This window comes from Corynebacterium hindlerae (assembly GCF_014117265.1).
Taxonomy (GTDB): Bacteria; Actinomycetota; Actinomycetes; order Mycobacteriales; family Mycobacteriaceae; genus Corynebacterium; species Corynebacterium hindlerae.
Map to the genome: position 1 here is coordinate 802,610 of NZ_CP059833.1, position 229,921 is coordinate 1,032,530.

Annotated in this window: 217 protein-coding genes, 1 tRNA gene, 1 other RNA gene and 6 pseudogenes (2 of these 225 cut by a window edge); 95 read left to right on the forward strand and 130 right to left on the reverse strand. The window is 58.8% G+C overall.

Annotated features, from left to right (window positions below; translation table 11 throughout):
* The 9 genes from HW450_RS03910 to HW450_RS03950 all read right to left on the reverse strand — a co-directional run.
* Positions 1–140: the 5' portion of an antitoxin MazE family protein gene (locus HW450_RS03910; protein ID WP_182386697.1), read on the reverse strand. Its footprint begins 67 nt before the window's first position; only the first 140 of its 207 coding nucleotides appear in the window; it begins with the start codon at positions 138–140; its stop codon lies beyond the left edge, outside the window.
* A gap of 316 nt (positions 141–456) precedes the next feature.
* Positions 457–780 carry a DUF4288 domain-containing protein gene (locus tag HW450_RS03915; RefSeq protein WP_182386698.1) on the reverse strand — a complete coding sequence of 108 codons (324 nt, stop codon included), beginning with the start codon at positions 778–780 and terminating at the stop codon, positions 457–459.
* A gap of 213 nt (positions 781–993) precedes the next feature.
* Positions 994–1,372, reverse strand: a transfer-messenger RNA (tmRNA) gene (gene ssrA / locus HW450_RS03920).
* A gap of 44 nt (positions 1,373–1,416) precedes the next feature.
* Positions 1,417–1,902: a hypothetical protein gene (locus HW450_RS03925; RefSeq protein ID WP_182386699.1), complete on the reverse strand. Its 486-nt coding sequence runs from the start codon at positions 1,900–1,902 to the stop codon at positions 1,417–1,419.
* A gap of 11 nt (positions 1,903–1,913) precedes the next feature.
* A complete protein-coding gene (smpB, locus tag HW450_RS03930; RefSeq protein ID WP_182386700.1) occupies positions 1,914–2,402 on the reverse strand; it encodes an SsrA-binding protein SmpB in 489 nt (162 codons plus the stop codon).
* A 46-nt stretch (positions 2,403–2,448) separates the two neighbouring features.
* Entirely contained in the window at positions 2,449–3,351 is a 903-nt protein-coding gene (gene ftsX / locus HW450_RS03935; protein ID WP_182386701.1) for a permease-like cell division protein FtsX, read from the reverse strand.
* Position 3,352: 1 nt separating this feature from the next.
* Positions 3,353–4,042, reverse strand: coding sequence for a cell division ATP-binding protein FtsE (ftsE, locus tag HW450_RS03940; protein ID WP_182386702.1), 690 nt, complete (start codon positions 4,040–4,042; stop codon positions 3,353–3,355).
* Between the two features lie 91 nt (positions 4,043–4,133).
* Positions 4,134–5,234 (reverse strand): peptide chain release factor 2, encoded by a 1,101-nt coding sequence (prfB, locus tag HW450_RS03945; protein WP_182386703.1) that lies wholly within the window; start codon positions 5,232–5,234, stop codon positions 4,134–4,136.
* 11 nt (positions 5,235–5,245) lie between these two features.
* Positions 5,246–5,749 carry a hypothetical protein gene (locus HW450_RS03950; RefSeq protein ID WP_182386704.1) on the reverse strand — a complete coding sequence of 168 codons (504 nt, stop codon included), beginning with the start codon at positions 5,747–5,749 and terminating at the stop codon, positions 5,246–5,248.
* 67 nt (positions 5,750–5,816) lie between these two features.
* On the opposite strand from HW450_RS03950, the gene HW450_RS03955 reads away from it, so the two are divergent.
* Both HW450_RS03955 and hisN read left to right on the forward strand, forming a co-directional pair.
* Positions 5,817–6,647 (forward strand): inositol monophosphatase family protein, encoded by an 831-nt coding sequence (locus HW450_RS03955; protein ID WP_232843324.1) that lies wholly within the window; start codon positions 5,817–5,819, stop codon positions 6,645–6,647.
* A 9-nt stretch (positions 6,648–6,656) separates the two neighbouring features.
* Positions 6,657–7,433, forward strand: a complete 777-nt coding sequence (gene hisN, locus HW450_RS03960) for a histidinol-phosphatase (RefSeq protein WP_182386705.1) — start codon at positions 6,657–6,659, stop codon at positions 7,431–7,433.
* Between the two features lie 12 nt (positions 7,434–7,445).
* Here the strand turns inward: hisN and HW450_RS03965 are convergent, their stop codons facing one another.
* From HW450_RS03965 to HW450_RS04005, 9 genes are all read right to left on the reverse strand, one after another.
* Positions 7,446–8,288 carry a S1 family peptidase gene (locus tag HW450_RS03965; RefSeq protein WP_232843325.1) on the reverse strand — a complete coding sequence of 281 codons (843 nt, stop codon included), beginning with the start codon at positions 8,286–8,288 and terminating at the stop codon, positions 7,446–7,448.
* Positions 8,289–8,613: 325 nt separating this feature from the next.
* Positions 8,614–8,970 (reverse strand): biotin/lipoyl-containing protein, encoded by a 357-nt coding sequence (locus tag HW450_RS03970; protein WP_182386706.1) that lies wholly within the window; start codon positions 8,968–8,970, stop codon positions 8,614–8,616.
* 19 nt (positions 8,971–8,989) lie between these two features.
* Complete coding sequence (locus tag HW450_RS03975; RefSeq protein ID WP_182386707.1) at positions 8,990–9,250, reverse strand: hypothetical protein; 261 nt, start codon at positions 9,248–9,250, stop codon at positions 8,990–8,992.
* 12 nt (positions 9,251–9,262) lie between these two features.
* Positions 9,263–10,822 (reverse strand): acyl-CoA carboxylase subunit beta, encoded by a 1,560-nt coding sequence (locus HW450_RS03980; protein WP_182386708.1) that lies wholly within the window; start codon positions 10,820–10,822, stop codon positions 9,263–9,265.
* Positions 10,823–10,841: 19 nt separating this feature from the next.
* Complete coding sequence (locus HW450_RS03985) at positions 10,842–12,338, reverse strand: methylmalonyl-CoA carboxytransferase subunit 5S (protein ID WP_182386709.1); 1,497 nt, start codon at positions 12,336–12,338, stop codon at positions 10,842–10,844.
* Between the two features lie 207 nt (positions 12,339–12,545).
* Entirely contained in the window at positions 12,546–12,803 is a 258-nt protein-coding gene (locus tag HW450_RS03990) for a helix-turn-helix domain-containing protein (protein ID WP_182386710.1), read from the reverse strand.
* Positions 12,800–14,734: a ferrous iron transport protein B gene (gene feoB, locus HW450_RS03995; protein ID WP_232843326.1), complete on the reverse strand. Its 1,935-nt coding sequence runs from the start codon at positions 14,732–14,734 to the stop codon at positions 12,800–12,802. The genes HW450_RS03990 and feoB overlap by 4 nt, the downstream gene beginning before the upstream one ends.
* Positions 14,731–15,012 carry a FeoA family protein gene (locus HW450_RS04000; RefSeq protein ID WP_182386711.1) on the reverse strand — a complete coding sequence of 94 codons (282 nt, stop codon included), beginning with the start codon at positions 15,010–15,012 and terminating at the stop codon, positions 14,731–14,733. The genes feoB and HW450_RS04000 overlap by 4 nt, the downstream gene beginning before the upstream one ends.
* Positions 15,013–15,168: 156 nt before the next feature.
* Entirely contained in the window at positions 15,169–16,101 is a 933-nt protein-coding gene (locus HW450_RS04005) for an AraC-like ligand-binding domain-containing protein (RefSeq protein WP_182386712.1), read from the reverse strand.
* 130 nt (positions 16,102–16,231) lie between these two features.
* Between HW450_RS04005 and HW450_RS04010 the strand changes: the two genes are divergently transcribed.
* Genes HW450_RS04010 through hisC form a run of 4 tightly spaced genes read left to right on the forward strand, consistent with a single transcriptional unit; the run spans position 16,232 to position 21,791 of the window.
* Complete coding sequence (locus HW450_RS04010; protein WP_182386713.1) at positions 16,232–17,632, forward strand: aldehyde dehydrogenase family protein; 1,401 nt, start codon at positions 16,232–16,234, stop codon at positions 17,630–17,632.
* A 9-nt stretch (positions 17,633–17,641) separates the two neighbouring features.
* Complete coding sequence (locus tag HW450_RS04015; RefSeq protein WP_232843327.1) at positions 17,642–19,033, forward strand: amino acid permease; 1,392 nt, start codon at positions 17,642–17,644, stop codon at positions 19,031–19,033.
* A gap of 19 nt (positions 19,034–19,052) precedes the next feature.
* Positions 19,053–20,723 (forward strand): alpha-keto acid decarboxylase family protein, encoded by a 1,671-nt coding sequence (locus HW450_RS04020; RefSeq protein WP_182386714.1) that lies wholly within the window; start codon positions 19,053–19,055, stop codon positions 20,721–20,723.
* Between the two features lie 15 nt (positions 20,724–20,738).
* Complete coding sequence (gene hisC / locus HW450_RS04025) at positions 20,739–21,791, forward strand: histidinol-phosphate transaminase (RefSeq protein ID WP_182386715.1); 1,053 nt, start codon at positions 20,739–20,741, stop codon at positions 21,789–21,791.
* A 341-nt stretch (positions 21,792–22,132) separates the two neighbouring features.
* Here hisC and sucD read toward each other — a convergent pair whose 3' ends face one another.
* The 3 genes from sucD to HW450_RS04040 all read right to left on the reverse strand — a co-directional run bounded on the left by sucD (position 22,133) and on the right by HW450_RS04040 (position 25,019).
* Complete coding sequence (gene sucD / locus HW450_RS04030) at positions 22,133–23,017, reverse strand: succinate--CoA ligase subunit alpha (protein ID WP_182386716.1); 885 nt, start codon at positions 23,015–23,017, stop codon at positions 22,133–22,135.
* Positions 23,018–23,033: 16 nt separating this feature from the next.
* The gene (gene sucC / locus HW450_RS04035) at positions 23,034–24,209 is read right to left on the reverse strand and encodes an ADP-forming succinate--CoA ligase subunit beta (RefSeq protein ID WP_182386717.1); all 1,176 of its coding nucleotides are present in this window, start codon (positions 24,207–24,209) and stop codon (positions 23,034–23,036) included.
* A 165-nt stretch (positions 24,210–24,374) separates the two neighbouring features.
* Positions 24,375–25,019 carry a CPBP family intramembrane glutamic endopeptidase gene (locus HW450_RS04040; RefSeq protein WP_182386718.1) on the reverse strand — a complete coding sequence of 215 codons (645 nt, stop codon included), beginning with the start codon at positions 25,017–25,019 and terminating at the stop codon, positions 24,375–24,377.
* 109 nt (positions 25,020–25,128) lie between these two features.
* Here HW450_RS04040 and HW450_RS04045 point away from each other — a divergent pair, with 109 nt between their 5' ends.
* On the forward strand, positions 25,129–26,571 hold the full coding sequence (locus HW450_RS04045; RefSeq protein ID WP_182386719.1) for a tryptophan-rich sensory protein: 1,443 nt from the start codon (positions 25,129–25,131) through the stop codon (positions 26,569–26,571).
* A 46-nt stretch (positions 26,572–26,617) separates the two neighbouring features.
* On the opposite strand, the gene HW450_RS04050 is transcribed toward HW450_RS04045, so the two are convergent.
* Both HW450_RS04050 and HW450_RS04055 read right to left on the reverse strand, forming a co-directional pair.
* A tRNA-Met gene (locus tag HW450_RS04050) sits at positions 26,618–26,691 on the reverse strand.
* A gap of 112 nt (positions 26,692–26,803) precedes the next feature.
* A complete protein-coding gene (locus HW450_RS04055) occupies positions 26,804–28,480 on the reverse strand; it encodes a hypothetical protein (RefSeq protein ID WP_182386720.1) in 1,677 nt (558 codons plus the stop codon).
* 327 nt (positions 28,481–28,807) lie between these two features.
* Here HW450_RS04055 and HW450_RS04060 point away from each other — a divergent pair, with 327 nt between their 5' ends.
* Positions 28,808–29,095: a transposase gene (locus HW450_RS04060; protein ID WP_182384945.1), complete on the forward strand. Its 288-nt coding sequence runs from the start codon at positions 28,808–28,810 to the stop codon at positions 29,093–29,095.
* Positions 29,096–29,109: 14 nt separating this feature from the next.
* Positions 29,110–30,033 (forward strand): annotated as a pseudogene (locus tag HW450_RS04065) (IS3 family transposase); the annotation flags it as partial.
* Between the two features lie 15 nt (positions 30,034–30,048).
* Here HW450_RS04065 and HW450_RS04070 read toward each other — a convergent pair.
* Together HW450_RS04070 and HW450_RS04075 are read right to left on the reverse strand one after the other, a co-directional pair.
* Complete coding sequence (locus HW450_RS04070) at positions 30,049–30,432, reverse strand: DUF3558 family protein (RefSeq protein WP_182386721.1); 384 nt, start codon at positions 30,430–30,432, stop codon at positions 30,049–30,051.
* A 535-nt stretch (positions 30,433–30,967) separates the two neighbouring features.
* A complete protein-coding gene (locus tag HW450_RS04075; RefSeq protein WP_182386722.1) occupies positions 30,968–33,895 on the reverse strand; it encodes a UPF0182 family protein in 2,928 nt (975 codons plus the stop codon).
* Between the two features lie 76 nt (positions 33,896–33,971).
* Here HW450_RS04075 and HW450_RS04080 point away from each other — a divergent pair, with 76 nt between their 5' ends.
* Both HW450_RS04080 and HW450_RS04085 read left to right on the forward strand, forming a co-directional pair.
* Positions 33,972–34,436 (forward strand): PPA1309 family protein, encoded by a 465-nt coding sequence (locus HW450_RS04080; protein ID WP_182386723.1) that lies wholly within the window; start codon positions 33,972–33,974, stop codon positions 34,434–34,436.
* A gap of 17 nt (positions 34,437–34,453) precedes the next feature.
* Entirely contained in the window at positions 34,454–35,101 is a 648-nt protein-coding gene (locus tag HW450_RS04085) for a hypothetical protein (protein WP_182386724.1), read from the forward strand.
* Here HW450_RS04085 and HW450_RS04090 read toward each other — a convergent pair whose 3' ends face one another.
* On the reverse strand, positions 35,102–36,142 hold the full coding sequence (locus HW450_RS04090) for a YlbL family protein (protein WP_182386725.1): 1,041 nt from the start codon (positions 36,140–36,142) through the stop codon (positions 35,102–35,104). It lies immediately after the preceding gene.
* 91 nt (positions 36,143–36,233) lie between these two features.
* Between HW450_RS04090 and HW450_RS04095 the strand changes: the two genes are divergently transcribed.
* Positions 36,234–37,526 (forward strand): zinc-dependent metalloprotease, encoded by a 1,293-nt coding sequence (locus tag HW450_RS04095; protein WP_182386726.1) that lies wholly within the window; start codon positions 36,234–36,236, stop codon positions 37,524–37,526.
* Here the strand turns inward: HW450_RS04095 and HW450_RS04100 are convergent, their stop codons facing one another.
* Positions 37,527–38,027, reverse strand: coding sequence for a M48 family metallopeptidase (locus HW450_RS04100; RefSeq protein ID WP_182386727.1), 501 nt, complete (start codon positions 38,025–38,027; stop codon positions 37,527–37,529).
* A 20-nt stretch (positions 38,028–38,047) separates the two neighbouring features.
* On the opposite strand from HW450_RS04100, the gene HW450_RS04105 reads away from it, so the two are divergent.
* Complete coding sequence (locus HW450_RS04105) at positions 38,048–38,950, forward strand: hypothetical protein (protein WP_182386728.1); 903 nt, start codon at positions 38,048–38,050, stop codon at positions 38,948–38,950.
* Here the strand turns inward: HW450_RS04105 and HW450_RS04110 are convergent.
* The 8 genes from HW450_RS04110 to HW450_RS04145 form a co-directional block, all read right to left on the reverse strand.
* Positions 38,879–40,936 (reverse strand): ATP-dependent DNA helicase UvrD2, encoded by a 2,058-nt coding sequence (locus HW450_RS04110; RefSeq protein WP_182386729.1) that lies wholly within the window; start codon positions 40,934–40,936, stop codon positions 38,879–38,881. The two genes, HW450_RS04105 and HW450_RS04110, sit on opposite strands and share 72 nt — an antisense overlap.
* Positions 40,914–41,732, reverse strand: coding sequence for an NAD(+) diphosphatase (locus tag HW450_RS04115; protein ID WP_232843329.1), 819 nt, complete (start codon positions 41,730–41,732; stop codon positions 40,914–40,916). Before HW450_RS04115 ends, HW450_RS04110 begins: the two co-directional genes overlap by 23 nt.
* 9 nt (positions 41,733–41,741) lie before the next feature.
* Positions 41,742–42,797, reverse strand: coding sequence for a potassium channel family protein (locus HW450_RS04120; protein ID WP_182386730.1), 1,056 nt, complete (start codon positions 42,795–42,797; stop codon positions 41,742–41,744).
* A gap of 21 nt (positions 42,798–42,818) precedes the next feature.
* A complete protein-coding gene (locus HW450_RS04125; RefSeq protein ID WP_182386731.1) occupies positions 42,819–46,151 on the reverse strand; it encodes a UvrD-helicase domain-containing protein in 3,333 nt (1,110 codons plus the stop codon).
* Positions 46,144–49,341 (reverse strand): ATP-dependent DNA helicase, encoded by a 3,198-nt coding sequence (locus tag HW450_RS04130; protein ID WP_182386732.1) that lies wholly within the window; start codon positions 49,339–49,341, stop codon positions 46,144–46,146. Before HW450_RS04130 ends, HW450_RS04125 begins: the two co-directional genes overlap by 8 nt.
* A gap of 66 nt (positions 49,342–49,407) precedes the next feature.
* On the reverse strand, positions 49,408–50,247 hold the full coding sequence (locus HW450_RS04135) for a TIGR02569 family protein (protein WP_220463906.1): 840 nt from the start codon (positions 50,245–50,247) through the stop codon (positions 49,408–49,410).
* 23 nt (positions 50,248–50,270) lie between these two features.
* Positions 50,271–51,158, reverse strand: coding sequence for a DUF3152 domain-containing protein (locus HW450_RS04140; RefSeq protein ID WP_232843330.1), 888 nt, complete (start codon positions 51,156–51,158; stop codon positions 50,271–50,273).
* A gap of 6 nt (positions 51,159–51,164) precedes the next feature.
* Complete coding sequence (locus HW450_RS04145; protein ID WP_182386734.1) at positions 51,165–51,389, reverse strand: DUF3107 domain-containing protein; 225 nt, start codon at positions 51,387–51,389, stop codon at positions 51,165–51,167.
* Between the two features lie 150 nt (positions 51,390–51,539).
* Between HW450_RS04145 and HW450_RS04150 the strand changes: the two genes are divergently transcribed.
* Positions 51,540–52,907: a DEAD/DEAH box helicase gene (locus HW450_RS04150; RefSeq protein WP_182386735.1), complete on the forward strand. Its 1,368-nt coding sequence runs from the start codon at positions 51,540–51,542 to the stop codon at positions 52,905–52,907.
* Entirely contained in the window at positions 52,904–54,160 is a 1,257-nt protein-coding gene (locus HW450_RS04155; protein WP_182386736.1) for an Rv3212 family protein, read from the forward strand. Before HW450_RS04150 ends, HW450_RS04155 begins: the two co-directional genes overlap by 4 nt.
* Here HW450_RS04155 and HW450_RS04160 read toward each other — a convergent pair.
* Complete coding sequence (locus tag HW450_RS04160; RefSeq protein ID WP_232843368.1) at positions 54,157–54,525, reverse strand: hypothetical protein; 369 nt, start codon at positions 54,523–54,525, stop codon at positions 54,157–54,159. The genes HW450_RS04155 and HW450_RS04160 overlap by 4 nt on opposite strands.
* Positions 54,526–54,631: 106 nt before the next feature.
* Here HW450_RS04160 and HW450_RS04165 point away from each other — a divergent pair, with 106 nt between their 5' ends.
* The 3 genes from HW450_RS04165 to HW450_RS13220 all read left to right on the forward strand — a co-directional run bounded on the left by HW450_RS04165 (position 54,632) and on the right by HW450_RS13220 (position 56,313).
* Positions 54,632–55,612 carry a diacylglycerol/lipid kinase family protein gene (locus HW450_RS04165; RefSeq protein WP_182386738.1) on the forward strand — a complete coding sequence of 327 codons (981 nt, stop codon included), beginning with the start codon at positions 54,632–54,634 and terminating at the stop codon, positions 55,610–55,612.
* A 291-nt stretch (positions 55,613–55,903) separates the two neighbouring features.
* Positions 55,904–56,164, forward strand: coding sequence for a WhiB family transcriptional regulator (locus HW450_RS04170; RefSeq protein ID WP_156193028.1), 261 nt, complete (start codon positions 55,904–55,906; stop codon positions 56,162–56,164).
* A gap of 74 nt (positions 56,165–56,238) precedes the next feature.
* Positions 56,239–56,313, forward strand: a complete 75-nt coding sequence (locus tag HW450_RS13220; RefSeq protein ID WP_407926296.1) for a 50S ribosomal protein bL37 — start codon at positions 56,239–56,241, stop codon at positions 56,311–56,313.
* Positions 56,314–56,962: 649 nt separating this feature from the next.
* Here the strand turns inward: HW450_RS13220 and rsrA are convergent.
* Entirely contained in the window at positions 56,963–57,220 is a 258-nt protein-coding gene (gene rsrA / locus HW450_RS04175) for a mycothiol system anti-sigma-R factor (RefSeq protein WP_182386739.1), read from the reverse strand.
* Entirely contained in the window at positions 57,217–57,792 is a 576-nt protein-coding gene (locus HW450_RS04180) for a sigma-70 family RNA polymerase sigma factor (RefSeq protein WP_182386740.1), read from the reverse strand. Before HW450_RS04180 ends, rsrA begins: the two co-directional genes overlap by 4 nt.
* A gap of 75 nt (positions 57,793–57,867) precedes the next feature.
* Between HW450_RS04180 and HW450_RS04185 the strand changes: the two genes are divergently transcribed.
* A complete protein-coding gene (locus tag HW450_RS04185; protein WP_182386741.1) occupies positions 57,868–58,380 on the forward strand; it encodes an aminoacyl-tRNA deacylase in 513 nt (170 codons plus the stop codon).
* Here the strand turns inward: HW450_RS04185 and HW450_RS04190 are convergent.
* Complete coding sequence (locus tag HW450_RS04190) at positions 58,357–59,019, reverse strand: SOS response-associated peptidase (protein WP_182386742.1); 663 nt, start codon at positions 59,017–59,019, stop codon at positions 58,357–58,359. The two genes, HW450_RS04185 and HW450_RS04190, sit on opposite strands and share 24 nt — an antisense overlap.
* A gap of 19 nt (positions 59,020–59,038) precedes the next feature.
* On the opposite strand from HW450_RS04190, the gene aroA reads away from it, so the two are divergent.
* The 3 genes from aroA to HW450_RS04205 are packed head-to-tail and all read left to right on the forward strand — an operon-like array spanning position 59,039 to position 62,644.
* Positions 59,039–60,346, forward strand: coding sequence for a 3-phosphoshikimate 1-carboxyvinyltransferase (aroA, locus tag HW450_RS04195; protein WP_407926272.1), 1,308 nt, complete (start codon positions 59,039–59,041; stop codon positions 60,344–60,346).
* On the forward strand, positions 60,339–61,352 hold the full coding sequence (gene rsgA / locus HW450_RS04200) for a ribosome small subunit-dependent GTPase A (RefSeq protein ID WP_182386744.1): 1,014 nt from the start codon (positions 60,339–60,341) through the stop codon (positions 61,350–61,352). Before aroA ends, rsgA begins: the two co-directional genes overlap by 8 nt.
* Positions 61,353–61,357: 5 nt before the next feature.
* Positions 61,358–62,644: a chloride channel protein gene (locus tag HW450_RS04205; protein WP_182386745.1), complete on the forward strand. Its 1,287-nt coding sequence runs from the start codon at positions 61,358–61,360 to the stop codon at positions 62,642–62,644.
* Here the strand turns inward: HW450_RS04205 and HW450_RS04210 are convergent.
* The 4 genes from HW450_RS04210 to HW450_RS04225 all read right to left on the reverse strand — a co-directional run bounded on the left by HW450_RS04210 (position 62,641) and on the right by HW450_RS04225 (position 66,072).
* Entirely contained in the window at positions 62,641–63,915 is a 1,275-nt protein-coding gene (locus HW450_RS04210; RefSeq protein ID WP_182386746.1) for a fatty acid desaturase family protein, read from the reverse strand. The genes HW450_RS04205 and HW450_RS04210 overlap by 4 nt on opposite strands.
* Before the next feature lie 9 nt (positions 63,916–63,924).
* Positions 63,925–64,998 carry a ferredoxin reductase gene (locus tag HW450_RS13140; protein WP_182386747.1) on the reverse strand — a complete coding sequence of 358 codons (1,074 nt, stop codon included), beginning with the start codon at positions 64,996–64,998 and terminating at the stop codon, positions 63,925–63,927.
* A 157-nt stretch (positions 64,999–65,155) separates the two neighbouring features.
* Entirely contained in the window at positions 65,156–65,662 is a 507-nt protein-coding gene (locus tag HW450_RS04220; protein ID WP_182386748.1) for a DUF6912 family protein, read from the reverse strand.
* On the reverse strand, positions 65,662–66,072 hold the full coding sequence (locus HW450_RS04225) for an HAD family hydrolase (RefSeq protein ID WP_182386749.1): 411 nt from the start codon (positions 66,070–66,072) through the stop codon (positions 65,662–65,664). Before HW450_RS04225 ends, HW450_RS04220 begins: the two co-directional genes overlap by 1 nt.
* A gap of 171 nt (positions 66,073–66,243) precedes the next feature.
* On the opposite strand from HW450_RS04225, the gene HW450_RS04230 reads away from it, so the two are divergent.
* Complete coding sequence (locus HW450_RS04230) at positions 66,244–66,678, forward strand: hypothetical protein (RefSeq protein WP_182386750.1); 435 nt, start codon at positions 66,244–66,246, stop codon at positions 66,676–66,678.
* 4 nt (positions 66,679–66,682) lie between these two features.
* On the opposite strand, the gene secA is transcribed toward HW450_RS04230, so the two are convergent.
* The 8 genes from secA to HW450_RS04270 form a co-directional block, all read right to left on the reverse strand.
* Positions 66,683–69,319, reverse strand: a complete 2,637-nt coding sequence (gene secA / locus HW450_RS04235) for a preprotein translocase subunit SecA (RefSeq protein WP_182386751.1) — start codon at positions 69,317–69,319, stop codon at positions 66,683–66,685.
* A 172-nt stretch (positions 69,320–69,491) separates the two neighbouring features.
* Positions 69,492–70,154 carry a ribosome hibernation-promoting factor, HPF/YfiA family gene (gene hpf, locus HW450_RS04240; RefSeq protein WP_182386752.1) on the reverse strand — a complete coding sequence of 221 codons (663 nt, stop codon included), beginning with the start codon at positions 70,152–70,154 and terminating at the stop codon, positions 69,492–69,494.
* Positions 70,155–70,299: 145 nt separating this feature from the next.
* On the reverse strand, positions 70,300–70,908 hold the full coding sequence (locus tag HW450_RS04245; RefSeq protein WP_182387340.1) for a ComF family protein: 609 nt from the start codon (positions 70,906–70,908) through the stop codon (positions 70,300–70,302).
* Complete coding sequence (gene lpqB / locus HW450_RS04250) at positions 70,908–72,629, reverse strand: MtrAB system accessory lipoprotein LpqB (protein ID WP_182386753.1); 1,722 nt, start codon at positions 72,627–72,629, stop codon at positions 70,908–70,910. The genes HW450_RS04245 and lpqB overlap by 1 nt, the downstream gene beginning before the upstream one ends.
* 2 nt (positions 72,630–72,631) lie before the next feature.
* Positions 72,632–74,230 carry an MtrAB system histidine kinase MtrB gene (gene mtrB / locus HW450_RS04255; RefSeq protein WP_182386754.1) on the reverse strand — a complete coding sequence of 533 codons (1,599 nt, stop codon included), beginning with the start codon at positions 74,228–74,230 and terminating at the stop codon, positions 72,632–72,634.
* 14 nt (positions 74,231–74,244) lie between these two features.
* On the reverse strand, positions 74,245–74,928 hold the full coding sequence (mtrA, locus tag HW450_RS04260) for an MtrAB system response regulator MtrA (protein ID WP_182386755.1): 684 nt from the start codon (positions 74,926–74,928) through the stop codon (positions 74,245–74,247).
* Between the two features lie 41 nt (positions 74,929–74,969).
* A complete protein-coding gene (locus HW450_RS04265; protein ID WP_182386756.1) occupies positions 74,970–75,599 on the reverse strand; it encodes a dTMP kinase in 630 nt (209 codons plus the stop codon).
* A gap of 2 nt (positions 75,600–75,601) precedes the next feature.
* A complete protein-coding gene (locus HW450_RS04270) occupies positions 75,602–75,955 on the reverse strand; it encodes a DUF4259 domain-containing protein (RefSeq protein ID WP_182386757.1) in 354 nt (117 codons plus the stop codon).
* A gap of 278 nt (positions 75,956–76,233) precedes the next feature.
* Between HW450_RS04270 and HW450_RS04275 the strand changes: the two genes are divergently transcribed.
* Positions 76,234–77,055 (forward strand): hypothetical protein, encoded by an 822-nt coding sequence (locus HW450_RS04275; protein ID WP_182386758.1) that lies wholly within the window; start codon positions 76,234–76,236, stop codon positions 77,053–77,055.
* A 9-nt stretch (positions 77,056–77,064) separates the two neighbouring features.
* Here the strand turns inward: HW450_RS04275 and manA are convergent, their stop codons facing one another.
* From manA to HW450_RS04295, 4 genes are all read right to left on the reverse strand, one after another.
* The gene (manA, locus tag HW450_RS04280) at positions 77,065–78,255 is read right to left on the reverse strand and encodes a mannose-6-phosphate isomerase, class I (RefSeq protein ID WP_182386759.1); all 1,191 of its coding nucleotides are present in this window, start codon (positions 78,253–78,255) and stop codon (positions 77,065–77,067) included.
* Positions 78,256–78,265: 10 nt separating this feature from the next.
* Positions 78,266–79,201, reverse strand: a complete 936-nt coding sequence (locus tag HW450_RS04285; protein ID WP_182386760.1) for a hypothetical protein — start codon at positions 79,199–79,201, stop codon at positions 78,266–78,268.
* A gap of 15 nt (positions 79,202–79,216) precedes the next feature.
* Positions 79,217–80,608 (reverse strand): phosphomannomutase/phosphoglucomutase, encoded by a 1,392-nt coding sequence (locus HW450_RS04290; protein ID WP_182386761.1) that lies wholly within the window; start codon positions 80,606–80,608, stop codon positions 79,217–79,219.
* Between the two features lie 80 nt (positions 80,609–80,688).
* Positions 80,689–81,075 (reverse strand): DUF3499 domain-containing protein, encoded by a 387-nt coding sequence (locus HW450_RS04295; RefSeq protein ID WP_182386762.1) that lies wholly within the window; start codon positions 81,073–81,075, stop codon positions 80,689–80,691.
* A gap of 93 nt (positions 81,076–81,168) precedes the next feature.
* On the opposite strand from HW450_RS04295, the gene HW450_RS04300 reads away from it, so the two are divergent.
* Positions 81,169–81,624, forward strand: a complete 456-nt coding sequence (locus tag HW450_RS04300) for a metallopeptidase family protein (protein WP_182386763.1) — start codon at positions 81,169–81,171, stop codon at positions 81,622–81,624.
* 9 nt (positions 81,625–81,633) lie between these two features.
* On the opposite strand, the gene HW450_RS04305 is transcribed toward HW450_RS04300, so the two are convergent.
* The 4 genes from HW450_RS04305 to rfbD all read right to left on the reverse strand — a co-directional run bounded on the left by HW450_RS04305 (position 81,634) and on the right by rfbD (position 85,160).
* Positions 81,634–81,948, reverse strand: coding sequence for a WhiB family transcriptional regulator (locus HW450_RS04305; RefSeq protein ID WP_232843331.1), 315 nt, complete (start codon positions 81,946–81,948; stop codon positions 81,634–81,636).
* 350 nt (positions 81,949–82,298) lie between these two features.
* A complete protein-coding gene (manB, locus tag HW450_RS04310; RefSeq protein WP_182386764.1) occupies positions 82,299–83,387 on the reverse strand; it encodes a mannose-1-phosphate guanylyltransferase in 1,089 nt (362 codons plus the stop codon).
* 16 nt (positions 83,388–83,403) lie between these two features.
* Positions 83,404–84,273 (reverse strand): glycosyltransferase family 2 protein, encoded by an 870-nt coding sequence (locus HW450_RS04315; protein ID WP_407926297.1) that lies wholly within the window; start codon positions 84,271–84,273, stop codon positions 83,404–83,406.
* Positions 84,274–84,296: 23 nt separating this feature from the next.
* On the reverse strand, positions 84,297–85,160 hold the full coding sequence (rfbD, locus tag HW450_RS04320; RefSeq protein ID WP_182386766.1) for a dTDP-4-dehydrorhamnose reductase: 864 nt from the start codon (positions 85,158–85,160) through the stop codon (positions 84,297–84,299).
* 69 nt (positions 85,161–85,229) lie between these two features.
* Here rfbD and HW450_RS04325 point away from each other — a divergent pair, with 69 nt between their 5' ends.
* The 6 genes and pseudogenes from HW450_RS04325 to HW450_RS04350 all read left to right on the forward strand — a co-directional run bounded on the left by HW450_RS04325 (position 85,230) and on the right by HW450_RS04350 (position 90,858).
* Positions 85,230–86,780 carry an LCP family protein gene (locus HW450_RS04325; protein ID WP_182386767.1) on the forward strand — a complete coding sequence of 517 codons (1,551 nt, stop codon included), beginning with the start codon at positions 85,230–85,232 and terminating at the stop codon, positions 86,778–86,780.
* A 45-nt stretch (positions 86,781–86,825) separates the two neighbouring features.
* Positions 86,826–87,482: a TIGR03089 family protein gene (locus HW450_RS04330; protein WP_182386768.1), complete on the forward strand. Its 657-nt coding sequence runs from the start codon at positions 86,826–86,828 to the stop codon at positions 87,480–87,482.
* A gap of 133 nt (positions 87,483–87,615) precedes the next feature.
* Positions 87,616–88,869: an ABC transporter substrate-binding protein gene (locus HW450_RS04335; RefSeq protein ID WP_182386769.1), complete on the forward strand. Its 1,254-nt coding sequence runs from the start codon at positions 87,616–87,618 to the stop codon at positions 88,867–88,869.
* Between the two features lie 27 nt (positions 88,870–88,896).
* Positions 88,897–89,814: pseudogene (locus HW450_RS04340) on the forward strand (carbohydrate ABC transporter permease); the annotation flags it as partial.
* Between the two features lie 11 nt (positions 89,815–89,825).
* Positions 89,826–90,647 (forward strand): carbohydrate ABC transporter permease, encoded by an 822-nt coding sequence (locus HW450_RS04345; protein WP_232843332.1) that lies wholly within the window; start codon positions 89,826–89,828, stop codon positions 90,645–90,647.
* A gap of 10 nt (positions 90,648–90,657) precedes the next feature.
* On the forward strand, positions 90,658–90,858 hold the full coding sequence (locus HW450_RS04350; RefSeq protein WP_182386771.1) for a hypothetical protein: 201 nt from the start codon (positions 90,658–90,660) through the stop codon (positions 90,856–90,858).
* Here HW450_RS04350 and HW450_RS04355 read toward each other — a convergent pair.
* Positions 90,808–91,074 carry a HypC/HybG/HupF family hydrogenase formation chaperone gene (locus tag HW450_RS04355; RefSeq protein ID WP_182386772.1) on the reverse strand — a complete coding sequence of 89 codons (267 nt, stop codon included), beginning with the start codon at positions 91,072–91,074 and terminating at the stop codon, positions 90,808–90,810. The genes HW450_RS04350 and HW450_RS04355 overlap by 51 nt on opposite strands.
* Positions 91,075–91,084: 10 nt before the next feature.
* Positions 91,085–92,218, reverse strand: a complete 1,134-nt coding sequence (locus tag HW450_RS04360) for a nickel-dependent hydrogenase large subunit (protein ID WP_182386773.1) — start codon at positions 92,216–92,218, stop codon at positions 91,085–91,087.
* Between the two features lie 28 nt (positions 92,219–92,246).
* On the opposite strand from HW450_RS04360, the gene HW450_RS04365 reads away from it, so the two are divergent.
* Positions 92,247–92,585 (forward strand): hydrogenase maturation nickel metallochaperone HypA/HybF, encoded by a 339-nt coding sequence (locus HW450_RS04365; protein ID WP_182386774.1) that lies wholly within the window; start codon positions 92,247–92,249, stop codon positions 92,583–92,585.
* Here HW450_RS04365 and HW450_RS04370 read toward each other — a convergent pair.
* The 6 genes from HW450_RS04370 to HW450_RS04395 form a co-directional block, all read right to left on the reverse strand.
* Positions 92,582–93,094 (reverse strand): HyaD/HybD family hydrogenase maturation endopeptidase, encoded by a 513-nt coding sequence (locus tag HW450_RS04370; RefSeq protein ID WP_407926273.1) that lies wholly within the window; start codon positions 93,092–93,094, stop codon positions 92,582–92,584. The genes HW450_RS04365 and HW450_RS04370 overlap by 4 nt on opposite strands.
* Positions 93,095–93,097: 3 nt before the next feature.
* The gene (gene cybH / locus HW450_RS04375) at positions 93,098–94,267 is read right to left on the reverse strand and encodes a Ni/Fe-hydrogenase, b-type cytochrome subunit (RefSeq protein WP_182386775.1); all 1,170 of its coding nucleotides are present in this window, start codon (positions 94,265–94,267) and stop codon (positions 93,098–93,100) included.
* The gene (locus tag HW450_RS04380; protein ID WP_182386776.1) at positions 94,264–96,015 is read right to left on the reverse strand and encodes a nickel-dependent hydrogenase large subunit; all 1,752 of its coding nucleotides are present in this window, start codon (positions 96,013–96,015) and stop codon (positions 94,264–94,266) included. Before HW450_RS04380 ends, cybH begins: the two co-directional genes overlap by 4 nt.
* On the reverse strand, positions 96,015–97,175 hold the full coding sequence (locus tag HW450_RS04385) for a hydrogenase small subunit (RefSeq protein ID WP_182386777.1): 1,161 nt from the start codon (positions 97,173–97,175) through the stop codon (positions 96,015–96,017). The genes HW450_RS04380 and HW450_RS04385 overlap by 1 nt, the downstream gene beginning before the upstream one ends.
* Positions 97,176–97,531: 356 nt before the next feature.
* Positions 97,532–98,350, reverse strand: a complete 819-nt coding sequence (gene hypB / locus HW450_RS04390; RefSeq protein ID WP_182386778.1) for a hydrogenase nickel incorporation protein HypB — start codon at positions 98,348–98,350, stop codon at positions 97,532–97,534.
* 3 nt (positions 98,351–98,353) lie between these two features.
* Positions 98,354–98,686, reverse strand: coding sequence for a hydrogenase maturation nickel metallochaperone HypA (locus HW450_RS04395; RefSeq protein WP_182386779.1), 333 nt, complete (start codon positions 98,684–98,686; stop codon positions 98,354–98,356).
* Between the two features lie 25 nt (positions 98,687–98,711).
* Here HW450_RS04395 and hypF point away from each other — a divergent pair, with 25 nt between their 5' ends.
* Positions 98,712–100,847 (forward strand): carbamoyltransferase HypF, encoded by a 2,136-nt coding sequence (gene hypF, locus HW450_RS04400; RefSeq protein WP_182386780.1) that lies wholly within the window; start codon positions 98,712–98,714, stop codon positions 100,845–100,847.
* A gap of 67 nt (positions 100,848–100,914) precedes the next feature.
* Here hypF and HW450_RS04405 read toward each other — a convergent pair whose 3' ends face one another.
* Together HW450_RS04405 and hypE are read right to left on the reverse strand one after the other, a co-directional pair.
* A complete protein-coding gene (locus HW450_RS04405) occupies positions 100,915–101,217 on the reverse strand; it encodes a hypothetical protein (RefSeq protein WP_182386781.1) in 303 nt (100 codons plus the stop codon).
* A gap of 98 nt (positions 101,218–101,315) precedes the next feature.
* A complete protein-coding gene (gene hypE, locus HW450_RS04410; RefSeq protein ID WP_182386782.1) occupies positions 101,316–102,419 on the reverse strand; it encodes a hydrogenase expression/formation protein HypE in 1,104 nt (367 codons plus the stop codon).
* A 72-nt stretch (positions 102,420–102,491) separates the two neighbouring features.
* Between hypE and HW450_RS04415 the strand changes: the two genes are divergently transcribed.
* Positions 102,492–102,755, forward strand: a complete 264-nt coding sequence (locus HW450_RS04415) for a HypC/HybG/HupF family hydrogenase formation chaperone (protein ID WP_182386783.1) — start codon at positions 102,492–102,494, stop codon at positions 102,753–102,755.
* On the forward strand, positions 102,752–103,885 hold the full coding sequence (gene hypD / locus HW450_RS04420) for a hydrogenase formation protein HypD (RefSeq protein WP_182386784.1): 1,134 nt from the start codon (positions 102,752–102,754) through the stop codon (positions 103,883–103,885). The genes HW450_RS04415 and hypD overlap by 4 nt, the downstream gene beginning before the upstream one ends.
* An 81-nt stretch (positions 103,886–103,966) precedes the next feature.
* On the opposite strand, the gene HW450_RS04425 is transcribed toward hypD, so the two are convergent.
* Complete coding sequence (locus HW450_RS04425; protein WP_182386785.1) at positions 103,967–105,559, reverse strand: SWIM zinc finger family protein; 1,593 nt, start codon at positions 105,557–105,559, stop codon at positions 103,967–103,969.
* Between the two features lie 121 nt (positions 105,560–105,680).
* Between HW450_RS04425 and HW450_RS04430 the strand changes: the two genes are divergently transcribed.
* Genes HW450_RS04430 through HW450_RS04455 form a run of 6 tightly spaced genes read left to right on the forward strand, consistent with a single transcriptional unit; the run spans position 105,681 to position 109,563 of the window.
* Positions 105,681–106,340: an ABC transporter ATP-binding protein gene (locus tag HW450_RS04430; RefSeq protein WP_182386786.1), complete on the forward strand. Its 660-nt coding sequence runs from the start codon at positions 105,681–105,683 to the stop codon at positions 106,338–106,340.
* Positions 106,341–106,342: 2 nt separating this feature from the next.
* The gene (locus tag HW450_RS04435; RefSeq protein ID WP_182386787.1) at positions 106,343–107,170 is read left to right on the forward strand and encodes a hypothetical protein; all 828 of its coding nucleotides are present in this window, start codon (positions 106,343–106,345) and stop codon (positions 107,168–107,170) included.
* Between the two features lie 10 nt (positions 107,171–107,180).
* Positions 107,181–108,314, forward strand: coding sequence for a sensor histidine kinase (locus tag HW450_RS04440; protein WP_182386788.1), 1,134 nt, complete (start codon positions 107,181–107,183; stop codon positions 108,312–108,314).
* On the forward strand, positions 108,311–108,943 hold the full coding sequence (locus HW450_RS04445) for a response regulator transcription factor (RefSeq protein ID WP_182386789.1): 633 nt from the start codon (positions 108,311–108,313) through the stop codon (positions 108,941–108,943). The genes HW450_RS04440 and HW450_RS04445 overlap by 4 nt, the downstream gene beginning before the upstream one ends.
* Before the next feature lie 32 nt (positions 108,944–108,975).
* The gene (locus tag HW450_RS04450) at positions 108,976–109,182 is read left to right on the forward strand and encodes a hypothetical protein (protein WP_182386790.1); all 207 of its coding nucleotides are present in this window, start codon (positions 108,976–108,978) and stop codon (positions 109,180–109,182) included.
* Positions 109,183–109,563 (forward strand): type II toxin-antitoxin system death-on-curing family toxin, encoded by a 381-nt coding sequence (locus HW450_RS04455; protein ID WP_232843333.1) that lies wholly within the window; start codon positions 109,183–109,185, stop codon positions 109,561–109,563.
* A gap of 26 nt (positions 109,564–109,589) precedes the next feature.
* Here HW450_RS04455 and HW450_RS04460 read toward each other — a convergent pair whose 3' ends face one another.
* From HW450_RS04460 to HW450_RS04470, 3 genes are read right to left on the reverse strand one after another with little or no spacing between them, the layout of a single operon-like run.
* Positions 109,590–110,045 (reverse strand): YdcF family protein, encoded by a 456-nt coding sequence (locus tag HW450_RS04460; protein WP_331251801.1) that lies wholly within the window; start codon positions 110,043–110,045, stop codon positions 109,590–109,592.
* 10 nt (positions 110,046–110,055) lie between these two features.
* Positions 110,056–110,556, reverse strand: coding sequence for a 5-(carboxyamino)imidazole ribonucleotide mutase (gene purE / locus HW450_RS04465; protein WP_182386792.1), 501 nt, complete (start codon positions 110,554–110,556; stop codon positions 110,056–110,058).
* On the reverse strand, positions 110,556–111,713 hold the full coding sequence (locus HW450_RS04470) for a 5-(carboxyamino)imidazole ribonucleotide synthase (RefSeq protein WP_232843370.1): 1,158 nt from the start codon (positions 111,711–111,713) through the stop codon (positions 110,556–110,558). Before HW450_RS04470 ends, purE begins: the two co-directional genes overlap by 1 nt.
* Before the next feature lie 91 nt (positions 111,714–111,804).
* On the opposite strand from HW450_RS04470, the gene HW450_RS04475 reads away from it, so the two are divergent.
* The 3 genes from HW450_RS04475 (at position 111,805) to HW450_RS04485 (ending at position 115,821) form a co-directional block, all read left to right on the forward strand.
* On the forward strand, positions 111,805–112,254 hold the full coding sequence (locus HW450_RS04475; protein ID WP_182386794.1) for a hypothetical protein: 450 nt from the start codon (positions 111,805–111,807) through the stop codon (positions 112,252–112,254).
* A 519-nt stretch (positions 112,255–112,773) separates the two neighbouring features.
* The gene (locus HW450_RS04480) at positions 112,774–114,702 is read left to right on the forward strand and encodes a hypothetical protein (RefSeq protein ID WP_182386795.1); all 1,929 of its coding nucleotides are present in this window, start codon (positions 112,774–112,776) and stop codon (positions 114,700–114,702) included.
* A gap of 132 nt (positions 114,703–114,834) precedes the next feature.
* Positions 114,835–115,821, forward strand: a complete 987-nt coding sequence (locus HW450_RS04485) for a hypothetical protein (protein WP_182386796.1) — start codon at positions 114,835–114,837, stop codon at positions 115,819–115,821.
* A gap of 15 nt (positions 115,822–115,836) precedes the next feature.
* On the opposite strand, the gene HW450_RS04490 is transcribed toward HW450_RS04485, so the two are convergent.
* A complete protein-coding gene (locus HW450_RS04490) occupies positions 115,837–116,268 on the reverse strand; it encodes a hypothetical protein (protein WP_182386797.1) in 432 nt (143 codons plus the stop codon).
* Complete coding sequence (locus HW450_RS04495; protein ID WP_182386798.1) at positions 116,268–117,035, reverse strand: biotin--[acetyl-CoA-carboxylase] ligase; 768 nt, start codon at positions 117,033–117,035, stop codon at positions 116,268–116,270. Before HW450_RS04495 ends, HW450_RS04490 begins: the two co-directional genes overlap by 1 nt.
* Before the next feature lie 503 nt (positions 117,036–117,538).
* Here HW450_RS04495 and HW450_RS04500 point away from each other — a divergent pair.
* The 11 genes and pseudogenes from HW450_RS04500 (at position 117,539) to HW450_RS04545 (ending at position 127,636) form a co-directional block, all read left to right on the forward strand.
* The gene (locus HW450_RS04500) at positions 117,539–119,137 is read left to right on the forward strand and encodes an acyl-CoA carboxylase subunit beta (RefSeq protein ID WP_182386799.1); all 1,599 of its coding nucleotides are present in this window, start codon (positions 117,539–117,541) and stop codon (positions 119,135–119,137) included.
* 164 nt (positions 119,138–119,301) lie between these two features.
* On the forward strand, positions 119,302–119,682 hold the full coding sequence (locus tag HW450_RS04505; RefSeq protein ID WP_182386800.1) for a lactococcin 972 family bacteriocin: 381 nt from the start codon (positions 119,302–119,304) through the stop codon (positions 119,680–119,682).
* Positions 119,683–119,744: 62 nt separating this feature from the next.
* Entirely contained in the window at positions 119,745–120,287 is a 543-nt protein-coding gene (locus HW450_RS12960) for a hypothetical protein (protein WP_220463907.1), read from the forward strand.
* Positions 120,288–120,512: 225 nt separating this feature from the next.
* Positions 120,513–122,138, forward strand: coding sequence for an acyl-CoA carboxylase subunit beta (locus HW450_RS04510; RefSeq protein WP_182386801.1), 1,626 nt, complete (start codon positions 120,513–120,515; stop codon positions 122,136–122,138).
* Between the two features lie 12 nt (positions 122,139–122,150).
* Positions 122,151–122,363 carry an acyl-CoA carboxylase subunit epsilon gene (locus HW450_RS04515; RefSeq protein WP_182386802.1) on the forward strand — a complete coding sequence of 71 codons (213 nt, stop codon included), beginning with the start codon at positions 122,151–122,153 and terminating at the stop codon, positions 122,361–122,363.
* 147 nt (positions 122,364–122,510) lie between these two features.
* On the forward strand, positions 122,511–123,092 hold the full coding sequence (locus tag HW450_RS04520) for a Maf family protein (RefSeq protein ID WP_182386803.1): 582 nt from the start codon (positions 122,511–122,513) through the stop codon (positions 123,090–123,092).
* A gap of 3 nt (positions 123,093–123,095) precedes the next feature.
* Positions 123,096–123,743: a peptidylprolyl isomerase gene (locus HW450_RS04525; protein WP_232843334.1), complete on the forward strand. Its 648-nt coding sequence runs from the start codon at positions 123,096–123,098 to the stop codon at positions 123,741–123,743.
* Positions 123,744–124,097, forward strand: a complete 354-nt coding sequence (locus tag HW450_RS04530; RefSeq protein ID WP_182386804.1) for a DUF3151 domain-containing protein — start codon at positions 123,744–123,746, stop codon at positions 124,095–124,097. It abuts the gene before it with no gap.
* A gap of 29 nt (positions 124,098–124,126) precedes the next feature.
* A pseudogene (locus HW450_RS04535) lies at positions 124,127–126,065 on the forward strand (OPT family oligopeptide transporter).
* A gap of 13 nt (positions 126,066–126,078) precedes the next feature.
* On the forward strand, positions 126,079–127,041 hold the full coding sequence (locus HW450_RS04540; protein WP_182386805.1) for a lactate/malate family dehydrogenase: 963 nt from the start codon (positions 126,079–126,081) through the stop codon (positions 127,039–127,041).
* A 64-nt stretch (positions 127,042–127,105) separates the two neighbouring features.
* Positions 127,106–127,636 (forward strand): hypothetical protein, encoded by a 531-nt coding sequence (locus HW450_RS04545; protein WP_182386806.1) that lies wholly within the window; start codon positions 127,106–127,108, stop codon positions 127,634–127,636.
* Between the two features lie 637 nt (positions 127,637–128,273).
* Here the strand turns inward: HW450_RS04545 and HW450_RS04550 are convergent.
* Positions 128,274–129,326: a Cj0069 family protein gene (locus tag HW450_RS04550; protein ID WP_182386807.1), complete on the reverse strand. Its 1,053-nt coding sequence runs from the start codon at positions 129,324–129,326 to the stop codon at positions 128,274–128,276.
* Positions 129,327–129,567: 241 nt separating this feature from the next.
* Here HW450_RS04550 and HW450_RS04555 point away from each other — a divergent pair, with 241 nt between their 5' ends.
* The 4 genes from HW450_RS04555 (at position 129,568) to glpK (ending at position 134,488) form a co-directional block, all read left to right on the forward strand.
* Positions 129,568–130,425, forward strand: coding sequence for a sulfurtransferase (locus tag HW450_RS04555; protein WP_182386808.1), 858 nt, complete (start codon positions 129,568–129,570; stop codon positions 130,423–130,425).
* Between the two features lie 209 nt (positions 130,426–130,634).
* On the forward strand, positions 130,635–132,416 hold the full coding sequence (locus tag HW450_RS04560) for an acetyl/propionyl/methylcrotonyl-CoA carboxylase subunit alpha (protein WP_182386809.1): 1,782 nt from the start codon (positions 130,635–130,637) through the stop codon (positions 132,414–132,416).
* A 233-nt stretch (positions 132,417–132,649) separates the two neighbouring features.
* Complete coding sequence (locus HW450_RS04565) at positions 132,650–132,997, forward strand: hypothetical protein (RefSeq protein ID WP_182386810.1); 348 nt, start codon at positions 132,650–132,652, stop codon at positions 132,995–132,997.
* Positions 132,998–133,006: 9 nt separating this feature from the next.
* Positions 133,007–134,488, forward strand: a complete 1,482-nt coding sequence (gene glpK, locus HW450_RS04570; RefSeq protein ID WP_182386811.1) for a glycerol kinase GlpK — start codon at positions 133,007–133,009, stop codon at positions 134,486–134,488.
* A gap of 348 nt (positions 134,489–134,836) precedes the next feature.
* Here the strand turns inward: glpK and HW450_RS04575 are convergent, their stop codons facing one another.
* The 3 genes from HW450_RS04575 to prpD are packed head-to-tail and all read right to left on the reverse strand — an operon-like array spanning position 134,837 to position 138,376.
* Complete coding sequence (locus tag HW450_RS04575) at positions 134,837–135,958, reverse strand: bifunctional 2-methylcitrate synthase/citrate synthase (protein ID WP_182386812.1); 1,122 nt, start codon at positions 135,956–135,958, stop codon at positions 134,837–134,839.
* A gap of 16 nt (positions 135,959–135,974) precedes the next feature.
* Positions 135,975–136,880 (reverse strand): methylisocitrate lyase, encoded by a 906-nt coding sequence (gene prpB, locus HW450_RS04580; protein WP_182386813.1) that lies wholly within the window; start codon positions 136,878–136,880, stop codon positions 135,975–135,977.
* Positions 136,877–138,376, reverse strand: coding sequence for a 2-methylcitrate dehydratase PrpD (prpD, locus tag HW450_RS04585; RefSeq protein ID WP_182386814.1), 1,500 nt, complete (start codon positions 138,374–138,376; stop codon positions 136,877–136,879). Before prpD ends, prpB begins: the two co-directional genes overlap by 4 nt.
* 214 nt (positions 138,377–138,590) lie before the next feature.
* Here prpD and HW450_RS04590 point away from each other — a divergent pair, with 214 nt between their 5' ends.
* Positions 138,591–139,958: a short-chain fatty acyl-CoA regulator family protein gene (locus tag HW450_RS04590; protein WP_182386815.1), complete on the forward strand. Its 1,368-nt coding sequence runs from the start codon at positions 138,591–138,593 to the stop codon at positions 139,956–139,958.
* Positions 139,959–139,982: 24 nt separating this feature from the next.
* Here the strand turns inward: HW450_RS04590 and HW450_RS04595 are convergent, their stop codons facing one another.
* Entirely contained in the window at positions 139,983–143,381 is a 3,399-nt protein-coding gene (locus HW450_RS04595) for a pyruvate carboxylase (RefSeq protein WP_182386816.1), read from the reverse strand.
* A 115-nt stretch (positions 143,382–143,496) separates the two neighbouring features.
* On the opposite strand from HW450_RS04595, the gene HW450_RS04600 reads away from it, so the two are divergent.
* Complete coding sequence (locus HW450_RS04600; RefSeq protein ID WP_182386817.1) at positions 143,497–143,919, forward strand: hypothetical protein; 423 nt, start codon at positions 143,497–143,499, stop codon at positions 143,917–143,919.
* Here HW450_RS04600 and HW450_RS04605 read toward each other — a convergent pair whose 3' ends face one another.
* Positions 143,920–145,299 carry an NAD(P)H-quinone dehydrogenase gene (locus HW450_RS04605; RefSeq protein WP_182386818.1) on the reverse strand — a complete coding sequence of 460 codons (1,380 nt, stop codon included), beginning with the start codon at positions 145,297–145,299 and terminating at the stop codon, positions 143,920–143,922. It abuts the gene before it with no gap.
* Positions 145,300–145,337: 38 nt separating this feature from the next.
* Positions 145,338–146,528, reverse strand: a complete 1,191-nt coding sequence (locus HW450_RS04610; RefSeq protein WP_182386819.1) for an amidohydrolase — start codon at positions 146,526–146,528, stop codon at positions 145,338–145,340.
* Positions 146,529–146,580: 52 nt separating this feature from the next.
* Between HW450_RS04610 and HW450_RS04615 the strand changes: the two genes are divergently transcribed.
* A complete protein-coding gene (locus HW450_RS04615; RefSeq protein WP_182386820.1) occupies positions 146,581–148,143 on the forward strand; it encodes a phospho-sugar mutase in 1,563 nt (520 codons plus the stop codon).
* Positions 148,144–148,219: 76 nt separating this feature from the next.
* On the opposite strand, the gene upp is transcribed toward HW450_RS04615, so the two are convergent.
* Complete coding sequence (gene upp / locus HW450_RS04620; RefSeq protein ID WP_182386821.1) at positions 148,220–148,855, reverse strand: uracil phosphoribosyltransferase; 636 nt, start codon at positions 148,853–148,855, stop codon at positions 148,220–148,222.
* A gap of 58 nt (positions 148,856–148,913) precedes the next feature.
* On the opposite strand from upp, the gene HW450_RS04625 reads away from it, so the two are divergent.
* The 3 genes from HW450_RS04625 to HW450_RS04635 are packed head-to-tail and all read left to right on the forward strand — an operon-like array spanning position 148,914 to position 151,285.
* Complete coding sequence (locus tag HW450_RS04625) at positions 148,914–149,183, forward strand: hypothetical protein (RefSeq protein WP_182386822.1); 270 nt, start codon at positions 148,914–148,916, stop codon at positions 149,181–149,183.
* Positions 149,180–150,037, forward strand: coding sequence for a C40 family peptidase (locus HW450_RS13145; protein WP_182386823.1), 858 nt, complete (start codon positions 149,180–149,182; stop codon positions 150,035–150,037). Before HW450_RS04625 ends, HW450_RS13145 begins: the two co-directional genes overlap by 4 nt.
* A gap of 21 nt (positions 150,038–150,058) precedes the next feature.
* A complete protein-coding gene (locus HW450_RS04635; protein ID WP_182386824.1) occupies positions 150,059–151,285 on the forward strand; it encodes a hypothetical protein in 1,227 nt (408 codons plus the stop codon).
* Positions 151,286–151,288: 3 nt separating this feature from the next.
* Here HW450_RS04635 and HW450_RS04640 read toward each other — a convergent pair whose 3' ends face one another.
* The 7 genes from HW450_RS04640 to HW450_RS04670 form a co-directional block, all read right to left on the reverse strand.
* Positions 151,289–152,170 carry an amidohydrolase family protein gene (locus tag HW450_RS04640; RefSeq protein WP_182386825.1) on the reverse strand — a complete coding sequence of 294 codons (882 nt, stop codon included), beginning with the start codon at positions 152,168–152,170 and terminating at the stop codon, positions 151,289–151,291.
* 5 nt (positions 152,171–152,175) lie between these two features.
* Complete coding sequence (locus tag HW450_RS04645) at positions 152,176–152,574, reverse strand: RDD family protein (protein ID WP_232843335.1); 399 nt, start codon at positions 152,572–152,574, stop codon at positions 152,176–152,178.
* A gap of 415 nt (positions 152,575–152,989) precedes the next feature.
* Positions 152,990–154,069: a YhjD/YihY/BrkB family envelope integrity protein gene (locus HW450_RS04650; RefSeq protein ID WP_182386827.1), complete on the reverse strand. Its 1,080-nt coding sequence runs from the start codon at positions 154,067–154,069 to the stop codon at positions 152,990–152,992.
* A gap of 137 nt (positions 154,070–154,206) precedes the next feature.
* Entirely contained in the window at positions 154,207–155,241 is a 1,035-nt protein-coding gene (trpS, locus tag HW450_RS04655; RefSeq protein WP_182386828.1) for a tryptophan--tRNA ligase, read from the reverse strand.
* A 27-nt stretch (positions 155,242–155,268) separates the two neighbouring features.
* The gene (locus HW450_RS04660; RefSeq protein WP_182386829.1) at positions 155,269–155,733 is read right to left on the reverse strand and encodes a flavin reductase family protein; all 465 of its coding nucleotides are present in this window, start codon (positions 155,731–155,733) and stop codon (positions 155,269–155,271) included.
* Positions 155,730–156,773, reverse strand: a complete 1,044-nt coding sequence (locus HW450_RS04665) for an acyl-CoA dehydrogenase family protein (RefSeq protein WP_182386830.1) — start codon at positions 156,771–156,773, stop codon at positions 155,730–155,732. Before HW450_RS04665 ends, HW450_RS04660 begins: the two co-directional genes overlap by 4 nt.
* Before the next feature lie 22 nt (positions 156,774–156,795).
* The gene (locus HW450_RS04670) at positions 156,796–157,344 is read right to left on the reverse strand and encodes an OsmC family protein (protein WP_182386831.1); all 549 of its coding nucleotides are present in this window, start codon (positions 157,342–157,344) and stop codon (positions 156,796–156,798) included.
* 196 nt (positions 157,345–157,540) lie between these two features.
* On the opposite strand from HW450_RS04670, the gene HW450_RS04675 reads away from it, so the two are divergent.
* From HW450_RS04675 to panC, 4 genes are read left to right on the forward strand one after another with little or no spacing between them, the layout of a single operon-like run.
* Complete coding sequence (locus HW450_RS04675; protein ID WP_182386832.1) at positions 157,541–158,668, forward strand: ABC transporter substrate-binding protein; 1,128 nt, start codon at positions 157,541–157,543, stop codon at positions 158,666–158,668.
* 5 nt (positions 158,669–158,673) lie between these two features.
* Positions 158,674–159,417 carry an ABC transporter permease gene (locus tag HW450_RS04680; RefSeq protein ID WP_182386833.1) on the forward strand — a complete coding sequence of 248 codons (744 nt, stop codon included), beginning with the start codon at positions 158,674–158,676 and terminating at the stop codon, positions 159,415–159,417.
* Positions 159,410–160,129, forward strand: a complete 720-nt coding sequence (locus HW450_RS04685) for an ABC transporter ATP-binding protein (RefSeq protein WP_182386834.1) — start codon at positions 159,410–159,412, stop codon at positions 160,127–160,129. The genes HW450_RS04680 and HW450_RS04685 overlap by 8 nt, the downstream gene beginning before the upstream one ends.
* Before the next feature lie 11 nt (positions 160,130–160,140).
* Positions 160,141–161,031, forward strand: coding sequence for a pantoate--beta-alanine ligase (gene panC, locus HW450_RS04690; protein WP_182386835.1), 891 nt, complete (start codon positions 160,141–160,143; stop codon positions 161,029–161,031).
* On the opposite strand, the gene panB is transcribed toward panC, so the two are convergent.
* Positions 161,028–161,864 (reverse strand): 3-methyl-2-oxobutanoate hydroxymethyltransferase, encoded by an 837-nt coding sequence (gene panB / locus HW450_RS04695; RefSeq protein WP_232843336.1) that lies wholly within the window; start codon positions 161,862–161,864, stop codon positions 161,028–161,030. The genes panC and panB overlap by 4 nt on opposite strands.
* Between panB and HW450_RS04700 the strand changes: the two genes are divergently transcribed.
* Positions 161,863–162,180, forward strand: a complete 318-nt coding sequence (locus HW450_RS04700) for a thiol-disulfide oxidoreductase DCC family protein (protein ID WP_182386836.1) — start codon at positions 161,863–161,865, stop codon at positions 162,178–162,180. The two genes, panB and HW450_RS04700, sit on opposite strands and share 2 nt — an antisense overlap.
* Here the strand turns inward: HW450_RS04700 and HW450_RS04705 are convergent.
* Complete coding sequence (locus tag HW450_RS04705; protein ID WP_182386837.1) at positions 162,177–163,073, reverse strand: exodeoxyribonuclease III; 897 nt, start codon at positions 163,071–163,073, stop codon at positions 162,177–162,179. The genes HW450_RS04700 and HW450_RS04705 overlap by 4 nt on opposite strands.
* Entirely contained in the window at positions 163,070–163,660 is a 591-nt protein-coding gene (locus HW450_RS04710) for a hypothetical protein (protein WP_182386838.1), read from the reverse strand. The genes HW450_RS04705 and HW450_RS04710 overlap by 4 nt, the downstream gene beginning before the upstream one ends.
* Before the next feature lie 302 nt (positions 163,661–163,962).
* Here HW450_RS04710 and HW450_RS04715 point away from each other — a divergent pair, with 302 nt between their 5' ends.
* Positions 163,963–166,179, forward strand: coding sequence for an NADP-dependent isocitrate dehydrogenase (locus HW450_RS04715; protein ID WP_182386839.1), 2,217 nt, complete (start codon positions 163,963–163,965; stop codon positions 166,177–166,179).
* A gap of 140 nt (positions 166,180–166,319) precedes the next feature.
* Here the strand turns inward: HW450_RS04715 and HW450_RS04720 are convergent, their stop codons facing one another.
* On the reverse strand, positions 166,320–166,943 hold the full coding sequence (locus HW450_RS04720; RefSeq protein ID WP_182386840.1) for a DDE-type integrase/transposase/recombinase: 624 nt from the start codon (positions 166,941–166,943) through the stop codon (positions 166,320–166,322).
* Between the two features lie 548 nt (positions 166,944–167,491).
* Entirely contained in the window at positions 167,492–167,638 is a 147-nt protein-coding gene (locus tag HW450_RS04725) for a hypothetical protein (RefSeq protein WP_182386841.1), read from the reverse strand.
* Between the two features lie 425 nt (positions 167,639–168,063).
* Between HW450_RS04725 and HW450_RS04730 the strand changes: the two genes are divergently transcribed.
* Complete coding sequence (locus HW450_RS04730) at positions 168,064–168,396, forward strand: AlbA family DNA-binding domain-containing protein (RefSeq protein WP_182386842.1); 333 nt, start codon at positions 168,064–168,066, stop codon at positions 168,394–168,396.
* A 498-nt stretch (positions 168,397–168,894) separates the two neighbouring features.
* Here the strand turns inward: HW450_RS04730 and HW450_RS04735 are convergent.
* Positions 168,895–170,132: pseudogene (locus tag HW450_RS04735) on the reverse strand (IS256 family transposase).
* Positions 170,133–170,491: 359 nt separating this feature from the next.
* Here HW450_RS04735 and HW450_RS04740 point away from each other — a divergent pair.
* The 4 genes and pseudogenes from HW450_RS04740 to HW450_RS13225 all read left to right on the forward strand — a co-directional run.
* Positions 170,492–170,683 (forward strand): hypothetical protein, encoded by a 192-nt coding sequence (locus tag HW450_RS04740; RefSeq protein ID WP_208768754.1) that lies wholly within the window; start codon positions 170,492–170,494, stop codon positions 170,681–170,683.
* Positions 170,684–171,021: 338 nt separating this feature from the next.
* A complete protein-coding gene (locus HW450_RS04745; protein ID WP_182386844.1) occupies positions 171,022–172,119 on the forward strand; it encodes a class III lanthionine synthetase LanKC N-terminal domain-containing protein in 1,098 nt (365 codons plus the stop codon).
* A 183-nt stretch (positions 172,120–172,302) separates the two neighbouring features.
* Complete coding sequence (locus HW450_RS04750) at positions 172,303–173,577, forward strand: MFS transporter (protein WP_182386845.1); 1,275 nt, start codon at positions 172,303–172,305, stop codon at positions 173,575–173,577.
* Between the two features lie 65 nt (positions 173,578–173,642).
* Positions 173,643–173,819, forward strand: a pseudogene (locus HW450_RS13225) (hypothetical protein); the annotation flags it as partial.
* An 86-nt stretch (positions 173,820–173,905) separates the two neighbouring features.
* Here HW450_RS13225 and HW450_RS13070 read toward each other — a convergent pair.
* Positions 173,906–174,373 carry a hypothetical protein gene (locus tag HW450_RS13070; RefSeq protein ID WP_232843398.1) on the reverse strand — a complete coding sequence of 156 codons (468 nt, stop codon included), beginning with the start codon at positions 174,371–174,373 and terminating at the stop codon, positions 173,906–173,908.
* A 105-nt stretch (positions 174,374–174,478) separates the two neighbouring features.
* On the opposite strand from HW450_RS13070, the gene HW450_RS04760 reads away from it, so the two are divergent.
* Positions 174,479–175,642, forward strand: a complete 1,164-nt coding sequence (locus HW450_RS04760) for a saccharopine dehydrogenase family protein (RefSeq protein WP_182386847.1) — start codon at positions 174,479–174,481, stop codon at positions 175,640–175,642.
* Positions 175,643–175,789: 147 nt separating this feature from the next.
* Here the strand turns inward: HW450_RS04760 and HW450_RS04765 are convergent, their stop codons facing one another.
* Positions 175,790–175,969 carry a YbdD/YjiX family protein gene (locus HW450_RS04765; RefSeq protein WP_182386848.1) on the reverse strand — a complete coding sequence of 60 codons (180 nt, stop codon included), beginning with the start codon at positions 175,967–175,969 and terminating at the stop codon, positions 175,790–175,792.
* Complete coding sequence (locus HW450_RS04770; RefSeq protein ID WP_182386849.1) at positions 175,956–178,229, reverse strand: carbon starvation CstA family protein; 2,274 nt, start codon at positions 178,227–178,229, stop codon at positions 175,956–175,958. The genes HW450_RS04765 and HW450_RS04770 overlap by 14 nt, the downstream gene beginning before the upstream one ends.
* A gap of 332 nt (positions 178,230–178,561) precedes the next feature.
* Between HW450_RS04770 and HW450_RS04775 the strand changes: the two genes are divergently transcribed.
* A complete protein-coding gene (locus tag HW450_RS04775; protein WP_182386850.1) occupies positions 178,562–179,875 on the forward strand; it encodes an O-acetylhomoserine/O-acetylserine sulfhydrylase in 1,314 nt (437 codons plus the stop codon).
* A gap of 1 nt (position 179,876) precedes the next feature.
* The gene (metX, locus tag HW450_RS04780; RefSeq protein WP_182386851.1) at positions 179,877–180,929 is read left to right on the forward strand and encodes a homoserine O-acetyltransferase MetX; all 1,053 of its coding nucleotides are present in this window, start codon (positions 179,877–179,879) and stop codon (positions 180,927–180,929) included.
* Here the strand turns inward: metX and HW450_RS04785 are convergent.
* A complete protein-coding gene (locus HW450_RS04785) occupies positions 180,926–181,243 on the reverse strand; it encodes a DUF3017 domain-containing protein (RefSeq protein WP_182386852.1) in 318 nt (105 codons plus the stop codon). The two genes, metX and HW450_RS04785, sit on opposite strands and share 4 nt — an antisense overlap.
* A 20-nt stretch (positions 181,244–181,263) precedes the next feature.
* Positions 181,264–182,115, reverse strand: coding sequence for a bifunctional methylenetetrahydrofolate dehydrogenase/methenyltetrahydrofolate cyclohydrolase (locus HW450_RS04790; protein ID WP_182386853.1), 852 nt, complete (start codon positions 182,113–182,115; stop codon positions 181,264–181,266).
* Between the two features lie 49 nt (positions 182,116–182,164).
* Between HW450_RS04790 and HW450_RS04795 the strand changes: the two genes are divergently transcribed.
* The gene (locus tag HW450_RS04795) at positions 182,165–182,635 is read left to right on the forward strand and encodes a tRNA (cytidine(34)-2'-O)-methyltransferase (RefSeq protein WP_182387354.1); all 471 of its coding nucleotides are present in this window, start codon (positions 182,165–182,167) and stop codon (positions 182,633–182,635) included.
* Here HW450_RS04795 and HW450_RS04800 read toward each other — a convergent pair.
* The 8 genes from HW450_RS04800 to HW450_RS04835 all read right to left on the reverse strand — a co-directional run bounded on the left by HW450_RS04800 (position 182,615) and on the right by HW450_RS04835 (position 189,992).
* Positions 182,615–183,298, reverse strand: a complete 684-nt coding sequence (locus HW450_RS04800) for a metal-dependent transcriptional regulator (protein ID WP_182386854.1) — start codon at positions 183,296–183,298, stop codon at positions 182,615–182,617. The two genes, HW450_RS04795 and HW450_RS04800, sit on opposite strands and share 21 nt — an antisense overlap.
* Complete coding sequence (locus HW450_RS04805; RefSeq protein ID WP_182386855.1) at positions 183,285–184,109, reverse strand: metal ABC transporter permease; 825 nt, start codon at positions 184,107–184,109, stop codon at positions 183,285–183,287. The genes HW450_RS04800 and HW450_RS04805 overlap by 14 nt, the downstream gene beginning before the upstream one ends.
* On the reverse strand, positions 184,106–184,933 hold the full coding sequence (locus HW450_RS04810) for a metal ABC transporter permease (RefSeq protein ID WP_182386856.1): 828 nt from the start codon (positions 184,931–184,933) through the stop codon (positions 184,106–184,108). The genes HW450_RS04805 and HW450_RS04810 overlap by 4 nt, the downstream gene beginning before the upstream one ends.
* The gene (locus HW450_RS04815) at positions 184,921–185,604 is read right to left on the reverse strand and encodes a metal ABC transporter ATP-binding protein (RefSeq protein WP_182386857.1); all 684 of its coding nucleotides are present in this window, start codon (positions 185,602–185,604) and stop codon (positions 184,921–184,923) included. The genes HW450_RS04810 and HW450_RS04815 overlap by 13 nt, the downstream gene beginning before the upstream one ends.
* Complete coding sequence (locus HW450_RS04820) at positions 185,604–186,698, reverse strand: metal ABC transporter substrate-binding protein (RefSeq protein WP_182386858.1); 1,095 nt, start codon at positions 186,696–186,698, stop codon at positions 185,604–185,606. The genes HW450_RS04815 and HW450_RS04820 overlap by 1 nt, the downstream gene beginning before the upstream one ends.
* Positions 186,699–186,773: 75 nt before the next feature.
* Positions 186,774–188,099 (reverse strand): PH domain-containing protein, encoded by a 1,326-nt coding sequence (locus HW450_RS04825; RefSeq protein ID WP_182386859.1) that lies wholly within the window; start codon positions 188,097–188,099, stop codon positions 186,774–186,776.
* Positions 188,096–188,545 carry a PH domain-containing protein gene (locus HW450_RS04830; protein WP_182386860.1) on the reverse strand — a complete coding sequence of 150 codons (450 nt, stop codon included), beginning with the start codon at positions 188,543–188,545 and terminating at the stop codon, positions 188,096–188,098. The genes HW450_RS04825 and HW450_RS04830 overlap by 4 nt, the downstream gene beginning before the upstream one ends.
* Before the next feature lie 64 nt (positions 188,546–188,609).
* Positions 188,610–189,992: an anaerobic C4-dicarboxylate transporter gene (locus HW450_RS04835; RefSeq protein ID WP_182386861.1), complete on the reverse strand. Its 1,383-nt coding sequence runs from the start codon at positions 189,990–189,992 to the stop codon at positions 188,610–188,612.
* A 207-nt stretch (positions 189,993–190,199) separates the two neighbouring features.
* Here HW450_RS04835 and HW450_RS04840 point away from each other — a divergent pair, with 207 nt between their 5' ends.
* Positions 190,200–190,820 (forward strand): trimeric intracellular cation channel family protein, encoded by a 621-nt coding sequence (locus HW450_RS04840; protein ID WP_182386862.1) that lies wholly within the window; start codon positions 190,200–190,202, stop codon positions 190,818–190,820.
* Here the strand turns inward: HW450_RS04840 and HW450_RS04845 are convergent, their stop codons facing one another.
* Positions 190,821–193,964, reverse strand: coding sequence for an error-prone DNA polymerase (locus HW450_RS04845; RefSeq protein WP_182386863.1), 3,144 nt, complete (start codon positions 193,962–193,964; stop codon positions 190,821–190,823).
* 206 nt (positions 193,965–194,170) lie between these two features.
* On the opposite strand from HW450_RS04845, the gene HW450_RS04850 reads away from it, so the two are divergent.
* From HW450_RS04850 to HW450_RS04860, 3 genes are read left to right on the forward strand one after another with little or no spacing between them, the layout of a single operon-like run.
* Positions 194,171–195,037, forward strand: a complete 867-nt coding sequence (locus HW450_RS04850) for a MetQ/NlpA family ABC transporter substrate-binding protein (RefSeq protein WP_182386864.1) — start codon at positions 194,171–194,173, stop codon at positions 195,035–195,037.
* Positions 195,038–195,058: 21 nt separating this feature from the next.
* On the forward strand, positions 195,059–196,096 hold the full coding sequence (locus HW450_RS04855) for a methionine ABC transporter ATP-binding protein (protein ID WP_182386865.1): 1,038 nt from the start codon (positions 195,059–195,061) through the stop codon (positions 196,094–196,096).
* Positions 196,093–196,770: a methionine ABC transporter permease gene (locus tag HW450_RS04860; RefSeq protein ID WP_182386866.1), complete on the forward strand. Its 678-nt coding sequence runs from the start codon at positions 196,093–196,095 to the stop codon at positions 196,768–196,770. The genes HW450_RS04855 and HW450_RS04860 overlap by 4 nt, the downstream gene beginning before the upstream one ends.
* Positions 196,771–196,846: 76 nt before the next feature.
* Here the strand turns inward: HW450_RS04860 and HW450_RS04865 are convergent, their stop codons facing one another.
* A complete protein-coding gene (locus HW450_RS04865) occupies positions 196,847–198,004 on the reverse strand; it encodes a protein adenylyltransferase SelO family protein (RefSeq protein WP_182386867.1) in 1,158 nt (385 codons plus the stop codon).
* Between the two features lie 212 nt (positions 198,005–198,216).
* Here HW450_RS04865 and HW450_RS04870 point away from each other — a divergent pair, with 212 nt between their 5' ends.
* On the forward strand, positions 198,217–198,453 hold the full coding sequence (locus HW450_RS04870) for a hypothetical protein (protein ID WP_182386868.1): 237 nt from the start codon (positions 198,217–198,219) through the stop codon (positions 198,451–198,453).
* An 18-nt stretch (positions 198,454–198,471) separates the two neighbouring features.
* Here the strand turns inward: HW450_RS04870 and HW450_RS04875 are convergent, their stop codons facing one another.
* Positions 198,472–199,965, reverse strand: coding sequence for an ATP-binding protein (locus HW450_RS04875; protein ID WP_182386869.1), 1,494 nt, complete (start codon positions 199,963–199,965; stop codon positions 198,472–198,474).
* 113 nt (positions 199,966–200,078) lie between these two features.
* On the opposite strand from HW450_RS04875, the gene HW450_RS04880 reads away from it, so the two are divergent.
* Positions 200,079–201,071 carry an alpha/beta hydrolase gene (locus HW450_RS04880; protein ID WP_182386870.1) on the forward strand — a complete coding sequence of 331 codons (993 nt, stop codon included), beginning with the start codon at positions 200,079–200,081 and terminating at the stop codon, positions 201,069–201,071.
* Here HW450_RS04880 and HW450_RS04885 read toward each other — a convergent pair.
* Together HW450_RS04885 and HW450_RS04890 are read right to left on the reverse strand one after the other, a co-directional pair.
* Positions 201,068–203,989: an FAD-binding and (Fe-S)-binding domain-containing protein gene (locus tag HW450_RS04885; protein WP_182386871.1), complete on the reverse strand. Its 2,922-nt coding sequence runs from the start codon at positions 203,987–203,989 to the stop codon at positions 201,068–201,070. The two genes, HW450_RS04880 and HW450_RS04885, sit on opposite strands and share 4 nt — an antisense overlap.
* A gap of 5 nt (positions 203,990–203,994) precedes the next feature.
* The gene (locus HW450_RS04890; protein WP_182386872.1) at positions 203,995–204,858 is read right to left on the reverse strand and encodes a sucrase ferredoxin; all 864 of its coding nucleotides are present in this window, start codon (positions 204,856–204,858) and stop codon (positions 203,995–203,997) included.
* A 127-nt stretch (positions 204,859–204,985) separates the two neighbouring features.
* Between HW450_RS04890 and HW450_RS04895 the strand changes: the two genes are divergently transcribed.
* On the forward strand, positions 204,986–205,612 hold the full coding sequence (locus tag HW450_RS04895) for an AMIN-like domain-containing (lipo)protein (protein WP_232843337.1): 627 nt from the start codon (positions 204,986–204,988) through the stop codon (positions 205,610–205,612).
* Here the strand turns inward: HW450_RS04895 and HW450_RS04900 are convergent.
* The 4 genes from HW450_RS04900 to HW450_RS04915 all read right to left on the reverse strand — a co-directional run bounded on the left by HW450_RS04900 (position 205,609) and on the right by HW450_RS04915 (position 209,676).
* Positions 205,609–207,102, reverse strand: coding sequence for a Y-family DNA polymerase (locus HW450_RS04900; protein WP_331251790.1), 1,494 nt, complete (start codon positions 207,100–207,102; stop codon positions 205,609–205,611). The genes HW450_RS04895 and HW450_RS04900 overlap by 4 nt on opposite strands.
* A 9-nt stretch (positions 207,103–207,111) precedes the next feature.
* Positions 207,112–207,780 carry a hypothetical protein gene (locus tag HW450_RS04905; RefSeq protein ID WP_182386874.1) on the reverse strand — a complete coding sequence of 223 codons (669 nt, stop codon included), beginning with the start codon at positions 207,778–207,780 and terminating at the stop codon, positions 207,112–207,114.
* Between the two features lie 94 nt (positions 207,781–207,874).
* Complete coding sequence (locus HW450_RS04910) at positions 207,875–208,522, reverse strand: LuxR C-terminal-related transcriptional regulator (protein WP_182387358.1); 648 nt, start codon at positions 208,520–208,522, stop codon at positions 207,875–207,877.
* Positions 208,522–209,676 carry an ATP-binding protein gene (locus tag HW450_RS04915; protein ID WP_182386875.1) on the reverse strand — a complete coding sequence of 385 codons (1,155 nt, stop codon included), beginning with the start codon at positions 209,674–209,676 and terminating at the stop codon, positions 208,522–208,524. Before HW450_RS04915 ends, HW450_RS04910 begins: the two co-directional genes overlap by 1 nt.
* An 85-nt stretch (positions 209,677–209,761) precedes the next feature.
* Between HW450_RS04915 and HW450_RS04920 the strand changes: the two genes are divergently transcribed.
* The 3 genes from HW450_RS04920 to HW450_RS04930 all read left to right on the forward strand — a co-directional run bounded on the left by HW450_RS04920 (position 209,762) and on the right by HW450_RS04930 (position 211,985).
* Entirely contained in the window at positions 209,762–210,760 is a 999-nt protein-coding gene (locus HW450_RS04920) for a PspC domain-containing protein (RefSeq protein WP_182386876.1), read from the forward strand.
* 172 nt (positions 210,761–210,932) lie between these two features.
* Entirely contained in the window at positions 210,933–211,397 is a 465-nt protein-coding gene (locus HW450_RS04925; protein ID WP_182386877.1) for a PspC domain-containing protein, read from the forward strand.
* A gap of 21 nt (positions 211,398–211,418) precedes the next feature.
* Entirely contained in the window at positions 211,419–211,985 is a 567-nt protein-coding gene (locus tag HW450_RS04930; protein WP_182386878.1) for a hypothetical protein, read from the forward strand.
* A gap of 176 nt (positions 211,986–212,161) precedes the next feature.
* Here HW450_RS04930 and guaA read toward each other — a convergent pair whose 3' ends face one another.
* From guaA to guaB, 3 genes are all read right to left on the reverse strand, one after another.
* The gene (gene guaA / locus HW450_RS04935; protein ID WP_182386879.1) at positions 212,162–213,712 is read right to left on the reverse strand and encodes a glutamine-hydrolyzing GMP synthase; all 1,551 of its coding nucleotides are present in this window, start codon (positions 213,710–213,712) and stop codon (positions 212,162–212,164) included.
* Positions 213,713–213,816: 104 nt separating this feature from the next.
* Complete coding sequence (locus HW450_RS04940; RefSeq protein WP_182386880.1) at positions 213,817–214,959, reverse strand: GuaB3 family IMP dehydrogenase-related protein; 1,143 nt, start codon at positions 214,957–214,959, stop codon at positions 213,817–213,819.
* A gap of 9 nt (positions 214,960–214,968) precedes the next feature.
* Positions 214,969–216,495 (reverse strand): IMP dehydrogenase, encoded by a 1,527-nt coding sequence (gene guaB, locus HW450_RS04945; protein ID WP_182386881.1) that lies wholly within the window; start codon positions 216,493–216,495, stop codon positions 214,969–214,971.
* 82 nt (positions 216,496–216,577) lie between these two features.
* Here guaB and HW450_RS04950 point away from each other — a divergent pair, with 82 nt between their 5' ends.
* Positions 216,578–216,946: a DUF5319 domain-containing protein gene (locus tag HW450_RS04950; protein ID WP_182386882.1), complete on the forward strand. Its 369-nt coding sequence runs from the start codon at positions 216,578–216,580 to the stop codon at positions 216,944–216,946.
* A 117-nt stretch (positions 216,947–217,063) separates the two neighbouring features.
* Here HW450_RS04950 and HW450_RS04955 read toward each other — a convergent pair whose 3' ends face one another.
* Complete coding sequence (locus HW450_RS04955) at positions 217,064–217,870, reverse strand: hypothetical protein (RefSeq protein ID WP_182386883.1); 807 nt, start codon at positions 217,868–217,870, stop codon at positions 217,064–217,066.
* Complete coding sequence (locus HW450_RS04960; protein ID WP_182386884.1) at positions 217,871–218,434, reverse strand: sigma-70 family RNA polymerase sigma factor; 564 nt, start codon at positions 218,432–218,434, stop codon at positions 217,871–217,873.
* Positions 218,435–218,741: 307 nt separating this feature from the next.
* Here HW450_RS04960 and HW450_RS04965 point away from each other — a divergent pair, with 307 nt between their 5' ends.
* Positions 218,742–219,041, forward strand: coding sequence for a WhiB family transcriptional regulator (locus HW450_RS04965; protein WP_182386885.1), 300 nt, complete (start codon positions 218,742–218,744; stop codon positions 219,039–219,041).
* A gap of 571 nt (positions 219,042–219,612) precedes the next feature.
* Positions 219,613–220,458 (forward strand): LGFP repeat-containing protein (locus HW450_RS12965; protein ID WP_407926275.1); only part of this gene is annotated, 846 nt, incomplete at its 3' end.
* A gap of 18 nt (positions 220,459–220,476) precedes the next feature.
* Here the strand turns inward: HW450_RS12965 and HW450_RS12970 are convergent.
* The 7 genes and pseudogenes from HW450_RS12970 to tsaB form a co-directional block, all read right to left on the reverse strand.
* Positions 220,477–220,980 (reverse strand): annotated as a pseudogene (locus tag HW450_RS12970) (transposase family protein); the annotation flags it as partial.
* A 318-nt stretch (positions 220,981–221,298) separates the two neighbouring features.
* The gene (groL, locus tag HW450_RS04975) at positions 221,299–222,918 is read right to left on the reverse strand and encodes a chaperonin GroEL (protein WP_182386887.1); all 1,620 of its coding nucleotides are present in this window, start codon (positions 222,916–222,918) and stop codon (positions 221,299–221,301) included.
* A gap of 7 nt (positions 222,919–222,925) precedes the next feature.
* Positions 222,926–223,219: a co-chaperone GroES gene (groES, locus tag HW450_RS04980; RefSeq protein ID WP_156193160.1), complete on the reverse strand. Its 294-nt coding sequence runs from the start codon at positions 223,217–223,219 to the stop codon at positions 222,926–222,928.
* 233 nt (positions 223,220–223,452) lie between these two features.
* Positions 223,453–223,872 carry a hypothetical protein gene (locus tag HW450_RS04985; protein ID WP_182386888.1) on the reverse strand — a complete coding sequence of 140 codons (420 nt, stop codon included), beginning with the start codon at positions 223,870–223,872 and terminating at the stop codon, positions 223,453–223,455.
* Positions 223,873–223,951: 79 nt separating this feature from the next.
* Entirely contained in the window at positions 223,952–224,980 is a 1,029-nt protein-coding gene (gene tsaD, locus HW450_RS04990) for a tRNA (adenosine(37)-N6)-threonylcarbamoyltransferase complex transferase subunit TsaD (protein ID WP_182386889.1), read from the reverse strand.
* Positions 224,977–225,450 (reverse strand): ribosomal protein S18-alanine N-acetyltransferase, encoded by a 474-nt coding sequence (gene rimI, locus HW450_RS04995; protein WP_182386890.1) that lies wholly within the window; start codon positions 225,448–225,450, stop codon positions 224,977–224,979. Before rimI ends, tsaD begins: the two co-directional genes overlap by 4 nt.
* The gene (tsaB, locus tag HW450_RS05000) at positions 225,447–226,085 is read right to left on the reverse strand and encodes a tRNA (adenosine(37)-N6)-threonylcarbamoyltransferase complex dimerization subunit type 1 TsaB (protein ID WP_182386891.1); all 639 of its coding nucleotides are present in this window, start codon (positions 226,083–226,085) and stop codon (positions 225,447–225,449) included. Before tsaB ends, rimI begins: the two co-directional genes overlap by 4 nt.
* Positions 226,086–226,412: 327 nt before the next feature.
* Between tsaB and HW450_RS05005 the strand changes: the two genes are divergently transcribed.
* Positions 226,413–229,136 carry a DNA methyltransferase gene (locus HW450_RS05005; protein ID WP_182386892.1) on the forward strand — a complete coding sequence of 908 codons (2,724 nt, stop codon included), beginning with the start codon at positions 226,413–226,415 and terminating at the stop codon, positions 229,134–229,136.
* Positions 229,129–229,921: the 5' end (the start) of a DEAD/DEAH box helicase gene (locus HW450_RS05010; protein ID WP_182386893.1), read on the forward strand. 1,178 nt of this gene lie beyond the right edge of the window; the window shows 793 of its 1,971 coding nt (coding positions 1–793); the start codon lies at positions 229,129–229,131; its stop codon lies off the right edge, out of view. The genes HW450_RS05005 and HW450_RS05010 overlap by 8 nt, the downstream gene beginning before the upstream one ends.

Here is a 229,921-nt window from a genome sequence, read left to right on the forward strand (position 1 = left end):
TCCGCTACCAGCACCGATTGCCGACGCGCCTCCCTCACCAAAGCTTCTGAATGCATGTCTGGGACCCACATTTGCACAGGACGAAATCCCCGAGCACGCATTCGCGCCCGGTAGTTGGATACTCGCTGACTCAGTGTCATAGTCCAGACGTTACATGTAACGGTAGCCGCCTACAGGCCTACCAAGTGATTACTTCACAATACTCGCGATGCCACCTACCAGAACCAATGCCGAAAAACGAGCGCAAAAATAGGCGATGAGGTGCCCACCCCAAGACAGACCAAAAGACGTGACGCCTCGCCACCCATCAGCACGCTCTCTTGTACAGCAGGTTTGCCATACATGCGATGAGCTACACCGAATCACGAGCCAGGCCAGCTAGAAACAACAATGTCCGGACACACTTTTCTTTACTTAACCCCCCAAAGGCTGCCTAGCCTGGACCTTGAACTTGGCTCAATCTTTCAGGGGATCAGGTCCTCCGAGCTTCACTTCGAACCGTTCATAGTCTTCGAGTGACGCGAAATGCCGAGAATACAAGTCAATATCTTTATCCGCAGCCCCATACAAAGCAGGGGCTACATCCACGATGTGGCGAACCTTTACGGAGCCGTTTTCGGCATCGCCTTCGCATTCTTGTGAATATGCCAACGACTTAACACGTTTCAGTGCGGCCTCTTCGGTATCGGCATAGACAATATAAACGTCTTCACGGTAATAACTCTTTTGCGTACCGACGCGAGATAGTTCGAATACCACTATTCCTACGTAAGGTTCCATGTTTCACCTTCTGACAGAAGAAGTCGTGCAACTTATCTCAAGCTGACACGACACGGACGCGTATGTGGCCGCGAGCCTACCGATTTGCTTCATACACCACCACGGCCAGTTAGTCACGGAGACCGGACACACTTTTTGCTACTTAACCCACCGGAGAGCCCGCCGAGGCGGCATAAAAATAGCCCCTCACTTGCGTTAACAAGTAAGGGGCTGCGGTGGAGCCGCCGGGAATCGAACCCGGGTCCTTCGTCACCTCGCCAGGGCTTCTCCGTGCGCAGTTTGCACGGGATCTCTGCTCGGCCCTCCGGATCAGGCAAACATGTCCGGATGATGAGCCCAGTTGTCGGTTGGTGTCCCCTACCGCCCCGTCAACACAGCGGTAAGGCAAGTTCCTCTAAGTCGATGCCGGGGTCCAGATCAGGAACCTATCTGGTCCGACAGACACGCAAGTCGCTGATTAGGCAGCGAGGGCGTAGTCGCGCTGAGTGTTCTCTGCGCTTATAATTTGCCGCGACGCTTAACGGTGGTCTCCAGCCTGCACCGGCACGCTTCCCCTGGCTCAATTAACGAAGTCGAAACCAAAATCGACCCCATTTCCTTACCGGCAGGAAACGTGATTCTCCGGCAAGGAATTACCTACTTTACCCGGTCGGAGTTGATACTAGCAAGTCCCTTTTTAGGGGTCCGGAACTTATCGTAGATACAAGTCCCGATCCATCCCAGGAAGCCAAGCAACCCGAGCCCAGCGAAGATCACGCTAAGGTATTCACTGAGCTTAAGCGCTTTCCCTTTTTCCATGAATGAGAAAATGAACCAGACTGTGGTTGATTCTGGTGTATCTCCGGTATCAGGCATGATGAGCAATGCCAAAACCGTAGCGCATGTCGCAATGAACCACAGCGTTTGCAGCAAAGAGTGCCTTGGGCTTCTTACCTCAGGGAGCAGGAAACTCAGCAGCAGCAAAATCAGATACCAGGCCGCCACCAAGACAGAACCAAAGATAAAGAAAAGCGCGAGGAACCAACCGGTATTGCCTCCCGCAGCCCGACCTAGAACCACCACGATGGGGACCAGGAAAATTGCGGCCCCATTCAAGATGAAAAATAGTTTTCTCGTTCCCACTGCAACCACTGCTAACCTGAGATTCCCTTCAGTCGCCTGCCAAGCTGGCGAGTGATTTCCCGTTCTTCAGTACGTCGTTTGATGTCCTCACGCTTGTCGTAATCTTGTTTACCTTGCGCGAGGCCCAATTCGACTTTGAGCTTTCCTTCTTTGAAGTACAGGGACAGCGGCACGATGGTTTTGTTTCCGTCACGCACCTTACCCATGAGGCCGTCGATTTCACGGCGGTGCATGAGCAGCTTCCGCGTGCGTTTCGGCGAGTGGTTGGTCCAGTGGCCTCGGGAATATTCTGGGATATGGAGACCGCGGAGCCATATTTCCCCATCGTCGATGGTGGCGAAGGCGTCGACAAGCGATGCTTTGCCTTCGCGCAGCGACTTCACCTCAGTGCCAACGAGCACGATGCCTGCTTCGAAGGTCTCGAGGATTTTGTAATCGTGGCGCGCCTTCCGGTTCGTCGCGATCACCGGATTGCTGACAGCCTTCTTCTTTTTAGCCATAACGCATAAGAGCCTACCGGCAAGCGGTAGGCTCCAGGAAATTCTTTTACTTCCTCACATACATTCGCAACGTCAGTTGTGCAGTGATCACGGCGAACAGTAAACCAATCACGGCTACGACGGGCGCGACCAACCAGATATCGTTCGTGGTCACGGGCGCGATCAACTGGGCGTCGTAAATGCTAGCGAGCGCCTTGTCCAGCACAAACCGCTTGCCGAGTAGCAATCCTGCCACCGACGCGCACGCGCCAATGAAGGTGGCCATGACGGCCTCCAGGACGAATGGGGCTTGGGTGAACCAGCGGGACGCACCGACCATGCGCATAATTGTCATTTCTTCCCGACGGCTGAACGCCGCGATCTGCACCATGTTCGCGATCAGGAAGATCGCAGCCACCGCCTGGATTGCGGCCACCAGGAACGTCGCATTGCGGATCGCGTTGAGGTTGTCGGTGGCACCGCGCAGATCATCAATCTGATCCAGCACACCATCGACCTGCGGCAGGTCCCGGACCTGATCGATCGCCTCGTTCTCTAGCGGATCCTTGAGACGGACGTGCAGCGCAGCTGGCAGCGCATCCGGAGAGGTCTCTTGGACCAGCAGGGGATCCGTGTCCTGGAACAGCTTCACAAAGCGGTCATAGGATTCTTGCCGGTTTCGGAAGGTCACAGACTCAACACCCTCATGGGTTTCCAGCTTCTGCTTCACTTCCTTACATTCAGGGGTGGAGCAGTCCTTGTCTCCCGCGGAGATCTTCTCATCAAATTGGACGATGACCTCCACCCGGTCCAGATAGATGTCCTTGGTGCGCTCAGTCATCCCAGTGACCAGGAAACCCGTGGCCAGCAGCGCCAGGGAGATCGCCGTGGTGATGATCAGCGCGATGGTCATGGTCAGGTTGCGGCCGAGGCCTTGGAATGCCTCACGAAACACGATTCCGAGTCGCATATTAACGCCCCTCCCCGTACACGCCGTGTGCTTCGTCGCGCACCAGCTTGCCCATGTGCAGCTCGATCACGCGTCGGCGCATGTTGTTCACAGCCTGCGCATTGTGCGTAGACATCACCACTGTGGTGCCGAGCTTATTAATGCGGTTGAGCAGCACCATAATGTCCTGGGAGGTATCGGGGTCCAGGTTTCCGGTGGGCTCGTCGGCGAGCAGCACCAGCGGCCGGTTTACGAAGGCGCGGGCGATGGCGACACGCTGCTGCTCGCCACCGGATAGTTCGTTTGGCATTCGGTTGGCCTTGGCATCCAGGCCGACCATTTCCAGGGTGTCCATCACCGACTTCTCGATCGTCCGCTTCGGTCGACCAATCACCTCGAGGGCAAACGCCACGTTCTGGTAGACGTTCTTCTTCGGCAACAGCCGGAAGTCCTGGAACACGTAGCCGATATGCTGGCGGAGTTTGTTCACCTGCCCGCCACGCAACTTGTTCACGTGGTAATCCGACACGTAGACATCACCTGACGTCGGCGTCTCTTCTTTCAGCATGAGCTGCAGGAACGTAGACTTACCAGATCCGGAGGGGCCGATAAGAAAGACGAACTCGCCCTTATCGATCTCCAAGGAAATGTTGTCCAGCGCCGGCCGCGTAGATGTCTTATAGGACTTTGTCACTCGGTCGAATTTAATCACACAGGTAACAGTAGTTGACTTTTTCCCCTTTGGAAACTCTTAGTTTTGCTTTTGCAGCTTAACGACGCCACACCTCTAGCGAAAACCGCGATTAAGCTTCAGCCTGTTCCATCCGCCAGCGGATCCCAGCCTCCAAGAAATCATCGATTTCACCATCGAGGACCTTGGACGGATCATTCACCTCGTACCCCATCCGCAGATCCTTGACCATCTGGTACGGGTGCAGGACGTAGGAACGCATCTGGTTACCCCAAGAGGCGTTACCGCCAGCGCCAAGCGCATCCAATTCCGCGCGCTCTTCCTGACGCTTACGCTCCAAAAGTTTTGCCTGGAGCACCCGCAGCGCGGAGGCCTTGTTCTGGATCTGAGACTTCTCGTTTTGGCAGGTCACCACGATCCCGGTTGGCAGGTGCGTAATACGCACCGCGGAGTCGGTGGTGTTCACGGACTGGCCACCAGGCCCGGAGGAACGGTACACATCGACGCGAATATCGGAATCTGGAATGTCAATATGGTCTGTCTGTTCCACCACCGGCAACACCTCAACCTCAGCGAAGGAGGTCTGGCGGCGCCCCTGATTGTCAAACGGAGAAATACGGACCAGGCGGTGCGCGCCCTGCTCGACGGAAAGGGTGCCATACATATACTCGCCGTGCACCACGAAAGTAGCGGACTTAATCCCGGCTTCTTCAGCGTAGGAAATATCGTAAATGTCTACCTTGTGGTCATTCTTCTCCGCCCAACGCACATACATGCGCATGAGCATTTCTGCCCAGTCCGCGGCGTCAACGCCGCCTGCACCGGAGCGAATGTTGATCACAGCTTCACGGGAGTCATACTCGCCGGACAGCATGGTTTTTACTTCCAACGATTCTATTTCGGCCCGGACTTCGGCCAATTCGTCGTCGGCAAGCTCAGTGCCCTCCCCTTCTGCTTCGGTGAGCTCATACATCACCGGCAGATCCTCCAGACGCTGACGCAGCGACGTCACTTTCCGCAACGACGCCTGCGTGGCCGACAGCTGCGACGTCACCTGCTGCGCATAATCCGGATCATCCCACAAGGCAGGATCAGAGGCCTTTGCCTCCAGCTCACGCACCCGATCCGCCATCTCCTGCGGATCCATCACCTTTTCAATCGTGGTGAGCGTGGCATCGAGGCGAGCAAGTTCAGCAGAAATCTCCGGGCGCATAGCCACCCATATTACTGCAGGGCCTGCCGACGCAAGACAGCAGCCCGGATCCCTAAGACAACCGCCAACAGCAACGCCACCGTTGTCGCTCCGATGATGAACAAGAAAACACCAACCCCCGATTGCCCTGTCTCATCCCACGAATACAACCACATGGTGTCTGCCCAGATAAAACCACAAAACGTGGCCCAAAACGCCAGCAGAACGCCGGAATGAAAATGCTTCACGTAGCAGGCAAGCAGCAAGAACACTGCCACGCTCAGAACCGGCGGCACGATGAATACCGCGTTTCTTCCCACCAAAGCAACAGGTGGAAGGGTTCCCACCGCTACAGTAGCTGCCCCTGCGAGCAGTCCCAGAATGGCAACCGCAGCTGACCCCAACGGCTTCGGACGTGGCGTCAGCGTCGAGTCCAGGGCACGCAGCACCACGAAGGCAAGCACAACGACCAGCGTCGAGGGCCACCCAAAGAAGCCGGTAAACCGCAACGCTGGCCAGGCATTACTAATAGCCATGATGAAGAACCTCCCATTACCGTTCCAATTGAGATTACCGAGCAACACAATTGGCACAATAGGAACCATGACTTCGATTACCCCTGACATGCTCGACGCCCTGATTAAAACCTTCGTGATCGCCCACGACCAAGATTCCGACGAACACCTCGCCCAGGCGCTCGTGTTCAACGCAGGTCGGCTGGCCTGGCGCATGCGCGAGGCCGGTGTTTCCACCGAACAGAAAACTAATGTGTCGGACGTGGTGACCGAGGCAGACAAAGCGGCAGAACGGTTCGTATCTGGGGTGCTCGAAGCATTGCGCCCTGAGGACGGGATCCTTGGTGAGGAAGGCGCCAACAAACCAGGTAACTCGGGTCGCACCTGGGTCATCGACCCCGTGGATGGCACCTACAATTTTGTCTCCGGCTCGGATTATTGGTGCTCCGCGCTCGCCCTCGTGACCGGCAATCCAGACGATCCGACGGAGATCCACTTCGGCGCGGTGCACCGCCCCGCGATGGGATACACCTGGTTCGGCGGGCTCAATATTGCGACGACGCGCGACGGGAAGGGCGTCGAAAAGCTGCAGGATGCCCCACTGTCCCAACAGGGCTTGGGCACCTACCTGCACCCGACCTACTTGACGCAGGAGCCGGTGCGCCAGGCGTGGCAGGCAGTGGCGTCGCAGGTGGCGAGCCTTAGGATGCTGGGTGCCGGCTCCGTCGATCTTGGCGGGGTCGCCGACGGAACTCTGGGGCTGTGGCTGCAGCACTCAGTGGCGTCGTGGGATTGGTTGCCGGGCCGCGCGCTCGTCGAAGGTGCCGGCGGTAAAGCAGTGAAAGTTGAGGCCGGCGGGGTTACCTGGTGTGTGGCGGGGAACACCCAAGCTGTCGATGAAGCCCTCGCTCTGTTCTAAGCTAGTTGCATGTATGCAGAAGACTTAGCCCTTGCGCTTGAGCTCGCCGAGATCGCCGATACGATCACCCTGGAGCGCTTCGAAGCCGCCGACCTCAACGTCTCCGCTAAACCCGACCTGACCCCTGTGTCCGACGCTGACCTTGCTGTCGAGGAGGCCATCCGGGAGCGGCTCGCTGCCGACCGCCCGGCCGACGCCATCCTGGGTGAGGAATTCGGTGGCGAGGCTACCTTTGAAGGCCGCCAATGGATCATCGACCCCATCGACGGCACCAAAAACTTCGTCCGCGGCGTCCCCGTGTGGGCCACGCTCATCGCCTTGCTTGTCGACGGCCAACCCGTCGTCGGGGTCATCTCTGCACCGGCCCTCGCCCGCCGCTGGTGGGCAGGAAAAGACTCCGGGGCCTGGCGCGCCTTCAACGGCGGGTCACCCAAGAAACTCAGTGTCTCAGGCGTATCTAACATCTCTGACGCATCGGTGTCTTTCTCCAGCTTGGACGGTTGGCGCGACCGTTCCCTGCTGGACGGCTTCCAGCGCCTTTCCGACGACACCTGGCGCCTCCGCGGTTTCGGCGACTTCTTCTCCTACTGCCTCGTCGCAGAAGGCGCGGTAGACATCGCGGCCGAACCAGAGGTATCCCTGTGGGACCTGGCTCCCCTGGCGATCCTGGTCACCGAGGCTGGGGGCCGATTCACCTCACTGGCTGGTCACGACGGCCCACACGGGGGCGACGCCATCGCCACCAACGGGCTACTTCACGACGCCGCCCGCACCTACCTCAGCTAGACGGTTAGGCTGTTAAGCCAGCCGGAAGCCGGCACCGGTTCCGCCCTGCGCCTCCAAGAAACCCAGGATGTGGTCGATCGGGGTGGAAATGGTCGGCATGTGCAGCGGCCCCTGCCACGGGGTGTTGCAGGAGGACATCGGCACCACCGGGTTGCCTCCCGACACCACACCGATCAGCCGATCTCCGGCAAACATTGGTGCGCCGGAATCGCCTTGCATGGCGCACACCTGCGAGTTGTAGGTGTCCCAGGCAACCCCGCAGGTGTAGCCCGTCGCGACACCCTTCTTGCACAACTGCTGACCCAGGGCAGCCTGCCCACCGACTGCGTTCAGCGTTACGCCGTTGTAGCCCCGGGATACCTCCGTGTCAGGGGCGAACTGAACAATCGCAACGTCAAGCTCTGGGATGACCTGCACGATGTGGCCACGGACACCAGCGTTAGGCGCGTCAGCCGAGTACACCGGGGAGCCGACACTACCGCAGTGACCTGCAGTAATTCCGACCTTGTTGCCGTGTTGGTCAAAACCCGCTACCGCCAGGGTGCACATCTTATCCGTGCCGATGAACAGCGGCGTGGAAGGACCAAACACCGCCACCTGGCCCCCTTGTGCTTCCGGAGCAATGTCCGGGGCGTTAAACCAGCTGCCAGGCACGCGGTGCAACACTGGGCCCAGGTGCTGCGCCATAACCTGCGCCTGGACATCATTGCGCCACTGGTAATTCGCACCGTTGACCAAACCGTCAAAGGTGGCAGGCGCCGCATCATACGCAGCCGCTGGCTGTGCCCCTACCATCAAAGCAAGAGTGGCAACTGCTGATCCCACTAGGGCACGGAACGGGCGCTTTAACGACATTTCTCACAAACTTTCAAAAACTGGGTACTCGGGACTTCTGACACTAAAAGAGGTCAAACTATTCCCCGCAATACTGGCACGGCTTCCTGTGAAAAACTCGTCAGACACCCCCAAATGGGAAAGGATGTTCAAAATGGGATCACGAGTGGTCGAATATCTGATAGCGATTCGTAGGGGGCTGACAAATCCCTACGCTTTTGCTCTTGGCTGACCTGGTGTTTTAGAACGCGAAGGCGTAGTTTTTTGTATCCCCCAACGAATCGCTATCAAGCCCCACAACACAAAAATCCCGCCACGAGTGGTAGCGGGATTTCGGAGTGGAGTTTTATTCGATTTCGAGCAGCGCCTGGCCACCCTGGACTGGGTCTCCTGGGGCAACATGAAGGTGGGTTACCGTGCCGGCGTTCGGCGCGGTAATTTCAGTTTCCATCTTCATAGCTTCCAGGATCAGCAGTGCCTGGCCTTCTTCAATCTGGTCTCCTTCCGCGACGAGTACCTTGAATACGGAACCCGCGAGCGGTGCAACAACCGCGTTAAGCGAAGCGCCAGAGACCTTTGCGTTGGATGGTTCCAGGTTCTTTGGCGAGCCGCCGAACACGATGGAGCCAAGTTGGCGCTGTTCCTCCTCTACCTCAACATCGACGCTGTAGGCGATACCGTTGACGGTCACTTTGAGTTTCATGGTTTTCCTTTAACACCTATCAGAACTTCGGATGGCGGGATTGGACTGCTTGGCGGCCCTGCGCGGCCCACGTGCGGTGACGCGAGAATTTCACTGCTTTCTCGCGACCGCGGTTGCCGAGGTAGGCGGAGACTGCTGCGCTGATAGCCATCAGAACGTCCTCCGGGATTTCAGCATCGGAGCGTCGCTTCAACTCGGCGAGTTCCGACTCCACGGATTCCAAGCGGCTGGCCAGCGAGGCAACCAGGTCCTGGAGCTCCTTGTTGGATAGTTCAGACATTACGCATCATCCTTAGGCGGGGCCGAGGCCGTGCTTCTTGGCTGGGCGGAAGACACGCTTGTTAGCGAGGACTTCCAGGGCCATGGCAATTTCGGAGCGGGTGTTGGCTGGGTCGATGATGTCGTCGACAAGCCCGCGCGAGGCGGCCATGAACGGCGTGGAGAACGTGTCCTTGTACAGCTGGACCAGTTCAGCGCGCTTGGTTTCTGGGTCCTCGGCGTTCTCGATCTCCTTGCGGAACACCACGTTCACAGCACCATCAGCACCCATGACGGCGATCTCGGCGGTCGGCCAAGCAAAGACCCGGTCAGCCCCGAGATCCTTGGAGCACATCGCCAGGTGCGCGCCACCGTACGACTTACGCAGCACGACGGTGATCTTTGGCACCGTTGCCGAGGAGTAGGCGTAGAGCATCTTCGCACCGTGGCGGATGATACCCCCGTGCTCCTGAGCGACGCCCGGCATGAAGCCCGGCACGTCCACCAGGGTGACCAGCGGAATATTGAAGGCGTTGCAGAAGCGGATGAAACTCGAAGCCTTGTCGGAGGAGTCGATGTCCAGCACGCCGGACATGACGTTCGGCTGGTTCGCGACGATACCCACGGTACGGCCCACCACGCGACCGAAACCGACCACGATGTTCTGTGCGAAGCCTGCCTGGGATTCAAGGAAGTCGCCGCGGTCTACGATGCGGGTGATCACTTCGCGGACGTCGTAGCCCTTCTTGCCCTCAACGGGAACGATGTCACGCATGGACTCGTCGGGTTCCACGATGTAATCCGGGTCCACCACTGGTGGTTCCTCGGTGTTGTTCTGTGGCAGGAAGCTCAGGAGCTTCTGCGCGATCAGAACGGCCTGCTCGTCGTCATCCGCGATGAAGTGGATGTTGCCGGCCTTGGACATGTGTGCGTCCGGGCCACCGAGCTGTTCTGAGGTCACGACTTCGCCGGTCACGGACTTGATCACGCCAGGGCCGGTGATGAACATGTTGGCTTTGCGGGTCTGGATGATGAAGTCTGTCAGCGCTGGTGAGTAGGCAGCACCGCCAGCACACGGGCCTGCGATAATGGACACCTGTGGCACCAGGCCAGAAAGCAACACGTTTTGGTAGAACACCTTGCCGTATCCGGAGAGCGAGTCGATGCCCTCCTGGACGCGGGCGCCACCGGAGTCGTTGATGAAGATGAACGGAGTACCGGTGGTCGCGGATGCTTCCATCATGGCGGCGACCTTGTTGGACTGGGTCTCGCCAGCAGAGCCACCCATCACAGTGAAGTCTTGCGAAGCGACATGGACGGGGCGACCAAAGACAGCACCCACGCCCGTAACGACGCCGTCGGCTGGGGCCTCAGCCTTGTCCATACCGAACTCGGTGGTGCGGTGCTTGGCAAACATCCCGGTTTCGCGGAAGGTGTCGTCGTCGATAAGCAGCTCGATGCGTTCGCGGGCGGTGAGCTTGCCGCGCTCGTGCTGCTTCTCCAGCTTCGCCTCGCCACCACCGAGGGCAACCTTGGCGCGTGCTTCCTCGAGCTTCTCGAGGCGTTCCTGCATAGAAGGTTCGTGAATAGTCATTGTACGATTTGTCCCTATCTTAGGCTGGCTCGACCTTGACGGTCTGGCTGCGGCCACCGACGGTGACCTTGTACTGGATTGGCTCGCGGATAGCGTTAGCTGCGCCGGAGGCTTGGGCCTTTTCCTTCTCAAGCTGCTCGGCGGTCTTGCCCACGTTCTTCGGGCCGTCTGGGCGGGTCTTGAAAAAGCCCGGCGCCACACCTGGGAACAGTGCGTTGGTGAGAACGTCCTCGTCGGTGCCGTCGAAGCCCTCCAGGGCCTGGGCTTCCCCAACCAGCTTGTCCCACTCTGGTTCCAGCAGATCGGCCGGGCGGACGGAGATAGGCTCCTTCTTCGTCTGTTCGGCGGCCTGCTTGATCAGCTCTGGGTCGCGCTCGCCGATGCACTCGCCGTAGTAGCCGAGCATTAGGTCCGCGAATTCCGCGGTCATAACCTTGTAGCGTCCCATCAGCACGTTGAACACCGCCTGGGTACCAACGATCTGAGAGGACGGGGTCACCAGTGGCGGGTAACCGGCATCCTTACGGACGCGTGGCACTTCCTGCATCACTTCATCGATACGATCGCCAGCGCCCTGCGCGCGCAGCTGGGATTCCATATTCGAGAGCATGCCGCCTGGGATCTGGGACAGGAAGATGTTCGTGTCCACCAGGGTCTTGGATTCAAATTCCTTGTACTTCGGGCGAACTGCCTTGAAGTGATCGCGGATCTTGATCAGCTTGTCCATGTCCAGGTCGGTGTCGTACTCGGTGCCTTCAAGCATTTCCACCAGGGCCTCGGTGGGGTTGTGTCCCGGGCCGAGGGACATGGAGGAAATTGCGGTGTCGACAACGTCAGCGCCGGCCTCGATGGCCTTCATCAGCGTCACCAGGGTCACGCCGGTGGTGGAGTGGCAGTGGACGTTCACCTGGGTATCTTCGCCGTAGGTTTCCTTGATGCCCTTGACGATGTCATACGCAGGCTGCGGCTTGAGCAGCGCAGCCATATCCTTCAGCGCGATGGAGGACGCGCCCATGTCCAGGAGGCGACCGGCCTGCTCAATGTATCCTTCCACCGTGTGCAGCGGGGAGACGGTGTAGCAGATTGTGCCCTGTGCATGCTTGCCGACGCGGGTGACCGCGTTCATGGCTCGCTCCAGGTTGCGTGGGTCATTGAGGGCGTCGAAAACGCGGAACACGTCCATGCCGTTTTCGGCGGACTTCTCTACGAATTTGTCCACCACCATGTCTTCGTAGTGGCGGTAGCCGAGGAGGTTCTGGCCACGCAGCAGCATCTGCAGGCGGGAGTTGGGCATCAGTTTGCGGAAGGTGCGCAGGCGCTCCCAGGGGTCTTCGTTCAGGAAGCGGATGCAGGAGTCGAAGGTCGCGCCGCCCCAGCACTCGACGGACCAGAAACCAGCTTGATCAATTTCTTCGCAGATTCCGACCATGTCTTCCATGGCCATGCGGGTGGCCATGAGGCTTTGGTGAGCATCGCGGAGGGCAACCTCAGTAACACCAATTTTTCGTGGGCTCATGCACTCAAGGTTAGGTCAGCTTGGAGTTTCGCGCACTGGCTGTAAGGCAGTTGCGCAACCCAACGTTGGCTTTTCGGACAGCCTCATCTCACGTGAGCTGCGGTTTTGCTAACAATTTCACATGGCGGGCGTCACAGTGAAATTGCCCATACTTGCACGAATTTCTTTGTTTGGTGTCTGCTTATGTTGTTTTTCGTGCTTGGTTTACTAACCACCGCGGGTCAGCTTGAGTAATACCGGGCCCCGCGCACCCGTGGAACCACTACAGCCTGAGTTGTGAGAACAGGAACCACAGCCGGAGGTGGGACAAGAGCTTAGGCTTTCTCGCACTAATTCGCCGGTGTGTCCCATATACACCATGACAAGCTCGACCGTGCTGCGAGATAGTCCGCTGTGGCGCGCGATGTCAGCCACGGTGCCACAGCCAGCGCTAATCGCGGCGCGTACCAGTTCGGTGGGGGTCATAGGAACACCTTGAGGATCTGGAATGCCACGACCGCGAGGATCCACGAACCGGCGAATTGCACGGCGAAGCCGAAGAGGGTCCACTTGGCCCCAATTTCCCGGCGTTGCGCCGCAATAGTCGCCGCGCACGGGGTGTAGGAGAGCATGAAGATTATGAAGGCCCACACCGCCGCCAACGCGTGACCGCCAGAAGTGTCCTCAAAATCTTGGCGAATGTTCTTGGACAGAGCAGATTCTGCTTGTTCTTCGGGCGCTGCGTCGGTGACATCCTCCACGGCGTAGACATGTGCCCAGGTCGAAATAACCGCTTCCTTAGCCACAAATCCGGTGATGAGAGGCCCGGTCAGGCTCCACGAACCGAAACCAGCTGGTTGGAACACCGGAGAGATTGTTTCGGAGACAACACCAAAGGCGGAATCCTGCGGTGGTACATCGGTAATATCATGATCACCGCGAACCGGGATAGCCATGAGCAGCCACACCACCACAACGGTCGTGACGATGATGCCACCAGCGGTTTCCAGGAAGCCACGCAGTCGCTGCCAGGTGACGGAGCCCGCCATGCGGGCTGTCGGTAACTGATAGGTTGGCAGATCAATGACCAAGGCCTCGCTGGGCATAGCGCGCCACAATGTCGAGCGCAGCAGCAGGCCCGTCACCACGATCAACACGATCGATAGCACGTACATCGCAAACACTGCGCTACCGGCATGGTCTGGGAAGAAGATCGTCGCCAGCATGAGGAACACGATCAACCGCGCCGAGCATGAGGTGAACGGAATGAGCAACGACGTGAGGATGCGGTGGCGGGGGCTACCCAGCACGCGAGTTGCGGAGATCACGGGCACGTTGCAGCCAAAGCCGACCACGATCGGAATAAATGCTTTGCCAGGCAGGCCAATAGACTGCATCACCCGGTCTGTCACCACGGCCGCGCGGGCCATGTAACCGGAATCTTCCAGGACCGCCAGGCAAAGGAACATGAGCGCAAGCAGCGGCGCAAACGTTAGTACCATGCCGACGCTACCAATGAGGCCGTCGACAAGCAGGCCGGTCACCAACGGGTGATCCCACCCTGCCGCGGCGAGTCCGTCGGAGACTACCCCGCCGAACCAGCCGTTGATCAGCGATTCCAGACCGTCTTGCAGCGGCGCAGCCACAGTGATGGTGATCTTGAAAACCAGCCACATCACGCCGAGGAAGATCAGGGGACCGAGGAAGGGGCGGAGCACAACGCGGTCAATGCGCTGCGTCCAGGTTTCCCGCTCTTCGCCCTCCACGACGGCTGCCTTAACGGCATCGTCAAGGTCAGCAAAGCGCTTCTCGACGCCATCCCCCACGCGCACCTGCACCTTCGGGCGGCCTAGTTGCGCGAGCACAACCTGCTCCAGGTCTGCCAGCCCCTCAAACTTTCGACCGTTCACTACCACGGCTGGAATACCAGTGACCTCAGCGAGGCGCTGGACGTCGACGGAGATGCCCTGCGCTTGGGCCAGATCCATCTTGGTCACAGCGAGGACAATGCGATAGGGGTGCTCGGCAAGCTGAAAAGCGAGATTGAGTCCGCGTGCGGGAGCCGTAGCGTCAACCACAACTACCGCCAGGTCGGGGCGTTCGTCCTCGGCACGCTCGATGAGCATGTCCCGGGTGAGCTCTTCATCTGGGCTGAGCGGGTCCAAGGAATAGGTTCCGGGGAAGTCGATGACATCCAACGCCATGCCATCCTGGGTTTTCCACACACCTCGGCTCACCTCAACGGAGGTCCCCGGCCAGTTGCCGGTCTTTACTTTCGCACCGGTGAGCGTGTTAAAGGTGGTGGACTTTCCTGAGTTAGGCGCGCCAATGAGCGCCACGATTGGCGACCCCTTCGGGGCTACCACGGTGGATGCTGCAGCCTGGCAGCTAGGAATGTTGGCAGGCTTGCCGCTCACAGCGTGACGTCGAGGTGACGGAGGGTGACGCGATCGATGGCGTATCGCGCTGTTCCAACGGTAACGATGCGTCCGCCACCAGCAACTTTTTGGCCAAGCTTAACGCTCATGCCAGGACGGATTCCGAGTTCTTCGAGTCGCATCGCCAGCGCCGGATCACGCTCGATCGCTCGTTCAAGGCAGCACTCTGGGAGGCTAGCGCAGCAGCCGACTGGTGCTTGGTCCGCAGAGATGCAGTCTTTACGTTCGCACTGCACTCTGCTCTTGAGCTTGAACATGGTCATTACCGTTACTGCTGTACTTCCCCGGGAGAGTTTCTTAGGTCCCCCTACCCTCATCTTGGTAAGCCTTACCTTAAACTGTAAGCGGGGGAAGACAATGAGTAAGGCGCTAAAAATCCCCTTATAGCCCCTGTTCTTCAGGACCGGCTCGCGCTATCCCAACATCCGGGCCCGGAACACTCGGGGTGCTTCCCCAAATTCAGCCTTGAACACTCGAGAAAAGTGCGAGGGCTCATGAAAGCCATACTGACTACTAATGTGATGAATCGATTCTGTCGCGTGGGCAGGGTCAGCGAGGTCATTTTTCACCCGCTCCAGCCGCCGGCCCCGAATATATGCCGCGACCGTGACCCCTTGAGTAGCAAACTGCGCATGCAGGTGTCGCACGCTCACGAACAGCGCAGCTGCAATCATGCCCGGCGAAAGGTCTGCATCATGGAGATTCTGCTCAATAAAAGCTGTCGCTTGCCTAAAGAGGAGATTGGCAGTTCCAGATTCCAGCTCAGCAGCATATTCCGAAGAAAACACGGAGATCAACATGTTCAACGCCGACCGCACTAAAGCTTCAGCATGTTCCCCGTCGAGCACATCAATATTGGTGGCTAGCTGCTCGAACATCGGGATGGCCACCCTCCCCAGTCCCGAGCAGCGAGAAATAGGAGAGGCGGTGAGTGCTTCAATCTGGTTGGGCGTGAAATTCAAATAGCGCTGCGGAAAATACACCACCAGCGTGTGCTGGGGTTGCTCGTACACCAACTCATAAGGCCGCTGGGTAACGTACAGAGCCAGGTCCCCCGGATGCAGGACGCAGGTTCGCCCGTCCTGCGTCATCGCAGAGGAGCCTTCAAGTTGCAAGCTGAGCTTACAGAACGGCTCACGGTCCATACCGATGGATTCGCTTGTCCTGCGAACAGTATGGGGCGACGTGATCATGTCAAAGAGGGCAATCTCCCCTAAGGTTGCCGCCGACATGCGCGCCGAGAACGCTCCGCCAGGGGCGCTCCTGATATCCATCTTTCCAAAGTGCGAGGTCACCGCACTGCGCCACTGGGCGAGGGTAAATTCTTCCGACATTGGTGGTGTCATGCCCACCATCTTAAAGTGACGCAGCGCACATTTAAAGCCAAATTGCGTGCACTGAAAGTCAACTCCTATCGCTGTGATCGGGGCAACATTGGGGAACGTTCTGTCGTTTGTCCCCCCAAAGGAGGCACTCATGTCTGACTTTTCAGCGCTGCTCGAGTCCGTCGTCACCAGCGAAGGCCAGGAAATCTTCAACCCAGCTACCGGAGAATCCCTCGGTTGTTGCCCAGTAGGCACTCCCGCTGATGTCGATGCCGCAGTCGCACGCGCCCGCGCTGCCGCTCCGGGCTTGGCCCAACTCAGCCATGAAGAGCGCAGCGAACTGCTCATGCGCGCCGCTGATGCCATCGAGGCAAAGGCCGAAGCCCTCGCGGAACTGCTCTCCCGGGAACAGGGCAAACCCCTCAATGGCCCGAACGCCCGCTTTGAAGTCGGTGCCTGTGCCGGGTGGCTGCGCGCCACCGCGTCCTTCGATTCGCCGGACTATGTCGCAGTTGACGCCGATGTCACCGCGACCGTGACCTACAAACCACTCGGTGTGGTCGGGGCGATCGGCCCATGGAACTGGCCCATGATGATTACCATCTGGCAAATTGCTCCGGCAGTTCGTATGGGCAACACGGTCGTCGTTAAGCCGTCGGAATACACCCCGCTGTCTGTGCTCGCTCTGGTGAAAACCATCAACGAAGTCCTCCCTCAGGACGTCGTGCAGGTAGTCACGGGCGGTGGTGACGTTGGAGCTGCCCTCTCGACGCACGCTGGCATTGACAAGCTCATGTTTACCGGCTCTACCGCCACCGGCAAGAAGATCGTCTCTGCATCTGCGGAAGGCCTCACGCCACTCACGCTGGAGCTCGGCGGCAACGACGCCGGCATCGTCCTCGACGACGCCGACCCAGCAGCCATCGCCGGCGACCTCTTCTGGGGCGCCTTCATTAACACCGGCCAGACCTGCGCAGCGATGAAGCGCCTTTACGTTCCAGCCTCGCTTTACGACGCCGTATGCGACGCACTCCTCGCCGTAGCCGAAGCCTCCCCCATGGGTGTCGGACTCGACGAAAACAACGTCCTCGGCCCGCTGCAGAACAAGGCCCAGTTCGACATCGTCGACGGCTTGGTGAAAGAAGCCGTCGCCTCAGGTGCGCGCGTCCTGACCGGAGCCAACCCTGATTACGAGGCACCCGGCTACTTCTACCCCACCACCCTCATCGCAGACATTGACCCAGAGAATCCATTGGTCACCGAGGAGCAGTTCGGCCCGGCGCTGCCGATCATCAAGTACACCGATCTGGATTGGGCCATCGAACAGGCCAACTCTCTGGATGTGGGACTGGGGTCGTCCGTGTGGTCATCAGATCGTGACCGCGCCCTGGGAGTAGCAAGCCGACTGGAAGCGGGTACTACCTGGATCAACTCTCATGGCGCAGTGGATCCTCGGGTGCCGTTCGGTGGCATCAAATCCTCCGGTTACGGCGTCGAATTCGGCACCGAAGGCCTCAAGGGTCTGGCTTATCCACACATCATCAACGGCTAAGGAGGGATCTTGACCATTACTGCTCCAGATAAAGAATTCCTGCACCAGGATGACGGTCTGCATCGCGGAATGAAGTCCCGCCATCTGCAGATGATCTCGTTCGGCTCCGCCATTGGCACTGGCCTCTTCCTCGGTTCTGGTGCATCAATCCAGCAAGCTGGCCCGAGCGTGGTGTTGGCTTTCGCCATCGGCGGATTCATCATCTACTTGATCATGCGCATGCTGGGCGAAATGGCCGTTGAGCACCCCGTATCGGGTTCTTTCAGCGCATATGCACGCCATTACATTGGCCCCCGCGCAGGGTTTATCACCGGCTGGAACTGGTGGTTCACCACCATCGTGGTGGGGATGCTGGAACTGACGGCAGCGGGTACCATCATGGACTTTTGGTTCCCAGAACTACCGCACTGGGTGACAGCGCTGGTGACCCTGCTGGTGGTTACCGCTATTAATTTGGTGCATGTGGGGGCGTTCGCCGAGGCTGAGTTCTGGCTATCCTTCATCAAGGTCGCAGCTCTTATCCTCATGATTGTGGTCGGGGCTGCAATCGTATTGGGCCTGACTCCAGAACCTGCCCTGGGTATGAAAAACATCACCGAAAATGGCGGTATTTTCCCTAACGGTGCGGTTGGAGTCCTGTTCTCGTTAGTCGCTGTGATTTTCGCCTTCGGTGGCATCGAGTCCATCGGCACCGCGGCGGGCGAAACCCAAGACCCAGCAAAGACTTTGCCCAACGCCATCAACTCCGTCATCTGGCGTATTTTGATTTTCTACATCGGTGGCATGTCAATCATCGTCCTGCTGGCGCCGTGGAATCAGTTGGATACCGCCACCTCACCATTCGTGCGTGCACTAACCACAATCGGTATCTCCGGTGCAGCTACCGGGCTCAACCTCATCGTGCTAGTCGCCGCGCTGTCTGTGTTTAACACCATGACGTTCTCCGGCACCCGTATGCTTCGGGACCTGTCGCTCGGTGGCCAAGCACCACCGTTCTTCTCGGCAACTACCAAGAAGGGCGTGCCGCTGCGGGCCTTGTTGTTTAATGCCGGACTGATGGGCACCGCCGTGCTGCTCAACTACCTGTTCGAAGGCAAACTGCTCATGGTCTTCATCGCCATCATCGTGGGCGCTGAACTAATTTCCTGGTCGGCCATCGCCATCGCACACTGGAAATTCCGTAAGGAATACGCCATTAAAGGTAAGTCCTCCGCGTACCGCGCTCCCTTGTTCCCCATCGCAAACATGCTGTGCCTGGCGTTCTTCGCCATGATTGTCGTGTTGATGGCTTTCCTCCCCGACTATCGGATGGGTGTCGTCGCACTTCCACTCTGGATTTTGCTCCTCGGTGTGATCTGGGCGGGTAAACAAGCACACGAAAAGCGCCAAACGACTAACTAGAAAAGGACACTGATTCTTCATGCAGACCACCGTGGGTGAATTCATCCTCGATCGACTCAAAGCTATTGGCATTTCCGAGATCATCGGCGTGCCAGGCGACTTCAACCTCAGCTTCCTCGAGCAGGTAAAGGAAACCCCTGGTATCCGATTTGTTGGTAGCTGTAACGAGCTCAACGCGGCTTACGCAGCTGATGGCTATGCTCGCCAGCGTGGTGTTGGCTGTCTGCTCACTACCTATGGTGTGGGCGAGTTGTCCGCGCTCAACGGAATTGCTGGTGCCCGAGCTGAGCATGTACCCGTGGTGTCTCTTGCAGGTGCGCCGCCGTTGTATGCCACCGAGTATCGGTGGGCGATGCACCATTCTCTAGCGGATGGCGATTACGCGAACATGCTCGAAGCTATCGCACCTTTTACGGAAATCTCATGTCGTGTCACCCCAATGAACGTGGTGGAGGAGTTTGACCGGGCGCTGCACACCTGTCTGCGCGAAAAGCGGCCGGTGCACATTCAGATCCCTTCTGACATCACCCACCTCACCATTGAGGTTCCTGACCAGCCATTTTCCACGGATTTGGCCATCTCCGACAAGGAGCGCTTGGAAGCTGCCACCGCAGCTGTGCTGCGACGCTTCGAGGAAGCCACCGATCCGATCATCTTGATCGACCAGGACACCGACCGCCACGGTTTCACGGAAAAGTTCCGACGGATCATCGACAAGGCCCAGGTGCCGTACTCCCAGCTCTCCTCCGGAAAGGCCATCCTTTCCGAGCGCGACCCACTGTTCATCGGCACGTACAACGGCAACGCCTCCGCACCGGGTGTGAAGGAACGCGTGGAAAACTGCGACTTCCTGGTCACCACGAATCCACGCTTCATCGAGGTCAACTCCGGGTCCTACACCCACGAGCTCCCCGAGGAACACATCATCAACTTCGGCGATCAGCATGCCAACGTCGGCGGAGAGTTCTTCGTTGGCATTAATACGCTGGAGCTTCTCGACGCCATTGCCGACCAGATCCCGGCCGCTGAGCAATCCGCGGCCGCGCCATACGAAGAGGCAGCAGTGGACGTCGATAAGCAGGCGCCTCTCACTCATGCCCGCATGTGGCCGCAGATGGTCAGCCACATCGGGGAAGGTGACGTGGTGATCGCAGAGGCGGGCACCTCCAACATCGGCCTCGGGCCGCTCCACTTCCCCGAGGGGGTGCAGTACATTAACTCGCCGATTTGGGGCTCAATTGGTTTCACCCTGCCTGCGCTGCTCGGCTCGATGTTGGCTGCCCCGGAGCGTCGGCACGTGCTGTTTATCGGCGACGGGTCCTTCCAACTCACAGCTCAGGAGCTTTCCACTATCCTGCGAGAGGACCTCAAACCGCTCATCGTGCTGGTCAATAACAAGGGCTACACCATCGAGCGCTTCATCCTCGGTATGGAGGAGGACTACAATGACATCCAAGACTGGTCCTACAATGAACTACCTAAGGTGTTCAAGCGAGATACCACCATGCAGTCCTACAGTGCCCGCACTGAAGGGGAACTGGAGGACGCACTGAACCAGATCAAGGCATCCGATGCCGGAGCGTTCCTGGAAGTGCACCTCGATCCCTTCGACGCACCACGTGGGCTGCAGGTGTTCGGCCCGCTGACCGCCGACTTTGACTACGGCCCACGCGGCCCACGCAACCCGTAACGTAAGGAGCTGTTCATGATCCGACCTGACCTTGCCTCGCTGCCTGTCTACGTCCCAGGCAAGCGCCACCCAGGGGCAGTCAAGCTCTCTTCCAACGAAACGACGCAACCGCCGCTTGCCGACGCCGTAACCGCCATGACCACTGCCGCAGCGTCGCTCCACCGCTACCCCGATATGGGAGCGGTACAGCTGCGCACCGACCTCGCCTCGCACCTTGGCCTAACACTCGAACAGGTCGCCGTGGGGACCGGGTCCTCCGCCCTGTGCCAGCAGCTGGTCCAGATCACCTGCGGCGCCGGGGACGACGTCGTATTCCCCTGGCGTTCCTTCGAGGCATACCCACTCTTTGCCCAGGTAGTCGGCGCAAACCCAGTGGCTGTGCCACTTACCGCCGAGCAAGGCGTGGACCTGCCAGCCATGGCGGCCGCCATCACCGACCGCACTCGGCTGATCTTCGTGTGCAACCCCAACAACCCCACTGGAACAACCGTCACCACGGCAGAATTCCGTGATTTCCTCGACGCCGTCCCCTCCGACGTCATCGTGGCCCTCGACGAAGCCTACTTCGAATACAACAATGCCACCGATACGCCCGTCGCCACCGACTTCCTGGAATCACACCCCAACGTCATCGGGCTGCGCACCTTCTCCAAGGCCTACAGCCTCGCCGGCGCCCGCGTCGGCTACGCTTTCGGCGCCACGGAGATAATAGAAGCGCTCAACAAGGTTGCGATCCCCTTTTCCGTGAACGCCGTCGCCCAGGCAGGCGCCGTCGCCTCCCTCAAAGCACGCGACCAACTGGACGAACGTATCGCGCACACCGTCACCTCCCGCGAACGCATCGCCCGGGAACTCGCCCCCTACGGTGCCCTGGAATCCGAAGCCAACTTCGTATGGATCCCCGCGGCCGGGCTCGCTTCGCTTGGAACCGGGCCACTCGAACTTGCCGACAAGCTCGCCGACGCCGGCGTCCTCGTCCGTGCCTTCCCAGAAGGCATTCGCATCACGGCCACCACAGATGAAGAAACCGACGCGTTTCTCACCGCATGGAAAACCGTGATTGAATAACGCACCTCAGCTGGATACAGCCCCCTTCGAGAATTTTTCGACGGGGGCTGCTTTGGTTGTTTGTGGGTTAAGTATTTCCGCTTTCCTCGGTAACGCCTGGTCAAGGGGCATAACTATATTGCGTTGGGGCTTTGGGGTGTTGGCCCCGACATTGCTTCCCGGTGGGGTGATTTTGCTTTCTCCCCGACATTACCCTCCCGAAGTTCGGGGTCGTCGCAACGATTTTGGGGCAACCTCGGGGGCGTAATGTCGGGGTCGTGGCTCCGGCCCACCAATCTCGGGGGCGTAATGTCGGGGTCAACGCCGCCAACACACCCCCAAAAACCACAATCCCCAATCAACTATTGGGCTAGTAGCTCCCGCATGAGTGCTGCTGCTTGTGATGGTGTTTTGCCGACTTTCACCCCAGCAGCTTCAAGGGCGACTTGTTTGCCTGCGGCGGTTCCGGCGCTGCCGGAGACGATTGCTCCCGCGTGCCCCATGGTTTTTCCTTCGGGGGCGGTGAAGCCAGCGATGTAGGCGACTACTGGTTTGGTGACGTGTTCTTTGATGTAGGCTGCTGCGTGCTCTTCCGCGTCACCGCCGATTTCGCCGATCATGATGATGGCTTCGGTGTCGGGGTCGTTTTGAAACTGCTCGATGACGCCGATGTGGGTGGTGCCGATGATCGGATCTCCGCCGATACCGACGCAGGTGGAGAAGCCGATGTCGGAGAGTTCGTACATCATCTGGTAAGTGAGGGTGCCGGATTTGGATACGAGCCCGATTCGCCCTGGGTTGGGGGCGGTTTCGGCTGGGATGATGCCGGCGTTGGATTTGCCTGGGCTGATGATTCCGGGGCAGTTAGGTCCGATCAGGCGGGTGCCGGATTCTTTGGCGAGGGCGTGGAATTCGGCGGTGTCTTTGACTGGGATGCCTTCGGTGATGACGATGCACAGCGGGATTTCTGCCCGGATCGCTTCTTCCACTGCGTCTTTCGTGAAAGCGGCGGGGACGAAGATGACGGTGGTGTCTGCCCCGGTGGCGCGCATTGCTTCGCGGACGGATCCGAAGACAGGGATGGTGACGTCGTTGTCGAAGGTGACGCTGCTGCCGGCACGTTTCGGGTTCACGCCACCTACGATGTTGGAGCCGGAGTTGAGCATCCGTTGGGTATGCTTTTGACCTTCGGATCCGGTCATGCCTTGGACGATGATTTTCGAGTTTTCGTTAAGGAAGATTGCCATGTCAGTTGCCCCTTTTTTATTGCGATGCCAGTTCGGCCGCGCGGTGGGCGGCGTCGTCCATGGAGTCTGCTTGTTCGAGTTTCGGGAGGTTGGCGTCGGAAAGTATGCTTCGTCCCAATTCTGCGTTGTTGCCGTCGAGGCGCACGACCAGCGGTTTCGGTTCGATGCCTTCGGAGGCGAGGATGCGGAACGCTTGGACGATGCCTTTGGCTACTTCGTCGCAGGCGGTGATTCCACCGAAAACGTTGACGAATACTGATTTGACCTGGGCGTCGCCGAGGATCACTTCAAGGCCGTTGGCCATCACTTCGGCGTTGGCGCCGCCACCGATGTCGAGGAAGTTCGCAGGCCGCGGCTGGCCGGGTAGTTCTTCGCCGGCGTAGGCGACCACGTCGAGGGTGGACATCACCAGGCCGGCACCGTTGCCAATGACGCCGACATTACCGTCAAGCTTGACGTAGTTGAGCCCCATTTTCTGCGCTTTGAGCTCCAGCGGGTCAGTTGCGCCATGGTCCTCCAGCGCTGCGTGGTCGGGGTGGCGGTAGGCGGCGTTGTCATCGAGGGTGACTTTGCCATCCAGTGCCACGATGTCGCCGGAACCGGTTTTGACCAAGGGGTTGACCTCGACGAGGGTGGCGTCTTCGGCGGTGTAGACGTGGTAGAGGCGTTTGAGGACGGGCACCAGCTTGTCGACGTCCACTGCATCAAATCCAGCTTCCCTAGCCATCTCACGTGCCAGGGTGTCCGTCATGCCATCCAACGGTGAGAAGTTCCGCTTGACCAGCGCTTCTGGCCGCTCCTTGGCCAGGGTTTCGATATCCACCCCGCCTTCCTTAGACAGCATCGCCAGGTAGCGGCGTTTGGTGCGGTCCAAGAGGATGGAGAAGTAGTACTCCTCGGCAATGTCAGCACCTTCCGCGACCATCACCTTCCGAACCGTGTGACCTTTAATTTTGAGTCCGAGGATGTCGTCTGCCACCTGTCCAGCCTCTGCTGGGCTATGCGCGAGCTTTACGCCACCAGCTTTACCGCGTCCGCCCACTTTTACTTGGGCTTTGACCACCACAACTGGGGTTGCCAGTTTCGCTGCAGCGTGTTCCGCTTGGATCGGGCTCGTGGCCACAATGCCGCACAGGACGGGGACGCCATGCTTTTCAAAGAGATCTCGAGCTTGGTACTCGTAAAGATCCACTGTGAGTCTCCATTTCAGTCAATAATCAATACCCCACATTGATATATGACTTGCCTCACAGATAACAAGGTGGTCAATTTACATCACTTTGCATAATTCACAAACACAGCGTAACAGCAAATCTTTTTGCAAAGGTCAACACCCCCGCTGTTTACCCCCTATTTCCTAATGGATTAATGGCGGGAGCAGAAAGGCCATCCCGACTCCCCAGGTGAGGTGGAGAGCCGTTGCCGAAACTAGATTTCCCGCACGCCGAGCTTCGAAAGTAGCTATCCCACCCACCAACAACGCTGCAACAATTAATAGCGGAACCCCCATCGCCATAGTGACCAGCAAGTAGATTCCTACCTGCACAATCACAGATCTTTGCCCTGGAAGAACGTTGTCAAGGTGTCGTTGCACCACATCCCTGAAAAACATCTCTTCACCCACACCATTGACCACCAAGGTGATCAACGTCAACAGCACCGTTCCTGTCCGCATATTATCTAGGAGGTCGCTGACCGGACCCGCTAGAACTGGAATCATCCTCACAGCCATAGCTCCTGCCATGAAAAAGACAATCAGCAGGCTTCCCACCAGCACCCCACGGGTGACACCGGAAAGGCCCTCCCGATAGGCATCACGGTTTCCGTAGCGCCACCACGTAACCAACCAGACTGCCGCGGTGAAGAAGGTACCAGCATAAAAGCCTGTGGAAGCTGGGGGTGACTGCGCAGCGAAGAACAACCCAGACGCGCCCAGCGTGGCGGGAAAAACGACTTGCCACAGGGCTGGTCGCTGCAAAAAAGAGGTAGTCGGTGAGGGCATGAAGCCAGTGTTGCACGAACTGAAGGATGAATTCACCCTCGTTAAAGCTGTGTACCCTGGGTGCCAATTATTGGATTAGAAAAACCACTACTGAGAGGACCTCCCCACTATGGACCAAACCACCATTCGTAAGGCCCTAGTCACGGGCGCAACAGGATATGTCGGAAGTAATGTCACCAAACGTCTATTGGAAGAGGGGTGGGCTGTGCGCACCCTGTCCCGCAGCCGGGAGAAGGCGTTAGGAATGGAATGGGGCGATAAAATCGTCGCCGAGGGAGAGCATGCGGGCGCCGGACAAGTAGAGGTTGTCGAGGGCGATGCGTCGCAGCTTTCCCACGTCCATGATGCGCTCCAGGGTGTCGACGTAGCCTGGTACCTGGTGCACTCAATGTCAGATGCCAATGACTTCAAAGACACTGAGTTGCGCATGGCTAAGATTTTCGCTTCCGCTGCAGAGGCCGAGGGGGTGAAACGAATCGTTTATCTTGGTGGCTTGCACCCCGAGGGCGAAGATCTTTCCGAACACTTGGCTTCCCGAGTAGAGGTAGGCGAGGTTTTTCTGTCCTCGCAGGTGCCTGCCGCTGTACTTCAAGCCGGAGTTGTCCTCGGGGATGGTTCGGTGTCATTCGAGATGCTGCGCCACCTTTCAGAGCGGCTTCCTGGCGCGATTGGCCCATCGTGGATCCGTAACCGTATTACGCCAATATCGGTTCGTGATGCTGTGTTCTACCTCGTTAGAGCCGCCGACCTTCCGGAAGAAGTCAACCGTACTTTTGATATTGGTGGCCCCGATACTCTCCGTTACGCAGACATGATGAAGGAATATGCGAAGGCAACCGGATTGGGGCCACGGTTGATATTGTCTGCCCCGGTAGCAACCCCTCAGCTTGCAGCCCAGTGGATTTCGCTGGTGACGCATGTGAAAGCGCAGATTGCGCGCCCACTCATCGGCAGCCTCATGCACGATACTGTGGTGAAGGAACGCGACCTTGAGCGCTACACCGGCACCCCTGAAGGTGGAAATCTCACGTTTCGTGAAGCGATTCTGGCAGCCACAAAAGAGCTTGATACCCATCGGTGGATGCGAACGTTTACGTCGGTAAGTGCCGCGGTTGCGCTCTGTAGCGCAGTAGGTTCTGGTTTCGTGGCGACGCAAACCAAAGAGTATAAGAAGCTAGATTTTCCGAGCTGGCAACCTCCGGCGTCTGTCTTCCCTATCGTGTGGACTGCTCTTTACACCGACATCGCCATTATGAATGCGCTAGTGCTGTCCGATGAGCTGGAGGAAAACAACCGGGACTCCGCGAAGAAGCACGCCGGTGCCCTCGCAGTTAACCTGCTCCTCAATGCTGGATGGACGGGAGTATTTTTCCGCTCGCGCCGCAGAAAGCTAGCTACGGCGTGGGCTGGGGTCTTGGCGGTGAGCAGTGCTGATTTGGTGAGGCGAGCGTGGCGTTCCGCACCGCAACGTGGAGCACTGCTTTCTCCTTACGCTGTGTGGACTGGATTCGCTACTGTCCTAACCGCTGCAATCGCAAAGCGAAACGGTTAAACAAAAACTCCCTAGCCACATTGCTGTGACTAGGGAGTCTACTTAGTAGCGGGGGCAGGATTCGAACCTACGACCTCTGGGTTATGAGCCCAGCGAGCTACCGAGCTGCTCCACCCCGCGACGGGTGATAATTCACCGTGCCGTAACCTTCCGTTTAACCGGTGGCCTCGGCAACAGGGATTAACTATACACACCACCCGCCCGCTTGGCCAATCCGCAGGTCAAAAGGCAATTAACCGCGCGCCCATGCCCCGATTGGTCCCGGCACTACCGGCGGAAGATCACCCAGCAACGCATGCAGGTTGCTTTCTTCTTCTACCGCTGAGGTCACCGTTTTCACTTTGCCCCGTTTATCCTCTTGCTGAGCCCCTGCCAAGGGAGCGCCACCCATCGGCACTACTCCCCTGCCCATGGCTGAACCGGTACTCGACCCACTAACTTGAGCGGGCATCGCGACCGAATGCCCCGGGGCAGTTATCATGCCGGACCGCCCTGCAGAAAGCCCGGCCCCAACCGAACCCGCTCCGGCGCGCCCCACGCCACCGAATGCAGGGGAACCACCAGCCATGGAAGGCATCGCCCCGAGCTGCTGACTGCCACGCGCCAGGTCAGTCGGCCCCAGCGCCCCACCGCCACCAGCAAGCTTGCCGACGCCCCCAACAGGAGCCATCTTCCCGCCCGGCGTCCCCGCAGCCCCTAAACCGCCACCGACGGGCGAGAACTGGTACGGAGTCACTGCCGCATGCGCGCCCGTAGGCACATCTGCGACCATCCCACCTACCGGGCTGATCCCACCGAACGCACTGGAAACTTCAGTTCCGAAATCACCCAAGGATGGCAAACCAAACCCACCCATAGACGGATCAATGGCATCGAGCTGCTGCATATTCTGAGCAATCGCCTCAAAACTCCCCGGCCCCATGTTCTGAGGCTGGGCAACCAACTGCTCTAACTGCTGCGAGCCGGCCTGAATGCGGGCAATAGGACCTGGTTTGCCATTGCCGTCGACAAGCCCCATCTGCGCCTGCAGCTCCTCACCTCCAGCCGCAACCTGCTCCATCTTCATCAAATTACGAATCACCGGCATCGTGCTCTCCACCGCGGCCGGGAAGGTAGAGCCCATAAACGACTTCAAAAACTCCTGCTCAGCCGCCTTCCGCTCCACAGGATCCGGAATCATCGCAATCGCCATCTCAGCCATCGCCACATGAGCCCCACTAGCCTGCACCACCTGCCCCATGTACTCCACAGACGTCGACATCAACCCGGCATTATTCGCAAAAACATCCGCAGCATCCGCAACCTCAAGCGCACGATCAACCGCCGCATTAATGCTGTCAGCCTTATTAATCTCAGCAATATCCCACGCGGTTGTGCGAATGTTCTCCGCTAGCTGCGCAGCATTCTTCGACATCCCCGACCACGCCTCAACTGACGCAGCCACAGCCGAAGCATCCGTCGCCGCAAACGCAGCACTCAACTCCGCCAAACTCGCCGGAATAGAAACCGAAGGCGTAGGGAACGAAAAATCCTCAAATACCTGATCAGGACGAGCAGGGAACAACGTAGACTCAGCCCCCACAGCACCGCCCTCATCAGCAATCTGCAACGCCCGCTCAGCCAACCCCTCCTGGCTCACCAACGAACGCTCCGTCGCCTTCAAACCATCCCGCAACCAAGCAACCTGCTCCGCATACTTCTGCAACGTCTGCACCGCCGAACCAGCGCCACCCTGAACAACAAGCCCATGAGAAGCACCCATCTGATCAAGCCCCGAGACCTCAGAGTACGCAGCGGAGAGGCCGGCTTGTTGGCCTGTTAGAAATATGCTCTCTGCTTCATTAACCAACGCGCCGATTTCATTTACCTGGCGTTCGAGAATAGGTGCATCAATCTGTAGAAATTCCATTTCCGATCTTCTTCTCCACTTCTGGGTAAAGGATTTCAAGAAATGCCACCGACTCATCACAAACCTCTGAAGAAGAAAGCTTCTTATCATAATCAGTCAACGCTATTTCAAATTGACCTCGCGTTGTCTGTATTACGGACGAACACCTATGCACTGAGGATTCATCCAGCCTGTATTGATAGACCGTTCCAAATTTGCTCATTTTTGACTCGGAGATAAGAAACATTTGTTTTCTAACGGTTTCAATGTCGACAGAGTTCATGATCACTGATGAGCTGTCATGATTCTTGTTGACGGTGAAACCCTCAACGACAAGGATGTGTGATTATGCCGAAGGCTTATCCAAAAGAATTTCAACAGCAGTGCGTGGATGCGGTTCTCGTGTTGGGCAAGACACGCGAGGAAGTCGCTGCCGAGTACGGGATCTCCTCCTCAGCTCTGGGCCGGTGGGTGGCCAAAGCCAAAGGCACCCAAGGCACCGGCCGCGGCTCTCACCTGCGCAAAGCAGACCCCAACTCCCAAGACCCAGCTGAAATGACCAAACGAATCCGGGAGCTGGAGCTTGAAAACGAGTTCTTAAAAAAAGTCAGCGCCTTCTTTGCCAAGGAGCAGTAGAAGACGACTTCTTCCGCGTCATCTACCACTTCGACAAAGAAGGCACGACCAAGCCCAGATACTCGGTCACCATGATGGCACGCGTCCTTAACGTCAGCAGAGCCGGCTACTACGCCTGGAAGAAACGCCACCACACCCCTGTGGCTGCATCTTCTCCCAGGGGGCGCAGGCTTGCCATCAGTGCCCGCGTCACAGAGCTTTTCACGACCAAGCACAAAGGGTTTGCCGGTGCTCGCACCATTTTTGCTGACCTGGTCGCTGAAGGTATTGACACCACGTTGTACGCGGTGCGCACCATCATGGCGCAGAACAATTTAGTCACGAAGTACCGACGCAAGAAGGTACGCACCACCATTGCGGATCCTGACGCTGACCTGCGCAAAGACTACCTGCGGCGGATGTTTTATCCCCCAGTGCCCACCACGGTCTTGTGCGGAGATATTACGTACCTGCGCACCCGTGAAGGCTGGATGTACCTGGCCACAGTCATGGATCTGGGCACCCGGATGGTGGTGGGCTGGTCGATGGCCGATTCCATGCGCTCGAAGCTTGTGGTGGATGCCTTGACCATGGCCCATGATCGAGGCTTCGTTGCTGGTGATGCGATATTCCACTCGGATAGAGGCAGTCAGTACACCTCAAAGGTGTTCGCTGACTGCGCCGAAGAACTCGACGTTCGCTTGTCTGTCGGCTCTGTTGGCGTGTGCTGGGACAATGCGGTGGCGGAATCCTTCTTTTCCACGCTGAAACTTCACCTGCTGCATGAGCGCAAACAATTCGATTCCAAGCAGCACGCCCGCCTAGAGACACTGTCGTGGATTGAGACGTATTACAACCGACAGCGCCGCCATAGTGCGACCGGCCTCATTCCCGCTGAGGCGATGGCCGATTTCCTGACCCCCAGCCCCGAATTACTCCCCGAGGCCCTTGCAGCCTAACCAAAACAAACGGGTCTAACCGTCAACAAAACTTGACACAGCCCATGAAACTGTTCCAAAGTATTTCGAATCATCACCAGTCGTGAAGGTACATACCCGGAAGTCGACTCCTGGCATATTTTCAAACCTTGACCGCTTCCCCAACCCCGCTTTTTTGAACACTTCGTCGTCAAGCTCGGTGCATGGGTCGAAGAGGCGGAAGTTGGGATCTTTTGGGTTGAAGGTTGCGGGGGTTTGGGCGTCGATAGGCGCGGTGTCTGCGCTGACCGTCGTGGTCGTTTCCCCCTTGCGTGGCGCAGTGTCCGCACCGTTGGTGCAGCTTGTAAGGCTGAGTGTGAAGAATGTGATTGCGATGGCAGTAGAGAGCACTGCAGATAGACGCGTGTGAGCTCCGCGCATGGTTTCCCCCCTGTTGGTAATCAAGCGTGTATGAGGCGTTGCTGTGGTTGTAAGTCTATGTGCAAGTGCCCTCATTGTCTTTAGACTCTGTGACACCCCGAAATGGTTCCATCGGTAGGGGAAGTTTTTTCTTGGGGGTGGGTTTGGGGGTGTCCGGAGTGGTTGCGATGTCCGTGCAGGACGGGTTCTGCGGTGGTGCTTGATAGGGATCAGGGCGCGTGTTGCGAATCCCAAAGTTTGTCGTGCTGCCGAGTTGTTTGTGTATCGACCCCGACATTACCCTCCCGAAGTTCGGGCTCGCGGACGCGTTTTGGGAGTAACCTCGGGGGCGTAATGTCGGGGTCAAGCGTTTGCCCCACCAATCTCGAGACCAAAAACACCAAAAGAGCCACCCCAAACCATTTGACGATCTTCCGCTTATCCGTGGCGAATTCCCAGTTCGTGGAGTGGGGTGGGCGTAGTTATTTGCCGGGTCCGCTGCCCAAAAAACTTAGGCCCCGCACGACCGTTGTGCGGGGCTGTGGGGCCTAAGCGGCTAGTTTTGTGCTTTTTGCACTTCTGCTACGGCCTTGTCCAGCTCATCGAGGGCCTTGCCGTACTCTTCGTGCGACTTGTTCTTTGCTGCGTTGAGCGCGTCAAGGGCCTTGCGCAGGTTTTCGGTAGCGGCCTTGGCATCTACCGGGGCCTCAGGTGTATCCGGTTGTGGGGTATCCGCTGGCTTGTCTGGCTTGTCGGAAGGCTCAGCAGGCAGATCCTTAGCTTCCTCTAGGTCGCTGGCGGCTCGTGGGTCGATGCCGACCTGCTGCAGTGCTTCTGCGATGGTTGGCGCGTAGCCGACCTTGCCATCGTATGACACCAGAACACGCAGGAGCTTCGGGAATGCCGACTTTTGTTCCTTGCGCTGCGAGTAGATCGGCTCCACGTACATGATTTCCCCATCACCGACCGGCAGGGTCAGCAAGTTGCCGTTGGTGAGGGTGTTGGTGCGCTCCCACAGAGCGCGGTCGCGGGCGATCTGGTCGGAGGACATCATGGTGTCCTGTGCCTGCTTCGGTCCCTGGGTTTGGGTGTCGGTAGGCAGGGCACGGACGGTGATCTTGCCGTAGTTCGCTGGGTCAGAGGCCACCGACATGTGGGCGGCGAGGAACTCACGCTCCAGGCCACGGAACGGCGTGATCAGCTGGAACGATGCCTTCCCCGACTCTGGGTCGGCTGCCACAACATAGTACGGTGGCTGGTTGAGCTGCTTACGATCGTCCGGCGCAGTCGGGTCGGAAGGAACGGACCAGAAAGCGTCGTTGGTGAAGAAGATGCCAGGATCATCCACGTGGTACTTCGCAATCAGCTCGCGCTGCACCTTGAACATGTCCTGTGGGTAGCGCAGGTGGCTGTTCAGCTCGTCAGAGATCGCAGACTTCGGCTTCACGGTGTTCGGGAATACGCCCTTCCAGGCCTTCAGCACCGGATCATCGGTGTCGAACTCGTATAGCTCCACCGTGCCGTCGTAAGCGTCGACGGTGGCCTTGACGGAGTTGCGGATGTAGCTGGTGCGGTCCGTGACGAGCGGCTGACGGGTACCGTCCGGGTTGAGCGCGTCCTCGGTGGCTTCGGTGAGGGACGTGCGTTGCGAGTACGGCAGGTTGCTCAAGGTGGTGTAGCCGTCGACGATCCACTTGATGCGGCCGTCAATCACCGCGGGGTAGGTCGTGGAGTCTGCGGTGAGCCACGGCGCTACCTTTTCGACGCGGGCCCTCGGATCGCGTTCAAAGATAATCTTCGAGTTCTCGCCGATCCGCTCCGACAGCACCAGGTTCATTTCCTGGTATCGCAGCGCGAACAGCGCACGGTTGAACATGTTGGAAATGTCCACACCGCCGTTGCCGTCGTAGGTGAAATTCACCCCGTCGGCGTCGTACTCCACCGGGTTTCCGGCAGTGCCGACAATCGAGTAGTCCACACTTGGGTGAACATCAGAGATCACCGGGCCGAAGTAGGTACGGGGCTGCTCCACGTCGAGGCCCATTTTGTTTTCTTCGCCACGTTCCTTCGCCTGCAAGTCAGACACGGAGTACAGGGGGTAGCCGCCGCGGGTGGATCCCACATCGCGGGCAACCTCATCAACCTGGTTAGCCGGCGCGGCGATGAAACCATTTCCGTGGGTATACACGGTGTGGCGGTTAATCCAGTCTTTCTGGTTACCGTCCAGCTCATTCGGGTCCATTTCACGGACAGCCACCACATAATCACGCAGCTCACCATCGACGGTGTACCGGTCGATAGCAAGGGTGTCTGGGAACCCATAGAAGTTCTTCAGCTGCTGTTGCTGGGTGAACGTCTTGGACAGTACCTCTGGGTCCAGGAGTCGGATGTTAGAAACGGTCGCTTCGTCAGAGGCGACAGACTCGGCGTCGGAGCCGGTTGCTCCCCAGTTACGCTGATAGGTGACCTTGTCGTCGGTAATGCCGTAGGCATAACGCGTCATCTGGATGTTGCGGCTAATGGATTCCGCTTCCTTCTGCGCACGGTTCGGCTTGACGGAGAACTGTTCCATCATCATCGGCCAGCCAATCCCAATGACACCGGAAGACAGCAGCATCAGAATTGCTGCCAGTACGGGGATACGCAGATCCTTGAGGAACACTGCGGAGAAGAAAGCCACAGCCACCACCGCCGCGATCACCATCAGGAGAATCTTGGCTGGCAAGTAAGCATGCAGGTCCGTGTAAGAAGCACCGTGGAACGTTTCGTGCTGGCGGCCCATCAAGTCATAACGATCCAGCCAGTACCCGGCCACCTTCACCAGCATCCACGCCCCCGCGGTGAGCGCCAGCTGGGTGCGGGCACCATAGGACACGAAGCTCTTCATCCCCGGCCCGCCTGGGCGGATGCTGCCGAGCAGATAGTGCCCAATCAACGCGATGAAAAACGCGATGACCAGCAGGATGGAGAGGGTGTCGGTGATGAGTCGCCACATCGGCAGACTGAAAGCGTAGAAACCGAGGTCGAGTCCGAACTCAGGGTCAGTGACCCCGAACGTTTCCCGGTTGAGGAACAAGGAGACAGTGCGCCATGCACTTTGCCCAGCGATACCTGCCAAAACACCCACCACGATGGGCAAGCCGATGAGGATTTTCTTCAGCGACTCTTCCACCATGCGCCGATAGCCATGGATGGGGTTGTCGAGGTCAAACACGTCGATATTGTGAGGCCGGTTTCGGAATGCCAGGAACCCGGCAGCCCAGACAATCGCGGCAGCAAAAATGAAGAAGATAAAGAACAAAATGATGCGCGTGACCAGCACCGTGGTAAACACTCCACGGAAATTCACCTCCCCGAACCACATCCAGTCTGTCAGATACGTGACGGCCATCGGCGCTACCACAATGAGTAGCGTCAGGACGGTAAGAACAATGCTCAACATCTTCGGAGAGCGTCTAGCTGGGGGTTGTAGGCTCGTCGCCAATTCCAACTCCTTCTATTTTGCAGGTATTCTCCTAATACTCTACGGATTTTAGTAATTACGCGAACAAAGGCAGGCAATGACCCAAAACGCTGCACTGAACAAAGCAATGCTCGAGGCCGTCGAATTCATCCACGCCGAAGGCTGGGATGCTAACCCCACATTGTTCGCGCTGGTCGGCGTCGAAAAGCTCGGGCTTCCTGAGGAGGAAGGCCCCCTCGCGCTCGTCGTGCAGGATGACATCCCCGGCGCGATCGAAGACTTCCTTCCCACCGTCGCTTGGCCGGCCGACGTCGAGGGAGTCGTGCTGGCACAGGAGATTATGTTCAGCGACGCCGGTGCCCCCGCCCGCCCAGCGCGCCTGTTTTCTGGCGTGCTTCGCGACGACTCGGAGCTCACTCTCTTGCAGATTCGACCAACCGAAGAAGAACTACAAGAACCCTTTGCCGAGGACAAGATCGACCTGCGGGGTGGCCCAGACGTAGCGCCAGAAGTGATTGAGGCGCTACGCTACACATTGAACGCCAACCCCTACGACTATTAATTGGGAAAGACCGCGCTGTGCATAATCGCTGGAATATTCGTCTTGCCGGGCTGTTGATACCGGTTGCAGTGCTTGGGCTGTCCGCATGTAGCAAAGACACCCCCGAGTCAGAGCCGACCGCGGCCCCCACGATTACATCCAGCACTAGTGCGCTGCCCACGGCGTCGACAAGCCCGACTGCAACACCCACCACCCACGCGACGTCCACGACGGCGGACGAGGAAACGCCTACGCCCACCGCCTCCAAAGAAAAGTCGTCAGTGAGCAAGGTGGCGCAGATGTACGGCTCATTGGCGCCGGCGGAGTTCTTTGACATGTTTGAAGACTGCGCCCCTAACGGCATCCCGGATTCCAGCGCCTGCACCGGCCCGGAAGTCGGCCAATTTCAGTTCTTCAAGGGGGATGCAAAAGCCGCATCGACCACCCAGCTGCTCACCGAGTTGCGCAGTTCCCGGGTGGTGGAGGACTCCGGCGACCGGATCGTCGGCTGGTCGACCCTCGGCACCACCGCCGTGATCACCGTGGTGGATAACAAAAAGGGGCTCACCATGCAGCAGATGGTCTCCTCCGACAAGCAGGATCCGCTGGAGCGCATCTATGAGCTGGGCCTGGCCGCAGCGCCAGAACCAACCCCAACAGCAGAGCCCAGCGAGAACCCCTCCTAACTAGTCACACGTAGTGACCTGCTGGCCGCCGTTGTAGGCCTCGAGCTGTTTCACCGCGTCGGTCAGTGAGGTTACCTTGAGCAGCGTGATGTCCTTGACCTTCGCGGTTTTCGCTTCCCCGCAATTGGCCGCCGGGGTCAAAAACACCTCCGCCCCAGCGTCTTTCGCAGCCCGGATCTTGTGGGTGATACCGCCAATCGGCCCCACTTCACCCGATTCCGCGATCGTGCCGGTGCCCGCGATGAACTTCCCACCAGTGAGCTCACCAGGGCTGAGCTTATCGACGACCGCGAGCGTGAACATCAAGCCAGCACTCGGACCGCCAATATCCTCCAGGTTGTATTCGATGGTGGCGCCATCCGCGGGCACAGACACCAGGATCACCCCCAGAAGCCCCTTGCCGGTGTGCGGGTTCTTCCCCAACACCACCTCACGCGTCTGCCCTCCCTCAAAACCGAGGGCCACCTTCTCCTCCGGCGCTTTAGCCGCAACAAATTCCCGCAGCTGTGCCGGGGACTCCACCTTCTCGCCGTTGAAAGAGACAATGCGATCCCCCGCAGTCACCAGGTCTTTCACCGGGGCGTCCGGCATGACGTCTTTTACTTCTACCACTGTCGGGCGGCCCAAGTACCGGTAAGCAGCGAGTGTGGCCGAGGACTCGGAGTCAGAAAACGCCGTCTGGTTCTGCTGCTTGATTTCTTCCTCGGTGAGGTCCGGTGGGAACACGGACTCGATAGGAACGATCGTATCGTCGCTGAGCAGCCAGCGGCTCATCACCTGAGACAGGGTCATTTGGGTGCGGACGGACACCGTGGTCATATTGAGGTTGCCTGTGGTCTGATCGACGTCCGTTCCCGTGATGTCAACGATCTTCTTGCCCTCGTATTCCGCCAGCGTATTGAAGGTAGGGCCAGGGCTTTCCGCAGCATAGGGCACCGTCAGCGGGATGTCCGTAAAGGGCACGGTGGGGCTGGAAATAAGGTAGCTGAAAGCGAGCACTGGGATGGCGCCCCAGATCACTGTTTTCGATCGACGATTCACGCCTAGCTACCTTACCCGCTCTCAGGGTGTTCGCTAACAGCGTTGATAGAGATAGGGTCTGTTCGGGTTGCACTGCGGTACTTTGGTGACTATGAACGACAACAATAATTTTTTCTTTGGTGGCAACTTCGGAGGCCCCGGCGGCTTCGGAGACTTCTTTAACCAACTAGGCCAGATGTTTAACGGCGGGGCGAACAGCAACCCCGATGAGCCGGTCAATTACGAGTTAGCGGAGCGGATCGCCAAGCAGCAGATTGGCAAGGTCTCCCCTATTAGCAGCAAGGAATCCACCGCGGTCGTCGATACGGTGCGCCTGGCCGACATGTGGCTTAACGACGCCACCGTCCTGCCCACCTCGGAGGGCTCCGTCAACGCCTGGAACGCCGAGGAATGGCTGCTAGCCACGCTACCGACATGGAAGCGTTTTGTTACCCCCGTAGCTAAGCGCATGAACGAGGCGCAGCTGGAGCAGCTACCGGAAGAGGCCCGTGACATGGTCGGTCCGATGCTGCAGATCATGAACTCCATGTCGGGGATGAATTTCGGTGTCCAGCTCGGCAACGCCCTGGGAGATCTTGCCACCCAGGCCCTGACCGGGTCGGACTTCGGCCTTCCGGTAGTTCCGAGTGGCACCATCGCGGTGCTGCCAACAAATCTCAAGGCGATAGCCAAGGACCTGGAGATCTCTGAGCTTGACGTCCTGATGTACATTTGCGCCCGCGAAGCAGCACGTCAGCGCTTGTTTAAGCATGTACCGTGGCTGGTGGAACGCCTCGTTTCTTCCGTCGAGGAGTACGCGGCCGGCCTCGTGATCGATACCTCCCACATTGAGGAAGCCACCCGCGAGCTGGGCCTGGAATCCGGCGACCCGGCCCAAATCCAGGAAGCGATGCAGCGGCTGCAAAACATGGATCTCTCGCCACGCATTACCTCCCGCAATGCTGGTGCCACCGCCCGCCTCGAGACCATGCTCGCGCTCGTCGAGGGCTGGGTCGAACTAGTCGTGACCCAGGCAATGGGTGAACGCGTCCCGTCGACCGACGCGCTCAACGAGGCATGGCGTCGCCGCCGCGCGACCGGTGGCTCCGCGGAAAAGGCCTTCGCCAAGGTGGTAGGCATCGAGTTCGCTGCACCGAAGGTCGCTGAGGCAATGGAGCTGTGGCGACGAGTGGAAAACGCCGTGGGTATCGAGCGTCGCGACGCCGTCTGGGATCACCCAGACTTCCTGCCTGTTGCCGAGGACCTGGACAAACCGGCAGCGTTCATCGATTCGCTCCTCGGTGACACCCTGAGCGAGGACTTTGATCCCATCGCCGAAATCAACGCCCTGGAGGAGCAGCTGAAAGATCGCCCCGAGGACGAACACGGCGACGAGGAAAAGTAACTAAAACTGGCGCGCGTAGGCCTCCAAATAGCCTTTCGCGCGTTCTGCCTTCGGCGCCCGATCCGCCCACTCCCAAAACTCCGCGGAGTGCCCGGTACGAATGAACGTGTGCACCAGCTCGTGCACGATCACAGCGTCCAACACGTACCCCGGCACATCCTGCAACCTGTGGGATACTCGAATTTCGCCCGTCCCCGCAGTACAGGACGCCCACCTGCTGTTTTGATTAGTCACCCACCTGATTCGGGTGAACCTTGCTCGGCCTTCCAACACCGTGGCGTTGAGTTCTTTCGCGCGGGCGGCCAGTTGTGCGTCGGTAAGCGAGCTAGCGTTCTTGGCCAACTTCACCTGCAGTCGCTCCACTACCTGCGCCACTTCGCGTTCTTCATCCGCCGCCGGCATCCCGGACGGCACCCGCACCTCGATGGTGTCGCCCACTAGTTTCGCGCTGATCGTGCGTTTGCGCCTTGTCGAACGGATTACCCGCACCTGATGAGCCATGTCACGATATTCTATGGCACATGGGGGAAATGCTAAAGCTCACGAGTGCTGCCCGGATCGTGGTCCGGCCCGGCCCAGCAATTCAATTTGGTATCGATGCCACCACCGCGGGGGTAATCGACGGCATCGAACCGCACCATATCGGCCCGGTGGTGGGGGCGCTCGCCAGCGCCAAGTCCCCTGTGACGAGAACCGACCTCGCGATCAGACTCAGCAAGGCCGGTCTCAACTCCACTGCCGCCGAACAACTAGTGGGTGAACTGCTCGCTTTCGGGATCCTGCGTCACCTCCCCACCGTAGAACCACGCGTCGCCCTCCTGGGGCGCAGTTCCCTCTCCGCTCTGATCGCAGAGTTGCTGACCGGCAGCGGGTGCACGGTTCGCCGACCCTTGCGCGGCGAAACTGATGGGAGGTTTCTGCGGTCGCTACCAGGTGAGATGCCGCTGGTGGCCGTCGATAAGCTGGCGCATGCGCGGGTGCTGGCCGGGGCGCTCAGCGGGGGACGACGGGAGCTGTTCGTGCCGGTGCAGCTTGTCGACGGCCGTGGCGTCATCGGCCCACTTCGCTCCGGCGGCCTCGGTCCGTGCCCACTGTGCACCCAGCTGCACCGCACGGATGTGGATCCACATTGGCCACACCTTCTTACCCAGCTACCTGGCGCCGCCTCAGCGGCTCCGGTGACTGTGGCGGCGACAGCGGCTCACGCAGCTGCGATGGTGCTCGCCCATTATGGGTTGGATCGCCCGCCGTTGGGCACCACGTCGCGACGTTGGCAACCAGGGTTAGTGCTGGATGTGGACCCGTTTGGTGAGTTGCGGGAATCCGTGGTGGCCAGCCATCCCCATTGCCCGCTATGTTTCGAGTCGCAAAATATCCAGCAGAGCCTCCCCGAAGCTCGCTGCCTTGACCGGGCCAATTCCTGAGACTTCCAACAGTTCACTTTCGGTCTGCGGTCGGGCTTCAGCCAAGGCCATCAACGTGGCGTCGGTGAACACAATGTAAGCGGGCACCTCAAGTTCTTTCGCCTGTTCCAGACGCCACTGGCGGAGCTTGTCAAAGACGCTCTCGTCAGCGTCTGAGGGGCAATCCTGGCATCTACCCAGCACCTTTTCCTGGGGCGCTTTCAGCGGGCTGCCGCACACCCGACAGCGCTGAGGGCGCTTGCTCCGCGGAGGCACATTCACAGCTTCTGCCACGATCCCGTCGAGGAAGCGACTGCGCTTGCGGGACTGTCGGCCCCCGTCTTGTCGAGCGAGCGCCCACGAACAGTGCAAATGCTCCCGAGCGCGGGTAATCCCGACATAGAATAGTCGGCGTTCCTCTTCGATCTGCTCCGCTCCCGCTTTGATAGCAAAGGAGATGGGAAGGGTGTTTTCCACCAATCCGGTGAGGAACACGGCGTCCCACTCCAGGCCTTTCGCCGCGTGCAGCGACGCCAGTGTCACGCCTTCTACTGTGGGAGGTGCTTTGGCTTCAGCCCGGTTTTTGAGCTGAATGAGGATCGCTTGTAGATCACTGTCCGGCGTTGCGGTTCCTAGTTCCTCGATGAGATCGACGAGAGCGGTGAGCATCTGCCAGCGTTCGCGGGCTTCCACGCCTTCGGGTTCTTTGGAGGTAAGTCCCAGTGGCACCAGGGCGGCGCGAGCGATGGCCGCCACTCGTGGCCCTACAGCATCCTCGGGGAGGTCGCGGCGCTGCGCGGTGCGCACCAGCTGGCTGATCGCCTGTTTAATCTCGTTTCGCTGAAAGAACCCTTCGCCGTTTTTGATCTGGAACACGATGCCCGCGTCAGCAAGCGCTTGTTCAAAAACCGCGGATTGGGCATTGATGCGGTATAGCACCGCGATTTCGCTGGGTGGGGTGCCATCGGCGATGAGCTTTTTTATCTGGCGCGCAACTTCACGCGCTTCCGCCGGCTCATCGGGGTAGGACTTGAACGTAGGTTCCGGCCCGGAAGGTCGCATACCCTGCAGTTCCAGCCGGGTGCCCGCTACCCTGCCGGTTGCTTTTCCGATGACGGTGTTGGCGAGGGCCGTGATTTCCGGGGTGGAGCGGTAGTCCCGTTGCAGCCGGGTCACCGTTGCGTGCGGGTACGTCCGTGAGAAATCGAGCAGGTAGTTTGGGGTCGCCCCGGTGAAAGAATAAATGGTCTGGTTGGCGTCGCCGACGACCGTGAGGTCATCGCGATCCCCAAGCCACGCATCAAGCACCCGTTGTTGCAGTGGGGTGACGTCCTGGTACTCGTCGACGACGAAGCTGCGATACTGGGCCCGGAACTCCTCTGCGACCGCCGGAGAATTTTCGATGGCTCCGGCCGTGTGAAGCAGCAGGTCATTGAAGTCCAGCAACATCCCAGCATCGGTGGTTTTTGCTGCTTCGTACATCCGGTACACGTCCGCGACCTTCTCCGCGGGCACCGGTGGGGTGCGCTGCGCCTTATCGACGGCCTCAGCGTATTGCTGGGGCGTAACCAGGCTCGCTTTTGCCCACTCGATCTCCCCGAGGAGGTCACGCACATTTTCTGTGTGGGATTCAATTCCGACGTTACGGGCGGCGCGCCCGACGAGGGAGAACTTGTTATTATCCAGCATCCGCCACGGCAGGTTCCCGGCGATCTGGGGCCAGAAGTACTGGAGTTGGCGCAGGGCTGCGGAGTGAAAAGTACGGGCTTGTACTGCCCCGATACCCATGAGGCTGAGACGGTGCCGCATCTCAGTGGCGGCACGGTTGGTGAAAGTGACGGCGAGGACTCGGTGTTGGCTGATGAATCCTTGGTCGATGAGGTGCGCGATGCGGTAGGTGATGGTCCGGGTTTTGCCGGTACCGGCTCCGGCAAGGATGCAAACCGGGCCGCGGGGTGCGGTGGCAGCGCGGCGTTGGTCGTCGTCAAGGTCGTTGAGGTTGATCATTGGTGCGTTTTGCCCAGTCGTCGATGAGTTGGCGGGCGATGCTCCCGGGGGCAGCCAGTGGCAGCTGGCGGATCTGCTCGGGGCCAGCCCAGACGATTTCTTCGAGTTCACCGTCGGTGGTGCTGACGGGGTCTTCGTCCGTCGTGCTAGCAGTGAACCCGATCATGAGCGAGCCGGACATGGGCCAGGGTTGGGAACGCACGTAGGTAATGTTGTCGGCTCTGCGCCCGGTTTCTTCGAGCACCTCGCGGGCGAAGGCCGCTTCGAGGGTTTCGCCTGGGTTGACATAGCCCGCGATCAGGGAGAAGTAGTCGGGGCGGAGCCGATTTCGCCCGAGGAGGATTCTATTGTGTCCGTACAGTTCCACGAGCCCGATGACGGAAGGATCGATCCGCGGGTAGATCATGCGCTGATCGTGCCCAAACGCGAGGGAGCCGAAGTGGTGCAGGGGTGAGCCGTATTGGGGGTCGAAACGTTCGTTTTCCCGGAATCGCAATTTCGCAATCACTGACGCGACGTTGGGGTGGTCGAGGTAACCTCGGGCGCTGCGCCAGGTGCCAGTTGTAAGGTGCGGGAGTTCTTCGATTTCGGTGTCGGTGGCCCGCACTGCCACGTATGGAAAGCTCGGTCCTACGCTGGCGTGTGGATGGAAATGTTCTGGGGCGTCGGCCAGGGGTGCGTAAACAATGGCCGCGGCGTATCGCTGCTCGTCGACGGCTTCCAACGGGAGCCAGAGTGGTTGGTCTTGAGCATCGACGAGGATGCGGTAGTCCGGGGTGACGAAAAGCAGAGACATAGCGTGTTCCTAGAAAACGCGTCGCACGTAGAGTAGTCGGTCGCCTGGTTCCACGATTTCGGCTTCTGGCGCGTCGATGCGATAGAGCTCACCGGAGCGCACCACACCGAGGACTATGTCTGCCAGGTGCCGTGGGTTAGCGCCCACTTCGTCTTCCCCGACGAGCCGTTCAGCGATAGAGAATCCTTCGTCTGGAGACAGGAGGTCTTCCATCATCTCCACCACGGATGGCGTGACGGTGGCGAGGCCGAGCAGCCGGCCTGCCGTTTCGGAGGAAATCACCACGGAATCGGCCCCGGATTGCTTAAGCAGGTGCATGTTTTCGGATTCGCGGACGCTGGCAACGATCATGGCGCTTGGTGCGATTTCTCGGACGGATAGGGTGACCAGCACGGCGGTATCGTCCAGGTTGGGAGCCACGACGACGGCTTTGGCGCGGGTGACTCCGGCGAGTTTCAGCACGTCAGATTTGGTTGCCGATCCTTGAACGGTGGCAAGGCCTTGGTTTGCTGCGAGTTCCAATGATGTTGGATCGTTGTCAATGACCACGATCTGGCTGGCTGGGGTGCCGTCGGCAAGCAGTGCGGCGACGGCGGAGCGTCCCTTGGTGCCGAATCCGATGACCACGGTGTGATTACGCAAGCGCTTTCTCCATCGTTGAATTTGCAGGGCGCGACGGGATTCTTCCGTCAGGACTGACAGGGTGGTGCCGACCAGGAGGATCAGGAAGGCAATACGAAGTGGCGTGATGACGATGATGTTCATCAGTCGCGCGTGTTGGGTCACTGGTGTGATGTCGCCGTAGCCTGTGGTTGAGAGCGACACCGCCGAGTAGTACACGGCGTCGATGAAGGTGAGGTGCTCGGTGTACCCTCCCTTATCGAAGTACACGAGCACCGCCACGAGTGCGAGGAGCAGCGTGGCGTACACGAATCGTCGGATGATCAGTGCCCAAGGGCTGGTGTACGCAGCCCCTGGCACGCTGACAATGTTGATGAGCGCGTGATCAGGTAGATCACTCAGTTCCATGTCACCACGGAACCTGTCCCCGATCCGATTTCGCATTCGCGCTCCTTCAGTGTCCTTCTATTGCGTGTCATCCATTGCGAGCATCCGCGCCATTTCTTGTGCGTCAGGTAGTTTACCTGGCTCCAGTGTGAAACCTGCCGATACGTAGTAAAACGCTGCGCGAATCTTCTCTGGGTCGATGGCTGTGCCGAGTTTCTTGCTGAGCAGTTCGGCCCATGCGTGCCGGTACACTGCGAGCTGCAAACTCGCGGTTTCCAGGGCTGCCCCTGATGGGGGGCGACCTGTCTTCCAGTCCACCACGAGCCAGCCTTCTTCGTCGGAGTCGGCCTCGTGAAACACGGCGTCCATGCGACCACGCACGACGTGGTCGCCGAGGACCACTTCAAAGGGCTGCTCCACGTACTTCGGGGTTTTTTCAGCCCATTCCGAAGCCAGGAATTTCTCTTTGAGCTGCTCCACTTCCGCTTCGACGTACCCTTCGTCGCCCATCCCAGGAAGCTGTTCCTCATCGAGGAAGGATTGACCGCCGAGTTTGCGTTCGAGCCATTCGTGGAACGCGGTGCCACGCTTGGCGTATGCGTTGGGGCGGAATGGCACGGGGCGTGCGCTGCGCCGGGCGAAGTACTCCGGGTTGGAGGCAATGGAGACCATGTCTGTGGCGGTGAGTTCCTTGAGCACTGGGACGTGCACCTCTGTCACCTGCTGAGCTCGATGTTCCTCGATCAACGCGACCACGTCGGCTTCCCATTGTTTCGTCAGTTCGCTGCTGTCGAAGCGAGGCTCTGGCGGGGACGCGAGCGCAGCCTTCACAGCCTCCGCGGCTTTCGCCACTGCTTGCCGACGCCCGCCCAACGCATCCTGTGGGAAACTACCGTGTAGCGTTTTGGTCCCATCCTGGTTCGGCTCGAGTTCTTCTTCCCAGTGCACAACTGCGTGTGGGAGGGCCCGCTTGAGCTTGTTCAGGTGCAGGTAAGGCGCGTTTGATCGCCAGCCGTCTTTTCCGTTGTAGGAGGCGCTGACATAGAGGTGTTCTTCGCTGCGGGTGATGGCCACGTAAAACAATCGCTCTGATTCGGCGTTGAGGTTTTCCCGGAATTCATCGATGTGCGCATTGATCCCGTTGCGTAGTTCCTTGACAGTGTCGAAGCTTTCCAGTTCGAATACTGGGGCTCCGGTGAGGTCATCAACGGATCGGGCGTCGCCACGCAGGCTAGAGGGAATGCTGGTGACTGTGCTGACCCAGGTGGGGTTTTTGGCCCCTTTGCTGGTTTCATCATCGTACGTTTTGTTGTCCGCGTGTAGCACGGCAACGTGCTGCCATTCCAGCCCTTTGGACTTGTGCACGGTGAGGATTTGCACTCGTTCTGAGCGGACGGATACTTCACCGGGCTCGAAGCCGTCTTCTTCTTGGGAGGCGAGCTCGAAATATTCGAGAAGTCCGCGCAGGGTTGCTCCCGGAATGTTTTCGAAGGTGGCTACTTGGTCGGCAAAGGCGTCCAGGTGGGCGGTGCCGGGTGCACCGTCGGCGGTGGGGTCTTGCCTAGCTAGCACCTCGGTGCGGATGCCCATGACGGATTCGATATCGGCAAAGATGTCGCTGATGCTGCGGCCGAGGCTGTGCGTACGCAGGTGGCGCAACGCCGCTGCAAGTTCAGTGAGGCGTCGATAGCCTTCCGCAGAGTATTTTTCCGGTTCTCCCAGGTCAGCAATGGCATCGCTGAGACCGACGATGGTGCTGGGGTCGGGTTTCTCGGCAGTGGTGATGGTCCAGGCGAGTTTTTCCAGCGGGTCCTTTGGTGCTGGCCCGACGTCTTCCGCGCTGCGGCCGGCGAGGTTCCGGGCGCGCTGGTAGACAGCCCGGATGTCGTTTGCTCCGAGGCCGACTAAGGGGCCGGTAAGGATCCGCAGTGCTGCCTTGTTGTCTTGCGGGTTGATCAGCATGGATGCGATCGACGTGAGGTCAGTGATCTCTGGGATGGAAAGCAGACCGGATAGACCTACCACTTCCACGGGAACTCCGCGTTCTTCCAGAGCTGCGACGATTGGCGCGATATGCCTGCGCTTCCTGACGAGCACTGCCCCGGTGAAATCATGCTCCCGTGGGGCGTGGAATGCCGTCGCCAGGGAGTCTGCCACCCAGGAGATTTCTTCCGCTGGCGTTCCGAACCAGCCAAGCTGTACGGTGCCTTGGCCGTTGGCTGCGAGTGGTTCCAGTGGCTGTACTGGCCGCTGGGATGGCCCGCGGTCCTTAAATGCGTGGTCAGCAATGGTGTTCGCAGCTGCAAGGACGTCTGCCGGGTTTCTAAATGACACGGTGAGTTCTTGCTTTGGCGCTGGACCTAGTGGCTCTGAAGTCTCGGAAACGCAAGGGAAATCCGTGACGAAGCGATCGAGGTTGGCAGCCGTAGCGCCACGCCAACCATAGATGGACTGCATCGGGTCTCCCACTGCGGTCACGGTGAGGTGCGGATCGTGGCCCCCATACAAACTGCGTAGGAGCACGCGTTGGGCGTGCGAGGTGTCTTGGTATTCGTCGAGCATGACGACGCCAAACTTGGCTCGTTCCCGCTGCCCTACTTCTGGGTGTTTTTCAGCCAGGGTGGCTGCCAGTGTCATTTGCTGCCCGAAGGTAATGACGCGCTGCTCCGCGAGGGTTTCCCGGAGTTGCTGGACTAGTGGAAGGAAGTCAATGCGTTTTTGCTGTGCACTCAGCCAGTCCCGGTCTTTTTTAATCAGGTTGGCGGGGTTGCCTTTGTCATCGACGGGGTCGTCGAACAGGCGCATGAATTCTTGTGATTCGGTGCGGACGTCATCCAGGCTCACCATGTGGTTGTCGATTTCTGCCGAGAGTTTCAGCAAGGTTGCGGTGGTGTAGGCGACCTGGGTGGTGACGGACAGTTGTCCGGTGTAGTTCACCACGAGCTCACGGGCGATGGCGTACAGCTCGGTTTGAGTGATGAGCCGGGCAGAGGGCTCGACGGGCAGTAACAAGCCGTATTCTCCGACGAGCCGGCCAGCGTAGGAGTCGTAGGTGAGCACGGTTGGGTTGATGTTTTCCAATGTGGCCGAAAGTCGGCCTTCGGGGTCCAGGTCACGCGCCTGTGGGGTCATAGCGAACGTAGCCAGGCGGGTTTTGATGCGCTGACGCAGCTGCTGGGCGGCCTTTCGGGTGAAGGTTAGGCCCAGGACTCGTTCTGGGTCGACGTACCCGTTCGCAACGAGCCACACGACGCGGTTGGCCATCGTTTCGGTTTTGCCGGCGCCGGCTCCTGCCACCACCAGCATTGGGCCTGGTGCTGCGCCGATCACGGCAGCTTGTTGCGGAGTCGGCGGAAATTTTTGGCCTTGAGCTGCGGCGAGTTCTTCCGGTGAGATCCGTTGCTTAAACATTGGTGAGAGCCTTTCCCTCGGGATGCGCTGGGCACATGGTGCGCAGCACGCACCGGTCGCAGGCTAGGTTTTCATGTGCTTGAAACTGGGGTCCTTGGATTGCGGTGACTACTTCGGGCAGGAGCGCGGCAAAATCGGTGAGCTGTTGTTCGTCTTTCATGGGTTGCTGCCGCTCGGTGACCTTCACAGCTTCGGACGCTGGGTATACCAGCCAGCCGCCACCGAGTACCTCTGGGCGGAGTCCCATGTTAGACGTAGTCGCGCCCTCCGGCCCTACCTCGGCGTGGGCGAGGGCGAGTTGGTAAGCGAATAGCTGCGGATGCACTTCCGCATCGTCCTTTGATACCCCATGCTTTCCGGTTTTGAGGTCAATGACCAGCAGGGCGTCATCGGCTTGTTTTTCTAGCCGGTCGATTCTGCCGCGAATGGCTATCGGTGTGCCGTCGGGTAGTGCGCTCACCACCACATTGACGGGGTATTCCACGCCCACTAGTTCGTTGGTTCGTTTATCCAACCATTCAAAAGTTCGGTCGAGGGTGCGCTTCCAGTTGGTTAGTTCGTTCTCCACCAGCCAGGCCGGAAAGTCGGTGTGGGCGACAAATGCCTCGGTGAGCATCCTTTCGATGTCCGCCCGTGGCACTGATCGGGCGTAGGCTTCTGCCCCGGCGTGGATGAGGATGCCTTTGAACAGGTGCAATGGGCTGTCGTCTTCTTCGCCGTATTCGCTGAGGACGGTCCGTAGTGGGCACACCAGAGCGCTTTCGATTTTTGATGGAGAAAGCTGCACTGGCGGGTTAAGGTTCATGATCGGTTCTGCTTCACTCGGCGCAGCGAGCCCCCACCAGGTGTCCGGGTGGGCACCGTGGATTCCGGCTTCGGCAAGCCTGGCCAGTTGGCGGGCTGCTTCCCGCTTGTGATGTTCTGGGGCATCGGGTGCTTCGAGGGTGCGGCGAAGTTCAGCGACGATGCTGGGCTGTGACAGCAGTCGGGGAAACTGTGTGCTGTCTCCGATGTCGTTGTTTAGCTCAGCGAAGGCGTCGGGGGTTCCTGAGGTGGTCACGAGGACATCGGGGTCCTCGGCTAGCTCGGTGACGAAGCGTGAAGGTTCTTCTACCTCATCTGAATCTGGTGCAGTGACCGCGGTGACGAGCAATGTGTGGGTTGCGCGCGAACAGGCGAGCAAGAACAGCCTGCGTTCCTCAGCGACTTTGTCTTTGGTGTTGGAAGTGATGACGTTGGGGTCGATATCGCGGTCATGCAGTTGGACAAGTTCTTCCTGGCCGAACAGCGAACCGGTCTCCCCCAGCGCGGGCCATTGCCCTTCCTGTACTCCGCAGACAACCACGAGAGGCCAGTGGCGACCGATGCAGCTGTGTGCGGTGAGGATTGACACGGCTTCTGGTGCGAAACCGCGTCGATCGCGAGTACCGCTGGGCAGTTCCTCTTCTCGAATGGTGGACACGAACCGCATCAGTGGTGCGGCTGGGTGGCGTTCAACGAAGTCTCCCGCTGCATCGAAAAGTGCCATGACAGCGTCAAGGTCGATGTCAGCTTGGCTTCCCAAGGCCCCGCCACGCAGTGAGGCGTTCATGAGCCGATCGGAAAGCCCTGTGGCGTCCCATACTTCCCACAACGTGAGTTCAATGGAGGCTCCTTGGGCAAGTGCCTCACGACCGGCTTTGAGCACTCCGGTCAGACGGAGCAGGATGTCTAGCTCGCGTTGCGTGAGATATTCGACTGTATCGGTTGGTAACTCGTCGGTAGCGCGGAGGATGTCGGCGAGGACGTCAGTGGCGCGACGAGTGCCGCCCCGCTTCATTTCGGCTTGCCGGAGTCCGCGGAGCAGCCTGCGCAGGGTCACGGGGTCGGCGCCACCGATGGGGCCGAGAATGAGTTCCTCAAGTTCTGTGGTGGTCAGTGGCTCGGTGAGCAGCGTGAGCGCTAGCAGCAACCCGGACACCAGTCGTTGTTGTGCGAGGACCATTGATGTGGGTTGCAAGGACACGGGAACGCCAGCAGACAGCAGGGCACGACGGACCGCGGGGATGCTGCTATTGGAACGGACAATCACTGCCATGTCATCCCACGATGTCCCGTCGATAAGGTGGGCGCGGCGCAAGGTGTCCGCGACGACGAGGTGCTGTGTCGCCTCCGAGTCGGCGTAGCAGATTTGTTGCCGGGGCGCGTGACGACGCCGATCCAGCACAATCTCATGGTCAACCGGCCAGCTCGTTAATGAATCCGGGGTTGCACCACGGAAGTGGAATACTGAGTGTTCGGGATTGCCCGCCAGCACAGCGCACTGTGCGAAGTGCGTAAAAACGCCGATGAGCTGCGCTGCTTGTGGGTCGAGGTTTTGGGCGTCGTCCACAAACAGGGAATCAATTTGTTCTTGCATGGCCTCGCGAAAGGCCTCGTCGGCGTTGAGGTGGTCGTGGGCCGCGACCACGAGTTCGGAAGCGTTGTACAGCTGGGCACCGGTGAGCTGAGTGATTTCTTCGTATTCCTGGAGGAATTTTCCGGCGGCCACCCACATGGGCCGGTTGTAGACGTGGCCGAGCCCTTGGAGCTGTTCCGGCCCCAGTCCGCGTTCTTGGGAACGCAGGAGGAAGTCACGCAGTTGCCTCGCGAAACCCACCATGGTCAGTGCGTCTCGTACGTTGTCCGGCCAGTAGTTATCTTCCGATTCAGCATGAATCTGGAGCAGCTCTTGAATAATCAGGTCCTGCTGTGCGCCGGTGATAAGGCGCGGGGTTCGCCCCAGCGACGCATCTTCCGCTGATTCGGGATTACGCAGCCGTGCCAGGCGCACCAAGGAGAAAGCGAACGAGTGCACCGACTGCACGAGAGGAGTTTCGGACACGTACCCGACGCTGGGCAAGAGCTTCGCAAACTCCTTGCGAAGCAATGCGCCCGATTCTTTAGAGGTAGCAAGGACCACAATCTCGGACGGGGACACCCCGGAAGCAATTCGCGCTAGAACAGCATCCACGATGAGGGAGGTGACGCCCGAATCGGCGGTGCCGGTGACCCGCCATTTTCCTGGTTTAGGGGTGTCCATCGCAGCGATAAGCTGCTGGGCAGCCCCATCCCAGGTACGAGATTCCGGCGAGGAAGACTCTCCAGCTACGAGCTTGACCTGTAGTTTTTCCGGCGGGGCGAAGCGAGCTGAGGGCACGAACTGATTCATGCCTCCATTGTGACAGACGCACCGGACACGGTAAGCTCCCCTACCGCCATTTTTAGAACATGTGTTCTATTTTCCGGTGAGAATGTTAGCAACCCTCTCCAGCCGTTCCGACACTCCCTCAACCTCATCGCTCAAGGCTGATACGAAAATCCGGTACATCAGCGCGCGCAGCAACAGCCCAGTGAATTCAGGAACATGGGAGAAGCGATGCACGATGTCGGAGTCGACAGCGTCGAATAACAAGCCATCCACCGCAGCGAGCGCTGCCGTGTAGCCATGCGGCCGCACAGTAGCGACGATGTCCGTCACCAGAGGTGGCTGGGTTCCGGAAAACAGCGTGGTAGTGAGCATGTCAGCATGACCCACGTGCGACGGTCCCTCAATCGGAGGCAGCAACGGGCTAATGCGTGCTGCCAACCGCAGCGCGGCCTCCAGCTGCGCCCCCGCGACCGCGGAAGTATCAAGTCCGAGCGCCAGCAACTGTGCCGGATCATCGGACCAGGCCGCCTGGTCAGCAACACGGTAAATCTCGTGGGTTTTCCACTTCCCCGTTACTGGTTTGGTAGCGAACTCGGGGGATGGGACGTCGGCAAGCGCGTCAGCGAGGCGAAGACCTACGATCACCACTTCGTCCACCCTGCCCGACGCCAATTCCCCGGCTGCGTAGCTGTTCGCCCGCCATCCGGAGACCACAAACCGGCCGTCGGTGGCCCGCACTGGCTTGACCACGCGCAACCCCTCCACATGCAGGTTCTCCCGCACTTTCGCCGACCACGCCGCGTTATCGGGGTCCAACGCCGGGCTAAGCACAATGTTTCCGATTCGGAACCCGTAATCCCAGGCGTAGCCCAGCGGGGTGGCATCGCCAGATTCGGCATGAAACGCAGCGCGAACGTGTTCTGGCACAGCCATCATCGTCGTTCCTTTCCTTAAGGGTGATATCCCAGTGGGTACGGCCAAGGATTAAAAACGCAGGCCTGTTGATTGTCCGGATAGATTTCCTCCGGATCGATCTGATGCAACACAGAGTTATCCAGGCTCAACGTTTGCTGCATCATTACCGGAGCTAGATCACCATTTTTCGGACACGCCGCGTGTGCCGCATAGCCGATGCCGTGTCCCACCTCATGATTAATCAGGTATTGGCGGTAGCTGCCCAGATCTCCGCTAGCAGTTATGGCACCGCGTACCCACCGGGATTCGTTGATGACTACCCGGTCGCCATCGGTGGTGTAACAGCTGGTTTCCATCTCGAGGTCATGTCCACACAGTTCATGCGTGGTGGCCATCGACGCCAGCTGGATTCGCATCGTGGGATTTTCCTCCGGCAACACATGTTGGAAAGAAAACGCTGGGTCAGCGATCCACCCTTTCGGATTGCTCAACGTGGCGTCGATCATGGCAGCGACAGCATCGTCGCCACCGTAGGCGGCAGTGTCCACGCCGTTTTCTACTTCGACGACGTAGGTGACGGCTTTGTCGCGCCCCTCACCCACCTTTGGCCCAGGCTTACCGACGACCCGGTACGTCTTATCCCCCGCCTCAGCGAAGGAACCACCAGGTGGAAGATCCCCTATGCCAATCGGTAGCGCCATTGTCCTATCTGGGACGGGGCCGATGGATTTGGACTCCTCATCGCCATGGTGTGATGCAGCATGCGTTGTCGCTGCTGGCGTGGTGATGTCCGGTTGTGGGTTGCGCGTTATATCGACGAGAATCCAGATAGTGACCACCAGTAACACTGGTATGGCATACGCTCGCCACCCGTATTCACGCGCAAAACGGACCAGGACCGGTTCCGAATGAGGAGAATTCACAGCTCTTTAACCAACAAATCCCACTGGTCGGGAAGCTGCGGCACCGAACTCCACGTAGGCGATCCGCGCGCCGCGCACCAGGAACGTGCGACCGCGTTCGTCGGAAAGCTCAAGCACACCACCGTCCTGGCTCAGCACCTCCGCAACGCGAGCCTGAAGCTCTTCCTTCGGCGTATCGGTGGACAGTGTCAATTCCCGCGGGTTGTCGCTAAAACCAATTTTGATGTCCATGATGTCCTCTTATCTCGCTGGATTTACGCAATTCGCTGCCCTAGTTTAAGGCAGCAGCTACACTCGGTTCATCTTATCCTTGACGGTAGCTAGCCGGAGCGCAGGCCGGGCCGGTGTTAAAACCGCTGTTCGTTGACTAGTATCAAGATCGTGTCTGCACAACAGAAATCCAGTAAACCGACCTTTGCCGAACTAGGTGTCGCCGCGGAGATCTGTGAGGCGCTAGCTGCGCGAGGGATCACTCACACCTTTGCCATTCAGGAGCTGACGCTTCCGATCGCGTTGGAGGGGTCCGATATCATCGGCCAAGCACGCACCGGCATGGGAAAGACCTTGGGTTTTGGTGTCCCGCTGCTGGATCGGGTGTTTGACTCCGCTGACATTGCAGAACTCGATGGCACCCCACGCGCGCTCGTCGTCACGCCAACCCGTGAACTGGCCGTGCAGGTGGCAGAAGACCTCACCATCGCCGCACAACACACGCCCGTGCGTGTCATGACGGTGTACGGCGGTCGCCCATATGAGGAGCAGATTGCCAAGCTTAACGACGGCGTAGATGTCATCGTGGGCACTCCCGGGCGCCTCATTGACCTGTACCAACAGGGCGCCCTGGCCCTTGACCAAGTAGCAATCCTCGTGCTGGATGAGGCCGATGAGATGCTCGACCTCGGTTTCCTCCCTGCGATTGAGAAACTGCTCAAGGCCCTGACTCATCAGCACCAAACCATGTTGTTTTCCGCCACGATGCCGGGCCCTATCATCACGTTGGCCCGCAGCTTCCTGAACAAGCCCATCCACATTCGTGCAGAGAGCGACAGCAATCAACACACCCACGCCACCACAAAGCAGGTGGTCATTCAGGCCCACCGCATGGACAAGGTGGCGATCGTCGTAAAGGCCCTGCAGGCAGCTGAGCGAGGTCGCACCATCATCTTCACCCGCACCAAGCGCAGCGCCGCGGAAGTGGCCAATGATCTTGCCACCGCGGGCTTCACCGTCGGCGCCGTGCACGGCGACTTGGGCCAGGTCGCCCGTGAGAAATCCCTCCAGGCGTTCCGCGATGGCACCGTGGACATTCTGGTGGCCACCGACGTTGCTGCCCGAGGCATCGACGTTGACGACGTCACCCACGTCATCAACTACCAAACTCCCGACGATCCCATGACCTATGTCCACCGCATTGGCCGCACCGGACGCGCCGGACATAGTGGCACTGCTATCACGCTGGTAGGCTTTGACGAGCTCGCAAAGTGGCAGCTGGTCAATTCCGAACTTGATCTGGATGTTCCAGAGCCACCGCAGCTCTTTTCTACCTCACCGGAGTTGTTTGAGCTGCTGAATATCCCGGAGGATGCTGGTAGCAGCGTGGGACCTGCTAGGCGAGTGTTCGGTGGGTTCAGCAGCACCCAGCGGCTTCGTGGCGGTCGCCGCCCTCAGGAACGTGGTTCGCGAAGTGACAAGTCGACCCATGAGCGCATGACTTCCGCACGTCTCCGCCGAAAGGGTCGCAAGAGGTGAACAAAACGCACCGCAATACCCCGTTGCAGCGCTCGCCCAAGGATCTCATCGCCACCGCGGTCATCACTACCGTGGCACTCACCGGAATCACAGTGGCGTGGGCCGCTGCGCCGATCCGACATTCTGAGCTCACCCCTGCAGAGCAACCTTTCGAGAGCCCGGTCGTGCTAGCAGCGCTTCCGTCTCATTTGCGGGAAACGTGGCGAGCTGCCGATAGCGCCGTCCCTGCCCTTGTCCGCCCCTTGGTGGTGGATGGGCTCGTGATCACCGCGAACGGTGGCACTGTGTCAGCAATGGATCCCCGCACGGGGCAGCCGGTGTGGACATACACCCGTGACCTTGAGGTGTGTTCCTTGGGCTTAGCCTTCAACTCCGTTGTCGCCACTTACCGCAACTCTGCGGGGTGCGGCGACGTCACCCGGATCGATGCCAAACAGGGCACCTACGAGGCGACACGGAGCGCCCCCGCCCCCGATCACGTGGTGCCCCTGGCTTCAAATGACCGCGTCGGCACTGTCAGCCCAGAGCGGGTCGAGCTCTGGCGCAGTGATCTCGTCCGCACCGTCGAGTACGGAGACAAAACTGCCAAGCAGGAGCCGAATCAGCAGCCTCATGAAGCCTGCACGATCTCATCGGCCCTGAGCCGCAAGGAGCTCCTTGCGGTGGCAGAAACCTGTCCTGAGCAGCCCGATAACACCATGCTCCGGTTCCTAAGCTCCACCCCGGATGACTCGCGCGAGCCCACCGTCAAGGCCGATGTCTCGGTACCTGGCTCCGACGCACAGCTGATTGGCGTTGGCCAGAAACTTGCCTCGGTATATGTACCGAGCAGCACGCCCCAGCTGATTTCTTACGACGATACCGGGAAGGAAAAATCCAGGCTCGCGGTGAAGCCGAGCCGCCTGGTGGCTGAGCACTTGAGCAGCGATACTGCGACTGCGTTTGCTCCGGAGACCGCGGACTTGCCACACCACATGACCTGGTTTGATGGCGAGAGGCTGTACCTTTTGAATCCGGCGACCCTTGCCACCGAGGTCATCTTCGAGGGGGCCATTGGCACAGGCGCTGCGGTCGGCGATCGCATCGCGTTCCCGATACCTGGTGGAATTGCTGTCGGGAATTGGAGCACGGGGAAGGTAGAAAAAACTATCCCCGTTGACAGGAAGGGCTACACCGGTAGGGTATCACTAGCTGTAGCGGGGACTACTGTCGTCGAGAAGCGCGGCGATGCCGTGGTGATCCTTCGCAGCTAGCGGTGGTTTGCGGTCGCCCACGCCAGCGACTTCGAGTTGAACAATAGGAACAGGCCGAGCACGCCGGACACCGCCACGACGCCTGCCCACGCGGGCTGACCTGCAGACCACATGTAGTAGGCCACTACCAGCAGGAACATTTCCAGCATGGCGACGGGACCTCGTCCCCAGCGGCGTCCCTTATTCATGCTGATTGCTCCCGCGAGCACCGCGCCGAAAATGATGATGAAGTAGATGGCGGTGCCGTAGCCGATCAGTCCAGCACGAGCCTCGGTGTCCGTGACAATCGCGGCGTCTCGCTCGCCGATCAGCTCGCGGTAAATCAAAATTCCGGCGTACCCCAGGCCGATCAACGACTGGATCATAGCCAGGTAACCAGCATATTTTACGGGGGTGGGGACTCGAGGCTCAGCATTAATCACGCTCCACATCCTAACCCGAACGCGCGCGATGCCACTACACTGACCAGTTATGCGATGCCTGCTGCTGACCAACCCCAACTCGACGAGCCTCACCGAGCGTTCCTTCCGAGCTGCCCTCGCCCCACTGCTTGCGGTGAGCAACGTCACTGCCAGGCATACCCAACACCCCGAACACGCCGCCGAGATCGTACGGGGCCTGACCCGCGACGATTACGATGCAGTTATCGTCTTCGGTGGCGATGGCACCGTGAACGAGGTGATCAGCGGGCTGCTGGGTCCAGACCCTTCCCAGCGCCCCGCTCCCGAGGAACTTCCTCGGGTCGCGGTGGTGCCTACGGGGTCGGCCAACGTTTTCGCCCGCGCGCTGGGCTTTCCGAACAACCCCGTGGAGGCCGCCCACCAACTCGCTGACCTCATGGCTGCCGGCACTTATCGACGACTGCCGGTTGGCGCCGTGAATGACCGCTGGTTTTGCGTGAACGTCGGCTTCGGCATGGACGCTGAAGTGATCCGACGGATGGACAAACTCCGTGACCGTGGCATTCCAGCCACACCGTGGAATTACTCTGCCATTGCACACTCTGCGTGGCGCAAACTCCGCCGCACCCCACCACATATTCACTTTGATGCTTGGACACACGAGGAGAAACACGTAACCGGGGACGTGCCTTTTGTCATCGTGTCCAATACGAATCCGTGGACGTACGCGGGGCCAGTACCCATCGTCACCAATCCTGAGCACAGCATGGGAAGCGGATGCTCGTTGTATGCACTTTCGCGTATCTCCGACATCGATGGTTCCCTCGCCATCATCAGCGCAATAGGCATCCCATTAAGCAATTTGTTGAAAAACCAGCTCGACTTCCAAGAAACCCGAGTTGACGATGCGGTACACATCACTCTATCTTCACAAACGAAACTAAAGTGGCAGGTAGATGGCGAATATGCCGGAGCAAACAAAGAACTAACCATCACATCCTTCCCGGAATCCATCGATGTAATCTGCCGAAAAAATCATCACTTCGCGTGATCTTGCACACAAAATTGCTCTAAAGTCTAGCCAAGATTGCGTGGACATGTCATGATTCATCGGTAACGAAAACGACGGGTTGTAAAACCTTAGTCGAACTTTTTGGGTACAACAGGTTACGCCCTGATGAACTAGCTCCCACAGAGCCAGCCCCCCGAGGCTGCCATCACCGCTAACCGCCACCACGCATCAAACAAGGGACCGTCCCGGACCCTCCCCTTGTGCTGCCCCGGTAGCAGTTGACTCATCAAGTACCACAGACTGTAAGAACGACACGCTAGGAGAAACCCCATGGATTGGCGCCACGAAGCCGTATGCCGCGACGAAGACCCAGAGCTCTTCTTCCCAGTAGGCAACTCCGGCCCAGCACTCGCACAGATCGCAGCCGCAAAGATGGTATGCAACCGCTGCCCAGTAACCTCCCAGTGCCTCGCATGGGCACTCGAGTCCGGCCAGGACGCCGGTGTCTGGGGCGGTATGAGCGAAGACGAACGACGCGCACTCCGCCGCCGCAAGAACCGTGGCCGCGGCCGTACCCGCACCACCGTCTAATTAACACGTTTGCCCATCCCTCCATTAAAGTGGATGAGACTTAATACCCCTTTTAACCAAGCAAGGAGGCAGCCATGAGCAAGCGTGGCCGCAAGCGTAAGGATCGCCGTAAGAGCAAAGCAAACCACGGCAAGCGCCCTAACGCATAACTAGAGCGTGTTCTTACAGCACCGAAGCTCCTGCTGGGATTACCAGCAGGAGCTTTCGCATTGCCCCGGGATCGTTGTGTCAGTGCGTGGGGGCCGGGATTGTCTTGTCAGACACCACGACCCCGACATTACGCCCCCGAGGTTGCCCCAAAATCGCTGCGACGAGCCCGAACTTCGGGAGGGTAATGTCGGGGAGAAAACCAAACATCCCCCACCGCACCTCAACAGCGCAATTATTGTAGCCAATGTGACTATTGGGAATCCTGTGACAGTAGGAAACGTGCCCCGCGAGCGCGGTCCCGGGATTGCCTTGCCCGAATCCTTGACCCCGAATTTACGCCCCCGAGGTTGCCCCTAAATCGCTGCGACAAGCCCGAACTTCGGGAGGGTAATGTCGGGGAGAAAGCCAAACATCCCCCACCGCACCTCAACAGCGCAATTATTGTAGCCAATGTGACTATTGGGAATCCTGTGACAGTAGGAAACGTGCCCCGCGAGCGCGGTCCCGGGATTGCCTTGCCCGAATCCTTGACCCCGAATTTACGCCCCCGAGGTTGCCCCAAAATCGCTGCGACGAGCCCGAACTTCGGGAGGGTAATGTCGGGGAGAAAGCCAACATCCCCCTAAAATCCGAAAAATAACCCCGCGGTTACGAGAACCGTTGCACGCGGATGGAAATGGAGATTCGTTGGCGCAGGCGTAGGGGTGCTTGAGCGGCGCAGGATCGGCGTAGGATTTCGCGGACTTCTTCTTCGATGCCAAGTTTTTCGAAGCAGTGCGGGCACGCTTCGATCCGGGAGCGCAGTTCAGCGCGGGTGGCGTCGCAGCAGTCGCCGTCGAGTAGTTCGACCAGGAGTGTGTATGCGTCGGCGCAATTGCATTCGCACCTGTGGTGGGAGTTTGTCATGGCTGGTCCTTGGTTCCGATCCCGTAACTGCGTGCTACTTCTTTTAACGCTTCGCGTAGTTGTTTTCTTCCACGGTGGAGTCGTGACATGACGGTGCCGATGGGTATTCCGAGGATATCGGCGATTTCTTTGTAGGGTAGTCCTTCGATGTCTGCGTAGTAGACGACCATGCGGTAGTCGTCGCTTAGGGCGTTGAGCGCATCGGTGATTTCGGAGTCTGGGAGGCCCTTGAGGGCCTCCACTTCGGCGGAATCGAGGCCGGTGGATTGGTGCGAGGAAGTGGAGTAAAGCTGGTAGTCGGTAATGTCGTCCGTAGGAAGTTGAGCGGGCTGACGTTGCGCCTTGCGGTACGAGTTGATGTACGTGTTCGTCATAATGCGATAGAGCCACGCTTTGAGGTTGGTGCCTTCTTTGAAGCTGTCGAAGGATTTGAAGGCTTTCATGTACGTTTCTTGCACCAGATCCTCGGCGTCGGAGGGGTTGCGGGTGAGACGCAGCGCACCGCCGTACAGTTGATCTAGTAGCGGAAGCGCCTCAGCCTCGAACCTTTCGACGAGCGCGGGGTCAGTCATTGTGCGGCATGTCCTTATGTCGTGAACGTACAGGCTAGCTTCTATTCTAGGTTCAAACCACAGGAGGAACGTCATTTGGCTAAGAGAAAGTCGGCGAGCACCGCAGCAATAGCACAGCTTATCGACGCCAATCTGCCCCATCGCGTGCACACCTTTGAAACGCATTCCCACAATTACGGCGCAGAGGCGGCTGAGTTGTTGCACAAAGAGTTAGGTGTTGCGGAGGGGCGGGTGTTCAAAACACTGGTGGTGGACCTTAGCGCCGGGAAAGGGCCTCGGCGTGAGTTGGCGGTGTGTTGCCTTCCGGTTACTGGATCGTTGTCGTTGAAGAAGGCGGCGAAGGCGCACGGGGTGGCCAAAGCGTCGATGGCTGATCCGAAGTTGGCGGAGCGCAGTAGCGGATACGTGGTGGGAGGGATTTCACCGATTGGCCAAAAGCATCCGCTGCCGACGGTGATTGATGCCAGCGCGGCCAACCATGAGACGGTGTTTGTCTCCGGTGGGCGTCGTGGCCTTGACCTGGAGGTCACAGCGGATGTGCTGTTACAGGCCACGGGCGGTTCGCTAGCTGACTTGGTCGCCGAGTAACTCTGGGTAGTCGTTGCGAACGTTTCCTACCGCAGAATCGGCGGGGGTAGCTACCAGGCCTGCCACCAGGGATTCTTCAGTCGGGTGTAGCAGGTCTTCATCTCCAGCGAGCCACCGTGGGATCTCGTGAGGGCTTAAGAAGCGTGGTAAGCGGTGGTGAAGCCAGGCCAGTGGCTCCACTGCCTCGGTGGTGATCATCGTCGCGGATAGTTGGTTCATTCCAGTGTCCCACAGCCCCGCTGCCCACAGCATTCCACTGTCGGCCGGGCGGACGAAGTAGGGCTGCTTGTTGTGCCACTCGTAGTAGCCGTCCAGGGGAATCACGCAGCGCCCACGGCGATAGGCGGTGCGAAAAGAGGGCTTGGTGGCGACGGTTTCTGCCCGCGCGTTGAACAGTGGTGGGCCGGAAAGATCTGTTTTCCAGTGCGGCAGCAGGCCCCACCGGGCTGGTTCCAGGAGTGTTTCGCTGGCATCTGGCGACCGGCGCACGATGGGGATCACAGTGGTAGGGGCGATGTTGTAGCGCGGTGGCGGGGTGCCGTGGGGTGCTCGGACCGGCACCGTGGCGTCGTGAAGCATGGCTGTGGTGGCGTCGAGGAGCGACTCACCTGTGGTAAAGAGAACGAAGCGTCCGCACATACCCCCTATTATGGATGACATGGATTCTCAAGGTTTAGCTTTGTGGCAGGCCCCCGTGGCGGATGGGCCGGTTTCCTGGAACGGATCGATTCCAGGGTCTAAGTCGATGACGAACCGGGCACTGATCCTGGCGGCGCTCGGCAGCTATCCCTCGACAATCAAAAACGCACTGGTCAGTCGCGATACTGACCTGATGATGTCCGCGCTCGAGCAGCTGGGCGCCGCCATCACCCGTACCGAGCCAAGCCACGGCTCCCCCACAACCACGATCCGGGTTGAGCCAGGTGAACTCTCCGGTGGCACCATCTACTGTGGCCTGGCCGGAACGGTGATGCGTTTCGTCCCACCCGTCGCTGCGCTATCTGACGGCACCGTCTTTTTCGATGGTGATGTCCAAGCGCGGGTGCGCCCCATGGACACGATCCTCAACGCACTGCGTGACCTCGGCGTATCCGTCGACGGCACCGCATTGCCCTTCACTATCCACGGCACCGGTGCGGTTCGAGGCGGCACCGTGGAACTCGACGCCAGTGCTTCGTCCCAGTTCGTCTCCGGACTCCTCCTCGCCGGTGCTCGCTACGGCGAAGGCCTGACAGTCCGCCACTGTGGTGGGCGCCTGCCGAGCATGCCTCACGTGGAGATGACGGTGGATATGCTGCGACAAGCCGGGGTAAGTGTGGATACCTCTGTGGCGAACCAGTGGCGTGTTGCCCCAGGCCCCATCGAAGGCCGTGTCTGGGCTATCGAACCAGACCTGTCCAATGCCACCCCGTTCCTCGCCGCCGCAGCGGTCACCGGGGGCCAGGTGGCCATCCACGATTGGCCGACCGCCACTCACCAAGCCGGTGACGCGATCCGTGGCATTCTGGAGCAGATGGGATGCACCACGGAGTTCCGCGCCAACGGCGAAACCAATGACCTGGTGGTGACGGGTCCTGAACCCGGCTCCCTCCGGGGCATTGACATCGACCTGGGCGATATTGGTGAGCTCACCCCTACCGTCGCCGCGTTGGCTGCCCTCGCGAGCACTCCGAGCAGACTGGAAGGGATCGCGCACCTGCGCGGGCACGAGACCGACCGACTCGCCGCCTTGTCCACGGAGATCAACGCCCTCGGGGGCAATTGCGTGGAGTTTGAAGACGGCCTGATCATCACCCCAGCGCCACTGAAGGGTGGGGTGTGGCACTCCTACGCCGATCACCGTATGGCCACCGCCGGCGCGATCATCGGGCTGGTCACCTCCGACGTCACCGTGGAAGACATCGGCACCACCTCCAAGACGCTGCCAGGTTTCGAGCTCATGTGGCAGGCCATGATCGATGGCTAGGCGACGCTACTTCGACGAATCCGACGTCCGGGTCCGCCCTGGCAAGGGTTCGCGCCCGCGTACAAAGGATCGCCCCGCCCACGAGAACGCGAGAGTGGGCATGGTGGTATCCAAAGACCGGGGTCGCTGGGGAGTAGTGCTCGATGGGCACACGGATCCCATCGTCTGCATGCGCGCCCGCGAGTTGGGGCGCACCAACATCGTGGTGGGAGACCGCGTCGGGGTGGTCGGAGACACCTCCGGTAAACCGGGCACGCTCGCCCGTATTATTCGACTCGAGGATCGCACCAGCGTGCTGCGGCGAACCGCGGACGATACCGACCCGTACGAACGCATCGTGGTCGGCAATGCCGACCAGCTCCTGATTGTCTCGGCAGTGGCTGATCCCCCGCCACGCGCTGGCTTTGTGGAACGGGCGCTTGTGGCAGCGTTCGTCGGTAAGCTGAAGCCAATCTTGTGTTTGACCAAGTCAGATCTCGCTGACCCTAGTGAGTTCGCCGCGGAGTTTGCTGATCTCGACGTCCCGGTGGTGATTGCCGGGATCGACGATGACATTACCGCCATCACCAGCATGGTATCTGGGCATGTCACCGCATTGATCGGGCATTCCGGGGTCGGGAAATCGACGTTGGTCAACCGACTCGTGCCTGACGCGGATCGGGCAACGGGCGAGGTGTCGGGCGTCGGTAAGGGGCGCCACACATCCACGCAGTCAGTAGCTCTCAAGCTCCCCGGCGACGGCTGGATCATCGACACCCCCGGCATCCGTTCCTTCGGGCTGGCGCACGTCGACGCGGACACCGTGGTCGGGGTATTCGACGACCTCGCGGAAGCTGCCGAACAGTGCCCACGTGGCTGCACCCACATGGGCCCACCAGCTGACCCGGAATGCGCCCTCGATGAACTAGAGGGCGCATCTCTGCGACGAGTCACCGCGGTCCGCAAACTCCTCACCGCACTACGATCCAACGACGACTGGGAACTCGGCATAGAAAAGGACTCATAACCGCAATGGAACGCCTCCCCTTGGAGCACACGTCAATCAGTCGACTTTCGCTGTACGCCGTGATCACTGGGGCCCTCACCGGTCTGGGCGTAGCGGCGCTGAACTGGGCGGTGATTTTCACCGAACGGGCGGTGTTTGGGGTGGATCACCTGGTCAATCATGATCCGACGTCTGCGGTTTCGCCACTGAGGTTATCCCTCACCCTCATCGGGTTAGGTTTCATCCTGTCTTGGGCCTGGTTCTTGTTAGACCGGAGCGGGTCTGAGCAGGTGTCGGTTCCGGAGGCGATGTTCGGAAAGAAGATGCCCGTCCTCACCACGCTCTGCTCCGCTTTTATTCAAGTCATGTCTGTGGCTGCGGGTGCCCAGGTCGGTCGCGAGAACGCTCCCCGACTGATGGGTGCGCTCTGGGGCTCTCGCCTCGCAGTCGCGCTGCGCATCGATCCCACCGCCCGACGGCTGCTGGTAGCGTCAGCTGCTGGCGCAGGTCTCGGCGCATCGTTCCATTTGCCACTGGCAGGCGCGATCTTCACCCTCGAGCTGTTGCTGGTGGAGATGTCCGCCCAGGCGGTGATCACCGCGATGCTCACCTCCGCCACGGCTGCTGCGGTCACTGGTATTTTTGTGGAGCCGCACCCCGTGTACCACAGCGTGCCCGTTGCGGAAAGCATGGCCACAATTGTTATCGCCCTGGTCGTAGGAGCGTTCACTGGGTTGCTGGGCCACTGGTTCGGCGCTCTGGCTCGTTCTGCGGTTAAACACCGTGCCCGTGGCCGGCAGCTGCTGTGGCAAATGCCTCTTGGGTTCGCTGTGCTGGCCGTGATTTCGTACGTGGTCCCCGGAGTCAGCGCGAATGCCCGATTCACTACCGACTCCATTTTCACCGCCCAAAGCGCGGCTTTCGGTCTGCTGCTGTTGGGCGCGTTGCGGATGTGCGTGATCTTGCTCAGCTTCCGGGTCGGTGTCATTGGTGGCACGCTGACTCCGGCGTTTGGGCTAGGTGCGATCTTCGGTTCCCTGCTGGGGCTAGCTCTGCACCCGCTGTTTCCGGAAATCCCCTTCGGGGCCTTCGCCATCCTGGGCGCAGCCGCGTTCCTTTCCACGGCGATGGCGGCCCCGATGTTCGGGATGATCGCCGCCATCGAGTTCACAGACATGGCGGCGCAGGGCTACCTGCCGGTGTTCGTAGCCGTGGTCGCCGCGGCTCTCTCAGTGCGTTTCTGGGGCCTGCTCATTCAGAAAGAGCAGAAGCTGGCCCCGTTCACGTCCGCGTTGTTTAAGCAGCAGCCTTAACGACGCACCGGGCGCATCAACGCATACCGCACCGCTTCCCCCACTGTGGGGCGCGCTTGCTTCAGCAGTTTCAGTCCGGGAACCAAGCCTCGACGCTTGCCGCTGTCATCCTTGCCGACGTGCAGCTTGCTCTCAATGTCTGGCGTGAATGCGGCTTCGGAGCGTACCTCTGGCGCATTCTCCGGTCGGGCTGCCAGCATGGAGTTCGGCAGGGTCAGCTTCAACAAGGTCTTTTGCACCTTGCCGAACTGCACCAGGAAGGAATCGGTGTTGTACGGCAGATCGAACTCGCGGGCGATGGCTTCGATTTGCTTCCCCACCCCTGCCAGACGGTTGGAAGGCATGTCCGGGAACAGGTGGTGCTCAATTTGGTAGTTCAGGTTGCCGGACATGATGGTGAGGATTTTGCCACCCCGGAAGTTCGCGGAACCGAGCATTTGACGCAGGTACCATTCGCCCTTGGTTTCGTTTTTCCACTGGGCTTTGGTGAACGTTTCGGTCTCGTCTGGGAAGTGACCGCAGAAGATCACGGCGTATGCCCACCAGTTGCGGATCAGGTTGGCCCACATGTTCGCCAGTGCGGTGTGTTTGAAGTTCGGTCCGGTGAGCGCCGGGTAGAAGACGTAGTCTTTCAGCACCTGGTTGCGCACCTTACCGACGGTTTCCCAGAACTTTGGTGCCGTTTCCTCCCAGGTTTGCTTGCCCGCAAACAGGCGACCGAACTCGACGTCGTAGAAGGCGATGGCCCATTGGAACAGGGATGCCAGCACAGCGTTGGTCAGGGGTTGGAAGGCGTGTTGCGGGGTCCACTTACGGTCGCGGGTCACGCGCAGCACGCCGTATCCCACGTCGTGATCCATGCCGAGGATGTTCGTGTAGGTGTGGTGGACGTGGTTGTGGGTGTGCATCCACTGTTTCGAAGGGCAGTTCATGTCCCATTCCCAGGTGGTGGAGTGGATGGTGGGGTCATTCATCCAGTCCCATTGGCCGTGGATGACGTTGTGTCCGATTTCCATGTTTTCGAGGATCTTTGCCACGCTGAGCATGGCGGTTCCCGCGAAAAAGAATGGTTTTTTGTGGCTCAGCAGGAGTGCGATGCGCGCCCCAATCTCCAGGCCGCGTTGGGTACGGATGAGGTTCTTGATGTACTTGACGTCTTTTTCACCGAGGGATTGTTCGACCTCCGCTTTGATGGCGTCGAATCGGCGTCCGATTTCTTCGATATCGGCGTCGGTGAGGTGCGCGTATGCTTTGATGTTCGCAATTGCCATATGTTTCTCCTAGATATCGAGGGTGATGTCGCCGTTTGCTACGGTGCAGCAGACGCGCACGCGACTGCCCGGTTCGTGTGTTTCTCCGGTGCGTAGGTTGTGGGCGTGGCCCTCTTTCACGGTCTGCACGCACGTTTGGCAGATTCCCATGCGACAGCCAAATGGCAGCCGAACGCCGGCTTCCTCCGCGGCTTCCAGGATGGTGGTAGCGCCGTCGGCGGCCACGGACTTCTCCCCTAACCGGATGGTGCCACCCTTGGCGTCACTCACGCGGTCCAGGGTGAAGCGCTCGGTACGCAGCGGATATGCCTTATCGACGCCCCCGTCCCACCACTGCTCCGCCTCGTTAAGCATCTGTGCTGGGCCACACGCGTAGGCGGCGCGCTCAGCAAAATCGGGGACGAGCCGCTCCACATCGCCTGAGGTGATCCGGCCTTGCTCGGAGGTTACCTGGAGGATAAAGCGGAAACCTGGGTGGCGTCGTTCCAGGTCCGCAAGAGTGGAAGCAAACAGCAAATCCTCTCGGTGGCGGATGGAGTGGATCAGGGTGACGTCGTGAAGCGCGCCCTGCTCGTCGAGGTGGCGCAGCATCGAGATCACCGGCGTGATTCCCGAGCCGGCAGTAATGAAGAGCAGTTTTTCCGGAACGGGGCTGGTGAGGTAGAAATCACCAGCAGGAGCGGCCAGCCGAATCACCTGACCGGGGCGAGCATTCTCCAGCAAATGCTGCGAGAGCTTGCCGCCACTGACGCCGCGGACGCAGATCTGGAAGCTGTGGCGCTCACGCTTCGGTGTGTTGACGATGGAGTAGCTACGCCAAACAAACCTGCCGTTCATCTGAACGCCAATTCCGATGTACTGGCCAGCTTCAAAGCGCACTGGCACGCCCCACCCCGGCTCGATGTCCAGCAGCACGGTATCGGCAGCTATGTCGCGATCAACGAAGCGGATCACGCCACGCAGCTCCCGGATGCTCCACAGCGGGTTGATCAGCGCGGTGTAGTCATCAGGCAGCAAGGGCGTCGTCCACGCTTTCAGCGCGGACCGGATTCCCTTCAGCGCATCTGAGGTTTTTACAGTCACAACAACTCGTTTCCATCGCAAAACTTTAAGGTACGTCAGCGTAGCTTACGCGAGCGTAGGTTATTGGTGCAAGCGCACCAGCGTAAATTTAGCTGTGGAAACAACGAGAAAACGCCCACAGCAGTCCACTGCGGGCGTTGTCGAAGGTAGCCACAAGCTACAGCAAATCAACCAAGAATGGCAGCTCAACCGTGTCATACCACGCCATGAAGTTGTCATCGGCGTCACCAACAGTCAGCTCGGCGTCCTCGTCCCCCAAATCAGCAGCATCGATCGCTGCGATCGCAGCGGCAGTTGCCGACTCCGAGGATTCCACGTCCACGTGCAGCGCCGCGACATCATCAAAGTTAATCTGCGCCGGGGACAGCGCTACCACTGCTTCCCCGTTCTCCGGCGCGAGAGTGACCTGAGAATCAGGCAGGTCAGCTGTAATCACCACTCGACGGTGCGGGAAGGCAGTCTCATCACCGATAGCGAGCAGTCGCAGCGAAGCGCGCGCTGCCTCGATGAACGCAAAGTGCGCAAACTCCTCCTCGTCCCCTTCTTCAAAAAACTCAACCAGCGCAGGAGTTACGGCAAAACCCCAGCCAGAACGGGCATGGAAACTACCCGTTTCCTTTAGCTCTTTCAGAATGGAAAACGTCGCCGGAAGGTAGACGCGCACTAGAATTCCCCTTCAATCCCAAACAGGCCTACTATTTCCACCACGGCGCGATCGAACTGCTGGTAGTAGACGCCCACCAATCCGGACTCAACTGCGGCACGGACATTGAGGATTGAGTCGTCAACAAGCACGCAATCACGCATCGGCAGCCCAATCGCATCGGCAGCCGCCTGAAACGCTTCTTCGCTCGGCTTTTCTGCGCCGATTTCACCCGAGAGAACAACGGCGTCCACCAGTTCACGGGTCTGCCACTGACGAATCGGGTCAGCAGCTGGGCCACCCGGATCATTGGACAAGATGGCGGTCGCTACCCCATCACGCTTTGCTGCAGCCAGCAGGTTACGCCACCTGCGCTGATCATCTTCGGTCCCGTCCAACACTCCGACGTAATCGACGATTAGTCCTCGCACACTCAACTCCCGCTTTCCTAAAAGACCTAAAACACTATTACCGCTCGACGGCATTACCTTTTCGTGGCACACTGTTTGACAAGCGAGCGACCACTGCGAACATTTATTCTTCCACAGCACATCGCACCACCGCTCGCCAAGCAGCCCCGGGACAGCTCTAAGGAACACACCATGCTCCGCGCACTCCCCGGATACAGCCACCTGAAAATTCTCACCCCTACAGTAGCGCATCCCAGCCGAGTGATGACCACCCAGGTTGCCCCAGATGCGTCACTACGGGGGCTCATCCAGGTCGCGCTCGACGCCGCTTTCGGCATGCGACCCGAAACCTCCCTGCGACGCCCACTCTTTGACACCCAAGTTCGCGTCCACGTCGCCGCCCACCTCAAGCGCAGCGCTCTGCGCGGCCCCGTAACGGTGCGGCGTATCGACGTCCACCCCGCCCCAACTCGCCCACCCCATGATCCCCTGGAAGTGGCGATCGTGGCAGCCACGGAATTCATCGGATCCTATACCGTAGCCGGAACGACAAAGGCGTTTGCCGGCCGGGGAGAACTCCCGGAAGGCAAACGCCAATGGGTATTGCGGTCACTGCGATTGATGTGACTGCTTATACCTCTTCGGGCCCGGAGGTGCGCATTTGGTCTGGGCGCGGGCCGGTGTTGCCACCGAGGTCCTCCGCGTCGAGCTTGCCGTCATTGTTGACGTCCACAGTTCCGGCAGCCTCGGCCTGAGGCACGAACTGCTTGCGGATCAGGAACAGCTGGCGAACGGTTTCTTCCTTAATTCCGTCCTTCATGGCGTTGAACATGTCACCGCCCTCGCGCTGGTATTCCACCAGCGGATCACGCTGCGCCATGGCACGCAGACCAATGCCTTCCTTGAGGTAGTCCATCTCATAGAGGTGCTCGCGCCACTTCGTATCCACCACGTTCAGGATGGCCACGCGCTCGATGCTGCGCATCTGTTCCTCGCCACCAATCGCCGCGACCTTATCTTCCATGTCCTGGTAGAGCGTGTGGGCGTCTTTGAGGAGTGCTTCCCGCAGGTCTTTAGCGGACAGCTCACCGGCAGCGCCGTACTCGGTGCCGTCGACGAGGGACTTCCAGCTCATGGATGGGCCGTAGAGAGTCTCCAGGGCGTTCCACAGCTTATCCAGATCCCAATCCTCTACATAGCCGTTGGCCGTGGCATGTGCGACGTAGTCGGAGATCGTGTCATCGATCATCGCCTGGATCTGCTTAGAAACGTCCGCACCTTCCAACACCGCGCGACGCTCGGCGTAAATCACCTTGCGCTGTTCGTTCATCACCTCGTCGTACTTCAGGACGTTCTTACGCATCTCAAAGTTCTGCGATTCCACCTGGGTCTGTGCGTTTTTGACCGCGTTGGACACCATCTTGGAATCGATCGGCTGGTTATCTGGGATGTCCAACCGATTCATGGTGTTTTCCAGCATTGGGCCGACGAAGCGCAGCATCAGGTCATCGCGCAGGGACAGGTAGAACCGGGTGGTTCCTGGGTCGCCCTGACGACCGGAACGACCACGCAGCTGGTTATCGATACGCCGGGAATCGTGTCGCTCGGTGCCCAGCACATACAGGCCACCGGCCTCACGCACCTTCTCGGCCTGCTCAGCCGAGCGCTTCTTCACGCGGGCGATCTCCTCGTCCCACGCTGCTTCGTATTCTTCCGGGTTTTCTACCGGGTCCAGCCCGCGTTCCCGCAGGTTAATGTCCGCGAGAATATCTGGGTTGCCACCCAGCACGATGTCAGTACCACGACCAGCCATGTTCGTCGCCACGGTCACTGCCCCTGGCAGGCCTGCTTGCGCGACGATCTCGGCTTCCTTTTCGTGGTGCTTCGCGTTCAGCACGTTGTGTTTAATGCCCTTAGCTTGCAACAGGCGCGAGAGGTACTCTGAGCGCTCCACCGACGCAGTACCCACCAACACTGGCTGGCCCTTCTCGACGCGCTCCTCAATATCGTCAACCACAGCGGCGAACTTGGCTTCCTGAGTCTTGTAGATCAGGTCCGTGAGGTCTTCGCGCTGGTTTGGTCGGTTGGTCGGGATCGGCATGACGTCCAGCTTGTAGATCTGGTGAAGCTCGGACGCTTCGGTTTCTGCAGTACCGGTCATACCAGCGAGCTTGTCGTACAGGCGGAAGTAATTCTGCAGCGTAACGGTAGCCAGGGTCTGGTTTTCGTTCTTGATCTCGACGTTTTCCTTCGCCTCGATCGCCTGGTGCATGCCCTCGTTGTAGCGACGCCCGTCCAAAACGCGGCCCGTAAACTCGTCCACGATCATGACTTCGCCATTGCGGACAATGTAGTCCTTATCGCGGGTAAATAGTTCCTTCGCCTTAATAGCGTTGGTCAGGTAGCTAACGAGCTGGGAGTACTCCGGAGCATACAGGTTAGTAATACCAAGCTGATCCTCAACGTACTCCACGCCTTCTTCTTTAACGCCTACGGTGCGCTTGCGTTCGTCGACTTCGTAGTGCACGTCGCGCTGCATGCGTGGCACGATCGTGGCGAAGGCGTTGTACCACTCGGAGGAACCATCGGCAGGTCCAGAAATGATCAGTGGGGTACGGGCTTCGTCGATGAGGATGGAGTCCACTTCGTCCACGATGGCGTAGTGGTGGCCCCGCTGGACCAGGTCATTCAGCGAGTGAGCCATGTTATCGCGCAGATAATCGAAGCCCAACTCATTGTTGGTGCCGTAGGTGATGTCCGCATTGTAAGCTTCACGGCGCTGCTGCGGGTTCATGTGGGACAAAATAACGTCTGTTTTGAGCCCCAGGAAGCGGTGCACACGACCCATCCACTCCGAGTCACGCTTAGCCAGGTAGTCGTTGACGGTGACCACGTGGACGCCCTTGCCTTCCAGAGCGTTGAGGTAAGCAGGAAGCACACAGGTCAGGGTCTTGCCTTCACCGGTGCGCATTTCGGCAACGTTACCGAAGTGCAATGCGGCACCACCCATGATCTGAACCGGGTAATGCTTCTGCCCGAGCACACGCCATGAGGCTTCGCGGGCGGTGGCGAAGGCTTCGAGCAGGAGGTTGTCAATCTTCTCGCCCTTTTCTACGCGTTCCTTGAACTCAACGGTTTTGGCCTTGAGCTCTTCGTCAGAAAGCGCTGCGTACTCATCTTCGAGTGCGATTACTTGGTCAGCAATGGCCTGGAGGCGCTTGACAGCGCGGCCCTCGCCGACGCGGAGAATCTTGGACAGTCCAAACACTGGCAGTTGGTCCTTACGACATTCAGTAGGTAATTAATGTACAAATCTCCCGACTATTCTACGCATACGACGCAGCATGCCGGCGCCCTGGCCCTCCAGAGTGCCAAAATGGGCAACCCCCACAGCTTCCGCGTGGGGAGCGTGGGGGTTGCCGACTATGGCGAAGTGATGCTTACTGCTTCTCTTCGACCAATTCGATCAGACCGTAGTCAAATGCATGACGTCGGTAGACGACGGATGGACGACCGGTCTCTTCGTTGAGGAAGAGGTAGAAGTCGTGGCCGACCAGTTCCATTTCAGACAGGGCGTCATCAACAGAAACCGGGGTGGCGGAGTGCTGCTTGGTGCGTACGACCTGACCGGGAGTGACGTCCTCGACCTTGTCTGCGTACGGATCTACATCAAACTCGCCGACCTTTTCCTGAGCCTTCTTAGCTTCAGCCACCAACTCAGCTGCCATTTCACCGGCGCCAACTGGTGCGCGGTGGCCGGAACGGCTGATGCTGCGACGAGCCTTCACCTTGCGCAGGGACCGCTCCATCTTTGCCAACGCGGTTTCCAGCGCTGCGTAGAAGCTATCTTCCTTGGCTTCAGCGCGAGCGATGTGGCCCTTGCCGGTGGCAGTGATCTGGATACGATCAGATTGTGCCTCGCGACGTGGGTTTGGCTCATGCTGCAGCTCAACGTGGAAGAACGTCAGGGTCGGGTCAAGACGCTCGATCTTTGCGAGCTTCGACTTGACTCGTTCCGCGAAGTGATCGGGCACCTCGACGTTGCGGCCGGTGATATTGACCTGTGCGCGCAGGGCGTCGTTGTTCTCAGCAGGTGTAGTCACTTTGCTTTACCTCCCGGTATCTGCCACCGCACAATGTGAGCGGGATTACTCACAACGTCCACGGTGACGCCTATCTAGCTACATTCCTGATTTTACATCTGGTCATAACCATTGCGCCATGACCCCCTCCCAAGCGCAATCCAGGTCACGCTTGTGCCACAACCAGCGCCCCAGCCACCTGCACATTTGCGGAAAATAGCACCGCGGCAGTCGCTGCCAGGGTGGCACCAGTGGTCACAACGTCGTCGATAATGAGCACCGGGCCAGGCGGGATACGGGTCAGCACCACGTTGCCCACGAGGTTTCTGCGCCGCGTAGTCGCGCTGAGGCCCACCGATTCCTTCACCCGGTCACCATGTTGCACGCAGGGGACGGTCCGCAGTGCGGTTGCCACGCAGATGGCTGTCACGGGGTCGCCACCACGCAGCCTTGCCGACGCCGCTCTGGTCGGAGCCGGGACCAGCGTCAAACCCTGTGGATCAGGGATCTCGCCCCGCGCGCCGAGGTAGTCAATTCCGGCTGCCAATGCCGCGCCTAAAAATGGTGGCACGTCACGCCTGCCGCGTTCTTTCATCGCCAAAATCAGTTGCCGGTGCGCCCCCGCATAGGGTCCCATTGTCCAGATCGGAATGTGTGGGTCCACTGTGGTGAACACTCGGTGCGGTGGCTTGGACAGTGTGCGTCGGCACGCTTCGCACAGTGTCTGGCCTGCTGCCCCGCAGCTCGCACAGTGCTTTGGCAGCAGCAGTTCGATCATTTCGCTACGACGGGGGCCGCGCGCTGCCCCTGCAACGCCGGCACCTCACGCCAAAACGCCACGCCGGTGGTGTTCGTTGGCAGCTGCAGCAAAGCCCGCGAGTCAGTGATGTATATGGTGGAGGGGCTCGCGGAAATCGCCACTACCGGTGCGGTGACGTTGCCGGATGGCAGCGGAGTGAGCGCGGAGCCGTCGGTCTGGACTTGCCACACCGGAGTTTCAGCGGTAGATGTTCCCACGAGGAGGGAGCCATCGGGTTTCCATTCGACTGTGAGTGCAGTCCCGGCGATAGCTGGCGCGATTTCCCGCACCTTGGTGAGTTTGCGGTGGCCCGCACTCGGGCGTTCGACCGTTGCCATGTACACCCTGCCGTTGATGATGAACGCGCACCGCACACCGGTTGGAGAGAGCTGCAGCACCGAGATAAGGCCGTCGAGTCCTTCCAGTTCGGAGCTGTCGACCTCTGTTTGGGAGAGCTCGCCACTGGTCGTGGACCGGGCAACGCGAACCACTTTCTTGCCGTCGAGCACCGTCCACAATGACGTGCCCGCGATTTCGAACGTCGGGTGGGAGATAGTCTTCGACTCCAGCGCCTCGCGCGCGGCTTCTTCATCCTTCGCAACCAACAGCCGCGCTTTACGGTCCTCGCCTTCCCCGGTGGACTGCACCGCGGCGACGACACCGCTGCCGGCATCGAAATCAGCGGAATCGATATTTCCGGCCTGACTAAAGCTCCCTGCGATGGGAACCGTGTGGTCCTCTTCTACTTTCATGATTTTGCCACCGGCCAGAACATACAGCGGCGACGCAGCAACCGCCGAGGCGCCAGGGTTGTAGTCTGCGACCTGCTCGATCGTGAGGTACTCCGACTCTTCGATAATCGGGGTGTCATCAATCTCGATCCGGTAAGGTCCGGGCACGCCAGCTTTGGCGAGTGTCCACACCACCTGCGCAGCAAAGCGATAGCGCCCCTCTGCGCTCAAATCACCGAAACCGGCAAAGGAATACACTCCGTCGTTAAAGCCAGAGAAGGTAGCTCCCTGGGGGACGTACGTCTTCACGCCGGGCGCGAGGACGTCCTGCGGCCCTTCTACCAGCAATGACAGCAGCGCAGTATTGAGTGAGGAATTGCCGGTGTAGACCCAGCGTCGATCCGCTACCAAGCTCGAATCCGAGGGGTCCATGAAGTAGAGGGAATACGGCTGGTAGTTATTTCGCAGCTCTGTGTGTTCCACCACCACGCCAGGCGGCAGATTGCTAATACGCCACTGACCGTCCTGTTTTACCAAGTCAATGGTGGCTTCGTAGAGCCCATGTTCTGGCTGGTACACCCCGCCCACGCCGATGGACCCAATAACCGGACCTCGTACCGTGAAAGTCATTCCCTGAGCGCTCGCCCCAGGCTTCGAGTTGATGTCAATTCGATCGAGCACCAGGGTCCCCGCCTGCGAGTCCCACGTTTTTGCAGCTTCCGCAGTCAGGTACTGTCGCGCAGGCTGATGTCGCTGTTTCGGTTTTACTGCCTGGCGGAAAAAGTCTCGCAACAACAAGTCAGGCGCCTGGTTCGGCTCGGGGGCTTCGTCTTCTACCCCGGAAGCAGCGGGTGCAAAAGAGCGGAGCGCTTGTGGGGTGGAGTTGCTTGGGATCGTCGTGCAGGCGGTGAGTACCACGCTGCTGAGCGCAATAACGCCGAGTACCCTACGCAGGTCCTTCTTCATGATCACTCCCCTTCCCCGTCGTGAATGCTCTTGCCTGCCAGCAGTGCTGCCACTGTACCCGGGTGTTCCAGCGGAAGCGGGGAGCTATGGTATTTTTCCTTCGCTACCAGCGGGATGGTGAGGAGGAAACGCGCTCCCACACCGATCTCGCCGGACGCCTGTAGCGTTCCGCCGTGCAGGCGGGCATCCTCAGCGGCGATTGCTAGGCCGAGGCCGGTGCCACCGGAATGCCGTTTACGGGATGGGTCGGCTCGCCAAAACCGGTTGAACACAAGCTCTTCTTGCCCTGGTTTCAGTCCGACGCCGTGGTCGGTGACCGCGATGGACACAGCTTCGTGGTTGGCCCGCAGCTGCACATCCACGGGTTTGCCTTCGCTGTGGTCGATCGCGTTGGCGAGCAGATTGCGCAGGATCCTTTCGATCCGGCGTGAATCCATGACCACGTTGACGGGCTCATCCGGTACGTCAAAATTAAGTGGCACTTCGAGCTGTTCAGACAGGTGGCGCACCTGCTGCCAGGCCGCTTGCAGCGTACCCCTGATGTCGACGCTTTCCTCGGACAGGTCCGCAACGCCGGCGTCATGCCGGGAGATCTCCAGCAGGTCCGTGAGCAAGGATTCGAAACGGTCGAGTTCGCGGATCATTAGCTCTGAGGCACGTTTGGTATAGGGGTCCAGCGAGTCCGCATTGTCCGCGATCATGTCCGCAGCCATACGCACGGTGGTTAACGGAGTGCGCAGCTCGTGTGAGACGTCAGAGGTGAATTGTCGCTGCAGGTCGCCGTATTCCTCAAGCTGGTCAATTTGCTTGGAGAGGTTTTCCGCCATTTCGTTGAAGCTGATGGCAAGGCGCGCCATTTCGTCTTCGCCTTCTACCACCATGCGCTCCCGCCGGTGACCGGAGGCGAAGCGTTGCGCAATGCGGCTGGCCGAGCGTACCGGGGCGGTGACCTGCTGAGTCAGTAGCCACGAAATGGCCACGATGAGCACCAAGAGCACCACACCACCGGCCGAGAATAGGCCTTTGATCAGTGCCAATGTCGCTTCCTCATTAGCCAGTGGCAGCACCAGGTACACCTGGAGGCCACTGACGTCGGAATCGGTTGGGGTGCCGATGACGAGGGCTTTGTACAGGTCTCCCTCGTAGTTGTTAAGCGTGGCGAACTGATAGGAGATCTGTTCTTGGGAGACGAAGTATTGGAGTCGCTCGGGGACTTGGAACCCTTCCGGCGAGGTGGTGACTGTCCCGTCGGGGTTTTCTACCACCAGCACCGCTTCAAAGCTGGAGTTAGCTCCCGAAGTTTCGCTGGAGCCGATACTGGTCAGGGAGGCGCGCGCGGAGTTCAGGCGCGCCTGCAGGGAGTTGGAGGAGTCAGTCGAAGCAATCTGCTTTTCGACGGCCACCCGCGCCCGTTCGATTTCACTATCGGCCGTCTCTAGTTTGGAGTCGATGAGTCGCTGCGCCACGATGCTTATCAGGGTAAGACCAAGGAACAGCACGACGGCAGTGGTAGACACCAGGATGGAACCAATGACGCGGACTTGAAGCGAGGTGCGCCAGCTGTCCAGCATCCTGTCCGTGAGGTGGCGAGCAGAAATCATCAAATGTTTAGCGGTTAGTCGTTAGCACCCGTCTTGTAACCGACGCCACGGACAGTGAGGACGATGGTTGGGTTCTCCGGATCCTTTTCAATCTTGGCGCGCAGTCGCTGCACGTGGACATTCACCAGGCGGGTGTCGGACGCATGGCGGTAACCCCACACCTTCTCCAGCAGTTCCTCTCGGGTGAAGACTTGGCGAGGCTTACGAGCCATCTCAAGTAGTAGGTCGAATTCCAGCGGGGTGAGCTGGATTTCCTCGTCGCCACGGCGCACCAGGTGGCCGGGAACGTCGATGGTGAGGTCTCCGATTTCGATGATTTCACTTGGTTCTTCATCGGTGCGACGCAGCCGCGCCCGGATACGCGCAACCAGCTCTTTTGGCTTGAACGGCTTGTTCACGTAGTCATCGGCGCCGGATTCCAGCCCGAGGACCACATCGACGGTGTCAGTCTTGGCAGTCAACATGACGATGGGCACCACCGATTCCTGCCTAATAGCGCGACAGATGTCGATGCCGTTCATCCCAGGCAGCATAAGGTCAAGCAGGATAAGGTCTGGCTGTTCCCGCTCAAACGTGGCCACTGCTTCCCCACCATCCATGACGGCGACAGTATCGAAACCTTCGGCCTGCAACACGATGGTCAGCATCTCCGAGATTGCCGGATCATCGTCTACTACGAGAATCTTCGCTTTCGTCATGACTTCCTTAAACTTCACTTATATGCGTCAATACCCGTCCATCATAGATTCTTTTGCGCGCTGATGTGCGCGATTATTCGATCTGCGAGCTGGTCAGGCGCTTCGTTGGGTTGAGCCACCAACCATGGGCTTGCCCAGGATGCGGAGGCGAGGCGTCGGTAAGCTGCGCAGGTGCGTGCTTGGAGTCCGCCATCAGACTCGTAGAGGTCCTTGGCGCGGGTTTCGTCAGCCTGCGCGCGACTTTCAGCACGCTGCGCAGCGAGCTCCACGGACGTATCAAGGAGCACCTGCAGGTCAGGGCGCGGCAGACCGAGGGTCCCAAATTCCAGGTCGGCGATCCAGTCAACGATTGTCTCGTCCTCGGTACGCGCCCAGCTGTATGCGGCGTTCGACGCAACGTAGCGGTCCAGCAGGAGGATGTCGTCGGAGGTCGTTGCCGCACGCAGCTTATCGACGACCCCGTGCCGGTCCAACGCAAACAGCGTCGCCATCGCGTAAGCACTATCCGTAAGGTCTCCCATGTCACCGCGCAAGCCGCGCGCAGCGAGTTGCGCGTGGATCGATTCCTCATACCGAGGAAACGCGAGCTGCTGGGCCTTAATCTGCGCAGTGAGCGCGCGGGTCAAGGTGTTTTTACCGGCACCGTCGATGCCTTCTACACAAATGATCACGGCTAGTTGAGCGCCTCGAGGTATGCCTCTAGGTCCTCTTCAGTGTCCACTTCTTCGAGGATCTCCGCTGCACGCTCCCGCAGCAATTCCGAGCCGGAACCTGTCAGCTCCCGGATGAAGGGGTAGTTTTCTGCGATCTCTCCGGCGCTGTACGGGGCGCCTGCCCAGATAGCGGCGATGGTGGCGGCCAACAGTCCGTTGGCGGTTTCTTCGTCATTCACCGCCTTATTGCTTGCGACGAGTGCGACGGCGTCATCAATTGCTTCCACGATGTCTTCGGAATCAAGCGTGGCGATTTCGTCGAGGAAGTCAACATTGTTCTCATCCGAGAAAATCGCGATGTCCCAGGCTCCCATGATTCTCCTACTTCAATGCGACTGGATTGTCTGATCAGTATCTAGGTTTACTTGGATTGCGCGCGGTCCGCCACTAAGCCAGGTCTACCTCCACCGGATCGCCATAGCAGATCTGCTTCATATTTTTTCGGCCGAATTTTGCCTTAGACGGTTTCCATAGCTTCACAACCGTGCTAGGGTCAGCGTTGTTATCTTTTTGTTACCGATTGTGACACTGTGTAACTATTTCACTCCGGTGAGCGATACCACAGTTAAACAACTACCGAGGAGGCCAACACGTGAAAAAACAGACCCGCGGGTTCGTCACCTTCGTAGCTGTAGGCTGCGTAGGTGCCGTCGGCGTGGGCTGGGGCGTGTGGCGCTCTGCAGCTCCAGAGGAATCCCGAGCAGCCAGCACGCCCGCCATTTCGCGCGCGGCATCCCCGTCCGCTGCTGGGTTTTCCCCTGTGACTAGCTCCCCGGATCCCACACCAGAACCCTCCTCTGAGGTGGCGAAGCTACCACCACAGCAAGCACCGTTGCTCGAGTCCGACCCATACCTCGCACCGAACGCATTTATTCCACAGCCAGGCGCTGTGGCGGTGTCGCCGACGAAGATCTACGGCCCATCCTTCACCACGGAGGTCCAGCAGGCACCTGCTGACATGTCGACCCATACGACGGAAACAGAGCACTCCGAAACGGTAACCACCCCTGAGTCCGAAGTCACCGTACAGCCTTCTCCTACTGCGCCAACAGAAGAACCGACCACTACGCCTCCTGCCGCTGGTGAGGAAACCACAACGGAGCAGGCCCAGCCCCCAATCACCGCTGAGGTCCCTCCCCTGAGTTCGCCGCAAAACAGCCCAGAGCTGTCTTCTGCTGAACAATCCTCGCTTTCCGCGCTGGCGTCAGAGTCCCCCGTACAGACGGTTCCAACATCCGTGGTCTCTGAGCCGACCCCTATTCAGCCGATGACCGCCCCTGCTGCAGTGCAGCCACAGCTCTTCTCCGTACCGGCTGCGCCAACCTCAGCTACTCCGAGCGACGCCACTGAGCCAACGACGGCAGCAGCACATTCCGCACAACCGGCTGAACCGACCGCCGCTACCACACGGTAGTGGTGCCCGCTAAACCGTCGCGATAAAAACAGTGGCTCCAGTTGGCTGCAACGTCACTGTTCCGTCTGTGGCCGGCACCCACGCCGCAGTCCCCGCGGGGACAGTGAGCTGCTGATCGTCGCATGTCAGCTCGGCAGTCCCATCGGTAACGAGGACAATCACCGGACCGTCGTGTTCGACCGGCACCGCTGATCCCAGGACACACTGGCGCAGCGTGAACTCGTCGATCGGCGTGGGAAAGTGAAGACAATCCCCGTTTCGCTCCGGAATCACACGTGGATCGGCAAGGGATTCGAAGCGCAGTACGCGCACCAGCTCCGGTACGTCGACATGCTTGGACGTTAGGCCACCACGCAGCACATTGTCTGAGTTGGCCATAATTTCCACGCCCAGACCACTGACGTATGCGTGGAGCTCACCGGCGTCGAGGTACAGTCCCTCCCCCGGTTGCAAGGTGAACTTGTTGAGCAGCAACGCTCCCAGCACGCCGACATCGTTTGGGTAGCGGTTATGCAGCTCCACCACGTTGGACAGTTCTTCCCGCATCCAGTCCGGGAGCTGCGGATCAGCAAGCTGCTGTGCGGCTGAAGCCACGATGTCATCGATCAGCGTGGAACGGCTACCCCCAGGAATAGTGATCCAGGTGGTGAACAGGACCCGAAGATCTGCAGCTTCCCGCTCTGGGGAGCGATCCAGCATCGCCAGGTAGCGTTCCACTTCGGTACTGCCGAGCCGGTCAAAGAGTTCAAGGGTCTTCGCTAGTGGTCGGAACCCCGCCATGGCCTCGAACTCAGTCAAAGCGACGATCAGTTCCGGCTTGTGATTGGCGTCTTTGTAATTGCGGTTATCCGCAGCCAGGTCGATTCCCAGGGCGTTTTCCCGCTGGAACCCGTCTGCCGCTTGTTCCGGCGTGGGGTGAGCTTGCAGGGAAAGGGGTTCGGCAGCTGCAAGGATTTTCAGCAAAAACGGTAGTTCATCGCCGAAGCGCGCCCGCACGCGTTCGCCGAGTTGCCCAGCAGGATCGGCAGCTATGACGTCGACAAGTGCAGCGTCGCCAACGGTTGCGGAACCACCGGGGTGTGCTCCGAACCAGAGTTCCGCCTCTGGTCGGTCCGAGGCTTCCTGGTCACCACGCAGCTGAGCGATCAACTCGCGCGATCCCCACGGGTAATGCCTCAACTTACCCGTCAGTAGTTCCATCTACAGCTCCTTACATCACTGTGGCGGCCAGGCCTCTCACCATCAACCTCAGCACATTGTCCAGTGCTAGGTCGTCTCCGCCACTGCTTTGTGCAATGGCCCGCGGAAGATGAGTGTCCTGCGCCGCCCACACAACGATCCTTAAGGGTAGCACCGGGGCCACATCATCTTCGAACGGATCGTAGAAAATGTCGCTGGCATTTTCATTAAAATCTGGTAACGCTGCCCCCAGTTCGGTCGCTTCCAGTGCTCCGCACACCAGACCTTTGCTTACCCACCAGGTAGCTATCAGGCGGGCCAGCGCAGTGGGAATCTCCCCATAGCCGGTGTGTACCACGCGGTCCTCCCCCGCAAACTCCCTGATCTTGCGGGACTCGTTTACCAGCGCATCGCGTTCCGGGGTCACCGCCAACAGTTCCTCATCAACTGCTTGCGCCACCAGTTCCAACTGTTCACGCACTGCTTGATCTGGTGCAGTAAGGCCTCCCACCAATGCCACCATCGCAGCGATCACACATGCGGGCGATCCACCGGCGGCATTCGGCGGCACCGGAATCACGTAGGTATCCGAGGGGGCTTCCTCCCGCAATGGGCCCTGTGGCGGCGCAATGAGGTAGGTGGGGCAGGCGCGTCGTGACGCCTCATGCAGGCAGCGCTCCTGCGCCGGCGCGCTTTTCGACGACGCCAGCAGCACCGCATCAAGGGGTCCAGCAAATCGGGGTAGCTTTCCGACAATAGTGATCGGCACCGGTAGCGGAGCGAGCACCGCCACTGCCAGCTCCGCCGCTGCACGGCTGATGTCGTCTGCAGCGACGACGATGAGGCTGCGAGGTTGCAGTTCTCGCAGCTGCGCCACCTGGCCGTCGTCAAGCAGGGCGCTGGCTGCTCGTACGAACGCGCCCTCGTGCGCAATATCAAAAAACTGAACTGCCTCGCGATCGTACATGGCTGCCTCCTTTTATCAGGCTCGGATCACACTGAGGACTTCCGCAGTGAGCGCGTCTACTTCTTCCCGAGTCGGGGCTTCCGCGTTCAGGCGCAGTAGCGGCTCAGTGTTCGATGCGCGCACATTAAACCACGCCTTTGTCCCCTTGAGCTCCACGCTGACGCCGTCGAGCGTGTCCACCGATTCGATACGATCAGTGAAATGATCCAGAACAGCCTGGGTGCGTTCCTGCTGCGCCTCCTTCGACGCTAGCTGGGAGTTAATCTCCCCGGATGCCTCGTAGCGGTTGTACTGCGCCATCATCTCGCTGAGTGGCTTTTCTTGGGTACCCAACGCAGCAAGCACGTGCATCGCCGCGAGCATGCCAGAGTCCGCGTTGAAGAATTCAGTGAAGTAGTAATGCGCCGAGTGCTCGCCACCGAAGACAGCAGCTTCATCGGCCATGGTCTTTTTAATGAAGGAGTGCCCCACGCGGGTACGCACCGCGGTACCGCCATTTTCCGCAATAATCTCCGGAACGGCCTTCGAGGTAATCAGATTGTGGATGATGGTCGCCCCCGGCTGCTGCGCCAGATAGCGCTCCGCAACAATAGCGCAGATAGCGGAAGGGCTCACTGGCTGACCTAGCTCATCAATCACGAAGCACCGGTCCGCGTCTCCGTCGAATGCCAACCCAATATCAGCCTTAGTTTCCAGCACGAACTTCTGCAGGTCCACCAGGTTCTTCGGATCGAGTGGGTTAGCCTCATGGTTCGGGAAGGAACCGTCCAGCTCAAAGTACAGCGGCTCAATATCCAGCGGCAGACCGCTGAGCACCGCAGGGACAGTGTGGCCGCCCATGCCATTGGCTGCGTCGACGGCTACTTTCAGTGGCCGAATACCGGACAGGTCAACCAGGTCACGCAGAAACTCGCCGTAGCCTTCCAAGCAGTCCTCGTGGCTTAGCGTGCCAGGTTCACCGTCATAGCCAGGGACTCCGGCGACCAGGTCGTCGATAATGGTGCGCAAACCGGATTCCTGCCCCACCGGACGTGCCCCGCCACGGCAGAGCTTGATGCCGTTGTATGCGGCCGGGTTGTGGGACGCGGTGAACATCGCACCTGGGCAGTTTTTCACGCCGGAGGCGTAGTACAGCTGGTCGGTGGAGGTCAGGCCAAGCATCGTTACGGATACTCCCTGTTCCATGACGCCCTCAGCGAACGCTGTGGCCAGTTCCGGCCCCGATACTCGCATGTCGTGTCCGATGACAATGCGGCTTTCGTTTTCGCTACGCATCAAGCGACCGAAGGCGGCACCGGTGTCGCGCATAAAATCGGCGTCAATTCTTTCGCCGACAATCCCGCGTACGTCGTAAGCTTTGATGACAGCTTCGACATCGTCGCGGTTGCGAGGTGCAGCAGTGCGCATATGGATACTCCTAGGTGAGGGAAACGGACCAGCGCGTGACACTACTCGCCCGGCCCGAAAGTTGCTTACCCCATCCTAGATCAATCGTCGCTTTCGACGACATACAGGTGCGCACGCCTGCGTCCTTTTTCCACCTGTTTCCGCTGGGAGCGGTGGATAGGGTGATTATGGGTCGGGTTGTCCATCACCAGCCCGGATGACTGCCGACCAGCTTCCCGCACGGCTTCCGCCAGCGCCGTGAGGTCGTCGTCATCTTCGTCCGTCGGGATACCCGTCACGCGAAGCATCTCCCACCCGAGCGGGGCGGTGATTTTGGCAGCATGCTCTTCGCACAGGTCCCAACTGTGCGGTTCTGCTGCTGGTGCGAGGGGTCCGATGACGGCGGTAGATTCTGCGTACGCATACGTCAGGGTAGCCACCGCGGGCTTGCCGCATCCTGGGCGACTGCAACGACGAAAATTACTCACCTGACAAAGTCTAGACCTTTAGTTCACACTTTGGAAGTGGTCGGTCGGCGCGCCTGCCCCAAATTCCCACCTCAATGCCCCTAAATTATCCTCATGGACGTAAAAGCTGCGCGTAATCGACATGGCCGAGGTGCCCGCGGGCCACTGCTGCCTCAGGCCACCCCGAGGCACCGCACACGCTCGCAGCTTTTCGACGCCGCTGTGCTCGAAGCCTATGCCCCCATCGCGAACGCGTACCCCGAGGAGCTCGCGACGCTCGACATTGCAGTGGATATGATCCCGCGGATGCGCCTCAATCCGGATGCCGATTTCTTCACCGATGAGGTGGTCGCCGATGGTCCCGTCCCACTGGGTCGCGTGATTCCTGCTGGCATTGATCGGTTTGGAAAGGCAACTCGCCCTCGCGTGGTGGTGTTTCGGAAGCCTATTGAAGCTCGGTATGAAACAGCAGAAGAGCGCCGGGAGATCCTCCGCATGGTTCTCACGACGCTGGTTGCCTATCACTTGGGCATTGATCCCGATGAGATCGACCCTGGGGCGCGGTGGTAGCCGCTAAAGCTAGCCGATTTGCTTCTTGAGGCGACGGCGCTCACGCTCAGAAAGGCCACCCCAAATACCGAATCGCTCATCGTGTTCTAGGGCAAACTCTAGGCATTCATCGCGGACACCACAGGCCTGACAGATGCGTTTGGCTTCACGAGTGGAACCACCCTTTTCCGGAAAAAAGGCTTCTGGGTCTGTCTGCGCACAGAGGGCTTGATCTTGCCACTCTTGCTCCACAGCACCAAAGAGTGCGTCAAAGGTTAGGTCAGAGCCGGTATCCAACCCGGAATTCACCCCGCGGGAAGTTGCGCCATCCGCCACAAATTCCATCGACGCTCCTCCTTCTTCCGTAGGTGTTCTCGTAGGTGTTCTCACTGAAAAGTTTTCTAAATTCGTATTGTCGCTATGTCCCGCCGGTGAGACACAGCCATGTGACTTACACAAATGTGATTACACACCGATCACTAGATATCGTCAACCTCGCAAGCCCTTTTCCGGAAAGTTTTGAGCATTTTCCCAAGAAGTCAGTCACAGAAGTAACAGGATTAACACAACCGCGAAAGCGGGGGTTATGGCCGGGGGTACTATATGTAGTGGTGCCCGCGGCTAGGAAAAACAACTCTCGACTACTTTCGGCGTGTCGTTGCGAAGATACTTGACTTTTATAACGCAGCAGTGAGTTAGGCGTCGGAGGAGAAACGAACCCCGTTATCCGGGATCACCACTCCGGGCCATACCCGCATACCGCCCTTGAGCTCACAACGCGCGCCAATCTGAGCGCCATCACCAATCACGCAGTCAGAGATCCGGGCATTAGCACCGATAGTGACGCCAGCGCCAATAATTGAGTTTTCAATAATTGCGCCCGGTTCAATCGTGACACCGTCGAAGACGACGGTTCCGTCGAGGCGAACTCCAGCACCGATTTCGGAGCCACGCCCCACTACTGTGCCTCCGAGCAGCCACGCCCCATCGCTGACCCCAGCGGTGTCATCCACGAGCCCCTCGCCAGTGCGGCCTTCCAGCAACGGCGACGGAGCAATGCCACGAACCAGGTCGGAGGACCCGCGCACGAAATCATCCGGGGTTCCCATGTCACGCCAATAAGACTGATCCACGTAACCGAACACCCGGCGTCCCTCCTCCAGGAGCCGCGGGAACGTCTCCCGCTCGACCGAGACTGCACGGCCAGCCGGGATAGTTTCGATCAATTCCCGCTTGAATACGTAAATACCTGCATTGATCTGATCCGTTGGTGGGTCCTCGGTCTTTTCCAAGAAGGCTGAGACCCGACCTTCGGCGTCAGTAGGCACGCAGCCGAAGGCGCGAGGGTCAGGCACCCGCACGAGGTGCATGGTCAGATCCGCTTGCTTCGTTTCGTGGGTTTCCAGCACCTTGGTCAAGTCCGTGCCACCCAGCACATCCCCGTTAAACACCATGACGGTGTCATGGCGCAGCTTGTCGTACACGTTGCGGATGCCACCACCAGTGCCGAGGGCTTCCTCCTCCACCACGTACTCAATTTCCAGGCCCATGTCCGAGCCATCGCCAAAGTACTGCTCGAACACTTCCGCCTTGTACGAGGTGCCCATGACCACGTGGGTGATGCCAGCTGCCTTGATGCGGGCCAGCAGGTGCGTCAGAAACGGCACGCCTGCAGTGGGCAGCATCGGCTTTGGGGTAGACAGCGTGAGCGGGCACAATCGAGTGCCTTTGCCCCCGACGAGGATCACTGCGTCGGTGGCATTAGCCAGTGAGTGAGTAGTCATAAGTTCCTATTATCCCCTACTTCCGGCGCTTTGCCTTAGCGCACGCCACCGCAATCTCGCTGCGAAGCTTTAAACCTAGCCACAGTAGCGCCCGCACCGGAGCTTGCACTGCTCCCTGATGGCGGTCTGCTTGAAACTTATACGCACTCCGGTGGTGCGCCGGAAGCATGAGCTCCGGGCGGGTGCCCGCCACATGCCCCTTGCTGTGCTGGATCCGGGAGGTTGGGCAGAACACATTGCGCCATCCCGCCTTGCCCAGGCGGTCGCCCAGATCAACATCTTCCATATACATGAAGTAGCCCTCGTCAAAGCCACCGATCTGTTCAAAGGCATCCCAGCGCACCAAAAGGCAGGATCCAGACAGCCACCCGGCGTCACGCTCACGGGACATGTCTTTATCGTCACGGTAAGCCTGAGACCAGGGGTTGTTCGGCCAGACGGCGGAGAACAAGGCATGTCCGATGCCATTGGACAGTGTTGGCACAGCGCGGGCAGATGGGTACGCGGAGCCGTCCGCTTCCCGGATGTATGGCCCCACTGCCCCGGCGCGCGGATTACGACGAGCGCAGTCCAGCATCTGATCAATCGCCCCAGCATCAAACACCACGTCGGGGTTGGAGATCACGAAGAACTCGGAGTTGATCTCGCCCTTTTCCCGCCGCTCGCGGAGGGACTTGGCGGCGATATTAATGGCGGTTCCGTAGCCGACATTGCCGCCAGTGGGAAGGAACTCGGCATAGTCATAGGTGCGCGCCGCGCGTTCCGGAGCACCGTCAGTGGAACCGTTGTCTGCCATGATCACCACGCCAGGCAGTTTCGTTGCGCCAGGCACAGAATCCAGGAAATCGGTCAGGTACTTTCCCGGAGAGTACGTCACGGTAATGATTGCAATTGGGGCATCCACAGTTGTCACAGCTTAGTGGACACGGCGGCACGGACTGCTGTGCGCCACTCCGGAAACGCAGGTAAATCCGCATCGTGCCAGGTGGAAGTATCGAGGACGGACCATTCCGGGCGGGCCGCGGGTCGGGGAAATTCCGCTGTCGTGCATGGCTGGACGCGTTCTGGGTCGGCGCCACAGGCCTCAAACGTTTCCCTGGCTACCTCGAACCAGGTGGTCGGGCTATCGCTCGCTCCGTGAAAGGTGCCACTGAGCCGTCGATAAGCAAGTGCCCACAGCCCGGTGGCGAGGTCGCGGGCGCACGTCGGGTTTCCCCACTGGTCGTTAACCACCTTGGGGTTAACGCCTTCCCGAGCGAGGCGCAGCATCGTGGAGACGAAGTCGGGGTGGGGTTGCAGATCCCCGGTAAAAAGCCAGGCAGTGCGCACGATGGCGGCATCGGGGTGAGCGTCGAGCACGGCACGTTCACCGGCGAGCTTGCTGGCACCGTAGACGGTATTGGGGTGCTTAGGGTCGTCGATCTGCAGCGGGCGACGTGGGACGCCGGCGCCGAACACATAGTCGGTACTGATGTGCACGAAGTGCGCCCCCACCTCGCGGGCTGCGGCGGCAAGCAGCTCCGGGGCCCTCGCGTTCACTGCGTAGGCGACTTCTTCGTCTGTTTCTGCGGCGTCGACGGCGGTGTAGGAGCTGGTGTTGATCACCACGTCGGCCCCCGCAAACCGGGTGGTCAGCGATGTGAGATCTGACTCAGTGAGAGTGGCCAGGTCATAGTCGGCACGGGAAAGTCCCAGCACATGTGCCCCGGTGGGCGCGAGGTGTGTCATTGCACTGCCGAGTTGGCCCCCGCTTCCCACTACCACTGCTCTCATTGCCCTAAACTCCTTTGACGACTATTCTTTCCTCTCTAAATTACTCATCAACGTCCAGTGGAGCCTCGCGTGACTCATTCCCCCCGCCACAGCCGCGATATTCAGGCCGCGCCAATCGCCAAACCACAGCTGGCGCAGTCCGGTTCGACGCCTGTGAAGGTCTTGCTGGCGCTGCTCTCAGCCGCGGTGCTGATTGTTTCCGGTACGGGGTATTCACTGGTTGGCTCACTGGGGCGCGATGTTGCCTCCGCCGGCGGGCTCAGCCTCGGCAATGGCGGCAAAGGTATTAAGGAAGCCAAGGACGGCGCGACGGACATCCTGCTGGTCGGCTCCGACTCCCGTACCGACGCCCAGGGCAACGCCCTTTCTCCTGATGAGATCGCCATGCTGCGCGCCGGCGATGAGGAAAACGACAACACCGACACCATCATGGTGATCCGCGTACCTAACGACGGCTCCTCCGCCACCGCCATCTCCATCCCCCGCGATACCTACATCCACGACTCTCAGCTGGGCAACACCAAAATCAACGGCGTCTACCGCGGTTACAAATCCGCCAAGTATTCCGAGCTGACCAGCGCCGGCGTGAGCGACGAGAAGAAGCTGGAGGAGGAGTCGAAGGACGCCGGACGCAAGGGGCTTATCGACGCCGTGGCCAAGCTCTCCGGAATCACCGTCGATCACTACGCCGAAATTGGCTTGCTGGGCTTCGTGCTGTTTACCGACGCCGTCGGCGGAGTTCAGGTGTGTCTGAATGAAGATACCCAGGACGAGTTCTCCGGCGCGAACTTCACCAAGGGTGTGCAGACGCTCCAGGGCCCTGACGCGCTGTCTTTCGTCCGGCAGCGCCACGGACTGCCCCGTGGCGACCTCGACCGCATCGTGCGCCAGCAAGCCTTCATGGCGTCCTTGGTCAACCAGGCCCTGACCACCGGAACGCTGACCAACCCGGCTAAGCTCGCCAGCTTGTCCGCTGCGGTTCGTCGCTCCGTGGTGATCGACGAAGACTGGGATGTCATGAGCTTTGCTACCCAGCTGCAGAACCTCGCCGGAGGCCGCGTGCGGTTCGAAACCATCCCGGTGACCTCCATCGATGGCGTGGGCGACTACGGCGAGTCTGTGGTCACCATTGATACCGCCCAGGTGCACAATTTCTTCGACGAACTGCTCGGAAATGGCACCACCAGCACGGAGACGTCAACGGCTGCTTCCAAGTCCAGCTCGCTTCATATCCTCAACGCCACCACTCAGGCAGGCCTCGCCTCCCAGGTAGCAGGGGCGATGAAGAATGCCGGATACAACATTGCCGAGGTCGGCAACGCTCCGACGGGCATGTACAACAACACCCAGGTCGTGGCTGCGGATCCTGAGTCCCCCGAGGCGGCCTCCTTGGCCAAAGAACTAGGTGGCGTGCCGGTCACGGCTTCTACGTCGCTCGATGCGTCGTCACTGGTCGTCGTTATTGGCGCGGACTACACCGGTCCGAAATCCGACGAACCGTTGGAGACCGAAACCTCGACCTCCCAAACCGTCGGTCAACCAGGCACAGATTTCGGGTCCGACGTAGAAGTGGCGCCGTCAATCGACGCAGGTGGCAACGGCCCACGCTGCGTGAACTAAGACTTCAGGCGACGGTCCTGAGGAAAACTCTCTACGCTGGGAGCCATGCAACTCCTCCGCACCATCTTGGACGCAGACCCCGCTGCCCCTCGCCTGACGTTTTATAACGAATCCACGGGTTCCCGCCTCGATTTCTCCGCCGTCACCTTGGATAACTGGGCTGCGAAGGTCGGCAACATGTTGTTGGAGGAGTTCGATCTGGAACCTGGGGCAAGTATCGCCATCGATCTGCCGCCCTGCTGGCAGGCTGCGGTCATTTCGCTCGGCGCATTGGCGGCGGGCGTGACCGTTCATTTCACCGACGCCCCCGCAGATGTCTTGTTTTGTGGCCTCGACCGAGAAAACTTCACGGACTACTCCGACGTCGCGGTTGTCACCGATGATCCTTTCGGCCGTGGTGTTGCGGAGATCGGCGCGGCGCTTCCTGACGGAACTGTCGACTTCGGCCCAACGGTTCGTTTCTACGGAGATCAGTTTTTCCCAGACACCCCCGCCCTCGCCGACTGTCTTCCCGAACACGCCCCGACTTTTTCTGCTGGGGAAAGGGTCCTGTCCACTGGTTGGGAGGACTGGGATAGCTTCGTCGCTGCCGCACTGGCTCCCCTGGCACACGGGGGTAGCGCTGTGATTGTTACCGGCCCTGTGTCCACTGAACGGTTAGAGAAAATTGCCACGACAGAGCGTGTAACCAAGCGCGGATAACACGTGCGCGCACTCCCACTTTCGTGGTAGCCGTTTCGAAGAAAGCACAATATTTTGCTGTAAAACATGTGGGAAACACTCCACTTAAGGCTACATTTGATTGTGATACTCCACCGAGAAAGGTTATAACCGCATGAATATCACTCGTCGCACCGCCGCGGTGCTTGCTGTTGCTGGTATCACTTCGGCACTGGTGACCGGCTGTTCTTCCGCTGATGACAAGGCCGGCTCCAACTCTGAGTCCAACACCGCTCGTGGCCCTATCACCTTCGCAATGGGCAAGAATGATACTGACAAGATCAAGCCTGTGATCGAAAAGTGGAATGCCGAGCACCCTGACGAAAAGGTTGAGCTGAAAGAGCTGGCTGGTGAAGCCGACGCACAGCGCGATACCTTGGTGCAGTCTCTGCAGGCAGGTAACTCTGACTACGACGTCATGGCTCTGGACGTCATCTGGACCGCAGACTTCGCAGCAAACCAGTGGCTCGCTCCACTGGAGGGCGACCTGAAGGTTGACACCTCTAAGCTGCTCGAGTCCACCGTCGAGTCCGCTACCTACAATAAGAAGCTGTACGCGGTGCCACAGAACACCAACGGCCAGTTGCTCTTCCGTAACACCGAACTCGCCCCAGAAGCACCAAAGACCTTCGACGATCTGAAGAAGGCCTGCGAACAGGTCAAGGAGCAGGACTGTCTGACCCTGCAGCTCAAGCAGTACGAAGGACTAACTGTGAACACCGTTGGCTTCATGGAAGGCTGGGGCGGCAAGGTCCTCAAGGACGACGGCAAGACCCCAGCAGTAGATTCCGCTGAGTCCAAGGCCGGTCTGCAGGCGCTTGTCGACGCCTACGCCGACGGCACCATCTCCAAGGCTTCCATCTCCGCCACCGAGGAAGAGACGAACCTGGCCTTCACCGAAGGCAAGACCGCGTTCGCTATCAACTGGCCTTACATGTTCTCCAACTCCCAGGAGTCTGAGGTGAACGGCAAGTTTGAGGTCCAGCCACTCGTCGGCAAGGACGGCGTGGGCGTATCCACCCTCGGCGGCTACAACAACGGCATCAACATCAACTCCAAGCACAAGGCAACCGCCCGTGACTTCATCGAGTTCGTGATCAACGAGGAAAACCAGAAGTCCTTCGCGGACAACTCCTTCCCACCAGTGCTGGCCTCCATCTACGATGACGCTGCCCTGGTAGAAAAGTACCCGTACCTGCCAGCACTGAAGCAGTCTCTGGAAAACGCATCTCCACGTCCGGTATCCCCGTTCTACCCTGCTATTTCCAAGGCCATCCAGGACAACTCCTACGCTGCACTGACGGCAGGTAAGAGCGTCGACGATGCTACCAAGGACATGAAGGCCGCTATCGAGAACGCCGCTAAGTAACCACTGGATCCTGGAAGGACAACTCATATGAAGCACAAATCAGCGTATGCGCTGATTGCTCCGGCACTCACCGTGCTCGCGGTGGTGATCGGCTACCCGATTCTCCGCGCGATATGGCTTTCCTTCCAGGCAGACAAGCACCTTGACCCGGACACAGGTGTGTTCGTGCAAGGTGGCTTCGCTGGGCTGCAGCACTACATGTATTGGCTCACCCAGCGATGCATGACATCGTCCGGTGAGATTGGCACCTGTCCCCCAGGTGTCATCTCCACCGACTTTTGGCCGGCGGTGCGGATCACACTTTTCTTCGCAGTGGTCACAGTGTTGCTAGAAACCGTCCTGGGGACGTGGATGGCAATCGTGATGAACCGCGAGTTCAAGGGGCGTGGCCTGCTGCGCGCCGCTGTGCTGATTCCGTGGGCGATCCCGACCGCGGTGACGGCAAAGCTGTGGCAGTTTATTTTCGCTGATCACGGCATTGCTAATTCGCTGCTGGGCACCTCGGTCGGATGGACTACGGATCCGTGGGCGGCGCGGTTCGCCGTCATCATCGCGGATGTGTGGAAGACGACGCCGTTCATGGCGCTGTTGATTCTGGCTGGTCTGCAGATGATCTCAAAGGATGTGTACGAGGCAGCCAAGGTGGACGGCGCCAACGCATGGCAGATTTTCACCAAGATCACCCTGCCACTGATTAAACCGGCGCTGATGGTGGCGGTGCTGTTCCGTACCCTGGACGCCCTGCGCATGTACGACCTGCCAGTGATTTTGATTTCCTCGTCCTCCAACTCCCCTACCGCGACGATCTCGCAGTTGGTTGTGGAGGATATGCGCCAGGGTCACTTCAACTCGGCGTCGGCACTGTCGACCCTGATCTTCCTGCTCATTTTCTTCGTCGCCTTCGTGATGATCCGATTCCTCGGCGCTGATGTGTCGACCAAGGAGGGCAAGTAGCCGTGAAAACTGCACGTAACTACCTGGAAGTAGTCCTCATTTTGGTGTGGGGATTGGCGCCGTTTTATTGGATGGTGGTCACAGCGTTTCGCGATAAGCGCTACACCTTCGACACCACCCCATGGCCAACCCACGTCACGCTGAACAATTTCAAGGAAGCGCTCGCGACGGACAAGGGCAATGATTTCCTGGGCGCGATCGGTAATTCCTTGCTTGTCGGCTTTGTTACCACGCTGTTGGCAGTGGCAGTAGGTGTGTTTACTGCATATGCATTGGCCCGCCTGGAGTTTAAGGGCAAGGGGTTTGTCACGGGCATTGTGTTGGCGGCGTCTATGTTCCCGGGCATTGCGCTGGTGACTCCGTTGTTCCAGCTGTTCGGCAACTTGGAGTGGATCGGTACGTATCGCGCGCTGATCATTCCGAATATTTCCTTCGCCCTGCCGCTGACGATCTACACGTTGGTGAGTTTCTTCCGCCAGCTGCCGTGGGAGTTGGAGGAAGCGGCCCGCGTGGACGGTGCGACGCGCGGCCAGGCTTTCCGTCTGGTGCTGCTGCCTCTTGCAGCGCCGGCGCTCTTTACGACGGCCATCCTCGCGTTCATCGCCACGTGGAACGAATTCATGATCGCCCAGCAGCTGTCTACCAATGCAACGGAGCCGGTAACGGTGGCTATTGCCCGTTTCTCGGGCCCGAACTCCTTCGAGTACCCTTATGCCTCAATCATGGCCGCTGGTGCGCTGGTGACCATCCCGCTGGTGATTATGGTGCTGATTTTCCAGCGCCGTATTGTTGCGGGCCTGACCGCTGGTGGCGTGAAGGCCTAAGCTGTACGTCATGAGCGACGACCGAAAGAACGACACCCGCGAGCAACTGCGCCATCAGGCACTCGTGGGTTTCTTGAGCTTTTTGGCCTTCATGTCAGTGATCCAGGCTGCGATCAACGTGGTGCAGCCCGAACCGCAAATGTGGCCGGCGGTGCTGGCGCTAGTGTTGGTGATTACTACCGTCGTTGTCTGGCGTCGTGGCCGGAAGTAGGTGGTGCTCCTGGATCGCTTCCAGGGAAGCCAGGGCGTCTTCTTCGGAAAGCACGCTCATGGCAAAGCCATTTTGGATGAGCACATAGTCCCCCACCTGCGCCTCGGGTACATACGCGGTACAGCATTGCCGGATCTGCCCCGCAACATCGATGGTGGCGGTAGGCATGAGGCCCAGCTCCAGGTGGGTGATCTTAGCCGGAATACCTAGACACATAGCTTCTATCCTAATCCTGTTCAGCGACGGTGATGCCCATCGCTCCTTCCGGTGCTTGGGTGATCGGCAGGCACGGGTCGGCTGTGCGGATGGACTGTTCCAGGGGCCGCTCCGCAATAAGGGACTCTTGCAACATTTGGGCCAGCCACCATTCGTTTTGTGCAGTGGGAGTGAGGATTTGGCACTCGGTCACCCGTCCTTGCTCATCTGCCTCGTAGCGGTGAACCAGCAAGCCGCGGGGCCCTTCGGCCAGGCCTACCCCAACACCTGCGCGCAGCCTGCCTTCTGCGCGGATGTCACCGGCGCACGTGGCAGGGTGAACCACGATCTGCTCAATCTCGTGAACGACGCGCAGCAGCATCGCTTTGAGAGCACTGTGCGTGCCGAGCCCCTGACCAAGTACATGCGCCTGGGCCACCGGCCCCACTCGGTAACGCCGACCGGCAAGCTCGGGCCGGGGCGCTGGCTGACCAGGATTGGTCTCTACCACAGCAGCGGCGAATTCCGTGGCGGTAAATCGCTGTCCTTCGCTGGTGACGACGGTGTTGCCGAGGGCCGCGAGATTCTCCCCGGATATCAGTGCCAGACTGATACCCGTGAAGGTGTCCTCCCAGTCGGGGTCTTCGGGAAGGGTGCCTATGGCGTCGATAAGCGCGGGCAGCGTGGCGCGCGTTTCTGCACAGAGCTGCGTGTCGGCGGGGGCGCGCACTCCTCCTGGCACGGCAACATCGGGGAAATGCCCGGCGCACCCCGCTGCGGACATCGCGAGTTTGCCGGCCTTCTTCAGCGACACCGCGAGGTCCCGGTGCGTAGCGAACAGCTTCGGCGCAACGGCATCCAGAATGGAGCCACAATTAAGCAGGTCACGGACGAGCCGGGCGGTCTCTGGCACGTCGGCACCGTACAACGCATCGAGCGCGCGAACACCAGCGAGGTGGTGCGTCACCGGGCAAATGCCGCACAGGCGCTTCACGACGTCCGGAACGGTGTCAACCGGTTTGCCCACTAGCATCGGGTCCAATCGTGGCAGGCCAGAGAGGTCAAACCGCGCGTCAACGATGGCCCCTGAGTCGTCCTTTTGGTAGACCACGCGAGCTTCGAAAGGATCGACAAAGTGGTCGAGCTGCAATGTCGTTGTGCTCAAGAGCTCACTCCTAGCAATAATGGAACTTATGCATGAACTTGGTATTTTGACGGGCGTTGTCTCCACCGTAACCGAGGCTGCTGCGGGGCGTGAGATCCGGAGCGTCGGTCTGCGAGTGGGGATGCGTAGCGGGGTAATCGAGGAGGCGCTACACTCCTCATGGCCCATCGCCATCGCCGGCACCGCCTGCGCCGATGCCACGCTGCAGATTGAGATGATTCCGGCAACCGTATATTGCCCAGCATGCGAAACGGAGCAACCGATTGACGAATTTTTCGCCCTCACCTGCCCCGTCTGTGGCACCCCGACCGCCGATTTACGGCACGGCCGGGAGTTTGAAGTCGCGTTCGTGGATGTGGAAACCTAACCGAGCCACTCCTGCACCTGAGCGCGCGCGGCCACCACAGCCTCGGGGATCGCGGCCTTGACTTCGGGAGTCATCCCTACGTTCAGGTCGGTGTCCTGCACCACGATGCCCACCACACCAACGCGTTCCGGCTCCCTGCCGAGAAGTCGCGCAGCAGACAACAGATCCAACAGCCCCACCTGGTGCGGCGACAACTTCGAGTTGAGCAGCCGAGGAATCTGATCCCCCACCAACGTCACCACTGATCCGGGGGCGCCAGGTCCAGCGAGGGCGTCCAGGATTAGCAGGTCCTGGGCGTCTTGAATCAGGGGCAGCAGTTCCATGCCAGAGGTGCCGCCGTCGATGTACTCGACATCGTCGTCAACGGGGCTGCTTGGGGCTTGGTGCCGGGAGGGGACCCAGGCCAACTCGTCGTCGGACCCGCCCTGCAGACGACGCAGAATAGCCAGGCCCACTGCGTCGTCTGTCATGATCGGGTTGCCGATGCCGATGACGGTCACTTTCGCCACGGGCTAGACCTCACCGATCCGGTGTGCGTCGCGAGGCACAGTTCCCTTACGGACCCACACGCCACCGTTAATCATGGAGGACACGCCACCCAGGGTTTCCTGATTATCCGCGCGCACGGCAAGGTACACGTGGATCACCACGAAGGCCCACAGGATGAACATCAGCGCCGCGTGAATCACTCGTACGAACGGAATGCCCAACCAGTGCACTGGGTAGCTGAAAATTACCCAGAACCAGCTCGTCTGCTCATACAACCCGAACAGCGCCAAGCCCGTCAGAAGCTGGACAATGCACAGGATGTAGATCGCGGTGTATGCGAGCTGCTGCAGCGGGTTGTGCGCCAGGTAAGTTGGGTGTTCCTTCTTCGCAAACACGTAATACAAGATGGTGTCCCACAGCCCATCGACGTCACGTTTGGAGTCGAATGGCCACAGGGAGCGCCAGCGAAGCTGCCGTTGCCGGGAAAACAGCCACAAACTCAGGCGCCACACGCCCATCGCTATCCAGGCGAAACCTGCGAGGAAGTGCGCGAAACGGATATACCCCATCAGGTAGCCGACCTCACCGGGGTTGGTGGGCTGCCCGCCGAAGAACGGATCCATGATGTAATAGCCGGTCAAGCTCATCAGGATGATGAGGAACACGTTGGCCCAGTGTTGGAAGCGCAACGACCTAGACCACAGTTGTACGCGCACCCACTGGTTGTTGCCTTCGTGCCCGTGCTCTTCCGGCTTGTCAATGCCGAACGAAATGAAGCCTTCCACATAGTACTGGGACTTCTGCCCCACCTCATCAACGTCCGCTACCGCAACCGTGAGGATGCGGTGACCGAGAATGCGGGCAGCCTCAAAGTTGTCCACGAAGTCACGCTTCGCAGTGCGTTCCATCGAAGCCTTTTCGAGCACCGTGTTGGTCTCACCCCGCATGACCAGCTGCTTCCGCGCCCCCTGTTCGATGCTCGCCAGCGAATACTTGCTGTCCGGATTCACCGGAACATACTCGGTGGCTACCACCGTGCCGGCTTCCCGCTGCAGCGCCTGTTCGACGGGGTCCGTGGTTCCCGACGGGGCTGCGGCAGCAAACCGCAGAATCTCCTCCGGGGTGTACTTACCCGCAGAGTAGACCTGGGCGATGCGGATGTCTCGCTTTGTTGCTCTTACTGAGGCAGTCATGAGGTCATCACCTGGAATAATGGTTTGCCTTCTGGGTCCAGGACGTGGACGGCACAGGCCATGCATGGGTCGAAGGAGTGGATCGTGCGCATTGGCTCCAGCGGCTGCTCAGGATCCACCAGTGGGTGCTTGCCGTCGCCGGAGAGAGCTTCTTCGTAAGGCCCGAGATCACCCTTCGGGTCACGGCCCGAAGCCAGCCACGTGGTGGGGACTACGGCCTGATAGCGAGTGACTTTCTCGTCCTCGATGGTGACCCAGTGGCTCAGGCAGCCGCGGGCAACCTCGACGAAGGCGTAGCCGGAGCATTCCTTTGGCCAGGAGCTCGGCTCCCACTTGGTGGAGTCAAAGACATCGATGTCGCCATTGCTGATACCGTCAATGAATTCCGGCAGCAGCTGGTTGATCATCTGATCGGCGTTTGTTGCCGCTTCGATGGCGCGAGCCAGCGTGCGACCAGCGGTCGAGTTCATCTGCTCCAGCGAGATGCCCAGCTTGAACATGGCGTCGTCAAGCAGCTGCTTGGTTTTCGGCTCGTTTTGCGCGTAAGCCAACAGCACGCGGGCGACTGGGCCCATTTGCATGGGGCGACCGTCGTAGCGAGGCGCCTTGGACCACGTGTACTTCGGATCGTCTGCGAGCCATTCGTACGGTGGCTTCGGTCCGGTGTAGTTCACGGTGGTCTCGCCCACCGATGGGTGCAGGCCGGCGTCGTCGCCTTCTTCGTAGGAGTACCAGGCAGAGGAGACGAACTCTTCGATCTTGGACTCGTCGAATGGGTGCACAGTGCGGAAATCGCCATCGAGGAAGATGCCTGGTTTGACGTTCTTGTTTGGCGTGGAGGCCGGGCGACCGTTCTTCACAGCGCCGGCATACACCGTGCCTTGCATGCCGACGGCCATCATGCTGTCCGAGGACTTTCCGATATCGAAGTAGTCCTTGTACACGCTCATGATGGCGAGGGCATCCGGGACGTAACACTCATTGACGAACTCGTCGATTTCCCGAACCCATTCGCGGATGTTGTTGAGGGAAATCTCGTTAACGGTTTCGGACTTATCCGGGTCGATCGAACAGGCCATGCCGCCGACCAGGAAGTTCGGGTGCGGGTTCTTACCACCAAAGACGGTGGAGATCCGGATGATGGAACGCTGGAACTCCAGGGCATCCAGGTAGTGCGACACCGCCATGAGGTTCGCCTCTGCGGGAAGCCGGTAGTCCGGGTGATCCCAGTAGCCGTTGGTGAAGATCGACAGCTGGCCCGAAGCCAGGACGTCCTGCAGGGTCTTCTTCACCTTGGCGAACTTGGCCTCAGTGTTCAGCTTCCATGTCGATCCAATGGATTTGGCAAACTCTACGGTCTTTTCCGGATCAGCCTCAGCAGCGGATACGACGTTCACCCAGTCCAGCGCGTGGAGGTGGTAGAAGTGCACCACGTGGTCGTGAATACCGTGGGAGCCGAGCACCAGCTGGCGAATCATCTGTCCTTGCTTTGGTGGGTGGGACCCAATGGCGTCCTCCACCGCGGCAACCGATGCGACGGAGTGAACGCCGGTGCAGACGCCGCAGATACGGCCAACGAAGGCCCATACGTCGCGCGGGTCGCGATCCTTCACGATGGTTTCGATGCCACGGAACTGGGTGGTTTCTGCCCAGGCCTTGTCGATCTTTCCACCGTTGCTCTCCAACTCGAGTCGCAGGTGGCCCTCAATACGGGTCAGCGGGTCAATGACAACGCGTTCAGTAGCCATTAGCTTTCCTTTCCTGCGACTGGGGCGTCGCCAAATGCAGCAAGAGTCTCGTTGTCCTTGGAGGAATCACGAACGGGGATGGACTTGAACAGGGTCAGGCCACCGTGGATAGCGGTACCGACGGCAGCAGCGCCGATAAGGCCCAGGCCGATCTTCTCCACTGGTTCCTCAATGCCAAAGCCCTTAACATGTGGCAGTTCTTTGTAGAACGGCGTGAACTTGTCAAAGAAGTCCTTCTCCGTGCAACCGATGCAGGGGTGTCCTGCGCCGATTGGCCAGCCAGACTTCAAGTTCCACTGCACGATGGGGCAGGGGCTGAAGGTGGATGGGCCCTTGCAGCCGACTTCGTAGAGGCACCAGCCATTCCGGGCGCCTTCGTCGTCGAAGGCGCAGACGAACTGGCCAGCGTCGAAGTGGGCACGGCGCGGGCAGGAATCGTGGATGCGCTGGTCGTAGGCGAACAGTGGTCGGCCTTCGGCGTCGACCTCTGGGGCTTCGCCGTGGGTAAGAATGTAGGTCAGTGACGCGGTGATCACTTCGCCGATTGGTGGGCACCCGGAGACGTTGATAACGGGTTTGTCCTTGATGATCTCGTCTACGCCTACAGCGCCGGTTGGGTTGGGCTTGGCTGCCTGGACGGAGCCGTAGACGGCGCATGCGCCGACGGCGAGCACGACAGTGGCGTTTTCGGCGGCTTCCTTCAGCACCTGTTCGACTGATTTACCACCGATGGTGCAATAGATTCCGTCGTCTTTCAGCGGTACGGAACCGTTGACCACCAGGATGTGTGGTTCCCGGTTGGTGTCCTCCAGGGCTTTCTCGGCGCCAGTGCCAGACGCTGCCATGACGAGGTCGTTGTAGTTAACGGAGAGCAGTTCGAGTACCAGCTGTTCCACCGTGGCACCGCCCGAGCGGATGGTGGATTCCATACAGCCAGTGCATTCCTGCAGCTGGAGCCATACGACGTTCGGCTTCTTCACTGCGCCCAGCTTGTTTGCAATTTCTTCTGCTGCAGCTTCTGGCATCTGCGCTAGTGGTGACCCCACTGCGAACACCCCTGCCAGTCCGCCACACATCTTGAGGAAGTCTCGACGCGGTACACCGCGGAGTTCCAGGTTCTCAGCGAGGGTTTCACCCTGCCAGTTCGTACCAAAATTCATTTGGTGAGCCCCATTTCTTTACTTAGCGACTCAAGGCATACTTAAACACCAATGCCTAAAGACATCTCTAGGGTGAACGGTATCAACTAACACCGGAAAAGTGCAGTGGATATGACCAGTGAATCAAACCAACATTGTTGAACATTTACTTTTGGGACACCCCGCCCCACCCACACTGGCACAGGAGCGAAAAACCCGAGATCCAAAACGTATTCGAAACCTATTGAAAACCAGCTTTGAACTGCATAAACCATCTCTTTGGCAATAATAAGGGGAGGCTTGCCTACCTGAACGTAGCGCGAGCCTCCCCTAAAAACGAAATCTTCGTCACACTTTTCAGTAGTGACGGGTTAGCCTCACCCTTTCGGGGCCAACACCCACTCGAACCACTCATCCAACCCCGCGCCCGTTTTCGCGGACACTTCAAACACTTCGACGCCTGGATTGACCTGTTCCAGGTTTGCTTTAAACAGATCCATGTCAAAGTCCAGGTATGGCATCAGGTCAACCTTGTTGATCACCACCGCCTGGACTGAGCGGAACATCACCGGGTATTTCAGCGGCTTGTCCTCCCCCTCGGTCACGGAGTAAACCATCGCCTTGCGATGCTCACCCACCTCGAACTCCGCAGGACACACCAGGTTACCGACGTTTTCGATCAGCACCAGATCCAGTTTGGACAGGTCGAGCCCCTGGAGCGCCTTCGCCACCATCGGGGCATCCAGGTGGCATTCGCCCCCGAAGCCGTTACCGGTATTCAGCAGGGAAATCTGGGCCCCGTACCCTTCCAGACGATCGGAGTCGATAGAGGTCTCGATATCTCCCTCAATGATTCCCACGCGCACCTTACCCTGCAGGTGAGCGAGGGTCTTTTGCAGCACTGATGTCTTGCCCGACCCCGGCGCGCTCATCAGGTTGATGCAGTGCACCCCGTGTTCGTCAAAGGCCTCACGATTGTGCGCCGCCCGGTGATCATTTTCTGCAAAGATGTCTTCCAGCACCGCGATGCGTTCCCGGCCGGTGTCGTATCCGGAGTGGTCGCCGTGTTCGTTGGTTGCTGGGTCGATGTCGTCGAGGTGCACGTGGCCACCGTGGTCGTGGTCGTGCGTGTGGTGCTCATGGTCGTGGTCGTGGCTGTGTACGGTGCCGTCGTCGTGGCGGTGGAAACGCCCCATGGTTTAGCTCCTTATTACTTCGATGTCGATAATGGTGAACTCGTTGCCACCGGTCACGGCAGCGGTTTCTCCACATATTGGGCAGGTAAAGTCGAGTTCTTGCGGCTCAGACACGTGGCCTGCGCTGCATGTGATCTGTAGTGGCACCCAGTGTATGTCGAGTTCGGCGTCGGCAAGCGGCGTGTCTTTGACGACGAAGCCCCAGGCATAGTCGAGAGTTTCCGGGACGACCTGCCGCAACGCACCGATACTGAGCCGTACCTGCAGCACCTTCGCGTCGCCGGCGGCGCGGGTAACAGCGCGGGCGAGTTGAGTGCTCAGTGCAACTTCATGCATGGCTTCCAGTCTAGGCTTAAAGATTATGAGTGTTCGGTGGCGGATCCACCTTTACGGAGTGGTTCAAGGCGTGGGGTTTCGCCCGCATGTGGCGCAGGTAGCAGGCCGCTTCCCCATCACTGGCCTGTGCGGTAACGACGACCGCAAAGTCTTCATCGAGGCGCAGGGCCAGGAGGAAGTGCTGGATGCGTTCCTTTCCGAGCTCCTCGCGACGCTCCCGCCGCTCGCACACGTCGTTTCACGCTCTGTCACTGCCCTGCCGCTTGTCGACGAACAGTCCTTCCGAATCGTATCCTCCGAGCATATTGCGGGGGCTCGCACCCTAATCCCACCTGATGTTGCCACCTGCCCCGATTGTTTAGCGGATATGGCCGATCCGACAAACCGCAGGTACCGCTACCCGTTTACTACCTGCACCAACTGCGGGCCGCGGCTGACAATCATTGAGGATCTGCCTTACGATCGTCCCCTGACCACGATGAAGAAATTCCCGATGTGCCCTTCCTGCGAGCGGGAATACACGGACATCACAGATCGTCGCTACCACGCGCAGCCGATCTCGTGCCCTGATTGCGGGCCAACTCTGTGGATCGAGGGGATACCCTGCGATGACCCTATTACCAAAGCCCAGGAATTGCTGGGCGAAGGCGCGATTCTGGCGGTGAAAGGGCTCGGTGGCTTCCACCTGCTCTGCAACGCGCGGAACGAACACTCTGTGGCTGAGCTGCGCCGACGCAAGCAGCGCCCTGGTAAACCTTTCGCCGTCATGACCCCTTCCCCCGGTATTGCGGTGCTTTCCCCTGAGCAGCAGGCCCTGCTGGAATCTCCCGCGCACCCCATCGTGATAGCGCCGATGTCTGCCACATATGACCTAGCACCCTCGGTAGCGCCGGGACTGAGCGACGTTGGCATCATGCTCCCCTACACGCCACTGCACACGTTGCTGGTGGATCGCCCATTGGTCGCTACCTCTGGAAACCTCTCAGGTGAGCCATTGTGCTTCACCAACGACGATGCACTGTCTCGCCTAGACGCCTTTGCGGACTATTTCCTCCTGCATGACCGGGACATCCATGTGCCCGTGGAGGATTCGGTGTTTCTGGAGTCCATGCCGGTCCGACGCTCCCGCGGGTACGCTCCGCTCCCCTTCCAACTCCCCGGTTCCGGGACGGTGCTGGCTGTGGGGGGCGAACTGAAAAACACCTTCTGCCTGGCACACGAAAATGTGGCGCACATTTCGGCCCATATCGGGGACATGGGGTCACTGGCCAGTCAGCAGGCTTTCGACCGCTCCGTGGCGCAGATGCTTACCATGCAGCGCTGCGAACCAACACTCGTTGTTTGTGATATGCACCCCAACTATGCCACCACGGCGTGGGCTGAGCGCTCCGGCTACGATATTCTCCCAGTTCAACACCACTACGCCCACGCGCTGTCGCTTCTTGCTTCACATGGGCGCTTCGAGGGCCCCTTCGCATGCCTGACCATCGACGGCACTGGTTACGGCACCGATGGCACGATATGGGGTGGCGAGGTGCTGGTGTTGTCTCCAGATTTGTGCACCTTTGAACGCGCCTGGCATGTGCCCTGCTTCCCGATCGTCGGTGGCGACCGCGCGGTGCGCCAACCGTGGCGACTAGCCCTCGGCCTGGCCCACGCCTGGGATCTTCCGTTTAGTTATTCTCACGCTGAGGCTGCGCAGGTTTCTTTGCAGCTTTCACGCGGAGTTGGCCTCACGCAGACGTCCTCACTAGGCAGACTTTTCGATGCAGTCTCCGCCATACTCGGCGTCTGCGTAGAGCAGACCTATGAGGCCCAAGCGGCGATGGAGTTGGAGCGAGTAGCTGCCGGTTCGTTGCGATCCACAGCTGGGTCTTGGCGGGAATTGCTGCTGGAGGTATTGGACGCTTCGGTCCCTGTTCCAGACCGGGCCATGCGGTTCCATCACGGATGTGCCGTTTTGTTGGCTCATTCACTCCGCCAAACCGGCATTCCAGTCGTGGGCGTTTCGGGCGGATGCGCGTTAAACCGCCTGCTTATGAAGTTTTTGTGCGCAGAGCTGACTGATTTAGAAGTCCTCGAGCATGAATCAGCGCCTGCCAACGATGGTGGATTGTCCTTGGGGCAGGCGCTAGCGGGAAGACTCTGGATGAGTAAGTAAAATTCGACATCTTTCGCCCTGAAAGAGGCTTCTTCCGGGGAAAAATGTCGAATTTTACTTACGGTCTTTAAGCCGGGACGCAGTCATCCCAGTGGTCTTCGTGCTTATGGTGCAGGTGACCGTCGTGGATGTAGTCGATGTGGTCACCGTGCTGGACAGCTTCGTGGCCGCAACCTGGGCCGTGCTCGTGGTCGTGCCCCTCGTGAGCGTGGCAGCCCTCAGCTGGGACGCATTCGTCCCAGTGGCCGTCATGCTCGCGGTGGAGGTGACCGTCGTGAGCGTAGTCGGTGTGGTCGCCGTGCTGAATGGCGGTGTGGCCACAATCTGGGCCGTGCTTGTGGTCGTGCTGTGCGTGGGTTACGCAAGACATGGCATTTTCCTCTCCTCGTTGTTTTCAATTACGAGTCTATATTGAAAACGCCCTTAATGGAAGCGCTAATGAAAATACGCAGGTCAACTGGCTAGTTTTTAGCAAATCCTTGGCAGCGGGTCTCCCACCAACATGTCCACCATCCGGGCCCCGCCGAAGCCGGTAACCAATACAACGGAGGCTTCTGGAGTAGCTTCCACACGACCGATGACGGCCGCCCCTTCTGCCCCAGCTGCATGCAATGCAGCCACTGCCGCGTCCGCAGTCTCAGCCGACACCACTGCCGCAAAGGTGCCCTCGTTGGCCACGTACAGCGGATCGATTCCCAGCATGTCGCATGCACCTCGGGTCATGTCTCGTACTGGAATCTTGGTATCTTCCAGCACAGCAGCCAATCCCGTGGCCCGGGCCATCTCATTCATGGAGGTAGCCAGGCCACCTCGAGTAGCATCGCGCATCCAGCGCACCTCGGCTGCCCCACACAGGGCCTCAACCAGGCCATTTACTGCACGCGTATCGGATTCGATCGGGGCCTCAATGGCAAGATCACCGCGAGCCATCATCACTGCCATGCCGTGGTCGGCAATCGGGCCGGAGACCACGATTCGGTCCCCTACCTGGACCTGATCAAATCCAGTGGTTCGACCTTGAGGTATCGCACCAATACCGGCGGTGGTGATGTAGACCTTGTCGCCCGCTCCCTTCGGCACCACCTTCGTGTCGCCGGTTGCGATCACTACCCCAGATTTGTCAGCAGCTTCCTTCATCGCAACCACAATGCGCCGCAGCTCGGAGAACTCCAGCCCTTCCTCCAGAATGAAAGCTACCGATATCAGCTTCGGCACGGCCCCCGCCACGGCCAGGTCATTAACTGTGCCGTTGATCGCGAGCTCACCAATATTGCCACCCGGGAATTCAATGGGATTGACCACGTAGGAGTCCGTCGACATCGCGATAGCGGCCCCATGTTCTTTGATCAGCGAGGACGCGGTGATCACACTGGAATCACCCCCCTGCGCCAGGAGTTCGTTGCCGTAGGCGTCGAAAAAGACCTGCTCCACCAGGGCAGCGGAGCTCTTTCCGCCCGCGCCATGAGCCAGGGTGACGCGATCTTCCAACAAGCGGAACGGTCGCGAGCGCACCTTGGAGATGTTGAGGTTGACGCGGCTCTCATCCTCATTGAGGCGGTTCTTCGGGTCCACGAATGCTCCTTCGCTAGTGATTTCATTCCATGGTAGCGCTGGTAAGCTTTAGTCATATTCGAAGGAGAACATATGTGTCTTGGTGTTCCAGCACAGATAGTGGACGTTCCAGAACCTGCGCGCGCGAAGGTATCGATCAGCGGCGTGACCCGCATGATCTCAACTGACCTCATGACTGAGCCCCTGACCACCGGCGATTGGGTGCTCGTCCACGTCGGATTCGCCCTCAGCAAGATCGACGAAGATGAAGCCCGACTCACGTTGCAGCAGATTAAGCAGCTCGGCGCGAACACATTCGAGGACGAACTCGACGCGTTTAAGGAGAGCTCGATATGAAGTTCGTCGACGAGTTCCGCGATCCCGAGGCAGCTAAAGCCCTACTGAAGCGCATGGAGCATGACGCCGCACTGCTCAAAAAGCCAATCTCACTTATGGAAGTCTGTGGCGGCCATACCCACACCATTTACCGGTACGGCCTGGAAAATCTACTGCCAGAAAACGTCGAGCTCGTGCACGGCCCCGGCTGCCCCGTCTGCGTCATCCCTATGGGCAGGCTTGACGACGCCATTTGGCTCGCTAACCAGCCCAACGTCATTCTCACGACGTTTGGTGACATGATGCGCGTGCCTGGTTCGGATGAATCCCTCATGCAGGCCCGTGCCAAGGGCTGCGACGTCCGCTTCGTCTATTCGCCTCTCGACGCCCTGAAGCTCGCCGAGGAGAACCCGGACAAAGAGGTCGTCTTTTTCGCCGTCGGTTTCGAGACCACTGCCCCGTCCACAGCAGCCACCTTGGAAGCTGCCCGAATCCGGGATATCTCTAACTTTTCTGTCTTCTCCAACCACGTCACCATCGAGCCACCGCTGCGTGCGATTGTCAACGGTGGCGAGACCAAGGTCGACGGGTTTATCGGCCCAGGTCACGTGTCTACGATCATCGGCACCCACGCCTTCGACTTCCTGGTGGAGGAGTTCGGAATGCCATGCGCTGTCGCTGGCTTCGAACCTCTCGACGTGTTGCAAGCCGTAACTATGCTCGTCTCCCAGTTCGCTCACGACGAGCCCAAGCGCGTGGACAACCAGTACGCCCGCGTCGTCCGCGCCGAGGGCAACCCAGCAGCTAAGGCGCTGCTCGACCGCGTCTTCGTGCTTCGCGACACCTTCGAATGGCGTGGCCTCGGCTGGCTCGACAACTCCGGCATGGGCATCGCCCCCGAATACGCCAAGTGGGACGCGGAGAAGAAGTTCAACGTGCCTGGTCGCCGGGTAGAGGACCCAAAGGCCTGCGAGTGTGGCTCCGTCCTCACCGGTCGCATCAAGCCGTGGCAATGCAAGGTGTTCGGCACCGCCTGCACCCCGCAGACCCCGATCGGCACCTGCATGGTCTCCCCCGAAGGCGCCTGCGCGGCCTACTACAACTTCGGGCGGTTGGATCGGCAGGAGACGGCGCAGCTGGCGCAGAGTTAACGCGCCGGATTTGGTAACGCAAACTGACTTTTTCGAGCTGTTTTCGTCAGTTTGCGTTACCAAATCCGACATCGGAGTTCTCTACTCGATCAGTCCGTAACTGCGCCAAATCTTGAGCATCTTGGGCCGATTCTTGTATCGAATGGCAAGCTCCTCCATTTTCCGGAATACAGTGACACGGGCCGTTAGGTTATCTGGGAAGCTGTTGATGATTTCCAGGGCTGAGGCCGCCGCTTGTTTGTAGGCACTATCACCGGTAAGAACGGCGAGTTTTTCTGGTTCCCTAAGCATGAGCTCGAGTGCGGTCTCCGGATCTCGACTGGACAGTACCGACTGGGCGAAATCGAAAACCACGTGAGTGCTAACTTCATCACTGTCGACCACTGATAATCCCAGTTCTGGATCGTCAAATCGTAGGGCGGCTTGCAGTTTCATCGCATCGCTTCCTTGAGTGTTTTCGGGGATGAGCGCAATGAGATCCTTCGTCGCACCTGGGCCATGAATGACACGATCAAAAGTTATGGTAGAAGGGCTTTCTTGAAACCGCGCAATTCGGTATTCCAACAATGCGTTATCTCCCAAGTACTCACGAATTCGGTTTTCGAAGAATTCCTCTTCGCCCCGAGGCACGGGGCGGTCCCTTTTCTTGAGTAGCTCTTTAACCTCCGCACCCTTGCCTCGGGACTCATAAAATTCAATGAGCTCTTTCACGGATTTGCCTTCTAGCAACAGAGATTCAGTGAAGTCATCGTCGCCACGCAAGAAGGCGATATCAAGCTTCATGTCTTCGGCCCCGTATTGCGGTGGATTAGCTTCCAGGGCAGCAGCGAGTATTTCGGTAGCGTCGGCGTCGAGAAGCCCTGCATAGTCTCGCAACGTGGGGCCAAAGAACGGTGCCTCCAGCGTCTCTTTCGCAAGCCAGTCAGCGAGCTTTTGCGGCTTTTCGACGCCATCAGCGCACGCTCTCACGTGCATGTCATAACTCCGGCGGAGCTGATCTCCAAGCATGCCAGAGGAATCATCAGACTGCTGCAGGATAGTGTTCAGTCGCTTGATGGCACGCTCAATCTGAGGGCGGACCGCCACTCCTCGATGCTCATCAAGGTAGGCCTCGACCACATCAAGAGCGTCGCTCCAATGCAAGGCAAGGTCCATGGTTTTGCGATAATCCCAGGTGCCCGACCCCTTCCTGGAGGCAGCCGTAATGACAGATTTCACATGATCGCGAACCTGTTTGTCGTCGCCCGAGTTCTTGAGCGCCGTCAGCTCCAGGAACTCCTGCACTTCTGGGATCCCCCGCAGCTGATTAAGGAGCTGACGCAGTTCATCTGAGTTAGCTGATTCCAGAAGAATGTCAACCGGATCCGCCTCCGAGATGTCATCATCAAAGGAGACTTCCTTGGGAGCCAGCAACGAGAGCGCGAGAGCAACCGCGTGTTTGCACCACTGCGTACCAACCGGACAGCTGCACGTTGTGGCCACCCGATTTCCTTGCAAGGTCAGTGTCGTCCGATACGGCCACGTACCTTGTACCTCAGCCGTCACCTCAGATTCCGTGGCATGGAGGAGCCGAATATCAGATGGAGAAATCTTCTTCCCTCGGCGAAAGGCGCCAGATCCTGCGGCGTCTCGGATCGACTCTTCGGTTAACACATCCAAGAGGGTGGCGGTCATTTCTTTAGCTTAGCGATAATCCACGCCACGCACTGCAAGTAAACCTCCCCCAAATGGCGGAGACCGAAGACTGCCTGCTTAGACGATGTTTTTCATGCCTTTGCTCAATAGCGTTAAAGACATGAACAACACATTCACAGCTCGAGACATCAAGGTCTCATTTAACGGACATGAGGTTGTCCACGGCGCAAACCTCACCGCAACTCCTGGCCGAATCACTGCCCTGCTCGGTCCCAATGGCGCTGGCAAGTCGACTACATTGCGTGCCACGCTCGGCCTGGTGAAATCTACTGGGGACAAAGAGATCAATGGTCGCATCGGTCTCCTCCTTGACGACGGCGGCCTCGTCCCGAACCTCACTGGGCGCAGGCACCTCCAAGCGATGGCGCAGCTCTTTAGCGTCGATAAGCAGCGAGTGCAGGAGGTCCTGGAACTCGTCGACATGGCGCACCGCTGCGACCGCCCCATCAAAACGTATTCGCTGGGCATGAAGCGACGAATCGCGCTGGCGGGAGCGCTGTTGCAAGATCCGGACATCATCATCTTGGACGAACCGTCTTCGGGCCTGGACCCAGATGGTATTCGCTGGTTCGGCCAGCTCATGCGTGTCGAAGCTGACCGTGGCAAGGCCGTCCTCTTGGCCACCCACCATCTGGCGGAGGCCGTGGCTATTGCCGACGACGTCGTCATCATCGCCCGCGGCCACACCACTTTCACCGGCGCAGTCGCCGACATCCCCGATCTCGAAGCCACCTACTTCGCCCACACCTCGAAAGGCTAGCCATGAAATCCGAACTTTACACCCTGCGTCATCTGCCAAACATGCGAGTGATATCCATCCTCGCAGTGCTCATGGCTGGTGTCGGCGGTGCCCTGCAATGGTCGCTGCCATTCCTGCTCAAGATCGATCCGCCACAGGCCGGCGACGGCCCCGCAGGCCAGCAGGTGCAAGCGCTTATCGACGCCTCTGATCCCTCCTTAGCTGGATTCCAAATGGCTGCCCTTGATATCACCGGGTCCGGACAATCCTCAGGCATCTCGATCTTCGTCATCGCCATTGTCGCGCTCGCCATCACCGCAGCTAGCTACGCCTTTTCCAGTGGAGCAGTGGTGTGGAAGGTGGTGGGCACTGGTAGTCGAGTGAAGTGGGCGCTGTCACTGACATCCGCAGTGCTGTGTTCCGTCCTGCTTGTGTGCGTCGGGGCGTGCATCTTCAATGCCTTGATTGCCCTGGTCGCAGCCCCCATGAACAATGCGTCCTTGGTTGCTCCAGCAGCGGAGGTTGCAACCATGTGGCTGCGCGGCAGCTTGGCGGTCGCACTGCTCGCTCTCGCGATCACCGGCGTGGTGCTGGCCGTACGCAAGGTTGGTCCTGCGATTGGCATTGTTGTCGCCGTGGTGATGGCTGGCGTGATCTTTGGAACCGTGGGCGCCATGGCCGGCTGGGATCCTTATGTGTACTGCTGGCTCCCGACTTCTGCCGTCACGATCGCCGGTGGCCAAGGCCTCACGCAAACGCTCAATCCATGGGTCGGCATCGGTGCACTCGCCGCGTGGGCGGCACTGAGCTTGGGCCTTGGACTTGCCCGTTTCACCCGCGCAAACCTCTAACATGGGTCCTATGACTCGCCCTTCCACTAGGGATATATCGCTGGCCGCCATTGTGCTGGGACTGGACCTCTTCGGATTCCTCATGTCACACACGCTGGCGCCAGTGACCTACAGTTTCGCAGCCTCTCCGGTGCAGTTTTGGCTCATCCTTGTAGCCATTGTCGCCAAAGCAGCGTTGTTGCTCTGGCGTCGCAGCTTCCCCATCCTCGCGTTGCTCGGCATCGCGGTGGTCGAACTCCTACTTCCCCTCTATTGTCTGGTCACCGGCGAGCAGAGCCTCGGTTACAACGGCATCGCCGCCTCAGTTGCTGCGTTTTCGCTAGCACTTCATACCCGATCGAAGACTCGCGATAGCGCAATTCTTGTGGTTTCGGGACTCGCAGTGGGCATCGCCCGAGCTGTCACCACCCCGGTCTTGGGCGACATGAACCCCACCCTATTTGCGCTGCTCACCGCACTCGGCTGGCTGCTTCCACTCGTCGTCATGTTTGCCATCGGGCTCGCCGTCCGCAACAGTCGCGAACTCACCGTGTCCCTCGCGCGCCAAGCTGAACTCGCCGAACGCAACGCCATCATCGAAGAACGCGCCCGCATCGCCCGCGAACTCCATGACACCACCGCCCACCACCTCTCCGCCATCGCCATCCAGGCTCAAGCAGCACGCGCGCTTATCGACGTCAATCCCACCGCATCCAAGGAACACCTCGATCACGTGACCTCATCCATCACGAAGGCACTGCAGGATGTCCGCGCTACAGTCGGCAAGCTCTCTGTCACCGATGCCGAGGTTTCCAGGGTGCCCCAACCTACGGATCTTCCTGCATTGATCTCAGAAGTTCGCGGGTTGGGACAAGACGTATCCTTTACAGACTCCTCCCATTTGTCCGGTGCCGAATTGGTAGCGGCCTATCGAATCACCCAGGAAGCGCTCACCAATGCACGCAAACATGCTGCTAGCGCTCCGGTGACCGTGACCTTGAGCGATAATGAACTGAGCATTTTGACGTCGGGTTCCTTTGAACGAGGCGAATCAGGGCGCGGCACCATCAGCATCCAGGAACGTGCGCACGCAGTTGGCGCCACCGCGTTCAACGGACCAACCGCCGACGGCTGGCTCGTGCGCATCACGTGGAGGAAGCCATGATTCGAGTTCTGTTGGTAGATGATCAGCCACTGATCAGGCAGGGGCTGAAAGCGATCTTCGAGGCAACCGGAGAAATCACCGTGGTGGCCGAAGCGGCTTCTGGGAATGAGGCCATTGCGAAGGCTCACGACGTCGACGTCGTGTGCATGGACATTCGCATGCCCGATGGGGACGGGATCTACGCCACCACGGAGATCAACAAACAGGAGAATCCGCCCGCGATCATCGTAATCACCACCTTTGACCTCGACGAATACGTCTTCGGCGCACTCGAGGTCGGCGCCTGTGGAGTCATGCTGAAGGACTCCCCGATGACCGACCTCATCGAGGGCGTCAAACGAGCTGCCTCAGGAGAAGGCATGGTGGACGCAGCAGTCACGAAACGAGTGATTGCGGAATTTGGGCGTCGAAAAGCGCGTGCCGTGGTGGACTCGGATCTTCTCACGGCACGCGAGCTTGATTGCGTGCGAGCTTTGGGGCGGGGCCTCACCAACATCGAGATAGGGCGGGAGTTGTACTTGGAACCTTCTACGGTAAAAACGCATCTCTCGTCCGCGATGGCGAAAGTCGGGGCCAGTTCGCGGGTGCAGCTGGTGATCTGGGCGTTTCGGGCGGGAGTGGTGAGTTAGGCAAAACGGTACTATTTTGGTACCATTACAGCATGGCTCTCAACTTGCGTCTTACCCCCGAACTCGACGAACAACTCGGCAAGATGTCCGAGCTTGAAAACAAGTCAAAACAGCAAATGCTCGTTAGTCTCATCGAGGAGCGCTGGCAAACGATGCAAGCTCGGAATGTAGCATCCACCATGCTCGACAGGATCTACTCCGAGCGCGCTGATCTTATGGAGCGACTCAGGAATGCCTAGATGACTCCGCAGAATATTCTGAATCTGGACAACATTCGCCCCTGGCTGGAAGAAAACGGTTTCGCGTCGCGAGACTGGGGACTTCTCGGATCAGCCTTGAAACGTCCTTGGATGACATTTGACGGAACCGAACTCTACCCAAGCATTTGGCTAAAAACCGCAGCACTCCTCGACAGCATCGAATCAAGCCATCCACTGATTGACGGAAACAAACGGCTGGGTGCACTACTCGGAATCATGATGCTTCAGCTTCACGGCATCGATGATCACATGTCTGACGATGACTATTGGTTTGAATTAGTTTGTGCCATCGCCACCAATCATCCTGATATTGAAAGTATCGCTTCTAATCTGGAAACAAGATTTTCTGAGTTGGGTTAGGCAGCCGGACTCTTGCGTTGTTTTCGTCAATCTGCTTTGCCGAATCCGGAGTCCTTGACTCTCCGCCACACGATCCGCGCCAAAGAGTGCGGCAGCGCAAATGCTTCGCGGATCCACATCTTCGGTGCCTTCGATAGCGGCGTCCGGGCGGTCACCACATCAACAGTCAGGCCGTGATGCCACGCCCACATCTTGGTGCGCCAGGCGTGGAAATCGCTGGTCACGACGGTCCAGCGGGGATAACCTTTCAACATCGTGAAGGCCTGTTCCAGGTTTTCGTTGGTGGAGCGGGCCTGGTTCTCCACGGTGATCACGTCCGAGGGGACGCCATGGGAGATCAGCCAGTCACGCATCGCCTCGGCCTCCCCCTGGTGGCCGGAGACGACAACGTGATCGGAAATATAGGGCAAGGCGGCGGTGAGCCGCCGCTGTAGAGTGCTGCCGGGACGGCCGTCGATAAGCCTGCTGCCCAAAATCAGCACCGGCGCCAATCTAGCCCTCCATCAGTCGCTGGCGCAGGGCCTCATCCTTGGCGAGGACCTCGTCGCGCATGTTCGCCTGGTACTTCACCATCTTGTCGAGCAGCTCCGGTGAACCAGCGGAGAGGATCCGCGCGGCCAGCAGACCTGCGTTCTTCGCGCCGCCGATGGAGACGGTCGCGACGGGCACGCCGCCCGGCATCTGCACGATGGACAACAGCGAGTCCATCCCGTCGAGCTCCTTCAGAGCGCGCGGAATGCCGATGACCGGCAGCGGAGTCGCAGCAGCAACCATGCCCGGCAAGTGAGCCGCCCCACCAGCACACGCAATGATGCACTTCAGGCCACGGGTGTGCGCCTCCTTGGCGTAAGCGAGCATGCGTTCCGGGGTGCGGTGCGCACTCACGACGCCCACCTCAAACGGAATGTCGAACTGCGCGAGCACCTCGGCGGCCGGTTCGACGGTCGGCCAGTCCGAATCCGAGCCCATGATAAGTCCAACGAGTGGTTGCATTACTGATCCTTCCATTCCGCGTGCACCAAGAAGTGCGCGGCGAGCTCACCTTTGGTTTTCAGTTCTTCGACGTCACCATTGCCAGTGAAGTTCACATGTCCGATCTTACGGCCGGGGCGGTGTCCTTTGCCGTAGAAATGGATTTTCGCGTCCGGGAAGCGAGTCCACACCTCACGCATGCGCTCCGGCATCGGCATCTCCGGATCCTCAGGCGCGCCGAGGACGTTGGCCATGACGGACCACTCTTGGAGAGTGTCCGTGGAGCCCAGCGGCATGTCCAGCACGGCGCGAACGTGCTGCTCAAACTGGTCGGTCACGCAGCCGTTCTGGGTCCAGTGGCCAGTATTGTGCGGGCGCATGGCCAGCTCGTTCACGAAGATCCCTTCCGGGGTCTCGAAGAGCTCAACGGCCAGGTTGCCCGTCACTCCGAGCACTTCGGCGGTCTTGATGGCAGTTTCTTCTGCCTGTTTCTTCAGCTCCGACTTGAGGCCCGGGGCCGGCGCAATCGCGAACCAGCAGATGCCGTCCTTCTGGATTGACTCCACCACCGGCCAGGCCTTGACTTCGCCGGATGGGCGACGGGAAACCATGGCGGAGAGCTCGCGGACCAGGTTAACCTTCTCCTCTGCCATGAGCGGGGTGCCGTTAGCCAGCAGTTCAGCGACAAGTTCCTTGAGCTCTTCGAGGGACGCTGGGAACCACACGCCCTTGCCGTCGTAACCGCCACGGCGCGCCTTGAGGCAAACTCGTCCTTCGACCTCAGTCCAGAACTGCTCGGCATCTTCGACGGATTCAATGGCCGCGAACGGAGGCACCGGAGCGCCGAGTTCCTTCAGGCGCGTGCGCATGACCAGCTTGTCCTGCGCGTTGATCAGTGCCTCCGGGCGGGGCTGCACGTTGATCCCCTCGGCGATGAGGGTTTCCAAGTGCTCGTTCGGCACGTGCTCATGATCAAAGGTTACGGCGGTAGCTCCTGCCGTGACCGCCCGCAGATCAGCCAGGTTGGTGTAGTCGCCCAGCACAACATCGGCGGCAACCTGGGCGGCAGACGCCTCGAGCGAGCTCGCGAGCACCCGGACGGATTGCCCAAGCTCAATCGCCGCGGTCTGCATCATGCGTGCCAATTGCCCATCGCCAATCACACACAGAATTGGCATGTCTGGTGCGTGCGCTGCCGGATTATCGATGTTGTGAGTCACGGCTAATAACTATAGCGCTTCGCCGTTCCTGCCGATAACCTTGGGTTTTATGGGGTTTAGTAAACAAGACTTTCCTGAGACGTGGGCAAAGATGTGCGCGGGGTCGAACATCGAACTGGGCGAATACGTGCAGCTTAACGACGACCTGTTGCTCTATCCGGATGCGGTAGTGACAACGGATTTCCAACCATCGTGGACGCTACAAGTACCGATGGTGTTCGATTTGGAGCGCATGGCTGCTTCCTATCAGCTCCCCTGTGGCCGGATCGACCTCTCTACCGACAGCGAGTGCCTGTGGATGCTCGTTTCAATGATTACCATCGGTGTCAGCACTCGGGCCTTCGCCTGGGACAGCCACTTCAACCTGACCCATGAGGAAACACCCCGGCTATTTGCCTACATTGATGAAATTCCGTGGGGAGTCACCATCAGTGCGCGCAATTCAGACGCAGCGAAGCTGGAAACCAAACCGTCATCCGATTTCGGCTGGAGCATGTGAGCTGATCAAGCTACCACCGACGTCCCACTAGCTTCGTGACGTTTCTTCACTGACGATGTATTCAATTTCTTAACCATTCTTCCATTGCGGAAATCGTTGTTGTCTCCGACATGTGAAGGGACTAGTAGTCCTCCCAGGCAAATTTTCTCATCGTCTGGCTAAGGTTCTTCGATACTGGGTCGTTTACGGCACTGCGATGACTGGACACTCAAGTAACGACGAAAGAGGACTACGCCGTCGATACTGCTTCTGACTTGCATTGAAGATATTTCTCCCCCTCGAGGAATTGCTCCCCTAGAACCCAGCAAGATGGAAACTGCCACGTCTTTAGTGCATGGGATTGAGTTCAAACGGTTTTGTTGAAGTGAAGTGTTGTAGCGTTTCTCCTACCCCCGTTTTGAAATCTTTTCAAGATAGCATGACAACCATCACTTTAGCATTTTAGAATCATCTAACGACATTCTTTAATAGCTTGTCGTATTTTCATTATGCCGCTGCCCATCTCTTGAAGGACAAGCAATGACACACTACCTAAAAAAACTCGGGGCAACGCTAGCCGTTCTCGCTACCGTTTGTTTCACTCCGATCCCCGCAGGCGCCCAGGATGCCAGAGTGCAGCCTGCCGAGGAGATGATGCCTACCGAACTCCTAACTGACGAAAACATCACGGATAAGATTTTGCAGTTGCGTGCCCCTGGCGAGCGCCAAATTTACGATGTCGACACCAGCGACTGGGATTTCAATGAACCGGGCATGAACAAAAACAACATCGACAATCACTACTACGAACAGACGCTCCCCGACGACCTAGGTGAGCCACAACCAGTAGTCATCCCAGGCAAGATGCGCTCAGACCGCATCGAACTCCCCGAGGGAATCACTAAAGAAGAAGCCGACGAAGCCGAAGTACAAGAAGCACACGAACGTGGCGTCTCTTTAGAACGAGCCCAGCCTCTCACACAACCACTCACAGCAAGCAACTGCCGCACCTACTGGCCTACTACCTACCAAGTCTGTGGCGCCATCCGAGAGAAATACGAAGCACTCGCCACCACCTGGGTCGGGCAAAACCCCATCAGCTTCCTCGGACTACCCCGATCAAATGAACTGACCAACCCGGATGGGGTCGGCAAACGCACCGAATTCGATAACGGGTTCATTTATTGGCACCCGAGTACCGGTGCTTGGTCGGTCACCACCCACAACTCCATCGTTTGGGCCCGCAATGGATGGGAACTTGGACGTCTCGGATATCCCACATCAGATGAGATCGGCACCGGAGACAACGTCGGACGGAAACAATCCTTCCAACGAGGGCGAATCTACGGTTCCCTCTCTGGCGTGGTCTCAATCGAAGGAAAGATCCTGGAGAAGTGGATCGAGACTGGAGAGGAACGAGGACCATTAGGCTACCCGGCTACCGATGAAGAAGGAACCCCGGATGGCATCGGACGCTTTAACCGCTTCGCCCTCGGCATGATCTACTGGCACCCCACATACGGAGCACACCCCGTACTTGGGGCTATTCTCCTAAAATGGTCAGCTGCCGGCTTTGAGCGAAGTAGCTTCGGGTACCCTATCGAAGATCCCGTCCCGACCAATCAACTAGCCACGATTCAAAAGTTTGAGAGGGACACAATTCGAATTCTGATGTCTCCTGTACCTGAGCTTGCATATCTAATGAACATTCCATCTCGTAAAGTTGATGAATTCTACGATCAGTACGTGCAGCTTCTCAATGACAAAGGGGTAGACGTTACTAGCGGATTCCAAAGCGCTTACGAACACGCAAGATATTCGGCAGAGGAGGTCCAGAAGGAAATCAACTCTATTTCATCGGAATCTTCACCCCAAAGCGCCGTTACAGCTCAAAGCATATTCGCAAACGGCACCATTAACTCCGGGGAATCGAGCCATTGTGACGATCAATTCAAGCGCCTACCAGGCAACGAAAGAACCAATCGTGGTGATCTGTTCTACTCAGGCGGTACAACCATGGTCAAAGGAACAAATGTAAATCACGGCCACACAGGAATTTTCGTAACTTTACACGGGAACGCTGATCCAAAGCGAATTGACACCGTAGAGGCAGTAAATCCAGAAAAGGGAGTTGTCCGAGTTTCAGGTTCTCATAGAAACCGCATCTGCAATCCTCGCTACTTTTCCGTAAAAACTAACCATGAGACCCGATTGAAGGCCGCGTCTTTCGCCGAGTCAAAAATCAATTCAGCGTACGATGCACGACCTGAAAGCTTTCTGATTAGTCGCTATGTAACAAAAGACTCTACCGCTTTCAACTGCGCTTCTCTCGTGTGGGCGGCATATATGCATGCTTCACAAGGATCTGTCGATATCGGAGATAACAAGTACTTTCCAAAATCAGGGAATCGCTTTTCAGTATTCCCAATCGACATCGCAAACTCCGTCAACACTCGAGAGTTCCAGTAGATGTTACGATCCAGAATCCTCTACACAGCACTTAACATATGCGTTCTTGTCGGACTAACCGGGTGCAGCACGACATCCTCCACTCAGTCCGAGTCAGACTTCAACGATTCCAACATTACTTATTTTGCACTCATGCGGCAGAATTCTGATCTTTTTGATTCAAAAACTTCGACAAGGGTGCGACTGATTGATTCATCAGGAAACAGTCAAGTGGTCAATGAATTCGGCCCGATCTACGGCAATCAATCAGTTCGATTTCAAGATGGCTTCCTAACCGCATCTAGTTCAGAGTTAGTGACTGTAAACAACCATGGTGAAATTTTAGACCAAAAGGAAATTCCTACACAGTCATTCCTTTTGGATATCAAAAGCTCCAAGAGTCATAATAATGCTGCAGTTGTTTTCCACGAGGGCTCAGGACCACTGGGGGCCGGGCAGGCGATTTTCTTCCAAAGCGGATCAACGCTAACCAGGGCATCATCACAATACTTCACATTGGCCTTGACTGTATGCAACAACGACAGACTGTTTTGGGTGGATCAAAATAAAGAGCACGTGTACGCGAAGTCCTTACAGCCAGACGGTTCAACTCAGGAATTTGAACTTCCAATTAAACCCTTTGAAATAGTCGACGGAATCTTTAATTGCGACGGAGAGAGTTTGCGCCTGTTTCGCCAAGTCGAAAATGGCACTGAAGTTCTAATATTTTCTGACCCATTTACGAATCCTAAATTGAACCAAACAGTACAAAAGGAAAAGCTGTTGCCATTAGAAGTGGCTCGCGGATCTAAGATAGTGGACGACTCACTATTTACGATTGGCACTGACGGATCATACCAGTTTGTTAGCTCCACCCCCGATACCCCAACAAGAAATGGAACATTCGCCATTGAGGACGGAGTTGTCATTTCTGCGACGGTAGACGATTCTCTAATAATCATCGACTACATTACCCCAAGCGATGGCAATACAAATCTGGCGACTTTCCATCTAGAAGATCCCACCTCACCATTACATAAAGTCAAGATTCGAAATTCTGCTTTCAAGCAAAAGGGAGAAATCCAGCGCGATTTCAATGGTGCTCGAGCTATCGGATCAGCATTTTATCTAGGGAAATAGTTTCAGCACCTAAAGCTACCACCGACGCCCCACTAGCTGATTAATTTCCGTTGCCAGCTTTTTCGCGCGGGGCACATCACGGAAAACCAGGGGCTGGGTCATCCCCGTTACGTCCACGCAAAGCGCGCCTTTCTTTTTGTAGGCGCCTTGCACATAGGCGAGCGGGATGGAATCTTCCCGAGCCCCAAACGAGGGTGCGCGTACGATTAACCGCTCGTCGGTAAGCGCGAAGCGTTGCCTGCGTGAGCGCAGCACCGGCAGAAGAAGACGCCACAGCATCAAAAGAGCCCACAGGACAACAATGCCGTTGTGTAGGTCAGGAATGCCTTGGGCGTCTGCCCACCCGATCGCAATCCAGCACACCGTGGTGAGGAAAAGTGACTCAATCACCGGGAATGTCAAAGAGGACAGAGGCGCGGTGAGGTCGTAGCGAAGCGTCTCCCCCATTACTGCAACCTCAAATGAACAACATCACCGGCGGCGATCGAATGAACCTCGCCATCCTCGGAGCGGACTTGGATGAGGCCGTCGTCGGCGACGCCGACGCACTCACCGAGCAGCTGCTTGTCACCAGGTAGATGCACGCGCACCTGCTGCCCGATGGAACTACATACTTTGCGATAGTCGTCCATGAGGGACGGATCGTCGTTCATCCATTGCGTCAATCTCGTCTTTAGCGCCAGCAACACGTCGCCCACCAGCTGCGTTCGATCAACCTCGGGACCCACCATTTCCAGGGAAATCGCATGCGGAACCGGCAACTCATCCTCAGTAAGAGACACATTGAGGCCAAGGCCTATGACAATCGCGGGGGACGGCTGGAACTGCGCCACTTCCGCCAGGATCCCGCAGACCTTGCGCCCCTCGATCAGGACATCATTCGGCCATTTCAGGGTCACATTGTATGAAGCGGACAGGACGTCGATAAGTGCGAGCCCGGTAACCAGCGGCATCGTTCCCAGACGGTCGACAGCCTCCGCCGGCGGCCGGATAAGGAGCGAGAGCGTGCACTGAGACATCGGCGGCGCAGTCCACACACGACCATGACGGCCACGGCCGGCGCTCTGAAAATCCGTGACCGCCGCAGTCCATTCCGGGGCCCCCTCAAGCGCTGCTTTCACCAGGTCAGCGTTAGTGGAACCCGTTTCAGCTGAGTAGTCGATGCGGGGTAGCGGCAGTGCGCGCAGTTTTTCCGCGTCCAAAGGCGTTCTCATAACGACACAGTGTAGTAGGTTGCTGGGGTCTGTGTTTCGCCGATGTTAAATTGACGATGAACCCTCGATACCACCGATTTTCATTACCGTGACCTGCAATCATCGTCAATCCAGTATCAGCACAGGCGGAAATACCGCGATAATTCTTGAAAGGTTCACCCCTATCCCACTAGACAGTGGAGCCTTTCACTCAGAAACCTTGTAGGCACACCCAGGCTCAGTGTTTCGCCGATGTTGGATTGACGATGATCCCTCGATACCACCGATTTTCATTACCGTGACCTGCAATCATCGTCAATCCAGTATCAGCACAGGCGGAAAACCCCAAAAACCCCCGACACCCCCGAAAACCCCCGAAAACCACCCAAGAACCACCGCGACACGCCGGGAAAAATGTGACGCAGATTTCTTTTGCGCCCTGAACTGGGAAAATGTGAGCATTCCCTCAAATTTTTTGCTTTCTTACTAGAAACTAATCACTCAAACCTCTAAACTTCCCAAACATGACAATTTCCTCACCTTTGCCGAAGCTGCAGGAGCCTACGAGCACTGCCCACGCCAGCACTGCAGAAAAGATCGCAGATCTGCAGGCTCGCCGTGATGAAGCACTGTCCATTTCCAAGGAGCGCGAAGGGCGCCTTACTGCCCGCGAGCGCCTAGATTTCCTCCTCGACGAGGATTCCTTTGTAGAAACCGATATGCTTGCCCGCCACCGCACCCATGACTTTGGCATGTACGCCAAGCGGCCGGTCACTGACGGCATTGTTACCGGTTGGGGCACGATCGATGGCCGTGAGGTGTGCGTCTTTTCCCAGGATGGCACCGTGATGGGTGGCGCGTTGGGCGAGGTTTATGGCGAGAAAATGATCAAGATCATGGAGCTTGCTGTCACCACCGGCCGCCCACTCATCGGTTTGTACGAGGGCGCCGGCGCCCGTATTCAGGATGGCGCGGTTTCCCTCGACCAGATCGCGCGCACGTTCTACCACAATGTCAATGCCTCGGGCGTGGTCCCGCAGATCTCCGTCATCATGGGCGCGTGTGCTGGTGGCAACGCGTATTCCCCAGCTCTGACAGACTTCGTGGTCATGGTGGACAAGCAGTCGAAGATGTTTGTTACCGGCCCGGATGTGATTAAGACGGTGACTGGTGAAGTCATTACCCAGGAAGAGCTGGGTGGCGCTTCGACCCACATGGCTACCGCCGGTAACTGCCACTACGTTGCCCAGACCGATGAAGAGGCATTGGAATGGGTGCAGGACTTGCTGTACTACCTTCCAAGTAACAATCGTGACTACGCACCGACCGAACCGGTAGCTCCGTTTGAGCAGTCCGCCGATGACCTGCTGCTGGACAGCATCATCCCGGACTCCCCCACCGTTCCTTATGACGTCCGCGATGTGATCGCTATCTTGACCGATGACTCCGACTACTTCGAGATCCAGGCCGACCGCGCCGAAAATGTGGTTATCGCTTTCGGTCGTATCGATGGTCAGTCCGTCGGTTTCGTTGCCAATCAGCCGATGCACTTCGCTGGCTGCTTGGATATCGACTCTTCCGAGAAGGCTGCGCGTTTCGTCCGTACCTGCGATGCCTTTAATATTCCGATCGTCATGTTGGTGGATGTTCCAGGCTTCCTGCCGGGGGCTGGCCAGGAATACGGCGGCATCCTGCGTCGTGGTGCGAAGCTGCTGTACGCCTACGGCGAGGCAACGGTTCCGAAGATCACCGTGACGATGCGCAAGGCCTACGGTGGCGCTTACTGCGTGATGGGATCTAAGGGCCTAGGCGCCGATGTGAACCTCGCGTGGCCTACCGCCCAGATTGCCGTGATGGGTGCCGCTGGCGCCGTCGGCTTTATCTACCGCAAGGATATTAAGGACGCCCACAAGAAGGGCCTCGACGTGGAGCAACTCGTCCGCTCCTTCGAGCGCGAGTACGAGGAGCACATGCTCACCCCGTACGCCGCCGCTGAGCGCGGGCTTATCGACGCCGTGATCCTCCCATCCGAGACCCGGGAGCAGATCTCGCGCAACCTGCGCCTGCTACGCAACAAGAATGTCTCCCGTCCGGCACGCAAGCATGGAAATATTCCGCTGTAATGCTAATTGAAACCGTTTCAATTAGCATGTAACATCTATCATGTTCCCAACTGAGGAACTATCCCCTTCCCCCAAGATAGTGCAGTAGCACCTGTGGATACACACATCCACCCAAGAACAAGGAGAGACAATGAAAAACCAGTTTGCTAGCTTGCGCTGCGATCATGGTTCTCACACCCACCACCGCGAGTGCTGACACATATGATGACACGCAATTGGGTCAGCAAATCGTCCTAACCCGCGATGCCAACGGCACGCCAACATCCGGCATGATCACCTTCGATGTCGACACAGAGTTTCCCATGCAACCGCTTGCTACCGAAAACGTTGGAGGCGGGACATGGACCTATGGCGCGCATTTCACCAGCGAAGGCAAGAAAGTCTGCCGATCCACCTATTTACACCAAACCAAGACACACACTGCGACTGCAATCATGGACGAGGTGGTTGATCGTAAGACTGCTCGACCTGGCACTCCTGCCGCTGCGGAGGTAGTGGGAGGTATCTTCTCCGGCACGTGCAACGCTTACTGGTCAACTCAGTAACCTATATTGCGTCGGGTCAACACACTTTGAAGTGTGTTGACCCGACGCAATTCTAATTCGCCATGCACGAGAACAATCTGAAATTTATCACTGCAGGCATATCACTTGCTGTACTCTCTTCTATCTCAGGGCTAACAGGATGCACTGCACTAGTAACTTCCGCGGGATTCCCCTGGCCTTGGCTATGGATCGGCTTTGCGGTGCCTTACCTCTTGAGATCCCATTCAAGGTGCTTTCTCGCAGCATACGGCTCCGCCTCCACCGGCCTGTTTCTTGCTTTCGAAACAGGAATAGATGTCTTGCTTGATACCGGTGCGTCTTTAGAACCTGGAGTGGAAGCGATCTACTGGTTTTTCATAGGATGCGCTTCCGGCGCAATAACTACCTCACTGGGCATTCTGAGCACTTCCCAGAGCCGTTGGCGTTACGTAGGGATACTTATTTTTGGAGTGATTGTTTCTGCCTCGTTCAAATGGGCAATTCGCTGGCCGTTCAGTCTGAACCCCGAAGTCATTTTTTGGCTATCGCTGTGGGCGCTGTTGAACTTCTGCTTACTCACTTGGGCCGCAATCAGTAGGCCGCAATCCAAAGTGCTCCGCACGTAAGCATGGGAACATCCCGCTGTAATAAGACCTCTGTCCGCTTGCGTACCTTTGCAAAGTTCACCGCGTTGTGTAGCAATATGATGATCACATCGCAGCGACGCAGTTCGTGATCTGCCCCGCTTTTACCCCTAAAAGCGGGGCTAATCACCACGGATTTCACGATTTGAACCAATTCAAGTGCCCACTCGGTAACAAAATCGGGGATAGCCCCCTAGACTAATTCCCATGACTGCCGCAATGAACACTGGCGCTGAGACGCCTGATCTGACGACCACCGCTGGCAAGCTGGCCGACCTGCGTGCCCGCATTGCCGAGACCCAAGCCCCAATGGGTGAAGCTTCAATCGAGAAGGTTCACGCCGCTGGCAAGAAGACCGCTCGTGAGCGCATCGAGTACCTGTTTGACGAAGGCTCCTTCGTCGAGGTTGACGCCTTGGCTCGCCACCGGTCCAAGAACTTCGGCCTGGACGCTAAGCGCCCAGTGACCGACGGTGTTGTGACCGGCTACGGCACCATCGACGGCCGCAAGGTTTGCGTCTTTTCTCAGGACGGCTCCGTGTTCGGTGGCGCACTGGGTGAGGTGTACGGCGAAAAGATCGTGAAGATCATGGATCTTGCCGTCAAGACCGGTGTTCCACTGATCGGCATTAACGAAGGCGCTGGCGCTCGTATCCAGGAGGGCGTCGTTTCCCTGGGCGCTTACGCCAAGATCTTCTACCGTAACGTTCAGGCTTCCGGCGTGATCCCACAGATCTCCCTGATCATGGGCGCTTGCGCTGGTGGCCACGTTTACTCCCCAGCTATCACCGACTTCATCGTCATGGTGGACAAGACCTCCAAGATGTTCATCACCGGCCCAGATGTGATCAAGACCGTCACCGGCGAAGACATCACTCAGGAAGAGCTCGGTGGCGCACACACCCACATGTCCACCTCCGGTACCTCCCACTACACCGGCGCTGATGACGCCGATGCACTGGACTGGGTTCGCGAGCTGGTCTCTTACCTGCCATCCAACAACCGTGCGGAAGCTCCTCGCATGGAGGCAGACATCATGGTGGGCTCCATCCAGGAGAACATCAATGACACCGACCTTGAGCTGGACACCATCATCCCAGACTCCCCGAACCTTCCTTACGACATGAAGGACGTCATCACCCGCATCGTGGACGATGGCGAGTTCCTGGAGATCCAGGAGTCCTACGCAGAGAACATCATCATCGGCTTCGGTCGTGTTGAGGGACGCTCCGTGGGTATCGTCGCTAACCAGCCAATGCAGTTCGCAGGCTGCCTCGACATCAAGGCTTCCGAAAAGGCTGCCCGTTTCGTCCGCACCTGTGACGCTTTCAACGTCCCAATCATCGAGTTCGTGGACGTCCCAGGCTTCCTGCCAGGCACCAACCAGGAGTACGACGGCATCATCCGCCGTGGCGCGAAGCTGCTCTACGCATACTCCGAGGCAACCGTTCCAAAGATCACCGTCATTACCCGTAAGTCCTACGGTGGCGCTTACTGTGTGATGGGTTCCAAGGACATGGGTGCAGACATTGTTCTCGCATGGCCTACCGCTCAGATCGCCGTCATGGGCGCTTCCGGCGCCGTCGGCTTCATCTACCGCAAGGAGCTCAAGGCAGCTGCTGCCGAGGGCAAGGACGTTGCGGCCGTCATGAAGGAATACGAGAAGGACTACGAAGAGACCCTCGTGAACCCATACATGGCAGCAGAGCGCGGCTACGTCGACGCTGTTATTCCTCCATCCGAGACCCGTGGCCAGATCATCGAAGGCCTGCGTCTGCTCGAGCGCAAGGTTGTCAACGTTCCTGCCAAGAAGCACGGCAACATTCCACTGTAAGGAACTAACTCCATGGAAGAAACCAAGAAGCCATTTTTGACCGTCACGAAGGGCAACCCAGACGACACCCAGGTGGCCGCGCTGACCGCGCTCTTCGCAGGTCTGAGCGCTGCTGGTGTACCAGAAGAGACCCCTGTTCGCAACAACTGGGGCAATGTCTCTGAGCGGCTGCAGCGCCCAATGACGTACAACCCGAATGCGTTCCACAACGTAACGTACTTCTAGGTTGGCATTCCTCCGAAAGCCTCGTGGCCAACAAGGTCGCGGGGCTTTTCCAATGCAAAAAGAGTTAGCGGAGCCTGGATCGTCCCTTTCGTTCATAGCCTGGCAGATGCCTCAAATCAGCACCCGATTTCTTTTACACTTGTCCCCATGCGTATTGTCTTAGCCTCCGGCTCTCCATCACGTAAGCAAATCCTGGAACAAGCAGGCATTAGGCCCCATATTCACCCTGCTGATGTAGATGAGGACACGCTCATCGCGCGGTACGGATCGGAGCCTATGGTCGTCGAGAAGCTTGCGCAGGCCAAAGCCGAGGCCGTCGCAGCGCACTACCCCGGCGACGTCGTTATCGGCTGTGACTCCATGCTCCTGCTCGACGGCGAGCTACAAGGAAAACCGCACACGGTGGACAACACCATCGCGCGGTGGCAGCAGCAGCGCGGCAAACGCGCTGAGCTGATCACGGGACACCACATCATCGGCCCGGAGCGGACCTACACCGGTACGTCCCGCACCACCGTGTATTTCGGTACCCCCACCGATGCAGATATTGCGGCCTACGCCCGCTCCGGGGAACCCCTCAAGTGTGCCGGCGCTTTCACGCTAGAGGCGATGGGAGGCTGGTTTATTGACCGCATCGACGGCGACCCTTCCAGCGTCATCGGACTGTCGCTGCCGCTGGTCCGCCAGGCCCTGTACGATTTCGGTATTAACGTCTCAGAATTGTGGTGAAAAATGACTTACAAACGTCTCCTAGCAGCACCCATGGTGAGCACAGCGCTGCTGACTGCGTGCAGTGCCGAGCAAGACCCGCAAGCGACCTCTGCCACCTGTGTATATAAGGATTCGCGGAAGGCAGCCAAGGATGTGAAGAAGCCAAGTGAGCAACCGCCACACGGCACCGTCAACCTGACCCTGACCACGAATCACGGCGATATCGACCTCGCACTCAATGCGGACCAAGCGCCCTGCACTGTCGGCGCCATCACCTCGCTGGCCAAGCAGGGCTACTACGACAACACCGTCTGCCACCGCCTCACCACTCAGGGCATCTACGTGCTCCAATGCGGTGATCCTAGTGCCACTGGCTCCGGCGGCCCCGGGTTCGTCTTCCCTGACGAATACCCAGTAGGTTCAGGGGAAAGCCCCATCTACAAGGCAGGCACCATCGCTATGGCAAACGCGGGACCGAACACCAATGGCTCCCAGTTCTTCCTCAACTACGAGGACTCGCCCTTGCCCCCGAATTACACGCTGTTCGGTGAAATGAGCCCCGAATCTACAGAGGTCGTCCGTGCCATTGCAGCGAAGGGGACCGCGACTGGTGGTGCCGACGGCGCCCCGAAAGAGGAAGTTTCAATTACGAAAGCGACGGTGAATTAAATGCAGCTCACTCCCCCACCAGTGCACGTTCCAGCCTTCAACTCCACTGACCCCTATCAGTGCCCGGGCAACCCGGAAGCCTGGGCACTCATGGCAGAGCAAGCCACCGATCCGCTGGTCAAATATGCTTTCGCCCGCACCGGCTACCACCGCGGCCTGGATCTGCTGCGCGCAAATGGTTGGAAGGGGTACGGTCCAGTCCCGGCCTCCCACGCCCCTAATCTCGGTGTTCTTAAGGCGATTGCACAGTTGGCTCTCGCGGCTCGCGCGATTGGCGAGGACAGCGAATACGACCGCTGCCGTGCGCTCTTGTCAGACTGCGACAACTCGGTTGTGGGACCTCTACTCGGGTAAGCCAGACCACAGCGAGTAAGTTGCTTTATATGGATATCAAACCAACCCCCTCAATCCGGGAGTTAACACTCCGCGGTGTGATCATTGGTGGCATCATCACGTTGGTGTTCACCGCCGCGAATGTTTACCTCGGGCTTAAAGTCGGCCTTACCTTCGCAACTTCCATCCCAGCTGCCGTGATTTCCATGGCTGTCCTGCGTAAGTTCGCTGGACACACCATCCAGGAAAACAACATCGTGCAGACGATCGCGTCGGCAGCCGGTACGTTGTCCGCAATCATTTTCGTGCTTCCGGGCCTAGTGATGGTCGGCTGGTGGCAAGGCTTCGACTACTTCACCACCGCCTCAGTGTGCGCCATCGGCGGCATCTTGGGCGTCACCTATTCCATCCCGCTGCGTCGCGCACTGGTGACGGGCTCGGACTTGCCCTACCCGGAGGGTGTTGCCGCGGCCGAGGTGCTGCGAGTAGGAGATGACAACGGTTCCGCCGAGGAAAATAAGCGTGGGTTGCGAGTGATCACCCTCGGCGCCCTGGCGTCGGCGGGCTACTCACTGCTCACCGCACTGAAAGCCACTGCAGGTGGCTTATCGACGGCCTTCCGCGTCGGATCCGGTGGCACCATGGTGGGCACCTCGTTGTCCCTCGCACTGATCGGCGTTGGTCACCTCGTGGGCGTCGGCGTCGGTATCGCAATGATCGTCGGCCTGTTGATTTCCTATGGCGTCCTGCTACCGGTATTCACGTCTGGCCAAGTCCCAGCCATGGGAGACGTTTCTGATGTGGTCGCCAGTACGTTCTCTTCCGAGGTCCGTTTCGTTGGCGCTGGCACCATGGCTGTCGCCGCGGTGTGGACGCTACTGAAGATCATCGGCCCTATCTTCTCTGGCATTAAGAGCTCCTTGGCTTCCGCTCGGAACCGTCGCGCTGGCGAAACCGTGGACATCACTGAGCGTGATATTCCGTTTCCGATCGTGGCTGGCGTGACGCTGGCGTCGATGATTCCGGTGGGGTTGCTGCTGTGGTTGTTCACCAAGGACACCGCTATCGCACACCACACTGCTGGTCTGGTGACGCTGTCCATCGTGTATGTCCTGGCAGTTGGTCTGCTGGTGGCTGCGATCTGTGGTTACATGGCCGGCTTGATCGGCGCATCCAACAGCCCGATTTCCGGTGTTGGCATCATCGTGGTGATCTCCGCAGCATTGCTGATTAAGACGATCGCCGGTGGTGAGGATCCAACGTCCCTCGTTGCTTACACACTCTTCACGGCCGCGGTGGTCTTTGGTATCGCGACTATTTCCAATGACAACCTGCAGGATCTGAAGACTGGTCAGCTGGTGGGAGCTACCCCATGGAAGCAGCAGTTTGCTCTGATTCTGGGTGTCTTGTTCGGCTCTGCGATCATCCCACCAGTCCTGCAGCTCATGCTCACGGGCTTTGGTTTCCAGGGTGCTCCTGGTGCCGGCGATAATGCGCTCGCTGCGCCACAGGCCGCGCTGCTGTCCTCCGTGGCACAGGGTTGGTGACTCTCTCGACTGGTCCCTGATCGGCCTGGGCGCTGCGATCGGTGTGGGCATCATCATCGTCGATGAGGTTCTTGGTCGCACTACCAAGAACTTGCACCTGCCACCGCTGGCTGTTGGTATGGGCATGTACCTTCCGATCAGCCTGACTCTCATCATTCCGATCGGCGCGTTCATCGGGCGGGCGTTCAATAAGTGGGCGGAGCACAATGGTGGCGAACCAGTCAAGCGCCTTGGCGTGCTGCTGGCCACAGGTTTGATCGTTGGTGAATCCCTGTTCGGTGTGCTCTTGGCCGGAATCATTGGCGCTACTGGCTCCGACGAACCGCTGGCCATCATGGGTGAATCCTTCGAATCTCCAGCGAAGTACCTCGGTTTGGTGATTTTCGTTGCACTGGTCGGTGGCATGTACTCCTGGCTGAAGAAGAACAAGGTGTCGCAGTAGTACCGTGGAGAGCATGTTCTCTCCACACAAACTAGTCATTGTCGGCCTGGGCCACGTGGGTTCCTACGTCCTGGCCGACGCCATGAAAACCCAGCTTTTCGGCAGCATCGTTACGATTGATGCTGATGCGGGGGTGGCACATGGTGAGGCTCTGGATCAGCACCAGGCAACGGCGTTGCACTCTATGGCGTCGGTAAGCGTGCGTGCCGGTGACTACGCCGACTGCGCCGACGCTGACATCATCATTGTGGCGGCCGGGCCGTCCATGATTGCCGAGCCGGGGAATTCGAAGCCGGACCGGGCGGCGCTCGCCCCGCACAATGCCGGCGTGATTCGCGAGGTGATGGCCGGTATCACCGCCCACACCCGCGACGCTATCATCATCATGATCACCAATCCGCTGGACACCATGGTGTACATCGCGGAAAACGAGTTCGATTATCCGAAGGGGCGGATTTTCGGCACCGGAACAATGCTCGATTCTGCGCGGTTGCGTCGTATCGTCGCTGACCGGCTGGGGGTATCCCCACTGTCCGTGTCTGGCTACATGATGGGCGAGCACGGCCTCTCCGCCTTCCCTGTCCTTTCTCACCTGTCGGTGGCCGGTATTCCCGCGGCGGAGTTGGAACGTCACTTCGGGGTCTCGCTCGACCCGGACGAACTCGCGCTCGCGGTGGTGGACGCCGCCTACGAAGTGTTTAACGCAAAGGGCTGGACCAACGCGGGTGTCGCACAGTCCGCGATCACGATGGCCAGGGCCGTCCTCCTCGACGAGCGCGCCATCTTCCCCGCATGCACCACACTGCGTGGCGAATACGGCCTCGACAACATTGCCCTCTCGGTACCGACGCTCATCGGCGCCGCGGGCGCGCTCCGTCGCTTCGAAATCCCACTGTCCGAGTGGGAAGAGCAGGCTTTACGACGCTCTGCTGCCGACATTCGGGCAGCAATGAATAGCGCCGGCTGCACTGATTAGCGTTGTCAATTTGTTGCAATTCCCCAATCTAAACGCAACCTATTGCCATTTTGTGCTCGATAGCATGAGTCTCAAGTCCACCCTGAAAGGAGACCTCATGCTCTCGGCTAAAGTTCAACGCCGCGTTCTCACCGCTGTTGGCGCTGCCACATTCGCTGTCGCTTCCAGCGCATCCGCTTCTGCTGTTGACCCCATGTCCTCCCTGCCTCCGCTGTCTTCCCTTCCCCCAGCAGTGGATCCGGGCCCGATCGAGGCAGATCATGACACCTATCGAGACACCTGGGACGGAACAGGTTTCGAGTTCTTCACCCCGCGCGGCAACTACTGCTACATCTCTCCTGAGCACACCACTGTGCCGGGAGACGATCGGCAATTCATCATGTGTTCCTTCGAAGATGGCGAATTCAACGCCGTTGGCGTCACCGCCGGAGAACTCGCTGGCCCACGTCAGGTTAACGGCGCGATCCTCGCTCCCCGCACCGAGGGCCACCACCTGGATCCCGGCTACAAGCTCACCCTTGGCGATGCAAGCTGCCGGGTAGAGCCAGACGAATCAACCGTTTGTGGCATCGGAGACAATTCGTTCACGATTTAGGCTCACTTCCCTGGGTAAACCGCCCCACGTTAGCAAACTCGATACCGCAAACTCCCAGGTCGCTGGGATCTAGGTTTTCCTAACGTGGGGCAAATTTTGGGTTAAGGGGCAAAATGTGTGTCTGAATTCCACAGTAAAGCCAGGTCAGGGCATGTAAACAGGTGCTGTTTATTGTTTCTGCTAGCAGGCGCGGCTGCCTTACTCCGGTGACCAAAAACCGACCTGATGCCCCGTCTGCCTGGGACAAAAGCAAAAACAACGGCACCACCAAAACCAAAGCTGATCTCACACACGCGGCGAATTTTTCGGGCCTTCCATGCTTATGCTGCAGGCTCGTGAGGTATCTCCCGATGGAGTCTGAACCGCAGGTTCGCACCCTTGTGTTACGTAACCCCGCAAAACCCGGGAAGCGTTCCCCGGGCTTCGGTGATTTTTTAGGCTTCACACCTGCTATTTCACTGTTTTGGGCCCAAGATCCGGGAAATGCTTCCCGGGTTTTAGTAAGAAACTTCAGGGGGCCGTGATCAAAGCCCCCAGGGGTAAAGTAACAACACGCCGGCCAGGCACGCATTTTGTCCCTTAACCCGCAGACACCAAGAAAGGGCCCGGATGCGGGCCCTTTCTTGCGTATGAAAACTTACGCGAACTTCTTCTCTACGCGAGACGTTGCTTCCTTGGCAACCATTTCCTGGATGCCCATGTCGAGCTCAGAGGTGAAGCCGACGCAGGAGCAGTTGATTTCGCCGAGCACGTAGGTGTCTTCGCCGTTCTCGCCGTCGGCAAGCATGAAGTCTGCGGTCCAGATCAGCGGGATGTTGTCGCCACCGAGCTTTTCTGCGATCACAGGGCGGGCTTCAGCGAACATGTCGATGAGCTCTTGCCATGCTTCTGGCTTGTCGTAGGTGTACTTTGCGCCGGAGAACAGGGTTGCGGAGAAGTTGTCGCCACCTGCAGCTGGCTTCTTGTGGACCACGAAGACTGGGTGTGGGCCAACGAGCAGAATACGGATTTCACCTTCGACGATGCGTGGCATGAAGCGCATGTCCACGAGCATGCCGTTGTCGCCGATGATGTACTGGTCGCAGAAGTCCATGAACTCGCCGAGCTCGCGGATTTCGGTGTGGTTGTCCACTGCCTCCGTGCACCGCAGCTTGGTATCCAGTGGCAGCGCAGTACCTGGGGTGACCTCGAGGGACTTGTCCTCGATCTGAACGCGCCAGATACCTTCACCGGTGGAGCCACGGTTCTGCTTGAGGACGCGCTCGCCGTAGGAGAGGGAGGTTGGGAAGGTGTTGTGGAAGGTCTCGACGTCGTAGTACGCAGCGGTGTCGGCTGGCACCAGGGAGGTGTCGTTGAGCTTGACCAGGGCATCCTTGGCGCCGTATGCCATCATCTCGTACGGGGTGGACATGCCGACGAGCCCGGCCTCGGACAGCCTGGTGAGCAGGTCGAAGTAACCCTTTTCACCACCAGGGATGTTACCTGGGTTAACACGGGAGATGTAAGCGTCGAAGTTCTCGGAGACGTATTCAAAAAGCTTTTCGGACCACTCTGGGCGGTAGTACACAACCTCAGACTTCCAGCCGAGCTCCTGGATTGCCTCGACGATTGGCATGGTGTCCTTGCGGTGGCCATTAATCTGCTTGTCAGATCCGCCCTCTACTTCGAATACGACAATTGCTTTTTTCATACGATTCTCCTCAAAGAATGTGTGGTGGTATCCGCAGGCCAGTGGGTGTACGAGCCTGATTAAGAAAAATCTTATCTTTATGTGTTGAGGTGTGCAGTCACAATCGCCATATGGTGCGCAAGACCACAGCGCCAATGGTGTCACTACCGACACATTCGCGCCGATACCGTGATCACCACAGGAAATGCGCGCTAAGGTGGTGTCTTAAGAATTCGCGCTAACAATGTGAAAGGGTGCCCCCATGGCAGTGCCTCTAGACCCGAACCCTAAGTTTTCCGAATACGCCCATCCTGAGCGGTTAGTCTCGCCGCAATGGTTGTCCGCACAACTTGGTTCCAAAGGTCTCAAGGTGGTGGAGTCCGACGAGGATGCTCTTCTGTACAACATCGGCCACATCCCGGGTGCGGTCCGTATCGACTGGCACAAGGACCTCAACGATCCCCTCACCCGCGATTTCATTTCGCCAGAAGCTTTCGCGGCATTAATGGACGGAAAGGGCATTGCCCACGATGACACAGTCGTGATTTACGGCGACAAACACAATTGGTGGGCCGCGTACACTTTCTGGATCTTTGAGATGTACGGGCACCCAGATGTTCGCTTACTTGACGGCGGCCGTGACGCGTGGATGTCGGAAGAACGCGACACGTCCTATGACGTGCCGAACTACCCCGCCAGCCGCTACCCTGTCCCCACCGCTTCCGAAAGCGCCCTGCGTGCATTTGTGGGCGACGTGCAGGCAGCCGTCGATAAGGGCGCGCTTATCGACGCCCGTACCCCCGCAGAGTACCGCGGTGAGGAATCGTGGCTGTCCCACGCCGCTATTCGGCTCGGCCATATTCCTTCAGCGCTGAACATCCCGTGCGACGGCAACGTGATGGCGAATAACTTTTTCCGTTCCCGAAAGGAATTGGACGCCATGTACTCGGACTTAGATCCGAGCGCTCAGACGATCGTGTACTGCCATGAGGGGGAGCGTTCCTCCCACAGCTGGTTCACGCTGAAGTACTTGCTCGGTTTTGAGAACGTGTTGAACTACGACGGTGCATGGGTGGAATGGGGCAATATGGTTAGAATGCCGATCGCGAAGGACAGCTAACACCGAAATTGAACCCTGTATAGGGCTTTTTTACTCCCGCTTGGGGGTGCAATCCCACATTGGTTTACTCGAATCCGTTCGATTTTGTGACATGTTGTGTAACAATAAGTGTCACGCGCAGCACCCCCAACCCACTGTGGGGTGAGGCACAAACTAATGTCATGCGTGAATAGTTCAATGCAAAAAATTTTCTCCAGGAGGGGTTAGACGTGACCGTCGAGACCAAGAAGATCACCAAGGTTCTGATCGCGAACCGTGGTGAGATTGCCATCCGCGTTATCCGTGCAGCACGCGATGCAGGTATCAAGAGCGTCGCTGTTTACGCAGAGCCAGATGCGGATGCACCTTTCGTATCGATGGCCGATGAGGCTTTCGCACTGGGCGGCCAGAACTCCGCCGAGTCCTACCTCGTCTTCGACAAGATTCTCGACGCTGCCAAGAAGTCCGGCGCAGATGCCATCCACCCTGGCTACGGCTTCCTCTCTGAAAACGGCGACTTCGCAGAAGCAGTCATCAACGCCGGCCTGACCTGGATCGGCCCATCCCCACAGTCCATCCGCGACCTGGGCGACAAGGTCACCGCTCGCCACATCGCCCTGAAGGCTAACGCACCAATGGCTCCTGGCACCAAGGAGCCAGTCAAGGACGCTGCCGAGGTTGTTGCCTTCGCTGAGGAACACGGCCTGCCAATCGCTATTAAGGCAGCTTTCGGTGGCGGTGGCCGCGGCATGAAGGTTGCTTACAAGATGGAAGAGGTCGCTGACCTCTACGAGTCCGCTACCCGTGAGGCAGTTGCTGCCTTCGGCCGTGGCGAGTGCTTCGTGGAGCGCTACCTGGACAAGGCACGTCACGTGGAGTGCCAGGTTATCGCTGACCAGCACGGCAACGTTGTTGTCGCTGGTACCCGTGACTGCTCCCTGCAGCGCCGCTTCCAGAAGCTCGTTGAAGAAGCACCAGCTCCATTCCTCACCGACGAGCAGCGCACCCGCCTGCACGAGTCCGCCAAGGCTATTTGTAAGGAAGCTGGCTACTACGGCGCAGGTACCGTCGAGTACCTGGTAGGTTCCGACGGACTGATCTCCTTCCTCGAGGTCAACACCCGTCTGCAGGTGGAGCACCCAGTCACCGAGGTCACCACCGGCCTCGACCTGGTCCGCGAGCAGTTCCGCATCGCCGAAGGCAAGGAACTCCACATCAAGGAAGACCCAACCCCACGCGGCCACGCTTTCGAGTTCCGTATCAACGGCGAAGACGCTGGCAACAACTTCATGCCTGCCCCAGGCAAGATCACCAAGTACGTTGAGCCTTCCGGCCCAGGTGTCCGCATGGATTCCGGCATCGTCGAGGGCTCCGTCATCGGTGGCCAGTTCGACTCCATGCTCGCTAAGCTGATCGTCTTCGGTGAGACCCGTGACGAGGCTCTGCAGCGCGCTGCTCGCGCACTGGACGAGTACGTCGTCGAAGGCATGCCAACCGTTCTCCCATTCCACCGCCACATCGTCGAAAACCCTGCTTTCGTGGGCGACGGCGAAAAGTTCGACGTCTACACCAAGTGGATCGAAGAAGCATGGGACAACCCAATCCCTGCCTACGTTGACCCAGCCGACGCCGAGGAAGCTGAAGAAGCAACCCCAGCTCAGAAGGTCATCGTTGAGATCGACGGTCGCCGCGTAGAGATCGCCCTCCCAGGTGACCTCGCAATCGGTGGTGGCGCAGCAGGCGGTGCAAAGAAGAAGGCCAAGAAGCGTCGCGCAGGTGGCGCCAAGGCTGCCATCTCCGGCGACGCCGTTGCCGCTCCAATGCAGGGCACCGTCATCAAGGTCAACGTGGAAGAAGGCCAGGAAGTTGCCGAAGGCGACACCGTGATCGTCCTCGAAGCCATGAAGATGGAAAACCCAGTGAAGGCCCACAAGTCCGGCGTTGTCACCGGCCTGGCAGCAGCCGCAGGCGAGGGCGTCACCAAGGGCGCCGTCCTGATGGAGATCAAGTAACCAGCCCTTGCCGGATTTGGTAAAGCAAAACGACTAAAAAGCTAGTAAAAAGTCACTCTGCATTACCAAATCCGACACCTTCATCTACAGACCCGCATCCCTGTACTCTCAGGGGTGCGGGTTTTTTAGATACCCCCTTGCCGGATTTGGTAATGCAAACGATACGAAAACACACAAAACCGTCACTTTGCATTACCAAATCCGACACAGCACCTCTCTAGATCGGACAACGCATGGAACCTATGGATGTCAATGGCGGCCGTTTTTACGCCCGCCCGCTGAGAAATGACGACGAGATCGCGCTGCGGCAAGCGGAAGGCAGCTCTGTGGCGTCGATAAGCGCTGCGCGCGAAGAGTGGCTGAATGACACGGCCTATTCCTGGGCAATTTGCGAGCAGACCAACGTCAACGCCGTCGCTATCGCGCGCTATGACATGAAGGAACTGGAAGTTGTGCCGGTGGGCGATCCGGAGCGTGATCTGCCGAATGATCCGATGTTGGAGCCGAAGAAGGCGAAGGACGGCGTCGCTGAGGGGCGGGCTGCAATTCAACGCTGGATCGACGGTTACCTGCGCCCGTAAACTAGCCACATGGCACCACGTCTCCCCCACAAGCGCACGATCGTCGCCGCGATTGACCAAGGCACGACGTCGACACGCTGCATGCTTTTCGACGACCACGGCCACGCCCTCGCTACCTCCCAGCTGGAGCACAAGCAGATTTTTCCACGCCCCGGCTGGGTGGAGCACGATCCGATGGAGATTTGGGCAAACACTCGTCGCGTGATGGCGGACGTGCTGGCGCGCAGCGAGTACACCAACGACGACATCGCTGCGGTGGGGATCACTAATCAGCGGGAAACCACGGTGGTGTGGGATAAACACACGGGTAAGCCGGTGTACAACGCGATCGTGTGGCAAGATACCCGGACTGCGGAGATCTGTGGCGAACTAGAACCGGAGCAGTTTGAACGAACTGGGCTCCCGGTATCCACGTATTTTTCCGGCCCGAAGATCCGGTGGATCCTGGACAACGTGCCCGGGACACGCGAACGCGCAGAGGCCGGGGATTTGCTCTTCGGCACCATTGAATCCTGGCTGATCTGGAACCTGACCAAAGGAACCCACGTCAGCGACGTGACCAACGCGTCCCGTACCATGCTCATGGACCTAGCCACCGGGCAATGGGACCATGAGCTGTGCGAGGTCCTTGGTATCCCGACTGCCATGCTGCCGAAGATTGTGTCTAATTCGGAAGTGATTGGGAAGATTCGCAAAGTCGGCAACCTTGATGGTGTCCCCATCGCCGGTGTGTTGGGTGATCAGCAGGCGGCTACCTTTGGCCAGGCTTGCCTTGAACCAGGTGAAGTGAAGAACACCTACGGAACCGGCAACTTCCTGCTCATGAACACCGGCACCACCATCCGCAGCTCAGAGCACGGGCTCATCTCCACCGTCTGTTACAAACTGGGCAAGGAACCCACGGTCTTCGCTCTCGAAGGCTCCATCGCGGTCACCGGATCACTCATTCAGTGGCTGCGCGATAACTTGGGCCTGATTGCTAAGGCAGCGGACGTCGAAAAGCTAGCAGCGTCGGTGCCCGACAACGGCGGCTGCTACATCGTGCCCGCCTTCTCCGGGCTCCTCGCCCCGCACTGGCGCCCCGACGCCCGTGGCATCATCACGGGGCTCACGCGGTTTCACACCAAAGCCCACTTCGCTCGAGCCGCCCTGGAAGCGGTGGCCTATCAAACGCGCGAGGTTGTCGAAGCGATGAACCAAGACACCGGTCTACCAGTAGCAGCGCTCAAAGCCGACGGCGGAATGGTAGGCAACCAGCTGCTCATGCAGTTCCAGGCCGACCAGCTCGGGGTACCCGTCACGGTCCCTGCAGTGACCGAAACGACGGCGCTCGGCGCCGCGTATGCTGCCGGACTCGCGGTGGGCGTCTACAAGTCGCTCTCCGACATCCGCACGCTGTGGCAAGAAGACGTCACCTACCAGCCACGCCCCGCCGACCCCGCGCTTTTCGACGGCTGGCAGCGCGCCGTCCGCAAAAGCTTCGAAGCCTAGGTCGGTTGATGGGGGTTGGGCTGTTTGAGCGTTGGCCCCGACATTACCCTCCCGAAGTTCGGGCTCATGAGAGCAGTTTTGGAGCAACCTCGGGGGCGTAATGTCGGGGTCGTGCGCCAGCCCCCACGCCGCAGTGCCCCAATAACCCCATTCCCCTCAATAATCACGAGGCTTGGCCATAATCTAGGCTTGCAGCGTTGGCCCCGACATTACCCTCCCGAAGTTCGGGCTCATGAGAGCAGTTTTGGAGCAACCTCGGGGGCGTAATGTCGGGGTCGTGCGCCAGCCCCAGCAACCTCGGGCCCCCCCAAACAGCCCAACCCCTTAAAATAGCCCCCGCGGGACCCCTTACACTGCTTGCGCAGGAACTTTGCGCTGCTCTTCGCCGTCATAGGCGCTGAGCGGGCGGATCAGCGAGTTGGACTCGTTTTGCTCAATGATGTGAGCGGTCCAGCCGGTGATGCGGGCCATGACAAAGATCGGGGTGAAGAACTCCACCTCAAAGCCGAGGATGTGGTACGCAGGGCCGGATGGGAAGTCAAGGTTTGGTTTGATTCCGGTGCGTTCATCCATGGCTGCTGCCATTTCGTCGTACATCTTCACCCACTTCTCGCCGTTGTGGGCGGCTGCGAGTTCCCGGAATGCTGCTTCCATGGTGGGCACGCGAGAGTCACCGTTCTTGTAGACGCGGTGCCCGAACCCCATGATCAGTTCCTTGTTGTCGAGCTTGTTGTTGACCCATTCGCGCGCCTTCTCGGGGTCGTCGATTTCGAGCATGGCGTGCATGACTGCTTCGTTGGCACCGCCGTGTAGTGGGCCTTTGAGCGCGCCAATGGCTGCGGTAACTGCCGAGTAAGTGTCAGACATCGTGGAGGTGACCACTCGTGCAGTGAAGGTGGAAGCGTTGAAGGAATGCTCGGCGTAAAGGATGAGAGACTTATCAAACGCTTCGATGTCAGCGCGGTCGAAGGCATCTTCACCAAAGACCATGTCCAGGAAGTTGTGCGCGAAGCCCTTCTTCACGCTCGGCTCGATGAAGTCTTCCCCGCGCCGGCGACGGATGTCCAAGGCGATGATGGTCGGGATTTTCGCCATCAGTTCCAGGGAGGAGCGGCGGATGTGGTCGGAGTCCTTGGTGTAGGCCTCCGGGTCCTGCGAACCGATGTAGCTGATCGCGCTACGCAGCACGTCCATGGGGTGGCAGGACAGCGGCATGGCCTGCACCATATCAATCAGGCCACGGTCGATGCGGCGCAGCGCGCGTTCCCGAACACAGAACCGGGTGAGCTCGTCCGGGGTGGGCAGTTCCCCGTTCCACAGCAGGTAGGCGACTTCCTCAAAGCTGCAGTAGCGGGCGAGTTCCTGCACTGGGTAGCCACGGTAGGTCAAGGAGTTGGTCTCCGGGACAACCTTAGAAACTTTGGTGGTGTCGACGACAACTCCGGCGAGTCCTTTGCGAATTTCAGTCATGGTTTGGTCTCCTAAGTTAGGGCTGGTAGGTGAATAGTTTTTGGTCGAATACGTTGTATTCGGAGTAGCGAAGCAGCTCGTAGAGGCGAGAGCGGTGCTGCATGTCGTCCAAAAGATCTGTTTGGGTTCCGGCCGTCGCGATGTGGCGCAGTCCGCGTTCCACGGCTCCCATCGCGATGCGCAAGGTGGTCACGGGGTAGATCACGGCGTTGTAGCCGATGTCTTGTAGCTGTTGCGCGGTGATGAGTTCGGTTTTGCCGAATTCGGTCATGTTCGCCAGCAGAGGGATATCGATGGCCGCCCGGAACTTTTCGAAGTCGGCCGGGGTGTAGAGCGCTTCCGTGAAGATCATGTCGGCGCCCGCGTCCACGTAGGCTTTGGCGCGCTCGATCGCTGCGTCAATCCCTTCGACGCCGGCGGCGTCGGTACGCGCGCAGATAACAAACTCTGGGTCGCGGCGAGCTGAGACCGCCGCTCCCAGGCGCCGGACCATCTCTTCAACCGGCACTACTTCTTTACCGTCCAGGTGTCCGCACCGTTTAGGGTTGACTTGGTCTTCCAGGTGGCACCCCGCCAGACCAGCGTCTTCTAACTCAGAGATGGTGCGGGCTGCGCTCATTGGCTCGCCGAAACCGGTATCGGCGTCGACAAGCACCGGCCGGTTGGTGGCGCGGGTGATCTGGCGAGCACGGGTGGCCACTTCGGTGAGCGTCGTCAGGCCAATGTCCGGCAGAGCCAGGTCGGCGGCGACCACCGCGCCGGAGACATAGACCCCTTCGAAGCCGATCTCCTCGATGAGGCGAGCGACCTGCGGGGAGAACGCGCCAGGTAGGCGTTGGATGGTGCCGGAGCTAAGGCCGGCACGGAAGGCTTGACGACGCTCCGTTGCTGTCAATGCGGAGGAAAAGAGATCTCGGCTCATAGCAGCCCCGCCCGGGTCTCGGCAGCCTGTGCGAGGACGTCGTCGGAAAGCTGGATGTTCAGTTCGCTGAGGTCCTGGAGAGAGGCCAGGTTCTGTACTGCGTTAAGGAAGCGGTCCTGTTCCTCCGGCGACACGATCCCCTCTGCCAGCGTGCGGAACTTTTCCACGTACTGCTCGCGGCCGAATGGGCGGGCACCCAGGGGGTGGGCGTCGGCAATCGCGAGCTCATCCACAATCACGGTACCGTCCTTCATGGTGATTTCCGCGCGAGCACCAAAGGCCTTTTCCGCGGGATCGGTGGAGTGGTAGCGACGGGTCCATTCCGGGTCCTCCACCGTGGAAATCTTGTGCCACAGTTCGATGGTTTCTGGCCGGTGAGCGCGTTCCGGGGCATAGGAACGCTGGTGGTGCCACTCCCCGTCTTCCAGAGCGACGGCGAAGATGTACATGATGGAGTGGTCGAGGGTTTCGCGGGATGCGTCAGGATCGAATTTCTGAGGGTCCTGCGATCCGGTACCGATGACGTAGTGGGTGTGGTGGCTCGTGTGCAGCACGATCTTTTCCACGTCCGCAAAGTTGCTGATCTTTTCGCGCATCTTGATGGCCAAATCAATCGGGGCCTGGGACTGGTACTCAGCGGAGTGCTGCTTGGTGAAGGTGTCCAAGATGGCACGCTTAGCTTCGCCCGGTGCGGGGAGCTGAACCTCGTAGCGGGCTTCCGGACCGGAAAGCAACCAGGCGATGACGCCGTCTTCGCCCTCCCAGATCGGTGACGGTGCACCTTCCCCACGCATGGCGCGGTCGACAGCTTCGATGGCCATCTTCCCAGCGAATGCCGGTGCAAATGCCTTCCATGAGGAAATCTCACCCTTGCGGGACTGACGGGTGGCCGTGGTGGTGTGCAGCGCCTGACCAATGGCCTGGTAGATGGTGTCCTCGTCCAACTCGAGCAACGTGCCAAGGCCAGCTGCGACGGATGGGCCGAGGTGAGCGACGTGGTCGATCTTGTGCTCGTGCAGGCAGATGCCCCGTACCAGCTCCACCTGGATCTCATACGCGGTGGCAAGTGCCCGGATGAGCTGCGCACCGGTGCAGCCACGGTGCTGGGCTACGGCTACGATCGGCGGGATGTTGTCGCCGGGGTGGGAGTAGTCAGCGGCCAGGAAGGTGTCATGGAAGTCCAGTTCTCGGACTGCTACCCCGTTGGCCAGAGCTGCCCACTCTGCACTGTAGGTGCCGTCGATGCCGAAAACTTTGGCGCCAGCTTCACTCACGGGATGTGCCTGCGCCTGCTGGCGCGCCACAGTCACTGGCTTACGCAGCACGGCTGCCGCAGACACCGCCGCATTGTCGATAATGCGGTTGATGATCATCTCTGCAACGTCATCGGTGACTGGAACCGGATCCACGGCTACTCGAGCGATCCGGGAGGCAAGATGCTCCTCGCGGGGAAAATCCTCCGCGGAAGCATGCGTGCGCACAATGTGTTTTTCCATTTTTCGATGTTCTCCTTACAACAGCAGTGCGGTCAGTGCTAGAGTCCACTCGAATGCCTCTCACAGCTTCTATGTGGTACAACTCACAAACTAACCGGGGTCATGCACGTTGATCCCCTTGTTGCAGGTGTGAATAACTACGCCGTTTTCGCACCCAAACCGCAAAGTTGGCGTACCTGGCAGCTCATGGCCACAAAATGAAAGGAAGAGGAGAATGGAGAAGATCTACGCGGGGGCAAAGATTCGCTCGCTGCGTCGCAAGTTGGGAATCACCCAAGCCACGTTGGCGAAGGAGGTGAAGCTCTCTCACAGTTACATCAATCAACTGGAAAACGATCAGCGTCCTCTCACCACGAGCGCGCTGCTCGCATTGAGTACCTGTTTGGGGGTATCCCCTGACTATTTTCTCCCTGACACCAATGCCCGGTTGATGTCCTCTGTCCGGGACGCGATGAGTCAAGCTGGTTTCCCCTGCGACCAGGAGGAAATCCAGGAATTTACGGACCGGTTTCCCCGCATCGCGGAAGCCCTCACATTGCTGTCCGCAGCGACGGCCCAGGGAAACAATCCTGTGCTAGCCGAGGTCAACCCGACCCGCCATGTGTTCGATCATGTTCGCGACTTCTTTTACTGGCATCGCAATCACATCCCAGAGCTGGACACTCTCGCGGAGCAACTGGCCGATCGGTTGGGTGGCCCACAGTTTCGAACGATGCGGCTGGCGGAATTGCTGGACACCACTGCACATGTGCGGGTGATCTTCCGTAATCAGGAGCAGCAGTCCCGCCGCGTGTTCGATCCAGAATCGCGCACTGTGTCCTTGGGTGCTGACCTCACCGATGCGCAACAGTGTTTTGAACTAGCTATGCAATGGGCGTTCATCTGCCTCCCTGAGCAGCTTGATGAGCTCACCGAGTCGGAGCGACTGCCGTCGCCGGAAGCGAAGTCACTGGGTCGAATTGGGTTGGCGCAGTATTTCGCGGCGGCTGTGGTGATGCCCTACGGGCAGATTCTGCAGGCTGCGGAGGAATGCCGTTATGACCTGGATGTGCTGTCCCAGCGCTTTGGCACTGGTTTTGAGATGACGTGCCACCGGCTGTCCACCTTGCAGCGACCGGGGGCGGAAGGCGTGCCACTGTTTTTCGTTCGTACGGACCGTGCCGGCAATATCTCCAAGCGACAGTCGGCGTCGTCATTCCACTTTTCCCGCAGCGGCGGAAGCTGCCCGTTGTGGATTGTGAATAGGGCGTTTGAAACGCCGAATCGGATCATCCGTCAGGTGTCTCAAATGCCTGATGGCCGGACTTACTTGTGGATCGCGCGCACGGTGGAGCGCCCCCACGGCGGTTTCCATGACCCCAACATCACTTTCGCGATCGGCCTGGGGTGCGACATTTCGCAAGCCCACCGCCTGGTGTACTCCGATGGGCTGAATCTGTCTGACGACTCGGCAACGCGGATCGGCGCTGGCTGTCGCGTATGCGAGCGCAGCGATTGCAAACAGCGGGCCTTCCCCGCGACGGGCTTTGCTCTTGATATCAACGAAAACAGGTCACAAGAGGTGCCCTACGCCACGAAGTAGGCCCGCCGGATGGCGGCGAATGAGTTACTGGATGACCAGCAGCAAGTCGCCACCTTCCACCTTAGTTGGCTGCTGCAGCACGAGGCGCTCGACTACGCCGTCGATAGGCGCGGTGATGGTCGCTTCCATCTTCATTGCCTCGATCACCGCAACTGGGTCGCCGGCGGAGACCTTGTCACCAACCTTAGCGGTGACGGTGACGGCGCCAGCAAACGGTGCAGCAACATGCCCTGCCACGGTTGGGTCTGCCTTCTCTGCTGCTGCTACCACGGACTCGACATTGCGGTCGCGCACTTCCATTGGGCGCACCTGGCCGTTGACGGTGAGCATGACCTTGCGCATGCCCTTCTCGTCTGGCTCGGAGATTGCGTCCAGGCGAACGAGCAGCACCTTCTTGTTGGCAAGGTGAATGGTGGTTTCCTGACCTGGCACCAGGCCGTAAATGAACTCCTGGTCTTCCAGAATGGAGGTATCCCCGAACAAGCGGCGGTGTTCTGCGAACTCAGCCGCTGGCTTGGGGAAGAGCAGCCGGTCGAGCGCGCCGCGGCGTTCCTTGCCAGGGGAATCCAGCAGCTTAGCTTCTTCGGCAGGGATTTCTACCGCACCTGCTGCTGGGGCGCGTCCTTCCAGAGCGCGTTCCCGCAGCAGCGGCCAGCCGCCTGGAGGGGTCCCCAGGTCACCGCGGAGGAATCCGATGACGGAGTCAGGGATGTCGAATCGCTGTGGGTCGCGCGCGAATTCCTCTGGGGATACCCCCATGCCCACCAGGTGCAGGGCGAGGTCGCCAACCACCTTTGACGACGGCGTCACCTTGGTCGGGCGGCCCAGGATCTCGTTCACACCCGCGTAGGCATCCTCGATGAGTTCGAAGCGGTCCGCCAGACCCAGCGCCACTGCCTGTGCACGGAGGTTGGACAGCTGTCCGCCGGGGATTTCGTGGCGGTAGACGCGGCCGGTCGGGCCAGGGGTTCCGGATTCGAATGGTGCGTAAATCTGACGCACTGCTTCCCAGTATGGTTCCAGGTCGCAGACAGCCTTGAGGGACAGCCCGGTGTCGCGTTCAGTGTGGGCGAACGCTGCAACAAGCGCGGACATGGACGGCTGCGAGGTGGTGCCGGACAGTGGTGCAGACGCCACATCCACGATGTCTGCCCCGGCTTCAGCGGCTGCCAGGTAGGTGGCTAGCTGGCCACCGGCGGTGTCGTGCGTGTGGACGTGGACTGGCAGATCGAAGCGTTCGCGGAGCGCGCGCACCAGCTTCGCAGCTGCGGCCGGGCGCAGCAGGCCGGCCATATCCTTGATGGCCAGGACGTGGGCCCCGGTCGCAACGATCTCTTCGGCTAGGCGCAGGTAGTAGTCCAGCGTGTAGATCTTCTCGTGCGGATCCAGCAGGTTTCCGGAGTATGCCATCGCCACTTCCGCCACGGCAGTATCGGTGGCCAGTACGGCGTCGATTGCTGGGCGCATCTGGGAGACGTCGTTGAGGGCGTCGAAGATGCGGAAGATGTCCACGCCCGAGGCGGTGGCTTCGTCAACGAAGGCGGTAGCTACTGCATCTGGGTAGGCCGTGTATCCGACGGTGTTGCGGCCACGCAGCAGCATCTGGATTGGCACGTTCGGCATTGCTCGACGCAGCAGGTCAAGGCGCTCCCAAGGGTCTTCGTGCAGGAAACGCATGGCAACGTCGTAGGTGGCGCCGCCCCAGGCTTCAACGGAGAAGAGGTTAGGGGTCAGTCGTGCGACGGCACCTGCGGCGTCGACAAGTGCCTTGGTGCGGACACGAGTAGCCAGCAGCGATTGGTGCGCGTCACGGAAGGTGGTGTCAGTAACGGCCAGGCCTTCCTTGGCGCGGATCTGCTCGGCGAAGGCGCGGGGCCCAAGTTTAAGCAGCTCATCGCGGGTGCCGGTTGGCATCGAGGCAGGCAGTGCAGGCAGCTTATCGACGGCCCGTACCGTCACACGTGGTTCACCGTTCGGACGGTTCACCGTCACATCGGCCAGGTAGTCCAAGATTCGGCCGGCCTCGTCGTCAGCAGGGGGTGCTGACAGCAGCCATGGGTGGTCTTGGATGAAGGAGGTGGCAACGCGCTTTTCCGTGAAGTCCGGTTCGCGCAGCAGGGCGCGGAGGAATCCGATGTTGGTGGCGACGCCCGAGATGTGGAACTCGTTGAGGGCGCGCTGCGCGCGAGCCACGGCGGTGGCAAAAGTCGCGCCACGGCAGGTCATCTTCACCAGCATGGAGTCAAAGTGTGCGGTGATCTCGCCACCGAGCATCGCAGCGCCGTCCAGACGCACGCCAGCGCCGCCTGGGCTACGGTATGCGGTGATCGTTCCGGTATCTGGGCGGAATCCGTTACCTGGGTCTTCAGTGGTAATACGGCACTGCAGTGCAGCCCCGTGGGTTTCGATCGCGTCCTGGGTAAGGCCGAGATCCGGCAGCGAAGCGCCAGCAGCAATCTGCATTTGAGACTTCACCAGGTCTACCTGCGTGACTTCCTCAGTCACGGTGTGCTCAACCTGGATACGCGGGTTCATTTCGATGAACACGTGGTTTCCCTGTTCGTCCACCAGGAACTCCACGGTGCCCGCACCTCGGTAGCCGATGTGCTTACAGAACTTCACCGCGTCTTCACAAATGCGATCCCGCAGCTCAGGGTCCAGATGCTGCGCAGGAGCGATCTCGACAACCTTCTGGTGGCGACGCTGCAGGGAACAGTCACGCTCAAACAGGTGGATGACATTGCCGTACTTATCGGCCAGGATCTGCACCTCAATGTGCTGCGGGTTAATAACAGCACGCTCAATGTACACGCGCGGATCACCGAAGGCAGACTCGGCCTCGCGGGAGGCCTCAGCAGCGAGCTCTGGCAGCTTCTCAGCCGATGGAATGAAGCGCATACCGCGGCCACCGCCACCTGCAACAGCCTTCACAAAGAGCGGGTACGTTTGGCCCTCAGCCTGACGAACCAACTCATCAACGTCGGCAGAAGGAGTGGACTCATCGAGCGTCGGCAAGCCAGCTTCGCGCGCAGCGGTGACAGCCGCGGATTTGTCGCCGGTTAGGTCAAGCACCTCTGGGGTCGGGCCGATGAAGGTAATGCCGTTTTCTGCACACTCGCGAGCAAGCTGGGCGTTCTCAGACAGGAACCCATAGCCGGGGTAGACGGCATCGGCACCCGATTCTTTGGCAGCACGCAGGATCTCATCGATATTGAGATATGCCTTGACCGGAGAGCCTTCCGTGCCGACCCGGATCGCTTCGGAAGCGAAGGCGCGGTGGAAAGAGTTTCGGTCTTCAACGGGAAAGATGGCGACGGTTTCCGCGCCAATCTCATAGGCGGCACGGAACGCGCGCACGGCAATTTCGCCGCGGTTAGCCACCAAAACTTTATTGAAGCTGGCGCTTGAACGCTGGGGTGTCATGCATTAACCTTTCAGGATTTTTGGCGTGACAGTGATCACTGTGTGACCATCGTAACCCAGACCACTTGCATGCTTACAATCTCATTTACAAGATTCGCAGACTAGGGTGTGAAAGGTGACAAAATGTAACCGGGCAATCGTCGTGATCGCAGCCCTCACCCTGAGCGCATGTAGCTCGGGTCAGCCACACGACGCTCTCGCACGCCTCAAACCGGAACCAGGCCCCACCATCACACTTCCTGCCAGTGAGCTCGTCGCCGAGGACGCACACCAGTTGCTCATCGCCTGCCCCAACGTTCCGGCCATCACGGTGACTCAAGCTGCAGGTGGCACTGTAGACCTGCCCGACGAAGGCTACGACGAGGTTCTCAATGCCTTCATCGTGATAACTTCAGACAGCGGCGTCATCACGCAGCGCTATTCCCGTGAAGAGATCGATCTGTGCACCGATGATTTCCCAGACCCCTTAACAAAGCGCGATGCGTCCACTCCCCTGACATTCGCCAAGGAAGGGACGCAATGGCGCCTAGTCGGCTAGCTAGTCCAGGTCGTCGTGTGTCACCAGCTGACGGGCAGCTTCGGTGATCGACCCGGACAAGGATGGGTAGACCGCAAAGGTACCAGCCAGATCAGCTACCGTCAGACGGTTGTTCACGGCGACGGCGATCGGCAGAATCAACTCAGATGCAGTGGGAGCCACCACGACACCGCCGATAACCTGGCCAGACGCGGTACGACAAAACAGCTTGACAAAGCCGTGGCGGATGCCGCGCATCTTTGAGCGCGCGTTGGTGGCCAGTGGCAGCAAAATGCTGCGGGCACGGACAGCACCAGACTCTACTTCCTGCTGCGTCACGCCAACCGCGGCAATCTCAGGGCGGGTAAACACTGCAGTAGCAACGGTCTTGAGGCGGATGGGGGACACACCTTCGCCCAGCGCGTGGTACATGGCGATGCGGCCCTGCATAGCTGCAACAGATGCCAGTGGGAACAGGTCGGTGCAGTCGCCAGCTGCGTAAATACCAGCGACGGAGGTGCGGGAGACACGGTCAACCTTGATGTGACCGGATGGAGCCAGCTCCACACCGACGGTCTCCAGGCCGAGGTCAGCGGTGTTAGGGACAGAGCCAACGGTCATCAACACGTGAGACCCTTCGATCTCACGGCCATCGGAAGTGCGCACCACTACCGTGTCGTCGGAAACATACTCCACTTTCTCCACACGGGCATGCTTTTCCAGGTTGACGCCCTTTTCCGCCAGCACCGTCTCGAGGACGTCGGCAGCATCGGCGTCGTCATGCGGGAGGATGCGGTCACGGGAAGCAACCATGGTGACCTTCACACCCAACTGCGCGTAGGCGGAGACGAATTCCGCACCGGTCACACCGGAACCGACCACGATGAGGTGCTCGGGAAGCTCCTTGAGGTCATAGACCTGGCGCCAGTTGAGAATACGGTTACCGTCTGGTTCTGCGCCCTTGAGCACGCGTGGCGACGCACCGGTCGCGATCAAAACGAGGTCAGTTTCCAGCAGCTCAGTGCCACCATCGTTAAGGTCGACGTGGATGTAGTGGGTGACCTGCTTGTCAGAATGGTCGTCGAAACGCGCGCGACCATTGATCACCCGGACCCCGGCGCGACTCATCTGAGCCAGGATGTCCGCGGACTGTGCCTGCGCCAAGTCCTTCACGCGCTGGTTAATCTCATCGATGTGCATCAGTTCGCGAGCGCCATCGATTTCGGTGAAGATGCCGGTAGCTGCGATGAAGGACTTCGATGGGACACAGTCAACAATGACCGCTGAACCGCCCAGCCCTTGGTCTTCCACCAAGGTGACAGAGGCCCCGTATTTTGCTCCCGCAAGAGCTGCCTCATAGCCGGCAGGGCCACCACCAATAATGACGATTCGATTGGTCACTGAATCTTCCTCCAACACTCATGTTTTAAGTTCAGGGCTTAGCTTAGCCCACCATCCGGATTATTCGCTTCATATGCAAATTTCTGCGCAATAGCTCCGAACAAGCGCACACCTACCTCGATGCACCTGGGGTCCACCACCAGGTCACCGCGATGCAGGTCATGTTTTTCTCCTACGCCGTTCCAGCAGCCCAGACGTGCCATCGCGCCAGGAATATGTTCCAGATACCATGAGAAGTCTTCTCCGCCGGAGGACTGCGGAGCCTCAACTACGCTCATCGGGTCGATAGTCCGGGCCGCCTCCACCAGCATCGCGGTGGACACATCGTCATTGACTACAGGAGGAACGCCTCGGATGTATCGGATCTCGAAGTCACACCCAGTTGGTGCCAGGATCTGCGCGATCAATTCTCGGATGAGGGGTTCAATTTTCCGCCACACCCCAATGTCAGCGGTACGGATCGTCCCCGACACCGCCCCTGTCTCGGGGATGGCGTTGGCGGCATAACCGGCGTTAATAGTGCCGAACACCATTACGGTCCCCGTGCGAGGATCCACCCGACGCGACAGCAACCCCGGCAGCTGCGTCACCAGCAGCGACAGCGCATACACCACGTCGGACGTCATGTGTGGCCGAGAAGAGTGCCCGCCGGACCCGGTCACCCGGACCTCCACAATGTCTCCTGCTGAGGTGATAGCCCCGGTGCGCGCCCCGATCAGACCGACACGCAACTTTGGTTCCGCGTGCAGGGCGAAGATCTGGTCCACCCCTTCAATGCCGCCCCAGGCGATCACTTCCTGGGCGCCCCCATCCATGACTTCTTCGGCGGGCTGGAAAATCACCCGCACGCCTGTTGTTAAGGGGTATGTCGATAGGGCAATGGCCGTCGATAAGGCAATGGCGGTGTGAACGTCGTGCCCGCAGGCGTGCATGACCCCCGGGTGGGCCGACGCGTAGGCCAATCCAGTGTGCTCCTCGATGGGCAGCGCGTCAATATCTCCCCGAAACGCAATTCGCGGACCGTCCGTGGGCCCCAAATCCACCATCAGTCCCGTCCCAGGAAACAGCTGAGGCTCGAGCCCGTGCTCTCGCAACACCTCCGCAATGTACGCTGTGGTGTCATATTCCATGTGCGAAAGCTCCGGATTACGGTGAAAATGCTCTCGCCAGGCATGCATTTGCCCCGAGTTCTCTGCCAACCACGAGTCGATGTGGGTGCGAATGGTCATGAATGTGTTTCCTCCTTCCCCGAAGTCTAGTCAAAGCGACTAAGTTGGTGATATGTCCCAGCCTCGTGAGCTTTCCTTCGGCACCGCTGGTATGCGCGCCCCTATCGGCCCGGCGCCCGACCAGATGAACGTCACCCAGATCATGCGGATCACCGCAGGACTGGCAGCGTGGCTTCAACAATCCATCGGCCAAGAGCGCAAAGCACACCCTCATGCACCGCACCTGGGACTTTTCAACCAAGAGGGCCCCTTGCAGGTAGTCGTGGGATACGACGCGCGCTACGGTTCCCCAAACTTTGCCTCCGCAGCCGCAGAAGTGTTTGCTGGGGCGGGATTCGACGTCACCCTCCTTCCCACCCCCGCCCCCACGCAATTGGTGCCCTACCTCATTCGGGCGCGCTGCCTCGACGCCGGTGTGCAGATCACGGCGTCACACAACCCGGCGGGCTACAACGGCTACAAGGTGTATCTCTCCGACGGCCGCCAGATCGATGAAACTGCAGAGCGCGCCATCGAGGACGCCATCCGGGCCGTTGGCAACCCGCTGGATATTCCCCGTGTGATGGTTCGCCCCACCACCGACCAACTGCGCCGTTACATCGACGACGTGGTGGACCTCATCGCGCCCCCGCAGGCTGATCTGCTGCGGGTTAATAACGAACGCGCCGCGCTGAAAGTCGCTTACACAGCGATGCACGGAGTGGGCGGTCGCGCCCTCACCCAAGCGCTACAAGCTGCAGGATTTGCCCGAATCTTCCCCGTCTCGGCCCAGCACTACCCCGACCCTATCTTCCCCACCGTCAATTTCCCCAACCCCGAGGAGCCCGGCGCCACCGACCTGTTGTTGGAAACAGCAGCAGCGGTGGATGCCGACCTCCTCATCGCACTTGATCCCGATGCGGACCGGTGCGCCATCGGATACCGGAAATCCGATGGCACGCACGCCATGTTGCGGGGCGACGACCTCGGTCCGCTCCTCGCCATCCGGCTCGCTCCCCACATTGACGCAACTGAGCACCCCGTGGTCGCAGCTTCCGAAGTCAGCTCCCGGCTCCTATCCCATATCGCCGCCGACCGTGGCTGGGATTACCAGGACACCTGCACCGGATTCAAACATCTGATCCGAGGCGCCGACCACTGCACTGGCACACTCGCGTTTGCCTACGAAGAAGCCATCGGCACCGCCCCAGCGCCGCACCTCGTGGGAGACAAAGATGGCATCTCCACTGCCCTCTTCGCCTGCGACTGGGCAGCAGAGCTCAAAGCCCAAGGCCTCACGCTTGCCGACGAACTGAACTCACTCCACAAGCGCTACGGTAAATTCCTCGGCGCCCAGATCGCCGTCCGTTCTTCTGACCCGCACGGCCTGTTGCTTTCACTCCGCAGCCATACGCCAAGCACCCTGGCGGGGATCCCCGTCGAGGCACAACCGCTGGTCTGCTCAGAGGGGGTACTGTTCTCCGGCGCGGGTGTGCGCGCGCTCGCCCGCACGTCGGGCACCGAAAACAAGACGAAGTTCTATTTGGAAGTCCACCGGCCGTGGGAGGCGTCCGATGCCGAGGAGCTGCTGGAGCGGTTGACGGCTGACATTGAAGAACTCGTTGCTCGGTTGTAGCCGGCCCAGATCTGAGGTTGCCGGGTTGGCAGCCTCAGATGAGGCAGCACCGGGCTGCTCAACCGACTTGCACTGACTACAGGTGGATATTTCGTGGCCCGTAGAGGCGGTCACCGGCATCGCCGAGACCGGGCACAATGTAGGCCTGCTCGTTCAGGGATGGGTCAATGGTGGCGGTGACGAGCCGGACGGGTAGCCCGGAGTTCGCGAGTGCGTCGACACCGTCTTGGGCGGAGACCATGCACACTGCGGTGATGTCGGTGGCCCCTCGTTCAGCGAGCAACCTGATGGCGTAGATGAGGGATCCGCCCGTAGCGAGCATTGGATCGACGACGAACACGGTGCGCCCAGAGAGGTCTTCTGGAAGTGCTTCGAGGTATGGCACTGGTTCGTGGGTCTCTTCGTCGCGTGCGAGGCCAATGAATCCCACCTGGGCGTCGGGGATCATGGACAGTGCGGGGTCAATCATGCCGAGCCCGGCGCGAATCACGGGGACAATGATCGGTGGGTCTAGGAGGCGGGTGCCTTGGGCAACGGCGACGGGGGTGGTGCAGTCGAAGTGTTCGACTTCCAGGTCGCGGGATGCTTCGTAAATGAGCATGGCGCCGAGATCTGCCAGCGCAGCGCGGAAAACTGCGTTGTCGCTTCGGGCGTCACGCATGATCGTGAGTCGGGATGCAGCGAGCGGATGATTGACGATGTGGATGTCCATAGAAAAAATTCTATGCCACGATGCAACCTTTTCGGGGGTTCGATCAGTCTAACTAAGTGTGAGCCTTTTATTTTTTGATCCAGTTGTTGCCCGTGAACTGTCCGATTCTGTCCGTCGATCCATTGATTTTGTTCAACCTTGCGTTGTTCGCACCACCTCGGAAGGCGCGTTTCCTAGCGCGTTGCAGAGGGCGGTGCAGCGTCTGAATACCCGCGCTGAGTACTACCAGCGGTTTCTCGACCGGGTGTCGGCTAACTCTGATCATGTTATTGATCAGGTGCGCGATGCCGATGTCACCCTCGGCTATGCCATGGAGGAACTCGGATGATTGATCTTGTAGCTCCGCTGCGTGCACTTGAGGATGTGCTTCCTGGAGAGGTCGAGCTGCACCTTGGGGGTCTTCCTGATCTCGCGGGGGCACTGCAGCTTGCCGACGCCCTGGGCGCCAATCCCGGCCCCCTTACCGAGATCCACTCTCTTCTTACTCACGACCGCGGTGTGCTTGAAAGCATTGTCTCGGCTGTTGCGCCTTCACTGTCCAGCGCTGTGCAGGATGTCGTTGGAATTGGCAGGGAGTTCCTCCAGGAAGCTGCTCAGTTGATTCCGCAGTTTCTATCGCCTGTTCCGGGGAGTCAGGAGGCGGCGTTGACGCAGCTGTCACTGCTGGCTGGCGCTGCTTTTGGTCGCGCGCGAGATCGTATTGCGCAGTTGGAGTCAGAGCTTTTACCGGCGGTCCTGCGGTTGGATGAGGTGGGTACTGCTCCACTACCTGAGTTGCCGCCGGAGATGGTTCCGGCTGCTGTTTCTAGAGCACCTGGGGGCAATGCGCAGGGCAACGCTCAGGGCGAGGCTGCGGTGCAGGCTGCATTGTCGCAGCTGGGCACACCGTATGCGTGGGGCGGAACCACTCCTGGCGTTGGTTTCGATTGCAGTGGCTTTACGCAGTGGGCGTGGCGCCAGGCTGGGGTGGAGTTGCCGCGGCTGGCTCAGGAGCAGACGATCGGGCGTCAGGTGGCGCACCATGAGCTGCAGGCTGGTGATCTAGCGGTGTGGGATGGTCACGTAGCGATGTACGACGGCCGGGGCAGCCTGATCGAGGCTGGTGACCCAGTATCGGTGAATCCATTGCGGGAAACGAACATGGGGATGGCATTTAAGGGTTATTTCAGGCCAACGGGCTGATTAACGCTAATATGTGTGCTTATGGCACAAAACCAAGGCATCCTCCCAGTTAAGATTTCCCTCACTGATGGTGATTTTTACACCTTGTGGGCTCCGAGCTGGAAAGAGCATGGCGCCGAGTGGCAAGCGTTCCTCGGTGCTGGCGAGCACGTCTTCTTCTTCGAGTCTCCGGCGCAGCTGCTGGCGTTTTTAAGGTCTGGCACGAAGCATGATTTGATGAGCCACCCGCAGTGGCGGTCGTTTGACGAGCGTGGCGTGCTGCGTGTGGTGCCTGGTAAGCGCGATTTTTATGATGTGGTGGGCGCTCCTGAGTTCTTGGCTGGTCGCCCGTCGTACGAAAATGTGTCGAAGACGGCTCGTGCTTTTGCCATCGCCCGGAGCCTAGGCTCGGTGTGCGATGTCGCTGATGTTCAGGAGTTCTTCGGCAGCTACTCCATTCTTGGCGGTGTTGAGCGAGGTTCGGATCACTTCAGCCAGGAGGCCGGAATGAGCGAGTGGTCTGCGATCGGCCGGACTGTGCTGAAGGGGTGGAACGGAGTGGTCGATGTTTTGGATGCTCTCGTGTACACCCCTGAGGTTGCGGAATCTGATGTTGCGGATGCCGCCACCGCTATTGAGGCTGCGGAGAAGGCCGCTGCCGAGGCTAAGGCACAGGCAGAGCGGGAAGCTGCTGAGGCGGAGGCTGCCCAAGATCCTTACGATGTTTCGCTGTGGGGCGTGGCCGGGATTGACCCGATCAAGATCGCGATCGATGGTCGTGTGGTCTACACCTTGCGTACTTACGTGAATCAGGCGCCGGTATTCCTGGGCCGGTTTGGTGAGATTTTCACGTTCTCTAACCCGAAGGCACTATTGCGGTGGCTGGTCGAACACGGTGATCATGACCTGGCCCGTGTGTCTACCTGGCAGGACGTGATGGACGAGGTCAATGGTGGCACCGCAGAGATCACTGTCCACCCGGTGAATGTGTACTCCTTCAATGGCCTGGTGCAGGACATCACGAAGGGCCCGAAGGACGTGGATGTGGAGCAGATGCGGCAGGCCTATGAGCTGCTTGCCGACGCCGCCGACTGGGCCGGCGATGACTCCCTGAATTCGTTGCTGCTGGCTAACCCCGGCCTGCAAGATTACATCTCTTACATGCTGGGCGCACGTTCCAGCTACATCCCATCGGCCCCGTACACTGACGAGGCGAGGGGATGGTCGGAGCTGGAGTCATCGCTGACCAAGCGTTTCAGCAAGTTCTAGGCGTTATTCCAGCCCGGTGATTCGAAGCCCGGAGTCTGCTGCTTCGTCTTCTTCGTCGTCAAGGAAATCGGTAGCTACTCCGGGCTCTGTCATGTCTGCGAACTGCTGGTATGCCGGCGCAATGACGTCGTTGAGCAGGCTACGGCGCAGCTCAATGGGGGCAAAGGCGCCTTCGATGGCGTTGACGGTGAGCTCGAACAGCTCCTCGAGCCCGTAGTCGAAACCTTCGACGAGCAGCATCATCTCGTCGGTGATGTTGTGCCCCTGCGGGTTGAGGGTGCAGGTGAACCCGAGTTGTTGTAGCAGTGGCAGTGGGTGGTCACCGATGTCGTCGATAAGCCCCGCGTCCAGGTCGGCACTCAGCGACATCTCCAGCGGCACTTCGCGGTCCCGAAGATAAGCAGAGGCGGGGCCGGCGGATATTCCCTCGAGGTTGACGCTGAAGTCTTCGTAGAGGGTCAAAGCGCCACTGATGCGGTCGGCGCCGTGGGCGATGGCGAGCGGGAAATCAGCCGGGTCATCGCAGCGGAAGGATACCGGCAGGTAGGCAGTGTGGGCTTCGGCGACCTGCGCGGCAGCACGCTTATCGACGCCCACTCCCACCACTTCTTCGCCCGCAGTAGTACCAACGATTCGTGCTTCGATGCCGTGCTGGGTCTGCGCCTCTTGGATAGCGTTCGCGATCTCCTGTCGCTGCTGCTCGGTTGCGACCTCACAGCGCAGCTCCACATACACCACGTTCTCTGCGGCTAACGCAGCAAGCTGCGCGCTTACTTCCCGAGCATCGGCTTCAATATCGTGTCGCAGGATCACCTTCGGTAGCTGCGCGACCAGCTGCCTATCCAGCGCTTTGTATTCCGGTTTGATATCCAGTTCCTGTTTCATGCGCTCTAGTTTAAATGAGCGAACTTACTCACCACTCGTGCATTAGCTGCCCGGTCATGTGGTCCACGATGATCCGGGCTGCTTGAAATCTGCGCTATCAATACGCAACCGATGATGGGTGTGATGATCCATCCGACAAACGGAAGGATTTTAGTGAAACGCCACAGGTTACGTCGCAGTGCTTGCTTCCAGTTCAGGCGCTGTGACGTAGTAGCATCCACCACTGCTAGGCCCATGATCTGTTTTCCGATTGAGCCGCCCCAGAGCACCTCGGTAGCCACCGCGTATCCGAACATCAATACAAAATACAGCGGGAGGCTACCCAAGCCCATCCATTTCAAAAAGCTTCCCGAAGCTAACGAATTTACTTCCCATAATAGGAAAACGGTGGTCAGTGCTTGCAATCCGACAAAGTCAATGATGCAGGCGATGACACGTTTCGTTGTCGAAGGTGCGTTGTTGTCCTGTGGCGCTGCCACTGGTGCCGGTGATGGTGAGGTAGACGGTGGCGTCGATTGAGTCGGCGGAGCGGCCACTGGTGCTGCAGCGAACGGGTTGGCACCACGCTTGGAAATCAAGGGAGTGGATGGCCGTTTTTCGAAGGGGTTGGTCCCCTCACGTGGCAGCGCATCAGTGTTGGCTAGTTCTTCCACCTCTTCCCATGTCAAAGTGCGCTGCAGCGCGAGTGCCTCGTCGTACTTCGCCCGCCTAGCAGGTGTTCCGGTGAGCCCGCGGGCAACGTTGCTTGTTTCTGCCGGAGCTCAATAGCAAGTACTAGGGAAGGATCTGCTGGGTTGAGGCCGAACTGCTGGTAGACATTCATGAATCCTTGCTCCAGAGTTTGGCAGCTAGGGCGGTGCCGGCCAAACCGACGGCTGCGCCGAGCCCAGCCCATGCGGCACGAGGCGCCCCGGTGTGAACTTCATTGCGCACCCGGATCACGGCTGGTTCCGGCACTTCGACGATGGCCTGCGCCAGGGATTCTTCCGTAGTTGCTGCCCACGCGGAGCAGTACAGCAGGATGCGCCAAATGAAGTACAGCAGCACCATGATGCCGATGATCGGACCGAAGGTAGCGCCCGCTGGGTTGGATAGGCCCTTGGAGAAGAACATGTTCGCAAGCTGCTTGAACACCTCGAAGGCGACGGCGCCGATCATCGCTGCATGTACCGCTGATTTCATCGGCACCTTAGCGCGTGGCATGAACTTAATCAGCCAGAGAAAGACCAGGAAGTTAGCAAGCAAACCAACGAGGATGGCGACCGTTGGGGCGATCAGGGAGATTCCTGGGACGCTTTCCAGTCCGAAGCGCTCGATCAGCTGCTTGGTCAGGCCACTGGCCCCCACGGCCGTGACTCCGAACGCAATGGCAAAGGCCAGCAGCAGTCCGAATAGCCCCACCAGATCCTTGAGCTTCGCCATGAAGAAGTTTTCCTTGGTGGGGTCGACCTTCCACATTTTGGAGACGCCATAACGCAGATTGTTCATCCACCCCAGACCAGACCACAGGGCGGTCAAGGTACCGATACTTGCGATCGCGCCTCGCTGATTAATGGCGGTATCCAAAATGTCATTGAGGGTATCGCCCATCTCCCCCGACGCCATCTCACCGATCTTGTTCTGCACTTGAGTGAGCAGGTCCTGATTGTTGGCCAACACGAAGCCTAACCCGGCAAACACCAGCATCAGGATCGGGAACATCGACAACACGGAAAAATAGGTAATGCCCGCGGCGTACTGGTTGCCGCCCATCGTTCCGAAGCGCTCGTTCATCCGCATAATGTGGTCGAACCAGGGCCATTTGAGTCGCAATGAATCAACTGCGCCTGGGTTATCTTTGTGCGCCCGCTCAATACCGTATTCGTCGGTACGCTGCTCTTTCGCCCTGGTGCTCGCCATGACTTGTTATGCTCCTTGGTTCGTTAATTAAATAGCCGCTCCTACTCACAGTAGAGAGGAACGGCCAGGTTTTCAGCGAATGTGCAGCCATCCGCCAGGATTCTTAGCTGGATTGTTACAGAAAGCAGTGGGCGTCGTTAAGCCCGGCGTGGGGCCAGGAAGCCCACGTTGCGGTACACGTCCGCCAGGGTACGGGCCGCAATCTCCGAGGCCTTTTCCGCCCCAACTGCCAGGACGCGCTCCAACTCGCCTTTGTCGGACATATACTCGTCGTACTTGGCCTTCAGTGGCGTGGTGAAGGCCTCCAGCGCATCGGCCGTATCGGTCTTGAGCGCTCCGTAGCCTTGGCCCGCGTATCCTGCGACGAGGTCGTCGATGGATTTCCCAGTCAGCGCCGACTGGATCACCAGCAGGTTAGACACGCCCGGCTTGGTTTCCTTGTCGTAGCGAATCTCGCCGTCATTGTCCGTGACAGCAGATTTAATGCGCTTAGCGGACACCTTAGGATCATCCAGCAGGTTAATGCAGCCCTTCGGGTTGGCCGCAGACTTGCTCATCTTTGACGTCGGGTCTTGCAGATCGTAGATCTTAGCTGCGCCTTCCGGAATCATGCCTTCCGGAACCACGAAGGTCTTCTTAAAGCGAGCATTAAAGCGCTCCGCCAGCGTGCGGGTGAGCTCCAGGTGCTGTCGCTGATCCTCCCCCACCGGAACTAGCTGCGGGCGGTATAGCAAAATGTCGGCGGCCATCAACATGGGGTAGGTAAACAGCCCAGCGCTGGTTCGGTCCGCCCCACGCTTCGCGGACTTGTCTTTGAACTGGGTCATGCGGGAGGCCTCACCAAAACCGGTGAGGCAGGTGAGCACCCAACCGAGCTCGGCGTGCTCGTGCACGTGAGATTGCACGAACAGGGTGGACTTTTCTGGGTCAATGCCCAAGGCCAGCAGCTGCGCCGCGCCCGCTACAGTGCGAGCGCGCAGCTCCTTCGGATCCTGATCCACCGTGATCGCATGGAGATCTGGGATGAAGTAGAACGCGTCGTAGCCGTCCTGCAGATCAATCCACTGCTTTAAAGCTCCGAGATAATTACCTAGATGGTAGGAATCAGCGGTGGGCTGGATACCGGATAGGACTCGTTGTTTCTTCTCAGGCTGTGGTGCAGTGTCAGTCATGGTTATGTAGTGTAGCGCTGTCAGGGATCACGCGATTGACAGCAGCTGCCCTTGGACATAAAACAGGGGGCGCACGTTGTCATTGGCAGCAAAATCGGTGACTCGGAAGGTGAGGATCGTGTGGTCGCCGTCGGTTATCGCCGAGCTGATGCTTCCGGTGAGCCACGCCGCCGCGTCGTCGAGTAGTACCGCTCCTCCGCGTTGGTGGTGGCTGACGGACTCGAAACGATCCTCGATCTTGCTAGCAAACCGGCGGGCGTAGTCGGCTTGGTGTTCGGACAGGATGGAGATCCCGACCTCGGTGGCGTGGAGCAGCTTGGCTAAGGAGGCGCTGCGCGAATCGATGCACGCCAGCACCATGGGCGGCTCCAGGGACAGGGAGGCGAAGGAGCTCACAGTCAGCCCCACTTTTTCACCATCTACCTCGGCAGCTACTACTGTCACGCCCGAGGGGAATCGTGAGACAGCCTGCTTGAATTCAGTAATACTCACGCTGCGCTCCGTTCTTTCAGCTGCGCCAGTTCCCACCTCAGCTGTGCCTCTGACGGGGACTGCACGGGGATGAACGTAGCTTCACGGAAGCGGCGCGATGTCGCCGAACCACGGGCATATCCTGCGCCCCCAGCGACACGAACTTCCAGTGCTGCCGCATCCACAGCTGCCTCCGCTGCAGCAAGTCGCAGCTCCAGCAAGTCGACGGCCGTGCCTCCTGTGGCAACGAGTCCGTCGTGTCGCGCCACCAGCTTGCCGACGCGCTGAGCCGTCGCAGCCACGTCCGATGCCAGGGACTGGTTCACCCCAAACAGTCGGCCTTGCGCAGCGGTGATCGCTGCCTCAGCAACACCTAAGCATTCGGCTACTTGCAGCAGCACAAATGTCGGCCGAACCGCGCTCATGAACTCCTCGAAATCTGCGCTGAGCACTTGGGAGTGCGGAACAAAAGCGTTGTCGAATTTCACCGAGGCTGAGGCGGTGGCGTTGAGGCCAAGTAGTCCGAATGGCTTGCCGAGTTCCACACCTGGCGCGTCGGCATCAAGTGCCACGATGTAGTTTTTGCCATTTTCGTCTTTTACTGCAGTAACGAGGAGGGCGTCCGGGTACAGGTTGGATGCCCAGGCGAGCGTACCGTTGATGCGGAACCCGCCTGCTGTTTCCTGGGCAACAAGCTCAATGTTTCCCGCTCCGGCAAACTCTTTGAATGCGGATGCCATCGCAGTAATGCCAGGCCGTTGCCCGGAGCGCAGTGCCAGGGCAACACGCTCGGCGTACTCGGTGCCGGATTGCTCCAGGTACGTGAGCGCCATGAGGTCCGCCCACACCGTGAACCCGACGGAGAGATCGTAGCGGGCTAGTTCCCGGATCACTGCTGCTCGATGGTCAAGTTCCGGGCGAGCTAGGTGACCTGCGGTGGCGAGGGGTTCCAGGATGTAGCGGGCTGGCGTGACACCACGATCGACTTCGCTGGCGTGGGCCTGCACATCGGTGGCGAAGGCAGAGTCGAGTACGAGTGGCGCGAGGGTCTGTTCAGGCATGAGTGGACCTTTCGGTGATCGGCTAGACCAGTTCGGAGGTGAGCTTTGCTGGTCGGGTGTAGGTGTTGACTACCGGGGACCAGGTGATGGCATCGCGGTGGATCTTGTCGAGTGTCTCGCGGTCAGCGTTGCCTTCGAGTTCTACCTTGACGCGCACATCAGAGACTCCTGGGCGCTTGTCATCGCTGAGGTCACCAACTCCCCAGGTTGGAGAGATATCAATGTCAGATTCGATATCGATGGCGATCTTGGTCAGGGTGACTCCGCGGTGGGTGGCGATGGCTTGGATCCCCACGGAGATGCATGCGGCCAGCGCGGCTTGTGCCACTTCGGTGGGATTTGGGGCGGAGTCGTCGCCAAGCAGCTGCGGCGGTTCGGAAACCAGCACTGGGGCTAGATCGCGGATTTGGGTGTAGTTACGGAATTGTCCGTCTGCTTCGGTGTGGGTGCGGATCGCCTTGCGGCCACCTGCTGGGTTCTCCACGTTTTTGCGGGCCAGTTCGGTGAGTTTCTCAGCATCGATGGCCTGGAGTGGAGTGCCTGGGGCGTGCTGTGGAGTGAGTTCTGACATGGGGTTTCCTTTCTGTGTGCTCGATTACGCCACCACAGTACATGACGGTATACAATTTGTGAACCACTCAGTCTATTATTCAGAGGGGCTATCACCCCCAATTTTTAACCTTTCCACCAGGTCACAGACCCATAATTCCCCCCAAAAAAAATTTTTCAGACTGAGCAGTTCACATTTGGGGCTACACTCTGGTCACATGTCCCTCATTACCCGCCGTACAGCACTTCAGTTGTCCGCCGCTGTGGGAGTGAGCGCGCTCTTATCGGCAGCCACCACGACAAAGCCCTCGAAGACGCAACCACTGACCATCGGATACGTCCCGATTGCCTGCGCCATGCCGCTCATTCTCGCCGACGCACTCGGGCTCTTTGCGTCGCATGGCGCGGCCGTGAAACTGAAGAAGTTCGCCGGTTGGGCCGACCTGTGGAGCGCCTACGCCACCGACCAGCTTCATGTCGCGCACATGTTGGCGCCGATGCCCGTGGCAATCGATTCCGGAATGACCGATGCTCAGCGCCCCACTGAGCTAGCATTCACGCAGAACACGAACGGCCAGGCGATCACGTTGGCCACACGGCACCACGGTGCGGTAACCACTGCCCAGGATTTCCGCGGTATGGTGCTTGGCATCCCGTTCGAGTACTCCGTTCATGCACTGCTGCTCCGCCAATTTTTAGAGACCGGCGGCGTGCGCCCCGGCGAGGACGTTGAGCTTCGCCTGCTCCGCCCTGCTGACATGGTGGCGCAGCTGGAAGTGGGCACCATCGATGGGTTCGTCGGCCCCGAGCCCTTCAACCAGCGCGCGATCGCTTCCGGCGCTGGGCGGATTTTCCGCCTCACTCGCCAGCTGTGGGATGGTCACCCGTGCTGCAGCATCGCGATGGCCAAGGACTGGAAGGAGCGTCACCCGGAAACCGCACGCGCGCTGGTGGCTGCCCTGTCCGAAGCTGCCTTGCTTGCCGACGACGATTCCTTCACTCCTCAGCTGATTTCCATTGCCTCCTCCCCCACTTACCTGAACCAACCCGCCAAGCTGTTCGAGCCGGTATTTTCCGGCCGTTACCGCGACTGGGACAGTGACAAGGAGGTCTTGGATCCACTTCGGGTCGAGTATGGCGGCCCCACTGATCCTGGGGCACTGATCTGGATGACGACGCAGTTAACCCGCTGGGGTTTGGCCGGCAACGCGGTCCCGCACACCGACGAGGCGATCATCGCTGCCTCCCGCGCTGTCCTTACTGATGGCACTCTCCCCGCTGATCTACCTGACCTCACAATCAGCGGCGACTCGTTTTCCCCGCTCGCCCCAACCCAAGGACGGTAACGTACATGACGCTCAAAGCAAGTGCTCTTTCTGCAGCTATCGCTGCTGTTGTCCTCGGCGTCTGGCAGCTCGCCAGAACCGCTGGGATGCTCAGCGATCTCGCACCCACTCCCCTCGGCACCTGGAACAGCATGGCGAAGATCCTGTCCGACCCCGTGACCATCGCACAGCATGTGTTGGCGAGCTTGCGTCGCGTGGCCATCGGATTCGCGATCGCCTCAGCCATCGCAATCCCGTTGGGGTTCTTCCTCGGTCGCAGCGAGCTTTTCCGGCGTGGCATGGATCCGTTCATCCAGATTCTTCGGCCGGTCTCTCCACTGGCATGGCTGCCGTTGGGGCTGGCGTTACTTCGCGATTCTGAACTCACGGCGCTGTTTGTGATCGTCTTGACGGCAATGTGGCCCACTTTGCTCGCCACCATCGCAGCAGTGCAACAGGTTAACCCGACGTATCTGAAACTCGCAGACACCCTGGGAACCCCGCCACTGTTGCGCCTCACTCATGTGTGGTTTCCGGCGATTTTGCCGGGGGTGATCACTGGGCTCCGGGTGTCTTTGTCCACCTCGTGGCTGGTCATTATCGCTGCCGAGATGCTCGTGGGCGGCAGCGGAATCGGGTTTTTCGTGTGGAACATGTGGAACCGCCTCGATATCAATGCCATCGTCAGCGCCATCCTCATTATCGGCCTCGTCGGCTTGATCTTGGATCATGCTGTAGCCGCTCTCCAGAAAGCAGTGAAATATGACTAGTCAACTCACTCTCGATCGGATCACCCAACGGTACGGCACTACCGAGATCATTTCCGAGACCTCCGCCAGCATCGACAGTGGCCAGTTCGTCTCGCTCATCGGCCCCTCGGGCTGTGGGAAATCGACCATTTTAGGAATGATCGCGGGGCTGACTTCCCCCAGTACTGGAGAGGTATCGGCGTTCGGGGATCGGGTGACGGGGCCCAGCCCGGAACGGGGCATGGTGTTTCAGGACCACGCGCTCCTGCCGTGGCTCAGTGCCCACGCGAACGTTGAGTTCGGGTTGCGCTCAGCCCGGCCCGAACTGACCCCGGACCAGCGCCACGAGCTCGCTTCTGAGGCGTTGGCTAGCGTGGGCCTGAGCCATGCCGCGCAGCGCAAACCGGCGCAGTTGTCTGGTGGCATGCAACAGCGCGTCGGCATCGCACGAGCATTCGCGATCAACCCGAAAGTGCTGCTGCTCGATGAGCCCTTCGGCGCGCTCGACGCCCTGACCCGGCACGATCTGCAGCAGCAGCTGCGCGAACTATGGCAACAGTCCCGGCGCACCGTGGTGATGGTGACGCACGATGTGGACGAGGCAATCTACCTGTCTGACCGCATTCTGGTGATGAGTCCGGCGCCGTCGACGATCATCGCAGACCTGAGTGTTCGTGACTACCGCGGCGACCTACGCGAGCACTTGCTCAAGTTGCTGGGGCATGGGCACTAAACTCACTGGGTATGACTGCATTCCAACCCGGCCAAGCCACTGTGTTCACAACCATCGATGAGATTCAGCGTATGACGAGCGCGCTGCGGAAGACGGCCCGGCCCGTCGTCCTCGTCCCGACCATGGGGGCGTTGCACGCGGGACATATCTCCTTGGTGAAGGCAGCGCAGCGTATTCCTGGCGCGGTTGTAGTGGTGAGCATTTTCGTCAATCCTCTGCAGTTTGCGGAGGGCGAGGATCTGGATGCGTACCCGAGGACGTTGGAGGCGGACGTCGAAAAGCTGCGTGCGGCGGGTGCCGACGCCGTGTTCGCACCCACCCCACGCGAGATGTACCCCAATGGCCCTCGCACGGTCATTCACCCTGGTGAGGTCGGCACTATTTTGGAAGGCGCCTCCCGTCCGACGCACTTCGCTGGGGTACTCACTGTGGTCAATAAGCTGTTCCAGATCACGCACTGCTCACACGCCATTTTCGGAGAGAAGGACTACCAGCAGCTGATCGTTATTCAGCAGATGGTGACAGATCTGAACCTGGATGTGCAGGTGATCGGCGCCCCTATCGTGCGCGAGGCCGATGGGTTGGCGATGTCCTCGCGGAACACCTACCTGAGCGCCGATGAGCGCGAGCTGGCCCTCACGCTGTCGGCGGCCCTCACCTCGGGCGCCTACGTGGCGGGCAAGGGACCGGACGCTGTGGTTGCCGCGGCCCGCGCCGTTATCGACGCCGTCCCCAGCATCGAGTTGGACTACCTAGAACTTCGTGGCCCGAACCTGGGCGCAGTCGACCCCGAGGGGGCAAACCGGCTGCTGGTCGCAGCACGGGTCGGCACAACCCGCTTGATCGACAACATCGGTATCGACTTCGGATCCGAGGAAGTCACGGGCCAGCCGCGCGATTAGAAGTCTTTGTCGGCCGTCGGGAAGGTGCCCTTTTCGACGGCTTCCTTGTACGACGCCGCGCCACGGGTCAGCTCAGCGCCCACGGCGCCAAACACCCCCACGAAGATCGGCCGACGGCCACCTTCCGGCACGGCGAGCATGTCATGCCACACCAGGACTTGTGCGTCGCACCCTGCGCCGGCACCAATGCCCACGGTGGGGATCGGGCAGTTCGCGGTGATGTCCGCTGCAAGCTGCGCCGGCACCATCTCGAACACCACCATGTCGGCGCCTGCTTCCACGACGGCAGCGACGTCGTCGCGGACCGCCTGCGCGGCATCTCCCCGCCCCTGCACTTTGAAGCCCCCCAGACCGTTCACCGACTGCGGGGTAAAACCGACATGCGCGCACACCGCAAGCCCAGCGCGTTTTAGCGCCGCAATCCGGTCTGCCATGCGGACGCCGCCTTCCAGCTTGATCACATGACCACCGGTGCGTCGCAGCAGCTCAGTAGCACTGCGCACTGCTTGTTCGTCGGATGCCTCGTAGGTGCCAAACGGCAGATCCACCACTACGAGGGCGTTGCCCGCGCCCCGCACGACGGCAGCACCCAGCATCGCCATCTCATCGAGGGTGACGGCGGTGGTGGAATCGTAACCAAGCATGACGTTGGCCGCGGAATCCCCCACCAGAATGCATTCAATTCCGGCCGCAGCGAAGGCCCGGGCGGTGGAATAGTCGTAGCAGGTCAGCATCGCCCACGGCTTGTCCCCCTTACGAGCCTGCAGGTCAGACACACGAACCTGTTTCGTGGGAACCAAATATCCGGACATTGCACCTACCATTGTTGTCATGTTCTTTTATGATGCCGATTGTGGCTTTTGTGTGTGGAGCCTGGGTTATCTCACGCGTTTCACCCGGGACTTGCCCACGTCACCTGGCACTGGACTATACATTCAGCGCAACGCTTATTACATCGACCCCACCGAGCGGGTGTACCTGGGGCACCGGGCCATTGCGCAGGCGTTACAACGCCACGGCCGCTCACCCCTCGTCCGTATAGCGGGCGGGGTGATTGATACGCCACTTTTCGCGGCGGTGTACCGGATCGTGGCGTGGAATCGGCATCGGCTGGGTCGTTTCGTCGGGGCGCAAGTCTGCCGGATTTAGGAGTAATCCACCACGAGCGGAGCATGGTCCGACCAGCGCAGATCGTAGGCGGCGGCTTTGTCTACCCACGCCCGCTGCGCGCGCTCCAGCATGCCTGCCGTTGCCGCTTGGTAGTCGATACGCCACCCGGCGCCGGTATCGAAGGCCTGGCCACGATAGGTCCACCAGGTGTGCGGCGCATCTTCCGGCTGGAGGCGACGGGCCACGTCAAACCACAGTGGTTCAGCCGCCGGCTGGCGTAATGGCTGGTCGGAGGTGTATTCAACCGCGCCCAGATAGGTGCCATGGGCTTCGATTTGGGAGCGTTCATCGGGGAACACGCCGAACACGGAATCCATGAATGCCCGTTCGTCCGCGAGGAAACCGGACTTCTTCTGGTTGGTTTTCCAGTTCTTCAGGTCCTCCCGGCGGTGGCAGATGTTCCAGTCGCCGCCGATCACCATGAGCGGGTTGTTCACCGCCAACTCGACCAGCTGCTCCCCAAAGACATCCAAGAAACGGTACTTTTCGTCCTGCTTCGCTGTCCCTGCCGACCCCGATGGCAGGTACAGGGACGCCACGGTGATATCGTCGATCGTACCGTGCAGGTAGCGGCCGGAATCCTCAAATCCCGGGATTCCCACGGTGACGTCGCTCAGCGGGGAACGAGAGAGGATTCCCACTCCGGCGCGCCCCTTCGCGGCGGCTTCGGCACCTACGTAGTGCCAGCCGTCGTCAAGCGCGGGGGCCAGAGCCTCAAGAGTTTGTTTCTCTGTCGCACGCACCTCCTGCAGCAATACGACATCCGCGCCCGATTGCGCTAGCCAGGGCAGAAAACCGCGGTTGGTTTCGCTGCGTTCTTTCACAGCCGCGCGAATACCGTTGACGTTGATAGAGGCGATACGAAAGGTCATGGGCTAGGAGTGTAGTCGCTGCCAGCTTGCCGACGGTTACGCCCTGCCACAATCGCCCACACCGCCAGGCTTACCGACGCCACCATCCCCATCGCATCCGCAACGAAAGCCATATGTGTCAAAATCGCCGGCTGCTGCGAGAACGGCGCCAAGATGAGCCAGGAGAATGCGAAGCTAAAAAGCAACACACCAAAGATCCGTGGGCAGTCAAAGGTCTTCCACGCCGCTGCCCCTAACGCCATGATCGAGAGCGGATAAACGATTTGCGATGGTCGTATCGGCATTGCACTGGTGGCATAGTTGCGCACCACATGCCCCAGCTGGGTCACCTCGAAGATAAAAAGTGCCGAACCGAGCAGAGTCAACCCCAAGTACAGGGCCGACCAACGCGGAGAGGTGACCCGGAAAAAGAGATAGTACCCCCCAGCGCAGAGCACATAAAGCACAAGCGTGACGTAGCGAATCCAGTTTCCTGCCAAAGGCGATTGCAGCAGGAACATCTCCACCAGCCGCACCACGGCGTAGACAAGCCACAAGCTTCCTGAGACAATGCCCCAAATCCCGGAGGCGCGAATGCCAGCAAGCACGAAGAATCACCAGGCTCTTAGTCGATGAGATAGCTAGGGGAATCTTAGCAACCATAGACTCTGCAAATCATCGGACAGGGCGCATCCCCGCCAGCGCTCCTCCCCCAGGGCTGCGGGACGCGATTGTCGAGAGGGGTAGTGATGGTGACTTTTGGCCGTCGTAAAGCAGCACCCCTCCACCCCAAAAACCAAAAAGTGTGACCCCTATTACTAACCCAAGTAAGGGGTACCAGAACGCTCCCCTCCAGAGGGTAAACAGGTATTCTTGATATTTGTACTGCAATCTTCTTTAGGGAGTTACATTGGCAAAGATCATTTACACCCGCACCGACGAGGCTCCGCTTCTCGCAACCTACTCACTCAAGCCAGTAGTTGAAGCTTTCGCTTCCACCGCAGGTATCGAAGTTGAGACCCGCGATATTTCCCTCGCCGGCCGCATCCTGTCCCAGTTCCCAGACTTCCTGAATGAGGACCAGAAGGTCGACGACGCCCTCGCTGAGCTGGGCGAACTGGCCAAGACCCCAGAAGCAAACATCATCAAGCTTCCAAACATCTCTGCTTCCGTCCCCCAGCTCAAGGCCGCGATCAAGGAACTGCAGGAGCAGGGCTACGCACTCCCTGAGTACCCAGATGCTCCTGAGACCGATGAGGAAAAGGACGTCCGCGCACGTTACGACGCTGTCAAGGGCTCCGCTGTGAACCCCGTGCTGCGTGAGGGCAACTCCGACCGCCGCGCCCCAATCGCTGTGAAGAACTTCGCTAAGAAGAACCCACACCGCATGGGCGCATGGACCGCGGATTCCAAGACCAACGTCGCCACCATGGACGCTAACGACTTCCGACACAACGAGCAGTCCGTGATCATGCCTACAGCTGATACCCTGACCATCAAGCTGGTCAAGGTTGACGGTTCCGAAGAGGTCCTGAAGGAGGGCCTGAAGGTCCTCGAGGGTGAAGTTGTCGACTCCACCGTCATGCGCGTAGCTGCCCTGGATGAGTTCCTGGCTGAGCAGGTCAAGCGTGCGAAGGAGGAGGGCGTTCTGTTCTCCACCCACCTCAAGGCCACCATGATGAAGGTCTCCGACCCAATCATCTTCGGTCACGTCGTCCGCGCGTTCTTCAAGGACGTCTTCGCACAGTACGGTGAGCAGCTGCTCGCAGCCGGCCTCGACGGCGAGAACGGCCTCGGCGCTATCCTCGCTGGCCTGTCCGAGCTGGACAACGGTGCAGAGATCAAGGCTGCCTTCGACAAGGCTCTGGCCGAGGGGCCTGCAGTGGCCATGGTGAACTCCGACAAGGGCATCACCAACCTGCACGTGCCTTCCGACGTCATCGTCGACGCCTCCATGCCAGCCATGATCCGTACCTCCGGCCACATGTGGAACGCTGCTGGCGAAGAGCAGGACACCCTGGCAGTGCTGCCGGATTCCTCCTACGCTGGCGTCTACCAGACCGTCATTGAGGACTGCAAGAAGAACGGCGCCTTCGATCCAGCCACCATGGGCACCGTCCCTAACGTTGGTCTGATGGCTCAGAAGGCTGAGGAATACGGCTCCCACGACAAGACCTTCAAGATTGCCGCTGACGGCAAGGTCGTCGTCGTTAATGCTGCCGGCGACGTTCTGATGGAGCACGAGGTATCCACCGGCGACATCTGGCGCGCATGCCAGACCAAGGACGCCCCAATCCAGGACTGGGTCAAGCTCGCTGTCACCCGTTCCCGCCTCTCCGGCATGCCAGCAGTCTTCTGGCTCGATCCAGAGCGCGCACACGACCGCAACCTGATCACCCTGGTGGAGAAGTACCTGAAGGATCACGACACCGAGGGCCTCGACATTCGTGTCCTTTCCCCAGTGGAGGCCACCCAGTTCTCCATCGATCGCATGCGTCGTGGCGAGGACACCATCTCCGTCACCGGTAACGTGCTGCGTGACTACAACACCGACCTCTTCCCAATCCTTGAGCTCGGGACCTCCGCAAAGATGCTGTCCATCGTTCCTCTGATGGCGGGCGGCGGCCTGTTCGAGACCGGCGCTGGCGGCTCCGCACCGAAGCACGTTCAGCAGGTTCAGGAAGAAAACCACCTGCGTTGGGACTCCCTCGGTGAGTTCCTGGCACTGGCTGAGTCCCTGCGTCACTTCGCTAACACCGCTGGCATCGACAAGGCTGCCGTGCTTGCCGACGCCCTGGACAAGGCAACCGAAAAGCTGCTCGACGAGAACCTCTCCCCATCCCGCAAGGTCGGCGAGATCGATAACCGCGGCTCCCACTTCTTCCTGACCAAGTTCTGGGCTGAAGAGCTGGCTGCACAGTCCGCTGACGCAGAGCTCGCTGGCATCTTCCAGCCGGTTGCTGCTTCCCTGGCTGCTGCATCCGCTGAGATCGAAAAGGACCTCCTGGACAACCAGGGCTCCCCAGCAGACCTCGGTGGCTACTACGCACCAGCGGAAGACAAGGTCACCGCTGTGATGCGCCCATCCGCGAAGTTCAACGAGATCATCGACGCTCTGAAGAAGTAAGTCGCCTCTAGATCGAGTCGATAGCCGCCTTTCGCCACTTCATTGGTGGGGGCGGCTTTTTCTTGCTTCGTTTCTTGCTTCGTTTCTTGCTTCGTCGCTCACTGTCAATTAGTTGTGAATGATTTGGGTTTGTTGATTCTTTATTCGCAGGTGTAGAGCTTTTGTGGTTTGGGTTGGTTGATGGTTACTGCATCGGGTGGTAGTTGGATTCGTGGGGGCTTGGTGTAGCGCTCGGGGTGTTGTTGGTAGTGGGCCTGTTTCTTCGCTAGCCGTGTTGCGGCCACTGTGGGGGCGGTGTCGTTGTAGACCATGTGCGGGGTATAAAAGCCAATGCCGGAGTGATAGTCAATGGTGTTGTAGGTGTCGATAATTTCGGAAAATAGGCTCATGGCTTCATCAATGGTCTTCGGCAGGTTGTGACGGTCTGTGAGGCGGTGATATTTCACGACCCTGTGATATGACTGCCTCTGCGCGTTGTCACCTAATACGCTCGGGCGGGACAGTGACTGACTGATGTTGTACGACGCCAAGGTTTGTTGCATGTTCTCGCTGGTCATCGGGCCACCGTTATCGCTGTGGACAATAGCAATGTCAGCGGTGTTGATGTTAAGGTCATTTGCTTTGACGATCTGCTCAAGCAACTGTGAGGCTATCGCTGATGATTCATGCGTTTGGATGGTAAACCCGACGATGTAGCGGGAGCATAAGATCCATGAAGCAATACATCGGCCATTTTGAGGCCCTTGTAGTATCCAAGAATCCACGTGACATCCCAGACGATGACTTGCCCTGGTGCTGTTGCCGTGATTTCCGGGCGTGCGCGCCGTTGGTGCTGCTTGGTCTTGCGCGCACCTAACGCAGGGTGGCGAAGCTTCTTGCTTACTCGGTAGAACGTGCGCTCTGATGCCAAATACCGTTGATTGGGGTCATCAAGATGGCGATAGTACGCCTGGGTTGGTGCTACTCCTTCGCGATGCCCCAGGGATACTAAACGCGCGATCTCTTGGTAATCTTCCTCGGGGATTTTCGTACCGGTCCGCAGATGCCGCGGGGTAGGATTAGCTACCTGCGGGCGTGGGTGATGCCGATAATGCCACGTCGTTGATGAAATCCCGACGATAGACAGCGCAGTAGCTTTGCTCAGCCCCGCAGCACGAAGAGCCGCAATGATGGTCTCTTCGGCAGCGATAAGCTGGGCACGTCGTTCCTGCTGGTGCTCATCGAGGTTTCTGCCACCACGGGTTAAGTGGTGCCAGGACCGCGCATTATCTCTATAGCTTTTCCCAGGCCATCAACCGCCTTTCGCCATGCATCATCGAAAATCAGCCCATTTCTTGCGATCTGCTTCGTACTGGCGAGCTTGTTGGGCTTTTTCAGCTTCTAGCTTGGCTACTTTCTTTTTCTCCTCGGAAAGAAGTTTCTCCAGTCGGCGGATCTCGGCAACGTCGTCCTTGGTCATCTTTCCAGTTTTGCGGGGAGCCTGGCCTGATTCAAGATCCCCATCAGCTAACGCAGCCATCCAGTCACGGATTGTGTCCGCGCTAACACCAACAGACTCTGCGTACTGGCCTTTGGTCCCATAAGGACACCGGATGTAGGTCAGCACAATCTCGCGGCGCTCAGCCGCGTCGTATGACCGCCTTTTTTCTGTGTAATGGGGGGATAGAGATAGTCATGATTGAAAGCCTTTCAGGAGGTCGGATTATTCACAACTAGTCTGGCAGAGAGGGCGTTCGCCGAAAAACTGCCCAAAAGCGTCACTTTGGATGCCAGAAATTAGAGTTGAACTGCACCAACGTTTTCTTGCTCGTTTCTTGCTTCTGATATATCGCGGTCATTACATAGCGATCGCGATATTGTATAGACCGCAACGAGGCGACCACAATGACACCACTCACCGACACGTCACCAGAGCAACTTGCTGCTCGAGTTCATCGGTTCCTCGCGCTCCCCGCAGAGCTACCCTGGATTAAGTTCAAGACCAAGTCAGCAGCCACAGGCGCCGAAATCGCCCGCTACGTTAGCGCGCTCAGCAACTCAGCCACCCTCAACGATGAAAACTCTGCCTATCTCATCTGGGGCATCAGCGATGACCACCATGTCGTCGGCACAACTTTCTCCTGGCAGACGACAAAGGGCAAAGGAAACGAGGACCTTCTCCCCTGGCTAACCAGGGCAATTATCCCGACCCCTCAATTGAAATTTCTAGATGTTTAGCTTGAAGGCAAGCGCGTCACGATGTTGCGGATCGAGGCACCGCATAAGGTCCCCCTATGCGTTCGAAGGTGAACGGTACTTTCGCCAAAGCAGCTACGCCAAGCGCTTGCTCGACCACCCTGAGGTCGAGCGCGAACTGTGGCAAAAACTCAGTCAATTCGAGGCAGAGACTGCACTAGTTGCTGAGGGGCTGGACGCAACCGAGGTGACTGATTACCTTTCTCCGGAAGCTTTCTTTTCCAACCGACCCGAGGTTCCTCGCGTCAGTGGCACGGCACTAGCTAATGTATTCAAGAATCATGGCGCTGTAAGCCATTCGCATGAGCTTGGATGGTGCATCCCGGCATGGTCAGCACTGATGTATACGCATCGTTTGTCTGACTTCATTCCACTGCGAAACCTTGGTGGTCAAGTCCGTGGAAGTGGTGTATCTGCCTTTCGATTGAATAAGCAGTGTGTTGGTGCTAGGGACCGTCGCGGGATTGGTGTTGGGTGGGTTCATGCGGCCGCCTTGGTGGGGTCGCCGACGTTAATGACGGTAGCGGTCATCGTCGTTTTGGTCTGCTCCAGGCTGGTCAGTGACATGTAGCGTTTTTGCTGGATCCAATCATCGTGCTGCTCGGCGAGCACAGCCCGGACAAGACGTACGACCGCGTCGCGGTTGGGGAATATTCCAACGACATCGGTTCTTCGCCTGATTTCCTGTTGAGCCGCTCGGTGGGGTTGTTGGACCACACCTTCGTCCACACCGCTTTCAGTGCAGTGGTAAACGCCAGCACATCCTCGAGGGACTCTTCCAGAAAGTCGGCGACATGCGGGAATTTCTGCTGACAAAAGCTCACTACCTCCGGTGCCTGATTCCACATGGCCGTAGAGTCGGGTTGTTGAAAGATCGTATGTGACATCGCTGACAGGGTCGGCCACTGGGTTTTCGGCACCATGGAGGAAAGGTTCTTCGCGAAGTGGGTGCGGCACCGCTGCCAACTAGCCTGTGGTAGACAGTCGCTGACTGCGGCTTGAATCCCAAGGTGGGCGTCACTGGTGACGAGGAATACCCCGGATAAGCCGCGGGCGATGAGGTCGCGGAAGAACCCGGTCCACGACGCGGTGGATTCTGCGATAGCGACCTGCATGCCGAATGACTCCCGGTATCCGTCGGCGTTAACCCCGGGGGCTAACAGCACGCTGGTTTTAACCACGCGTCCGCCTTCACGGAGTTTCATCGTCAGTGCGTCGCAGGAAACCTAGTAATAGGGGCCGGTGTCTAGCGGGCGGGTGCGGAAGTCTTCGACCATGGTGTCGAGTTCTTTGGCCATGTCGGAGACCTGTGACCTTGATAGGTGGGTGATCCCAAGTCTGGCGACAAGGTCATCCATCCTGCGGGTGGAGACCCCTTTGAGGTACCAGGTGGCAATCACGGTGGTCAGAGCGCGCTCAGCCCTGCTGCGGCGCTCGAGCAGCCAGTCGGGGAAGAAGGCCCCGGTGCGCAGTTTGGGGATGGCCACATCGATGGTGCCGACTCGGGTGTCGAGTTGGCGATGTCGGTAGCCATTGCGCGTGTTGGTTCACTCTGGTGACACGGTGGCGTAGTCGGCACCAGAAACACTGTCAGCTTCGGCCGACAGGATGTGGTTAATGAAGTCAGCAAGCATCTGCTGCATCAAGTCTGGGGAGGCTTGGGGGAGTAGTTCTTCGAGATACGAGATTGGGTCGATATGATGAGGAACAGCGGCCATCGCAGGGTACGTCCTTTCGAGGATAGGTAAGAGTTGATTCGAAAGGTACCCGCGATGGTCGCCTCATTGTGCACCGGCACGAGGCTCACCGCGGGCTACAGATACACCACGCTAGCGGACGCAACCTTGAAGACAATCCGAAGCCCCGTCCGATCGTACGACGGCCACGCCACCAGGACCGGGTGGAATCAAATTTACAGAGCAGATTTTCATACAAAACTATTGACAGTAGACATAGCCACCCCTAGCATGTGACGTACGTCGCAAATAGCGACATACGTCACACCTTGCAGATTTCGAAAGGAGCTACCATGCCTGCCGTTATGGACATTAATTTTATTGAACGCATGAAGGGAGACATGTCACTCGTTTCCCAGTTCTACGACGACCCCGCCGCCACACTAGAAGAAGCCGGTGTCTCTGAAGAATTTTCCAACGCCGTACTTCGGCGTGATGGAAAGGCACTTCTAGCAATGGGATGGAAGTCCGAGGAGATGGAAGTGGCGTTCTCTGGTCGACACACGAGCAATCAATTCTATTGCAGCAAGTAGATGCCATGCCAGACCTGAACTCCCTAGACTATTTCAACCAGTCGAACCCTATCAGGAATGAGGACATACCCCTTCCTATGCGGAAACACTGGGAGAAAATCTCAGGTTACGGCTTATCAGGCGCGGAACTAGATTCTGTATTTTGGGCTGAATTTTATGAATTCATAGCACTTGCATACAGAAACAAGTTCCGCCCACCCGTCTCTAAATGGGCAATGACTTTCAATACATTTGGTTTTCGCAATCCAGGAACTCTGGCCACCACGTTTCACAATTGTTACTCCGTACTAAAAGCAAGCCAAAAGCTGGAAAAGTCATGAGGTTTAGGACGCAAGACGATGCAAACACTGAAAATTTCCGATAAGAATAGTGATGCCTGGGAACAACACTATTTCGCCCCAGAAGCAGACCCTGTCTGTGGGTACAAAATACATGTGAACCTAACAGAGCACCAATTTCAAGCCGGAAAGACCCTTCTAGTGGAGGAATACTCAAAAAGAAGGGTTGATTTCAAAGTCTGCAATACTCAAAGTTTTTGTGAACGACTAAATAACGGCAACTATGGTGTCACTCAAATCGGGAAGGCGGCAACAGTTTACGTCGCCACACCCGAGAGACTCAGTAGTGAAGCACAATTTCTTCAAGCTATGCTTGCCGAATTCAGCGGTCCTTGTCCCCCAACAGATCTCCGTATCCCCAACAGCGGCATTCTTAGCTATAGATGGGAGGCGAGGAATGAACCCCAAGCCCGCGAAATCTGCAGTGGTGTACCGCTTCCCGTCTTTGATCCGATTGGAGGCTTATCCGCCGTCGGAAATCCTTTCCTCGAACTCAAAAAGTCAGGGATAGACCTAATTATCACTCGCTGCCTTCGCCAGAGCTCCAAAGGTGCTGTTTATGAAGGGATCGCCAAGGGGACTCGGGTGAAGTCCCCAACAACATATCGACCAGTAATTCTAAAGGAATTTAGAAAATACGCATCCAAGTCACACTTAGGACACGATGCTTGGGACATAGGGCGAAGCGAAATAAAGTCATATAAGCAACTAAGACCGCTTCACGTAACACCGCAGCTCTTCTGGGAAGGAACGTCTAACGAGTCAATATATCTCCTATTGGAATCACCTGCCGGGTTTGTGCCTCTTCAAGAATTCGCTAAGAATTTAAGCACAGAATGCCTCGACGTTATCTGTTCAAAGGTAGAGTCCCTTATCAAAACCATCGCAAACTCAGACGTACGGTGGATAGACGTATCTCCCTCGAACATTCTCATCAACAACAAACTAGAGATTAAGGCCATAGATTTCGAAATCATTAGTGATGAACGAGGGACCACCTATTATGGTCTCCATCCAGTTCTTAAAGAGCAAGCGCCTACCCCAAGAGAATTAGTAAGCTTATTGCGGGGAAGTCTAGAGGCACTGATCCGAGATTAAAGGCATAGTACCTGGAGCACATCATGTTCACATTACTGCATCAATAAATCCCATTTGACACACCGCAAGTTGTGGCGGGTCAAGAATTTGACCCGTGAGAATTGCCCACTTCGGAAATCCGATGCTGGGTTCATGCTGCGTGCATGAGCTTTCAGCCACGGTTGTCAAACATTGAGAGACACGATGCAGGATTATAAGACTTCTTATCAAAAATTTTGGACCACCGTACGCAAGAATCATCCTGACTATCTACGTTGGTTCTTCGCCGATACAGCAAGCGCCTTGGGGGCATCCCTCGTGGCCATCCCTATTTCACTTGCGAGCTACCACCTCACTGGAAGCCTAAGTCAAGCGGGAGTGATTGGAGCCGCAAGTTCGGCCGGCTCGATGATCATGACGATCCCGGCCGGCATGATCATTGATCGTTTCAACAAAAAGAAGTTACTTCTCTTCTACGGGCTGAGCCAAATTGCTATTTGGTCAACCTTCTCGCTGCTACTTTACTTGAGCAAATTCACTTTCATACTTTTGTTCTTCTTTAGCCTGTTTGCGGGAATAATTTCAGGCGCGTTTGGAGGCCTAACCAACGCCATTTTGAGATTCATCATTCCCGAGACTTTGCTTGTTCAAGCGCAAGGCCGTAACCAAACTCGAGACAACATTATCTGGATGGTCGGACTACCTTTAGGAGGATTTCTCTACGGTCTAGCCCCGGTTATTCCCTTTGTTGTACAAACTTTGTCTGGGTTGGGTCTGCTTTATGCTTCAAGAACTTTCAGTATGGACCTGGGGAAGTCAAACAGCGAGCAACGGTATTCGTTTAGAGAATTCTGGTCCGATAGCAAATATTCTTTGACTTGGATTTGGAAATATCCGATGCTTCGAACAATTTTCAGCATCGATATCTTCTCCAACTTCGCCAACTTTTTCCTCATCGCGTCCATTGACCTATGGCTGGCATACCTCAAATTTGATGGTTGGATAATCGGCCTCACCTCAACCATGTTTACTATTGGAATGGTTGCTGGAGGACTTCTTCAAGACCGCCTCATCAAGCAATTTCCAGGAAGAAACATTATCCGAGCAACTATGCTTTGGGAACTACTGTGGTATCTGTTGCTTCTCGTATTTTCCCAGTATTGGGCACTCATCGCAGTCGCAGCACTTTTCATCGTAGTTCCATCCATTGCGTGCAACTCATACTCCGGAGGACTACTTGCGTTATCAGCACCTCCCGAAAAAATAGGAAAATGCTCGGCAGGAGCGCGTCTGATGATGGGATTGCTACCAATCATCGCTTCCGCCAGCGCGGGTATATTTCTCGCCGCAATTGGTTTTCAGGCAAGCATGGCGTTATGTGCACTGTGCTCGGTTATCTCCTGCTTGATAGCGACAAGTTCAGTCCTGCGCACACTACCTAAAGCATCCGAGTTCAATTTACTCCCCGTATGCGAGTAAGTCCCAAGGTCATCTACTAAAGGCTCAAACACAGTTCTACAACGACCATTCCAGCATCACCGACTATGCACTGCTTAATTCGTCGAACGGAATTTGGAGAAAGATTAAACACAGTACTTGATTCAAACGTAATTGAAGATGGATACCTAGACGTTCAAGCGTCGACTTTATCGATGGGTTATCTTCGCAGGCTTCAGATCACCGATTGTTTAGCAACGCCAGCAGATTTATACCTCCTGGATGAGCCAACCAATCACCGGCGCATTCTAGGGGTCAGTGCAACATCCCATCCGTACGCTAAATTCAGCACACGGGCCGACAACCGCACTCAGCTACATACCGGTCCGCAATACTGTGGCCGGGCGCGCACACCCCGGGCCGCCACTACCAACAGACCAGTGAGTACAGCCGTTTCGCCCACCAGCGGGGCAAACACGATGAATCCAAGGAATCCGGCGCTGTTGCGGGTCAGGATCATAGACAATCCCCACAGCGCAATGATGCTAACGCATACCGCATGCCCCGCGGACACCGGGATCATCTGCCGGTAGCAGGGCACACCTGCGCGACGGTTCGCCAACCACCACGAGAGCAAGAAACCTGAGAGCAGGAAGCTAGAAAGAGTCAGCGGAGAAACGAAGCTGAGATACGGGGTCATGACAATGGCGCCGTCACCAAAGGATCCGGAGAGGTAGGCGCCGAGGATAAATAGTGCCTCACTTAGCACTCCCAGCCAGCCTAAACCTAGGAAAATCCGTTTTGCTACGGCAGGCTGCTCCAATATTGCGGAAATCACTTTAACTCCCCGACTGGTAATATCTGAACTACATTCCTTAACGATACCTTAATATTTGACTAATAAAAAGTTGTTGTTTTGTCGCCATCGCTAGACTAGGGCACCATGACTCGTGATTTTGACATCATTGTTTTTGGTGCAACTAGTTTCGTCGGCAAGCTCACTGCTCAGTATTTAGCGCGCGAACACGGTGACCTTAAGATCGCGCTCGCGGGGCGTAACTGGGCAAAGCTGCAGGCTTTGCAGCTCCCCTTCCCTCTCCTGAAGGCTGATGCAGCTAACAAGTCGGAGTTGGATGACCTCGCGAAGAAAACGAAAGTGATCATCTCCACCGTGGGCCCCTACACCCGCTACGGCGATTTCCTCGTTGATGCGTGTGCGGAACATAACACCCACTATGTGGACCTTTGCGGCGAAGCTCTGTTTATTCGCCGTGTGATTGATCGTTGGCACGGAAAGACGGATGCCAAAATTGTGCATTCCTGCGGTTTCGATTCCGTCCCTAGCGACATGGGCATGTTCCATCTGTGGCTCAAGAGTGGCCGTAAGGAATTTAGTGAGGTGGTGATGAGCGTCGATAAGCTGCAGGGCGGACTGTCGGGCGGCACCGTCGACTCGATGCGCGAGGTGAGCCGCGACGCGAAACGCATGCCAAAAGGCGGCGCAATTTTGCACAGCCCCTACACCCTGTCACCAGATCATACGAAGGAACCAGACCTCGGCGAACAGCCCGATTTTGTGGCCCGCTACATCCCGCTCATCAAACAGTGGGCTGGCCCCTTCTTCATGTCGATGTTCAACACCCGCGTCGTGCGCCGCTCCAACACGCTCAGCGGCTACCGCTATGGGCGGGCGCTACGCTACAGCGAAGTCGCCCCTACCGGCGAAGGGCTGACTGGCAAGCTCAAAGCGAAGGCGCTCCTCGGCGCGGTCGGCGCGGCCTTCTCCGCCATCATGGTGGACAAGCTGCGTAAACCGCTCTCCGCCGTGGTGCCGGAGCCGGGTGAAGGGCCCGCCAAGCTTGACGACGGCGGATTCACCATCACCCATCACGGCCAAGCCCTCGACGGCTCCTACCATTCCGCACGAGTCAGCGCCGAAGGGGACCCCGGATATAAAGTCACCGCAATGATGCTCGGCGTGGCCGCCGTTGTCCTAGCCACCTCCCCCGCCGGGTTGCCTGAGGAAACCGGCGTACTAACCCCTGCCACCGGTCTTGGGGAGCCCTACCTGGAAGCGCTCCGAGCTGGCGGGATGTATTTTAGCTAGGCTGGCTCGGTTATGGGCCATATCCCCGGGAAGCGTTTCCCGGGTCTCGGCGCCACAACCTGCCGCACATGTGCTATTTGGCTTTTCAGCCCGCGAAACCCGGGAAATGCTTCCCGGGTTTCAAGTAACTAAGAACTGACTCACCGCTCAGCAGCACCGCGCGCCTGGGTTTGCGGCCTTTTCTGCGTAGCGTTGCCGGAAATATTCCCGCTCAGAGGGGATCGGTCGGTCTGGGTGATGGTGCCTTAGGTGAGCCACGTATTTGGCGTACTCGTTTTCTCCTACGATCTCTCCGAGCCACCACCACACGGCTTTAATGATGCGCATGGGCCACCGGCCTTTGTTCTGCCCAGAGCTCTTCAAGTTGCTTCTCTACGTCGGTTGCCACCATTGAGCGTGGCGCGAAGTACGCTGATGGAACTTCCTCGTCCTCGGTAGTTGGGGTCTGCTCGCCACGCTGCTGGGCCGCCAGTGCGCGTGCACATGCCACCAGAGCAGCAATCACTACTGCGAGCGTCAGGACCGCAAAGAGAATCGACAGCACGCCCTGGATCATCGTGTTGCGGATGACTGCATCGATTTCTTCAACTGTCTTCGCCGTGCCAAATTGGGTAAGCCCCTGAGCCTTGGCATCTGCAAAGCGGTTGTGCTGGGCAAAGTAACCAATCTTGGGGTTGCTGGAGAAGATTTTCTGCCAGGAGGCGTACATGGTCACGATCAGGTCCCAGAACATCGGAATTCCGGGAATCCACGCCCACTTGAGGTATCCCTTCTTCACCACGATTACCAAAACTAGTGATAGTGCGATGGCGGCTAGGAGCTGGTTGGCGATGCCGAACAGCGGGAAGAGCACGTTAATGCCGCCGAGAGGGTCGGTGACACCCATGAGCAGGATGGCACCCCAGAGCGCACATACGAAGACGGTGGAGATCCAGTGTCCGAGCGTCCATTCTGGGTCACGGAACTTCTTCAGTCCTGGCACGTTGGCCAGGGTGTCGGTCATCATGAAACGCGCCACGCGGGTTCCGGCGTCGACGGTGGTGAGGATAAACAATGCCTCAAACATGATGGCGAAGTGGTACCAGAATGCCTGCATCTCTGGGTGGCCGAAGATGTCGGTGAGAATTTGCGACATGCCGAAGGCCAGCGTCGGAGCACCACCGGTGCGGGAGATGATGGTGTGTTCGCCTACCGATTGTGCGGCGGCCGTGAGTTGTTCCGGAGTTAGTCCAACTCCAGGCAGGTTCAAGCTGTTGACAAAGGCTGCTGCGGTTTCAGGGTCTGCTCCAGTCAGAGCTGCTGGGGCGTTCATTGCGAAGTAAAGGTGACGGTCCAAAATCACGGCGGTGATCAATGCCATGATCGCGACGAAAGATTCCATGAGCATGCCGCCGTAGCCGATCATGCGCATCTGCGACTCTTTCTCGACCAGTTTCGGAGTGGTTCCTGAGGAGATCAGCGCATGGAATCCAGACAGTGCACCACAAGCAATGGTGATGAACAGGAATGGGAAGAGGTTACCCGCAAACACGGGTCCTTGACCGTTCTTGGCGAACTCTGTGATCGCAGGCATGTGCACTTCAGGGCGGTCAATGAGGATGCCCACAGCCAGCATCGCGATCACACCGACCTTCATGAAGGTGGAGAGATAGTCACGCGGCGCCAGCAACAGCCATACCGGAAGGATCGCAGCAATGACGCCGTAAGCAATCAACGCCCACGCGAGGGTGACTTTGGAAAGCGTGAACCACTCCACACCCCAGGACGTGTCCGCGACCCAGCCACCTGCAACGATGGACAGCAGCAGTAACACCACACCGATGACAGATACCTCCATGACCCGGCCAGGCCGGATGTAGCGCAGGTAGACACCCATGAACAGTGCGATCGGGATTGTCATCGCGATGGAGAACACACCCCACGGTGATTCCGCCAACGCGTTCACCACCACCAGCGCAAGCACGGCGATGATGATGATCATGATGGAAATGACGGCCAGGATACCGGCGGCGCCACCGACAGAGCCGACCTCGTCCTTGACCATCTGCCCCAGGGAGCGGCCGCCGCGCCTTGTCGACGCCCACAGCACCAAATAATCCTGGACCGCACCGGCAAGAATCACACCGACAACGATCCACAACGTCCCAGGCAGATACCCCATCTGGGCTGCCATTACTGGCCCCACCAACGGCCCCGCACCGGCAATAGCGGCGAAATGGTGACCAAACAGAACGCGGCGGTCAGTGGGCATGAAGTCTTTGCCATCATTGTGATATTCGGCGGGAGTAGCACGCGAGTCCTTCGGGCGCACAATCTGGTATTCCACCAAACGCGCATAGAAGGTGAAAGCAATGATGTACGACCCCACCGCTGCGAGCACTAGCCAAACCGCATTGATGGTTTCCCCACGATGAAAAGCTACGACGCCCCAGCCTGCTGCTGCCATCAGGGCGACGATGACAAGAAAGATTTTAGTTTTCCAGCTCGGATTTCGATTGTCAACAACGCCAACCGGCAGATCGGTGGCGTCCGAATGGATGAATTCAACACCGTCGGGGGCATTGAGCTTGCTAGTTACCGCAGTCATCGCATCGGTTCCCTTTCTGTTAGCACATATGATTTTGACACTTACGTCCCAAAGTTATCTTTTTTCAACTTGCGTCACAATAGTTTCGTTCATATGCAATGAAACACCCCGCCCTTTCCACCACATTCCCAGGAAACGCTTCCCGAGCTTCCCGAAAAAACTACCCAAGCACGCCCCTAGGAGTCACCACCCAAGCCAACCCCTCCAAGACCAAGAGGTCTATTTAATTCACCTCCACTACCTGCAATTACTCACATAAATAGACCAAGCGGTTTACATAGACTAAGCTGTCCGCTACATTGATAACGAAGCTAACACGGAAAGGACAAACAATGCCTAAATACGACAACTCCAACACCTCAGAGTGGGGATTCAACACCCGCGCAATCCACGCTGCACAACCGGTTGATTCCGACACGGGCGCGCGTAACCTGCCGATTTACCTCACATCCTCATATGTGTTTGATTCCGCAGAGCACGCCTCGCAGCGTTTCGATCTCTCTGATGCCGGACCGGTCTATTCCCGACTGACCAATCCGACTGTCGCCGCCGTGGAAAGCCGAATCGCGGACCTGGAGGGCGGCGTCCACGCGGTGTTGTTCGCTTCCGGAATGGCTGCAGAAACCGCTGCGATCCTGAACCTGGCTGAGGCTGGCAGCCACATCGTTTCCTCCCCTCGTCTCTACGGCGGCACCGAGACACTGTTCCAGGTCACGCTGAAGCGCCTTGGTATCGAGACCACCTTCGTGGAAAACCCAGAGGATCCCGAGTCCTGGCAAGCCGCGGTGCAGGACAACACCGTTGCTTTCTACGGGGAGACCTTCGGCAACCCAATCGCCGATGTGCTGGACATCCCTGCTGTAGCTGAGGTAGCTCACCGCAACAGCGTGCCACTGATCGTGGATAACACCCTGGCCACCGCTGCCCTGGTTCGCCCGCTGGAGCTGGGCGCCGATATCGTGGTGGCATCGCTTACCAAGTTCTACACCGGCAACGGCTCTGGCCTGGGTGGTGTGCTCGTTGACGGTGGCACCTTCGACTGGACTGTTGAGCGCAACGGCAAGCCTGTGTTCCCACAGTTCGTTACTCCGGACCCGGCATATCACGGACTGAAGTACGCTGACCTTGGTGCTCCAGCGTTTGGGCTGAAGGCGCGCGTCGGCGTGCTGCGCGATACCGGTGCCGCTCCTTCCCCGCTAAATGCGTGGATCACGGCGCAGGGCCTGGATACCCTCAGCTTGCGTGTGGAGCGCCACAACGAAAATGCCCTGGCAGTCGCACGTTTCTTGTCTGAGCATGAGAAGGTCGCGTCGGTGAACTACGCCGGTTTGGAGGATTCCCCGTTCTACGCTACGAAGGAGAAGATCGGCGCAAAATACACCGGCTCTGTGCTGTCCTTCGACATCAGGGGTGGCCGCGAGGAGGCTTGGCGCTTTATCGACGCCCTGAAGCTGCACTCGAACCTCGCGAACGTCGGCGATGTTCGTTCCCTGGTGGTGCACCCGGCCACCACCACGCATTCCCAGTCTGATGAGGCCGGTTTGAAACGAGCAGGTATCACACAAGCTACAATCCGACTATCCGTCGGCATTGAAGATATCGCCGATATCATTGCTGACCTGAACCGAGGTTTTGAGGCCATCTAATATGCATTTTGTTTCCATTGGTGATTTCACCACTGAAGCCGGCGCAGTCATCGCCGATGTCACCATCGCGTACCAAACGTGGGGCGAGAACCAGGGCGACAACGTCGTCTTGGTCGAGCACGCCCTGACCGGTGACTCTGATGCTGCCACCTGGTGGGAGGGGCTCGTGGGCCCTGGCCGTGCCATCGATACCGATGAGTATTTCGTGGTGTGCACCAATGTACTGGGTGGCTGCAGGGGCACGACGGGCCCGTCATCCCCTCACCCGGAGGGTGGTTTTTGGGGGTCTCGTTTCCCCGCGATTTCCATCCGCGACCAGGTCAGCGCGGAGCACGCTGCTCTGACGGCGTTGGGCCTGGAGAAGTTCACCGCCGTGATCGGTGGTTCTATGGGTGGCGCCCGCGCGTTGGAGTGGTGCGCGATGTACCCCGACCAGGTGGGTGCCGCTCTGATCCTGGCGGTGTCCGCCCGCGCGAGCGCCTGGCAGATTGGTATTCAGGCGCAGCAGATCACATCGATTGAGAAGGATCCCGAGTGGCACGGAGGGGATTTCTACGAACTTGGCCCCGGCCCGATCACTGGCATGGGCACGGCTCGCAAGCTGGCCCATTTGACGTACCGCGGCGAGCTGGAGATCGACGAGCGGTTCGGCGCTGACGCGCAGGACGGCGAAAACCCGCGCGGCGCTTTCCGACGCCGAGACCAGCGTTTCGCCGTGGAAAGCTATCTTGATCACCAGGCCCGCAAACTCGCAGAACGGTTTGATCCGGGCAGCTACGTGATCCTCACCGAGGCTCTCAACCGCCACGACATCGGCCGCGGGCGCGGAGGCCTGAACCGGGCATTGGCCAATATCAAGGTTCCGACCTTCGTCGTGGGCGTAGACACGGACATCTTGTACCCGTACCACCAGCAGGAGCACCTATCCCGTAACCTCGGGAACCTCCTGGGGATGGGGAAGATTGTCTCCCCGGTAGGCCATGATGCGTTCCTCACGGAAACGCGCCAGCTCGATCAGCTGACGCGGCGATTCTTCCGGCTGGCACGGTCCTAACTACCGAGGGCATCCACCGATACTGCGAGGAACACCATGATGGCGCCGAGGAGCGTCGAAAAGGCAGCATCGAAGCGTCGTGAGCGCACCGCCAGAACGCCGAGGGATCGGGAATCACACGTGAGCCGTAGCACGGCGAGCCATATCATGGCCACGCCGAAGGCAAACGTGGAACGGCGCCAGTGCTCCGTCAAAGACAGCACTGCGGCGGTCACGATGGCTAGGCCAAACAGCACTACCCCGGCCAGTTGTAGGTTCCGGGGGACTTTGGATGCTGGTAAATCCGCGTCGTGCGGATTAGCCAGTAGGTTCATCGGCGGCTGGGAAGGCAATGCTACTGCGCTGCCTGTTCTGCGCGTTCCACCACATTGCGGACCAGGAACGCGCGGGTCAGCGGGCCCACGCCGCCTGGGTTCGGAGAAACGAAACCTGCGACGTCCCAGACGTCTGGGTGTACGTCGCCGAGCAGTTTGCCGTCCTTACGGGATACTCCCACATCCAGGATGGCCGCTCCGGGCTTGACCATGTCTGCCGTCAGCATGTGTGGCTGGCCGGCGGCGGCTACGATGACGTCGGCCTCGCGGGTTTCCGCAGCTAGGTCCTTGGTGCCGGTGTGGCAGAGGGTGACGGTGGCGTTTTCACTGCGACGGGTGAGCATGAGGCCGATCGGACGTCCCACGGTCACGCCACGGCCGATCACCACCACCTTCGCGCCATCAAGTTCCACGCCGAAGCGGCGCAGCAAAGAAATCGCGCCGTTAGGGGTGCATGGCAGTGGGGCGGGCTCGTTTAAAACCAGTTTGCCCAGGTTGACGGGGTGCAAGCCGTCGGCGTCCTTCGCGGGATCAATAGCAGCGAGCACCGCGTTTTCATCCAGATGCTTCGGCAGTGGAAGCTGGACGATGTACCCGGTGCACTCTGGGTCATTGTTCAGCTCATCGATGACCTGCAGCAGCTCTTCTTGGGAAATGTCCCCTGGCAGATCCTTCCGGATGGAACGCACCCCGATTTGTTCGCAGTCGCGGTGCTTCATTTTCACGTAGGAGTGCGAGGCCGGGTCATCTCCCACCAGCACGGTAGCCAAACCTGGGGTGATCCCCTTTTTCTGCAGCGCAGCTACGCGCTGCGCAAGGTCTGCGAAAATCTCATCCCGGTACAAATTTCCATCAAGCTTGGTAGCAGTCATGGGGCCATTATTCCACGGATCCCGGTACCTGCGACTAGATTGGTCAGTCATGAGTCCTTTCGCGCACATCATCTTCGACCAACCGGTCATCCCACCCAATACCGGCAATGCCATCCGCATGTGCGCGGGGACTGGCGCGACACTCCATCTGGCGGGGCCGCTCGGGTTCAATTTGGAGGAAAAGAATCTGCGACGCGCGGGCCTGGATTACCATGACCTGGCCGTCGTGAAGCTGCATGACAGCCTGCAGGACGCCCTCGACTCTCTGCCCGGCGCGCGCGTCTTTGCGTTTTCAGCGCGGGCAACAACCAGCTACACCGCGGTGGACTATCAGCCCGGCGATGTGCTGCTCTTCGGCACCGAGCCGACGGGGCTGAGCGACGCCGCCCTGAGCCACCCGCGGATCACCGAGCAGCTCCGGATTCCGATGTTGCCTGGTCGGCGCTCTATGAACCTTTCCAATGCGGCTGCTGTGGCCGCGTACGAGGCCTGGCGCCAGTTAGGATTCCCCGGAGCCTGAGCCGTCGGCGATGGTGATTGCGGTGAGGGCGATGTCTGCGAGCGCGACCTCTTTACCCGCTACTTGCACTATCTGCATGCCCCCAAAACCTCGTTCCCCAAGGCTCACCTGCGCGCCCGGCACGATCCCATGCTGGTCAAGGTAGCGCAGCAGTGCTGGGTCGCCGTCGTGGATTCGGGACACCACTGCCACGGCACCTGGCTCCAGCTGCCCGAGGTGCCGCACCCCAAGGTCCTCGATGTCACCAGTGGCGGTCGGGATTGGATCGCCGTGCGGGTCGTGCGTGGGGTGGCCCAGGATGTCATCGATGCGGGCGAGGAACTTTTCAGACACAGCGTGTTCCAGTGAGTCTGCTTCCTCATGCACTTCGTCCCACTGGTAGCCCAGCGAATGCACCAAGAAGGTCTCCAAGAGCCGGTGGCGGCGGGCCATCGCCAGGGCATACTTTCGGCCGGTTTGGGTGAGCGAGATTCCGCCGTAGGGCTGGTGATATACCAAATCCTGGGCAGCAAGGCGTTTAATCGCTTCAGAGGTGGTTGAGGCGCGCTGGTCGAGCGCGGTAGCGATCTCGCTCAGCGTGGCGTGGTGGCCGGTGCGCTCAGAGATGTCCCAAATCAGTTTCAGATAATCCTGAGTTTTTACCGTCAGGTCAGAGACGTGCATTCCTCCATAATAGGGCAGCCGATCTGGCGATTGCGTACAGCAGCCCGCCGGTCAGCGCGATGGCACCACCCACGGAAATACCCCCCATCACGCCGACGGTCAGCCCGATGAGCCCCATGAGCACCCCCGTAATCACGGAAATAAGCACGAAAGTTCCCGGCTCCCGCGCCAGTGCCCAACCGACACCCGCCGGCGCCGCCAGCAGCGCGATCGGCACGATAGTGCCTACAGCAGGAATGGCAACTGTGACTGCGAGGCAAATGAGGAAGAGTACGAGGGCGTCGATAACCGTGCCACCATGCTTCACGACGCCCGGGTCGAATGCCCGAAACACCAGCGGCCACCACACCAACGCGCACGCCACGGCCACCACAATGAGCAGCAACCCCGCGGCGGTCACATCTGCCCTGTTCACAGTCAGCGCTGAGCCGGTGAGGAAGGTGTCCACCCTGATCGGGAGCGGCTGAAACCATTTGGCTAGGAAGTAACCCAAGCCGAAGCCAAATGTCAGCACGATTCCCGCAGCCGCGGGCGAGCTAATCCCCGGAACCTGCGCCAGACGGCGCATCAACGCCGACAGCGGAATGCACATGAGAAATCCGCCCAGGAACAGGCAGAGGGACTGCCCGTAAGTGCTGAGCTGCGGCAGGACAGTCGCGCTAATCACTACCCCGAGCACTGCGCCAGGGAACGTCGCGTGCGTGATGGCTTCCGCGAAAAAAACCTTGCGGTGCATGGTGGCCAGGGCCCCAACCGCAGCCGTAGACGCTCCTAGAACCGTGACTTCCACGATCGGCAGCACGGAGATCACTTGACCGCCCTCCTCAACTCCGTTGCAGTAACAACGACGGCAAACACCGCGAGCATGGCCAGCGTAATAGCAGCTTGCGGTGAGATGGGGCGGGAAGTCTCTAGCAGCATCGCCCAAAACCCGAGCACGCTACCAGCCACCGCAACGAGCGCAGCGATCACCGCCATGCTTACCGGCCCTCGTGCGCACAGGCGCGCGGTCACCGCGGGGACCACCACAAAGCCGATGACCAGCAGCACTCCCACTACTGCCGCGCCAGCGACCACAACTGCGGCGATCCCCAAATTCAGAGCGAAATCGGTACGCCATACCTTCACCCCAAGGGATTTTGCACTCGCAGCATCAAACGCGAGAATGATTTGGTCCCGCCAGGTCGCAGCCACTAACACCGCACCCATAGCGGCAATCACCACCGACTGCCACATCCGAGCCGTGCTCATCTCCAATACGCGCCCAAACATCAGGGCCTCCAGCTGACCCGATTTATCCGCAAAATACAGGGACATCACGATGCCGAAGGAATAGAAAGAGGTAAGAACAACGGCGGTGGCTACGTCGTTGTGGTTCTTCGCACCCGTGGTGAGCGCCACCGCCGTTGCCAGGGCAGCCACGCTCGCTCCCCACGCGATAGAATCCGTGCCACCTGCCACAAAACCGCCGACGATGCCGGGGAACACGGCGTGCACCATGGCTTCCGCCCGGAATTCCCCAGCGCGCAGATTGACCACCGTCCCCACGATCCCAGCGCAGACACTCAAGATGACCAGCATGATTAACGGCCTGAGCAGGTAGCTGGTACTGAGCACCATCATCAGTTGCTGCACAGGATCTCCCCTGCGCTCGCATTTCCGATGACATCCAAAGTGGCACCAAAGTTACGCTGGGAACCTGCAACAACCAAAGTGTTATCGCACACGGCGCGCGCCAGTCCCAGATCGTGGGTCGTCGCAATGACTGCAACGCCTTGCTTCTTCAGATCAGAGATGATATCCAACAGCACCGTGCGGCTGTCTGGATCGAGCCCGTTGAAGGGCTCGTCGAGGAGCACTAGCTGCGGATTTCCTACCAAGGCCCGCGCCAACAAGACTCGTTGTCGCTGGCCACCAGATAACTTCCCGAATCGGATGTTTGCCCGGTCCGCCAGCCCGACGGTCTCCAACGCAGCTGCCACCTTGGCCTTTGTTTTGGCAGTGGGGCGCCACAGCAGTTTGCGTTCTGCGGCGTAGCACCCCATCTTCACCACATTGCCGGCGCTGATGGGGAACGTGGCATCAAATTGGGTGGTTTGGGGAACATACCCCACCGCGGTAGTCTCAGATTCCACCTGGCCTGTTAGCAAGTGGGCCTCGCCCAGCAGGCCTTTCAGAAGAGTGGTTTTTCCTGCCCCGTTGGGTCCGATCACGGCAAGTGCAGTGCCGGGTTGCACAGCGAAGTTCAGTTCGCTGACAATCGGCTCTGAACCGTACCCGAAGCTGGCGTTACGTAACCGAAGCATTAGTCGCGCAGTTCCTCAGGTAGTGGCTTGACCGTGCCACCCCATGCTTCGACGAGGGTACGGACATTGTGGATGATCGATCCCGTGTAAGTCTCACCTTCGCTGCCCTCTGCGCCGAGCGAGTCACCGTAGAGTGCATCTTCGCCAGTGATGATCCGAACGCCTGCGGCGCGTCCCACGGCTTCAATCGACTTCGAGTTGTTGGAGTTTTCCGCGAAGATCACCGTTGCATGGGACTGTTTGACCTGTTCAACAGCTTCTTCGATGTGCTGGTGGGTAGCGTCTTGCTGGGCGTTAAAGTCCGACAGCGCCGCGCCAATGAAGTCAATACCAAAGTCACGGGAAAGGTAGCCGAAGGCGTCGTGGGACGTAAACAGCACGCGCTTATCCTGTGGCACGGAGTCGAAGCTGTCCTTCGCCCAGGTGTCAAGCGCGGTCAGTTGCTGCACGTAGTGGTCGGTTCGCTTTTCCCAGTCAGCAGCGTGGTCGGCATCAGCCTTCGCTAGCGCGGCTCCGATGTTGCGTACTTGCACAATTGCGCCACTAGGGCTGGTCCAAATGTGCGGATCGTGGGTGAACTCTGCTTCTTCGCCGGGTTCTGGATCGAAAGGCCAGGGAGCAACATCTGCTTTGTTGTCGCCGGCGTCAATGGTGAATTTTCCAGCTTCTGCGCCAGTGTTCGGGACGCCAGAGGTGACGACCATGCTGCCTTTGAATCCGGAAGAATCAATAGCGCTGTCTAGGAAGTGCTCGAGGTCTACGCCGTTAGTGAGTAGCAGGTCAGCGTCAGACATGGCCTTCATTTGCTGCGGTGTCATCTCATGATCGTGCGCTGACGCGTTCGGCGCAAGCAGGCAGTTGAGTTTGACCGTAGGCTTTGCGCCGTCCGGAGCATGCTTCTTGCCTTGGGAATCGGTTTTCTCCAAGACGATCTCAGAGTCTGGCTGCTGCTCGGCAATGTGCGTGACATAGTCACAGATTTGGGTGGTGGTGGCGACGAGTTGCAGTGCATCATCACCATCTGCGGTGCCGGGGGTACATGCGGTGAGCAGGCATCCTGCCGCCAGGACAGCTAAGCCAGCTGTTTTTCTCATTGTCGTTTTTCCTTCCAGGGCTGATCGCACCTGTTGCGACCACCCTCCCAGACTAACGACATTGAATCCTTAAGTTCAAGTAGTTGAACTATACAGTTCTGGCAGCTTCCGGTGTCGGAGCTGGTCCAACAATTCAGTAGCGTCGCTCACTGCTAGCTGCTGCGCGGACATCATCACCGGCCCCGGCACCATATCCAACCGCAGCGTCGCGATCCCTAACACCTGAGCGATGGGCCCCCTCACCAGGGATAACTCTTGAATATGCTCCGGTGCGACCATGCTCATCCGATGACTGAACCGGCCGGCATGGATCACCACGGCACGCTCCCCCAGCACCGTCACTGCTTGTTGCTTCCAATCGATCGGCGACACCCAGCGGGCACGCCGGGGACTGCGGTACTGCGGACGCTCAGCCGCCTCGGGCTTCACGACGCCATCCAGCTCCTCCCCCGTCGCCGGCCCCAATGTGGCCGCCACCTTCAGAGCTAACTCCCGGCTCCCTACCGGCAGCACCGTGGTGGTTCCTGATTGTTTGTCAGCAGCCCCATAACCAGCCACCGAGATCATGACCTTCCACCAACCGAACCGACGCCACAAGATCGGTTGCACTACCTTGACGCCGTGGATACGACCAAGCGGGATCGTCTGCTTCCGCTTATCGGCGAGGCCATAGGTGACGTTGAGTGTGGCGTCGTGAAGCGTGCCAGTAAACCGCCAGCTACTATCAACGACATTCCACAGCCACGGCCCGGCAGCCGCCAGTAACGGCAACGCGGCGCCGGCGGCACCCGGCACAACAAGCAACGGCAGCGCGATGAGTAGCAAGACGGTGGCGGGGTGAAGCGCTGCAGCGATGATGCTGTGCTGAATCGGGATGGTCGGGATGAATGCAGCAGCCTGCGGTTCCTCTGCCAGTGGCGTTGTGGAGATCCGTGACAGGATTTCGGAGCGCACCCGCTCCGCCTCCGGTTTACTCAGGTACAGAATTTCCAGCGCCGATCCTTGCCCACCTGCGGTTTCAATTCTCACCTTCGCCACCCGGAAAATCCGGGCGATAACCGGTTCAACCACGTCCACCGCTTGAATCCGGTCAAAGCGCGCCGTCCGCAGATTAGTGGACAGCACACCATGTTTCACCTGTACTTCTTCCGCATCCAGTCGGTAGCCCATCGCCTTCCACCACAGACCGGATCCCCACCACACCACGGCGCAGAGCAAGGCAAAACCAGCAACGGCAGCCAACAACCAGAGCAGATGCTGCATCTCACCAGTGAAAAACGCCGAGATTCCCAGGAGCGCCGACCCATTGAGGTTGGCGATAGCAATGGCAAAGAACGCAAGAATAGCAGTCCAGAACTTCAGCAGCGGTGTCGCACGATGTACCGGGCAAAAATCAGTCACAGGCCGCTCATCCTCTCGCGGGCTCGCTCGGCCAGGCGCTGGCGAAGTTCATCCGCCGTCGCGGATTCCAAACCCCGGACCGTCGCATCACTCGTCGACGACGCGGTGTGCAACAGCACATGCTTAAGACCAAATAGTCGCTCAATCGGCCCGGCCTTGACATCCACAAACTGAATCCGGCCATATGGCACCACGGTAAACGTGTGCCACAACTTCCCCTTAGTCAGCAACAACTCATCGTCAGTTTCCTGCCAACCCAAATTCCTCACCTGCGCCGGGATGAGCCACGAAAGCCACCCGATCACCAGCACAAGAATCGCGGTACCCACGAAAAACCACGGGCTAAACAACGTGCCGAACACCGCGAAAGCAACAGCAGCTAACGCAGGCCACGGAAGCGCCCCCAGCAACCGGACCTTAGTAAGACGAGAAGAAGCAGGATTCATGCCTCTAGTTGTACCTGAAGGGATCCTCCATCCGCTCGACGGCTAAGGATCCCCAGCACGGTCGTTATAACAGCACGGAAGCGAGCGCAGCACCGACCACGCACGATGTAATCACCGAGATGAAGCCCGGGATAATGAACGAGTGGTTGATGACAAACTTGCCAATACGTGTAGTTCCGGTCTTATCAAAACCAATGCAAGCCAGGTCAGATGGGTAGGTCGGCAGGATGAAATAGCCGTACGCCGCGCCATAGAAACCAACGATGAGCTCGGGAGCTACGCCCAACTGCAAGCCAATCGGAGCAATCGCGACGAGAGCTGCAGCCTGAGAGTTCACCAGCTTGGACACGATGAGCAGCACCAACGCGTACGCCCACGGCGCAGACTCCACGACACCGCCAAGGCTGCCCTTGAGTGCATCAATATGAGTCTGGAAGAAGGTATCTGCCATCCAAGCAACACCAAACACGGAAAACACGGCCGTCATTCCGGCTTTAAATACGGCAGTGCTGGAAATCTTTCCTGCTTCGGCCTTACAGAACAGCAAAATTGCAGCGCCCGCAACGAGCATAACCATCTGGATGACCAGGTTCATGGAAAGCGGCTGCATCCCCTTCTTCCCCTCAAATACTGGACGAAGCTCCTCGAAAGCACCGAGGATGACCACAACCACAATCGCCACGAAGAAAATCCACATGGCGCGGAACGATTCCTTTGGAAAGACTTTGCCGATCAAGGTTTCAGAAGATGCGTAGACCATTTCCTTGAACTCGGGGTCCTTCATTCGTTCCTGGAATTGCTCGTCCTTATCTAGATCCTTACCGCGACGTATCGACCAGAGTGCCGCCAAAATAACACCAGAAAACGAAGCGGGAATCGCAACCATCAGGATCTGAGGGATGGAGTAAGCCTTATCGATGATCCCGGCATTCTCAGCAAGAATCGAGGCCAGAGACACGGTAGCTACCGACACCGGGGAAGCGGTGATACCCATCTGTGAAGAAGTAGATGCAACCGCCATCGGACGTTCCGGGCGAATCCCCTTCTTGATCGCAATATCCTCAATGATCGGGAACATCGTGTACACCACATGCCCGGTGCCACACAGCAATGTGAGGAACCAAGTGGTGATCGGTGCCAGGATCGTAATCAGCTCTGGTTTTCTACGGAGAAATTTCTCCGCATATTGCATCATCACGTCGAGACCACCAGCTTGCTGCAAGGTAGACGCACATCCGATCACAGCAATGATCGTGAGCATCACATCTACTGGAGGCTTTCCTGGTTGTAGACCAAACAGGAACACCATGAGCAGCAAACCGAATCCGGAGATGAGGCCTAGGCCAATACCGCCGTAACGAGTACCGAGCAGCAGACAGAAAAGTACAACAGCAATCTGGAGCACAATGGCGATTGCCGATGTGGGGTCGAGAATCGTGGCTAGCACGTATCTCCCCTTTCAGTTCGGTTAACAGAATAATTCAAAGGTAAAACCAAACTTTTGTGTGAGAAAAGCCAATATTCACTGAGATTTCTCACATACTCACAGCTTGACTGTGGTCAGACCATATGGTTTCATGTTTGACTTGCTAGCTTCCCGCCAGGATGAACTAGTCTCATTCCTGTACTTTTCGCTCTCTAGCCGAAAGCATTGATGTTTACTCTGCTCAAAATCCTGTGGATCATCGGCATCACTGCCGAAGGGATGACTGGGGCCCTGGCTGCTGGCCGGCAGCGCATGGACTTGTTTGGTGTAGCGGTTATTGCGTCAGTCACCGCGATTGGTGGTGGATCCATTCGAGACATGCTGCTGGGCAACTACCCGTTGACCTGGGTGAAAGAACCTTACTACCTGCTGTTGATATGGGTCGCGGCATTAGCTACGGTTGGCATGCCGTTTCTCCTGGAGAATTTCCGGGTCGTCTTTTTAGTGTTAGATGCCATTGGTTTATCAGCATTTGCAGTGATCGGCACAGAAGTGGCGCTTCGCCTGGGGCATGGTTTCATCATTGCGGTGGTCGCTTCAGTGACCACCGGTGTGTTCGGCGGTGTGCTGCGGGATATGCTGTGTAGCCGCATTCCGCTGGTATTTCAAAAGGAGCTGTATGCGTCCATCGCAGTGCTCGCCACCTGCGTCTATTTCGTGATGATGTGGCTGGGGGCCTCTGAGCCTGTCACCGTTGTGGTTGCGGTGCTCATTGCCGTGAATACACGGCTCCTTGCCATTTGGCGTGGCTGGGCACTGCCGGTGTTTGATTACCAGGAACGCAGCTAGTCACCTGAAATCCCTGGATCCCCTGCTGAGATATTCTCCGACCGGCAGGGCTTCGAGTTTGTCTGCAACCAGCGTCGGTGCGCCGGTAGCATTTTGAATGATTCCCCGCACGAGCAGTGCTTTTGATGTGCGGGCTACCACCTTGTGACGTGCCCACAGCCCTGGGGACACCATCACGTTGATCAGCCCGGTTTCGTCTTCCATTCCCAAAAAGGTCAGTCCGCTGGCGGTGCGTGGCCGTTGGCGGTGAGTGACCACGCCGGCGACAAGGATTCGACTGCCATCCTCAACGTGCAAAAGCTGGTTGGCCGGGATGACTCCGGCATCACCTAGCGCGCTGCGCAGCATCGCCATGGGCTGGGTGTGGTGAGTGACACCGGTGGTGGCGATATCTGTTGCGAGCAACTCAAAGGCGTTCATGCCTGGTAGTGAAGGAGCTTCTATGGCAGAAAGGCCGGGCAACATGCCGTCTTTTTCCGTAGCAGCGATCCCGGCTTCCCACAGCGCTTGCCTGCGGTCTATTCCAAAGCAATCGAGTGCCCCGGCGCGGGCGAGCGCTTCGGTGTGGGAGACACTGAGATCTGCCCGACGAGCGAGGTCAGCCACCCCCGTGAATGGCGCGGCATCGGCCACGCGGGCTGCTGCTTCCTCCCCGAGTCCGCGGACCAGGTTGAGCCCCAGCCGTATGGCCCCTCCTGGGCAATCTGCTTCTACTCCCGAGTGATTGACCGAGATCGGGAGGATACGCACCCCGTGCCTGCGAGCATCCTGGATGAGGGATTGTGGTGAGTAGAAGCCCATCGGTTGCGCCCTGAGCAATCCCACACAGAATTCTGCCGGGTAGTAGTGCTTGAACCAGGCAGAAAAGTACACCAACCCGGCGAAGGATTGGGAGTGGGATTCGGGGAATCCGTAGGCTGCGAAGGCGACCATTTTGTTCCAGAGTTTATCTGCGATTTCCCCGGATATGCCGTTGGTTTCTCGCAGCCCGGTGTAGAACCGCTCCTTAAGTGCAGCCATTTTTGCCGGGGAGCGTTTGGACCCCATGGCGCGCCGGAGGGAATCGGCTTCCGCGCCGGTAAATCCGGCGGCATCGCGAGCCATTTGCATCAATTGTTCCTGGAACAGGGGAATTCCTAAGGTTTTACCTAGTGCGGCTTCGAGGCAGGGGTGATCGTAGGTCACGGGCTCTTGCCCGTTGCGTCGCCGAATGTACGGGTGCACGCTGCCGCCCTGGATTGGGCCGGGACGGATCAGGGCGACTTCCACGACGAGGTCGAAGAAGTTTCGCGGTTTAAGCCTGGGCAGGGTTGCCAGTTGGGCCCTCGATTCCACTTGGAACACTCCCACCGCGTCGGCGCGGGAGAGCATGTCGTAGATTGCGGGGTCGGCAAGGTCGAGGTCCCATAGATTCACTGTTACCTCGCGGTGCTGCGCCACCAGGTCAATCATGTGATGCAACGCTTCGAGCATGCCGAGCCCCAGGAGATCGAACTTCACGAGTCCTGCCGAGGCGCAGTCATCTTTGTCCCATTGCACCACGGATCGGTCTGCCATCCGCGCCCATTCCACCGGCACAACGTCGGCGATGGGCCGGTCGCAGATCACCATGCCACCGGAGTGGATGCCGAGGTGACGAGGTTGTCCGGTGAGCTGCTGCGCTAATTCTACCACGCGTTCTGGTGGTTCGGAGCTGCCTCGCGACCAGGAGTCACAACTACCTTGTGGGTAGCCGAGTGCGCGCCCGGCGTCACGAATGGCGCCTTTGGTTCGGTAGGTGATCACGTTCGCTACTTGCGCAGCGTTGTCTCTGCCGTATTTTCGGTAGACGTATTGGATCACTTCTTCTCTGCGCCCCGATTCGATGTCAATGTCAATGTCAGGTGGGCCGTCCCGGTCTGGGGAGAGGAAACGTTCAAAGAGCAGGCCCGCTCCGATAGGTTCGACAGCGGTGATACCTAGTGCGAAGCAGACCGCGGAGTTCGCAGCGGATCCTCGCCCCTGGCACAGGATGTCGTTGGCGCGGCAAAAGTCCACCAGGTCCATGACGATCAAAAAATAGCCAGGAAAGCCTAGCGATTCGATGACGCTCAGCTCGTAGTCGATCTGCGCGCGGGCGCGTTCTTGCACGTCAGCGGGCCGTTGCGCGTAGCGATCACGGAAGCGCTGCCTAGTCAGCGCCGCCAGATAGCTCATTTCACTCTCCTCCGCCGGCACATCCCAGTGCGGGAGATTCGGCGCAACAAGGTCGAGCGTGAAGGCACACTCTTCGGCGAGAGGGATGGTGGCGTCGATGAGGTCTGGGGCGTCGTTAAGCGCGCGCCGCAGCGTGTCCTCGCCGCGCAGCCACGACGCTCCCATCGGATGCAGGTGCGCTTCTGCCTGGGCCACGCCCATACGCAGCTTCAGCGCATTTTTCGCCGCGGCCAACCGCACGCTGCTTAACGACGCCGCCGTGGGCACCGCCGACGCCACTGCCCGCAATCCGAAGCGGGTTTGTGCGTCTCGTAGTGCTGCGAGGCGATCGGCGTCCTCGGGGATCAGGAGGGCTTGGTGTTCAAGGACGACGCTGTCCACGCCGAAGGTATCTACCAGCACATCGAGGCCCGGAAACCAACGGTGATCTGCCAAAATGATCCAATGTTTCGCGTGTTCGCCGAGTTGTTCCAGAGGTGGATAGACAGTGGTGTCTTTGGTGCCTCCTGCCATGCGGGCGTCAGTGATGACGTGGGAGAGGCGCCGGTACCCTTCGGGGCTGCGCGCTAGTACGGTGAGTGGGGCGTCGGCAAGCGAAAGCTCGGCCCCGAAAACGGTGCTGATTCCAGCGTGAGCTGCTGCTTCCGCAAATTTGACGGCGCCGTAGAATCCATCGCGATCGACGATTCCCAAAGCGGGCATGCCTAGTTCTGCGGCACGCGCCACCAATTCTTCCGGTTCAGACGCACCGACGAGAAAGTTGTACGAACTTCGGGCATGAAGCTCTACAAAATCCTTTCGCACACATGGATTATTTTCAACAAGTTCTTCCTCCAGATGACGCACAGACACTGGCGTGGAAACCTGCTGCCCATTGAGGATCTTTTCCAGCTTTGACCAGCTTAGTGGTCTACCATTGAACCCGACCGGACCCCCATTCCATTCCATGCCCACACCATAACAGATATAGAAACTTTGTTCTATACCCAAACCCTGTTAAGTGATCAGCGTCACGGGAAACTAAAAACTGCAGGTAACACCCCTTTTACATTGCAGGAACAGACCAAGCTTTCTAGACCAAGTTGTGCATTACCTGTTGAATTGCTAGGGTTTTCACCAACAAATAGAAAGCTCTGTCTAGAAAAGGATTTGAAATGAAGTTCCGTCGTTCCGCCGCCTTGGGGCTGGCAACCATCCTCGCCGCCACCTCCCTCACCGCCTGCGGCCGTGGCGCCTCCAATGACGAAGACACCATTAAGCTCGGCACCACCGAAGCTGACATGGGCTACTGGAAGGTCTTCGAAGACGAGGCTGAGAAGGCCGGCGTCAAGATCAAGACCACGCAGTTCGCCGATTACAGCACCCCCAACCGCGCGCTGTCCGAAGGTGAAGTGGACGCTAACCTCTTCCAGCACCTGAAGTTCCTCGCTGAGTACAACGTCGGCGCCAATGACACCCTTGTGCCAATCGGTTCCACCCAGATCGTGCCTCTCGCGCTCTACTGGAAGGATCACTCGTCCATCGACGGCATCGATGGCCAGGAAGTTGCCGTGCCTAATGACCCTTCCAACCAGGGCCGTGCCATCAACGTCCTCAAGCAGGCTGGACTGGTTACTCTGAAGTCCGAAGGCTTGGTGACCCCAACCCCAGCCGACATTGATACCGCCGCGTCCAAGGTGAAGGTCGTTCCGGTCGACTCTGCACAGACCACTACCGTGTACAGCGAAGGCAAGCCAGCAATCATCAACAACACTTTCCTGGAGCGTGCCAACATCGACGCGAAGGCTGCGATCTTCAAGGACGATCCAAACGCACCTGAGGCTGAGCCATACATCAACGCCATCGTGGTTCGTCAGGACGACGTCAACAACGAAAAGATCGCTAAGCTCGTAGAGGTCTACCACACCGAAGCTGTCCAGAAGGCTCTTTCCGAGGACTCCAAGGGCACTTCCGTCGAAGTTAAGCGTGATAAGGCTGAGCTGAAGGAAATCCTCGATCGCCTGCAGGCTAACCAAAAATAACCTTTAAGGAAAGCATCACCTGTGACTACCGCACCCCGTCCCGGCACTCGCATCGAGTTCCGGGACATTACCAAAGTCTTCCGCACCAACAAGAAGACGCTGAACGCACTGGACGGCATCAACCTCACTGTCCAACCAGGCGAGATCATCGGCATCATCGGCTACTCCGGCGCCGGCAAGTCCACGCTGGTACGCCTGATCAATGGCCTCGAAAGCGCCACCAGTGGCGAGCTACTTCTCGACGACCTAAACGTCGTCGGCCTGTCCGAAAAGAAGCTCCGTGGCGTGCGTCGCGACATCGGCATGATCTTCCAGCAGTTCAACCTGTTTTCTTCCCGCACCGCCGCCGGCAACGTGGCCTACCCGCTTGAGCTGGCCGGCATGCCCAAGAAGGAACGACAGCAGCGCGTAGCACAATTGCTCGACTTCGTCGGCCTCAGCGATAAAGCCGGTCACTACCCGGAGCAGCTCTCCGGCGGCCAGAAGCAGCGCGTCGGCATCGCCCGCGCACTCGCGACGCAGCCACGCCTGCTGCTTGCCGACGAAGCCACTTCTGCCCTCGACCCGGAAACCACCCACGATGTCCTGGAACTTCTGCGCCGGGTCAACAAGGAATTCGGGATCACCATCGTGGTGATCACTCACGAGATGGACGTGGTGCGTTCCATCGCGGACAAGGTTGCCGTCATGGAAGCTGGCAAGGTGGTCGAATACGGCAGTGTCTACGAAGTCTTCTCCAACCCACAAACCGCCGTGGCTCAACGATTCGTGGCAACCTCGCTGCGTAACACCCCAGACATGGTGGAATCTGACGAGCTGCTTACCCGCCCGGGGCGAATCTTCACCATCAACCTCACGGAGGAAACTGGTTTCTTCGCTGCCGCAGCCGAAGCTGCGCCGGCAGGAGTCAGCATCAACATCGTGCACGGCGGAATCACCACGCTGCAGCACCACTCCTTTGGCAAAGTAACGGTGCAGCTCACCGGCCCTGACGACGCCATCGAAAAGTTCTACCAGTCCGTATCCGCCAACGCTGAGGTTCAGGAGATCAAACGATGACCGAAACCATCCTCGCCGCCAACTGGGACCGGTTAGGCGACAGCTTCATCTCCGCAATCATCGACACTCTGTACATGGTGTCCATCACCATGGTTGCCGGTGGTATCTTCGGCCTCTGCCTCGGCATCCTGCTCTACACCACCCGCGCCGGCGGTATCTTGCAGAGCACTCCCCTGTACTGGCTGCTCAACCTGCTGGTGAACTTTGTCCGGCCGATCCCCTTCATCATCTTGATCGCCTTCATTGGACCGATCACCAAGCTCGCCATCGGTTCCACCATCGGCATCGATGCCGCAACCTTCGTTATGTCCGTAGCCGCCACCTTTGGTGTCGCACGAATCGTGGAACAAAACCTCGTCGCCATCGATCCAGGCGTCATCGAAGCCGCTCGCTCCATGGGCGCCTCCCCATGGCGCATCATCCGCACCGTGATCATCCCCGAAGCACTCGGCCCACTGATCCTCGGCTTCACCTTCATCTTCATCGCCGTCGTCGACATGTCCGCGATGGCCGGCTACATCGGTGGCGGCGGCCTCGGCGACTTCGCCATCGTCTACGGGTACCGCTCCTTCGACACCGAAGTTACCCTCGCAGCAACCGCAGTGATCATCGTGATCGTCCAGATCGCGCAACTGTTCGGAAACTGGTTGTCTAAGAAGATTATGCGTCGTTAGGCTGGTCGGATTTGTGGTTCTGTTTGACCAAAACGGGGGTGCCTTTTGGTCATTTCGAGCCACAAATTCCGCCGTACTAAGTACCGCAATACGTGACGTACTGCTCTGCCGTCTGCTGATATTCAGCAGGCGGCTTTTCATATGGCTGTTGCAGCACTTCGTGCAATGCAAGGAACTGCGACATGTCTCCTTCGTTCGCGGCATCGAGTGCCTGTTGCACCACGTGATTACGTGGGATGACCTGGGGATTAGTGCCAGGCAGGTCCGTGTGAACCAGAGTGTGGTCTTTGCCCGGGAGCGAGGCAAACCATTCGTTGATAGCATCCGGATCGGATTTTCCCAGCTTGCGAGCAAAAACGCGCTGTAGTGATGAGGAGAACATAGAGACGAAGTCCCCCTTGAAGCCCAGCTGCGCAAGGTTCCATTGCAAGATGGCGGGTTGGCGCCCGTAGGCGTACCTCTTCTGAGTATCAATCGAGCTGAAGCACGCCGCCGGATCATGGGTGTCTAGGAATGCACAGGGCCCGTAGTCTAGGGTTTCGCCGGAGATCGAGCAGTTATCGGTGTTCATCACGCCGTGTACGAAACCAACGCCCATCCATTGCGCCACGGTGTCGCACTGGCGTTGGGCAACAGCTGACACACCGCCGGGGAACAACGACCACGCAAAAGACTCGAGCCGGTCCATCATGTCTGGAGTGCCATTATTACGAACAAGTTCAAACGTGCCCACGCGCAGGTGAGAGCGCGCTACGCGCACACCTACCGCAGCCGGAACCACTAGCTGGCGTTGAATTTTCCGTCCCGTGGTGAGCACTGCGAGTCCTCGGGTGGTGGGAATACCGATGGCGTGCATGTACTCGGAGATCAAGTACTCGCGAAGCATCGCATCCAGCGGTCCCCGACCGTCACCACCGCGGGAAAATGGGGTCCGGCCGGTCCCCTTTGCCTGCACTTCGTATCCTTCGAAGGTCCCGAGGAGGAGGGCACGGCCGTCGCCAAGCAGCGGCGAATACTGACCGAACTGGTGCCCGGCGTAGGCGAGAGCGTAACCGCCGGACTGGCCGAGCAGGAATGTGATGCCCTCGGGTGAGCGGAGCCAATCGGGATCGAGGCCAAGGTCGACGGCTAGGGGCTCGTTGAGGAGCAGAAGTTCGGGGTCGGGCGTCGCCTCGCCACCGGCATGGTAGGCAAGCTCGGGCAGGGCTTCGGCGATCGGGAATTCTGGCTTCATGCCTTTTGAGTGTACGGGGATTTCTATCCCGAGAACTCTGCTAGCTTCTCTGGCACGCATGTGGGCTCTCGTCTGTCGCCAGCGTGGCAGGGACGTCGATTCCAGCTGGTTTAACGGAAAAGCCGTGGGCGTTGGCACAAGGCCCCACACCTACAGCATTCATATGCCGGTGCCGCGCTACCTAATGACCTGAGCGAAACCCAAGAATATAGGTGCAGCTGCTTGCCGACGCCTGGTTGCTCGACCTCACGCCGTTTCTGCAGCTCCATTCCCCTGGTTTCTTGCCTGGCTTTGGGAATTTGGTCTCGGTAACCACGCTGCGGGCGCGGGAGTACCACTACGCCAAGCACGGCAAGAATTCGTTCTACCACTTGGAGACGATTAACCTGCTGTTTCCGGAGTTTCGGTTTAGCTGGACGGAGACCAAGGTCGCAAGCACACCGAAATAGCATTCGTTGGTGCCCTTGTTAAGGTGCGAGTCGATACGAAGTATTCTTTTTGCCCTGTCCGCCATCCCTGTGGATGATTCCTTTTTTCAGCAGTGGCGCCAAGGCATAGCGAATTTGTGCCTCTGTAAGCGATAGTTCTTCTTCCAGGTCGTGCAAGGAAAAGCCATCTGGCTTGGTTTGCGCTACTTGGTAGATCAGGGGCGCGTTTTTGCCGAGGCTGAGGATCTCCACGGGATCATGCGATGCAGTGATCTTTTGTTTTCTCTGTTCAAGTTGGTTCCGCCAAAAAATGGTCGTGAATTTCACCCCAGTGTCCACAAAAGTCGGTGGGGCAATCGCGTGGCGTTCGCACTGCCGCAGAATTTCCTGGATGCCACCGCCTTCGCCTTCAATGATTGAGTTTCCATCGGGGTCGGTAATAAGTTTGGCAATACGATAGAGTCGCTGATTTACCTCGGCGCGGGTCAGCTCTTCACTGAGAAGCTGATCGAGGGAAAGTGCCTTGAGCCCTCCCGGCGATGCGATGACCAGTTTTCCTGGCTCGAGTCGAATGTCAATGGACTTTCCGCTTTCCACCGTCAGGGGTCTAAGATCGCGGTGCACCAGCGCGTTCGCTACAGCCTCTCGAATTGCTGGCAAGGGCAGTTCGAGGACCGTCTTCATGTGTCCGTCTGGCTGATACTGCTCGACCGTGTCCAGGTTACGAGCCACCCACTGCATAACTGCCTGAATCAGATCCGGCACCGGACCGTGGAAGGTTTCTAGGTTGCGCAATCTCGCTGTATCACTGCGTGGCAAACGAACTGCGCAGGTAACCGCCAGTGAAGGCAAGGGACCTTGCGGGAAGTTCCCGAGCCCGTAGAGTCCGGCAAGCGTCAGTTCCCCCGTAGCAGTTGTGACCCCCAACGTGCGGAGTAACTTGTGATCGTCTGCAATACCTGCAAGCCGGGAAATGCGGGTACGCGCGGCCGACAAAAACTTAGCGACCAATGCCGGATCCAGATCCTCCACTGCTGTGTCGGCGACGGGTCGCTGTTCAAAAGTAGCGGATACATCTACTTGCAGTTTGCTGGATTCCAGCATGCGCAATTCAGTGGCACTCATCTCGTAATTGCCATCGGACTGACGCAAGTATGCTTTACCATGAAAACGCGCTGGTCGATCGAGCGGATCTAGCCCTTGAATGTTCGCTATCACCACTTGCTTCTGTTGCAGCTGCACCACATAGGAATTGATATGTGGACAAGGATCCACGCTCATCCTGGCAGCCTCTATCAGCCCTGCCTCTAGTTGTGCTGGTTCTGAAACTCCCAGGATTTCAAAGTTTCTTTCCTCCCCGATTCCCAACATGACAGTTCCCCCGTTGGGCATGTTGGCAAACGCACACACCGTCGCCCCAATATCGGCAGGAAGCCCTCCCTGAGCAGCCTTGACTTCAATACTTGCGGAGTCGCCACGACGGCTGCGCAATTCAGCTAGGACAGCCTTCACTTCCCCCGAGTTAAGTTGCATACTCCGAATGATAACTCACAAACTTTCTCAGTTTCAATCCCTAACTAAGACTTTTTGAAAGTATGATTGGCGTAAGCAATCTCCTTCTTCCCCAATTTTGCTAGGTGGATGCTATGAAAAAACTTCTGAAGTTCCTGCTAGCCATGCTGGTAGCCGTTGTCATCATTGTGGGTGTGTTGTTCGGAATTCACAGCTACAATTCCTCGCGATTCGCGGTCCCCGGCGCCAATCCACGCGACAAGTCCAGTTACGAAACCAGCCAGTCCATTTCACCAATTGAGGGAACTTACCTGAATGGCTTCCATTTCCTTCCTACTGAGAAACGCCACCAAGGCGTAGTGATCACTTTCGGCGGTTCCGAAGGCTCCCCAAGTTACGACCGGGCCAAACAGTTGTGGGAGCAAGGCTACGAGGTCTACGCGCTGTTCTTCTTCGGACAACCAAACCAGCAGGAAAGCTTGGCGGAAGTCCCGCTGGAGTTCTTTGGCGAGGTCACAGCCCTCATTCCTGAGGGGCCAATCACTGTGATCGGCGCATCCAAGGGGGCGGAGCTTACCGCGAACTTGGCAGCACGTGGTGCCAAGATCGACAACATAGTGTTATTCACGCCAAGCGAATACACCTACGAAGGCCTTGCCTTCGGGCAACAAGAGAAGTCGTCCTTCACCCAGGATGGTGAGCCGGTGCCGTTCCTCCCCTTCCGAAACTCCGAGGTTGGCCCGTCGCTGAAAATGTTGGCAGACATGGCGTTGGGGTTGCCGATCCGTTACCGCGAGATTTACTCAAGCATGCCCGAACGCGCCGACAATACCGAGGCTGCCCGCATTCCTATTGAGAACTTCCATGGCCAGGGGCTACTCTTCGCCGACGACCAGGACGCCATGTGGCCGGGCGACATCGCCGCAACGAACCTAGCAGAGCGAAACCCCGGCCTTGAGGCGCACGTCTACCCGGGCGCCGGTCACATGTTCTCCGAGGACATCACCACCTTCGGCCCATCTTGGGAAAAGATGCTCGGAGGCACTGTGGAAGACAACCGAACCGCCAAGCAAGACTCGGATCGAATCCTGCTCGACAAGCTGTCCCAGTGGCACCCCGCTAGCTAGCGCGTCGCCTCATCCAGCAGGTACAACACGTGTTCGTAGTTGTATCCGGTCTTTTGCTCCAGGCCCATTTCGCAGGTGCGATTGGCGGAGACGAAGACGTCGATAGGCCCGTCCTGTTGCGCTAACGCCAGCCCCGCGCGTTCGTCCTGCGTCGCTGACTCCAGGAGCTCTGGGTGGAGTAGGCCGCGATCACCTGCGGTACCGCAGCAGGTGGCGCCGACTGGGATGAATGCCTCCTCGGCTGCGAAGGAAGCAACATCCATGAGCGGATCCACCAGGTCCATGTGGTGGAGGGAGCAGTTCGGGTGCACGGCCACGCGGCTAACCGGGTGGGCGACGGTCAAGGAAGGCAACAGGGATGCTGCCCACTCCACCGCATCCATGATGCGGATCTTCTCCCAGCGCGACTGCTGCTCCTCTGTCAGCTCTCCGGGCACGTTCTCCAGCATGCCATGGGTGCAGGAGGCTGCGTCTACCACGATCGGCAACGTGCCGGATTCGGACCACAGCCACAGGTCCTCGAGGAGTTTCACGCACATGTAGTGCTTGGCGTCTCGGAAACCTTTGGAGCTAAACGGTGTGCCACAGCAGGTTCCGGCGACGCCGCTTGGGATGTGCAGTGGCTTGCCCGCACGCTCGGACACTGCGACCAGGGTTTCTGGCAGGGACACCCCGGCGCCAGACCGCCCGAACATGCGGTTGATGCAGGCTGGGAAGTAAATGGCCGCGGCCCCGGTGCGTGTCGTGGCGGGCAGCGTCGTGGCCGCCGGTGGCAGGCCATCCTGGGCGGAAGGCACGAGGTCTTCGGAAATCACGGTGCGCAGCGCGCCGGTGATTGCGGACAAGGCCCCACGTCCCACTACTTTTTCCACTGCCCCGGCAGCAGAGAGTCCACCGCGGGCAGCCTTTTCCACAGTGGCCCAGTTCTGAGCCAGTTTCAGTGCTACTTGGTTCGCCGCAGCGGACTGTTGTGCTGCCCGGAAGCTCTTCATCAGGGCTCCGGTGTCGATGGAGATGGGGCAGGATATTGCGCAAGTGCCGTCGGCGGCGCAGGTGTCGATGGCGTCGTAGCTGTAATCGTCGAACAGCGCCTTGAGCAGCGCGGATCCGGCTGGCTGGCGTGCCATCTCGCGGCGCAGGGCGATGCGTTGGCGTGGGGTGACGGTCACGTTGCGGGAGGGGCACACCGGCTCGCAAAAACCACATTCCACGCAGTGGGTGGCTTCCGCTTCGATGCGGGGGAAGGACTTGAAGTTCTTCATGTGGATGTCTTGGTCTCGGGTGAATTTGACGTTGGGGGCCAGGATCCCGTGTGGGTCGAGCAGTTGCTTGACCTCCCACATCAAGTTGAACAGCTCCGTGCCCCATTCCCGCTCCAGGTAGGGGGCCATGGCAAGTCCCGTACCGTGTTCGGCCTTAAGGGAGCCGTCGTACTTATCGATCACCAGCTTGACCAGGTCATCCATGAAGTTTTCGTAGGCGTGTACTTCTGCTTCGTTGCCGAAGGCGGGCGTCATGAAGAAGTGCAAGTTTCCGAATGCGGCGTGCCCCATGACCATCTCTGGGTACTCGTGTTCGCGCAGCAGCTGCATCAGGTCTTTCGCGGCCTCGCCCACCTCTGCTGGTGGGAAGCACACGTCTTCAGTGATCAATGCGGTGCCTTCCTTGCGCTGCTTTCCGAAGAGGGTGAACAGGCCACCACGGATCTGCCACGCCAGGTCAATATCGCGTTGGTTCCGCATGAAGTCCAGTGGCGCGGTCAGCGGCGCGTCGGCAAGCACTGCCTGGGCAGCAGCGATTTTTGCTTGGAGGTCTGCCTCATCCACGCCGGCGATTTCCAGCAGCAGCGCGGAGGCGTCATCATCGAGGTCAATCCATTTCGGGTCCGCGCCCTTGAAGTTACCCACCGATTCGCGCAGCACGGGGCTCACCAGGATCTCGCAGGCGGCGGCGCCAGCAGCCATGAGCTGTGGGACGCACTCCGCCGCGGAGGCGAGTGTGGGCAGCATGACCCACGTGACGGCCTTGACCGTGGGCAGTGGTTGGGTCTCCAGTTCTGCGTCTGCGATGAAACCGAGTGTGCCTTCGGCACCCACCATCAGGCGACGCAGGATTCCAACGGGGGTATCTGCGTCGAGGAAGGCGTCGAGGCGGATGCCATTGGTGTTACGGATGGAGAATTTGCGGCGCAGGCGGGCAACCAGGGCGTCGTCGGCAAGCAGTCGGGCGCGGATGTCCATCAACCCCGCCACCAGCTCGGGCTCAGCGGCGGCGAGGGTGGCGTCAGCGTCAGCAGCGCGCGTATCGACGACCGTTCCCGACGGCAACACGATGGTGGCTTCGCGGATCGCGTGATAGGAGTCCTGCTCCACGGTGCAACGCATGCCACCGGAGTTGTTGGAGAGAATGCCGCCGATCGTGGCCACCACCGCAGAGGCAGGATCTGGGGCGAAGCGTCGTCCAGAGCGTGCCAGCACCGCGTTGAGGGCGGTGAGGGTTTCGCCGGGGCGAACGTACACGCTGTCCTCGCGTACCTCAATGCCACGGAAGTTGGAGCGGACATCTACCAGGATGTCGTCGCCTTGCGCCTGGCCGTTGAGGGAAGATCCGCCGGAGCGGAACACCAGATTTCGGCCGTTCGCCTCACAGTAGGCCATGATTTTTTGCACATCGGAGGCTTCACGCGGAGCCACCACTACCTGCGGAAATAGCCGGTAGTGGCTGGCGTCTGACGCGTAGCGCACCAGGTCCAGGGCACGCCAGTGAACCTGATCAGCCCCGAGTAGATCCGTCAGATCCTGTTTCAGCTCCTGTGGCGTACCGGAGGAGAGTTCTTCCGGAAAACGGTCGGGAAACTCTTCGCTGTTTCCATGCGGTTGGCCAATTTTGGTGGTGTCGAGGGTGAGGAGCTTCTTCATGCCCCTTAAATTACCTGCTTTATCCTATCGACCACCACAGCTTTCCCGGTTTTTGGCGGCTCACCGCACGAGGAAATCACATTGGGAACTTCTTTTTTCGCGAAAGTAATGTCCCACGTCCGCCCGTCGGGGTGGGTCACCCTCTGCCCGCTGGCCTGGAGCGCACCCATCATCACACGCTCACCGGCTGCCACGAGCTCCGTGGCCACCGCGAGTTCCGCGACTTGCTCTGTCTTGGTGCAGCAACTGCGCCCCCGATTCCCTGGCAGGAAAAGCTCGCCCCGTTGCAGGTGGCGCACCATGTCGATCGCGGCCGAGGAGTTGAGCCGACCATAGGAGTAGCCCCACGGCAAGGTGATGATCGACGGCGCAAAGCGGTGGCCTTTGGTGTGGGAGGATTCCCAAATGATGTCGCCGTCGAAGGCACAGGTCAGGTCGGCAGCAAGCGGGCGCCCCTTGAGCGCGCAGCACCGGTCCCGTTTGCCGTGCGTACACACCAGCACCACGGGGTGATCCACCTCTTCCCCGCCTGAGCGCCCCGGTGCGGAAATATCGATATCCCACAACTGCGAGATATCCGAGATCATCAGTTTTTCTACCACTCCTACTTCTGTAAAAGCGATGAACACTGTTGTGTTGGCGCGTTGCTGTCCTTCTCTGCCCGCTTTGCGGATCAGCTGGACCGTGGCACCCATTCTCTTCAGGTAGGAAGCCAACTGCTCTGTGATCTCTGGTCCGAAGGCGTCACCGTCCATGACATCGTGGCCCCAGCCGTGTGCATGCTCGATGGCGAGGAATATCTTTCCCGTTTTTGCGGTCCCCGGCAGCGGTTCCGCACGTCCCGTAGAGCAAAAAACATCGGCGTTCATGGCACCAGACTAGCCTGTTCGCTAAGGATTACCTAACCTGTTACTCAAGTGTCTGATGTTATTACTGTTTGGCAACGATTCCGCCGATAATTATCTTTTGATAGGCCCCTCTAGATACGGTAGATACATGAATGCCATTTTTCGTTATGCCCGCAGCACAGCTCTCGTGGCAGCTGTCAGCCTGGCCGCTATCGGCCTGACTGCATGCGGCACAACCGAAACATCGTCTGGCGGGCCCACCAACATCCAAAAGCACTCGCTAGCAACCGATAGCACCCCCTCCCCCGCCCCAGAATCTACGGATCTCTCCCCACTGGGCAAGACAGACCCGACGATGAAAACTCACGCAATGGAAGCTCCCGCCAAGCTCGTCCCCGTCGCGATGCGCGCCGGCACCCACAAGAGCTTTGATCGCGTGGTAGTCGAGTTCACGGGCGAAGGCACCCCTGGCTGGCATGTGGATTACATCCCCACCCCGCAACAGCAGGCCAGCGGACAAGACCTTCCGGTGAGCGGAGATTCTTTCCTCAACGTCAACATCGACGGCACCACCTACCCCTTCGAAATTGGCGTTCCCGAACAAGAACTCACTCCCGTCAAGGGCGCAGGCCCTGCCGTGAATGAGGTCGTCTCCGGTGGCACGTTTGAAGGCCGCTCCCAGTTCATCATCGGACTCAATGGTGCGCCTCGTCCGTACTCGGTCTCCTTCCTGGAAGACCCGAAGCGACTCGTCATCGACTTCGAACAGAACTAATCGTAGGTAGCTTCTACCCGCCACCGCCCCGCGAGCCACAGCAACAACAAAGCTCGCGGGGCGTCGTCATACTGCGCCACTAGCTGCAGGCGCGCATACCTCCGCCCGGTTTCCTCCCACCAGCGCTCGTCCACGGGCCACGGCCCCGCCCACGCGGTGACGGGAAACTTCCGGCCACCACGCACCAACCATGCCGGCTGTGTGTTGAGAACCGCATCCGCAGTGACGTACACATCGGAGCCGGTGGCGTCGATAAGCTGCAACGTTGCGGCCGGGTGCGTGACGCTGCGCGCCGGGCGTGGTGAGGGAATCGCCCCCAGCCAGGGCCCATCCGCACGCGCAGGGGCCGCCTCTTCCCCGTAGGGCACCAGTTCGACACACTCCGCGGGACCCCGACCACCCACGGCCCGCGGTTGGAGCACCGCATCTGTCCCCAGCATCGACTGCACCCGCGACACCACCCGGCGCACCTGCGCCGCACGCTCCCCGGAACCGCCCCACAGCCCTGCATCGTTGCCGGGGGCGGTCACCTCAACCGGCTCCAGCGCGAGCGTACGAATACCCGGCAGTTCACGGCTCGTCAGCCACCCGTCCAGTTGCCACCGCACTCGGTCCGCCGTCGCCTGCTCCGTAAGCGCCTCCCGAGTACGCCACACTCGTTCCAGCTGCACGTCAAACTCTGCAATAACCCTCAGTCGCTGACACACCACGCCCGCCTGGCGCAACTTATCATGCAGCGTCACCGCCAACGTGCGCGCCACAAACGCGGCCTCATCCACCCGGGTAATCAGCTCCTCTGGGGTAAGCTCTACCCGCAGCTCCGCGGTCGGCAACTCCGGCGCGACCTTCCGCATCTCTTGGGCGCTCGCCACCCGTCGGCAGTGCAGCCCGGCGCGCCCAAACCGGGTCGCCACCGCAGCGGCAGGCAACGCAGCCAGCTCGCCAAGCTTCACGACGCCCAATCCCTCAAAACCCCGCACCACCTCCGGATCGCACCCCAACGCCTCTTCCGCCCGCAGCACCGATAACGGCTGCTTGCGCAAAAACTGGGTACTGGCACCAGGTGCAACCGCTGTCCCCGCACGGGCAGCAATCAGAGCTGTCGTAATCTCATCAGCAACCCCCACCATGCAGTCCACTCCCCGCAGCGCTGCCGCGTCCGCCAATAACTGCACCGCCTGTTCTTCGCCGCCATAAAACCGTGCCGCCACATCAGCAGCTACCACCGCCAGGCCTGGCCGCAGCACCTCCACGCTCGGTGTCACCTCTTCCAGTTCCCGCAACACCGGTTCAAACTCTCGCGCATCCCGGTCCTCATCCCATTCTGCGAGCGCCACCTGAGGCCACAATGCTTGCGCCTCCCGCACCCGCATCCCCCGACGCAGCCCCTGGGATCGAGCCCGCGAACTGCAGGCTTTGATGCGATGCTGCTTCACCACGGCGTCCACCCCAGCCGCATGGGTTGGCCAGTCCGGAAACCACACCGCCATGACCCGCATTTACACCACCCGCAAATGCGACTGCGCCTCACCCACCGTGAGCTTTTGGACGCGGCGCCCCATTTTTGTTGTTATCTCGACGTCAATTTCCAGGCCACGAATCCGGCCTGTACCAGGACCGATACCATGAAAACGCGTCACTTTAGCCGTCAGTGTCAGGTGCGGGGACGGGCTCGTAAGATTCACAAGCAGCACCGCAGCGTTGCCGTTACGCACCTTGCCCAACAGCGGGCGTGCCCGCACTGGCGACAATTCCTGGGGCGCCTCTGCCCGGTAAATCACCACATCCATCCCCTCAGTCAGCACGGCCACGGTATTCAGCGGATCCGGGCCCGGGTCAGGGACTGTGACTACGTTGGGCAGCGACTGCGCAACATCCGACAGCAGCAGCTCTGGCCAGCCCACCACAGCAACAGAATTTCCTTCCTGCACCGCTGCTCGAATGATCTCAACCACAAAAGCGGGAGTATCCGTGCAGTGCACCACCGCGCGACGCGGGAAGGTTAGCTGAAGCGTCGGCGGGGCAGGTATCCCCTGTTCTTCCGGAAGCTCTGGCCTGGGCGCCGCCCCTACGGCTTCCATGCGCGCCCGAAGAGTGGCGATGCGATCCTCCCGACTTAGCGTCGAGAGCTCACCCGCCACAATTTTTCGAACGCTTGTTCCCTCCATGGGTAACAGTATTGCGGGTCGTTGTGGCGCTCGTCAAGCCGAGAGCGCACGGTTTCATGACGGCTAACAAAACCTCTGTCCATTTCAAACCTTCTCAGGCGAGGTCATACCGTTGCGCCCACCGCGTCAGCGCATGCCGGTTCGATTGCTGGGTCTTGCGCAGAATGTTCGAAGAGTGGGTCTCTACTGTCTTAATGGAGATAAACAGCTCGGCGGCGATTTCTTTGTAGGTGTAACCGCGGGCCAGCAAGCGCAATACTTCCAGCTCTCGGCGGGTCAGTGCGTCAACTAGCTCTGGCTGCTCGGCCGGTTCGTCTACTACACCTGCTCCCGCGTGCGCATCAGGGGTGGCAAAGGCATCGAGAACAAAACCTGCGAGGCGTGGCGAGAACACTGCGTCGCCTTCGTGGACTCGGCGGATGGCGTCGACAAGCTCGGCGCCGTTGATTGATTTGGTGACGTACCCGCGGGCGCCAGCGCGGATCACGGAAATCACGTCCTCAGCGGCATCGGATACGGATAACGCCAGGTAGCGCGGGGTGGGGGCGCCGGCGATCACTGCGAGGCCACCGCCGTCGGGCATGTGCACATCGAGGAGCACAACATCCGGATTTGTGCGTGAAATCCCCTCGACAGCCTCCGCTACGCTGCCTGCCTCGCCGACGATATCCACCTGCCCGGAAATCTCCGCGCGGACACCGGAGCGGAAGACGGAGTGATCATCAACAAGAAAGACACGTATCATGCCTCCGAGTCTACTGGCATCTGGATATGTATTTCAGTGCCTTCACCAGGCGCCGTCTTCACAAACACCTCACCCCCGGCGCGCTCCACGCGACCGCAAATGGAGTCTTGCAGTCCGTGCCGGGAAGGAGCTACCTGGGAAGGATCGAAGCCTACCCCGCGGTCCCGGACGAAAATCTCCACATCCCCAAAGACCTCGCAGTACACGTCGAGGTTCGTCACCTGTGCGTGCTTCGCCGCATTGACCATGGCTTCACGAGCCGCCAGCACGGCAGCTTGTGTTTCATCAGTGATCGGAGCGTCCCCCACCGTCACCGGGGCAATACGGATCCCGTACATATCTTCCACTTCGCCGGCTGCTAATTCCAGGGCTTGGGAGACGGTACTAGAAGAGGAGGTTTTGCCGTCGAAAAGCCACTGCCGTAGTTCGCGTTCCTGTCCCCGCGCCAACCGCGCGACCTCGGCGGAGTCTTCGGCGCGTTTCTGAATCAGGGCGAGCGTTTGCAGCACCGAATCGTGGATGCGGGACGCGATCTCGGCACGTTCTTCCGCTTTGGCTTTCTCATCGCGTTCCTCGGTGAGGCGCTGCCACATACGCAGCAGCAGCGGAATCGCCAGCACCGCGGCGCCTAACAGGGTTACCATCACCGCCACGATCGTCGCTACGAACAACGCAGGATCAGCCCAGTTCACCGCCACGACAAAAATTCCGAGCAGCACCAAGCTCATGCCCCCGAAAATAGAGACCGCATTCTTGGGTTGCGCGAGCGATTCCACTCCTTGGTCGTAGGCCCGCCACGCCACTAACGCACCAACGCCCACCACCAGCAGCGGGATCAACGAGGAACCCTCGAAGCCTGTCAGCACTGACAAGCTGAGCACCGCCGCTGCCATGCCCAGCACCACAATCCCGAGGTTGACGAGCCGCGGGATCTCCGTTTTGGTCGGCACTTCCGGTTCTTGTCCCACCGGGGACGGCTTCGTCAACATCCAGGTGCCCATATAAAATGCCAGCCCCATGCCACCAAGAAGACACGACACCAGCAGCACCAGGCGCACGGTCAGCACGTCAACATCAAGGTGAACAGCCAAACCAGACGCCACGCCGCCAACAACACGCTTCCGCGGGCGATAAAACTTGGGGTACATCATGACTGCTATCTTCGCACGCTTTTATCTTTTTGAAATCAGTGGAAACCCTGATGTTTTCTTCCTTGTTTTGCGGGATCATAAAAGTATGAATACACAGACTATTAATGCCATGTGGGAGACCCGCCCTGCCCGCATCCCTTCCAGCCAAGGGGGCAATGCAAAAATCGCCGGTGTCTGTGAAGGCATCGGTGTTCGCTACCAGATCGACCCGACGCTTATCCGCATCCTATTCGTAGCCGCTGGCTTGGCGGGAGGAGGGCTCGGCGTCTACCTGGTGGCATGGCTCATCATGCCACGCTTCTCGACGCAATATTCCCCCATCGAAGCCATGATTAAAAACCTCGGCGACGAATACAAAAAGGAAAAAGAAACCGGGTGGTGGCTCCTTATCGCCCTCGTTATTTTCGGGTTTAGCGCCACCAGCACGAGCGGTGATTTCCTCAGCGGAACTTCCCTTGTCTCATTAGGATTGGCGTTCGGCGCCTGGTATTTCCTACACACCAAACAACCAACGCCGCCGAAGGTTGATACCGCGTTGATCCACCCCGCACCTGGGTTTGAAATGCCTACCCCACCAGCGTGGGATCCGCTCGGCGCGGTCCCTTCGCTGTGGCATCTGCCAGAGCCCGGCGCAGCTACGCCGCCTCCCGCCCCGAAAAAGAAGTCGCACGGCTGGATATGGATCGCAGGCGCTGTCATTATCTTGGGATGCACGGCACTGGCCAGCATGTTTAGCGGCCGCATTGTGGACACCATGTCAGAGCCGGCCTCCGCGCTCATCGTCGTCAACTCCCCTGATGAATTGCAAGAGTCTTACGATAACGGCATCGGCGATCTCAACCTAGATCTCAGCCAACTCGGTCCATTACCGAATGACCGCACCGTGACCGTCACCCACGATCTAGGCGACCTTGATCTCACGCTGCCTAAAGACGTTCCGGTGCAACTCCAGTGCCACACCAGCGTCAGCAAATACCGCGTCGGAGAGTCCAACTGCGTCTCTGGACTCTACAACCAAGGCGACGGCCACATGCTCACCGTCAACATCACCAGCGGTATCGGTGATGTCTACATCGGCTACTAACTCCAATCGCTGCACACCTTGGGCCCCGCACCGGCGGGGCCTTTTCGCGCTAGGGGGGAGGCGTCGACAAGCATGCGTGGGCTCAAAAAGGTAACCCTGACGTTTTAAGTTCAGGGCTAAATCAGGACAAACCCCGATGTATTTAGGGTGCCTGAGCAGCCACAATAAAAGCATGACAACGACACAACCAGGGACAGAACAGTTTTCCCCAAGCTTTGAACAGATGTGGGCGCAGCGCCCACTGCGCCTCCCGAAAGGCATCTACGGTGACGCGAAAATCGCCGGTGTCTGCGAAGGCATCTCCGCCCGCTACCAGGTAGACGTCACACTCGTCCGGATCTATTTTCTCTTGGCCGCGTTCTTCGGCGGTGGTGTGCTCGCCTACCTCATCGCATGGCTGATCATGCGGCGCCCAGACTGCCAGCTCTCCCCCATCGAAGCCGCAATCAAACCAGGTGGTGGGCACGCCCCCGCAGAGCAGCGCCTCGGCTGGTGGCTCCTGGTAGCTGTCCTCGTATTGGGCCTGGGCACGGTAGGAACCAGCCTCATCGCGCTTATCGGCAGCTCCACCTTCATCACCTTCGCCGTCACCTTCGGTGTCTGGTACCTCCTCCACAAGCGCGCCCCCATCGCCTAAGTTTTTCAGAAAGCAGGAATCATGAACAACGACAACAACGACCGCACTCCTCCATCTTGGGACCCACTTGGCGCAGCACCGTTTGCCTGGGACCTTCCGGACCCCAACGCCTCCACCTACGCAGCGAAAAGCAGCAACCCGCTCAAATGGGTCTTCCGTATCCTCATCGGCATCGCGCTGGCTTTCATCCTCGCCATCGCAGGAGTCGCCACATTTGGCGGCACCGTCCTGGCGGCCATGAACGACGACTATGTCAGCGGCGAACCAGCATTCGAAGACAGCAAAGAAGACCGTGACGTCTATGTTGCTAACGTCGGCAACCTGAAACGACACCATGAGTTCGGAGACAACGACGTCGACTTCGACCTGTCCAATGTGGGTCCACTCGATGAGAAGCGAACCGTCACTATCACCCACGGCTCCGGTGACCTCAACCTCACCTTGCCAGATGACACTCGTGTCCGAATCAGGCACAGCGACAAGACCGATCCGCTCGCTCAAGGCGAAGAGATCTACAACCTCGATGCCGACGGCAAAACCCTCACCGTCAAAGTCATCAGCAACGGTGGTGAACTGAACATCAACTAGTGGCCGCTCGCGGATAGCGATTGGTGCTGGCGAACAAATCCCTACGCCTTCCCGGTGTATTTACCTAGGTAAACGTGACGGGAAGGCGTAGGGATTTAATCCGCGCACCGAATCGCTATCAAGTGAAAGCACAAACAAGCGCCCCGGGCACTGGCCACGGGGCGCTTATTCGAACGTTACTCCCACTCGATGGTTCCCGGAGGCTTGGAGGTGCAGTCCAGCACCACTCGGTTCACATCCGGGACTTCGTTGGTAATGCGGGTGGAAATTTTCTCCAGAACGTCGTAAGGCAGACGGGTCCAGTCAGCGGTCATCGCGTCCTCGGAAGACACTGGGCGCAGCACGATCGGGTGGCCATAGGTGCGGCCGTCGCCTTGGACGCCGACGGAACGGACGTCGGCAAGCAGCACGACGGGGCACTGCCAAATTTCGTTGTCCAGGCCGGCTGCGGTGAGCTCAGTGCGGGCGATCAGGTCAGCGGCGCGCAGAGTTTGGAGGCGCTCTTCGGTGACTTCACCGATGATGCGAATGCCCAGGCCTGGGCCTGGGAACGGCTGGCGGTTCACGATTTCTTCTGGCAGGCCCAGCTCACGGCCGACGGCGCGGACCTCGTCCTTGAACAGCAGGCGCAGTGGCTCGACGAGTTCAAATTCGACGTCGTCAGGCAGGCCACCGACGTTGTGGTGGCTCTTGATGTTCGCGGTGCCGGCGCCGCCCCCGGACTCGACGACGTCCGGGTACAGGGTGCCTTGCACCAGGTAGCCCACGTCCTGGCCTTCCAGCACCGAAGCGACGGCGCGCTCGAAGGAACGAATGAACTCCGCACCGATGGCCTTACGCTTGGCTTCCGGCTCGGTCACACCGGCGAGCTTGGAAAGGAACGCAGCGCGCTCATCCACAGTCACCAACCGCGCACCGGTTGCGGCCACGAAGTCCTTCTCCACCTGCTCGCGTTCGCCCGCGCGCAGCAGACCGTGGTCAACAAACACACAGGTCAGGCGGTCCCCGATGGCGCGCTGCACCAGGGCGGCAGCCACCGCAGAATCCACACCGCCGGACAGGCCACAGATCGCGCGCCCCTCTGGGCCAACCTGCTCCTTCACCGCGACGATGAGCTCCTCAGCAATGTTAGCCGGGGTCCAATCCTGCTCCAGGCCAGCGATCTCAGTGAGGAACTTGACCAGCACTTCTTGGCCATGTGGCGAGTGCATGACCTCTGGGTGGTACTGCACACCAGCCATCCGCTTTTCGACGCACTCAAACGCCGCAACCGGCGCACCAGCGGATTTCGCAGTGACAGTGAAACCTTCAGGGGCTTCATGCACGGCATCGCCGTGTGACATCCACACCTTGTGTGTCTGCTCGAAACCTGCGTGGAGGATACCACCGGTGACAGACATGTCGGTGCGCCCGTACTCACGGTTACCCGTGTTGGCGACAACGCCACCGAGGGCGTGAGTCATGGTTTGGAAGCCGTAGCAGATGCCAAAGACCGGCAGTCCGAGCTCGAACACGCCCGGGTCGATCTTCGGCGCGCCGTCCTCGTAGACGGAGGACGGTCCGCCAGACAGAATCAGCGCAGACGGGTTCTTAGCGGTAATTTCCTCAATGCTGGCCGTGTGTGGAACAACCTCAGAGTAGATCCGGGCTTCACGCACACGTCGCGCAATGAGCTGGGCATATTGGGCGCCGAAATCGACGACGAGTACTGGGCGATGTTGAGTCACACCTGCAGTTTAGCCCACGTGGACATGTGGACGCGACTACCCTGGGGCGAACCAAAAAGGCAGCCAACAGGAATGCTGGCTGCCTTGGTTAAAGCGAGGTGGGGTTAACGAACCCCGAGCGCTACCTTTTGGAAGCTCTTGAGATCCGTGTAACCACACTTGGCCAGTGCGCGACGCAAACCACCGACGAAGTTGAGGTGGCCGAATGCATCGGTAGATGGGCCGTGCAGCACAACCTCCAGGGATGGCGCAGGGGTGTCTTCCAGGTATTCTGCGGACACCACGCCTCGTGGGAACCGTGGGTGCGCGGCCACTGCTGGCCAGTAGTAACCCTTGCCGGCTGCTTCTGCGGCCTGCGAGAGTGGGGCGCCCAGCGCAACGGCGTCAGCGCCACAAGCAATGGCCTTCACGACGTCACCAGACGTTTCAATCTCACCATCCGCGATGATGTGCACGTAGCGACCACCCGTTTCATCCAGGTACTCACGTCGCGCGGCTGCGGCGTCGGCAATGGCAGTAGCCATCGGGGTTTCCAGCCCGAGGGCGGTGACGTTCGTGTTGTCACCGCCGCCGACGATAATTCCAGCAGCACCGGCACGCATGAGGTGCATCGCGGTAGTGTAGTCGCCCACGCCACCGGCGATTACCGGAACGTCCAGGTTACCGATGAACTCCTTCAGGTTGAGGGGCTCGCCGTCGGCCTGCACATGCTCCGCGGAGATGAGCGTGCCCTGGATGATGAGCAGCTCAGCGCCTGCCTTCACGACGACCGGTGCCAGTTCACGACACCGCTGCGGCGACACTCGCACTGCCACCGTCGCACCCGAGGAACGCACTTCGGCGATCCGCTCAGACAGCAAGTCAGTGTCCAACGGCGCCGCGTGCAGCTCCTGCAATTTAGCGATTGCTTTGGAGTTGAGGATGTCGGTGGACAGCAGCTCGTCCTTCGCAGCTGTTACGACCTGATCGATGGCGCCTTCCAGGTCAGCGTGGCGTCCCCAGAGGCCTTCGGCGTTGATCACTCCGAGGCCACCCTGCTTGTCCATCTCGATGACGAACTCTGGCGTTGCCAAAGCATCGGTCGGGTGGGACATGAAAGGAATGTCGAAGGTGTACGCGTCGATGTGCCAGGTAGTGTCTACGTCCTTGGAGGAACGGGTGCGACGCGAAGGGATGATGGAAATGTCGTTCAGGCTGAAAGCGCGGCGCGCTTCACGGCCCATGCCAATTTCGACAATGTCTCGCACGATGAATCCTTAGCGCATGTAGTAGTTAGGTGCTTCGACAGTCATTTGAATGTCGTGTGGGTGGGACTCGCGCAGGCCAGCTGCGGTGATCTGGACGAAGCGGGCGTTTTGCAGCTCCTCCACGGTGGCGGAACCGGTGTAGCCCATAGCAGCGCGCAGACCGCCCACCAGCTGGTGGATGATCGAATCAATGTTGCCTCGGAACGGCACACGCCCTTCAATGCCTTCTGGCACCAGCTTCTCTTCGCTCTTCACATCTGCCTGGAAGTAACGGTCCTTGGAGTAGGAACGCTTCTCACCGGTCAGGCCACGGCCCTGCATAGCGCCGAGGGAGCCCATGCCACGGTACATCTTGTACTGCTTACCGTTGACCACGGTAATCTCGCCTGGGGCTTCTGCGGTGCCGGCCAGCATGGAGCCGAGCATCACGGTGGATGCGCCAGCTGCCAGTGCCTTGGCGATGTCGCCAGAGAACTGCATACCGCCGTCGGCGATGATCGGAACGCCTGCCTTCTTAGCAGCGGCAGCGGCCTCCATGATGGCGGTGATCTGCGGTGCGCCCACGCCGGCGACCACACGAGTGGTGCAGATGGAACCTGGACCAATACCGACCTTGATGGCGTCAGCGCCAGCGTCGATCATGGCCTGAGCGGCGCCACGGGTGGCGAGGTTACCGCCGATGATCTGGACTTTATCGCCGAATCCTTGCTTCACGCGGGCGACCATGTCCAGGACGCCACGGTTGTGGGCGTGTGCGGTGTCGACGATGAGGACATCAACTCCGGCGTCGACAAGCGCGCCTGCCCGCGCCCAGGAATCCGGGCCGGTGCCGATGCCTGCACCCACGAGCAGACGACCGGAGGCATCCTTGGAGGAATCCGGGTACATCTCGGTCTTCACAAAGTCCTTGACGGTGATCAGGCCGACCAGTTTGCCTTGCTTATCGACGATCGGAAGCTTTTCTACCTTGTTTGCGGACAGCAGCCCCAGTGCTTCTTCCTTGGAGACACCTTCCTCAGCCACCACGAGCGGCATCGGGGTCATGACTTCAGCGACCTTGCGGTCCATGTTCGCTTCGAAACGCATATCGCGGTTGGTGCAGATACCCACCAGCTTGCCGGTCTCATCCACCACAGGGAGACCGGAAATGCGGTAGCGGGCGCACAGCGCGTCAACTTCACCGATGGTCATTTCCGGAGAACACGTGATCGGGTTGGTGACCATGCCGGACTCGGAGCGCTTCACGATCTCGACCTGCTCCGCCTGATCCTCGGTGGAAAGGTTACGGTGCAGCACACCCATACCGCCCTGGCGAGCCATGGCAATAGCCATGCGGGCCTCGGTGACGGTGTCCATGGCAGCGGACACGATTGGGGTCTTGAGTCGAACCTCACGAGTCAGTTGGCTGGAGGTGTCCACATCGGATGGAATAACGTTGGACTCATCCGGAATAAGCAGCACATCATCAAAGGTCAGGCCCACAAGGGCAACCTTATTTGGATCATCTCCACCGGTCGCTACGCGATTGTCAGTCATCTAGTCCTCCTCGAAGCAAGTAATTGCTTCCTAGAGTAGTGCGTTCCTGGCTTTTAAGTTAATTCACGGTAAGGTTTGCACTGTGAACTTTGAAGGAATGCCACTCGACCCTTTTGCGGACGATCCCAACGATCCCGCATCATTCCTCGAACCCGAGGATGATTTCCCGCCACTGACCATCGATGAGCGCGCCCATGTCCTCGAAGACCTCACCCTGCTGGAAAAGTTCCAGGCAGCCCTGGAGCCCCGCGGCGTCCTCGGAATCTTCTTCTTCTGCGAAGACTGCGCCGAGCCACACTACTACAACTGGGAAATCATGAAGGACAACATGCGGTCCATCCTCAGTGGCCAGCAAAGCCCAGTGCACGAACCATCCGCAAACCCGGATGTGCAAGCGTATGTACCGTGGGACTATTGCCTCGGGTACCTGGATGGACTAGAAGCTAGATAGGTTCCCGGAATTTAGCGTACCGATGGGATTTTGAAGCCACGGATCGTCCCATCCGTACGCTAAATCTCCGCTCTGGCCACACGAAAAAGCCTCGCATCACTGCGAGGCTTTTGGCTTTTAGTGCTTTGGCGTAGGGGTGGCTGATGGGGAGGTAACTCCATCAGTGGGGTGCGTCGGCTCCGGCGTCGGCGTCGGCGTACCCGTAGCTACTGGTGGCACCACGGTGACTGTCACCGTTTCGGTTTCCGTAATGAAGATTGGCGATGCCGGTACGGTGGGTTCCTTGGTAGTCGTTTCTGTAGAGGTGGAGACGGACGTTTCTACGGTAGTGGTGGATACCGATTCCGTTACCGTTGTCGGCACCTCAACGATGCGGGCTTCGAGGGCCTGGATGGCGCGCTGCGTCGATTCGCGGTCCTGCGCGTTGACAGCGTCCGCCAAGACACGGGCTTGCTCCAGTACTTCCATAGCGCCGGTTACGTCACCCTCGGAATGACGCTTGTCTACTTCTTCCAGGGCGCTCGCCAGATCAACTACAGCAGCGTGTTCTCCAAAGACAGCGGTTTTGGTTCCCCAGAGTGGAGAACCAGGGCTGGCGTTGTACACGGCACCACCAGTGCCCGCAATGAGCATCGTTGCGGCGGCAGCCCCCACGAGACCAGACATCCATGGGCTGACACGACGACGGCGGTGCGCGTCCAACGATGCAACTGCTGGGTTTTCCTCGGGGAGCAAATCGTCCAGGCTTGGTGCCGGGGGCATTGGTGCCGTGACCTCATGATGCAGTGTCAGCATCAGCTCCGCCAACGGATCAGTGCCGCCGGTCGGATCTACGCCGCGCGAAAGGTCATCGAGGAAAGCGTCAGTACCGAACAGCTCTTCGAACTGCTCGGCTGCGCCTTTCTCGTCACGACGATCGGTCATTTAATGTTCCTGCCCATCCATTTGCTTCCGAAGCGAGGCAAGAGCTCGGTGTTGAGCTACTCGGACCGCACCCGGAGTACTACCTATAATTTCGGCAGTTTCTTCTGCCGAAAGACCCACGAACACACGTAGAGTAATGATTTCGCGTGCCCTCTCATTTAATGAATCGAGAAGTAGCCTCACTCTGTTACTACCATCGCTGACCAGGGCAAACTCTTCTGGAGTTTCGTGTTCTAGCGCAGAATCAGGAATCTCATCTGTGGGGTTGGACAGGTCTTTCGCAAAGCTGCGGTGAGCATCAGCCACTTTGTTGGAGGCGATACCGTACACGAAGGCCATAAATGGGCGACCACGGTCCACATAGTTGCCAATTGAGGTCGCCACCGCAAGCAGAACTTCCTGAGTGACATCTTCTGCCGTTGGGTGCTTTCCACCACCTACGCGTGCTCGGGTGTACCTCAGAATCAGTGGGTGGATGAGGGTGATGACCTTTTGAAGCGCACGGCGGTCACCGTCAGCAGCCAGTGGAACAAGCTCCACTAGCTGAGCTTCTAAGTCATTCACGTCTTAAACCTTCCCAGCCTGATCGTCGGCACCCTTTCGGACTATAGCCCAACGCTATATTTTTACCCATTTGCGTGAAGCAGCTGGTTTTTCCACGCCATCCGTAAGCAAATTGTAATGAACGTATCATCCGCAGAAAAAGTTCATCTACAGTTAATCTACCCCGATTTGCGCAGCTAGATACAGTTTTCCTCCCCTAACAAAGCATCAAGTTAACCCGTGCTCATCTTTTCCGACACCCTTTGTTTACCCAGGGGATTAAAGATCACTGTCGTAGTAATGTTTGCCGCTCACAGGAGGATCGAGCATGCCACAGCCTAGCCAACTTCCAGGCCCGAACGCAGACTTTTGGGATTGGCAGCTTCACGGCGCATGTCGAGGCGAAGACTCTGCAGTTTTCTTCCACCCAGACGGGGAACGCGGACGGGCCCGAACCCAACGCGAAAACCGCGCGAAAGCGATTTGCCGCGAGTGCCCCGTGCTCACCCAGTGCCGTCGCCACGCCCTAGAGGTGGCCGAGCCGTACGGCATCTGGGGTGGCCTCAGTGAGTCGGAACGCGACCTCCTCCTCCGCCCACGCCGCAGCAACCGTCGCATGGTGGTTTAATCCCTTCTGTGCCTCTGCTTTTAGAACCCACCCTGAGGGGTGCCTGGTGCTAATCCCCTATTTTTGGGATAGTCGCTACATCTAGCCTGCAGTTTCCATGCTCCGGGGGGGATTGTCGCCGGGTGTCAGAGATGTGTGATCACGGCTGATAGGGAGATCTACAGGGGAGCCTTTGGTGCCCAGGTTCCTTGACTTCCTGGCTTCTTGCTCGGCGTTTTGACGATCTTGGATTGACGATGACCCCTCGATGCCAGAGGTTTTCATTAGGGTGACCTGCGATCATCGTCAATCCAATATCAGCACAGACACAAAACACAATAGGCCTTAATAACGTTCAAGATCCACACATGCTGTCACCTGCGTCCACTACCGGAGTACGGACATATTTCTAGCAGGCTGCTCCCCTCTCTTCGCCAATTTTTCTGAAATTGCCAATCAGCACACTCCAATTACTTTATGTTTACTTACAGGCAACACTCACGAAGTTGCCACGTTTACCACTGCCAGTGATTTACCTCATTCAAGGACAAGCAATGACACGCAGACTAAAAAACTCGGGGCCACACTAGCCGTGCTCGCCACCGTTTGCTTTAACCCGATCCCCGCACACGGGCAAGAGATCGATCAATCAGCCAACGAAACAGTCACAGCCGACATTTCGCAGCTGCGCCACCCTGCAGAGCGTGACATCTACGATGTTGACACTTCCGACTGGGACTTTAGCGAGCCCGGCATGAACAAAAACAACATCGACAACCACTACTACGAACACGCCCTCCCCACCGACCTCGGCGAACCACAACCAGAGATCATTGACGGACAGATGCGCTCGGATCGCATCGCCCTCCCAGGCACCGTCACCAAACACGAAGCCGACCAAGCCGAAGTAATGGAAGCCAAAGAGCAGCAACCCCAGCTGCGGGCCATGACAGCAGATAACTGCCGCACCTACTGGCCCCGCCCCCACCAAGTCTGCGGCGCCATTAAAGCCAAATACGAATCCCTCGCCGTCGCCTGGGCAGGACAAACACCCCTCTCCTTCCTAGGGCTACCCAAATCAGGGGAACTGACCAACCCCGACGGCGTGGGCAAACGCACCGAATTCGACAACGGGTTCATCTACTGGCACCCCGATACCGGAGCCTGGTCAGTCACCACCCACAACTCCATCGTCTGGGCACGCAACGGCTGGGAACAAGGACGCCTAGGCTACCCCACCTCCGATGAGATCGGCACCGGCGACGGGGTCGGACGCAAGCAAATGTTCCAACGTGGCCGCATCTACACTTCCCTGTCCGGTGTGGTCTCTATCGAAGGCAAGATCTTAGAAAAGTGGATCGAAACAGGTGAAGAAAAAGGCCCCCTCGGTTACCCAGCCACCGATGAAGAAGGCACCCCAGATGGTGTGGGCCGGTTCNTGTTTCCAGACGAGCTAATCGAATCCGAGGATGCGCACGCCGTCGAGGTGGTGTGCGTCGTCGTAGACGAGCTGGCGGCAGGCATCGAGTGCGACCTGGTTGACCACGTCCCAGCCGATACCGAGTACTTTGGCGGTGGCAGACACACTCATCCGGTCAATGGCGAGGCGCTGGAGGATCCAGCGGGTGACTCGGTGGGTGAGCTTGGATCCGTCATCCGCGCAGGCCAGGGATGCCTGGAAGATCTTCCTAGAGCAGAAGGGCTCTGTGCACAGAAAGCGGGGGACGCGGACGTCCAGGCGGGTGGGGAACCCGACGACGGGAAGATCAACGAGCCGGCGCAGGGTGTGATCCCTCAGCTTCCCGGGGTGCCCGCAGTCCGGGCAGGTGTGGTTCACGGCCACCGGGGTGGCGTCGATGATGGTGATGTTTCCGGCGTCGGCGGCTCCGGTGATCGTGAGGCCGATTTCTGCGGTGCGGCAGATGGTGTCGGCGACGAGGTTGCCAGTAGTAGGCTGCACAGTAGGGTCCTGGTTCGGTTGGATGGAAGCTTCGCAACTCTCATCTTGTACCGGCCAGGACCCCTATATGTTGTGCCACCCCGAACCCCACCCCATGGTCAGCTACGCACTCTGAAACCGGAAGAGCCAGTTTATGCCACGCGGGATGAAATCCTAGGCCTGAAAGACGACGAATTAATAATTGGAAAACACGAGATTTCCAATTACGAGGAATTCAAAAAATGCCACGAGATGTTCAAGAAAGGTTGGTTATAGCGAAGATAAGGCCTGCTCGCGATCTCAACTCGCAAGCAGGCCTTTTGCGTTTTAGCACCAATCCTAGTGGTGGTGATGGTGGTGGTGACCCACGTCCGGGGTCTCCTCAACTGGCTTCTCCACAACCGACGCTTCGGTCGTGAGCACCATCCGTGCAACGGAGGTTGCGTTCACCACTGCGGAGTGGGTGACCTTCACGGGATCGATGATTCCCTGCTCGAGCAGGTTCCCGTACTCCAGGGTGGCAGCGTTGAAACCTTCACCATTTGGTAGCTCTGCGGTGCGAGCAACAACAACTGCGCCGTCAACGCCCGCGTTGGTGCCGATCCAGTAGGCCGGCTTCACTAGGGCGCGGGACAGTGCCAGGACACCGATCTTGGCGTCGCCGTCGAACTGCTCGGCAAAGTCCTTCAGCTCGGCTGCGATCTGGACCAGGGCAGAACCACCACCGGCGATCACGCCCTCCTGAGCAGCGGCGCGGGCCGCATTGATGGCGTCTTCGACACGGAGCTTGCGCTCGTTCACCTCGGTCTCGGTGGCTGCGCCGACCTTGATCACAGCGATACCGCCGGACAGCTTAGCCAGGCGCTCTTCGGCCTTTTCCTTGTCCCAGGTGGAGTCGGTGGACTCGATCTCGCGGCGGATCTGCTCGCGACGAGCCTCCACTGCCGCAGCGGTACCAGCGCCATCAACGATGATGGTCTGATCCTTGGTCACGGTGATGCGACGAGCAGAACCGAACATGCTCAGGTCAGCGTCGTTCAGGTTGATACCGACTTCTGGGTCGATGACGGTAGCGTTCGTCACCACTGCCAGGTCATCCATGAAGGCCTTACGGCGGTCACCGAAGTATGGGGACTTCACGGCAACAACCTTCAGGGTCTTGCGGATGGAGTTCACCACCAGCATCTGCAGTGGCTCGCCGTCGATGTCCTCGGCGATGATCAGGACCTGCTTGCCGGACTCAACGATCTTCTCCAGCACTGGCAGGAAGTCTGGCAGGGAGGAAATCTTGTTGCGGACAAGGAGGACCAGGGCGTCGTCAAGCACTGCCTGCTGGGCATCAACGTCGGTGATGAAGTAAGGGGACAGAAAGCCCTTTTCAAAGGACACGCCTTCGGTGACGTCGAGGACAGTCTCGATGGACTGGGACTCCTCCACGGTCACGACGCCGTCCTTGCCCACCTTCTCCATCGCGCCGGCAACCATGTCGCCGATCTCAGTGTCGCGGGAAGACACGGTGGCAACATTGGCGATCTCGGCAGCAGAAGAAACCTCGGTAGCGCGAGCCTGCAGCAGCTCCACCACCTTCTCTGCGCCAGCGGCGATACCGCGGTTCAGCTCAACAGGGTTAGCGCCAGCAGCAACGTTGCGCAAGCCCTCCTGAATCATGGCTTGAGCCAACAGCGTTGCAGTGGTGGTGCCATCGCCAGCGATGTCGTTGGTCTTGACCGCGACGGACTTCACCAGCTGCGCGCCAAGGTTCTGGAATGGCTCGTCCAGGTCGATCTCGCGGGCGATGGTCACGCCGTCATTGGTGACGGTTGGGCCACCGAATGGCTTATCCAAGACCACGTTTCGGCCACGTGGGCCGAGGGTGACCTTGACTGCGTCGGCAAGCGCGTCAACGCCTGCCTGGATGCCCTGGCGTGCCTCTTCGTCAAATGCGATGAGTTTTGGCACGGGCGACCTACTTTTCGATTACAGCGAGAACGTCACGCTGGGACAGGATGAGGTACTCCTGGCCCTGGTACTTGATCTCGGTTCCGCCGTACTTGGAGAAGATGACAACGTCGCCTTCCTTGACATCCATAGGGATGCGGTCGCCATCTTCATCGAAACGGCCAGCGCCCACAGCGATGACGGTTGCTTCCTGTGGCTTCTCCTTAGCGGAATCAGGGATAACCAGGCCGGACGCGGTGGTGGTCTCAGCTTCGTTGATCTGGACCAGAATCTTATCTTCCAGCGGCTTGATGTTTGCCACGATTAGAGCTCCTTTGAGATTGATGTGCCGGTTGCAATGCCTGCACAGCCGTCGTCGCGGGTGAACAACTGTGTTCCAAACAACCTACTGGCACTCTACCTGTGCGAGTGCTAGCTTGCAACGACAGGGAATATCCACTCAGAGGAACTGGCGTGTCGGATTTGGTAATGCAAAGTGACGTTTCCCTCGATCAAAAGTCGTTTTGCATTACCAAATCCAGCACCGGACACTTTCTAACGGTTCAGGTTCAGTACCGCCCCGCGCCACAGGTTGTAGTCCTCCGGCTCGTCGTCTTTGTAGTTGCGCGCGGCGCGAATGCCATCGTTGACGTGGGTGATTTCTTCATCGGTGATGTCGGAGCCGTCGGCACCAACGAAAATCACTGGCCCGCAGATTGCCGTGGTGGGGTCGGTGAAGAAGGCTGAGTTGCCTGTCGCTGCCTCGTTCTTCGCCATTGATGCCACCGGGTTCGGTTCTGCTCCTTCTTTCTTGGCATCGGAAGAGTAGAGCGCTGCGAGGGTGCGGCCGTCCTCTTGGAAGGCGACGGAGACACGATCGTTGTCCAAACGCCCCAGGAACTGGGATGCTTGGTCGATCTCGAACTCGATCTTTCGGCTCGTCAGATCAGGGTAAACAAGGTAGCCAACAGTCATAGTTGCACGTCCTTTTAAAAATGGGCACTTGTACGCCTGTTAGCGTACCCAGGGGGATGCAAACCTGCTGGGTGAGCGATTAATTCGCGTACACCTGTGGGATCTCCACTTCCAGCGACGGGTCGCACCCGATGCTGAGTTCCGAGGGCTGATGCTGTTCATAAACGCGTTGGGCGCCGAGCGCGGCGATCATCACGCCGTTGTCGGTGCACAGTTTGAAGCGTGGTACCCGCAGTTCAATGCCAGCGGATGCGCAGCGTCGGGCGGCGAGCTCCCGGAGGCGAGAGTTTGCTGCCACGCCACCGCCGAGCAGCAGCACCGACGCCCCGACCTCTTTGCAGGCGCGCACCGCTTTTTTGGTGAGGGCATCACAGACCGCCTCTTGAAAGGAAGCACACACGTCTTCCACCACAATCTGGCGACCTTCGCGTTCAGCGGCCTCAACATAGCGCGCCACCGCAGTTTTGAGACCGGAGAAGGAGAAGTCAAGGGAGCCGCGCAGGGCACGCGGGAAGTCAATGTTCGCTGTGCCTTGCTTGGCCAGGCGGTCAATCACCGGGCCGCCCGGGTAGCCAAGGCCGAGGAGCCGGGCTACCTTGTCATAGGCTTCACCTGCGGCGTCGTCAAGCGTGGCGCCCAGCTCGCGCATCGGTGCCCCCACTGATTCCACTTCCAGCAGCTGCGTGTGCCCGCCAGAAACCAACAGCGCCACCGAATGCGGCAGCTTCTCCCCCTCCAGGTTGGCCACCGCAACGTGCCCACCCAGGTGGTTAATGCCGTAGAAGGGCACGTCCCACGCCGCGGCGTACGCCTTCGCCGCTGACGCACCGACGAGCAGCGCCCCCGCCAACCCCGGGCCCACCGTGGCAGCGACAGCATCAGGCTTTACGACGCCCGCCTCCGCCAGCGCCGCCCGCATCACCGGTTGCATTGCCTCCAAATGCGCCCGCGACGCAATCTCCGGCACTACCCCACCGAAGCGCGCGTGCTGCTCCATCGACGAGGCCACCTGGTCCGCAAGGATCTCAACATCGCCGGTTTCCATATCCAGGCGAACAATGCCGACACCAGTTTCATCGCAGGACGACTCAATGCCGAGGATGATCATTCTTGCTCCTTCTTCTTTGGCTCGCGCCTCATGGTGTACGCGTCGGCGCCCGACGGCTGATAATAGTTCTTCCGCAACCCAAGCTGCACAAATCCGTACTTTTCATACATCCGAATCGCGGGGTCATTATCTGTACGGACTTCCAGGAACACCGGCCCGCCATAGGTATCAGCCGCATGCATGAGCTGGTCCATCAACTCCGCACCGATACCTTTGCGGTGGTGCTGCGGATCCACGCCAATCGTATGGATCTCAAATTCCGGATCCTGCAATCTCCCCAACAACGACAGTCCCGCGTAACCCACCAACTGACCATCAAGATCAATGCCGATATAGAAGTTGTTGGGCTGGGCGAACTCCGCCTCAAAGGCGCTGGCCGGCCACGGGTCGTCACCTGCGAAAAGGACGCGCTCCAGCTCGGCACACCGCGCAGCATCTCCTGGGGTTAAGCGTCTTACTTCCCAGGTCACAGCTGCACATCCGGAATCGCAGGGCTCTTCGGCTTGGGCTTCGGCTCTTTGGCGTCCGGCCGACGCAAATACAGCGGCTGCAATGGCGCAGGCTCATGCATCAAGTCCGCCACCTGCACCAACGCTTTCGGAGTCGGATACAGATCGTGCGTCGCTTGCGGGAAATGTTCTGCGAGGTTGGCAGGCGCGTTCACTACCGCCCCTACCGGGACGTCCGCGTAAGGCGTGACCTGCGGGTCTCCGACCCGCGCACCTGCATAACGCGCCCAATACGCCTCACGGCGCCGCGCATCAATCGCCACGACTTTCTCTTCCGCGGGAATCTGCACGGCAATCGCGTCAAGCGAGCAAACCCCATGAACAGGGATACCGAGGGCGTCGCCGAACGCTGCCGCTGTAGCCATGCCCACCCGCAGACCCGTGAACGGCCCTGGCCCCGTGCCAACCACGATGGCGCCCAGATCCGCGAAAGTCTTGCCCGCCTCTTTCAGCGCAGCTTGCGTCGCCGGAACCAGCTGTTCATTGTGGTCACGGCAATTTTTCAGGATGGTCTGCCCCAGCACTTCATTGGTGGCGGAATCGACCACGCCAGCGACGACCGTGGGGGTGGCGGAATCAATAGCGAGAACAAGCACGGGTTCCATCGTAGCGGGTGGGGCGCGGGGAGCTGATCGGCTTGTTCGCACATCCCTATTTTCAGCTGTTGCCGTTAGGCCTAGCTTTGCTGCTACGAGCTAACCCATAAGCGCTTATAAGGTATAAGCATATGAAAGCCCCGCAGGAAAATCCGCATACTACCGCGCAGCTGCTTGTTAGCAGTAGCTTTTCCAGGCTGGCCTGGGGAGATACAGTGTACTTGCAGTGCTTCTGGGCGCTTGTGGGCATCCGGTAGGATTAACCGTTAGCACGTGGCTTTCCTGTCTCAATTTTCGTAGCACACGTGCGAGCGAAGGGCGGCTATAGTGGCGAAACTGAATCTCAAGGCTATCGAGGGGCGTATCAACCCCCTGGCGGGGCGCGAGTCCTATGACCGCGAGTTCATTTTTGATCTGCTGCTTGCTTTTGGCCGCTCGAAAAGTAGTGTGACTCGTTTGCGGAGTGGTTCACTGAATGTCGCCGCTGATCCGGAGCGGGAAGTAGCTCAGAAAAACGTGGTGTATTTCCGCCACGCTGCGGGCGATCTCCTTGCGGAATTGGAGGATTTGCGAATCTCCCCGTTGGTGACCAAGTTCACGCCGCGCTTTGTTATCGTGACCGACTTTGTTCAGCTCATCGCCTACGATACGAAGACTGCTGAAAACCGCGCGTTCCCGCTGCGGGAAATTGATAAGCATTTCACCTTCTTCCTGCCCTGGGCCGGCATGGAAAAAGCCCAGTACACTGCGGAATCTCACGCTGATGTGAAGGCCGCGGAGAAGATGGGCAAGCTTTTCGACGAGCTGTCCAGCGCCAATCCAGGACTATTGGACGATCCACAGAACCGGCATGGCCTCAACGTCTTTTTCACGCGGCTGTTGTTCTGCTATTTCGCTGAGGACACCGGCATCTTTGCCGAGAATCAATTCACCAACGCAATTGGTTCACACACGCTTGAGGATGGCTCCGATACAGCCGAGTTCATCAAGGACCTCTTCGCAGCCCTGGATGAGGCGGATCCGGCGAAAAAACCCGCGCATTTGGCAGGTTTTCCTTATGTCAACGGCAGGCTGTTTCATGCCGATTCAAAGCTGACTGTGCCGCGCTTTTCCGCGAAGGCCCGCGCCATGCTGATCGAGCTAGGCAGGCAAATCTGGCTGGACATTAACCCCGATATTTTCGGCTCGATGTTCCAGGCCATTGTTACGCCGGGTAAACGCTCTAATTTGGGGCAGCACTACACCTCGGTGCCGAATATTTTGAAAACGATCGAGCCGCTGTTCTTGGACGAGCTGCGTGAAGAGTTTGACAAGGCCTACGATAGCCCCAAGAAGCTGGACGCCTTGTTGGAGCGTATTGGTGCGATTAAGGTTTTCGATCCGGCCTGTGGCAGCGGAAACTTCCTGGTTATTGCCTATAAGGAGCTGCGTCGCTTGGAGCACGCTGTCCTGCAGCGCCAGAGCGAGCTCGGCACTAACGATGTTCTCTTTAACAAATCCCGCATCAACATCGAGAGCTTCTTCGGCATCGAGATTGATGACTTCGCGGTCGAGGTGGCAATCCTGTCCCTGTGGATTGCCAAGCATCAGATGAACCGAGAGTTCCTACAACTGTTTAATCTGGAAATTCCCCTCATTCCGCTGAAGGAAACCGGGCAGATTCGTGCGGGCAACGCCACTCGCATCGACTGGAATGAGGTGTGCCCCAACAATGGCACGGATGAGATTTACCTGATTGGTAATCCGCCGTACGTTGGATCAAGTATGCAGACTGCGGAACAGAAAGAGGACTTTAAATATGTCTTTGGTGAGCAGAAGTACTCGAAAAACCTGGACTATATTTCTCTGTGGTTTGTGAGAGGTGCACAATATATCAGGAGGTCAGCAGCCCAGCTCGCTTTCGTTACAACAAACTCAGTTGCCCAGGGAGATCACGTGTCGCTAATGTTTCCCTCGGTGCTCAGTAAGGACATTGAGATTGGTTATGCATATACCTCTTTTAAATGGGACAACAATGCAAAATTTAATGCCGGTGTGACAGTTGCTGTTATATCCCTCCGCAATAAGTCCGCGAAAGAAAAGTTTCTGTTCACGGACAATACTCGGATAAAGGCCTCGAATATTAATCCCTATCTGGTGGACGCGCCGGATGTTATTGTGGAGCGTCATTCGAGTCCCTTGTCAAAGCAGCTACCGGACATGCTGTTTGGTTCGAAGCCTACTGACGGTGGCCATCTCATATTATCTCCTGAAGATGCGCAAAAGCTTGTTGATTCTGCTCCTGAATCTGCACAATTTATCAAACGCTTTATGGGGGCTTCGGACTTTATTAAAGATATTGAGCGATATTGCCTATGGGTCTCAGAAAATAAGGCTGCTGAGGCTGAAAAGATCACGGGAATCGCCACTCGCTTTAACGCGGTCGCGCAATTTAGGGCAAATAGTAAAGCGCAAAGTACTGTCGACTTTGCATCGAAGGCCTATCGCTTCAAGCAGTTAGCCTACAAACCCACCGACTCCATCATCGTGCCCAGCGTTTCATCAGAACGCCGGGACTACATTCCGATGGGATACCTGGGTCCGGACACGGTTATCTCCAACGCTGCCTTCGCCGTCTACGACGCGGAGCCGTGGCTTTTTGGCCTGTTGACTTCCCGGATGCACATGGTGTGGACGCGCGCCGTCGGTGGCAAGATGAAGACGGACTACCGCTATTCCAACACCATCGTTTACAACAATTTTCCGGTGCGGGAATTAACAGACGTCGAAAAGCGAAAGCTCACCGAAAAGGCGCTGCGTATCCTAGACGTGCGCGAATATCACTGTGAGAAAACGCTGGCGCAGCTCTATGATCCGGAGCTTATGCCGGACAATCTGCGCCAGGCCCATGAGGACGTGGATGGGTTCGTCGATAAGCTTTATTCCGAACGCCCGTACGAAACTGACGAGGACCGACTGTCCGCCCTCTTTGCTATGTATGAACGCATGATCGCAGCGGAGGAAACGGCGAAGCCACAGAAGCGGACACGAAAGAAGGCCACCAATGGGTAAACACTCGCGCGAGAACATTGTTAACGTCCACTACGCGCAGGCGGGGACGTCCGTTAGTACTAACGAGCTGGGGATGCGCGAAATGCAGCGCCGCGTCTACGAGCAGCGCGCAGCACAATACCTGCTGGTCAAGGCGCCGCCGGCCTCAGGGAAGTCCCGTGCGCTGATGTTCGTCGGCCTGGACAAACTCTTCAACCAAGGCCGCAAGAAAGTCATCGTCGCAGTGCCGGAGCGCTCCATCGGCGGCTCCTTCGCCAACACCGACCTCGTATCGCACGGATTCTTCGCCAACTGGGAAATCGAGGAGCGCAACAACCTCTGCAAGCCGGGCAGTAGCGCCAGCAAAGTAAGCGCCTTTACCCGCTTCATGAACAGCAAAGACGCCACCCTCGTGTGCACCCACGCAACGCTGCGCTTCGCCTTCGACAAACTCAGCCCCGCCGATTTTGATGGCACCGTCCTCGCCATTGATGAATTCCACCACGTCTCCGCAGACCTAGAAAACAACCGCCTCGGCTCACTGCTACGAGAAGTGATGAACGGCTCCGACGCACACATCGTCGCCATGACCGGCTCCTACTTCCGCGGCGACGCACTCCCCGTGCTACTGCCCGGCGACGAAGCAAAGTTCACGCCGGTAACCTTCAACTACTACGACCAATTAAACGGCTACCAGTACCTCAAGTCTTTGGGGATTGGGCACCACTTCTACCAGGGGAAGTACACCGACACCGTACACGAGGTCCTCGACCTGGATAAGAAGACAATCCTCCATATTCCCAACG

Excerpts from the sequence above, each read along its gene's own strand:
- HW450_RS04040 (WP_182386718.1), bottom strand. The coding sequence starts at position 25,019 with ATGCCCTCACCGACTACCTCTTTTTTGCAGCGACCAGCCCTGTGGCAA.
- HW450_RS04230 (WP_182386750.1), top strand. The coding sequence starts at position 66,244 with ATGCTCCGCGCACTCCCCGGATACAGCCACCTGAAAATTCTCACCCCT.
- HW450_RS04745 (WP_182386844.1), top strand. The coding sequence starts at position 171,022 with ATGCAAACACTGAAAATTTCCGATAAGAATAGTGATGCCTGGGAACAA.
- HW450_RS04840 (WP_182386862.1), top strand. The coding sequence starts at position 190,200 with ATGTTTACTCTGCTCAAAATCCTGTGGATCATCGGCATCACTGCCGAA.
- HW450_RS04300 (WP_182386763.1), top strand. The coding sequence starts at position 81,169 with ATGGACGTAAAAGCTGCGCGTAATCGACATGGCCGAGGTGCCCGCGGG.
- purE (WP_182386792.1), bottom strand. The coding sequence starts at position 110,556 with ATGCAACCACTCGTTGGACTTATCATGGGCTCGGATTCGGACTGGCCG.
- HW450_RS04000 (WP_182386711.1), bottom strand. The coding sequence starts at position 15,012 with ATGTTCAAGCTCAAGAGCAGAGTGCAGTGCGAACGTAAAGACTGCATC.
- hypD (WP_182386784.1), top strand. The coding sequence starts at position 102,752 with ATGAAGTTCGTCGACGAGTTCCGCGATCCCGAGGCAGCTAAAGCCCTA.
- HW450_RS04165 (WP_182386738.1), top strand. The coding sequence starts at position 54,632 with ATGCGATGCCTGCTGCTGACCAACCCCAACTCGACGAGCCTCACCGAG.
- HW450_RS04815 (WP_182386857.1), bottom strand. The coding sequence starts at position 185,604 with ATGCTTCGGTTACGTAACGCCAGCTTCGGGTACGGTTCAGAGCCGATT.
- HW450_RS04425 (WP_182386785.1), bottom strand. The coding sequence starts at position 105,559 with ATGACCGCCACCCTCTTGGATGTGTTAACCGAAGAGTCGATCCGAGAC.
- HW450_RS04615 (WP_182386820.1), top strand. The coding sequence starts at position 146,581 with ATGTCCCAGCCTCGTGAGCTTTCCTTCGGCACCGCTGGTATGCGCGCC.
- HW450_RS04485 (WP_182386796.1), top strand. The coding sequence starts at position 114,835 with ATGCGGCAGAATTCTGATCTTTTTGATTCAAAAACTTCGACAAGGGTG.
- HW450_RS04435 (WP_182386787.1), top strand. The coding sequence starts at position 106,343 with ATGAAATCCGAACTTTACACCCTGCGTCATCTGCCAAACATGCGAGTG.
- HW450_RS04365 (WP_182386774.1), top strand. The coding sequence starts at position 92,247 with ATGCATGAACTTGGTATTTTGACGGGCGTTGTCTCCACCGTAACCGAG.
- rsrA (WP_182386739.1), bottom strand. The coding sequence starts at position 57,220 with ATGACAAACTCCCACCACAGGTGCGAATGCAATTGCGCCGACGCATAC.
- HW450_RS04725 (WP_182386841.1), bottom strand. The coding sequence starts at position 167,638 with ATGACCAAGGACGACGTTGCCGAGATCCGCCGACTGGAGAAACTTCTT.
- HW450_RS04545 (WP_182386806.1), top strand. The coding sequence starts at position 127,106 with ATGAGTCTCAAGTCCACCCTGAAAGGAGACCTCATGCTCTCGGCTAAA.
- HW450_RS04895 (WP_232843337.1), top strand. The coding sequence starts at position 204,986 with ATGAATGCCATTTTTCGTTATGCCCGCAGCACAGCTCTCGTGGCAGCT.
- HW450_RS04125 (WP_182386731.1), bottom strand. The coding sequence starts at position 46,151 with ATGTTTAAGCAACGGATCTCACCGGAAGAACTCGCCGCAGCTCAAGGC.
- HW450_RS04110 (WP_182386729.1), bottom strand. The coding sequence starts at position 40,936 with ATGATCAACCTCAACGACCTTGACGACGACCAACGCCGCGCTGCCACC.
- tsaD (WP_182386889.1), bottom strand. The coding sequence starts at position 224,980 with ATGATCATCCTCGGCATTGAGTCGTCCTGCGATGAAACTGGTGTCGGC.
- HW450_RS04060 (WP_182384945.1), top strand. The coding sequence starts at position 28,808 with ATGCCGAAGGCTTATCCAAAAGAATTTCAACAGCAGTGCGTGGATGCG.
- HW450_RS04045 (WP_182386719.1), top strand. The coding sequence starts at position 25,129 with ATGGACCAAACCACCATTCGTAAGGCCCTAGTCACGGGCGCAACAGGA.
- HW450_RS03950 (WP_182386704.1), bottom strand. The coding sequence starts at position 5,749 with ATGGCTATTAGTAATGCCTGGCCAGCGTTGCGGTTTACCGGCTTCTTT.
- HW450_RS04700 (WP_182386836.1), top strand. The coding sequence starts at position 161,863 with ATGTTCTTTTATGATGCCGATTGTGGCTTTTGTGTGTGGAGCCTGGGT.
- HW450_RS04885 (WP_182386871.1), bottom strand. The coding sequence starts at position 203,989 with ATGAAGAAGCTCCTCACCCTCGACACCACCAAAATTGGCCAACCGCAT.
- trpS (WP_182386828.1), bottom strand. The coding sequence starts at position 155,241 with ATGACTGACACTGCACCACAGCCTGAGAAGAAACAACGAGTCCTATCC.
- HW450_RS04790 (WP_182386853.1), bottom strand. The coding sequence starts at position 182,115 with ATGACTGCTACCAAGCTTGATGGAAATTTGTACCGGGATGAGATTTTC.
- HW450_RS04930 (WP_182386878.1), top strand. The coding sequence starts at position 211,419 with ATGAACAACGACAACAACGACCGCACTCCTCCATCTTGGGACCCACTT.
- HW450_RS04860 (WP_182386866.1), top strand. The coding sequence starts at position 196,093 with ATGACCGAAACCATCCTCGCCGCCAACTGGGACCGGTTAGGCGACAGC.
- HW450_RS04205 (WP_182386745.1), top strand. The coding sequence starts at position 61,358 with ATGGAACGCCTCCCCTTGGAGCACACGTCAATCAGTCGACTTTCGCTG.
- HW450_RS04685 (WP_182386834.1), top strand. The coding sequence starts at position 159,410 with ATGACTAGTCAACTCACTCTCGATCGGATCACCCAACGGTACGGCACT.
- HW450_RS04730 (WP_182386842.1), top strand. The coding sequence starts at position 168,064 with ATGACACCACTCACCGACACGTCACCAGAGCAACTTGCTGCTCGAGTT.
- HW450_RS04575 (WP_182386812.1), bottom strand. The coding sequence starts at position 135,958 with ATGACTGAAATTCGCAAAGGACTCGCCGGAGTTGTCGTCGACACCACC.
- HW450_RS04440 (WP_182386788.1), top strand. The coding sequence starts at position 107,181 with ATGACTCGCCCTTCCACTAGGGATATATCGCTGGCCGCCATTGTGCTG.
- HW450_RS04505 (WP_182386800.1), top strand. The coding sequence starts at position 119,302 with ATGGTTCTCACACCCACCACCGCGAGTGCTGACACATATGATGACACG.
- HW450_RS04525 (WP_232843334.1), top strand. The coding sequence starts at position 123,096 with ATGACTTACAAACGTCTCCTAGCAGCACCCATGGTGAGCACAGCGCTG.
- HW450_RS04395 (WP_182386779.1), bottom strand. The coding sequence starts at position 98,686 with ATGCATGAAGTTGCACTGAGCACTCAACTCGCCCGCGCTGTTACCCGC.
- HW450_RS04380 (WP_182386776.1), bottom strand. The coding sequence starts at position 96,015 with ATGGCTACTGAACGCGTTGTCATTGACCCGCTGACCCGTATTGAGGGC.
- HW450_RS04670 (WP_182386831.1), bottom strand. The coding sequence starts at position 157,344 with ATGTCAGAACTCACTCCACAGCACGCCCCAGGCACTCCACTCCAGGCC.
- HW450_RS04285 (WP_182386760.1), bottom strand. The coding sequence starts at position 79,201 with ATGTACGATCGCGAGGCAGTTCAGTTTTTTGATATTGCGCACGAGGGC.
- HW450_RS04955 (WP_182386883.1), bottom strand. The coding sequence starts at position 217,870 with ATGACCGATCGTCGTGACGAGAAAGGCGCAGCCGAGCAGTTCGAAGAG.
- prpD (WP_182386814.1), bottom strand. The coding sequence starts at position 138,376 with ATGGAAAAACACATTGTGCGCACGCATGCTTCCGCGGAGGATTTTCCC.
- panC (WP_182386835.1), top strand. The coding sequence starts at position 160,141 with ATGACTGCATTCCAACCCGGCCAAGCCACTGTGTTCACAACCATCGAT.
- upp (WP_182386821.1), bottom strand. The coding sequence starts at position 148,855 with ATGGACATCCACATCGTCAATCATCCGCTCGCTGCATCCCGACTCACG.
- HW450_RS04335 (WP_182386769.1), top strand. The coding sequence starts at position 87,616 with ATGAATATCACTCGTCGCACCGCCGCGGTGCTTGCTGTTGCTGGTATC.
- HW450_RS04100 (WP_182386727.1), bottom strand. The coding sequence starts at position 38,027 with ATGGCTCATCAGGTGCGGGTAATCCGTTCGACAAGGCGCAAACGCACG.
- HW450_RS04330 (WP_182386768.1), top strand. The coding sequence starts at position 86,826 with ATGCAACTCCTCCGCACCATCTTGGACGCAGACCCCGCTGCCCCTCGC.
- HW450_RS04610 (WP_182386819.1), bottom strand. The coding sequence starts at position 146,528 with ATGACCATTCGCACCCACATCGACTCGTGGTTGGCAGAGAACTCGGGG.
- HW450_RS04650 (WP_182386827.1), bottom strand. The coding sequence starts at position 154,069 with ATGGCGAGCACCAGGGCGAAAGAGCAGCGTACCGACGAATACGGTATT.
- HW450_RS04920 (WP_182386876.1), top strand. The coding sequence starts at position 209,762 with ATGAATACACAGACTATTAATGCCATGTGGGAGACCCGCCCTGCCCGC.
- guaB (WP_182386881.1), bottom strand. The coding sequence starts at position 216,495 with ATGACTGACAATCGCGTAGCGACCGGTGGAGATGATCCAAATAAGGTT.
- aroA (WP_407926272.1), top strand. The coding sequence starts at position 59,039 with ATGGATTCTCAAGGTTTAGCTTTGTGGCAGGCCCCCGTGGCGGATGGG.
- HW450_RS04095 (WP_182386726.1), top strand. The coding sequence starts at position 36,234 with ATGAACGACAACAATAATTTTTTCTTTGGTGGCAACTTCGGAGGCCCC.
- HW450_RS04740 (WP_208768754.1), top strand. The coding sequence starts at position 170,492 with ATGTCACTCGTTTCCCAGTTCTACGACGACCCCGCCGCCACACTAGAA.
- cybH (WP_182386775.1), bottom strand. The coding sequence starts at position 94,267 with ATGACTGCCTCAGTAAGAGCAACAAAGCGAGACATCCGCATCGCCCAG.
- HW450_RS04350 (WP_182386771.1), top strand. The coding sequence starts at position 90,658 with ATGAGCGACGACCGAAAGAACGACACCCGCGAGCAACTGCGCCATCAG.
- HW450_RS04445 (WP_182386789.1), top strand. The coding sequence starts at position 108,311 with ATGATTCGAGTTCTGTTGGTAGATGATCAGCCACTGATCAGGCAGGGG.
- sucD (WP_182386716.1), bottom strand. The coding sequence starts at position 23,017 with ATGGCAATCTTCCTTAACGAAAACTCGAAAATCATCGTCCAAGGCATG.
- HW450_RS04705 (WP_182386837.1), bottom strand. The coding sequence starts at position 163,073 with ATGACCTTTCGTATCGCCTCTATCAACGTCAACGGTATTCGCGCGGCT.
- hisC (WP_182386715.1), top strand. The coding sequence starts at position 20,739 with ATGATCCGACCTGACCTTGCCTCGCTGCCTGTCTACGTCCCAGGCAAG.
- HW450_RS04415 (WP_182386783.1), top strand. The coding sequence starts at position 102,492 with ATGTGTCTTGGTGTTCCAGCACAGATAGTGGACGTTCCAGAACCTGCG.
- HW450_RS04450 (WP_182386790.1), top strand. The coding sequence starts at position 108,976 with ATGGCTCTCAACTTGCGTCTTACCCCCGAACTCGACGAACAACTCGGC.
- HW450_RS04210 (WP_182386746.1), bottom strand. The coding sequence starts at position 63,915 with ATGGCAATTGCGAACATCAAAGCATACGCGCACCTCACCGACGCCGAT.
- HW450_RS04470 (WP_232843370.1), bottom strand. The coding sequence starts at position 111,713 with ATGCCAATTCTGTGTGTGATTGGCGATGGGCAATTGGCACGCATGATG.
- HW450_RS04555 (WP_182386808.1), top strand. The coding sequence starts at position 129,568 with ATGGCAGTGCCTCTAGACCCGAACCCTAAGTTTTCCGAATACGCCCAT.
- HW450_RS04675 (WP_182386832.1), top strand. The coding sequence starts at position 157,541 with ATGTCCCTCATTACCCGCCGTACAGCACTTCAGTTGTCCGCCGCTGTG.
- HW450_RS04480 (WP_182386795.1), top strand. The coding sequence starts at position 112,774 with ATGACACACTACCTAAAAAAACTCGGGGCAACGCTAGCCGTTCTCGCT.
- manB (WP_182386764.1), bottom strand. The coding sequence starts at position 83,387 with ATGACTACTCACTCACTGGCTAATGCCACCGACGCAGTGATCCTCGTC.
- HW450_RS04765 (WP_182386848.1), bottom strand. The coding sequence starts at position 175,969 with ATGCGCATCATTAAAGCCGTGTGGTGGTGGCTCGGAGAGATCGTAGGA.
- HW450_RS04640 (WP_182386825.1), bottom strand. The coding sequence starts at position 152,170 with ATGAAACAGGAACTGGATATCAAACCGGAATACAAAGCGCTGGATAGG.
- HW450_RS04515 (WP_182386802.1), top strand. The coding sequence starts at position 122,151 with ATGGAAGAAACCAAGAAGCCATTTTTGACCGTCACGAAGGGCAACCCA.
- HW450_RS04635 (WP_182386824.1), top strand. The coding sequence starts at position 150,059 with ATGGCACAAAACCAAGGCATCCTCCCAGTTAAGATTTCCCTCACTGAT.
- HW450_RS04355 (WP_182386772.1), bottom strand. The coding sequence starts at position 91,074 with ATGTGTCTAGGTATTCCGGCTAAGATCACCCACCTGGAGCTGGGCCTC.
- HW450_RS04455 (WP_232843333.1), top strand. The coding sequence starts at position 109,183 with ATGACTCCGCAGAATATTCTGAATCTGGACAACATTCGCCCCTGGCTG.
- HW450_RS04500 (WP_182386799.1), top strand. The coding sequence starts at position 117,539 with ATGACAATTTCCTCACCTTTGCCGAAGCTGCAGGAGCCTACGAGCACT.
- HW450_RS03955 (WP_232843324.1), top strand. The coding sequence starts at position 5,817 with ATGACTTCGATTACCCCTGACATGCTCGACGCCCTGATTAAAACCTTC.
- HW450_RS04985 (WP_182386888.1), bottom strand. The coding sequence starts at position 223,872 with ATGACTGTTGGCTACCTTGTTTACCCTGATCTGACGAGCCGAAAGATC.
- HW450_RS04750 (WP_182386845.1), top strand. The coding sequence starts at position 172,303 with ATGCAGGATTATAAGACTTCTTATCAAAAATTTTGGACCACCGTACGC.
- smpB (WP_182386700.1), bottom strand. The coding sequence starts at position 2,402 with ATGGCTAAAAAGAAGAAGGCTGTCAGCAATCCGGTGATCGCGACGAAC.
- panB (WP_232843336.1), bottom strand. The coding sequence starts at position 161,864 with ATGACAACAATGGTAGGTGCAATGTCCGGATATTTGGTTCCCACGAAA.
- HW450_RS04305 (WP_232843331.1), bottom strand. The coding sequence starts at position 81,948 with ATGGAATTTGTGGCGGATGGCGCAACTTCCCGCGGGGTGAATTCCGGG.
- HW450_RS04965 (WP_182386885.1), top strand. The coding sequence starts at position 218,742 with ATGCCACAGCCTAGCCAACTTCCAGGCCCGAACGCAGACTTTTGGGAT.
- HW450_RS04510 (WP_182386801.1), top strand. The coding sequence starts at position 120,513 with ATGACTGCCGCAATGAACACTGGCGCTGAGACGCCTGATCTGACGACC.
- HW450_RS03980 (WP_182386708.1), bottom strand. The coding sequence starts at position 10,822 with ATGACTATTCACGAACCTTCTATGCAGGAACGCCTCGAGAAGCTCGAG.
- HW450_RS04120 (WP_182386730.1), bottom strand. The coding sequence starts at position 42,797 with ATGCGAAATCGGATCGGGGACAGGTTCCGTGGTGACATGGAACTGAGT.
- HW450_RS04170 (WP_156193028.1), top strand. The coding sequence starts at position 55,904 with ATGGATTGGCGCCACGAAGCCGTATGCCGCGACGAAGACCCAGAGCTC.
- HW450_RS04760 (WP_182386847.1), top strand. The coding sequence starts at position 174,479 with ATGACTCGTGATTTTGACATCATTGTTTTTGGTGCAACTAGTTTCGTC.
- HW450_RS04880 (WP_182386870.1), top strand. The coding sequence starts at position 200,079 with ATGAAAAAACTTCTGAAGTTCCTGCTAGCCATGCTGGTAGCCGTTGTC.
- hypF (WP_182386780.1), top strand. The coding sequence starts at position 98,712 with ATGAGTGTTCGGTGGCGGATCCACCTTTACGGAGTGGTTCAAGGCGTG.
- HW450_RS04130 (WP_182386732.1), bottom strand. The coding sequence starts at position 49,341 with ATGAATCAGTTCGTGCCCTCAGCTCGCTTCGCCCCGCCGGAAAAACTA.
- HW450_RS04475 (WP_182386794.1), top strand. The coding sequence starts at position 111,805 with ATGGGGTTTAGTAAACAAGACTTTCCTGAGACGTGGGCAAAGATGTGC.
- HW450_RS04665 (WP_182386830.1), bottom strand. The coding sequence starts at position 156,773 with ATGCCTGAACAGACCCTCGCGCCACTCGTACTCGACTCTGCCTTCGCC.
- HW450_RS04495 (WP_182386798.1), bottom strand. The coding sequence starts at position 117,035 with ATGAGAACGCCTTTGGACGCGGAAAAACTGCGCGCACTGCCGCTACCC.
- HW450_RS04010 (WP_182386713.1), top strand. The coding sequence starts at position 16,232 with ATGTCTGACTTTTCAGCGCTGCTCGAGTCCGTCGTCACCAGCGAAGGC.
- HW450_RS04055 (WP_182386720.1), bottom strand. The coding sequence starts at position 28,480 with ATGGAATTTCTACAGATTGATGCACCTATTCTCGAACGCCAGGTAAAT.
- HW450_RS04190 (WP_182386742.1), bottom strand. The coding sequence starts at position 59,019 with ATGTGCGGACGCTTCGTTCTCTTTACCACAGGTGAGTCGCTCCTCGAC.
- mtrA (WP_182386755.1), bottom strand. The coding sequence starts at position 74,928 with ATGACGAAAGCGAAGATTCTCGTAGTAGACGATGATCCGGCAATCTCG.
- HW450_RS04180 (WP_182386740.1), bottom strand. The coding sequence starts at position 57,792 with ATGACTGACCCCGCGCTCGTCGAAAGGTTCGAGGCTGAGGCGCTTCCG.
- HW450_RS04795 (WP_182387354.1), top strand. The coding sequence starts at position 182,165 with ATGAGTCCTTTCGCGCACATCATCTTCGACCAACCGGTCATCCCACCC.
- HW450_RS03985 (WP_182386709.1), bottom strand. The coding sequence starts at position 12,338 with ATGAGCCCACGAAAAATTGGTGTTACTGAGGTTGCCCTCCGCGATGCT.
- HW450_RS04080 (WP_182386723.1), top strand. The coding sequence starts at position 33,972 with ATGACCCAAAACGCTGCACTGAACAAAGCAATGCTCGAGGCCGTCGAA.
- metX (WP_182386851.1), top strand. The coding sequence starts at position 179,877 with ATGCATTTTGTTTCCATTGGTGATTTCACCACTGAAGCCGGCGCAGTC.
- lpqB (WP_182386753.1), bottom strand. The coding sequence starts at position 72,629 with ATGAAGAAGGACCTGCGTAGGGTACTCGGCGTTATTGCGCTCAGCAGC.
- mtrB (WP_182386754.1), bottom strand. The coding sequence starts at position 74,230 with ATGATTTCTGCTCGCCACCTCACGGACAGGATGCTGGACAGCTGGCGC.
- HW450_RS04115 (WP_232843329.1), bottom strand. The coding sequence starts at position 41,732 with ATGTCTCTGCTTTTCGTCACCCCGGACTACCGCATCCTCGTCGATGCT.
- HW450_RS04775 (WP_182386850.1), top strand. The coding sequence starts at position 178,562 with ATGCCTAAATACGACAACTCCAACACCTCAGAGTGGGGATTCAACACC.
- HW450_RS03975 (WP_182386707.1), bottom strand. The coding sequence starts at position 9,250 with ATGTCTGAACTATCCAACAAGGAGCTCCAGGACCTGGTTGCCTCGCTG.
- HW450_RS04105 (WP_182386728.1), top strand. The coding sequence starts at position 38,048 with ATGGGGGAAATGCTAAAGCTCACGAGTGCTGCCCGGATCGTGGTCCGG.
- HW450_RS04785 (WP_182386852.1), bottom strand. The coding sequence starts at position 181,243 with ATGAACCTACTGGCTAATCCGCACGACGCGGATTTACCAGCATCCAAA.
- HW450_RS04850 (WP_182386864.1), top strand. The coding sequence starts at position 194,171 with ATGAAGTTCCGTCGTTCCGCCGCCTTGGGGCTGGCAACCATCCTCGCC.
- ftsX (WP_182386701.1), bottom strand. The coding sequence starts at position 3,351 with ATGCGACTCGGAATCGTGTTTCGTGAGGCATTCCAAGGCCTCGGCCGC.
- HW450_RS04900 (WP_331251790.1), bottom strand. The coding sequence starts at position 207,102 with ATGGCGGTGTGGTTTCCGGACTGGCCAACCCATGCGGCTGGGGTGGAC.
- HW450_RS03990 (WP_182386710.1), bottom strand. The coding sequence starts at position 12,803 with ATGACCCCCACCGAACTGGTACGCGCCGCGATTAGCGCTGGCTGTGGC.
- hisN (WP_182386705.1), top strand. The coding sequence starts at position 6,657 with ATGTATGCAGAAGACTTAGCCCTTGCGCTTGAGCTCGCCGAGATCGCC.
- HW450_RS04830 (WP_182386860.1), bottom strand. The coding sequence starts at position 188,545 with ATGAATCCTGCTTCTTCTCGTCTTACTAAGGTCCGGTTGCTGGGGGCG.
- HW450_RS04005 (WP_182386712.1), bottom strand. The coding sequence starts at position 16,101 with ATGACACCACCAATGTCGGAAGAATTTACCCTCGCCCAGTGGCGCAGT.
- HW450_RS04595 (WP_182386816.1), bottom strand. The coding sequence starts at position 143,381 with ATGACACCCCAGCGTTCAAGCGCCAGCTTCAATAAAGTTTTGGTGGCT.
- HW450_RS04145 (WP_182386734.1), bottom strand. The coding sequence starts at position 51,389 with ATGGACATCAAAATTGGTTTTAGCGACAACCCGCGGGAATTGACACTG.
- HW450_RS04875 (WP_182386869.1), bottom strand. The coding sequence starts at position 199,965 with ATGCAACTTAACTCGGGGGAAGTGAAGGCTGTCCTAGCTGAATTGCGC.
- HW450_RS04385 (WP_182386777.1), bottom strand. The coding sequence starts at position 97,175 with ATGAATTTTGGTACGAACTGGCAGGGTGAAACCCTCGCTGAGAACCTG.
- HW450_RS04890 (WP_182386872.1), bottom strand. The coding sequence starts at position 204,858 with ATGAACGCCGATGTTTTTTGCTCTACGGGACGTGCGGAACCGCTGCCG.
- glpK (WP_182386811.1), top strand. The coding sequence starts at position 133,007 with ATGGCACCACGTCTCCCCCACAAGCGCACGATCGTCGCCGCGATTGAC.
- HW450_RS12960 (WP_220463907.1), top strand. The coding sequence starts at position 119,745 with ATGCACGAGAACAATCTGAAATTTATCACTGCAGGCATATCACTTGCT.
- HW450_RS04070 (WP_182386721.1), bottom strand. The coding sequence starts at position 30,432 with ATGCGCGGAGCTCACACGCGTCTATCTGCAGTGCTCTCTACTGCCATC.
- HW450_RS03965 (WP_232843325.1), bottom strand. The coding sequence starts at position 8,288 with ATGTCGTTAAAGCGCCCGTTCCGTGCCCTAGTGGGATCAGCAGTTGCC.
- hypB (WP_182386778.1), bottom strand. The coding sequence starts at position 98,350 with ATGGGGCGTTTCCACCGCCACGACGACGGCACCGTACACAGCCACGAC.
- HW450_RS04520 (WP_182386803.1), top strand. The coding sequence starts at position 122,511 with ATGCGTATTGTCTTAGCCTCCGGCTCTCCATCACGTAAGCAAATCCTG.
- HW450_RS04160 (WP_232843368.1), bottom strand. The coding sequence starts at position 54,525 with ATGATCCAGTCGTTGATCGGCCTGGGGTACGCCGGAATTTTGATTTAC.
- prpB (WP_182386813.1), bottom strand. The coding sequence starts at position 136,880 with ATGAGCCGAGATCTCTTTTCCTCCGCATTGACAGCAACGGAGCGTCGT.
- HW450_RS04770 (WP_182386849.1), bottom strand. The coding sequence starts at position 178,229 with ATGACTGCGGTAACTAGCAAGCTCAATGCCCCCGACGGTGTTGAATTC.
- HW450_RS04680 (WP_182386833.1), top strand. The coding sequence starts at position 158,674 with ATGACGCTCAAAGCAAGTGCTCTTTCTGCAGCTATCGCTGCTGTTGTC.
- rfbD (WP_182386766.1), bottom strand. The coding sequence starts at position 85,160 with ATGAGAGCAGTGGTAGTGGGAAGCGGGGGCCAACTCGGCAGTGCAATG.
- HW450_RS04540 (WP_182386805.1), top strand. The coding sequence starts at position 126,079 with ATGTTCTCTCCACACAAACTAGTCATTGTCGGCCTGGGCCACGTGGGT.
- HW450_RS04430 (WP_182386786.1), top strand. The coding sequence starts at position 105,681 with ATGAACAACACATTCACAGCTCGAGACATCAAGGTCTCATTTAACGGA.
- rsgA (WP_182386744.1), top strand. The coding sequence starts at position 60,339 with ATGGCTAGGCGACGCTACTTCGACGAATCCGACGTCCGGGTCCGCCCT.
- prfB (WP_182386703.1), bottom strand. The coding sequence starts at position 5,234 with ATGCGCCCGGAGATTTCTGCTGAACTTGCTCGCCTCGATGCCACGCTC.
- HW450_RS04820 (WP_182386858.1), bottom strand. The coding sequence starts at position 186,698 with ATGAGAAAAACAGCTGGCTTAGCTGTCCTGGCGGCAGGATGCCTGCTC.
- HW450_RS04290 (WP_182386761.1), bottom strand. The coding sequence starts at position 80,608 with ATGCGCACTGCTGCACCTCGCAACCGCGACGATGTCGAAGCTGTCATC.
- HW450_RS04905 (WP_182386874.1), bottom strand. The coding sequence starts at position 207,780 with ATGGAGGGAACAAGCGTTCGAAAAATTGTGGCGGGTGAGCTCTCGACG.
- HW450_RS04405 (WP_182386781.1), bottom strand. The coding sequence starts at position 101,217 with ATGTCTTGCGTAACCCACGCACAGCACGACCACAAGCACGGCCCAGAT.
- manA (WP_182386759.1), bottom strand. The coding sequence starts at position 78,255 with ATGGAACTACTGACGGGTAAGTTGAGGCATTACCCGTGGGGATCGCGC.
- HW450_RS03970 (WP_182386706.1), bottom strand. The coding sequence starts at position 8,970 with ATGAAACTCAAAGTGACCGTCAACGGTATCGCCTACAGCGTCGATGTT.
- HW450_RS04020 (WP_182386714.1), top strand. The coding sequence starts at position 19,053 with ATGCAGACCACCGTGGGTGAATTCATCCTCGATCGACTCAAAGCTATT.
- HW450_RS04530 (WP_182386804.1), top strand. The coding sequence starts at position 123,744 with ATGCAGCTCACTCCCCCACCAGTGCACGTTCCAGCCTTCAACTCCACT.
- HW450_RS04845 (WP_182386863.1), bottom strand. The coding sequence starts at position 193,964 with ATGGAATGGAATGGGGGTCCGGTCGGGTTCAATGGTAGACCACTAAGC.
- HW450_RS04565 (WP_182386810.1), top strand. The coding sequence starts at position 132,650 with ATGGAACCTATGGATGTCAATGGCGGCCGTTTTTACGCCCGCCCGCTG.
- HW450_RS04865 (WP_182386867.1), bottom strand. The coding sequence starts at position 198,004 with ATGAAGCCAGAATTCCCGATCGCCGAAGCCCTGCCCGAGCTTGCCTAC.
- HW450_RS04550 (WP_182386807.1), bottom strand. The coding sequence starts at position 129,326 with ATGAAAAAAGCAATTGTCGTATTCGAAGTAGAGGGCGGATCTGACAAG.
- HW450_RS04925 (WP_182386877.1), top strand. The coding sequence starts at position 210,933 with ATGACAACGACACAACCAGGGACAGAACAGTTTTCCCCAAGCTTTGAA.
- HW450_RS04800 (WP_182386854.1), bottom strand. The coding sequence starts at position 183,298 with ATGCACGTCTCTGACCTGACGGTAAAAACTCAGGATTATCTGAAACTG.
- HW450_RS03915 (WP_182386698.1), bottom strand. The coding sequence starts at position 780 with ATGGAACCTTACGTAGGAATAGTGGTATTCGAACTATCTCGCGTCGGT.
- HW450_RS04590 (WP_182386815.1), top strand. The coding sequence starts at position 138,591 with ATGGAGAAGATCTACGCGGGGGCAAAGATTCGCTCGCTGCGTCGCAAG.
- HW450_RS13145 (WP_182386823.1), top strand. The coding sequence starts at position 149,180 with ATGATTGATCTTGTAGCTCCGCTGCGTGCACTTGAGGATGTGCTTCCT.
- HW450_RS04915 (WP_182386875.1), bottom strand. The coding sequence starts at position 209,676 with ATGATGTACCCCAAGTTTTATCGCCCGCGGAAGCGTGTTGTTGGCGGC.
- HW450_RS04490 (WP_182386797.1), bottom strand. The coding sequence starts at position 116,268 with ATGGGGGAGACGCTTCGCTACGACCTCACCGCGCCTCTGTCCTCTTTG.
- HW450_RS04270 (WP_182386757.1), bottom strand. The coding sequence starts at position 75,955 with ATGGGAGCCTGGGACATCGCGATTTTCTCGGATGAGAACAATGTTGAC.